Genomic DNA, 230686 nt, shown 5'->3' with positions numbered 1-230686 from the left:
ATGGTGATCACGCCCAGCGAGTTGTTGATGGGATAGATACGTGGCGTGGCCGGGCGCGCCAAGTCTAGCATGTGCTCGGTGGAGCGTGCGCGCACTACGCCGAATTCGGCCGTCACCGCGTCGTTGTCGGCAATTGAAGCCGTGTGCGACCGCGCTGCCGATGGCGCTGCTGCAGACTTTCATCATCATCACGACCGGCTTGCGGGCCTGGCGCGCGGCCTCGAGCGCCAGCAGACGGTCGCCGTCGCGGATGCCTTCGGAATACATCGTGATGACGTCAGTGTCCGCATCTTCCACAAGCGCGTGGACCAGTTCAGCCAGGCTGATGTCGCACTCATTCCCAGTCATCACACATAACGACACGCCGATTCCGAACTCGCGCGCCAACCCCAGGATGTGGCTTCCGTAAGCGCCCGACTGGCTCGCGATCCCGACGCGCCTCGCACGCGGAAAGCCCATTTTCACAACCGACATAAAACTACCGTAAAAGCCGATTCTTGGATTGAGCACACCAAGGGAGTTCGGTCCCAATATCCGGACGCCACTGGACCGTGCCGCATCCAGCATCTGCTGCTGCAGCGACGCGCCCTCTTCGCCCGTTTCGGCAAACCGGCCGAGAACACGATAGTTGCGGCCGTCCCCGAGCACCCAGGTCTGCCACCACTTGCGAAGCCTGCTTCGCGGCCACGGCGACGATAGCAATATCAGGCGTTTCAGCCAGAGCGGCTACGCTGGAATAGGCCGGCAGGCCCTGAATCTGCGGGCGGCTCAGGTTCACAGGCAGCAGCCGGCCTTGGTAGCACTGCGAGCCCATATAGGCGACCGGCCCGCCTCCGATGCGCAGCGCATCGTCGGAGGTACCGATGACGGCGACGGAGCGGGGATGAAGCAGTTGGCCGAGTGCGTGGTTGTTGGTCATTTCTGATGGCGTCGGAGCGTTATACTTGGCGCCTTGGATTTTGATTACTTTGGCAGAGCGATCGATTTCAAACCGACCTGTTGCTGAACCGTCCTGACCCGCAGCAAAATGGTTGCAGCCCTGAGCCATGCCTCCGTCAAATCGGGGGGCCAGCCCCGATAGACCTCGGCGACGCTGAGTTTAGCGATCACGTCCCCGGACCCGCCGGCAGGCGCAATCGAGTCCATCCATATCGAAGTGTCAAAACCCGTCAGAGAAGCGTCGATCGTCGCGCTCGGAGCATTCTGGACATCCGATGAAAGCGGAGGAGATTGGCTTCGCAGGCAGCACCCGCCGAGCCCTGAGCGAGGCACAGTTGATAACCTTGTAGGAGCTTCAAGATGGTTGTTGGAGAATTGCATATCTCCAAGATTAACTGGTACACGCCTCCTCAACGACAGCCTCGTGATGCTCGCAACCTAGTGAAGGCGGACTAAGGTCGCAGCCGACTACGACCCACCCGTCGCAATTGTCGCTACCGACGCCCGCCCTACCGCCTACCGCGCGGGCAGGAATGGGATGAGCGCGGCGTCCGAAAGGTATTGGTCGATTTGCGAGACGTGACCGCGGGTCAGACCCGCGACGTTCGAAACGCCCAGCACCCCGAGCGCACGGCGAAGGTCGGCGACGAGATCCTCAAGGAATGCGCCGACCACGTCCGCACCGCCGCAGGCGAGTGCGCAAACAACGGGGCTGCCGATCCCGACGGCCGCCGCCCCGAGACTGAGCGCGATAGCGATATCAGTCGCGCGGCGTACGCCACCGTCCAAGAGAACGGGGATCTTGCCGTCGACCGCATGGAGGACCTCCTCGAGAACCTCGATCGTTCCCGGAAGCCAATCGAGGTGTCGCCCTCCGTGGTTGGAGAGGATGATGCCGTCGACGCCGGTCTCGACGGCACGCCGCGCGTCCAGAGGCGACATGATGCCCTTCAACAGCAAAGGGACACGGACGATCGACTTGAGCCACTCGATGTTCTTCCAGCTTAGGGCCACCTCGTCATTCGAGTAAGACCCACGGTCACGCTGGCACACCTGCCATTCCGCAGTCCCATACCGCTCGAGATTGGCAAGCGCGTCCTCGACCGGCACGCGGTAGCCCGTCCGAGCGAGCCTCCGTCTCGCCACATCTCCCTCGTCCACTGACAGGACGATCGCGTTGTAACCGGCTTGCTGGCCTCTCTCGACGAGGTCAGCCAAGATCGCACGACTGGGCTGCCAAAAAATCTGCTGCCATCGCGCGGGCCCCGCCGCAGTCGCGACCTTTTCAAGAGTAACACTCGACATCCCGCTGAGAATAAATCCGACACCAGCCGCAGCTGCTCCCCGCGCTACGCCACTCTCGCTTTCAGGATGCACCATATTGATCCCACCCGTCGGGCAAGTGAAAATGGGAGCATCGAGCTTCGTGCCCAATATGTCGACGCTCGTGTCGACTTCCGTAACATCGGCAAGCACGCGGGAGAGCAGACGATAGCGACCGAATCCGGCACGGTTCGCGGCAAGGGTTCGCTCGTCGCCCGCCCCCCCGATTACGTGCGCGAATACACCCGGCGGAAGCACCTCCCGAGCGCGTTCGCGAAGATCGTCCGCGGTGTGCCCGCCCGAGATGTATGTCCAATCAGCTTTCACGTCGTCCACCTTGCGGCATCATTTTTGAGCCCTTCGCTTCCTGCTGAAGTTCGTGAGGCTTGGTACCTTCGAGCACTATATACGGTGCCAGCGCGGAAAGAACTCGTAAATCGGCTCAAGCTCGGTGAAAGCCTGCAAATACGAGGGCATCCTCTGCGGAATGCAACAGGAGCCCTAGGAGGCATGGCGGCCTGCATGCCCGACTTCGATGCGGCGGCAGCGAGGGGCCGGAACGCGATGACCATCATTTGCGCTACTCTTTTTGCTAGCAAAGCCAAGTGCGAGGAGAGAAACCGGTGAACTGGGCTTGCGCGCAAGCCATGGATAAACCGCACCATTCCATTCCGCATGAGCGCGTGATGGAAAGGATCACCGGATATGGCCCGCCGCGCAAGTTACGCCCGACTGCGCAGGGGCAGTGAAGCTGAGTCTGCTGGAATCGCATGCAGCTTAGTCGAGGCATGGCACAGCTCTACCGGCTATGCATCGGCGCTTTCTTGTTCCTATTCGGCGTAACGAGCTTCATGGCAGTCGACTGTGATCACGTCGTCGAGCAGAACCACGCGGAGCAGTTGTGCTCGCTAATCATCAACGAACTCCTCGGTAGCGGCCTTCGGTGATCAAACCGATATATTCGGCGCGTGCGTGTGCAGGACTGACAATGGCAATGGACTACTTTGCGAAAGTGGTCAGAGGCCATGATATCAGTCGGTTTCGCTCCCTGCCAGTCAGGAGCGCACAACACCGAGGCCATCTCGCAGCTTCCGAAAGAGCCGAGGCACCCACGCAACTAGCGCGTGATCTGTTCGGCCCTGCGTTCTATGCTGAGGCCCTGCATCCGGCTCGTCAGTTCGCGAATTTGCGTCTTGAACCGCTCCGTCTCCATCGCTTGCGGTGGAAGGCACCGCAGCCGCCGCCACGTTCGCACCGAACTTCCTCAAGAGGAACGCCACAGCCGGCCCCGCGCTCGCGCGAGCTGCGAGCGCGAACACGCCGGAAAACTCGAATCGCGCTTGTATATCGAGCACACTCACCCGAGCATCCGAGGCGCCAACGACCTGGCCCCGCACTTCAGCTTCAGCACTGAGCATTCCGGCGGCATCGCTCCCTTTGGCAACGATGGTCGCAGTGCGGTCGGCTCCGATCTCGATACTTGCAACACCGCTGAAGGTGACGGTGTAGTCGCCGGCGCTCGCGACGATCAAGGCGCTATAGCCGCCCTCCCCCAACGGGTCGCCCACCCGCACCCCGGGGATGCACTGGAGGACAGAAGGCAGATCGGATACGAAGCGCCATGTGTCGTCTGGAGATGCGGGCACATCAACCCGCCGGGCAGCCTTCACCGTTCCGACCTTTCGACCATCAGGTGATGTGGCGCATTCTGCAGCGTGGCCCAGATCTCACCGAGGGCTGTCGATTTTGCAAGAGCCGCGCCTGCTCCGAGGAACTCCTTCGAGCGCTCCACATCTTTCTCCTTTGGTTGCGCTTCGGGCGCTCACGTCATGATCATGGGGGCGACCTCAAATAGGTCGGTAAAGCCATAGTCTAAAACGGATCGAAGCAGAAAAGCCGCGCAAATCGCCTCACAGTTGCTAAATTCCTGCAAGGATTCTGATGTCGCTTTATCTGCTGTGCCCGCGCAACACTCTCAGCGGCTCAGGTCGCCGCCAACGTCCTACGAAGCATTTTCAAGCCTTCCGGCAGCAATTCGCGGTGCCGTCCAGCCTGCTTGTCGGCCGGCCTTACCTTCAATGAAACGAACGTCAAATCCTCACCAGAAACCACCTCTGGCAGCCCTCGCTCCAGCTCCGCGACGTCATCGAAGGTAAACGCGCGGGGGAAACCGGAACCACGGGCGATTGTCGCGAAGTCGATGCTGTCCGCCATGGGGAACGGTTGCTTGGCGGTGATTTCGTATTCGAAGTTTTGCAGCACGAAGTGGACGAGATTTCGGGGACGCACATCGGCCTCGGTCGCAAGACTACCAAGGTTCATGACCAACGAGCCGTCGCCGTCCAGAACCCACACTTTGCGATTCGGGTGCGCCATGGCGATGCCAAGACCCAGAGAGCACACTTTACTCATGCAACCAAGGCCCACGACGTCGAGGTCCTCCCGCTTGGAGACCAGCGGCCAGACGCGATCTGCAGTCTCATGGGTAATGACGATTTCGTCGGTACGACGGGAACCGAGACAACGCAGGCTTTGAAGATAATCCATCCGCGCTTGGCCATCGGCCCCAGGCCTTTCGTCTTCATCAACGGAGGGACCACCAACACCAGGCAGCAGCAGCGCAGTCGGACCCTGCCTCTGCTCCGCGAGCTCGATCGCACGCCCCACCGCGCCGACCTTCTTCGCGTCGTCGACGACCTCATAAGGAATATCAAATGCGCGAAGAACGGGCTCGGTGAAGCGCCCCCTTATATCCGGGCTACCGTGCCTCCAGCCTCGGTACCCGATCAGCGTCACCAGAGGAAGACCGAACTGGATGCCCAACCGCACAGAGTCGAGGGACTCGTGGAAGCCTGAGTTCTGCATCATGAGGACAGGCTTTTTGCCAGCCGTTAGCAGGCCCGCCGCGATCGGAACATTCTCGCCTTCCCGACATGTGTGCACGAGCTCGATCGAAGTTTTGCCCGACGCTACAAGCTCATGGAGGCGGACAGTCCAGTTGTCGGCCAGCGAGATCAGATGCGTGACGCCCGCCTGTTCCAGCGCCTCGACAAGCTGCGACGCTTTCGGCGCTTTGGGGGAATCATAGAATTCTTCCTTGACGTCTGTGTGCTTGCTGTCCAATTCGGTCTCCTCTCGTTATCGTGCTTCAGCTAACAGGAGCTCGTTTCGTGCTAAGCTTGGCGCGGCGGGGCGATCTCGAAAGTATACGGTGGACCGATGCGAAAAACCGTGCAAATCGAGCCGGTGTCGGTGAAACCCTGCAAATATGAGCGCGTTTCTACGAGTTTCGACCTACTGTACTTCGAGCCAAGGCGGTCGCTGCCGACAGCCATATGAACGCCGGCTGCGCCTTCAATATGGCCGTGACTAGATGATCACAATTGGTGCTTCACCACATCAGCGGCTAGCAAAGCGGAACTGGCTGCGGGAGCTGTACAGCCTATGCGACCTGCGCCGAGTTGTACGTGTTGCGCGGTTGACCAAACAGGCCAGCTGAATGGAGTGCAGCAAAAGGGCAGGTTCACGTCGTAGCCCAGCGTGCGTGATCCAGAACAACTGCCCTGCATTGCCGGGGCGCGCCTAGTCCAGACGGGCGGACATCGAGCGCGCGGTCAAGACAACGGCGGAAGAGCCGCTGATGCGACGTGAGGAACTGAATTGTAGTCAACAATGATCCATTATCGCAGCCGCAGTCAATGATCACCAGGTCACGACGGCCGCCCGGCGGTGAGCGGTTCGGGCGACCAATCGTCGGGTTACGCCGAACACCAATCTCATCGTTCAGATGGAAGATTCAGATCACGAATTCGCCTTGCGGTTCGTCGCGCCGCCGGCAAGCACGCGCTCGCGATTAGACTGCCGCACGATCTATCATTATGGCGCCAACTACTTTTGATGGTTCATGTTGGCGGCACTCCGTTAATTAAGTCCGCAAAATCAGCCACGGCCGATCAATCAAAATACACGAAGAGCCGGGTTTCGACACTTTCGCGGACATTTGCATGGGGGTAAGCTCGACGATTGTCGAATGCCGAGTGAGGCGACCTCAAACCGTAATGTGTCTCGGAGTCATAGGCTTTAAACAGAATAAGCTCGTCTGAAGTCATTTCCGGGAAGTAGTACCAACGTTGAGCGGGGCTGAAGTGCGCAACGTAGCCCTTAAAAGTACCACCGGGTTCGTTTCGGGTATTTGAAACGTATTCGATCATGGCAAGGTCGTTGCCGGAAGCCGTTGTAGCATCGCAAAAGGCCAAGGGAAAATCCTGTGGAGGTGGTGAGAGAGCACGCCACGTTTGAATCACCATCAGCCGAGAATACGGTCGAATAGGAATGCCCTGCACTTGGTTCTCAGCCGCGGCGGCCATAGGACCCGAGATAGGCGTCAGATCGACATGAGCCACTACCCCCGGCGCTCTTACTCCGCTGGTGGAGGCCCACCCCTCTTTGGGAATTGAGGTTCCAATTGAACGGCGAACATAGAGACCGTGCCGTCGTGGCAATACCCACGACGCATTGAAGTAACTCTTGATGAAAGGTACCAATTCTTCTAGATATTTTTCACGCATGATCTCTGGATCGCGCACGTCCGCACAGCAGGTTTGGTGTTGAATTAAGGTGAAGCCTTCCCTGTCCAGAGACAAGTCGCTCACGATGGGGCGAGCGTTGCGGATCGTCACCTCGTGGTTGACCATCGGAATGTCATGGCCAGGCACGGCTACCGCGGGAGCTTTTTCGTCAGGCACGCATCGAGCAAAGGCAATTTGGCCTTTTACGCATTCTAGCTGGTCACGGCTTGATAAACTCTGCGTCGCGGTCACCATGGCTGTTATCTCCCCCACAGTCAGGCAGCACGCACGAACCTAGCGTACAGTCGGCACGCAAAAACTGTGAATCGAGCCTGATGGCGCGGGAGTCCCGTGATTCTAGGGCCAGATGTGAAACTTTCCTGTGTAGCGATACCGATTCCTAAAAAGCCGTTCCAATGACGATGGAATGCTCAGCTCAAGTCCGACGGACCCGTAGCGAGTAGAACCATGCCATTTCGGAAATCCGCGCTATATTCCTCTGTGAGCCACCGTTTTGACGGTCTGGCTCGCGGACCAGAGGGGGAGCTCATCTGAGGACTGGCTGCTGACTAGCCTGCCCAAGGCGGTTCCGTTGAACCTACCATCGCAGTCAGAGGCGCTAGTAGGCACGTTCACGCTTGGAACGCGATGCCAAGCGTTTCTTTGTCGCGTCCACTTGCAGAATTTCGGCGGCCGCCGATCTCATATCGACGGATTCGGGCTCGGGGCTGGCACTAGATTTGCTGACGTCAACATTATCTAGGAAGCAGGACGATGACGATCAGCAAAGCGCCGCAAATTTTCCCGCGATCGGAGTACCTGCGGCGAATCGCCGCGGTGAAGGCGGAAATGGCCAAGCAAGGCGTCGATGCGCTCGTCGTGAACAACGTTCGCAACATCACCTATCTCACGGGCTATTTGGCCAAGTCGGCTTATGTTCCGCAAGGGCTTATCGTCTGCACCAACCGGGATGAGCCAATGTTCATCCTGCGCCACTGCGACTGGGCAGCGGGCCTCCACCAGGCGTGGATGACCCGCGAGAACATCACCTACTATCCCGAGAGTCTTATTGGCATCGATGGCAAGGACGGCTACGACGCAGTAATCGACTTCTTGATCGACCTTGGCCCAGCGGCCCGAAACGTGGGCCTCGAATTCAACGACCTGACCATCAGTCAAATCGAGAAGTTCAAGAAGCGCCTTTCCAAGTCGGATCTCGTTGACTGCGCCAAGCTTGTGCACTGGGTACGTGGAGTCAAGTCCGACCTTGAGATCGGGATCATGCGCGAAGCTGCTGCCATCGCAGACGCCGCCGTGTTGCGCGCAGCGGAAGTGATTCGCCCCGGGGTGCGCGAAGCTGACGTCGCTGCGGAAATCTACGGGACTATAGTCCGAGGCGTCAACGGTAAGCCGGCAACTGACATCGCCAGCGTATTCCTTTGCGCCTCGCCGCGCACGGGAACGTGCCACATCCGCTGGACCGAAGATCTGATCCAAAAAGACTCGCAGATCAACCTAGAGCTGGGCTGTGTCCGCCACGGATACGTTTCCGCGATCATGCGCACGTACATCGTTGGCACACCGTCGGATCGCTTACGCAAAATCCACGAGGCGGAAGTCGAGGGTATTGAAACCGCGCTCGCCAAGGTGCGGCCCGGCGCGACATGCCATGACGTTGCGAAGGCCTTCTACGACACGATCGAGAAGCATGGCATCAAGAAGGACACGCGTTGCGGCTACAGCATCGGCATCGAATGGTTGGAGCCGACGGCCAGCCTTCAGATCGGCGATATGACGGTGCTAAAACCCAACATGACCTTCCACTTGATGTTGGGTAACTGGCTCGACGAGGAGTTCGGCTATGTCATCAGCGAGACGTTCCGCGTGACTGAGTCCGGTCATGAGACGCTGACTAAGGCGCCCCGCAAGCTTTTCGAGATTCACTAATCTGTTGGGGATTTCAATGATCGGAATCAATTTCTGCTGGTCAAGCACGGCATTAGCCGCGATGGAGTTCGGCAACGAGCCGCTTCTTGCGCCCGGCTTGGATATCGCTTTCCTGATTGAACACTGCCTTCATTTCGACACTAACGCTTCGGAGGTTCAACAATGACATCGCCAGCCCCCCGTTCTCTGGGGGTTCTGAATCTGGAGCGGGGCTTGCCGCCCGGCTCGCCATCGCCAAAGCCCAGGTTCGGGGCTTTCCTCGAGTTTCCTCTGATCGCGGAGACAGTTGAGGGGGCGTGGGCGGACAGGGTTATCCGTGGCGACTCCGCGCTCGAGCCGGCCTACATCGCAGCCGCTCGCCGCTTGGTCGAGCGCGGCGCCGTTGCGATCACCGCGAACTGCGGCTTCGCTATCCGCCATCAGCAGGCCGTCGCCGCGTCGGTGAGAGTTCCGGTGGCGCTATCCAGCCTTCTTCTTCTTCCGGGGTTACTGCGCCAATTTCCGCAGTCTACAAAGATTGCTGTCGTGACAGCCGATTCCACCTCCCTGGAAAAAAGCTTGCTTCTGGTCGATGATCCGAGCGACCTAGCAAGAATCGTGATCGGCGGCATAGAAGGCGGGGAATTGTGGCGCAACGAGATGAAGCGTCCTCCGCCTTTCACTGAGGACGCGGCCATCGAGAGAGACGTGATTGACTGCGTTGCCCGAATGCGAAAGGAAGATCCTGAGATCGCAGCGTTCCTATTCGAGTGCTCGGCATTCCCGATGATTTCGGCCTCACTTCGTCGCAGCACAAAACTGCCTATTTACGACCTCGCAGATCTTTGCCGGATGACATACGCGTCAGTTGGCTGATCAAGCTTACCCGTGCGGTTAGTGTGTCACGGAAAACAAAGGCGTCGGGATTGTCGGGGATGTTCGTCTTCGTCAGCTCCTGCGGGACATGGCTGCACTGCATGTTAAAGCAATCCCATGTGGCTCGACGCTGCTTTGCTCGTTAAGTCTCGGATTCTTGAACAACCAGGGCGGTCAGTCGCCACGGCTGAATGGGGTGGTCTCAGCCGGATCACGGCAATCGCTCGACAAAACTCGAGTGGTTACGCCTCTTCGCGTCAGCGAGCAGGCGGCAACCGGCGTCGCTCGGACATCGCGCACCAACGGACGAAGCACGCAGTTCAGACGGTAGCTCCGAGGGTGAGCTGGCTCATGCGATATTCGCTCTTCTACTGCACAAAGAAGATGAGGTTATCAGAGTGCTCGTCCATCCAAGAGCGGCAAACTTGTCCGGCCATTGCCGATTTGGCTCAAGGCAAGGCATGCATAGAGCCGATATGATCGATCCGCATCAGCCAGGGCTGTCCGGCGTCGACGGCATCACCGGTCCGTTGCGCTTTGTCCCCTTCCGATACATCTGGTTAGCGAGCCTAGCGTCCAATCTCGGCCTCCTCATTCAGCTTGTTGGGGCAGCGTGGGCGATGACGGAGATGACTTCGTCAGCCGATAAGGTCGCGCTGGTCGTGACCGCATTGATGCTGCCCGTCATGCTGATCGCGATACCGGCCGGCGCCGTTGCCGACATGTACGACCGCAGAATTGTCGCGGTCATAGCACTCTCCATCGCGCTATCCGGCGCAACTACGCTGACGACGATCGATTGGTTGGGCCACAACACGCCGAATTTGTTGCTTGTGCTTTGCTTCGTAGTAGGCAGCGGCATGGCATTAATGGGTCCCGCGTGGCAATCCGCCGTTAGCGAGCAGGTGCCCCCGGAAGCGCTCCCTGCCGCAGTTGCGCTAAATGGAATCAGCTACAATATCGCCCGCAGCTTCGGACCTGCTGTTGGCGGTATTGTGGTTGCGACTGCAGGCACAGTAGCAGCCTTTGCGCTCAACGCGTTACTATTCGTGCCGCTAATGGCGGCGCTCCTCCTATGGAAGCGTCTGACCAAGCCGCCACGATTGCCGCGGGAACAGCTGAGCCGCGCCATTCTCTCGGGTTTGCGCTACATCAGTAATGCACCCTCGATCAGGATCGTAATTGCTCGCGCCATGGTAACCGGTCTAATCGGTTGCTCTATCTCGGCCCTCATGCCACTAGTCGCGCGAGATCTCTTGCACGGAGATGCACAGACCTATGGTGTCATGCTCGGTGCCTTTGGTCTCGGGGCCGTTGTTGGAGCGCTCAGTATCGGCAAGGTACGCAAGCGCATGAGTGGCGAAGCCGCGGTACGCTGCTGCACACTGTCGATGGGAGGCGCGATCGCGGCCGTGGCGCTGAGCCGTGTTCCGGTTCTGACCGCGACCGCTCTGCTGTTAGCGGGTGCGGTTTGGACAATGACAACTACCTTGTTCAACATCGGCGTTCAGCTCTCCGCGCCGCGCTGGGTGTCCGGCAGATCGCTTGCGGCCTATCAGGCTGCATTCTCTGGTGGCTTCGCCGTCGGTAGCTGGGGCTGGGGCCACCTCACCGATCTTGCCGGCGTCGAGGTTGCGCTGCTTTGCTCTGCCGCGCTGATGGCGATATCGCCGGTTATTGGGCTCTGGCTGCGCATGCCGGGGATCAATGTGCTCAGCCAGGAGGCAGAGGTGCGGGCCGATCCGGAGGTGCGGCTTCCGCTTACACATCGTAGTGGACCCCTTGTCGTGCAGATCGAATACCGCGTCGCAGCGGGGAATGCGCGCGCGTTTCGTGATCTGATGCGAGACATACAACTGTCTCGCCAGCGCAATGGGGCCTACGGCTGGTCAATCGCGCGCGATATCGCCGATCCCGAACTGTGGACCGAGCGCTATCACTGCCCGACGTGGCTCGATTATTTGCGCCAGCGCAATCGTTGGACAACGTCTGAGCGCGACTTGGACAAGCAAGCTGAGGCATTCCACATCGGTCCCGACCCTGTGCGCGTGCGCAGAATGCTCGAGCGTCCGTCCTGATCCGGCTATCGATGAAGGACGCGCCCGACGCTAAACGAATGTGTCGCTGCCGTTAGTGGCATCCACGGCCTACTGCTTGCCTGCAGGCTGGGACAGTGAGTACTTCCATCGCGCGGCTTTCAACTCACCACGTCGCGGTACCTTTCTTGGTGGTTGGCCTTGCGCATTGGCGGTTCAGGTTTCCAGACGGCCTTGCGGTAGCGTAGGATCCTTCGTCGCCGTAACCTGATATGGTGCAGCAGATCAAGCTCGGATAATCCGCCTTGAGGCGGTCGAGCGAAAAGCCGAGCTTGTCCATCGAGCCGGGTTTGAGATTTTGTAGCAGCACGTCAGCGCCCGCGATCAGCCGCTCCAGTTCGGCGCGGCCTTCCTTGGTGGCAAGGTCGACGACGGCCGAGTCCTTACCGCGGTTGAGCCAGACGAAATAGCTGCTCTGCCCCCTGGCGGCGGCGTCATAGCCGCGGGCGAAGTCGCCCTCGGGCCGTTCGACCTTGATGACATGGGCGCCAGCATTCGCGAGCCAACGGCCGGTTCGACGGCAATGACGGTGATCCCCTCAAGCGGCAGCATGGCAATGTCATCGTTGCGTCGGCCTCATGGTTCGAGACGCGTCGCAAAATGCGACGCTCCTCGCCATGAGGGTTTTAGACCTCAGCGCGTTGAAAGTCCCATCCTTGAGGAGCGTGCCCTTGCGCGCGTCTCGAAGGATGGCCGCGAGCAATATGACGCAGCAGCTCGTTCAGTAGGAACGCGGCATACCGATCACAGGCTCAGCGATGAAGGACAGAATGAGGTTGGTCGAGATCGGCGCCACTTGATAGAGTCTTGTTTCGCAGAACACGCGCTCGACATCATATTCCTCGGCAAAGCCGAAGCCACCATGGGTCTGTACGCAGGCGTTGGCGGCTTCCCACGAGGCATCCGCCGCCAGCATCTTGGCCATGTTGGCCTCCGCGCCACAGTCGAGGCCGGCTTCGTACTTTCGCGTCGCTTCCTTTCACCATCAGTTCCGCGGCACGCATCGCGGCATAGGCTTTCGCGATCGGAAACTGGATGCCTTACACGGCGCGATCCTTGACGTAGGTCGAGGCCTTCCCGATGAACCATTTGGCGTCGCCGACGCATTCGGATGCGATCAAAATGCGCTCGGTGTTCATGCCGGAGAGGATGTAGCGGAATCCCTTGCCTTCCTCGCCGATCAGGTTTTCCGCCGGCACCTTCATGTCAGTGAAGAGCACTTCCGTCGTAGAGTGATTCATCATGGCGCGGATCGGGAGATCTTCTGGCCATTGACCACATAGCTGTCATTGCCCTCGCGCCGGGCGAACGTTTTCAGGGACGACGTGTCGGACGGTTCCGTGACGCCAAAGGACTGCAAGCGCAACTCGCCAGTTACGACCTTCGGCAGCCACTTGGCTTTTCGTGCCTCGCTACCGGGCCGCATCACCGTGCCCATGGTGTACATCTAAGCATGGCAGGCGCCAGCGTTGTACCCATTCTTGTGAATCTCTTGCAGGATCGCAGTCGCGGCCGATAGCTTCAGGCCCGCCTCACCATATTCCTCCGGGGTCAGGACCGGAAGATAACCGGACTCGGTGAGGCATCGACGAAAGCCTTCGGATAGGCCATCTCGCGGTCGAGTTTGCGCCAGTATTCGCCCGAAATTTGCGCGCAGAGCTTGGTGATGGCGTCGCGAATGTCGGCACGTTCGTCCTGTTCGACGTGGGCGTTTTTCTTGCGTCATTTTGATCAATGGCGGGCTTACTATTGCGAAACGCCGTGAGCTACCGTGCTGAATTGCTATAGCCTTTGAAAGTAGTCGCCTGTTAAGAACCCGGATTGAGCTGAACTGGACAGTTGAGCGAGCGCCAGAGTGAGAGCAGCAACAGGCACAAAAGTTCTCTGAACCAGGCGAGGACGCTGCGGAAGTTATGGCCGACAGCTGAGAGGAGGACGTTGGCGGCGTCGCCGGCACGGCCTTTGAGATAGCACCGGCCGAGGTGCCCTTCGGCCTTCAGATGTCCGATGAAGGGCTCGATGGCGGAGCGGCGGCGCAGCTCGCGCTTGATGACGCCGAAGACGCCGCGCTTCTGGCCGGAGATGAAGACGCGGCGGGGATTTTGCGCGTCGTGGCCGCGATAACCCTTGTCGACATAAGCCCGCTCGATCGCACAGTCGGTGAGTGCCTCGGTGCGGTCAAGGACGTCCCGCAATGTGTGACCGTCGTAAGGGTTGTCGGGCAGCGACTGCCCGGCGGTTGTTGGTAACGATGGAGGCCTTCACTCCGGACTCATGAGGCGCGACGGCCTTGCCCTTGCCAATGCACTCGACCTCCGGGGCATGAAAGGAATACAGCTTCCAGCCGCGTTGTCGCTGCTGCCGCGAGCGGATCTGTGTCGCCCGGCCAAGCGGGAGGGCGAACGCCTCCTCCAGTGTCGCGTGGCCCTTGATCTTGCGGCGGACGTCACGAATGATCCGGCCCAACCGGCTGCGCAGGATGCGCAGCTGCCGCTGATGCCGGTTGAACTGTTTGGCATGAGCGTAACGGCCCGCCATCATCGCCGCGCTTTTTGGTCGGCCGTGAAAAATCTTCCAAGCCATTGAGCGGGAGTCGATTTTCCGGTTGAAATGGCGGTTGAGATTGCAAGCTTTTGCCGTTGAGATCTTGGAAGCTTGCAAATTCATTTTCAAGATTCCGTCGAATCGCGGGTCGTGATTCCTTCGGTGACGACACCCAAGGAACGACGGGACAGCGGACAGGCCGATCTTCTGCGCTCGCGGCTGGACGCGATCATCGACATGAGCCATGCGCTGGTGAAGCTTTCGCGGACGATCGACTGGTCGTTCCTGGAGCAGCAGTTCGGGGCGGTCTACGAGGACAAGCCCGGCCGGCCGCCGCTGCCGACGCGGCTGATGGCGGGTCTTGCGATCCTCAAGCACACCTACGACCTGTCCGATGAGGTGTTGTGCGAGCGCTGGGTGGAGAACCCCCTATTACCAGTTCTTCTGCTGCGAGGAGTTCTTCCAGCACCGTCTGGTGTTCGACCGCTCCTCGCTGACGCGCTGGCGCCAGCGCATGGGCGAGGAGAAGCTGCAAGCGTTGCTGCAGGAGAGTCTTTCGGTTGCCACCAAGACCAAGGCTCTTAAGCCAAGCGACCTCAACCGCGTCATCGTCGACACCACGGTGCAGTCCAAGAACGTGATGTTCCCCACTGATGCCAGGCTTCTCAACCGCGCCCGCGAGATCCTGGTCCGGCTCGCCAAGGGCGCCGGCATCAAGCTGCGTCAGTCCTATGGGCGGGTGGGCAATCAGCGCTACGCTCACGCCAAGCAGTTCAAGCGCGCCAACCGGGCTTTGAGGACGCTCCGAACCTATCTCGGCCGCGTCATCCGCGACATCGCCCACAAGCTCGTGGGCGGCGCCGACTTGCTCGATGAGATCGCGCTCGACCGCATGCTGGTGCTGGCGCGACGGGTGCTCGATCAGAAGCAGCACCAGCGTGGCCGCAAGATCTACTCGCTGCACGCACCGGAGGTGGAGTGCATCGGCAAGGGCAAGGCGCACCGGCCGTACGAGTTCGGCGTCAAGGTCTCCGTTGCCACGACGCTATCGCACGCCAAAGGCGGCCAGTTCGTCGCCCATGTGAAGTCGCTGCCCGGCAATCCCTATGACGGCCACACGCTCGAAACCGTGATCCCGGACATGGAGGCGCTGGTCGGCAATACCATCGAGCGCATGTTGCTCGACAAAGCCTACCGCGGTCACAATGCGCCAGCCGATTACAAGATCAGGGTGTTCATCTCGGGCCAGAAGCGGCGGGTGACGCCTGCAATCAAACGCGAGCTGCGCCGCCGCTCCGCCGTCGAGCCGGTCATCGGCCATCTCAAATCCGAGCGTCGCATGGGGCGCAACTATCTGTGGCATCGCCAGGGTGATGCCGCCAACGCTGTCCTCGCTGCCGTCGGCTACAACTTCCGTCGCCTGATCCGGTGGCTCAGCCGTTTGCTGTCCCAAATCCTCGCCCAGCTCACGGTCCGACTTCAGCTCGGCACAGGCTGAAATCAGCGTTCTTTACGGCCGACTTTTTGCCACGCCCAAGCGCAGTAGCTTGGGATCCTTGACGGATGACTAGGTCTGCCTCAGAGCAGCAGGCGTGGCGCGGGGTTCCAACGCGTACGAAGCGGCGCGCCAAAGCTCGGTATGAACTCGGGCTGTCACCGGCTCGTTCTTGTCTGCCTCTTCTTTGATTGACTGCCACTCCGGATCTTGGAGGATCTCTTTCCAGACGCGCTCTCTATCAGCCAAGCTGTCCCATTCTTGGATTTGGATGAGTTCGTCGGTAAACCCGCCGAATGTAGGTATCCACGTCCCAACCAGTTTGACGCCATGACGGGCTAACATCGGCAAGACACCGGTCTCGAAGCGTCGATGCTGCGTTTCGACGTTGCCAGGAGTTGCTGCATAGCGGCGATATTCGTACAGCTTGCCCTGCTTGATACGATATTCGTAACCTTGGTCATCCCCCGTTCGGTCTTTCCGCACTGCAGCGAGCACGCCGAGAGGCTCTGGCACATACGGCGCTGCGCGCCAGAGCTCGGTGTGAACTCTGCCGTGTATCACTCCGTATTTCTTATCAGTCTCTCTCCAGATTTCTTGCCACTCCGGGTCGTCGAGGTACGTTGACCAGATGCGATTCCTCTCATCCAAGCTATCCCATTCGCAAACGTAGATTAGCTCATCAGTGAACCCACCGAACGTTGGGATCCAGTATCCGACCAGCCTAACGCCGTGGCGGCCCCATAACCGCAAAATCGAGTCCTCATGGCGTTTGTGCATTGCTTCAAGCTTGCCAGGGGTCGCTTGGTAGTGACGAAATTCGTAGACCTTGCCCGCTGTGATACGATAGCGCTTGTCACTCACTCTTCGGTCTCCTTCTGTATTGTTTTTATGGCCGCTTATGCCCCAGGCACTCTTTCCGCTGAAGTCTTAAGCAGGGCATCTCAAGCAGTTTATAGGGTCTCGGTGCGAAAAACCCACGTAGATCGGTTCGTGATCGGTGAAACCCTGCAAAAACAAGGGCGGTTGATACGAACTCGGACCTTGCTTGGCTGGAGCCGCCAAGCCAGCAAAACGCCAGATGAATGTCGCTGCGGCCGGATTGCAGCGATGCGGTCGCGACTCGATCACTCTCAATCGAGTCGATGTAACTTCAACGGACTACGCCAAGCGAGGGCTAAGCAACTTCACGCTATTTGCAGCGTGCTCCAACTGGACCTGGCTACCGCAAGGATCGAGACATTCCAGTCGGAAGGCCGGTGACGCAAAGCATCTTGCACTTCTCAAACCATGCGCTGCCCCGACCGGCCTGCAGCGCAGAGCTTGCACGCCGAGCTCGCTAGGTCGCGAAATCGTTGCATATCTGTCCGTAGCGGGTGAAGATGTCGTGTTTTTGTAGCTCGTGATCTGTCGCCTTCGTTTCTGATTTGCAGGGGAGCCGGAAGGCGGGGACGGCTTTCCCTGATTGATCATGCCACGGCTGTTGTGGCGGTTTTAGCCCTGTGGGTGAGTTTCTTTGTTCGACTTGAAGCCCGTTTCTCCGTCCCGACCCGCGCTTTCTCGACGGCGGCGCGCGCAGGAGCGGTCAAGGACGCGCGCTTGCGCGCCCGCCAGGGCTTGTCCTTGACGGCTCCGAGCACGCCGCCAGGCTGGGGCGCGTCGGGGCTGATCTGCTGTCCGTTGGCGCTAAACATCGCCAACCGATGCGGTCCGAGGAACACGCTGACGGTGCCATCGGGATACTCATGGAGGCGCACCACAGCCTTGACGAAGTGAGGCCTGAGCCGGCTCTCCGGCAACTGCAGCCGCCGACCGTTCCATGCAACGGTATTGTCGTTGGCGACGGTTCGCTCCTCGATCACGCACAGCGCCTCGCGCCAGGCCTCATGCCGATCGGCCACGAATGCCGTGCCTTCCTGTTCGGGCTTGATCGCAAACGCGGCGTTGTGCCCGGGGATGTAATGCGCCTTCAGCCACGCGTTGGCAGCCTCAACCGTCGTGATCCCGGCAAGCCGCAGCTCCTTCGGCAGCCGATCCTGCAAGGTGCCGAACACCCGCTCGGAACGCCCGCGCGCCTGCGGCGAATAGGCTGCGATATGCTCGATCCCAAGATGCGACAAAGCCCGTCCCACCTGGGTTTGTTGCGTCTTCGAGACCTTCTCGCCAGCTTTTGGGGTCAGGAAATAATGGCTGCCGCGGTCGGTGTAGAGCGCGCAGAACAGGCCATGCTCGCCAATCACTTCGCGCAAGGCCTGGAAGGTCGAGGCCGTTCCTTCTTCCTCGACCAGCACCATCGAGTAGATCTCGCTGGTCGCATCGTCCATCGTGACGATCAGGTCCCTCGCGGGCAGGCCTTCGATCCAAACGTGGCGCGATCCGTCCTGGTGCAGCAGCATGCCCCGAAGCGGCCGCCGCGGCCGCTTCTTGCGGTGCGCCGAACGCTTCGGAGCCTTCCGCACCAGCCCCGCCGCGTGCAGCGCCAGCTTCGTCACCGTATAGCCCAGCACATAGTCGTGCCGCTTTTGCATCTGCTCGTGGAAGTGCTTCACCGTGAAGTCCGCGTACTTGTCCCGGTACAGCGCAAGCATCCGTTCCAGCTCCTCCTCCGGCGCCCGCCGTGGCGAACGACGCCCCAGCCGGCGGTCGACAAGCCCGTCGTCGCCCTCCGCCTCATAGCGCTCCGCCCAGCGTTGAAACGTCCGAACACTGATCCCAAGAACCTCCGATGCTGCCTCCTGCGTCAGTTCCTTCGCCTCCGTCCGATCCAGCAAATCTGAAAACCGCATCCGTCGTACACCCTCGTGAATGGATGCCGTGCCCATCGTGCCCCCCTTGTTCCGGAGCACCGAAAACACGACACTTCACGAGCTACAAACAGGCGACAGATCACGAGCTACTGACAGAAATCGTTGCATATCTTGCCGACATGCGAATTCTCGGCTATTCTCTTTAACGCGAGCGGTACCTCTTCGAACGAGTAGCGCTTGTCGATGACAGGCTTCAGACGAGCATTAGCTATCGCACGGGCCATCTGCTCGAATTCCGTCCGGCCCCCTACAGACATTCCGGTCAGGCGCGAGTTCTTGCCGAGAATCATTGCCGTGGATATCGCGATTTCTTGGGTGCAGCCACCGAGGACACCAATGAGAGCAATCTTGCCGCCATCTCCTGCTACCGTGAGCGACTGACTGATGGTCCCTGCCCCACCAACTTCAACGACCCCATCCACTCCGCGACGCTTCGTGAGGTCAAGGACCGCGTTGCCTCAATCTGGATTTTGTCTGTAGTTGATGACCTGGTCAGCACCCAACTTCTTGACCACATCGAGCTTCGAATCGCTACTTGACATCGCAATCACCTCAGCTCCCACCATCTTTGCGAACTGAAGCGCGAAGATCGACACCCCGCCCGTTCCGAGCACGAGAACCTTTTCACCTGCCTTTAGCGCCCCTCGACCATCAAGGCGCTCCAGTCGTGAGGGCGGCACAGGGCAGAGTTGCAGCTTCTATCCGTGAGAGGAAAGCCGGAACGTGGCTCACAGACTCTGCATCTGTGACGATGACATCGCGGAGAACTCCAGGGGCAGATGCCGAACCGCGGGCGCCCACACGAGCCGCGGCCAGCGGCGGTCCGTCGGAAAGAAGTTAGGGCAGACGCGACCACCCGACTTAACTCGGGTAACATCAGGCCCCACGGCCAGAACTTCACCGGCTCCATCCGAGAACGGGATTAGAGGCAGCTTTCCAGCCGGCCCTTGTTTTCGACGGCCGCCAGGTCACGAGAGTTCAGCGACGCTGCCCGCATCTTGAGGTAATTTGCCGAGGTCCCGCAGCCGGTGGGGCGGCCCGGTCGACCAGCCACCAGCCTCAAGTGATCGATTCCCCAAGCGTCCTGCACTTCCCAGACCCTTATGCGGCCTCCGTTTACCAAGAGTTACAACAACTACCACGCCCCATCCATGCTGGACGTCTTCGCGGCCAACATGGCAAATCAGATACAAACTGATTAGGGATTCCAAATCGATTCGACCGAACCATCCCGCTTTAGATCTTCGGCGTTATGTCGCGCTCGAACTTCTTCACCCAGCCGTTCAATTGTGTGGCCATGTAGCCGTAGTCCGGCAAGTAGGCGAAGTTGTCGAACTCTTGCTGCGTAAACTGGACGGGGGTGGCGTCCGGGCTCGGCTTCACTTTTTCGTTGGCCGGAACGGTGACGACGTCTCGGTGGAACAGTTCCGAATTCTCCTTACTCACCATAAAATTGGCGAACTCCATGGCTGCCTTCTTATTCTTCGAGTTCGCCATGACGACCCAGCCCTCGACATAAAGAAGCGCCTTCAGGGACGGGTCCGTCTTTGTCAGCGCGTTCATGGGAACTCTTTTGCCAAGGGCGGCGACGGCGCTGTTCGACATGTAGATGACGCTAGTTTCACCCGTCGTGATCGAGTTCGCGCCTTCGATACTTCCCCCATAGATGCGACCGATATTGCCGGCCTTGGCCAACTCCTCGATGAACTTCCAGCCTGGATCAAGATTGAATTCGTTTCCGCCGCGCGCCAGGGCGAGCATTACGAGGGGTGCACACGTGTAAGCTGTCGTAGCGGGCCAGCAGATCTGTCCTTTCAGTTTGGGATTGAGCAGATCCTCAATGGTCTTGATCTCAATGGGACAACGATCGGTCCGCACGGCGAAGCAACCTCCATCCACCGAACGGGGAATGCTCTTGATGTTGCCGTTGTCATCCCTAGTCAGGTATCGTTCGGGCACATCCGCCAAATTCGGCACGTCGACTAGGGTGACAGTTTCTGCCCATCCCTCCTTGACCATGGACTTAAAGACGAGAGTCCAATTGTCGACCAGGTCGTAGGGCGAGTTGGGCCATGTGGCCTTGATCTTGCCGAGGAGCGCCGCGCCTCCGGCACCGGACGGGTCCCAGGTGATGTCCGCCTTATCCCACTTCGCCGCCACCTTCTTCGAGGCGGGGATGTACAATGCCATTTCATGTACTGTAAGCATTTCCTTCGCGTCGGCTTTGGGCACCAAGGGCAACGATGTGGCGGCCACACCCAGCGCGGCTGCTCCCTGGAGGAATTCTCTGCGTTTGAGCTCCATACCCGTCTCCTCTCGTTTCCGGCGTTCACGCCTTTAGGCGCTCACATTTTGAAGTTCGTAGGGCAGCGGCTTTCTCGAGAAGCCCAGCAAACATAAAATATATGAATCGGTCGGCGCGCAAAGGCAGCATAAATCGCCCCGGTATCGGTGAATCCGTGCAAAGCTAGTGCGCTTCCTACTCATTTTGACCTACTCTGCGCGCGTCGGCCACGGCGGGTGGCGCCAATTCGATCAAGTTCAAAGCCGCGGGTACTTGATCGGTCCGGCGAAATTGATGGGGGCTGACAGATCGCTCAGGCGGGCTTTGTGGCGCAACCGCGCTCGGCATCGATATGGCGGGCGCCGCTCCGTGACAGAGGCCCGAGACATCCCCACGACGCTTGATGGCAACGGCGTAGTCGTAGTCCATGCGAGTCAGCATGAGCAGTATGAACGGTGCCCAAATGAAGCGCGAGATTTGATCGATACTTTGCGAGATCACCACGTTTGCAGCGCTGAAGCGGCTCACGTTTCGTTTTCGCTCGCCTTAACTCAGCAAAACACTCGAAACGTGTCATTGACGAATTGAAGTGTGCGCTGACCTCACAGGTATGGAGTGACGTCCTTCTCGAACCTCTTCACGATGGCGTCGAGTTACGTTCGCATGTAACCCTTGGCATCGCTGTTTTCCCCTCCGTTCTGATGGAAAAACTCAGAGTTTTCCTGGCTCGTAGCGAAGTTGATGAACTCGATTGCCGCCTTCTGGTGCTTCGAACCGGATAAGACCGTGTAGGCTTCAAAATAGAAGACCGTCCTCAAGCGAAGGATCAACTTTGGTGAGCGCCGCCGTAGGTATGCCACGCTTCGTGAGCGTTGCCCGCACGCTATTCGTACGAACTGTGACACTCGTCTCGCCGGTTGAGATCGGATTCATCTGATCGCTACCGCCGCTATACACGCGACCAATGTTCCTCGATTTCGCGAGCTCGCCCAGAACATTCCAGCCCGGCTCCGGATTACGGTCGTTCCCGTCGCGTGCCAAGCCGCCGGCAGGATCGGTGCTCCCGTAGAAAACGTAACGACGGGCCAAGCTATTTGCCCCTTCAGCTTGGGGCTAAGCAGATCCTCGATGCTCTTGATCTGCATCGGACAGCGGTCGCTCCATACATAAAGCAGATTCCATCGACTGAACGCGGAACGCATTTGACGTTGCCCTTTTCGTCCTTCATCAGGTACTTGTCGGGCACATCAACCAGATTTAGTGCATTTGCCGTCGTAATGTTTTCTAGCCAGCCCTCTCGGATCAAGCTCTGGATTCCAAGGTTAACGTTAAGCACGACGTCGTATGGAGGATTCGGTCACGTTGCCTTGATCTTGGCGAGGATGGCTGCTGCACCACCTAAGTGCAAAACCCATGTGATGTCGGCTGTGTCCCGCTTGGCGGCTATCTTTTTTGCGGGGTCGATGTACGGAAGGCCCCCACTCCACGACCGGAAGGCTGTCCTTCGCATAGGCTTTGTGCGTGGCGAGTACCAAGGGCTGCGGCGCCCTCGAGGAGTTGTCTTCGCTTCAGTTTCATGGTTCCCTCTTTCATGGTTCCCTCTAAAGATAGGCTAAGACACGCCTTTCGAGCACCTGGCAACTCTCGATACGTCGGAGCAAGCAATCCCGCACTACGTCCAGCGCACAGGCCCCCGAAGGCTTCACGATCTGATCATTCCAATCTGGTTCGCCTTCATGCGTGAGACAAAAAGTCAGAATCAGCGGGCTCTATTCGCTCGCCCACATCGATTTCACCACTTCCTCTCCGGAAACACGACCGGGGCCACCTGCTCCCTGAAGGTTTGAAGGAATTTTGCGAATTGGTCGTGGGGAATCCCATTGAGCTTATAGATAATAAACTCATTGAAGGGATAGACTTCTCGAACCTTCTTCAATCGAGCAGCAACCTTCGAAGGAGCATCGACCAGCATGCGGTTACGCATTCCATCCGGCCCTTGGGCTTTAGCTGAGTCCAAGACGTCGTATAGCTGCGGAAGCTTCTGCTTATCGAACAGGCTTCCCGACTTGTTGTATCGATAGAGGTAGGCTGGCTCCACGAAATCACGCCAGTCGTCCTTGTGGTTGTCGGATGCCCAGATCACCGACATGAGAAGCAGCTGGAAGTTGTCGGGGCTGCGGCCGTACTTCTGTAGCGCGGGCGAGACAATCTCTTTCCATCTGCGACCAAGATCGCTTTCTTGGTCCATGTGGCATGTCATGAACTGGCCGTCAGCCAGGCGCACGGCACGCTCCGTGGGCCGCGCGAGGTAACTACCCACAACTACCGGCACTGGTCGTTGCACAGGTGGAACGCTCAGCGGAAGTCCATCGGGAAGCGGCTCACCGGAGAAGCTGTGCCTAAGGAAGGTAAGCCCATCTTCCATCAGCTTTGAGCGATCCTTCAACGAGCGCTCGAATGCCTTAAACTCGGATTCATATTGCCCGAGTCCGACGCCCAAAGTCAGCCGGCCATTCGAGAGCGTGTCAACGACACATGCCTCCTCGACGACTCGTCTGAATTGCGTCAGCGGAAGCTGAATAATGCCAGTCCCCAAGCGGATGCGCTTCGTCTCCCGCGCCATCGCAGCGAGAACGGCGAGAGGAGCAGGGCAAAACCCGTCGTCGGATGCGTGGTTTTGGGCAACGAAGACCGTCTTGTAGCCAAGCTCCTCCGCGAACTTCGCCATCTTGACCTGCTCGTCATAATGTTGAGCAGTAGGAGCCCTGCCCCCGATGTCCCTCATGTCCGTCAGGTAACTAATCGCCACACTATCTCTCCCAGGTGAAAGCAATACCAAGATCTCAGCTGCGCTGCGATCGGAGATGTCACACAGAGAAAACGATAGAGCAGTGCGGTGACGAAAAGCAGCAATTGGGCACGGCAGGACAGCGGAAACCGGCGAAATGCGTCAACGACAAGCCGCGCTCTGCGCACTTCGCCGCTCCTTGCTCCTGCAATGGCGCAGTACGGGATCGCTCTCTTCGGATCAATCAACTGCGGGGAATTTCGCAAGCGCGGCATTCTGAATACCGGACCTCCGGGTTGAGAGGGTTCGGCGCACAAGGAAGCGGTTCAGCTCGCCGGCGGCGAGGTCGGCCGCATTGCGCCGCTGTGCAGCGTGAGCGCGGAGTTCAGAAGGACGAAAGGGCGAGATAGCGCTCCGCTATAACTTGATTGGAGGTATGTCGATCCAGCGTCGCTCCCGCCAACTTTGCAGCGCGCAATCGGCAAGTTGAACTCCCTTGGCGCCTTCGAGCAGCGTGTACTTGTAGGGGGCGTCCTCACAAACGTGACGGATGAACATCTCCCACTGCGCCTTGAACCCGTTTTCATAGACGACAATATCCGGTACGCTCTGCCAATCGGCATAATAATCGTGCATCCGCTTCTCATCTGGATTCCAAACCGGCCGCGGGGTTGCTTGCCGCGGCTGGATCATGCAGTCGGTGAGACCGGCAACTGCCGAGCCTAGGGTACCGTCGACCTGGAAGGTCATGAGGTCATCGCGATAGACCCGCGTCGCCCAGGACATGTTGATGTGGGCGATCACGCCCCCTTTCAAGGTGAAGGTCGCGTAAGCGGAATCGTCAGCCGTCGCCTTGTACTTCTTCCCCTGCTCGTCGTAGCGCTCAGGGATGTCGGTGTTCGCGATGCAGCTTACGCTCTCGACTTCGCTGAAGAAATTGTCGAGCACGTAGCGCCAGTGGCAGAACATGTCGAGGATGATACTGCCGCCATCTTCAGCGCGATAATTCCAGGACGGACGTTGCGCCTCGCGCCAGTCGTCGCCCTCAAATGCCCAATAACCGCACTCGCCGCGCACCGATAGCAGACGGCCAAAGAAACCAGAATCGCGCAGGAAGGCCAATTTCCTCAGGCCCGGCAAAAATAGCTGGTCCTGCACGGCGCCGTGCTTGACGCCTCTCGCATTTGCTAGCTTCACTAGGCGCAGTGCGTTCTCAAGTGTCGTCGCGATCGGCTTCTCGCAATAGACGTGCTTGCCGGCGTTGATTGCTCGCGTCAAAAAGCCTGGGCGCACCTCTGTCGTCGCGGCATCAAAGAACACGGAGTCGTCCTTGTCGGCGAGCGCCTTATCGAGATCGGTGGTCCAGCGGTCGATCCTGAATTGCTGCGCAAGCCGCTCTACCTTATCGGCATTGCGACCGACCAAAACCGGGTCCGGCATGACCCGCTGGCCGCTTCCGAGCTGGACGCCGCCCTGGTCGCGAATCGCTATGATCGAGCGGATCAGGTGCTGATTCCGTCCCACGCGGCCAGTCACGCCATTCATGATCAAGCCGAGACGTTGGGTGCTCATGTCACTTGCTCCGGACGGAGTTTACATAACGACGATGCGAACCAAGAGTTGAGGCGACCGGAATGCGGGCCACCTCAATGCCCGCTCGTCACATTGCCCCGGCACTCTCTGCCACGCGTTTCTCGCCACTGCAGCTCAACAGCTCTCAGGGCTCCTTCGCGGGACGACCAGATTCCTAGGCTCGACGCACACCAGCGGGTGCGGACCCGGGCCTCGGGCGCGTAGGTCGGGGTGCGCCACAGCTCGACGTGGACTCGCGCCGCCAGTGCTCCCTTCTTGTTCGTCTCTTCGCAGAGCGCCGGCCGCTCGGGGTCTTGGACGAACTGCTTCAAGACGCGCTCCCTCTCAGCGAGGCTATCCCATTCGCTGACGTAGATGAATTCGTTGTTGAACCCGCCGAAGGTCGGTGTCCAGCATCCTAATAACCACAAAATCGAGTCCTCGTGGCGTTTGTGCATCGCTTCAAGCTTGCCGAGGGTCGCATGGTAGTGACGATATTCGTACAGCTTTCGCTGTGATACGATGACGCTTGTCACTCACTTGGGTCTCCTTGCTGAGCACTTCTTTATGGGCTCATGCCAGTTCTTGAAAGCTGGCCGTCTCAATCAGTCTACAGCGGATCGATGCGAAAAATCCGCGCAGATCGGTTCGCGATCGGTGAAACCCTGTAAAAACAAGCCTGTTACTACGAATTTGGACATAGCTCTGAGCTGAGGCCTGCGGCGCTTGGATAGAGCTGCCGTTGCAGCGATGCGACTCGACCGCATCATTCATGTCGCTGCAGTTGAAATAGAAACCAAGCGCTGGGAGAGGGAGTCGGTGACGGACGTGTCGTCCGATGCAAATCAATCGCTTCCGGCTGTCGCCCCTGATTGGCGACAAGCTCACGCGTGAGGAACACTGCATAGCAGAAGCTACCGCTACGATCGAGGCATCGAAATCGTTCTACTCCACTTTGCCCACTGCCGAGCGGGGCAGGCAATTGTGATCGCGCAAAGCTTCGCTGGCGCGGGCGCTGCACCTCGCTCAGATCGTCGTCTCCGCGTATCGAGCCAGGATCGTTACCGGGGCTCGCAAGCTTGTCGAATAATTCGGCGGCGCTCGCCGCAGTGCAACAAAGCACCTTTTTGATCATAATGTCGTCCGCGGACGTCACTCGTCAGACAGGTTACCCAAACTCGAAACTGTTTTCGGATTGAGAGATTGAATCGCTAACTCCTACTGGTGCATATCGAAATTCCTGTTTTATTGCAGGGTTTCACCGATCCCAACCGCTTTATGCGGTCTTTTGCGCCAACCGATCCATATATTTTAGCTTTGCTGGGCTGCTCGAGAATGCCAGCTGCCCTATGAAGTTCAGAATGCGAGCCCTAAAGGCGTGAACGCCGGAAACGATAGGAGACGGGTATGGAGCTCAAACGCAGAGAATTCCTCCAGGGAGCAGCCGCGCTGGGTGTGGCCGCCACATCGTTGCCCTTGGCATCCGAGGCCCATGCGAAGGAACAGCTTACAGTGTATGAGTTTGCCTCACCGAACATCGACGGCTCGAAGCAGGTGGCGGCAAAGTGGGACAAGGCGGACATCAACTGGGACTTGTCGTCCGGCGGCGGAGCGGCCCTCCTCGGCAAGATCAAGGCTACATGGCCCAACACGCCCTACGACCTGGTCGACAACTGGTCACTGGTCGTTAAGTCGATGATCAAGGAGGGATGGGCGGAAACAATCACCATGGCCGACGTGCCGAACTTGGCGGATGTGCCGGAGCGATTCCTGACTAAGGATGACAACGGCAACATCAAGAGCATCCCGGTCTCCGTGGACGGAGGTTTCTTCGCTGTGCGGACCGATCGTTGTCCCATTGAGGTCAAGACCATTGAGGATCTGCTGAATCCCAAACTGACGGGGCAGATCTGCTGGCCCACTGCAACTGACTACGCATCTGCGCCCCTCGTGATGCTGGCGCTGGCACGCGGCGGGAACGAGTTCAATCTTGATCCAGGCTGGAAGTTCCTCGAGGAGCTGGCCAAGTCCGGCAATATCGGTCGTGTCTATCACGGATAGTCGAGGCTACGAACTCGCTCTCGACGGGCGAAACCAGCATCACCTATTGGTCGAACAGCAGCAATTTCAAGCTCGGCAAAAGAGTGCCCACGAAGGCGCTGACAAAGTTGGACCCATCACTGAAGGCGCTTCTTTATGTCGAAGGCTGGGTGGTCATGGCGAACTCGAGGAATAAGAAGGCCGCGATCGAGTATGCGAATTCTAGCGTGAGCAAGGCGAACTCGGAGCTGTACCACCAGTACGTCCGCAACGTTCCGGCCAACCAGAATGTGACGCCGAGCGCGGACGCCGCAGCCATCCAGTTCACATCACAAGAGTTCGACAAGTTCGCCTACTTGCCGGACTGGGGCTATATGTCCACCCAATTGGACAACTGGGTGAAGAAGTTCGAGCGAGACATCACGCCAAAAATTTAGAGTGGTATGATTTCGAGCTGGATCGACTCGGATTTACTAAATCAACCTGTTTCTGATCTGTCATGCTGGCTGAGACGGCCAGCACGAAAACTTGGCATCTTTCGCCAGCGTATCGTCCCGCTGATTGAGGGGGCAGCCAAGCGGTTCAGCCAGCCTGGCGGGTCAATGAGACTGGCCGCGTTGCTCCGCGCCCGGATGGGTGGTCAAGTGCCGAAAGCGATTTGAAGCGACGACTTCGCTTTGCGCTGGCTCGTTGCTGACCTTGCCGTAGCTATCGCTCGGTGTGGCAGTTCGTCAGTTCGTCCACGCGGAGACGGAACTCAAAGGCTTGCGCGCTGGAGAACGCGATTGAGCGGCAGCGAGCCCATGGACTAAATATCAAAACCGCGCGGCACTTGAGCTGCTGGTCTTCATCGACAAGATCAGGATCAGGACCGATATCCGTTGCGGGGATCGCCGCCGCGGGAGCCCACGAACGTTGCCACTGGCGCAGGAGGGGCATGACGCTCCCCACGCCCGGATTGATGCGCAATGTTTCGGCGAGGGAGCAATCGATGGCTAAAGCTGCCGGACTATTTCGAGAAAGTCCTCCTGTCGGAGCGTCAGCCCGACGCCATTATCGGGATGGACGATCTCGGTGGCCACAAAGGCAGGATTGTGCGTCCGTTGATATACTCTGCCGGCGCTAAGCTCTTCTGCCAAAATACTCCTAGTGTGCTGAATGCGAAGTTCGTGCGATTTCGCGGCAGCCACTTTCACGAACTTCGCATTCATAAAGCACACTAGAATCATAAGTTTGCTAGTGTCCTTATCGAATCCGAAGTTCGCTCCGAAGGTGCGGCAAATGATGCGAACTTCGGATTCGGGACACTAGACTCGAACCCGATCGAACATGTCTTCGCCAAGCTCAGATACCGCCCCACAAACCGCCTAGACGGTTGCGCCGCAATCGGCCAGTCCTTTTACGCACAAGGAATGTGCCAACGATTGCGTAGCAGGCTGTCAACACAACGTGTAGGCCGTCGCGCCTTAGGCAGGGCAGTCCTTGGGGGCCGCTTCTAGTCCTCGGGTGCGAGTACGAGGCAATCCTCGGGACGGATCTCCGCTCGGACGCTTTCGCCGTCGCGTGCGAAGCACTGGCCGTCGTTTTGTACGACGGCGTGAATTCTAGGGCCATCGGTCAAGCGGATCCAGTGGTGGATGGTCGAGCCAAGATATTCCGTCTTCTCGATCACGCCTCCTAGCGTGTTCACGGCAACCGCGGCGGTCTCGCTCTTCCTCCGCACGGCGATGCGCTCGGGCCGGATGCCGAGCTCCACGGGACCGCTGGGAATCTTGCCTGCGACTACGATGGAGAGTCCATCCTCGGTTACGAACCGGTCCCCCTCGAGCCGTCCCATAAACCAGTTTGACTGCCCGATGAAATCGGCAACGAATTTGTTGGCAGGCGCGCTGTAAATTTCCTCGGCCGATCCGCGCTGCATGATCCGGCCTTTACTCATGACGATGATGTGGTCGGCGAGGCTCATGGCCTCGGACTGGTCATGCGTCACGATAATGGTGGTGATGCCTGCTGAGGTAAGAATTTGCCTCAGCTCCACTCGCAGTGACTCTCGCAGCTTTGCGTCCAGGTTGGACAGCGGCTCGTCCAGAAGGAGGAGCGAAGGTCGAGTCACCAGCGCGCGCGCCAGCGCCACGCGTTGCTGCTGGCCACCGCTCAGCTGGTGTGGACTTCGTTTCTCGTAACCGGAAAGCTTTACGAGATCGAGGAAAGTGCGAATTTGCTCCGGGAACTTTGAGGCGGGGAAGCCGCGCTCGCGCAGACCAAACGCGATGTTTGCCTCGACACTCATGTGAGGGAAAAGCGCATAATCCTGAAAGACCAGTCCCACATTGCGCTCGTAGGGGCGCTTCTTGCTCACGCTCTCGCCGCGAATGCGGATGTCTCCTCCATCCGGTACTTCAAAGCCTGCGACAAGGCGCAGCGTCGTGGTCTTACCGCAACCGCTCGGCCCGAGAAGGGACACGATATGTCCCTCCTCGACGCGAAAGGAGACGTTGTCGACGGCCAACTCCTGGCCGTAGCGCTTCGAGACGGTGCTGAGCTCTAATACAGTCATGAGATCCTACTTATGATAAACGCCTTGCCCAATCACTTTGTCGAGGCCCACGATACTATCCAAGACCCAAATCAGCACGATGGTTAGAGCCATGAGGCAAACGGCCGTCGCGGCTATGCGCAGGTCGAATTCCGACATCATCATGTTCTTCATGGCCACCGGCAGCGTGTAGAAGTTCGGGCCCGTCAGGAATAGGGCGACCGAGACATCATCCATTGAGGAGGCGAAGGCGAAAACGGCGCCCGCCGCGATACCAGTCTTTGCCAAGGGTACCGTAACCTTCCAAAAGGCGCGCCGCTCCGTGGCGCCGAGCACTAAGGCGGCCTCCGTGAGCGATTTGCGAATTCCCACCAAGCTCGCGAGAGTCGTTCGGATCACATAGGGCACCGTGATGATCAGATGGCCACCGATGAGTGGGATCGGTCCACTGAACACGCCAATCGTGGAAAAGAACAGCAAAAGCGAAAAGCCGATGATGACGTGGGGAACGACGAGCGGCGACAGAAAGAACGCGGAGAGCAACTGCTTTCCGGGGAACTCATAACGGTCAAGCGTAAACGCCGCTGCGATGCCGACCAGGGTCGACAGCGTGGTCGAAGCCAGCGCGAGCATCAGGCTGACCTGCAGGCCCCTGAGGTAATACGCGTCGGAAAAGAAGCCCACATACCATTGCAGCGACAGGCCGGGTGGCGGAAACCGCCCGAGGAACTCCCGCGCATCGAAGGACATAACGGTAGCAATGAGCAGTGGCGTAACAAGGAACGCGATGGTGGCAACGGAGAGGCACAGCACCATGACACCAAAGACATTGTCGGCGGAGCGTTTCATCGGACGGCGCCCTCCCAGCGGTTGCTGGCCAGCAGGGAGACGGCGTAGATTGCCAGCAGGGAGATAGCCAGCATGACGACCGCGACCGCCGCTCCGCTGGGGAAATTGGCCAACTCGCTGAATCGATTGTAGATTAGGTTGGAGACGAAGATGATCTTGCCGCGTCCCAGGATCATCGGGACTATGAAGGCACTGACCGAACCCGTAAACGAGATCAGGAACGCGGAGAGAAGGCCTCGCGCGCTCAGCGGCAGGGTGACCGCCAAGTGGGACTTCCAGCGGGCCGCGCCGAGCGCCTGGGCCGCCTCAATGAGCCGCGGATTAACGTTCTGGATTGTGCCGATGAGCACGAGGGCGCACATAGGCACCGCGTAATGGAGCAGCCCGAGCACAATCAAGAACTCAATGTAGAAGCGGCTTCCGATCTGTTGGCCGAATAGCGGCGCGATATCACGCGCAAACCCCGTGGGCCCAAAGGATAACTCGATGGCGTACACACGCACCAGCACGCTCAAGAACATGAGCGTTATGAGGAAGCCGACGGTCATCCTTCGAAGCCAGTCCGAGCGCCGGCGTGCCACAAAATAAGCAATCGGGAACGCCAGGAACACCGCCAGAAAGGCCGCGACGAAGCCGATCCGGAACGTGTCCCAAAAATAGTACAAGTATGCCTCATGCAAGAGGTCCGTGTAGTTGGCCGTCGTAAGCGGCGCGTTCACGACAGCGCCAACACGGCCCGGGATGAACTCACGGAAACTATCCGCAAAGACTCGCAAGAGAGGATAGAGCAGCAACGTGCCGTACACCGCGACCACTAAGCCGATCACAAGCGCGGCTCCGCGCGTAAGCTTCATGCGTTTCCCCTTCATGCGCTCCCCCAAGAAAATGAGCACCAACACTGGCGTGGATTCCGACTGCGAAGCAAATATCGAGCCGCAGCTGCCGTTCGAGATTTCAAACAGCGTCAGCTACTGCTAGGCGGTCGCTCAACGATAGTACGCCCTAAGAGGTCGGCCCGAGCTGCGGGTACCAGGGACCGCTTACGTGCCTTGAATTGCGGAGCGAAGTCACACTAACGGCGCCCGCGGGCGGTGCGGAATCTGGACAAAATGCGGGCAGCGCACGGTATGTAGGTATCTGGCATCTCTTCCCTGCCGTCGTCTACTGGGGTCTTGTGTCGACCATTTTTCGAAAAAGAAAATAGCTCCCTGCATCGGTGATTTTCGGCAAAGGTAAGGCTGCAATCAAGTAAAAGCTGCGGAATCACCCACAGTACGTCGGATTTCTGCACTTTCGTCGCAGGAACATGTCACCGGCACTTCTGTGGCTTTGGCAGCGTTTCGGCGGAAACATGATTGCATTCGCCACATGCAAGGTTCGCCTTAAGTACCAGCAACAAGGGCAGAGAGTTGCCCGACCCATTTTGCGTCGGACGAATCATTCTTTTGTTGTTCAACCTGTCGTTAACGGCACAGCCGACCGCGATTGCCCTTCCGGACATCCGTCGCACATCCAAGACTTTGGTGTGCCGTTCCCGCTTGTTACTCAACGGGGCTTGTATGGCTAAAGAAGTGCCTCGAATTTCCAGAGACTTCCCGATCGCGAGTCCTTGATGCGGGCATCTACGCATGAAAGAGATTTTCGCTGCTGCCTCGGCCCGATACTGCCTCGGCCCGCTACGGACACTGCCTCGGCCCGATATTGCATGCGGCTAGGAGGGCATGCTAGTCTGCCTTCGCAGGGCTACCTCAGAGAGGCCGGCTTATTTCGAAGGCTGTCGCGGCTCCTCTCGGAGCGAGAAGAGAGCGAAGGGTCATGCGGCTGACGGCGTCAGGCCAATTAACAGGTCCTTCGAGTCAACCTGGGCACCGGGACCAACAAGCAACTCAGCGCCCCTTCCGTCGTGCAGCGCGGTTTCCATCTTCATCGCTCCGGGCGTAAGCAGTACATCTCCAGCCATGAGCTTCTGGTCGTTGACGACGCTGACGGTCGAGACAACAGAAGGTATCGGCGCGGCAATGTGGGCCTATTCCCGTTCTCCGTCTTCCGGCGGGCCCCTTGCTACTTGCGGTTGCAACTCGGTCAGGCACGGTGATGACGCGCGGCTGCCCGTTCAATTCGAAAAAAGAGTTCGACCTGCCCGTTATCGTGCGTCGTACGATCGCTGTCAGCTGCACGATCAGCGCCTTGCCACGCTCGATCTCCAACGACACCTCGTCACCGACCTTCATGCCATAGAAGAACACCGGCGTCGGCAGCACGGAACTGGCCCGTACTTGCGCTGGACGGCCACAAATTCCGTGAAGACTTTTGGGTACATCAAATACGCGGAGAACTCTGCCTCATCGAGTGCACGAACACAGGACTTTTCCCCCTCCTCGCGCCCCGCGTCGAGATTCGCATCAGGCAGGAGCGATCCCAGCCGAACCGTGATAGGCGCCTCGACATTCAGGACCTTTTTCTGCAGCGCTATCGGCCATCCTCCCGGCGGCTGGCCCAGATCGCTGCGCAACATTTCCACGACCGAACCGGGAAAGGCGATGTCACGATCTCGGGAGATGACATCTTCAGAGGTCAACCCGTGCGACACCATCTTCAATGCCATGTCGCCGACGACTTTGGACGATGGCGTCATCTTGACGATGTCGCCGAACAGGTCATTAGCCGCGCGGTAGGCTCCTGCAACGTCGTTCCAGCGTGTATCGAGCCCACGTTCACGGTGACTTCAGCGATCCAGGTCAACAGTCTGGTCGCGCGATCCTGGCGCGCCCGGAAATCGAACAGTGCGGGTGTCTCGTCGATGAACCGCGTCGTGTAGTCGTTCGCGCGGAAACGTGGATGGCTGACCACGTTGTGCAGAAACGCGAGGTTGGTCGTTACGCCGCGGATGCGATATTCGGTCAGCGCCCGCGCCATCCGGTCGATGACCTCTTCCGGTGTCGGTGCCCATGCGGTCACCTTTTCCAGCATCGGGTCGTAGAACCGTGTGACCACTGCGCCGGAATAGGCCGTGCCGCCGTCGATACGGATGCCGAATCTCATCGCGCTGCGATAAGCGGTTATCCGGCCTTAGTCGGGAATGAAGTTGTTCTCCGGATTTTCGGTGGTGATGCGGCACTGCATGACGTGACCCACAAGTGTATATCGGCTTGCAGGGGAATTCCAGTCTCGGCGAACTGACCTATGCGCCCATTGTCGGCGATCCTGATCTGCGCCTTGACGATATCGAGACCTGTCACGACTTCGGTGACAGTGTGCTCGACCTGGATGCGGGGATTGACCTCGATGAAATAGAATTGGCCTGTCTCGCCGTTGATTAGGAATTCGACCGTGCCGGCTCCCACGTACCCCGTGGCGTTACCGATCCTCAGCGCGGCAGCACAGAGTTCACCGCGTATCGCGGCATCGAGATACAGAGCCGGCGCCCGTTCGATGATCTTTTGGTGGCGTCGCTGGATCGAACAGTCGCGCTCGAACAGGTGCACCAGGTTGCCGTGTTTATCGCCAAGAATCTGGACCTCGACGTGCCGCGCCTGCCGCACCAGTTTTTCCAAATAGACTCCGTCTTTTCCAAAGGCTGCGCGCCTCGCGTTTTGCGCTCAGCACCGCATCAACCAGCAGATCCTCGCTTTCGATGGGTCGCATGCCGCGCCCCCCGCCGCCCCATGACGCCTTTATCATCATCGGAAAACCGATGGCATTTGCGGCGGAAAGAATACCGTAGGGATCATCCGGCAAGGGGGCACTTGCTGGCATGACGGGCGCGCCGCAGGAGATTGCGAGATTGCGCGCGGCGACCCTGTTGCCCAGCGTGCGCATGGTCTGCGGCGATGGACCAATAAAGACAATCTTCTCGCGCTGACAGGTCTCCGCGATTCGGAGCTCTCCGAGAGGAAGCCATACCCGGGATGAATGGCGTCGATGCCGTGTTCTTTCGCGCCCCTTAGGATCTCCTCGATCGAGAGATATGCTTTGATCGGTCCTTTGCCTTTTCCGATCCGGTACGCCTCATCGGCCTTGAATCTATGCAACGAAAGCTTGTCATGCTCCGCATGGACTGCGAATGGCTTTCCCAGTGCTGCCCCCGGATCCAACACGGCGAAGGCTTCAGCACGACCGTGATTTCGAGGCTGGTCACAGGGCTTCAGTACCCGCTGTCTACGCTTCACGAGTGACGTTGCCGTCACCCATGCAAGCCTCGCTTCCGGCTGGCGGGCTCCGCCTTTGCCGGGAGGGCGTCGAACCCTCTGGGTCACGTTGAAAGGTTTCAGATCACATTCTTCCTCCTTTCCAGGACTTGTCCTGACGCAAGCTGGTCACACAGCAGGCGCAAATTCTACGAGCTGCATGTTGCAGGAAAGTGGCAACGACGACGGTCGAGCGGATGGCAAAGCTCTGGCAGATCGAGAAGACCGTACGCGGTCAAAGCCCCGACACTCGCGTTGCCGCGCGCCAGCAAGCCTCCGCGGCGATCGTCGCAGATCTCTTCGACTCCTGGCAGCAGATCTTGCGGCGGATCTCCGGCAAATCAAAGCTGGCTGAGGCGGTCCGCTATGCGGTCTCGCGCCGTGCTATCTTCGAACGCTTCCTGACCGATGGTCGCATCGAGCTCGACTCCAACATCGTCGAACGCGCCATCCGGCCACAAACAATCACGAGAAAGAATAGCCTCTTCGCCGGCAGCGACAGCGGCGGACGAACCTGGGCAACCATCGCAACGCTGCTGCAGACGGCGAAAATGAACAACATCGATCCGTTCGCCTGGTTAGCTCTAACACTTCAGCGTATCGCCAACGGCTGGCCGAGCAGCGAAATCGACGCGCTTAGTGGAACCACGCCGCCTAACGGCCTTAGCTTGCCGCTTACCTGAAAGCAGTGCTTCACGCGTGTGAGCGCAGCCCAGTTCAGCGCAAAAAATCAATTGACCCGAAGGCCAGTCGCTCGATCCCAGGGATCGCCGCGATTTCAAACGCGTCCCTGAGTCCGCGAGCTGTCTCGATCAAAGCAACTATGGGTAAGCGCGGTCCCAAGTCAGCGATCAGTTTCAGCAAGCCGCTGCTCATTTCAACCTTTGGTAGGACGACTCCGCTTATGGGCAGCGAAGAGACAAGCGCCACGTCGTCGATATGCCACGTCGTGTCGATTTCGTTGATACGCACGAGCACAGGACGATCCGTAAAACCGAGATAAACAGATCGACGGGCTTCCCGTTTAGCCTCTGGCGCAACGGCATCTTCGAGATCTAGAATGACTGCGTCTGCTCCAGACGTAGCGGATTCTTGAACCGTTCAGGCTAGTTTGCCGGCACAAAAAGCGGCGCGATAAAGTCGATCCCGACATTGGCATCAATCTGTTTTTGCTCCCGCAGGACCCACCATGCTAGACGGAGCCGGAATTTTCGGCGCAATTCGTCTCAAGTGCCCCTCGGCTCCGCGATGTCTCTCGCTCAAAGCTTCAAAAAGACGATGGTCCAGACTCTGGCCACCTTTGGATCGCAACTGCAGATACGCTTCGTACACCCTTCTTTTGTCGATGTTGAACGGCTTGCTTGGCTGGTTCACCGCAATCCTCCTGTTGCCAGTTGCAACGTTGGCCAGCCCACTGATCCGATCCCTTCGCTCCAGCCCCATTACGAGCCTTCGTCACTTGTACGGGTCGGTGCACCCTAGGTGGTGTGGACTCTAAGGATTCCCTTTTAGGCGCAAATCAGATTCAAGGCTGCTTTTGGGGAGGCCGCCTTGGGTGTGATGGACCGCTTGGTATTGAGCGACGCGACATGGGAGCGGATGGCGCCGCTGATCATCGGCCGGCCTGACCAGAAGGGTTCGACCGGACGGGACAACCGGATGTTTGTGGAGGGCGTACTTTGGATCGTGCGCACTGGCTCTCCCTGGCGTGATCTTCCGGAGGTGTTTGGAGACTGGAACAGCGTGTTTCGGCGCTTCAGTCGATGGAGCATCAAGGGGGTCTGGTGGCGCATATTCGAAGCGATGTCCGGTGATCCGGACTTCGAGTATCTGATCGTCGACTCCACCATCGTCCGGGCGCACCAGCACGCCGCTGGGGCGAAAAAAGGGGGTCTGAAGATCAGGCGATCGGTCGCTCGCGCGGTGGCCTGAGCACAAGATACATATGGCCGTTCGCGGCCTGGGATGTCCCGTACGGTTCAAGCTCACCGCAGGTCAGAAGAGCGACGTACCGCAAGCCGCCGAATTGATCGAGGGATCACCTGCCCAGGTCGTCATGGCGGATACGGCTTATGACGCCGATCACTTGCGCCAGGCGATCGCTGCCAAAGGCGCGCTCGCCGTCATCCCCAACAACCCGTCACGTGCGCTCAAATATCCGCTGGACAAGCATCTCTATGCCCAGCGTCATCTCGTCGAATGCTGCTTCTCAAAACTCAAGCAGTTCCGCCGCGTCGCAACCCGCTTCGAAAAGACCGCCCGAAATTACCTGGCCGTCGTTACTCTCGCAGCCATCGTCTTATGGATGCGATAAATGTCCACACCACCTAGTGCTCCGCATCGGTACTCTTGCCTCGCCGTTTTCTCCGCTTGTGCTTTTCCCTTTGCATCGGAGCGACTGGTTCCTGCAGTTCGGCGATAACGCCTGTATCCGATTCACGCCCCCTCAACGCCGGTCGGCCCCCGCCCAATCATCAGGCTACCAGCGGACTGATCCCAGTTAGCACACGGACTGGAACTCGTTTGCAAGTCGCGGACGATACCCTCTCTAGGGATGGTCCTTATCCGCTGGAATGATGCGGAGATCGTTCGGATCGATAGTTACGCTAAGGACATCGCCGGGCTTCGGATGACGTCCAAATGGAAAACGCTCCTGCATCGTCAGCTGCTCTCCGTTGACGTCAAGCGCGATCCGGGTCGCTCCTCCATAATAGTGGGATTGAAGAACGCGGGCCTGGAGGGATGGGCCAGCCGCGCCATCGGTGGACAGCTTGATCTGCTCTGGCCGGATCACTGCGGTGCCAGGTCCGATTCTCCAATCGCCCACGAGACGGAGGCCGGACCTTGAGGTAAAAGCGCCATCAGTACCGACTGACCCTTTCAGCAGCGAACACCAGCCGATAAATTTCGCAACAAAGGGGGTCGACGGCTCCTCATAAATTTCGCCAGGCGTACCCACTTGCTCGACCTGACCAGCGTTCATGACGACAATTCGGTCTGACATTGTTAGCGCTTCTTCCTGATCATGCGTCACGAACAGGGTGGTGACGTTGACGCTGCGCACCACTTCTCGAAGCTCTTCGCGCATGCGCACCCGCAACTGCGCATCCAGATTTGAGAAAGGTTCATCGAGAAGGAGCACTGCGGGCCGCATCGCCAGCGCACGCGCGAGCGCAATGCGTTGTTGCTGTCCGCCAGAAAGCTGGCGCGGCAGTCGCTGGGCCAAGTGCGGCAACTCGACAAGCTTGAGCATCTCCTCGACGCGCATCTGGCGCTTGTCACGGGGCCACTTTAGGTTTTCCAGGCCAAATGCGATGTTTTCAGCGACGGTCATGTGCGGAAATAAAGCGCAGCTCTGGAACACCATTCCAGTATCCCGCCGATAAGGCGGCTGATGAGTCATGTCGATGTTATTGATGCTTATGGTGCCCGAGGTCGGCTCTACGAAGCCGGCGACCATGCGCAGGGTCGTTGTCTTGCCGCAGCCCGACGGACCAAGCAGGCAAACCAGTTCGCCACGGCGCGCACTCAGCGAAACGTTCGCAACCGCAACCGTCTCGTCGTAGCGCTTGGAAAGCGACCGCAACTCCACGACAAGATTAGTCTCTCGCACAAAGTTCTCCTGTCTTTCCGATAGAGCCAACATCGCTCTCCTCGCCTACGCTAATCTTTCCGTACCAATCAAGCGTTCGATCATTAGGATGACGACCAATGTCACCAGAATCATGAGACTCGATATGGCTGCAACAAGTGGGTCATAGCTGGTCGAAACATACGCAAACATCTGGACTGGCAAGGTCACGTTTCCGCCGTAGGTGAGAAACGCGGAAACCGTCACGTTTCCGAACGATGTCACAAAGGCGAAGATCGCAGCTGATAGCAAGCCAGGTAGGATGAGCGGCAAGGTGATACGCCGAATGACTTGCAAGGGCGTGGCACGGAGATTCATTGCCGCCTGTTCGAGCAGCCGGTCGTGTAGGCTGAGACTCGCGAGAATCGTACGCACGACGTACGGAATCGCAAGAACCAGATGGCCCAAAAGCAAGGGATAGATCGTCTGTGCAAGATTTAGCCGTGCGAAGAGCTGCAATAGTCCAATGCCGAGCACGACAGCCGGGACGATCAATGGCGAAAAGGCAAGGCCTTGCAGGAATGCTTTGCCCGGAAAAGAAAATCGATCAATCGCGAATGCCCCGGCAAAGCCAATCACCAGCGCGATAATCGCAACGAGCACGGCAATGTACGTGCTGGTCCAAAGCGCAGTCATGAATAATTCATTCTCCCATGCCTTTTGATACCAGCGTAGCGAAAATCCAGTGGGAGGAAATTTCATCGTGTCGTCGCTGGTGAACGATGCCACAACCACCAAAATCGCTGGTAGCGCTAGCATCGCATAGACTATAGGGCGAATGATCGCCCCGAAGACACCCATCGCATGATCAATGAGATCAGAACGCATGGCGTCGCTCCCTGACGATGAATCGTGACGCAACTACGGCATTGAGCGCGGCGGTGAAACCAAGCCCGCTCACGAAGAGAACGAATGCCATCGCTGCGCCGGACGGCCAGTTCAGTTCCGCCATGATGCGCTCATAGATGAGGCTTCCCAGCATGGCCACACGGCTCCCCCCGATAAGACGGGGCGTGACGAATGCTGAGATGGACAGGACGAAGACGAGGTTAAAGCCAACGAGAATGCCAGGAACTGCGAGAGGAATAATAACCTTTCGGAAAGTAGCAAATCGATTGGCGCGCAGATTGGCGGCCGCCTGTTCGAGTACTGGATCGATTTGCGCGACGACACTCATGACAGACAAGATCATGAATGGAAGAAACTGCTGCACTAGGACCAGCAGGACCGCAGGCCGAGCAAACAGGAGGCGTTTTGGCGAAGAGAAAATGCCGAGAGTTACGAACAGCGAATTGACGACTCCGTTACGGCCAAGAATGATCAACCAGCCGAATACAACAACCACAAGGCTGAGCGTTAGCGGCATGATTACTACAATCGTTCGCCACCGCCGCGCTAGAGGCGGGAGACGAGCGAGCGAATATCCGGTAGGGAAGCCGATGACCAAACAGATCAGGCTGACGATAAGTCCATCGACGAACGTCTCCAATAGCACTGACGAGTAATACGAATCTGAAAAGAAACGGACATATTGCTCCAGGCTGAAACCGCTGCCCTCGAGAAGATGGCTCCCGGGCAGGAAGCTCGACCGCAGCAATTCCAGCACCGGCACCACCAGAAAGCCGGTGAGTAACAAGACTATTGGGGCGAGCAAAAGTGCCAAGCTTATGATACGGCGATTGACGAGAGGTTCCCTCACGATTGACCTTTCGGGGTTTGGTCGACCTATCAGGTAATCAGGCACGTGCGCTCAAACCGCATAGAGCAGCGCCCCACCTAGGTTCGAATTATTTTATTGACCTGCTCAATCCACGCACTGCGGTTCGCCATCAGCGCTTGCCAGTCAACTTTCTTTTTCAGAGCGTCTCGCTCCGGTGAGTTGAACAAGAGGTCGTTGCGAAGTTCTTCTGGCAAGTTGACGTCTGTTGTTACGCCGATTCGAAGCGCCTGAGGTACACCGAGCATGCCTTGATCAGAAAGCAACTGCTCAGCGTAAGCGTGCGCGGCTTCCGGATACTTCATACCTTTGACGATGTTGATATAGCTGGTGAGCGAGTAAATGCCTTTTGATGGCACAACGGTCACGATGGGAACGTTTTTTGTGCGCAGTTCGTGAGCGCGGCTGTCCCAGAAAATGCCTGCATAGACCTCACCGTTTTGGAACAGCTGCATCTCCGCGACAGTCGTCTCCGGCAGCGCGACGATATTCGGCTTGGCTGCGGCCAGAATCTTGAACGCCGGTTCCATGTTGGAGATCGAGCCACCATTTTCTTCGGCGATGCCGAGAAGATATAGGCTGCTGGTGCTCTGGGCGGGAGCCGGAATGACTGCTCGATCCGCCAGATCGGCCCGGGCGATGTCCGAATAGGAGGTAAGCGGCTGCTTGATGTATTTTGAATTGTACACCGGGACGACCGACGCGACGCTGAATGGCACACCGAAATCGCCGAATTCGCGGGCCCCGGGAAGGATCCGTTTAATGTTGGGAACGTCTGATACCTTGATCTCTTCGATCACGCCGGCCTTAAGGAGCTCAACCATGTAGGGACTGTCGGCCATGAAGATGTCGTAGGGAGGATTGTCCCTGTTCGCGATCAATTTGACGAGGTCCCCTGATCCAGTGCCGACGATGAATTGGATCTTTAGCCCGTACTTTTCCTCGAGCGGCGCAGCCACGCTCTTTCTAAGGGCTTCGTCATAGGTGCCGCCGTATCCGTTCATGCGTAGCGTAATCCCGGCAAATTTCTTCGACTGAGCGTGAACGTGTGGCGTGGCGAGAGAGCCGGCCGCAGCCGCTGTCGCAAACTTTAGGAATGTTCGCCTTTTCATTTTCCGATCTCCTCTCTTCTATTTGCCGACGTGAAGATCGCGGCTAAGTTGCTACTCATTTGCCACAGGTCCTGCGGCAACCTGAAGAACGATCCCAGATCAACGGCGGTCGGTCGAGCAGATCTGCTCGTTGAACGAGAATGGGCGATCGGCGTGAGCAAGCGTCATGCGCTGCTAGCGGTTCAATCGGCTTCGAAGGCCCCGCGACCGCCATTTCGCTAGCTCACTCAAGATGCGTTCCGCCCGTGTTGCCCTCTCGATCGGCCTTACGCTCACGTCTGCAGCTGAAGTTAGAGGTCTACCGCAAGTTTCCAACACAGTGCACAGCTCCGGTGCTGGTAGAAGGTACTGCGGCGATGGGCAGTCCAAGAACCAGAGGTCTCCCTAAGCTGCGAAGCTGGCGAACAGATAGCGTGGTATTGCCGCGAACCGTGCGGACCTCGTCGCGACGGAGGTCGGCCACAAGCGGCTGACCGCGGTGGCGCGTGCCAGTACGGTACAAAATATGATCTCTCCCGCTTTCGCTTTCGCTTTTATTCGTGTCTCCTAGTTACCCGGAACGATCTAACCCGAACCAATCCTACCCGTCCCCAAGTCTGGATTCAGCTAATACCTAGCTTCTCGCAACAGAAACTATGCGCTTAGACAGTAGAAAGTGAAGAAATTCATATCTACCGTAGCCGAGGACGAGTAAGGGACAAGAGGCGATTTCTTGAATGTATGCCGATGCACACCCTGGGGAGGTATCTGGTTAGCCCGTACTGCGAGCGAGCCAAAGATGTCGTCCGTTGTGGTGAACTCGCAGGGAGATGTACGTCCGTGGGATCACCGATCTTGATCCCAAAATGATGGGACCGGGAAAGGCCTTCGAACGTATAGAAACTCGACAGGTCAGGCGACTGACCCTAGCGGGATGGAAACGCCTCGAACACGCACCTACCTGCGTTCATCGTCAAATCTCGCTAATTGAAGAGATCCTGCTCGACTGGCCGGACGTAGTCTCGACAGGTCGCTGCCTTGGCACGATACCATTGCAATCCTCGAACTATAACAGCTGGTGTCCCAGCGTTCTTGGCCACCAACAGACCAGACGCGGCAGCTAGCTCATCTGCCAAGGCTTGCTCAGAAACATTGAGGCGCTGACCGTAAGCATCCGTCTTCCCTATCCAGCTGATGATGGGCGGCACTTCGGAGGTGCCTAGAGCGACATTGACCAAGGCTTTGCGCCACGGCCGCCCGAATGTATCGGTTACGATCACTCCGGGCTTTTGCCCAGTGCAATTGAGAATACTTTCGGCGATCCGCGACGCACTCGCGTCTGGATCGACAGGCAAAAGCAAGAGTTGCCCCTCCATCGAGCCGAGATTCGACTCGTCAATCCCTGCGTTGGCAGCAACCCAGCCGCACTTATGACGCGCGATGATGATCCCTTCGGGCGTCGCATCAGAAACTCGGAGAATAGCCGAACTCTCCTCGAGGATTGCCTGTACCTTTCGGGCATCCTTGCCACACCGCCTGGCGATATCCAGAGCCTCCGCAGAGGGCACGATTTCCGACAGCACTCGGAACCGTCCCTCGCTCTTCGAGACGATCTTCTGTGCGACGAGGATGATGTCCGAATCCCGTAATTCTTCGCCTGCGATCCGTGCCGCCTGCGCCAAGATCGCGCCGACATCATCGCCGGGACGTATCTCGGGAATACCCGGAATCGCGAAAAGCTCGACTCGCATAATCAGCCGGCGTCCTTCAGGAAGAAAAGTTCTCGGCTCAGGACCAGGCAGTCACCCGCCGTATCGATATCGTGCCCGAGGAAGGGCCACTGCCTCGTTATCGAGCTCACGCCCGCGGCTGAAGCCGCGTCAGCGTGGCGTTTGGCCGAATCGGGGCCGTAGCAAAACTCGATTCCGTTAACTCGGCGAAGGTTGATCAGCAGCGCGTTGGTACCGCCATCGTGAGCGCGTGCAATAGCCACGTCATGTTTCCGCCCTTCCTCCAGCAGTTCGTCCATCTCTGACCGCAGCCATATTGGGATGTCTGCCGGGACAACCAAGAGCCGATCACCCCCCCGCGTCTTCGCCCACATGAATGCGGTCTGGGCAGCTCGATTCAAGCCACGAGTCTCATTTTCCATCAAGGTCACAGCGCTAGACGCAGTCGATTCATTGGCGATACGCGGTGACGGTGTGACCACAAGACGCTCGAAAGCAGGGAACTGCGTGGCGAAGAAGGTCTGCGCCCTGCGGAAGAGCGCTAACGCCATCTGTTCGCGCTGACCGGCCGTCAGCGCGCCGGCGAGCCGGGTCTTTGACTCTGCCGGATCCTTCATCGGCATAGCAACCACGGTCTTCATCTTGCGACTCCAGCAGTGCTACGCTTGTTCGCAAGTTCAATGAGACGCCGCGCAAGTTCCTGGGCGCGGGGGGCATCCAGAATCAATGTGGGCATCGCCGCGACCTGCAACGCACACCATTTCGAAACGTCGACCATATCCCGCGAGTCGCTCTCGTCAATGATAAAGACATTCGCGAAGTCCGCGTAGGCCGCAGCGATGTCAGAGTTCGACGAGCCGATTCTGAGATCGCTCATTAACTGCACAAGGGGCCCCTTGATTGCGTGCCCCCCAATAAGCGGCGAGACTGCCGCCTTCAATCCAGGCGCCTGTTGCAATGCTTCTCGCATGCCACGCACTTCCAGCATGGGAAGGATCGAAAGGTAAGGATTCGATGGCGCCAGCACGACGAGATCAGCCGCACAGAGTGCTGCGCGTACGCTATCCGTGATCTGGCCCTGGCGCGCCGAATCCAAGTGTAACTTCTTGACCGTGGGACCTGCACGGTCACGTACGAACCATTCCTGAAACCGCAGCACCCCAGTCGCAGTCTCCACCGCGGTCGGACACTCATCGTCCGACACAGGCAACACGGCACAGTGGACGCCGAAGCGACGACTGACTTCTTCGGTGACTGTGGTGAGCGATGCACCCTGTGCCAGCCGAAAAGTGCGGTAGATATGTAACCCGAGGTCCGCATCGCCAAGCTTCATCCAAGCGCCTGGGGAATCCAGCTTGCGAAGAACTTCCAGCGCACGCGTGGCATCGTCTGCGACGCCCCAACTTTGCTTACTATCCACAACCCCGGAAAGCGTATAGAGGACCGTGTCGAGATCCGGGCAGACATACAGGCCGTGGAACCGATCGTCGTCACCGACATTCACGATGATGCTGAGATCGCCGGGTGGCAAAATGCCGGCAAAACCGAGCGCCATACGCGCGCCTCCCACACCTCCTGCCAGGACTGCCACTTTCATTTTTTGCGTCTCAATCAGCAGCCATGTACCTGTGGCCAAGGAACTTAATTGGATCATGTGGCCGAGGCTTGAGCGGGCCGATGTCCACTGGATCGTGATTCGCGAACTCCTCCAGCGTGTCGTAGAGCGTGCTCCTGCGTACGGGCATGCGGCCGGCATGGCGGATCAACTTGACCATCTCGGCAGGAGTCAGTTCCTCGCCAAAGTCGGCTCCGGCCGATCGTGATATGGATTCGTCCATCAGCGTCCCACCGAGGTCGTTGACACCGGCGTGCAGCATCTCAGCTGCCATCTGTGCACCGAGCTTCACCCATGAAACCTGGATGTTGTCGATCCAACCCGCGAGCATCAGCCTCGCAACCGCGTGCATCTTCACGCTTTCTTCCTGGGTGGCACCTGGGCGCACACCAGGTATGGCGCGGTCTACGTACAGGGGTGACTCGGCATACACGAAACTGAGAGGCACGAATTCAGTAAAGCCACCGGTCTCCTTCTGGATCGAGCGGATCAAATCAATGTGCGCAGCCCAGTGGGAGGGGCCATCGATGTGTCCGAACATGATTGTCGACGTGCTGCGAAGCCCGACGGAGTGCGCCGCTCGGATCGTCTCGACCCACGCCTCCGTCGTCAGCTTGTTTCGGGTCAACTTACGACGCACGTCGATATCCAGGATCTCAGCAGCCGTCCCCGGCATTGAGCCAAGTCCCACTTGTTTGAGTTCCAATAGGAAGTCCTTGGTTGACATCTTCCGCTTGTGCGCCCCGAACCAGATCTCGAAAGGTGAAAAGGCATGCACGTGCATGCGCGGCACCTGACGCTTCACTGCGATCAAGAGATCGCGGTAGTACGTGGGCGGCAGATCAGGATGCAGACCGCCCTGCATGCAAACCTCTGTTGCGCCACGATCCCATGCGATCTGCGCGCGGTGCGCCACCTGCTCCATGCTGTACCAGACCGCGTCCGGATCATCCTTGCGCCTGGCGAAGCCGCAGAAGCGGCAGCCCATGTAGCACACGTTCGTGAAGTTGATGTTCCGGACGATGACAAAGCTCGCCCTGTCCCCGACCCGCCGCTCGCGGACAATGTCCGCCGCCCGCACGATCGCCGGAAGATCTGAAGACGCCGCGCGGAAGAGGGTCTCCCCCTCTTCGCGCGCAAGCTCGCGACCAGAGAGTGCACGCTCTAGAATGTGCCGAATTTCCCTGCTACTCTGCGCAAGTAGGGCCTCTGCAGAGCTAGCCTGAAGCGTCGAAGGTCTGAATGGCTGGGCGCTGAGCATGCAAACTCCTCTAGCTTGCCTCGGCGTGGACTTGGTTTGCCGCGTAGCCATCTTCACGCGCAAGGCGACGAAGTGCATCGCGAGGGACTGGACGAAGATAGCGCTCGGCCTGTCCGAGATAGAGCGGATATGTCGTCAACCGTTCCACAAGGCTCAAGCCCTTCTGCTTGGTGCGCGACCCAATTTCCTTGACTGCGGGCCAGGCACATTCCGGATTGATGTGATCCGCGGTTAGCGGAGAAATGCCACCCCAGTCATTGATGCCGGCATCCAGGTAACCCTCGAACGCTTCGTTAAGATTTGGTGGCGCCTGCAGGGAAATTTCGGCCGGGAGCATGAGTCTGGCAATTGCCAGAGTCCGAAGCATGTCGGTCATATCCGGCTCGCGATGATGTGCCATCGCAGTGCCGGGCTTCGCCCGGAAATTCTGCACGATCACCTCCTGGATGTGCCCATACCGCTCATGAACGTCCGCGATGCTCTGAAGGCTGTGAATTCGCTCTTCCCAGGTCTCGCCAATGCCAATCAGGATTCCTGTCGTTATCGGCAGCGACACCTCACCGGCAGCATTGAGGGTGCGAAGGCGCTGCAAAGGCGCCTTGTCGGGGCAGGCGTAATGCGGCATCCCCTTTTCCATGAGCCGGCGGCTCACGCTCTCAAGCATCAGGCCGGCGCTGCCGCTCACCTCCTTCACGCGCTCGAGTTCCTCCCGGCGCATGGTTCCGGCGTTGACATGCGGAACGAGTGATGTTTTCGAGATTACCAGTTCGCACATCGCGAGGACGTAGTCGAGCGTGGTTCGATAGCCTAAGCGGGCGAGCAACTCACGTGCCTCCGCATATCGAAGCTCGGGCTTTTCTCCGAGCGAGAAAAGAGCCTCCTTGCATCCGAGCTCCTCCCCGCGAGACGCAATTCGAAGCACGTCTTCTGGGTCCAAATATCCCGCGCCAGGTTCACCGGGTTGCTTGACGAATGTGCAGTATCCGCAATTGTCGCGACACAGGTTCGTCAACGGAATGAAGACCTTCCGTGAATACGTGACAATCGAACCCCAGACCGTTTCCCGCTTGGCCCTCGCCTGCGCGAACAGCCGCTCTAGTGTAGCCTCCTCAACGGTCCGAAGGTCCAGGAAGGCCAAGGCGCTCACTTCAGGGTTCCTTCGGCGATAAAGGCCTGTAAATCACGTCCATGCCTGCGGGACGATGTGTCTGCGGTGGAGCGTTTCATATTCGAGCCCTTCTCCGTGCGGATCATGCGCCGCGACGGTCAGGCGGCCAGATCCGGATGCCCGCGTGGCTGAAGGGCACTTTTTTGCTCATGTTCAGGAGGATCAGAAGCGGTGTGATCGCTTCGATACAGCGTGCGTTTAACGCAGGGCCACAGTTGTACGATACGACGCCGAGCCGTTTGATCAGGTCGACGACCGTGTCCGTCGCCTCGACGTCGTCTCCGCACGTGAGAACGTCGCAATTGATGTTCTGTTCAAGCGCGTTGAGGGTACGGGCGGAAACGTTGTGCAAGGCTCCCACTACCTTGACTCCACTTCCCAGTAATACTTGCGCAGCCTCGGTTGCGGAGCCTTCCTTCGGCATTGCGACGGCCCGGGGATTTCCGGCTGCGAGCGGGACAACCAGATCAACGAGCACCTTACCGACGAGGCGAAGCTTGATGGCGTCAAGCGTTGCATCGTGACCAGAGTAGGGCACCGCGAGCAGCACGAAACGCTCTGCAGCATCCACCGCGCTCAGATTGTCGCAGCCTCGGATTGGGGCGGCAGACCGTCCCTTGAGCTTTCTGTTCAGTTCTTCGGCGATCGCTGCCGCGCGATCTCCCTCGCGTGAGCCGAGCGCTACACTCACGCCTGCAATGGCGAAGCGAAGTGCGAGCCCTTGGCCTTGAGGTCCGGTTCCGCCGAGGATGGCGATGGTCGTATCGAAGTTCATGTGGGACCTAGACACCTCGCTATTGGGCATTTTCGGGATCCTTCGACGCGACTCATGGGTCATCCTACGATGCTAAGCGCTTGCGTAGCGTCACTTCTCTATTTCCGCACCGCTATCGACCCAATCCTTGAAACCGCCGGCGTTATAGACCTGGTCGTAACCCATGTCCTTGAGCAGCTTGCCGGCGAGCGCGGCGCGGCCGCCGGACCCACAATAGAGGATGATGTTCTTGTCTCGGGTAAAATTCTTGTCGTGCATGGACGACTCCGGATCAGCATAAAATTCCAGCGCGCCTCGCGAGATATGCACGGCACCGTTTACTTTGCCGCTTTTCGCAACCTCCGTCCCGTCGCGAACATCGACCACAAGCGCACTGCCCTTGGCCACCATCTCCTGCGCCTTCTGCGCAGTAATCTTCTCCACTACTGCATTGGCTGCGTCCAACATCTGCTTAAGGCTCTGGGCCATCGAGTAACTCCGGTTCTGGATGCTAAGGTATACCGCTCGCCTTGGGGCATTGCGCGGGGCGGCAGCCGCGCTTAAGACAGAGCTCGCTGGAAGAGCGCTGGATCTACGATGCCATTCAAGACTCCGAAGTGGTAAGAAAACTAGTGCGGATCATTGCGCAAGCGACGCGAAACGCGTCATCGCGACATTTCCTCCGACCTGAGCTCAGTTTGAGAGGAGGAGCGGATCTTGGTTGCGCATCGAACCTCCCCGCGATTGGCAACGCTCTTTCCACGCCGGCAATACCTAGCCAACTTCAGAGCCGAGAACTGTCTCGACGAGGTTCACCCAATAGCCGATTCCATAAGGCAGGGCCTCGTCATTGAAATCATAAGCCGGGTGGTGCACGCCCGCGGTCGGCCCATTGCCGATGAAGATGAACGCGCCAGGACGCGCCTCAAGCATGTAGGCAAAATCCTCAGCACCCATCCTCACCTTAAGCTTGTCATCCACGGATGCTGGCCCCACGAGCTTGCGCGCCGCCTTGATCGCCAGATCGGTTTCGTCTGCATGATTAACAGTGACGGGCACGTACCGTTGGTAGTCGAATTCGATTTCGGCTCCATAAGCCCCGGCAATACCTTGTGCGGTTGCCAGCATCTGTCGTTCGGCGAAGTCGCGAAGCGCGGGCACCAAAGTCCTCACGGTGCCGCCCATGTCAACGCGACCAGGGATGATGTTATTGGCCTGTGCCGCCTTGAGCTTGGTTACGGAGATTACGAGCGACTCAACCGGGTTTGTTTGGCGCGAGACCAAGGTTTGCAGTCCGATGATGATTTGCGCCGCAATGACGACCGGATCGATAGTCTCGTGTGGCTTGGCCGCATGCCCGCCCTTTCCCTTCACGACAATCTCGAAGTCATCCTGCGCAGCCATGATCGAGTCATGGCAGATGCCGAATTTGCCCACATCCATGCCCGGCGCGTTGTGCATCCCAAAAACCCGCGAGATACCGAAACGCTCCATGATTCCGGCTTCAATCATCTTTTGACCGCCTAAGCGGTCACCGCACCCATCCTCCTCTGCAGGCTGAAATATCAAAGCCACCGTACCTTTGAACTTGCGCGTACTCGCAAGGTATTTGGCGGCGCCCAGCAACATGGCCATATGACCATCATGTCCGCACGCGTGCATCTTGCCCGGATTCTTCGACGACCAGGGCTTGTTCGAGGCTTCCAATATCGGCAGAGCGTCCATGTCCGCCCTCAAACCGATCGTGGGCCCCTCTCCGCCCTCACCCTGAATCAACGCAACGATACCGGTTTCGGCTATCCCGGTTTCGATGTGATTGATACCAAACGATGCCAACCTATCAGCCACGAATCCAGCCGTGGTTTGCAACCGGTAGTCGAGCTCCGGATTTTGGTGGAGGTAGCGACGCCATTCGGTCGCCTCGCCCTGCAGATCCCGAAAGGTTTCAACGTTGCGCATATGTCCAGATCCCGGTCCAAGAACTATGCTCGATAGAGCGTGTGCGGCGTGCGGCTTAGCACCTCCGCGCCGCGCTCGGTCACCAGGACCTGCTCGCTGGTCCCAATGAGGTAGCCACTTTCCCCACATAGAATCATCGGCATATGTAAGGTCATGCCCGGCTCAAGGACGTCCGGAGCGCCCGGCTCTAGGCTCAAGTTACCACGCTCCGTCCAGTTAATTCCGGTTAGGTAACCAACTCGGTGGTTGAGGGCCCGCGGGCGCGCAGATCGCTCGACGATCTTGCGACCCGCAGAATCCACCTCACAGGCAGTCGCCCCCGGCTTGATCGCCGCAATCACTGCTTCGAGAGCCTCGACTGACAAGCTATGCAAAGCTTCAGTCTCAGGATGCTTACCAATAACGGCGCTCCGGACCAGTCCCGCGGTGTACCCGTGCTTTAAGCCACCCAGCTCCATGAAGGCGGGCTCATTCTTCCCGATCGGGTGCCCCATCGGGCTACCGTGCGACAGCTTGGTCCGCTCACCGAACAACAGAGTAGTGGACTGGGTCCGGATGGCGCCGCCAGCTTTGTCGACTTCCCGATCGATGATCGCGGCAACTTCGGCCTCGGTGACACCTTCTCGCAACGATTTCTGAAATGCGCGCACGGCGACGTCGGTGAAGGTCATCGCCTCACGCATGGCGTCGAGCTCAAGCTCGCTTTTCACGGCTGCCACTGAGGGAACCAGCCCAGTCGCATCGACGATCGTCATGTCGGGAAGTTGCGCCTGAAGCGCATTTACATCGGCAGGCGCGAGGTTCCAACAGCCGAGCTCGAAGCCTACGCGGCGACCCTGAAGGCCAAAGCCCCGAAGGACATCGGCGCATACCTTGGCAAACTCATATTGCTCCGTATAATGAACGATCTCGGTGACGCAGGTGTTTGGGCGAACAGCCCCCAACTCGTACTGTCGAACTACAAAAGTCGGGGGCCGCCCCGGCATGAAGATCAACGGAAACGGCGCAAAATAGGCACCACGCCCGTTGTATCCGCTGAGATATTGGAGGTGGCCGTGGGCAGTGACCAAGAGCCCGTCGAGCTTGGCGCGCTCCATCGCCGCAAGCACTTTCTGTTGCCTGCGCTCGTACTCCGATCTCGGGAATGAGATACCGGTTAGTGGAATATCCGAGAATGTCTTGAGCATGTATCAGCTCCCTTAAGCAAACACTTTTAAAGGTTACTTGCGCTGGTATCGTGCGTTTTGTCTGCGAACAGCACAGGATTACGGCTTCAGATCACATTCAAAGCCGTAAAACATCAAATCTCAAGGCAATTCCGGATGTGCTTGCCTGGTTCGGGCTTGCCAATCCGACCGAATAGCAAGGCTTGGTGACGCCGAAAGCCTGGCTGTTTCCGGCAAGAAAGGCTATGACCGGATCTGGGTGGCGCTGGCGATATCTTCCGCATGCTGTTGTCTTGATGCACGCGTCCTGCAACCTTGGACGAGAGGCCGAGCACGTGCAGGAATTGTATGGTTGCGACGGGCCTGGAAGACCCAGCTAACGGAGACAAGGGCCAGCATCAAGTACACTTCTCGTGCGTGAGCACGTGCTGTGCCGATAGCTCAATACTTGAGAATAGCGCCTGCCTGATCGCGGTGCAGCGGTGAGCGAGATCGGCACCGATCGACGTTCAATTGTTTGGAGTCGCGTCCGATCTCAAAGCAGGAAGGGGCCGCGATCATTGCCGCGTCAAATCGTCGTCAGGTTGATGCTCGTCTCGGCACCCTCGAGGAAGATCTATTGGTTTCTAGCATTTGGCCAAACGAAATAAGCACGCTAACCCCCCACCTTCGGCACGAAATCGTTCTGAATGGCGCTCACTTGTGATGACGCGCGCACGCCTGCCTGACGGCGATGTGATAGCTTTGAGTGTCTCTGTCATGCAGATGTCCCTTTGACGTTCTGAAGGGAGCGTTGGGAGCGTCGGTATGCAAGAATGGAGAGCAGCCTGTTCTGCTCATTTCCTACGATGGAGATGCCCTCATCGACCCCCATCCCAGGTCGTGCAAGCATCATGTCAGCCTGGGTCGCGAGTGCAATGTTGACGGCAGCCCTCGCCGACAAGTCTGTTTCGGTGCAGCTACCACCAACGTATGCTCCGACCCGATTTTCCTTGCAAACCAACACCGCCTTGGCAGAGTCGGCAATCGAACCAACGTCAGGCATTTTGATTTGAACAAGATGAGCCGCTTTTGCTTCCGCGAAGCGCCGGATGTCGTCAAGCGTATTGCATTGCTCGTCCACCACAATCCGAGCTCCTGTGCCGCGCTTGTCGAGAATTGCAACGATCTTTGCGTACTCCTCGAGCTGGGTGTCAGTTGATCCAAAGTCAGCCGGGCATTCAATGTGAAGCCGGTAGCCGGGGATGTCATCTGCAACCATCGCGATATAGTCGGCAATCCTTTGCGCGCTCATCCCGATTTCGAGGCCGATCCAACCATAAAGGTCGAAATGAAGAACGGGATGATAGCCCGGCTCTCCGATTTCCGTTATCCGTTTGGCGACCCACCTGACGAATTCGCGGAACGTGACGCCCGAAGCGCCGAACTTTTCGCGCGAGTTGATCAATCCATGTGGAAGCACGTCGACAGACTTGAGGATCATCTTGTCTACGTTGAGTTCTCGCGAATCCCCGCTTTGCGCGTAGATCGGAACTCGCCTCTCGGGAACGGGTAAAGAAAATTCCGAGCATATCACCTCGGCCAGTGTCGTGCGGGCAAGATGCGCCGCGGCGCGAAGCAAAGCTTGGCTCACGCCATATTCGATTGCGAGAGGTAGCCGCTTGTCGACATGGTGTGCGAGAATACGTTCAGAAACAGCTCGAAAATTAGACACGTCGGCACCGATAAGCCGCGGCACCACTACCGATTTGGTAATTTCCTGGATTCTGTCGATCTGAAAAACTGGATCACGCCCCCCTGCGCCAGAATATTGCACGTTCATCATGTCGCCCCACACGATCGCATCGTCCGACAAGACGAGGCCGATGCTGAGCGAGTGCGAGGGCATGCGGATAGTAGTGAAGCCAGGAGTCAAAGGCGTCCCTAGATAGCGAAACCCGTCCTGAGTAACACCGGCCCGTATTGCAGCTTGATCATCGTAGAAGAAGCTCCCCGTGCCGGGAGCCAGAATAACGTCTTTTATCGTAGGCGAGGTTGTCATTGCGCACTCAACATGTCGGCTGCATTTGATCTCGAACGGCCCGGCGTTGCCGCAGCTCAACGCAATCCTGTACCCATTCGATCATCCGCAGGGTTTGAGACTTGTCGTTCACTCGTCGACTAGTACATGCATCTCTGCGAGCCATATTTCGCGCTGAGAAACGGTTTAATACTGATGCGTACCCGAGCCGGCGGCGGCTTTCATGAGGGAGCTGCTTGGGTAGGCGATCCGCGCCGGGATGATAGCCCTCAACCGACGTCTACAGCCTTGATGCTGTTGACGAGCTTTAGACTCTGGAACGCCCTCACCCCTTCTACACCGCCCTCGTAACCATACCCGCTCTGCTTAATTCCGGCATTTGGTGCATCGGCAGAGACGCCCTTAAGATGGTTGATGCTCACAGCACCCGCCGAAAGGCTGCGTATCATCCGCTTCTGAATGTCGGTAGACTCAGTGAAGAAATAGGACGCAAGGCCATATTCGGTCGCGTTCGCTTTCTCAATCGCCTCTTCGATCGTACTGAAGGAGGCTACTGTAAGAATTGGACCGAATGGCTCTTCGCGAAGCACGTGAGATTCAGGGTGGACGTTACTAAGGATTGTAGGCGCCCAATAAAATCCCGGTCGATCAACTCGTTTGCCGCCAGTTTCGACCCGAGCTCCACGATCGACAGCATCCTTCGTCAGGCGTTCCATGGCGTCGACGCGTCTTGCATTCGCCATTGGCCCCATGTCCGTCTCCGGATCGTCGGGGGCACCGACTCTGATTTTTTCTGTCGCTCGAACAAGCCGCTCCAGAAAGTCCTTGTAAATCGATCTCGCGACTAGAATGCGGCTGGGTGCGTTGCAGCTTTGACCTGCACACTCAAACTTGTATTCGGATATTGCGGGAACGGTCTTCGAGAGGTCCGCGTCTTCAAAGACGACAACGGGGGAGTGGCCACCGAGTTCTAGAACGCATCGCTGCAGATTGCTCGCGGCAATCTTCGCAAGTTGTTTGCCAACCGGCGTAGAGCCTGTAAAGGACACAGCTCGGACAACAGGCGAACCAAGCAGATGTTCCGAGATCATTGGCGGATCTCCGAAGACCAGACTGACAACGCCCGGCGGAATACCCGCTTCTTGCAAGGCTTGCACCATATAGACCCCGGCGCTTGGCGTTTCCTCTGCTGCCTTCAGGATCACCGCACAGCCGGCTGTGACACACGCGCCAAGTTTTCGCGCGTTGAGGACGGCCGGATAGTTCCACGGTGTGAATGCAGCCACGACGCCAATCGCTTCGGGTACGATCACCCTGTTTTCATCTATTGAAAAGGGAGCCGACAACTTCGTTGCCTGAGCACCATTCCACTCGAGCATTTCAAGCGCGCGCGCACACTCGCCCCTCGCCTCGGCCAAGGTCTTGCCTTGTTCCCTAGAAAGCGCCGCCGCTGCAACGTCAATTTTTTCCTTCAACATCCGGGCGGCGCGAACGAGAACCGTGCCCCGCTCGGCGGCTGGTGTATTAGACCATTGCAGCAGAGCAGCCTGCGCAGACGACAAACAATCATTGAGATCTGACGCGGAGGCGACGGCCACACGCCCAAATTCCTGCCCGGTCGCCGGATTGACAAGAGGCAGATCGGTACCGTTTCCGCCCGAGCGCCACGTTCCGTTGATAAAGAGTTTGTAGTTAGTGTCAGACATACGTGGATCGTCGCTCCGCCATTCGAAGTCTTGTGCCGTTTAGCCCATTCCAGGCCCAGGCTATGTTTGGGCAGGAACAAGTGGATTATCCCACTCTTGGCTCGGGCATTGACCGGCCGCATTGCCATGACGAGACAACGACTATAGACGCCCGAAGGAAAGGATATTGCTCGCCCAACGCTCTTTCAGCGATCGAGCCGCAGCGGCCATCATTCTTCAGATTTTTTCGCCACCGCTCACGAGTTCGTCCATTACAGACCGGACGGCACTTTCGGCGATTGAAACGATTTCATCGATTTCGGACTTGGTGGTCACGAGCGGCGGAGCGAAGCCGAGAATGTCACCATGCGGCAGGGGGCGCGCTATCAGGCCTCGATCCCGAGCAGCCATCGAAATACGAGCACCAACCTTAAGGGATGGATCGAATCGCCTCTTGCTGTCGCGGTCGGCCACGAACTCGATTGCTCCCATCAGGCCAACTCCGCGGACTTCACCCACGATCGGCAACTGCGCGAATTTCTCCTTGAGTTGCGCTTGGAAGTGGGCACCGACTTCGCGGGCGTTGGCAGGAAGGTTCTCCCGTTCCACGATATCGAGAACGGCGTTTGCCGTAGCGGCCCCAATCGGATGCCCCGAATAGGTGTAGCCGTGTGAAAAAGCGCCAACCTTGTCAGCACCATCTTCCAGGGCTTGGTATACCTTCTGCCCAACGATCGCAGCGGAAAGCGGGAAGTAACCTGAAGTCAGCCCCTTAGCGATCGTGATCAGGTCAGGTTCAATTCCGTAGTGCTGCGAACCGAACATCGAGCCAGTGCGGCCGAAACCGGTGATGACTTCGTCGGCAATTAGCAGAACGTCGTGCTTCTTGAGTACAGCCTGGATCGCCGTCCAGTAGCCCTCCGGAGGCGGAGTGATACCGCCTGTGCCAAGCACCGGCTCAGCGATGAAGGCGCCCACGGTGTCCGAACCGAGGCGCTCGATGAGTAGGTCAAGCTCAACGGCGCGCCGCGCGGAGAATTCGCACTCGGTTTCGTCAGGAATGGCACCCCAGTAGTGATGCGGAACGCCGGTGCGTACGATTTGTGGCAGCGGGAGATCCATGTGGTCGTGGTAAAAGCTCATACCGGTCATCGAACCGGAAAGGACGCTGCAGCCGTGATATCCACGCTCGCGCGCGATAATCTTTTTCTTCTTCGGTTTCCCTCGGAGATTGTTGTAGTACCATACCAGCTTTGCCTGCGTCTCATTGGCATCGGAACCCGACATGCCGTAGAAGACCTTGCTCATCTTTCCTGGCGCCATCTTGACGAGACGGTCTGAGAGAATCGCGAGCTCGTCGGTCGTGTGCGCTGCGTAGCAGTGATAGTACGCCAGACGATAGGCCTGCCGCGAGATCGCCTCGGCAACTTCCGTTCGACCATAACCAACATTGACGCAGTACATGCCGGCAAAGCCATCGATCAGCCGGTTGCCGCTAGCATCCTGGATACGGATGCCCTTGCCTGTATCAACGATGACCGGCCCTCCAAGCTTGCCGGTCGCAAAGTCCTTGAGCTGCGTGAAGGGATGCAGAACGCTATTTCTGTCTTTTTTGCCAATTTCCTTGATATCAATGGCCATTTTTCACCACTCTTTTCCAAGCTGCACGGTTTGCACAGCACTCCTGTTTGCGCTCGAGATCCTCAACTAGGCTACACTTCGACTTCTCGCGGACAACGTCCGCCGCCTCCATCCACTCAGAGGGACAAGGACGAACAGCTCTGGCCGCATGCAGGCCGCATTCAAGCAGGCTGGCGCGTTGCACGGACCGATCGGGATGTGAAGCATAGAGATTGACGGCTCAATCGCCCCAACGATTGAAGACCGCGAGAGCGTCGTTCCCACGCCCAAAAGGAAGCTTCCCGAGCACATCTGCAGTGGCGCGGCCAAGCGCGACGGCGCCGCGAAATTCGCTGCACGCAGGCTTGCTCCTTGCCACGAGGAGGAAAACGACTGACTAACGTTTTGAAAGACCATGCTAGTCCGGCGATTAGTTGAAATGCCTATGCATTCAGGATACTGATGTGGCACACTTTATTTGCGTCGTATCTCCTGTCGTTTGTAGGATTTTCCTGCATTGCTCAGGCATTTGGCGCTGCGATTCAACTGGAGGCTGGAGCTGACTATGCAGTATGATCGGATAGATGCCCGCATCCTTGAGATTGTCCAAAAAAACAATCGTCTAACGTCGGAGGTAATCGGCGAAATGGCGGGGCTGTCGGCCACCGCATGCCAACGTCGGCTGAAGCGGCTCCGATCGGAAGGAATCATCGAGGCTGACGTTTCGATCGTTTCTCCAAGAGCGGTCGGCAGACCTCTTCAGATGCTCGTGCTAGTCAGTCTGGAACGGGAGCGCACAGACATAATCGATCGATTCAAAAAAGCCATTAAATCGTCAAGTGAAGTTGTAAATGGATTCTATGTCACTGGCGACGCTGACTTTGTCCTATACGTCACTGCACGGACCATGGACGATTATGAGCAGTTCACGCGTCGCTTCTTCTATGAGAATCCAAATATCAAGGGTTTCAAAACGATGGTTATAGTCGACCGCGTGAAAGTGGGCTTTGCAGTTCCAATTGAGTCTTCCGAGAATTGAGAAGGCTCGCGTTGTACGTCCCAGGCTCAGGGAACGTTTCGCGCTTTTTCATCGAGCGCTCCCGTGAAACGCGAGCAAACCGGACGATCACCCGCCGGTCCGGGCAAGCAATCAGAGAGCTGTGTAGACGAATGGGCCCGAGACAGTGAGGGGCTCCCCTGTTCATTCGCTAGCCCACACAGCGGCAGCTGTAGGAGGTCGATTTGTAAACGCCAAGCTGAAGCCGTTCGGGCCCTGAAGTGCCAAGCATGAGAAACGATCTGAGAGATGGTGCCAGCCCAGCGCGATAGTCTGGGGCCACGCGTGCGGATCAACTTTATTCATGTTTGGAGATGAAGAAGCGCGGCAATGGTGGCTCGGGTCCGACCGCCACATATCGGCGAGGAGCGCATTTCTCCTCGAAATTATTTGCAGTCTTATTGCCCGCTGGACGATGTTGGAGTCGATCTCGAATTCGGTCATCGATCATGAACCGCTTGAGGGCCATGTGCCTCCATGTGGCACAGAATGGCCACTCTGTCATGCGAACGGATTTAATGTTCGCGTTCTATGTGGACCGAGTGAACCGGAGCATGAGCGTGACTGACGCCGAGGTGGTGCAGCCGGTGATGCAAACGATGATGAGCAAGCTCCATGGCAGCCCTTAAGCGTGCATGCCGGGCTTCGCCCGATCGCGGAGCCAGCGTATCCAAATAGGCGATCGTCCCTTCGATCTGCGCAAGAACTGCCACGGCGTCTGAGGTCGCGAAGATCGGGCTGTCTCCAACCTCGACAATGACGGCGCTGGTATGCGCGGATATATCGTCATCACGGCCGGCGACACTGCCGCGAACGCGGACCGCCAGCCAGCAAGATTCCGTGATCCATAACGAGCTGTGACCCTGGCACGACAAGCTCTCGTAACGCGTTTCCACGGCGACCACGCCGTTACGAATGATCTCCACGCGCTTCGTCGGCACACTGACTGATTCAATGCGCCAATTGACAGTAATAGTGGCGCCGCCGGGAGGAAGCTTGATCTTGCTTCCGGGGCGCTGCCCTTCGACGGCCATGCTGACGAGGGGTCCGACAGTAATGAACGTGTCGCCGGTCCGTACGGAATCCATCCAGTTCCGATAGGTGAACTCGCGTGCTCCCAACTGCGCATAAGTTCGAACACCCCCTAGCAGCATGGCGGCGCTCATCTTGTCGGAACCTGCGACGAGCGGCAAGTGATAGCCGATATTGAGGTACCGGTACCAATCTGCAAGACCGAATGCACTAATCTGAGCCTCTCTCGGATTTAAGGTTGACATCTCGATCGCGTCGACCACTCCAAGAACGATATCCGCCGCACGCTCGGCCTGGGGGTTCGGCGCGTGCGGCAACACGACGAGCCCACCTTGCTGGCGGCAACGCTCCGCCCATTCGGCCATCGTGGTTTCCAGAGCGTCGCCGATCGCCGCTTCGTCGGGTCCGCCGGTACATAGCGGATGGATGATCTTGCCCTCATACCCAAGAAGTGAGATGTGTCCGAGCACCTGCATCCGGTTCTCGGTCCCGACTCGAACTAAGAACTCGCCGTCGCCGCCGAAATCCTTCGCCCCCAGCGTTGTCCTTCCGTCGAAGTCGCCAATGTTGCTGAACATTTCGCCCCATTGGGACGCGAGCAAATTGACAACGTTCACCCCTTCCGCCCGCCCCTCGAGAAGAGCCGTTTGCGGGCTTAGGAAATGGACGTGCGTGTCGGAACTCACCCAGCCTTGCTCACGGCCAGCGCAGCACTTTTTCCAGCTCGAAATTGAGGGTTTCGGTGTGAGCGTCGATGTCAACGATGCGTCGCATCGGGCGCATCTCAAAGCCTCGAGTTATTTCAACGAAGACGGGGCCGAACGGAAGATCGACGATGCAATCTCCATCCACATAAGCATAATGATTGAGGCCGTTGGCAAGTTCGGCAGAATAATCCTCGAACCAGCCGGTATTGACCTTTCGATGATGTCCCTTCGGTGGAAGGTATTCGCCGTGCGAACCATGAATATGCAAGCGCGCGGCAACGAGTCGGTCCGTGCCTTTCTCGACGATCCGAAACTTCACGGGCCGCGTGGCCGGCTCGATGGCTATGGCTTCCAGCGCAGATGCGGCGGGCACGCGAGCGGATTCCAATGAACGAAGCTCCCACATGAGCAGGCTACGGTCTTGGGACCGAAGGTAAAGTCGTGCGTCGGGATGAGCGGAATATTCAACTATGACCTCGGTATCGGACGGCACCGGCTGGGCATCATGTAAGTCGCTTAGCCAATCGGACCGAGAATATTCGAGCACGGCCCGAGCGGAAATAACGGTTCCGAGATCGATACCAATCTGATCGCCGCGGTCATCAGTATCAAGCTCTCCCAAGGCATTGAGATCAACGCCGGACGGCAGGCGCATTCTCAGCTTGCGGCGGCCTTGAAGGCGCAAGGGATGCTCGGCGAGGTTGGTCGTGCTTACCGCATAGATCAGTGAAATCTCGTTTTCCGCGCGCAGCAGCAGGTCCGTGATCACCTTATGTGGACACGGATTTGGCAGCGCGTAAAGCCAAAGGTTCTCGCCTTCAGTACCGCTGATGCGCCCCGAAAGGGTGCGCATCTCCGCGTAACCGAAGCTTAAGCTTGGCGCGCGCTCGAGTGCAAGGTCTTCGCCATGGGTCGCATAGACGCTCGGGCCCCGTGCCGGTACAGCTCCGAACGGAAGAGCGCCCCAGGAAATATGCCTTTGTTGAATGGCGAACCGCCGTAGTACCGGCACATCGCTCTCGCTGCCATCGGCATATCGGAGCGCGTAAGTGGACACCAGATCGCCAAGTTCAGTGCTTTCACTGGGAAGAGAGCTGTGACGTATAGGCCCGATCCGCCCGAAGCCATGGGGCGTGGTCGGTGAACGGTCGGAAGCTGCCTGAACAAATAGCACATAGGTGGCCGGCGCCGGTGGCAGCTCAATAATGATCGGATTGTCTTGAGGGCGCAAAACTAGAAGGTCAGGGCCAGTGTCGTTGCCGAGAAGAAATGGTATGCCGCGAAACGTCTGGAGTCCTTTCAGGTTTGTGCTCCAATCGTTGCCGCCCCGCTTTTGACCAAACTCCGCGTCGATCTCCCGGCGTCTCGCATTGTAATAGCGTTTTAGGTCCACGGGAGCAAAATGCGGCGAAGGAGGTGTCTTCATGTCAACGCAAATTCCTCGTTAAAATCATGGCCTCAAACTTCCGAACGATGAATAAACAAAGAATTCGTGATAAACGCCTTTGGACAAGTGACGACTCGACGACGCGTACGGAGACACGACGACGATCCGCAGCCATCGTGAACGTACAGGAGGAGATTGAATAGTCGTCCTCCGGCGATCAGCCGACCTCGTACAAAAACCAGGGATGGTCACCCGTCGGCAGGATGCAGCGGGGCAATGGGACCCGCGGCGATGCTCCGAGCCTCCAAGATCGAGAAAAGGCTTCCCCATCCATGCCAGACTCCTTCCCAGCATGCTGAATCAAAAACAAGCTGATCTTGAATCGATTCGATCCAGCTCATGCCACTTTAGATCTTAGGGGTGATGTCTCGCTCGAACTTCCTCACCCAGGCGTCCAATTGCGTTGACATATGGCCATAGTCCGGCAAATAGGCGAAGGTGTTGAACTCTTGGTGCGTGAACTGGATGGGAGCAGTGTTCGCTTTCGGCTTCACCCTCTCGTTGGCCGGAATGGCGACGACGTCTTGGTAGAGCAGCTCGGAGTTTTCCTTGCTCACCGTGAAATTGGCGAACTCCATGGCAGCCTGCTTCTTCTTCGAGTTCGCCATGATCACCCAGCCCTCGGTATAAAGAATCGCCTTTAGCGACGGATCCGACTTTGTAAGCGCCCTCATGGGCACGTTTTTGGTGACCGCGGAGGCGTTCATGCTGTTCGACCAATAGATGATGCTAGTCTCACCTGTCGTGATCGAGTTCACGCCCTCGATACCCCCCCCATAGATGCGACCGATATTGCCAGACTTGGCCAAATCCTCGAGAAACTTCCAGCCCGGATCGAGATTAAACTCGCTCCCGCCGCGCGCTAGCGCGAGCATCACAAGGGGCGCACACGTGTAGGAAGTCGCGGCGGGCCAGCAGATCTGCCCCTTCAGTTTCGGATTCATCAAATCCTCGATAGTCCTGATCTCAATAGGACAACGATCGGTGCGCACGGCGAAGAACGCCCCGTCCATCGAGCGCGGGATGCTCTTGATGTTGCCGTTATCATCCTTGGTCAGGAATCGTTCCGGCACGTCCGCCAAATTCGGCACATCGGCCAAGGTAATTGTTTCCGCCCATCCCTCCTTGATCATAGACTTAAAGACCAACGTCCAGTTGTCGACCAGATCATAGGGCGAGTTGGGCCAGGTGGCCTTGATCTTGCCAAGGAGGGCCGCGCCTCCCGCGCCGGACGGCTCCCAGGTGATGTCCGCCTTATCCCACTTTGCCGCTATCTTCTTCGCCGCTGGCATGTACAATGCAAATTCATACGCCGTGAGCTGCTCCTTCGCGTGAGCCTTAGGCACCAAGGGCAACGACGTGGCAGCGACACCCAGCGCGGCCGCTCCTTGAAGGAATCCTCTGCGTCTGAACTCCATAGTTGCCTCCTCTCGTTTCGGCACTTACGCCTTCAGGCGTTCGCATCCTTCTGAAGTTCGTAGGGCGCGCAGCTTCTCAAGCAGCCTAGCAAGGTCAAAACGTACAGGTAACTCGACGCTCAAAAACCGCATAAACGGCCTTTTAATCAGTGAAACACTGCAAAAATTGGATGTTTTCTATCCATCGCAACCTGCTGTGCGTCGAGTTGGCTAAGGTGGTGCGCCGACGCGATCGAGATTATGTCGGCTGTATCCACGGCAGCTTCGCACTGTTCATCACAAAGCGCTCGCAATCGATGTGGCGGCGCCGCGTGCTGGTTGTTAGAGTGCCGATCACCATTCCATCCAGCTTGTGGTCCCGGCTGGTGAACCAATAGACCGACATGTTACCGCGCGATGAACAGCCTGGCACTGAAATGAGCGACGGCAACGCGGTGCGCCTGATGCGGCACCGATGCGACCGAGCTGCGCTGCTGAAGCACGAGATGCCAAGCACGCGCATGACAACCTCGGGCAAGGCATCCTGCTGGCACCACCCACAATAGCGCGGCAATTGAAGTTCCGTAGCCGCAGGTAGCATCATGGCGTCCGTGCGATGGCTCATGTATCCCTCCACGGGGCCAATGCTTGACAACCGCTTGGAGCCTGTCCGGTAGTCGGCGCGCTTGAGCTTGGCGGTCATCCTGGCGATCAGTGACCCATCTCTTGAAGTCTTTGTCGCGGTGACGGACGTGGTGCCGTGCTTCTGTGGCATGTAGCCCTTGATGCGCCACCGCTTAATCGTGCGAAGATTGCGAGCGGAATAGTAGTCGGAGTCGGGCAGCACTTTGGTCCCAGATTGGCGCTGATCCGTCGAACGATGGCGCAGTCCTGATCGCTGGAGGAACTAATCAGCGTCTAAGCCACGATGATCTGATGGGCGGCCGCTGCCTGGGCATTGTAGCCCTGGATGTGAACGTCCGTGGCTTCAGGATGCAATTCTCCGGGTCGGTGAAAATTGCGTCGCACCTTGCGTCCGATGCCGATCTAGATCTCCTCAAAGACAAGCGCCTGCTTGGCGATTCCAACGTCGTCGCACGCACCGTTCTAATTTGATGACGCGCCGGCTCCGAAATGAAATGATCGCGCGCGGCGTTCTGAGCATTGGTCCGCGCAGGTCCGGCTTGATCGCGCGCCGTTTCCGATGGAGTAGGCCTGATCGTTGGCCATTTCCCTGGCTGGCAACAGCTTCGAGAATTGGACGGCGACGCGGAGCGTCGGCACCGCCATTACGGCGCTTGCATCCCTCTCGGGTCGGAGGAGGCGCCCATATAGGGTCGCTTACCTGGTTAAAAAACCAGAACACCAACAGGTCTCCTGGAGACACACATGAATCTTCCGTACGTGCCGCCAGCAAACACCTTGGTACGATGGGTGAATGAGTAACGCCTTCGTCCCCATAATGGGGGCTCGACCTTGCCCTATCTTCGGCCGACCTGTTCACCATCGGGGTGGCCCCATTGATTACAGCCTGATACTTCTCCTCAGACCCTTTGGATTCAGAATCACTCCTGACACCCTGCCCTCCGGGGCACTCTGAGCAAATGGCTTCAGGTCCGTCTTGGCTGTGTCCGGCTTTCTACCTTCGTGCCCGTTTAGACTTCTCCATACCTTCTTGCTCTCCTGGCCAGCGAGGAATTACGCCCGCCTTCGGATACAGCGCCCCTCATTCGAGCACCGAGGGGCCTTCAATCACCATGACTCAAGCGCTGCCCAGCACACACTACAAACCGTTCTGCCCCAGTGTCCCGCATCTGGGCAACGGTGGCCTCGGTCGGCTATCCGTCCGCGATCAGCCTGGCCGGGGCTGGCGCCTGCATGACACCATCCTCGCAAGCAGGCAGGCGTATTTGGGACGCCGGATCACGACGATGCGGAACTGCGCAGGGACCGGGTCTAGCCGTTCGCTCCTATCCGCCGATCCGAGGCAACTCGTCCGGGCAGCAGGGGCGGGTCTCGTCCTCGATGTCGACGATGCCGGTCTTAATCTTCTCGAAGAGGAAGGCCTGCTGTTCATCGTCATCATTCGTAGCGCCAAGCTTTTCCGATCGCCGGCCGAACCGGTGCGGTCGAAGGAATTTAGGATCTGCGTCAGCCGCTCGATGCGCGCATCGGCGTCGGCGTTGCGGGCCCTGATATCGGCGACGCAGTGCGTTTACCCAACAATCTCCGGCGGCCTGACCGCCACGGTCCGGACCCGCTTCCAATCCATCCCATCCACCAGTGCCATCAACTGCGCAGGATTCATCTGCACCCGCTTCGCCTTCTCAAGACGCTTTAGATATCGGCTTCGAGCTCGAGATCCTGGCCAACTAAATCTTCAGCGAGGTCAAGAAGGCCGAACGGGACTTTGCCGACGAAACCACCCTGCCAACGCTCGCTCCGGGCTCCGGATCGACCAAGACGGCCTACTTATGGGCCTATGCCCGGGATGACCGAACCTTTGGCCGCAACGGTCCGCCGATGGTGGCTTATCGCTTCGAAGACAGCCGCGCCGGCGAATGCGCGGTCCGCCATCTCAATGGTTATCGCGGTATCCTGCAGGTGGATGGCTATGGCGCCTATAAATAAGCCGGCGCGATCCGATCGCGGCAATGATGGCGTCGCCTTGGCTGGCTGCCGAGTAGGCGGGGATGTTGCCATCCCCGCACCGGGTCACCGGAGGCGGTCGCCCGCCCCCGGTTCCCACAGAACGTGGCGTGCGGATTTCCCGCACCGACGCTCTTCGACAGTTGGTTCACAGCACTGCAAGCGCTTGCAGCTCCCGATAAGGGAGGCGCAGCTTAGGCTTCAGCAACGGTGTCCGTTCTTTGATTTGGTTGAAGGCGTCCCAAGTGAGGCGTCGGCCTGCCCAGCTGCGGCTGCGCAGCATTCCGCGCCAGTAACGCTCCACGGCCCGATAGACTTTTACGAGGCTCCGGAGATTTCCGGCGACGCCGTAATAGCCATAGTGGCCGCGCAGGACGAGGTTGATTTCATCGGCCTGGTCACTGATTTGTAATGCCGTATTTGCCGCATCAGCTCCTGCAGAGACATAAGGCTGCGCTTTAGCCGAGATTTCTCGGTGCGCATCCCAACCTTGAAGTTGCCTTTTTGGTTTCGCGTGCAATAGAGCGTCAGCCCCAGAAAGTAGATTGTTTCCGGGCGGTTTCTGCCGCGTTTGCCCGCATGTCTTTGCGCGAACCGACCAAATTCGACCAACTTGGTCTTGGTCGGCTCTAGAGTGAGGCCGAACTTCCCCAACCGAAGACGCAAGGCCTCCTGTACGCGGGTGGCGTCCGATCGATATTGGAAGCAGATCACAAAGTCGTCGATATAGCGCACCAGTCGGGCTTCGCCCCGCAACCGACCCTTCACCACGCGTTCGAACCAGAGGTCGAGAACGTAATGAAGGTAGAGGTTGCTCAAAAGCACACTGATCGATCCGCCTTGTGGCGTTCCTTGTTCGCTCGGGTGCACCGCTCCGTCTTCCAGGATGCCCGCTTTCAACCAGCGCCGGATCAAGCTGATCAGGCGCGGATCACCGACTCGATGTTCGACAAACCGGAGGACCCGATCATGATCGAGACTCCCGAAGAAGTTCTTCAAATCCGCCTCCAACACCCAGCTGATCATGCCGCCGGCGATCACCTCATTGAGGGTCGCCAAGGCATGATGGGCGCTGAGCTTCGGCCTGCCGCCGAACGAGCAGGGTAAGAAGTCCTGCTCGTAAATAGCGGCCAGCACCTCAGCCGTGCTGCGCTGGAGCGCCCGGTCGGCGACAGTTGGAACCCCGAGGGGACGCTTCTCCGTCTTACCGGGCTTGGGGATATAGACCCGCCGAATGTTCGGCGCCCGATATCCCTGGCGATGGATGGATTGGAGCATTGGCCCTATCCAGTCCTCGAAGCTCTCCTTCGCCGCCTCCACCGTCTGTCCGTCCACCCCGGCGGCGGAGCGCTTCGGAATCTGTAATAGATTCTTTTGCACTCGGTCGCGCGTGATGTGATGGGCCAACGAGGTGAAGCGAAGATTTGTCTCGCGCCGAGCTTTCACTGCTATTTGTTCAAGTTTCGTTTCCATGGTCAGCTGATCTTCTCTTTGCATAGAAGGCCGTAACTCCCGTTGAATGGAGCCCATGTCGCCCAAGAACAATTCAACTACCGCTGACCGCTTCCCCATGTGGCCGGCTCTCCCGTCCTCGGAGTACTATCGGTCAGTCTGACTTCCACCCGGTCGTCAGACCCTTCTCACCTCAGCGGCTTGGCAGGTCTTACAAGCTTGCGCTTGAACCGGATGGATCTCCCTTGTTCACGCTGCTTCCTTTGATTGCATGCTGGCGGTACGAACCCCGGGAGCACCTCTGACCGCTCGCGTTGTCGCGGCCTGCGGTTCCGCCTTCCCCTTTGAGAGACAGGGTCGGCTACTCCGATCACGTTCGATTTCGGGGCTATTTTCCCGTTCACTTCATTCCGGCCTACAACCTCCCTGTCTACGCTTCGCAACGGCCGTTACCGGACGCCACGCAAGACTCGGTTCGCGGCTGCTCGCTAGGCTTTGCCGCGGCCGTCATCTCAGACGGCAGACTTCAACGCGCTTGCAAGGCGCAACCCTCACAGACCCGGACGAGCGGATTACCCGCATCCGGTTCTTCACGCGTAAGCTTCGCCACGGGACGGCATATTGGTGGACGATCTTGGCTGTCGGCAGCGGGTGTCGCGCGAGCATGGCCCGGAAGCGCGACCACGGCAGATTGCTGTGGCGGCCACGCCGTGCAGTCTGGATGAAAGTGCTTCTCCAAATCCGGCTCCAGATATCCTTTGACGACCGCCTGAGCAACGCGATCCGACACCGTAGGAATTCCTAGCGGCCTCTTCCCGCCGTCGCGCTTGTCGATCTGCACACGCTTGACCGGCGGTGGAAAGTAGCTGCCCGAAGACATTCGATTCCAGAGCTTGTACAGATTGCTCTGCAAGTCTGCCTCGAACACCTCGATCGACTGCTCGTCCTCACCGGCTGCGCCCCGATTTGCTTTAACCCGTTTGTACGCCTCCCAAACCCAGCGCTTGGGGATGTCATACGGCTTTGCTTGACCCAAAAGAGTCCTCCCGTTTCCGGTTGTTCTTCCAATCAAGCGGGACAGTGCCGTGCCTTCGCTCCGCCACCATTACAGTGCCTTCGTCACTACTACACACGGCTCCGTCCCTGCATCGCGCATTGGTACTCAGACTCTTGTGGGGCTTCCACTTGAACCATTCCCTTGGCATCGCGATACAGGTTCCCACGTTCCGCACAGAAGCCTGAACCGAGGTCACGCCACCTCGCCTGCCGGACGCCGCCTGAGCCGTAAACAGGTATCGCTCAGACTGATCCCAAGATAACGACTACCCCTTGGTTTTGACGTCTTCCCTACGCTTTCGACAGTTCATCGGTGGTTCGCTTGCGCTCGTCTCCTCGATCCTTACCTGACAGAGTCTCGCTCTGCCTTTTCCGGTCTCGCTCACCACCTCGACCATTGGGCCGAAGCAGCAGCCGGTGGTTTGAACCCTGATCCTGCAACCCGAGTTCGAGGGGCCAACCCCCATCTTCTGTGCAGCAAGGCTGCTCAAAGGTGCTCTACATCACACCTCCTTCGCGCCGTCGTGGCGCACCGTCATCAGCGTATCGGACCAGTTGGCATCGCCCCTTGAGCCGCGGTCGCGCCACCTGCTCGAACCATTCATCCAGCACATAATGCAGGTAGATGTTTGCAAGCAGCGGCGAGATCACGCCGCCTTGGGGTGTTCCACCAGTCGTGCGGCGCAGGACGCCCTTTTCGAGCATCCCCGCCTTCAGCCATTTATCAATCATCCTCCGGACGATGCCGTCCGCGACTCGCTGATCGAGGAATCGGCGCAGGTGCGTGTGGTCGATGGTGTCGAAGGAAGCGGCCACAGACTACCCATCACCATGATATTCCGGCTTCGGTAACGATCACGCGCAAGCGTCACGCTTTCGAAGGTCGGACGCTGGCCGTCATCAGTACCATCAGGCGACGCGGCATCCGCTATCTCCTCACAGTCCTGCCGGATGGCAGTCGGTCGTTGATTCCGGCGAGCTGGACCGATTGGCAGGTAGAGCCGCTTGGAGGCATGCCGCCAATCGATGCCGATGACGCTGTCCACGATCTCGGCAGGCTCGGTGATTTGCTCCACTTGCGCAAGCTGGTCGACGCTCTTTGCATCCGGGGCGCCGAGTCGGCGCCGTGCAAGGAGAGCCGTCATGCAATTGAACCTGGACGTTTTCGATCAGCCCGATGTTCCACCAAGCGCGCCAGTCGCGTGGGAGCAAATCGACGAAGCCGCCCGCATCGCGGCAATCGAGATTCTGGCGCGCCTCATCTCACGCCTGCTTCAGAACGGCCCGGCGACGGAGGCAAGCGATGAATGAGCGCGTCAAGATTACGCCAAGTCATCTCTCTCGACAGGCCGTCGTCTATCTGCGCCAATCCAGCGCCGCACAGGTCGAGCACAACCGCGAATCGACGGAGCGACAAATATGCGCTTGTCTGCAAAGCGCGCGAGCTCGGCTGGCCCGATGACCGCATCATCGTTATCGACGAGGATCTTGGCCTCTCCGGTTCGGGCGCGGTGGCGCGTTCGGGCTTTGCCCGCCTCACCGCCGAAGTGGCGCTCGCGCGCGTCGGTCTGGTGCTCGGTCTCGAAGTCTCGCGGCTCGCGCGCAATAACGCCGAATGGTACCGCCTGATTGATCTGGCCGGATTTACCGACACGCTGATCGGCGATGCCGACGGCATCTATCATCCGGCGCTCTTCAACGATCGCTTCTTGCTCGGGCTCAAAGGCACGATGAGCGAAGCCGAACTGCACGTGCTGCGGGCTCGCCTCAACGGTGGAATCCGCAACAAGGCGGCGCGCGGCGAACTACGCCGCGGTCTGCCGGTCGGCTTCGTCTGGGGCGAGGCTGATGGCGAGGTCCGCTTCCATCCCGATGAGTTGTCGTTACCGCCATTCGCCATGTTTTTGCGCGCTATGCCGAGATGGGATCGGCGCGTCGCGTTTGGCTCTGGTTTCGGTCCGAGGGGCTTACGTTCCCGCTGCAGCTGCACGCCCGTGCCGACATCCGCTGGGGCGAGGCCAGTTACACCGCCATCCACCAGGTCTTGACCAATCCCGTCTATGCCGGCGCCTATGTCTATGGCAAAACGCGCCAAGAGACGATTCTCGATGGCACTGGCGCGCGCAAGCAGCGGATTCGATCCTTGCCGCGTTCCCAATGGCAGGTCTTCATCCCCGAGCATCATCCAGGCTTCATCGATTGGCAGACCTATGAAGCAAATCAGCAACGTCTCGCCGAGAATACGCGACCTCAGCCGCACAAGGGCGGCGGCGCCGTGAGGGAGGGCGGCGCTCTCCTGCAGGGTCTTGCCAGTTGCGGCCATTGCGGCCGCCGCCTGCATACCCACTATCGCGGACGCAATGCTTCGCCAGGCTATCACTGTGCTGGCAAAGTGCTGGTCGAGAACCGAGGCGTCTATTGCCTCAATATCGGTGGCGTTCAGATCGATCACGCCATCACCCAGGCGTTCATCGCCGCCTTAGAACCCGCAAAGCTGACCGCGACACTCACCGCCGCGGAACGGCTTGAAGCGGATCGCGAGGCGGCGCTCAAACAATGGCGACTTGCCGTTGAACGCGCCAGCTACGAAGCCCAACGCGCAGAACGCCGTTATCGCGCCGTCGATCCCGACAACCGTCTCGTCGCGCGCGGTCTCGAGCGAGAGTGGGAAGCATGCCTGAAGGCGCTGGAGGCCGCCAAGGCCGATCTTGCGCGTCGTGAGGCCGCTCGCCCCCATATGATCAGCCAACAGGAGCGTGACCGCCTGCTCGCGCTCGGACCTGATCTCGTCTCCGTCTGGAACGCAAGCACGACGACGCCGCGCGACCGGAAGGAGTTGCTGCGCACGCTCCTCGACGAGGTCGTCATCAAAGTCGATCGCGATGCCTTTGCCGCCCATTTGACGCTGCGCTGGAAGGGCGGCGCGCTGACCGAGATCGATCTCGCCCTGCCCCGATCGCAGCCAGCGACGATCCGCACCGACGAGGATACAGTTGCGCTCCTGCGACCACTGGCAGTGCATTATCCCGATGCCGTGATCGCCGGCATCCTCAACCGGCAGGGCCGCACAACGGCCTACGGCCACCGCTTCGACCGCAACCGCGTCGGTAATTTACGCCGGCACTGGAAGATCCCGAGCTTCCAAGAAAAACCGCGAGCCGACGGCGATCTTCTGACCATCAAGCAAGCCGCCAACGCGCTTGGTGTCGCTCCCTCGACGATCCATCGTTTACTCAACGACGGTATCATCGCCGGCGAGCAGCTCACGCCCGGTGCTCCCTGGCGCATTCGTCTGACCGATGAACTCAAGGCCCGCTTCAACAGCGAAACGTCCGACGACTTTCTGCCGATGCGCGAGGCTATGCGGGCGCTCGGGGTCTCGCGCCAAACCGTCTTGCAGCGAGTCAAGCGCGGCGAACTCGAAGCCGTGCACGTTGTGCGCGGGAAGCAAAAAGGACTCCGCATCAAGGTCTTAGCCCCGCAATCCAGCCTTCTTGACCAAACCGCATGAACCAGGGGGTATTATGAAGCCACATCCAAGTATTTCGAGATATCGACGTTCACCACCCAACGCAGCCCTTGCTCCATGAACCCATTGCGCAGAGCGTACAGAGCATCATGGGCCGATCGTCCCGGTCGGAAGCCATACGAGCAGGACAGGAAGTCCGTCTCGTAGATCGGCTCCAGCAGCAGGAGAATCGCCCGCTGCGCCACTTTGTCTTCCAGCGTTGGAATGCCTAGTGGCCGTTGCGTGCCGTCCGCCTTCGGGATGTAGTGCCGACGCACCGGCGCCGCGATGTATCGACCGGATTTGATGCGCGCCAGAAGATCATCAAGATTGCTCTCCAGCTTCGCCTCATAATCCGTCGCCATCACGCCGTCGATGCCGGGCGCGCCATCCTTGCGCGTCCGGCGATAGGCCTCGAGCATCCATTCACGGTCGATCAGGTGATGCAGCGAGGTCAATACCCGCTTAGGATTTTTCCTCGCCAGATCGGCTATCCATTGTCGTTTCGTGGACAGGTTCGTGGGACTCAGCGTTCCCTCCCGTGTTTCTCGTCAATGGGTCTTAACGCCTGGCAGCTCCCTTCCCTCCAGTGGGTCCCGGTGAGCCCAGTTCCCCGCCTTCCTCGGTACTACGAAGCCGCTACAACTTCCCGCCGCGCGCGTCCGTCGGCTTATGTCTTCACCTCGGGATTCCACATGCCTTGGAGGTTCGTGTTCGCGTGCGCGCTCTCGATGCTCGCCAAGTCGGTCATCAGGCCTGGAGCGTTGTTGTGGCCGGTGCTCCGTGCCGGCTTTCCATGTGGGCACAAACGGGACCTCTCAGGTTTCCTGGTGTCCCATCCCGTACCTTTGCCCTGCTCAGAGACCCCGGCCGAACCGGTCAGCCTGGCCATAGCGCGGCTTTCCCAGTGCTGCCCCCGGATCCAACACGGCGAAGGCTTCAGCACGACCGTGATTTCGAGGCTGGTCACAGGGCTTCAGTACCCGCTGTCTACGCTTCACGAGTGACGTTGCCGTCACCCATGCAAGCCTCGCTTCCGGCTGGCGGGCTCCGCCTTTGCCGGGAGGGCGTCGAACCCTCTGGGTCACGTTGAAAGGTTTCAGATCACATTCTTCCTCCTTTCCAGGACTTGTCCTGACGCAAGCTGGTCACACAGCAGGCGCAAATTCTACGAGCTGCATGTTGCAGGAAGTTCGAAAGTGGCAACGACGACGGTCGAGCGGATGGCAAAGCTCTGGCAGATCGAGAAGACCGTGCGCGGTCAAAGCCCCGACACTCGCGTTGCCGCGCGCCAGCAAGCCTCCGCGGCGATCGTCGCAGATCTCTTCGACTCCTGGCAGCAGATCTTGCGGCGGATCTCCGGCAAATCAAAGCTGGCTGAGGCGGTCCGCTATGCGGTCTCGCGCCGTGCTATCTTCGAACGCTTCCTGACCGATGGTCGCATCACCGCAAGGCTCGAATGCATCAATATTCCGCATGTCGTGTACGTTTGGGGTTTCCGTCCAGTCTTCGAGAGTTGCTTTTTTGGGAATGCGCTTAATCATCCCGACCAGATCCGGGCGCTCCCTTTGATAGGTGAATTCGGTCGTATCTTGCAGGATAAGAACAGGGCCTTTCGCAGCCGCGATACGTTCCCGCGTCGATTTAAAATGACCAGATAGGATGTCGGCCTCGCTTACTCGTTCATTGGAGAAGAAACGATAGGCCGCCTTGGTATTCGCCCAGTCTTGGCAAACCATTGGAATGCTCTGTCCGATGTCTCCACCAATCTGCTTCAGCAGCATGCGAAATCTCTCGCCAAGTCGAGTGTCCTGGAATTCGCACAGCGCAGCTTCAAAACCAGGCCACCGCGTCAGACGCCAACGGATGCGCCTTCTCATCCCGGGCGCGTGAAGTCAGCCCCATAGAGCACCTCTTCTCGAATCAGGTGCCCATCAAAGAATCACAAGTGATTCCGGCGACCCAAGTTTTCGGTTGGGCCAGGCCTCAAAAAATGTGGGTAATCGTAAGCTTCGTCGTATGCGTACTTTGAAGTACCAACAGTATACGGTGAAACGGACTTGGGCTTAGGGCTCCGAGTTCAGCAGCAACGCCAGCGATCGTCCCCCGACGCCGTGAACGCGACCAGCTTTAAGCTTGGTCGCGCTCTGACCCTCAGGTTACTCCCGCGGGACTAGCAACTTGCTTCCGATTCGATGAAGGTAGCGCTTACCACCGCGGCGCTGAAGCGACCATCTGGCGCTCTATCCAAGTCTATAAATGGTCCAATCGTGATCGAAAACAGAATAGCCACATGGACGCATCCAGTTAAGTTTCTTGGTGGGACACACCTGGATCTAGAGAGCAGCTTTTGCCAGAGTGTCACCAGTTGCGCTGAGCGTGGAGCAGTATCGAGAGGCTGTTTTGGTTTTTCAGCTCATACGTAGCACCCGGCTTTGCAATGCTGGACTGCTGCGGTAGCGTCACGATGCTCCCACTCGCATACTTCTGATCGAGCATCGTGTAGTTGAGATCGACCAAGAAGGCGAGGCCTTTGACTGGGGTCCATGAGGTGTATGTACCGACACTCGCATAGTTGAAGTCGGGGTTACAGCCAGCAAACCCACTCGACAAGGCTAGTCCCGTGACCACCGCATTGCAGACGTACGTCTTGGCGATGCTATTATAGCGCACGGCGCCCAACGCGCCGTAGATGGCGGTTGCCCAATAGGGATCCCAGTTGTGGGTGTAGGCGCCGTTAAAGCCGAAGGTGGTGGTCAACTCCTGGCCAGAGGCAGTCACGAACACGGAGTCAGAAACCCCAGCAAGTCCGACGCTCTGGTAAGGACCCGTTAAACTCGTACCTCCATACATCGCGAAGGTACTCGAAATATAACTATGGAAGTTATAGCGGCTGGCACCTTTCGTATACACCCCCTGGATGTTCACGGTGTCCCCCGGACCAGTCGGGAGACTTTTAACCGACAATGCGAGCTGGCCAGCCCAGCCCCACTTATCGTCGGGATGACCGGTGAGCTCAGTTGCGCCATAATAGGCCGCATGGTTATCGTGCGCGGCAACTGACGCTTGGAATAGGCCCCAAAGCTGATCCACCCGAAGCATGGCGACGAGGTCTGGAGCGCGCGTTCCACCGATGTCATTGGCACCGTAAGTACCAGTCGCGAGACCTGCGGGTGTCGCAGCGCTCACGTTCCAGATGTTCGTTGTGTAGTTGATCACTTGATCCTGAGCCGAAAAGGAGGCCGTGATGCCTCGGCCGAAATCGGCGGTGTAGGTGAACTGGTTCACGCGCTCCCAGCCTCCGCTGCCTACGATATCGTACCAGTTGCCCGGATAATCGGACCAGGGCGAGTTGAACTGCGACTGCCCTTTACCAATTGTGAAACCAGCGAACTGGACGAAGGCATCGTAGACGGCGATCGTACCGCCAGCGATACCGCCGGGATTGGCGTTGTTCGGTGCCGAAACGCCGCCGAGCGACTGGTAAACGGTCGATCCGTTTCCTTGCGCAGTGTAGCCCCCCGTAGTCCATCTCATAGCGGCTCCGAAATAGGTGCGCACTACGCCATATTCTGTTGCGGTGCGCGTATCGATGTCTAGACGCTCCTGAGCTCGAGCCGCATAGAAGTTACTGAGTCGGTTTTGTGCGCCCCCCAAACCACTGTCCGCAGGAGCCCCGATGACGTTCGTGCGCAAGCCGGTCCAGACCCGCAGATAGCCACCAAGCTTGACGCAGGTATCAGTGCCCGGGATGTAGTAGAATCCGGCGCCGTAGAGTGAACAGATCTTCACGTACTCGATAGGCTTCGCCTTCAACGGAAGATCGGCCGCCTGCGCTCCCGCACTCGCAAACATTGCTGCAGAGCCGATCAACACCCTCTTCGTAATTTTCATGGATGTCCCCCTTTGAGCGGATACTCTCGTCCGCTCAACGGAAATTAAGGATCTCTAAAGCCGATATTCCCCCAACGCGAACCTGTCATTGCAGAAATTCTGCTCAAAATTTGAGAATTCGAAGATTCTCGACCGCTACAAGCGCTCGCCAGAGGCAGCTTCGATCCCGCCCACATAATTCATCGTCACCGAATTGGCTTTTTATGAAGTTGATCTTCAGTATCGATCTCGCGCGCCGAAACCGCGCGTATGCGTCACACAGAAGAATCACCGGTCTTCCGGCCACTTCGATTGGACGGCCAGAGGCAGGCTGTGATCGATGTTGTTGGCGCCCAGCAGCGGCGCCCACGCGGGCAGCCTGAACCGTGGGTCGATGTTGTCGTCGGGGGGACTCCCCACCATTTAACAAGCGGATTTTTGGGCAGCCAGCGACGGGTCGAAGGTGGTACCGGTTTTCAGCATGGCGCAAGCGACGTTGAGAAGGCGGTCGGCAACCGATCGGAGAGCCCGACCGTGGCTGTGACCTCGGCTTCGGAGTGCGGCGTATTTCGAGCGGCTTCTAGGGTCGTGCTGGATGGCGACGCGCGCCCAAAATGGTACATGGCGTGGCGAGCCGGTCATGACAGGCCTGTCTTCTGACCACAAGGCAGGTCTTGCCCAACCGTTTGGTGACCGGCGCGACTCCTGTCAAACTGCGCAAGGCGACGTAGTCACGTCGCTGTAGGGCATCGAAGGCTTCTGCGAGCAGCGTGGCGAGGACGATCCTTCCCACTCCCGGCAAGGATGCGAGGATCTCCACGTCATGCTGCTTCCTCTGCCCCGGCTCGGCCTCGTCGGTCGGGATGAGATGGGCGGTCAGCGTGTCGGGCTGATGATGCGCTTGCCTGAGCTGCCGGTTCACCAAGCGGACACGCGCGATAAGCGTAGCGAAGTGGGCACTGGAGGCCTCGGTCGCACCGGCGGTCACCTTAACGGGCGGCTTACGCAGGATATCGAGCACATGGACGGCGTCGAAACGGCGGATATGATGACGCTTGAGCAACCTGGCGATCGTCGTCTCACGGATCCGTACGGCTTTGGCCGGCGTGGGCACGGTCTCCCAGAGATCGAGCAGCCACTCTGCTCCGAGGTCGTTTTCGAGCTCAAGCATTGCGGGGAAGTAGCGCCAAAGCTACTCGCGCAAGCGGTTCGTCAACCGGTTGCGTTCTGCGCCGAGGTCCTCCGCGATGCGCGACCACTCGCGCAATTCGATGACGACGGGGTCAGCGGCTGCGAGCAACCGGAAGCAACGCCGATCGGTGCGCAAGGCCGAGGCCATCACTTCGGCATTGCGGCTACGTCCTTGGCACCGGCCAAGGTAAAGCGGTCGCGGAAGCGATCCATCTGTTTCGGATTGATGGCGTGCACCTTGAACCCGCGTTCGATCAGCGTTTCGACCACGGGGCCATGTGGTACCTCGATTGCGACCTGGATTTGAGGCCCCTCGACCGCGCCGCTTGTCGCCATCAGCCAGTCCGCCATCTCAGCGAGTCCCTCGCCGCCGTGCCTGAAGACCCTTTCGCTGATTTTTCGGCCATCACCGTCCGTGAGGAACACATGATGGCTCTCCGAGGCCCAGTCGACGCCGGCATACCAATGTTTCTGATCCGTCATACCCTCTCCTTGTCGCAGCAAGCGAGCCACCGCGACCTTTGCCGATCCCTGTACTGGCGCTCGGAGAAAACAGCACTGGCCCGGCGCGAACTCCCCACGGGGCATCGATCACGGCCAATCCGACGGGGCACGCATCCCCCAGGTGGTCGGGCCACAGGGGGCGATTGGTCGCTCCCGACGAATCGGCTCGGTTCCGGAAGGCTACGCCAATTCGGGCCGTCGCCCCCGGGTCACGCTACGTTCCGCTACGCTTCACTTCGCGCGACCCGCGGCGTCCATCCCAGAGAAGCGCGCGCTGATCAGAGCCTTATCAGCCGCTTGAAAATCGCGTCTGCACCTGCGGGGGTCTTCAGGCTTCTCTGCAAGCAGTAATCCAGTAGCTCAGGTGTAATCGTCGCGTCGGTCGTCATGTGAGTCTTCTCAGCAAAACTCATAGAAACCTACTTACAGATTCTTTCTGAGACCACCTCGCCAACGCTGTACCCTCGGGTGCTCCCCTCATTGGCGCTAACTTACCAGATTGGGTTTTGATAGGCCCGTTTTCTCGGCGGCTCACGAAGATGACGTTGGATGGCATGCGCGGCGGCGTGCAATATCTGCACGTCGGGTTTGGGAACAACCGCGTCGACGAGCACCTCAACGATCATGCGCAGCAGGCGCCAAACGCCGTTTTTTACGCGGCCTCCCGGCGGGGAGAGTCACCGAGATGCTCGGCAATGAGCGGCTCGGTCAACAGGCCCAGCAAGAGATGGCAGAAGATGTACGCCTTCGCGCTCCTGGCATCGTCGCCCGGCGGTCCCGCCAGACCGATGCCGCTCTTGAGATGCTTGAAGGCAATCTCGATGCGCCATCGCAATCGATAGAGGGCACCGATCGCCGAGAGCGGATATTCATCGGGATCGAGCGAGGTGACGATAAGGACCCATTCGGCCGCAACCAAGGTCTCGGGCATCAGGTTACGACCCTTGTCGCGCGCGGCGCTTGAGCTTCTCAATCGAGAGGTCGCGCGCCTGCTTGGGCTTGCGGATCGCCACAAGACGCAATGCGATGGGCTGCGCGGCGGCGATCAGGGTGAGACGCGCTCTCATCCTGATTGTCGCGCTATAATGGGCCCTTTGGCCGAACTTTCGATCCAGATCGGCTGATCAATCAGTCCCTTGCCGCGCGTCTTCTTGAGAAGCGCGATGAGATCGAGCCGGTTTCCTCTGCTGTCAAGCCAGCGCGCGTTATGCCAGCCGGCACGCACGATGATGTCGGCACCACCGCCGAGCAGCTTCGCGATGCGATCGGGCTGCAGATAAGCGCGATCGCAAACACAGATTTCGTCCACGACGGCAGCGGCGCGATCGATATCCTCGGCCTCGCTCTCGTCCGTCAGATCGAAGGCAGTGAAGCGCTCGCTCGCCACGTCGAACACCGAATGGACCCGCCACTGGCCACTGGATGCGCGAGCCTCCCGTCCCGCCTTCGCCACCGACGTGGCATCGACGAGGCGCACCGGCGGCCCTTGGCGGCTGCCACGCCTACCTCGCGCGAGGGCGCCTCAATCAATCGGCCGACCAGCCGTTCGAGCCAGCCCGCCGAATGACGTAGCCGCTTGAGAAGTGCGACGAGCCCGCTCGCTTCCGCCCAGGCGGCCGTCAACGTAGCCCACGGGTGCCCCAACAATAGGCCAGGACCAGCCGTAACTGATCCACCGCACACTTGATCTTGCGCGCTCTTGCGAACGCGCCGAACTCCCGCACCTCCTTCTCGAGCAGTTCAGCGCCGCCAAGCCGATCGACGGTGCGCAACCATTCGGCGTTCGAAAGTGCTTCGCGTGTCATCCCATTCTGGAATCACAATCAATCCTCCAGCGCAACACTATAAGTTAGCGCCAATGGGTGCTTCTCTGCAGCACAGCCGCCAAGCAGTCGTTGCGCTTCTGCTTGAGCTTAGGCATGGTGTGGTTCTCGCCTCGCGAGGCTAACTGCTAAGTAGGTTCGTCTAGGGGAACCATCGGTGAGCTCGAGCACCTCGTTGAGCTTCAGCCGGCGCGCCGACAGCCGTCGATACGTCAGCCGCGTGTTGGCCAGCATCTCGTACACGCACTCGACCGAACCAGGCAACAGACCGTACAGCCGCTCGTCCACTTCGTTGGAGACGAGCCGTGCCGCTCGAGCGCATCCTGTACCGCGGCCACGCTGCAGTTCAACCGCTCACGACTGAGTCTCAGAGTGATCTTTTCGGCATGGGCTCCGACCTCTCAGGCATGAACTTTGAGCGCGAGCTTCTTCCGTACCTCGTCTGGGCTCATCACCCGCACCTCGATTCGCTCGAGAATTTCTACCGCCCTCTGCACGAGCTCAGAGTTAGTTGCCAGCCGCCCACGCGACAGGTACAGGTTGTCCTCTAGCCCTACCCGCACGTTTGCACCGACTAACGGTGCCAAGGCCGCATACGGAAGCTGCATTCGTCCAATCGAGAAAGTCGAGTAGACGGCGCACGGCGGAAGGCGGTGCACCAGCGCCATAAGCGTAGTTGGGTCGCCGGGAGCGCCATACGGAATTCCCATGCACAACTGTATCAACGGCGGATCGTCAATCAGTCCCTCTTTGATCAAATCGTGCGCCATCACCAGATCACCGGTATCAAACACCTCGAGCTCGGCGCGCACCCCAAGCTTTTGAAGGCGCGCAGCCATCGCGCGCACCGTCGCGGGGGTATTGACCACGATCAACTCGTCGCCGCTGCCGTAGTTCAGCGTCCCACAATCCAATGTGCAGATCTCAGGACGCAGCTCTTCAACATGAATCAGCCGCTCATGCGCGCCCGCCATGTCCGTCCCCGGCGCTGGCGGCAGCGGAAATTCCGCCCCACCCAGCACGAGGGCGCACCCCATTCCCGCAGTCAGGTTGATTACCGGATTCACATCTGACGTTCTAATGCGTTGCACCACTTCCCGGTATAGCGCCGGATCCCGCGAACCTCGCCCGGTCTCGGGATCACGCACATGGATGTGCAGCACCGCAGCCCCCGTTCGCGCCGCCTCGATCCCCGAGTCAGCGATCTGCTCCGGGGTTACCGGTACATTCGTATAATTCGGCCTTCCCCCGCCTCCTGTGAGCGCACAGGTGATAAATACCTCGGAGATCATCCCTACTTCTCCTTTCGTTGAAAACTTGACCTGTCCCAAGCCGAACCAGAGCGGCAATAGGTTTATCGCCTGATGTGCACCGCTTTTCGATTTCCGAGCATCAGCGCATTGATCGGCATCAATCAGGGAGACCTCACCGAGCCTCCTGACGATAGAGACGCGGCGAACTTCGGCGCAGACAGCAAAATCCCAGCAATGGGCGTGCCACTCGCCGAATGCCGTGTGCGGCTTGCCTCAAGAGACATGTAGCTCGCAGCCTCCTCGGAACGCCGCTGCAGGTTGTCGGTGTTCCGAGGTTGCTGTAGTCAACCGAGCAGGCGGGCATGACAGATGGACACCTCTTGTGGTATCGGTCGCCCCCATGTCGAGCTTCAACACTATCTAGTGATGGATGATACGCAGATAGACAGAGTGAATCTCTGGCATGATTTTCTGGGCGATCGCGCGGTGATGACGGGCTCCACCTGCCGTAGCGACGCTAGCTTTTTTGAAGCGTGCGCGCCATCGCGCCCAAGAGGCGGGAATTGCCAGAGAAGCACAGTTCAAGGCTTTTCGGTCTGCAGCCTCACCATACCCGCAGATTCAAGCTCTGGACTAATCCGTCTTTGTCGCGAATCTGCGTGATGTGGTCGGCTTTATTCCGATCCGACTGACAAGGCCAAGGTACTTGCGTCGATGAGAAGGAGCCCGCCGATCCATGCTTCAGAAACTCGCGCGACTTTGTCAGCGACTTTCGGCATGATCACTAAGGCGCGCTTCAGACGCGCCGCCCCCGGAGGCCAGTTTTATCATTCCGGCCGTCTTACGATGATTAACCTAACCCGAATTTGAACTATCCGCATACTCTCGATGATCAGCTCAGGCTTAGCGTCGCGGCTTCGGTTTCGTCGCGGCGATCTTTGCTAGAGAGATGGCTCGCGGATTGTCGCCGAATGTAGCGCACGCAAACACTTTGGCGTGTTCCAGACATCGGGTACGTTTGGTTTCTGACGCAGCACCCGCTCCGACCACGAGATAATTTCGAGTTCCCGCAAGCATGCCGGCGAGCGGCCCAGCGCATTTCACCCGACTCTTGGTAGCCGACCTCGTCCTGATGCGCGGATGCATTGTCGCAAGTCGTTCGGTACTGATCCGGTTGTGCAATGGCGATCAGCTAATTTGCCCGGGCATCCGTATTGGACGAGCGCCATTACTTGATCTCAGGCGGTGCGATGTGCGGCTGCAGTTCAGCGATCGTGTATCCTCTGTCCGGCGGACAAATCCCTCGATCAGTCCGGCGGCTTGCGGTGCATCGCCCTTCTGGCTTGCGGTGAGCGCCAACCTCACAAGACATCCCAAGCCACGAACGGCAATATGTATATTCGTGCCCTGGGCGCCGCGCGAGCGGCCAAGCCCCTGATCTTCGGGCCCCTTTTCGCTCCGACGGCGTGGTGAGGCGCCTGGACTTTGAGAATCGACGACCAGATGTTTGAGATCTGGATCATCGGACATCGCCTCGAAGATCTGCCATCAAACACCCTTGGTGATCCATGGCTGATGCGCCGGAGCACGTTGTCCCACTCCCTAAGCGGCAGATCACACCAGGGAGAGCGCCGTACGCACGATGCGAGGCAGACCTTCAACGAACATCCGGTTATCTCACCCCATCGAGCTGCCCCTCTGGCCAGGCAGAGACGATCAGCGGCGCCACGTCGTTCAGAAAGCCAATCGATCCATGTTAACAAGCCCGCCTCCCTGAAAAGCATTGAACCTGATTTGCCCCTAAAGATTCTTAGAGTTCACACCGCCCAGTCGCTGGCGCAAATCCTGCATCGCTACGGGTGAGAGCGACAGAATGAGAGGCGCGTTCGGACGTCAATCTTTCAAGCGACGGCGGTCGGCCAAGGCGGCCAGCGCACCAAACGGAAGTGGAAAGCCGGTTGCCGACCAAGACCGATCAACAAGGAGTTTCAAGGATTGCGCGTCAGTGCGCAAAAGGGAGTTTGCGTGGCACTCCTAGACGTTCAATGAGGATCGCTTGTTCGCCATTTCGGAGTACGATTCGACGTTTCGATTCCATCGATTGCTGGTGTTTAGACATGGAGGCACACTATGCGTATCTGCGGCATCAAATTGACCCATGACGGAGCCGTCGCTCTTGTCGAGGACCGACGGCTTATCTTTAGTGTCGAACAAGAAAAGCGGAGCAACAATTCACGGTATCAAGTCATCGAAAATCTCGACGCAGTTGTCCTCGCTCTAGCGGAGCACAATATGGCTCCGCGGGATGTTGATGAGTTCGTTATCGACGGCTGGGCAGGGGACGTAGAGTCGCGCTTCGAGGTCCTCAGTGGACCATCGCCCATCACTCTCAGAGGAGGGCCTTATCTCGAGCGGCATGCCGAGGGTCTGCTCAATTCGCACGACGGATTTGGCCTTATGCTCGACGGCGACGACTTTCCTTATCGAAGTTATCCGCACGTAACAGGCCATGTGGCCTCAGCATACTGTACGAGTCCCTTCGCCCAGGCCGGACAACCCGCGTGCTGCTTAGTATGGGACGGCGGCATGTTTCCACGTCTCTACTATGTAGAACCCCGAGGCGCCCGGTTCATGGAGTGCCTGTTCCCGATGAATGGGCACGCTTATGTTGTAGCTGGTCACCATTTCGGGCCGTATAAGAGAGCGAACTACACTGGCTGGGGGGACCGGGGTATCGCCGGCAAGGTGATGGCTTTCATCGCGCTAGGGTCTGTTGATGAAAATATTGTGGCGGTATTTCGGGAACTTTACGAAAAGCGCTTTGCGGCCGACTCGAAGCTCGCCCGTCATTATCGAGGGGACATTAACAGCGCTGAGGCGTCGCTTGCAGCTCTGCATGGCTTTTTCAATGCCAGCACGCCGCGGCTGGAAGGCACGCCACCCGAAGATGTGCTTGCATCGTTTCATTGTTTCCTTGAGGATCTAATCCTGCGCGAAATAGCGATTGCTTTGCAGCGGCATCCAGGTCTTCCGGGATCGAGAAATTTGTGTATAGGCGGCGGCTGCGGTCTCAACATCAAATGGAACAGTGCACTACGGGCGACCGGCCTATTCGATGCTGTTTGGGTGCCTCCCTTTCCGAATGATAGCGGCTCGGCGATTGGTGCTGCTTGCTCCGCAATGGCGGAGCAGAAAGGCTTCGTGCCGTTGGAATGGTCGGTCTACAGCGGCCCAGCTCTGCAAGATAGCGAAATGCCACCCGAATGGGAGGCCACGCGGTGCAGCATAGGTGAAGTTGCTAGCATCCTAGCTAGCAACAAACCAGTGGTTTTTCTTACCGGCCGCGCCGAGCTTGGGCCCCGGGCTTTGGGTGGCAGAAGCATTCTCGCGGCCGCGACTTCGCCGGTAATGAAGGATCACCTTAATGACATCAAACTTCGCGAATACTTTCGGCCAGTGGCGCCGATCTGTCTGGAGGATCGCGCCCCGGAAATTTTTAGGCCTGGCACGCCAGACCCGTATATGCTTTTCGATCACCAGACGCGAGCGAAATGGCGAGACAAAATACCGGCCGTTGTACATCTCGATGGATCTGCGCGGTTGCAGACCGTTCCTCGAACCTCTCACCACAAAGTCGCCGCGCTTCTCGTGGAATATGAAAAGCTCACTGGCATTCCGCTGCTTTGTAATACGAGCGCGAACCTTCCCGGACGTGGTTTTTTTCCGGATGCCGCAACGGCCTGCCAGTGGGGACGCGTTGAAAACATATGGTGCGAAGGCCTGCTCTGGAAACAAACTCTCGCAAGCTAGCGATCCTCCGCCCAACGGCTTCGTTAGGCTAGTACCGTGACACAGTGATTTTGACTGGTTGCACGCTGGTCACAATAGCTCGGCAACTGGCGCGGATCAACGAGGAGCTCGATGCTGCGAGCGGCCCTCGGTTGCCTTCTGATGAAGCCTTCGCGTTCGAGCGTCAGCACCATCTGGTGAACGGAGGGCGGGCTGACGCGAAAATATTGCTGCATGTCGGCTTCGGCCGGTGGCCGGCGATGCAGGCGCGTGTAGAGGTGGATAAACGCCAGATACTACCCCTGCTTGGGCGTGAAGGTTTTTGCAGCAAGACTCACACCGGCCGTCCGATTCAGCTGTTCGTCCATGCCTCAGACGAGGAGGCAGGGATGAATGTACGCTATCGGGTCGAACTGAGCCAAACCGAGCGGACCGAACTCACAGCGCTTTTGAGTGGCGGTAAGCACGCCGCGCGCAAGCTCAAGCGAGCACAGGTTTTGCTGGCAGCCGATGCGGGCGCCAGCGACGACGCAATTGCCACCAGTGTCGGTGTCAGCGGCTCGACAATCTATCGGACCAAGCGCCGCTTCGTGCTCGGCAACCTGGAGGCAGCGCTCAGCGAGGAACCGCGCCCCGGAGCGGACCGCAAGCTCTCGGGCAAGGAGGAGGCGCTGTTGGTTGCAACGGCCTGCTCAAACCCGCCAGTAGGCCGTGCGCGCTGGACCCTGGAGCGCTTGGCGGGCGAATTGGTCAGGCTTACCGAGCACGATACCATCTCTCGGGAGACCGTGCGCCGGCGCCTGGCCGAAAACGAGCTCAAGCCCTGGCGCAAGGACATGTGGTGCATTCCGCAGGTCGATGGCGAGTTCGTCGCCCGCATGGAGGATGTGCTCGACCTTTATGCCGAAAAATCCGATCCGAAGCCCCGGTCGTCTGCTTTGACGAAAGCCCGACCCAACTCATGGGCGAAGTAAGCCGGCCGATCCCGGCCAAAGTGGGCCAGCTCGAGCGCTACGATTGCGATTACAAGCGCAATGGCACCGTCAATCTGTTCATCTTCTTCGACGCGCACCGGTCCTGGCGCACGGTCAAAGTCACCGACAGCCGCGGCGCCGTCGACTTCGCCGCCTGCATGCGCGAACTCACCGATGTTTACTTCCCAAAGGCAGAGCGCATCCGCGTCGTGTTGGACAATCTGTCCACCCACTCCGCCGGCGCGCTTTATCAAGCCTTCCCGCCGGCCAAAGCGCGTCGCATTCTGCGCCGGCTCAAGTTCCACTGCGTCCCCAAGCATGCCAGCTGGCTAAACATAGTCGAGATCGAGATCGGCGTGCTGCGCAGCCAATGCTTGGATCGGCGGATTGAATCCAAACAACGCCTCGTATCCGAGGTCGCGGCCTGGGAGCGACAACGCAATACCTCCCGCGCCCGCATCAAATGGATGTTCGCAACCGCGCAAGCCCGAACCAAAATAGGTCGGCTTGCCTTTCGCAGATGGCGCCAACATGCCCTCCGCCAAAGAAGCATAATCACCGTGCAGCGATACTAGCAGCTTTCGGCATGTCAGGACGAGAGATGAGATATGACATGTCTGAATTAACGAAGTCTTCGCCAAGCAGAATGACGTTGCTGCCGGCAATGAAACTGCAAAACTCTGGAGGCTTTCGACCCAAAATCTTGCAATCTCAAAACGTCTTCTACAAAAACTCGAAACTCTCTTAGGGTCTGACGGCTCCTTCACGGGCGACAGCCGAACTTGCCGCCGTATAACCCCTGCCACTACTGCCTATACTTGCCTGCGTGTATCGATTAAGCGGTCGGTTCAGACCAAGGTTCTCTCGTAGGGTTTGCCCGGAATACCCGGACCTGAACTTCCCTCGTCGGCGCAATTGGGGAATGACGAGTTCAATGAAATCCTTGAATCCGGCGGGGCTCGCAGGGATTACGTTAAATCCATCAGCCGCACGTCGGTCAAACATATCCACCATAACGTCGGCAATTTCATCTGGCGTTCCAACAACCATGAGTTGACTCTTTGCGTCGGATATGCGCCGGATCAATTGCCTCCAAGTGAGTTTCTGGCGCACGGCTAAGTCAAGCAGCAACTTCTGAGTGCTTTGAATGAAGTTCGTCTGCGGTAACGACTCGGGGACCAATGAGTCAAGATTCATTGAACGTAGATCGGTGACAAACCCCAGCAAGCGACTCGCCACTCCTATTTGGACGTCGATGTGCGTATACGTTTGCAGTCTTTGCAGCGTCTCAGAAGCTTCTCGCTTCGTCCTCCCAACAATCGGAACGATGCCCGGCATGACTAGCACCTGGTCGTCAGCGCGCCCAAGTTCGCGCGCTTTCTGTTTGAGTGTTGAGTAGTATCGTTTGCCATGCTCTAAGTAAGGCGCGGACGCGAAGGCGACCTCGGCAAATTCTGCCGCGAAGTCTATTCCGGCATCGGACGCACCGGCCTGAACCAACACGGGATGGCCTTGAGGCGGCCGTGCGATATTGAGTGGACCTCTGACTGAGAAATGGCTCCCTCGGTGCTCGAGCAAATGCAGCTTCGTAGTGTCCGCGAAGACCCCACTTTGCTTGTCGCGAACGAAGGCGTCGTCTTCCCACGAGTCCCAAAGCCCCTTAACAACTTCTACGAATTCTCTTGCACGAGCATAGCGCCCGTCGTGGTCGGGAAGCTCGCGATCCCCGAAATTGGGTGCTTCGAACTTACCTCCCGATGTAACAATGTTCCACGCCGCACGTCCCCGCGACAGGTGATCAAGTGAGGCGAACATGCGTGCTAGGTGATAAGGCTGATGGTACGTCGTCGTCGCTGTCGCGACAAGGCCAATGTTTTGTGTTCTCGATGAAAGCGCCGACAACAGCGTGATTGGCTCCAAGAGATCTTTTCGGCTTCCACGGGCCATGTGTCCGCGATCTCGATCTAACACGCTTGGGCTGTCGGCCACAAATACGAAGTGAAAAGCCGCGTCTTCGGCAATTGCTCCGAGATGGGTATAATGGTCGATATCAACACCACCATTCGCTGGTACGCTCGGATCGCGCCACGCACCTTCGTGAGATTCCGCCTGAACGAGGAAAAGTCCGAGCTTCATTTGGTTATCGATTCGCATGCTGCATCTCCATTTGAACTAACTTTCCTCACGCAGCGGTCAGTTAGCGGGCCATGTCCAATGATACAAGAAACATATCCGTCTCAACACCCGTGTTTCGTAGTAACCAAAGATGCGAACGGAGGTCCATATGCCTTTCATCATTCGCCTCCACGTAGACCGAGAACTGCCAACGTTAGCCCGACTTGCGCGCGCAAGAACTCTGCGACAAGCGAGCGCATTGATCGAGGCCATGAGTCTGTGGCTGAGATTTCATGCCGAACTCCTCACAAGTCACGTTTGGCCGACCGGACGGCTCGTCACCCTGAACGTGACATGCTTCGGTAACTGGATCAATTGCTAGGCTTGGTAGTTGATCGAGGTGTAAATTGCTGCATCCGCTAAAGGGATGATGCTGCATGAAACGATGCGATCATTCTTGATACCTGTGAAGTTGGGAGACATACCCACTCGCCTCGACAAAGCACGTGACTTGGCTCTTTAGCGTCATCCGATTTGAAATTCGTTCTGGCGAAGATTTCGAGGCAGGCGCAATTGCTTGTCGGAAGAATAAGACACCATCCGATCGCCTGAACAGATCATTCGGGATCATGCGGGAGCAGAAAGCCGCAAACACGATACGCGGCTTTGGCCTGACGGTTACCAGAACCAGATTGCCTCGCGGGTTGTATCGAACAGCCGCATCTTATCGTCGCAGCCGCGCTTTGATGGGTATGTAGCAGTTGCTCGCGGGTTTTCGAGAATCAGCCTCCAAGAGGCGGCTACACCACAATGAGCTCGCAATCGTGCTCGCGAACAACCTTTCCCGCATCGCCTCGGCAGTGCTAGCCAAAGAACGCCTTCGAGCTGACGAGGATCGGCGGTGCAACGTCCGATTCGCCTGATCCTCGAGCCGTGCTCGGCGCTATCAAGCCGCAGCCTAGCGACACCCAGCCAGCCGCGTGATCTCGACGGGAACGAGAGCAGGCACGGTATCTCCGCCCACTCGCCCCTCGCGCGCTTGTCGACGCCAGGTGAACAGCAGGCTATGAGCCACCCCGTGCCGGCTTGCCACCCCCGCAGACCGTCTCGCCGGGCTGCAAGGTCTCTTCGACAAGCGAACCTTCTCGTCGTAACGCCATCGCCGCCGACGCTCGGCGCCCAACACATTGACCTGCATTCCCAACGTGACCTTAAAGCTAGACTAATGGGATGGTCCAGCCGTGATCCCGCCCCGCCAGCCAAAAACAAGGAGCCACACCATGTCTGCTGCAAACACTGCGATCGCCGTGATTGGTATCGATATCGGCAAAACTCGTACCGCGTCGTGGCCACGACGCGCGTGGCGCCATCGTGCTGCGGCCAAAGTGGTCGCGTTACCAAGTGGAAGCTCGACTCGCCAATATGTCGCGTTGCCTCATCGGCATGGAGGCCTGCGTCGGTGCACTGTAGCGCGTCGATCTGGATGGGAAGGCGCGGCAATCTGGATGGCGAGTCAGTGTCGCGGCGGAGTGATGATTGCCGCGCAGATTGTCGCGCGCAAGAGTTTTGTTGAGCTCTGATTGTCGCGGAGCGTCAATCAGCGACAGTTTTGGGTGTCGCGTGCGAGGGCGGGCGTCCCGGACCGCGTTTTCGTTCGAGCGCGGTGCGCCTGCGATAGCTCTCGACGTTCATCTCAACGATGGTGGCGTGGTGAACGAGACGATCGATGGCGGCGAGCGTCATGGCGGGGTCCGGGAAGACCTTGTTCCATTCGCCGAAGGGCTGATTGGCGGTGATCAGCATCGAGCGGCGCTCGTAGCGTGCGCTGATGAGTTCGAACAGCACGCTGGTCTCGGCCTGGTCCTTGGTGACGTAGGCAAGATCATCGAGGATCAGGAGATCGAAGCGATCAAGGCGGCTGACGGCCGCCTCGAGGTTGAGCTCACGCCGCGCCACCTGAAGCTTCTGGACGAGATCGGTGGTGCGGGTGAAGAGGACACGCCATCCGTTCTCGATGAGGGCCAGGCCGATAGCTGCCGCCAAGTGGCTCTTGCCGCCGCCGGGCGGCCCGAACAGGAGCAAATTAGCGCCCTTGCCCAGCCAGCTGTCACCGGCGGCGAGCGCCATCACCTGCGCCTTCGAGATCATCGGCACGGCCTCGAAGTCGAAGCTGTCGAAGGTCTTCCCGGCTGGCAGCCGCGCCTCGACGAGATGGCGCTCGGTGCGCCGGCGACCGCGTTCGGCGATCTCGTGCTCGGCAACGGTGGCGAGGAAGCGGGCCGCCGGCCAACCTTCCTTGTCGGATTGCTCGGCAAATTGCGCCCACAGCACCTTGATGGCTGGCAGCCGGAGCTCGTTGAGCAACAGATTGAGGCGCGCGGTATCAACGGTGTTGGCCACGCTCATGCGTCACCTCCGATCTCGGCGGTACCGATGAGGCATTCGTAGGTGGCAAGCGGCGCGAGCTGCACCACGACGTTCGGCAGGTGGGCGGGGTCGGGAGCGAAGTGAGCGCGCAGCCGGTTGAGTTCGGGCAGTCGGCCGGCGTCAAGATCGGCCGTGAGCTGATCGGCGAGTTCGGCCTCGCAGCCGCGCTCATGAGCGAGCGCGAGAAGATCGACCATGATCCGGCAGGCCTTCTTGTCCGGCCAGCGCTCGCGCAATCGGTCGAAGGTTCTCCGATAGCCCTCGCGCGGGAACAGCCTGTCTCGATAAACCAGATTGAGAAGCGCCATTGGCTTGCGCCGCAGGGAATGGATCACGTGCCGATAATCGACGACCTGATCGTACTTGCCATTGGGATGCGGTCGCCCGCGCGGCAAGGTCAGGAGGTGCGTGCCACCGACGAACACGTCGAGGTGATCGTCATAGAGCCGCGCCCGCAGCCGGTGACCGATCAGGCGCGATGGCACCGTGTAGAACACCTTGCGTAGGGTGAAGCCGCCCGATGACGTCACGCGGACGATCACCTCTTCGTAGTCCGAGGTCCGGCGATCGGGCAGCTCCTGCAACACCACGCGCTCGCTATCGATTCGCTTGGCGTTGCGGGCGTTGCGGCGGCTGACGATCTCGTCGATGAAGCCGCGATAGGTAGCAAGATCGTCGAAGTCGACAGTTCCGCGCAGCAGCAAGGCGTCCGCGATTGCTCGCTTGAGATGACCGTGGGGCCCTTCGATCGAGCCATTCTCGTGGGCGACGCCTCGATTGTTGCGGGAGGGACGCATGCCGTAGTGGGCACAAAGGGCCTCGTATCGCTGCGTCAGATCGTCCCGTGCATCGCGATCGAGATTGCAGAATGCGGCCGACAGGCTGTCGGTCCGATGCTCCCGCGGCGCCCCACCGAGCGACCAGAGAGCGTTCTGCAGGCCTTCGGCCAGGGCAACGAAGCTCTCGCCGCCAAGCACGACGTGGGCGTGCTCGAACCCGCAATAGGCCAAACGGAAGTGATACAGACGATGATCCAGCGGCGTGTCCGCGATCGTAACACCCAACTCGCCCATGTCGGTGAAGTCGGAGAGGCCGAGCTGGCCGGGCTCGTGGGTTTGGCGGAAGATCACCTCCTGCTCCTCGCCGTGGATCGCCCGCCAGGCACGGATACGACGTTCCAGGGTACGACGGATACCGGTGCCGAGATCAGGATGACGTCGGAGCATCTCCTCGAAGACCGCCACCGGGCGTAAGCCAGGTGCCGCCTTCAGGATCGGGACGATCTCGGTATCGAACACGTCGCTCAGCGGGTCGGGTCGTCGCCGGCCGCGGGGAGCCTTCTTTTGCGATGGAAGTCGGGGATCTCTCTCGATCCGATAGGCGGTCGACGCACTGAATGACGCCTTGGCCGCCGCCACTGGCGGGCTATCGGTCTGACGGTACTTCATGTAGAGCCTCATTTGGTGATCTGTGATGTGTCGGCCGGGCAAGCGAGTGATTCCTCTTGGCGGAAGAACCACTTGCATAACCTGCCGGCCGCGATCACCAGTCGGCGCGGTCCCTCGCGGATCGCGCCGACGCCGGGCTCGTAACTCCGGTCGGGCTACGCCCTCCCTACGTCACGAGCCCGGCGAAACTCTCTCACCTTGATTGACGCGCTCTTCCATCCTGATCGCCGCGCGACAGTGCACATCACCTGAGCCTCAGACTCGCATCGCTTGGTCACGATGCCAGACTGATGCCGGCCAAATACGTACGCCGCCCCTACAAGGGACAGAAGAACGACTTCAATAATGCCAAGGCGATTGCCGAGGCCATGCAGCGCCCGACGATGACGTTCGTCGCGACGAAGACCGCCGAGCAGCTCGATCTGCAGGCATTGCATCGGGTGCGCGAGCGCCTGGTGTCGCAACCCACCGGGATCATCAACCAGACTCGCGCCTTCATGTTGGAGCGCGGGATCGCCATGCGACAGGGCATCGGCTTCCTACGCACAGAACTACCCACCATTCTTGCGACGCGCGCCGATGCCCCGTCACCACGCATGTTGCGTATCATCGAGGAGTTGGCAGTCGATTGGCGCCGGTTGGATCAGCGCATCAATGGCCTATCCGAAGAGATCGAAGCCGTTGCCCGTCAGGATCAGGCCTGTTCGCGCATGATGACGGTGCCTGGCATCGGGCCGATTATTTCGAGCGCCATGGTGGCCGCGATCGGCACTGGAGACATATTCTCCAAAGGTCGCGACTTTGGCGCTTGGCTTGGAGTGGTGCCCAAACAGATTTCGACGGGAGACCGGACGATCCTTGGCAAAGTCTCGAGGCGTGGCAATCGCTACCTGCGCGTTCTATTCGTGCAGGCGGCATGGGTCGCGCTGGTCAGGATAAAGAGCCGAGAACGTTACGGGTTTACGTCCTGGATCGAAGCCGCCAGGAAGCGGCTACACCACAATGTGCTCGCTATCGCGCTCGCCAACAAACTTGCCCGCATCGCCTGGGCTGTGCTGGCTAAAGGACGCGCCTTCGAGATGACCAGGATCGGCGATGCAGACGCCCGACCCGCCTGACGGTCGCGCCGTGCTCGGCGCTGTCAAGGCGCGGCCTGGCGACGTCCAGTCAGCCGTAAGCCAAGACCCACGGCCGGCCTTGACCGCCCCCGCGCGGGACGCGATCGACGTTCTGCGGGCCGGGACGAAGGAACGGCCCCGTGGTCCGAACAAAGGAACCACGCAATATCAGGAGCAAGCGATGACATGGCCGCATCAACAGTCTCCAGCCGAGGTCTGCGAGAAGACAAGACAAAATGGAGGATCGGTCTTCCGAGCGTGTGCGGATACTGGTGACCTTAATGGCCCCTTCGAGGCCTGTAGACTAATCAGAACGCACGCGCGCTGATATCCATGATGGCCCGGACCACAAATGCTCCGATCGGAGGCCGGATACATTGATGCAAGACCGCCACTGCCAATTCGACGAATCTTCTCGCAACGCACGGCCGGACCATACATAAGGTCAAATCCTCTCGCCGCCTCGCAAACTACACAAGGCGGCCTTCGCCGGAGAGATACGCCGAAGGGGGACCACGGATACCTGCTGCATGTGGTCCACCGCCATAGCCGTCCGCCGGCTGATCCGCTCGGATTTATCGGCATTGCTGATTGGTTTGGCGTTGCAATCAGCGATACGCCAGCATCATCTGCAACCCGGCACTCCGCCGGGTGGTTACCCTGCAGCCAGATCGGCGGCCTGCGACTGCACAAGCCTGGCTTGCCGCTCATCCCACGATCTCGATCGTCGCCCGTGATCGTGGCGGCGGATATGGCGAAGCGGCAGCAAAGGCCTTGTGCACGCGCCACAAGCGGCGGCTTGATGGAACCTGAACTGCGACTGCATTTGCCCGCCTTGTAGGCCCTGCTAACTAGGAGAGTGGATCGCTCAACCAATTGCTCAATAAGACCCTTTCCTCGATCTGAGACGACGCCCACGCCAAGATCGCAGCTTGGGTTGATTTGCGCCGGCCTCACTCGTCTCTGAATATCTGATCTGCATAACCTTGGCCTATGCCGCTCACCTCAAAAGGACAAACGGCCGCGCTCCCACGGATCGTCCGCTGCTCCACAAGCGCCACCTTGGCATCCGCCCTGAAACTCCAACCGCGGCTAGACAAGAGTTCAGTGGAAGGTCACGACCCCGAAGCATGCAATCTCAAAGCCCTGCGTCGTTAAGCGCCGCTTCACTACCGACCACTTGCAGCTGCCTTCGTGAATTGATTGATTGGCCGCTTGAGACCGAGGTTCTCCCTTAATGTTTGTCCGGAGTATCCGGACCTGAATTTGCCTCGTCGTCGCAATTCGGGAAGCACGAGCTCAATAAAGTTCTTCAGTTCACCGGGACAGCTCGGCGGCAATAAGTTGAATCCGTCAGCCGCATGTTGATCAAACATATCCACCATGACATCAGCAATTTCGTCCGGTGTACCAACAACCATGAGGTGACCGCGAGTATCGGACACCAAGCGGATCAGTTGTCTCCAAGTGAATTTCTGCCGTGCAGCCAAGTTGAGCAGGACTTTTTGACGACTCTGCATGAAGTTAGTCTGCGGTAAGCTCTCGGGCACCAACGAATCGAGATCCATCAAACGCAAGTCCGTGACAAACCCAAGCGCAAGATCGGCTAATCCAATTTGCACGTCGACGTGCGTATACGACTGTAGTCTTTGAAGCTTCTCCGCCGCTTCTTCCTTCGTCCTCCCAACGATCGGGTTAATGCCGGGCATGACGAGCACCTGATCGTTCTCACGCCCAAGCGCGCGAGCTTTTTCTTTGAGGGCTGCGTAGTGTTTTTTGCCGTCCTCTAAATAAGGTGCGGCGGTAAACACGACCTCGCCGACTTCTGCACCGAACTGTACTCCCGCTTCGGATGCACCCGCCTGGACCAGCACCGGATATCCTTGAGGAGGCCTTGCGATGTTCAGAGGGCCTCTGACGGAGAAGTAGTCTCCCCGGTGATCAAGCAGATGCAGCTTTGTGGTGTCCACGAAAACACCACTTTGCTTGTCGCGAATGAAAGCGTCGTCTTCCCACGAGTCCCAAAGCCCCCTCACGACTTTGACAAATTCTCTCGCTCGAGCATACCGCACGTCATAATTTGGCAGTCCCGCGTCGCCAAAGTTTGGGGCATCGAATTTGGAGCCCGAGGTGACAATGTTCCAAGCCGCACGCCCTCGCGACAGGTGGTCCAGCGAGGCGAACATGCGTGCAATGTGATATGGCTGGTTGTAAGTGGTCGTCGCTGTCCCGACCAGGCCTATGTCTTTTGTTCTCGCCGAAAGCGCGGACAATAGCGTGATCGGTTCGAATGTATCGTTTCGGCTCACCCTAGCTATGTGTGCGTGATCTCGTTCTAATACGCCAGGGGCATCGGCGAGAAATACGAAGTGAAATGCCGCACTTTCCGCAAGTGCCGTGAGATGGGCATAATGGTCAATATCAACTCCGCCATTCGCCGGCACGCTCGGATCGCGCCACGCACCTTCGTGATGTCCCGCAGGACGGAGGAACAGTCCGAGCTTCATTTCATCACTGCGTCGCATGCGACACCTCCTTTTGAATTGGCTGCGTACCGCGAACCACCTCATCAGCGTAACGGCTATTCGGTCACATTAGACTTGCCGGTCCTCCCAAACGCATAGCTGAGCTGCGCACTATGAGCAGCGGCTGCTAGCAGCCAGGAAGCAATGTCAGACAATACCACGGAGCCATCGACCTCCGAGGGGCCCTTGAAAACGACCATCTGTGCCTTTTTGAGTTCGCCGCGTACGGCGCGGGTATCCAAGAGAGCTCACAATTGAACGGCGTGATGTCAGAAGCCTCCAAGGCCGATGCGCTCGATGGCCGAGTCAGAGCGTTCATCAAACGGCTTCAAGAGAAGGCATAGATTTCGGTCGGCGGCGTTAATACATGCGATCTCTGCACGCGAGGAGTCAGCGCGCCGATCAACAAACACGTATCTAGGTTGATGTTGCATGCCGAACTCGTTGTAACACCACGTCTGATGACGTCTGACCGGACTGAAGCTGGTGACCGGGTTGACGCCGGTCGACCAGTTAGATGACATGCTCTGACATCTCGATCAATTCCCATAGTTGATAGTTGACCGGTGGAGATTGTGTGGCGATAGGCTTATTCATGCGCACGCCCTGGCCTTGCTTATCGGTAAGTTGGAGACGGCCACCCACAGAGGCGGACGTATCCTGTAATCATCCAAACTTTATCCTAGCAGGCCGTTGAAGAACTCAGCCGCGTTCGCAAACGAAGGCTGAATCGTCGCCATTGTGGATGTAGAAGTGGCCAACGAGCCTGCCCGCAGTGCCGATCATGGCCCATCCGCGACCACAGGACGGATCATTCTCGTCGTGCCCCTCCCATGAGAACTCGGCGCAGGCCGATCCGTCGCGGGTGCCGTAGCGAGCATCCAGGAAGCCCTTGAGAGCCCCAAACGCTATTTCGCCATCGGACTTGCCACGGAAGGTGAGATGCGCCTCTCCGACAAGATCGAGGAAGTCGCTGTCCCAGTTGTCCATTTCGACGATGCGCCAGCGGCCGGCAAAGGCCGTGGCAAAGCCGGGCACCTTGGCCATCAACCGGTCTCCGCGATCAGCTTGGGCAGCCGCACCAGATTGTAGGCGGCCGCAGCGAAGGTAAAGGCCCATCCGACCCGATCACGGCCACGGAATCTGGTCTTCTCTTGCCCGGCGACCGTCTTGATCCAGCCGAATGCCTCCTCAATCCGCTTGCGGATGCGCTGGCTGACAGCATAACCGCCGTGCCGGGTCGTACGCCCGTCGATCGCAGAGCTACGGCCGCCGGTGTTCTGCGCAACATGCGGCGTCACGTTCATCGAGCGCAGCTCGTTGACGAAGTCTTCTGCATCGTAGGCTTTGTCGGCACCAAGCGTGATCGCTGTCGGTCGATCGGCACGAGGCTCGATCATGTGCAGCGCGGCCACCCGTTCGGCATGCCCACCGGCCTGCGTCAGGCAGGCGTCGACCAGCAAGCCGTGGCGGTTCTCCATCAGCCCGTGCCCGATGAAGCACAGCTTCGTCTCCTTGCCTTTCCCCTTGCGGTAGAGCCTGGCCTCCGGATCGGTGGTCGAAGCATGGGTGTCGTTGGAGCGCTTCTGGCCATGGAAGTTCGCTTCAGCATTGCGCCCGCCGCCTTGGGCCGGCGGCTCGCCGGAGCTATCCTTCGGTTTGACGCTCTTCATCGAGGCCCAGGCCTCGATCAGCGTGCCGTCGACCGAGAAGTGATCGCTCGACAGAAGCTTCTTCACCCTGGGCTGCGCCAGCACCGCCGCCAGGAACTTCGCCGCGATGTCGCCTTCCAGCAGCCGGTCGCGGTTCTTCGAGAATACCGAATGGTCCCAGGCTGCATCGTCGACTCCGATTCCGACGAACCAGCGGAACAGCAAATCATATTCCAACCGCTCCATCAGAAGTCGCTCCGAGCGGATCGAATAAAACGCCTGCAACAGCATCGCCCGCAGCAGCTTCTCCGGCGGGATCGACGGCCGTCCAATCGGCGAATAAAGGGCGGCGAACTCGTGCTCCAGCGCCGCCAGCGCCTCGTTCACGATCGTCCGGATCCCTCGCAGCGGATGATCACGCCGCACCCTTGCTTCCAGGTCGACGTAGCTGAACAGCTCGCCCGTTCGATTGTCGCCGCCGCGCACGCACCATCTCCGAATCTCGTCGGAGCCAATGAATCATGATCCTCGGTCGGCGGCGACCGCCTTTTTTCAACAGCCTGCTAGGGGTGGATTCTCATCGAAGTGCACCACTCAAGTAAAGGGCTCAGCGGCAGTCTTGAAGTCAAGGCACCTCCGCTCAGTGTTGTTTGAATGGCGACGAGTGGACAAAACCGAGTGACTGAGAGCATGGTAAGATCGGTCGTTCGCGAGATGAGACGGCGCATTCTCGATACCGCCCTTCTGCCAGCTACTTGGCGATCGTAGAAGAAGGTCTCGATCGAGAGGCTGTGCAGCGCCAGGTGACGGAAACACTTGGTGCCATTGTCGCGGTGACGGTCTCACGCAGGTTCTGCGACAGGAACGAAAACAACGCAATCAGAACCGCCTGAACATATTTAGAGAAGATCATCAGGTCGGGCTTCCCAATGTCGGGGGAAGCTACGATCGCATCCTCGACCGGCCGCTTAGCCAGGAGAGACCGGTCTTCGGACCGCCCGAGCAACCCTCTGACGCGCAGTGTAGGGCGTACCATCGCGTCACCGGCAGAGGCAGACATACGACCTTACACCTGATCCGCGTTTGCGGTCCGATCGCGTCGCTCGCACGCATGCACAAGTGACTATTCACGGAGTGGAGCAACACTACGCAGTAAGATCACGACGTAGAGTTTCGAGCATCCAGTGCGCAGGTGAATTCAATCGATTCTGACGACGATCTTCCCTAGCGCTTTTCGGCCGACCAGTCTGGCGATTGCATTGCCGGCATCCGCCAAGGAAAAGTGCGCCGATATACAAGGCCGCAGCTTGCCACTTTGGTACCAATCGAGCAACTCAGCTGCGCTACGACGAAGATGATCGGCGCTACGGTCAAGCCACGGCCCCCAGAACACGCCGACAATCTGGCAAGATTTCAGCAAGGGAAGATTGAGCGGAATCTGTGGGACGCCTGCGGCAAATCCGACAACGAGGAAGCGACCGTCCCAGGCCATGGCGCGCAAGGCAGCCTCCGAATAGTCGCCGCCCACTACATCACATACAACGTGAGCACCATCGGGGCCGCACGCCTCTTTAAGAAGTCGCGTCACCTCTCTGCGTGAAGACGAGTCTAACAGGGCAGCAGGATATATCACGGAGCAGTCTGCCCCGTGTTCTCGGACAAGTTTCGCTTTGTCATTTGTAGAAACTGCGGCGACAACGCGAGCGCCCATAGCTTTTCCAATTTCGACTGCAGCAAGCCCGACGCCACCAGCTGCTCCAAGAACGAGGAGGGTCTCACCGTTTCTCAAAGCCCCCCTCTCCTTCAATGCGTAATACGAGGTACCGTAGGTGAGAATGAACGCGGACGCCTCTTCATATGGCATTCTGTCCGGTATCGCCACGCAACGGGTCGCGTCTATGGCAATCTTCTGCGCCATTGATCCCCATCTGGAAAATCCCATGACCCGATCGCCAAGTTGAAATGAGCCTACCCCCGTGCCGATGGCTTCGACCACACCAGAAAACTCGGCGCCCGGCGAGAATGGCCGTTTGGGCTTGAACTGATACTTGTCCTCTATGATCAGCGTGTCCGGAAAATTTACCCCGCTTGCCTTTATCCGAACAACAATCTGACCGGCGGCAGCGGTGGGATCCTCGACCTCTTCTATCACTAGCGTGTCGGGACCCCCGCTAGATCTGCTCACAACTGCCTTCATGCGTACTCCGTGGGAGACATTGAACTCGAACAAGAATGTATCGTCGGTCAAGCCATTATGCGCTCCCTTCGATATTTTGGGGCGCTCAACGATTCGCTACTGCTCCAGCAATAGCCTGGGTGCATCTAGTTGTTGAACCGCTCCGGTCATGCCGACGACAACGATGAGTTTAACGTCAGCTTGACTAGATCGTTTCGATCAACAAGGCTCCTCAACTCCTCTCCCGTTAGCCAAATAAGCCAATCGTCGTCCACAATACCCTCTTCTATCAGCCGTAGTATTGATCCACCCGGCTCATAGTGTGCATATCCGTATAGGCTGCCCTTCTCCAATCGTCGGCGCGATACAAGCGCACACAAAAAATCAGGCATCCACATCGCAAAGGAAACGCCGCGTGCTATTCCTGCCATAATCTTAGAGACGCCCTTTCCTCTAAAGTCTTTGCGGATCCAACGATCTCCATGATAGGCGACTTTGCCGGTCATAATCTTCGCGCTTGGTGCGGTGCAAGTACATCGGTCCTGAGGACGTGAATATAACGTCGGATCAGCGTAAAACGCCTTCAGCGACTCAAGATGTTCTGCGAAATTGCCGTATGAAAGATCGTACAGTCGAGCAGCCTCTAAGAGAGCGACCTGATTATTCGGGTCGACGCCCATCATCCAATATCCTTCACCCAATTTGATCGGGGAACGATCGGGCCGGAAAATCGGATATGTCGCCGTCTTTGTTGGAGTGGCTCCTGTAATCGAGACATACTCGTGAAAGTCGAATCCTATCGAAATCTTTATATTTTTTTGGAGGGCAGCAGCGTCGTATTCTTGAAGAAAGCGTGATACGAGCAACGGATTAACTATGCCTGTCATTGTTGCACCGTCTATCGAGATGAATTGCGTCGTGATCGCGGCACCGAAGCGAGCTAATGACGATGGTACAACAGTAAGAAGCGGTCGGCACCCACCTACTTTGGTAAGTTATGACGGTTGACCATTTGATGTAATATCGGTGTCGGCAGCGGCATCGATGGAGCCGCGCAGCTTACGAATGATCATCTCGCCGATCGGTCTACGGAGCTGGTGCCAGCTATCGAGCTCACGCCCTATCCGCGCCGCGCAAGCTGGAGTTCTCGACTCGAACAACGGCGTCGCCGGACGAGCCAGAAGCTTTAGTGGCTACATCGATCCGCCACATCGCGTATATCTTAGTCACATCAAGCATTGAATGAGTTCCCGGCTGCCCCGCCTCACGCCTAGTCTTTGCCTGCTACCATCCGCAACGTTCGAAGTAGCTCTACATGCCAAAAAATGCAAAGGCAGCCAATCGCTTCTTCAAAACAGTCCGCTTCGGACTCTCAAGCACCGCTGGGTTGACGATGCTCTAAAACGGCTTCGCACTCAGAGAAGTATGCGATCAAATCCACGCATGGTCGGACTCGTCCTCGCCGAGACCAAACGGTAGATTCACACACGAAGTGCAACACTTGGGCAAAGGCCTCCGCCGGAGTTTGGAAGTTAAGCACTTGCGCGGCGTGTTGTTATAAGCGGCGACGAACTGGCAGAACCGGGGCGATCGGAAGGATTGCAAGATCGGTCTTGCGAGATGAAGCGGCGCATGCGGAACATGACATTGAGTGGCAGGTTGTCGAGCGTGAGAAGGGCCACGCCATCGTCCTGCACGCGACAGCGCAACGGCTCGTCGATGTCTCAGCCGTATCGCCCGTGACATGGAGCACCTCGCCCGTGATGAAGCCCGCGCGCTCTGAGGCCAGAAGGGCGACGGCGATGTCGCGGGACTTACCCACGCGCTTGAGAGACTGCGCTGCGACAGCGCGTTCCTTGATGCTTCGTAGGTCGCCAGCGACTGCACCATCTCGGTTTCCATGAATCCCGGCGCCACGCAGTTCACGGTGACGGCATAGCGCGTCCCTCCTCGATTGCCAACGGCCGATCAGGCCGGGCTTGGTAGCGGAATATCGACCTGCGTGGCGTAACCGAAGTGGGCGCGCGAGCTGATGTTGATGACCCGGCCCCAGCCTGTTCGATGAGCTTCGGCATCACGGCCTTGGCGGTCGGGAAGGTGCCCTTGAGCATAACTTCCATCACCAGGGTCCGGTCCTCCTGCTCATCTTCACGAGGTATTTGTCACGCACGTGACCAGGACGTGGATGCCGCCGAAATGCACCACCGTTTCATCGATTAGACGCTGTACCTTCAACGTTTTAGTGATGTCGGCGATAACGCAATGCGGGCCTCCAAAACCTCGGCACGAGCCGGGCTTGCCCGACTCTGGCTCGGCCCAAGCCAAATGCAAAGGCATGGAGGGACGAGCAGGGCGTGACCAAAAGAGTTTTCGTGTTCTCACAAGATCAGATGCATGCCGGCATCGATGCGCACGCATTCACCGGTCATGTTGCTCGATTCCGGACCGGCGAGGAAGCAGACGAGCCGCGCTACGTCCTCGGCAGTTGAAACAACCTTCAGCGGCACGCGCGCCGCTACGGCATCGCGAACCTGCCGGGCACCGGCCTCGCCGCGGATCTTGGTGAACCAAGGCGTATCGATATAGTCGGGACAAACCGTGTTAAGGCGAATGTGAGGGGCTAGCGCGCGCGCCAGCGGCAGCGTCATAGCATTCAGCGCGCCCTTGCTAGCCGTGTACGCGATCGATGAGCTGGCACTGCTGATAGCCGCAACTGAGGAGACGTTCACCACCGCGGCCGGCCGGCCCCTCACTCTTGCTCCGGCCTCGAGCAGCGAGCGCGCGGCACGGATCATCTGATACGGCCCGATGGTATTGATAGCATAGATGCGCTCGAAATCCTCCGCCGAGAGCCCGTCAAGATCGTAATGCGACACATGCTTTGTTGTGCCGGCGTTGTTGACGAGCGCATCGAGCCGTCCCCAAGGCGCGGCGGCCTCGACGATCTTCCTGCAATCCTCATCGCGTGAGACGTCAGCTTGCACTACCACGACTTCAGTAGCACCCGCCATACGGCAGGCTTCGGCAGTGGCCTCGGCTTCTTTTTGGCTCTTAGAATAGTTGACCACGATGCGCGCTCCGCTTTTGGCCCAGACGCCCGCAATCGCCGCTCCAAGGCCTGAGGCCGAACCTGTCACGACCGCGCACAATCCATACTCCAACATCATTCCCTCTTCTTGAGCATTCAAGTCGCATGTTAGGTTTAGTACGCTCTATCGCGCGCAGAATGCGCACAAACTCGCAAGACTCCGTCGGGTGGATTAGATACAGATGCGCTGGACGCGTTAACATGGCGCATCATCTGCTCGTCCATGGCCGCAGGCCACTCGTCACTTGCTCGCGTGAACACCTGGAAGAACTGAAGACACTTGTTGCCGAGCCCGGCGACCTGCGCAAATACATGAAAGTCGGCGCACAGCTTCCCAAAATGGGGAACGGTACGCCTCGACCTGTGGAAACCGTTGAACCTTGAGCGGCACTCGCCGTCGACGCCGAGGCAGTGGCGCAGTGTGTCGCCCGCGACGTCGCAGAGCGGCCGCTGCGGCTCTCGGTGAGCCGAAAGTTGTATTGATCCAGTCAGACGAAATCTGTCGCGTTGGCATCCGCAAAGGGTCGGGGCCATTGCGGAGTTACAGAACCCGATCGCGCAGCCGACGCGCGAGCGTCTCGCCGGCCCCGTAGCTCTGGTGTACTGCCCTTGCAGCCCAGCCGCCACAAAGTCCTTACGCTTCTGCTCGAACTTAGGGACGGTGTGGTTGTTGGCCCGCGCGTCTGGCTGTTCGGTACCCAGGAAGCCATCGGTGAGCTCGGCCACGTCGATGAGCCTCAGCGGGAGCGCCGTCAACTGCCGGCACGTCCGCCGCTCGTTGGCCAATATCCTGTGCACGCGGTCTACCGCCCTAGGCGACGGACCGTACAACCGCGCTTTTGCCCGTTGGAGACGAACTGTGTCGCTTGAGAGCCTCCTTTGGCCGCTACGCTCCAGCCCAACCGTTCGCGACCTGGTCTCGGAGAACTGTGGTCTCTTAGACATAGGCTCCGACCTCTAGGGCATGAACTTTGAGCGCGAGCTCTCCTGCACCTCATCGGGCTCACCGCGCGAGAGAGACGAAGCCGATAATGGTCGGCGGAAAATTGATTGCGTAGGGGAACGGGCCCACCACCATGCCGCGCCACTCCGCTCAACCCCTTCATTCATGGATTATCGCTTGCGCTGCTTGCGTGAACCGATTATGTGGCCGCTTGAGGCCAAGGTTCTCCCTTAACGTTTCTCCGGAGTATCCAAATCTAAACTTGCCTCGTCGGCGCAATTCGGGAACGACGAGATCAACAAAATCCTTAAGTCCGCCGGGAAGGATTGCCGGCAGCACGTTGAATCCGTCAGCCGCACGTTGATCAAACATGTCCAGCATGGCGTCGGCAACTTCGTCCGGCGTGCCCACAATCATGAGCTGATTTCTGCTATCCGACACGATCCCGATCAATTGTCTCCAGGTGAGTTTCTGGCGTACGGCGACGTCGAGGAGCTGTTTCTGATAACTCTGGATGAAATTCGTTGGCGGTAACGCTTCGGGGACCAATGAGTCGAGATCCACTGAACGCAACTCCGTGACGAACCCCAGCGAACGATCAGCCATTCCGATTTGTACATCCGTATGCATGTACGATCGCAGCCGTTGAAACTTCTCAGAGGCTTCTTGCTTGGACCTTGCAACGATCGGGATAATGCCTGGCATGACAAGCACCTGATCATCCTCCCGCCCAAGTGCGCGCGCCTTTCCTTTTAGAGTTGCGTAGAATCGTTTTCCGTCCTCTAAAGAATGAGAGGCGGTGAAAACGACCTCGCCGACTTCGGCGGCGAGCCCCATTCCGGCATTGGATGCACCAGCCTGAACCAACACAGGATACCCTTGAGGCGGCCTTGCGATGTTTAATGGACCTCTGACTGAGAAGTAAACCCCTCGGTGCTCAAGCAAATGCAGCTTTGTAGTGTCCGCGAAAATACCACTTTGCTTGTCCCGAATGAAGGCGTCGTCTTCCCACGAGTCCCAAAGACCCTTAACAACTTCTACAAACTCTCTCGCTCGAGCATAGCGCGTGTCGTGATCTGGCAGCTCCTTCTCGCCAAAATTGGGGGCTTCGAAGGCAGATGCCGAGGTGACAATATTCCAGGCCGCACGCCCCCGCGATAGGTGGTCAAGTGAGGCGAGCATGCGTGCAAGATGATAAGGCTGGTGATACGTCGTTGTTGCTGTCCCGATAAGGCCGATATCTTGCGTTCTCGATGAAAGCGCCGATAGCAGCGTGATTGGCTCGAACGAATCGTTTCGACTTACTCGAGCCATATGTGCACGATCTCGCTCCAGTATGCTTGCGCTGTCGGCGAGAAATACGAAATGGAATGCCGCAGCTTCGGCAAGCGTCGCCAGATGAGCATAATGGTCAATATCGACACCGCCATTCGCCGGCACGCTCGGATCGCGCCAAGCAGCTTCGTGAAATCCCGCCTGAGAGAGAAACAGTCCGAGCTTTAGCTCATCGTTTCGACGCATGCCATACCTCTCGTCAAGTGACAATCTGCTGATGCCACCCTTCCCTAAAAATGTGATCTGGCGTTCTTGAGACTCTGTGAACGGTCGCCAGAGGTAGCGGGTGCCCCTCCCATCTCCCCTTTCGAGTGGTCGCTAGGTCTACTAAGAGCTCTCTGTTGGAGCAGCCTGATCTCCGCAGTCATCGCTTCAGGCGCATCGATTCGCTCCGCTGGAGAGAACAATTGCGCTGATGCACGCGCCCAATTTATCGCAGCTCACGCTCGACCGCTCGCACATGTGTCTCTTTGCCATGCGTCTGTAGTTAACATCAATCACCAACGTTGGTAGTTGATTGCCGCGCAAGTTGTTGTGGGTCGCGAATGGAGAACGATCTCGCGAGTCGCCGTGAATGCCTCTTGCCTTGCCATGACTTGTGTTGACGAGACGCTCTTGCTCCCACTCATCGTTGCACGCTTAGGCCGTAGTCTCATCCTCAGCGATGAGCTTCACCACGTCGAACCCGATCCTCAATCCTGTTTTCAATGCGGCGTGTTCTGGAAATACCTTGTACGTCGTCACCAACGAACTTGGCTTTTAGGACGATAAGGATTTCGAAACTGGTGGGGCGCTATGATGCGCAGTGTCCGACGCGCGCCAACATGGTCTGATGGCCGGAGCTTCCAACCATCGCAGATATCAGGAAATACTGCTAGACCATGTCATTGGCGCGCTTGGCGAACGCGAGCCGGAGAACTCGAGAGCCGCCATCCAGTCGGGCTTGCTCTCGCCATGCAACCCCGACCAGGGACTCTATCTCTTGAATGCGCCGTATCAACGATGTCGAGCACACCGAGGTGCGAGCGATGAACGCAAGATCGGTTATCGCCATCGCGATTTACCCAACCGGCCAGCACCATAGGCAACGTGAGCTTCGCAGCTTCGCTCGACGCAAAGTGAAATCCAGGCGTCCGTCGCGGCAGTTCGTTGCGCTGGAAACACTGCATTCGACGAGGCGGACACGATATACCTTGACGTTAGGGGAAAGGATCGCCTGCCTCGATCAGAACTCGCAAGGGATCGCAGGCACGAACTCACGCGCAACTTTGACTAGCCGGACGTCTGAGACGCGAAGCGCGCAATTGGCTTCGACGTGCAGTCGAGCAAAGGCGCCTCGGTTGCTCGCTCGCTGATGCGATTAACTCCGCGGTACCGGGTCGGCTTCCGGCGACACATCGGACGTCTTTGCACGTGTGCAGCGCAGCGACTACGTGGCAGGTAGCAGGCACACTGAAACGGTTGAATGCCGGCATCGCCGTGGATGCAGGCGCGAACCGCCCCCACGTAATCCATCCTGTGCCTTTTGAGGCAGTCGACTTTGCCCGCGACGCATGCTTTAACTGAGACGCGATTGTCTAGTATGCCATCACTGCAACTTCTAGAGCATGGGACGTTGGATAACACTCCCGTTCAAGACTCATGGATATCGCGAGAGCTTGATTTGAAACGACTCTTTCCAAGCACGAGCGTGTCGCGAACCCGACTGCATGTAATATGACAGTCGCATCGGACACGCTTGATATGATCTCGCACCGATTGCCTAGATCTGGACTTCAAGAGCCTGTCCATTCGAACTGAAGGGCACTCCGATGTTGCCCGCCAGCGGCTCGTGGAGCTCAGTCTCGCAGGCTAAGAAAGTCGAGAGGCAACTTAAAGGCCGGAGCAAGGTCGCCGCCGCGCGCCCGCATGACGTCTCGCTAAATGGTCAGGTAGTTGCATGCTGAAATGAATCTGCTCCGAGTTGACAAACACCGACAGCCTCGAAGACAGGAGGTGTCAGATGGAAAGACCTCAAGGCCAGTCGTTTACGGAGGACTAATGACCAGCAAGCGGTCGATCGTCGGGCCCTTGATCCGGATCTGCTGCAGCTTGGCCTGCGCTATTTCGTGCTCCGTGGTGAGTGTAACAGCGAGGGCGGGCGAGTCTAGCACGACACCCGCGGTGTTATGGCGGAACAAAGCTCAGGGCCGCGGGTCGAGCCTTGGTCGCATCGAACGGTTGATGCGTCGTCACAACATGCGGGCCATCATCGCGCGGCCACGCCTGGTGCGAACCACCGACAGCTGCCAACGACCTGCCAATCGTCCCAAATCAGCTCGACGCAACCTCATCGCCGCTGCTCTGAACCAGATCTGGCTTGCCGACACACTACATCGAAACCGATCAGGGTTGGCTCTATCTGGCCGGCATTATGGGTATGTACAGCCACAGGATTGTCGGCTGGCCGATGGCGGATCATTTGCGCGCTGAGCTGCCCTTGGCGGCCTTCCGGATGGCGGCTTGAGGAAGAACACCTTTCGCCGCTTCCCGACGCCATCTGCCAAGGTCAACGGTTTCAAGATCGCCGTGACGCGGTTGGCGGCAGGGATTGCGGCGCGCCTACGAACTCTGCGAGCTGGGCCACGTCATCGCATCTGGTCTACACTTCGCTGTACAAGCGTGCATGGCCATGGCGCAACAGCGCCGCGGCTCAACGAGATGGGGGAACGTCGCAGGTGCCGCATCTTCCTTGCATTAAAGTCTGACGCGAGCGCTGACGAGCAGCAGTCCCACCGCAATTTCGCCACGGCGGCGCGCGAGGCGCGGCACTACGTTTTGACGGGGCCCACCGCGTCCCCTTGTTCAATGCGGTGACACCATAGTTTGCACGTCGGCAAGTGTAGCTCAGCCCAGCAGACCGGCCATCAGGATGACGATTGCAGGGTCTCGCGCAGGCGTTTGCGTGGTCTGCGTGCCGAGCGGCCGATCATAATGCACTAGCAGCTCCCGAGCGACCTGCTCCCCGTCATGCGCAGTCACTGGACGGTCGAGAACCCCCTCCATTGGGTGCTCGACGTGCAGTTGCCCGAGAACGGCAACCGCACGAGCAACGACAATGCTTCCGAAGTGCTCACCATTCTCCGCCGACTGGCCCTCAACATCGTGAGAGCCAACCATTCGCCTTGTTGATTTTTTTCTCCTCAAACGGCGCGCGGACGCCCCTTCAATTCGCAAATGAAATTGCAAGCTTCCAGGGGCCCTCAATATCCGATGTAATCTTACTCAGCTCGATCTGTTGAAAACCTTACGCTCAATAGCTGGAAGGCTTCATCACGGACGACTAAGTCCGCAGCACAGCAGCGAGTCTGGCGTGGGGCTCAGGCGTGTACGGCGCGGCGCGCCAGAGCTCGGTGTGGACCCCGGCCGTCAGCGCTCCGTTCTTGTCCGTCTCTTTCAAGATTGCCTGCCATTCCGGGTCTTCGAGGAACCGCTTCCAGACGCGCTCCCTCTCAGCCAAGCTGTCCCATTCGTTAATGTAGATGAGCTCGTTGTTGAACCCACCGAACGTAGGTATCCAGAATCCGACCAGCTTGATGCCGTGGTGGGCCCATATTGGCAAGGCATTGGTCTCGAAGCGCTGGTGCATTGCTTCGAGGTTTCCCGGGGTCGCCTCGTAGCGGCGATATTCGTAGTGCTTCGGCTGTTCGAGACGACATTTGGAAAGCTTGTCACTTGCCCGCTCCTCGTGCCGCACAGCGGCAAGCGTAGAGTGGGGCTCCGGCGTGTACGGCGCGGCGCGCCAGAGCTCGGTATAGACTCTGGCATGGACCGCTCCATTCTTGTCAGTCTCCTTCCAGATTCCCCGCCACTCCGGGTCTTGGAGGTACTGCTTCCAGACGCACTCCCTCTCAATCAGACTGTCCCATTCGCAAATGAAAACGAGCTCGTTATCGAACGCGCCGAACGTAGGCATCCAGAACCCGACCAGCTTGACACCGTGGCGGCGGAATGCTGGCAATATAGCAGTCACGTGTCGTTGGTGCATTACTTCGAGGTTCCCCGGCGTCGCCTCGTAGCGACGATATTCATAGAGCTTCCCCGCTTTGAGACGATATTCGTACCTCTTGTCACTCATTCTTTGGTCTCCTTCGAATTATTCATTTTCCGCTCGCTTCGTTATGGCGTTCATGCCTCCGGTGCTTGCTTCCTGCTGGAGTGCGTGAGGTGGGTTACTCGAGCAGATATCGTGGGTCCTTTCCGGTACGAACACTTCCGCCGAGAACCCGTCGAGATCGCGATGCGTCACAGGTTATGTTATGCCGACATTGTTGACGAGGGCGTCGAGCCCTCCCAAGGTGCGGCAGCCGCAGACGTCCTCCTGTAATCGTCATCGCGCAAAACGTCGCCCGGCACTACCACGATCTCGGCAGCGGCGCCTTGCGACAGGCTTCGGCCGTTGTCTCGGCTTGCTTGCGGTTCTTAGAATAGTTGACCGCGACGCGCGTCCAGCCTTAGGCCCAGAAGCCGGTCGTCGGCCAGATGCCGGAGCCGTCACGGTCGCGCACGATCCATCCTTCGAGATCATTTCCACTTCTCGAACATTCAAGCGGCGTGTTGCGGGCCCGCATGCCATACCGCTCGGCAGAATGCGCGAACTCTCCAAAACTCCATTGCAAGAATTGGACATAGGCCGGATGCCGGCGTTGAAATCGCGATCATCTGCTCGCTCGTGGCCGCTCGCCCCTCGTCACCCACTGGCATGAGCAGGCACCAGAGGACCATTGCGAATACTGTAGTCGCCGGTTGAATCAGTGTGCAACGTGGAGGCGCTTGGCGTGTTCTATCTCCGCTTGCAGAAACGACGGCGGAAGCCCGCGAGGAGCAGATCTGGGTCCCATATCGTAGTTCAACGTCCCGCAATCCAATGTACAGATCTCAAGACGCAGGTCTTCAATATGGACCAGCCGCTCAAGCGCGCTCGCCTTTTCTGTCCCCGGTGCTGGCGGCAGCGGACACCCCACCCCACCCAGCACGAGGGAGCATCCCATTCCCACAGTCAGGTTGATTACCATCTTCGCATCCGACGTCCCAATGCGCTGCCTCCGTCGGCGCGCCGCAGGCTAGGTCCCAGCAACGGGCGTGCCACTCGCGTAATTCCGTGTGCGGCTTTCCTCACCAGAAAACGGTAGGCGTAGCAGGAGGCTGCTCTCGGAATGACTTTGCGGATTGTGCGAGTTCCGCCATCGCTGTAGTCAACCGAACAGGGCGGGCACGACAAGTTGGAGAGCTCACGTTTGCCAAGCCTACCAATCACCGATTCGACTTTAGCGCCTAGACAATCGACGCAATCATCTTGGGTCCGGACCACGACCGGACCGGGATCATCTTGGGTCCGGACCACGACCGGACCGGGCCATAATGCCGTCAGCTTCGATCTCTATGAGAGCGCAATCTGCCTTTGCGCTCAGAGCTAGAAGAGGGCGTCCACCATGGCAGCCACCACCGCGGCACAAACTGTACATCTGCTGTTTTCGGAACGACTGTCCGCCGCCTTTCAAAACTAACGTCGCAAGTCAAACAACTGCTGCAGCAGCAATCCATGCCTTCGCGCTACGGACAAACCGGGCAGCCGCTCGCTACGATCTCCGCACAATCCGCGCCTTGTCCTCGTCGCACCACTTCCGCCCACGGCCGCCTCCGTTGACGACCTCAAGCACCGGCTCCGCGATACGAATATGCCTTCTGTCCTAAGCTTGTCGCAGACTTGCAGATCGCCTCGTCATCCGGTCGGTGGCAGCTGAACAGCGCTTCTGGCATGGCATAGGCCGTGGACTTCAGGTATATTTAGGGACTGGTGGGGCCGCCGTAGTCGGTTACCCAAACCACGACCTTGGCGCGGGCGTCATCCAGATCGAAGAAGGGTCTTGTTCAAAATTCACTGCGCATCCACTCTCGCCGATGTTCTGCGTCGGTTTTCCAATACGATAAAGTGCAATCGATGACGGTGTCCTTGCTCCAGGCGAGCACGGCGTTGCCGGTAAACTCGGTTCCGCGGTCGGACAAGCGTGCCGCGTCGCTTGACGATTGCCACCAATTTGCGGGCCACGCGGTACCACGCGATCGATGTATGCGGAGAGATGCCCAAACAGTCCTTGGTGACTAGTCGGCGAGTCGAGAATACGGAAGCGTCTGTTCCAAAGCTTGCGGACCGCCCTTCATCGCGAGCCGCCTTCGCTGGTCGGTTAATAGAGCATTTCGAACAAATATTCTTGCGCATACAGCAAGCGCGACGCGAGCGGTGGATCTTGACCGGGTGCTCATCGAGCAGCGGCCGCTCATTTCCTTGCGGCCAATTCCGACGGACATCCTAGGTTCCGAGACCGTATGACGTATGACATCGGGAAGCACATCGAACGTCCAAGCATGGACCGGCGCGACGCGGCATAGCGACTTCACTCGCCAGCCGGCGCTGGTCTGGCCGACCCCGCGCAGCTCGCAAAGATGCAGATTGCGCCACGCATCACGATGGCAACGCTCTACTTAGCGCCAAAGCGGTGTCGCTATTCAGCCTCAGGTCCACCAGAGAACAAGATCCGGCCGGGCAAATCCGAAGAAGCTGTTCAGCAAAAGGCGACGCTTTCCGCTGCCCGATTGTCCGGTGACCCCGTGAATGAAGCCGCCGTCGATCAAAGCAATATCGCCGGCCTTAAGCTGGAAGTCGTGACAAGGAACGGCCTCAAGATAGCCCGTCGAATAGGGATACCCCGTTGTCTCCACACCTTGAGATTTTCGGTCAATGACCGTCGGCTTATGGCTCCAGATCCGCAGATTGCCACCTTCCTCGGGCATGCTAGGATAAAAGTTGAGCGCTACAACGGTGTTGTTCGCCACCGCAGTAAGCTCGTAATCGTTCCCGGCACATAACACTTGAGCAACATCGTCGTGAGGCTCTAAGGCGTACATACCTGTACCAGACCAACAGAGAGCACGACAAATATTAGCGTGACCGTGCGCTGAACGGGCCAGCCGCAATTCAATGCCGTGATCGTGCAGTTCACGCTTCAACGCGTCGAATAATCCACGGACCGGATCAACCAAGTTGCCAAAGAGGAGGTCGATGAATGGTCGCGCGTTTTCTGCCTCTGCGAAATAGGTGGCTGCATTTTTCCTGTAGTGAGACGCGCCGATGTATTGTCCGCTAACGCCATCTTTGCGCTCCTTGAGACCAGGATTGCGTGTAAAGTTCGTCGAGATCTCCTCGGCTACTTCGATACTGAAACCTTGCTTGATGTGCAGACCAGTGACCTCACCTTGCAGGACTAAGATGATCTCTCCAGTGCTGATCGTTCCGGTTCGTTCTCTGATCACAACCGGCGAGATGGCGGGCGCTTTAGATAGTTGGGCAGTCACCATTGGCTTGCTCCTGTAGTGCGTTATTGAGGATGGCGATGGCACGATCCAGTTCATCATTAGTGATTGTTATCGGCGGGAGGATTTTGATTACGTCGCGATTTGGCCCTGAAGACTCGATCAATAAGCCGTTTTCGAACGCGAACTCGTGCACACGGCCGACCATGTCCTGTGAACGACACTTGAGGCCTGCCATCAGGCCACGGCCGCGCTTTTGTTCGACGCATTTAGGAAAGTTCGCAACGAGGTGATCAAGGTGTTCTTGCAGTTTGACCGCTGTTCGCGCGACGCCGGCAGTAAACTGCCTGTCTGACCACATTTTGCACATGGCCCCTGCGGTCACGAAGGCAAGATTGTTGCCTCTGAAGGTACCGCTATGCTCTCCAGGATTCCATATGTCCATGTCGGGGCGGATCAGAACAATGGACAACGGATTACCGGAACCGCTTAGGGATTTCGATAGGCACACGATGTCGGGTTCGATCTTCGCGAACTCGAACGAAAAGAAATCGCCCGTTCGCCCCGCACCTGCCTGAATGTCGTCGACGATCAAAACAACGTCGTGCTTACGGCAAATGTGCTGAATCTCTGTGAGCCAAGCCGCGGATGCTGTGTTCATGCCGCCTTCTGCCTGGATAGTCTCCAGAATAATTGCGGCGGGCTTTTCTATGCCGCTCCCTCGGTCACCCAATACGTAGTCGATATAGCTTGCGGAATCGAAGGCCCGGTCCGGATAGCCGTCGTAGGGGACACGGATCACATCGTGACGAGCGACGCCGCCTAGATCCCTGGTCGACGCCGAACCCGATACTGCCAGGGAGCCAAGCGACATCCCGTGGAACGCGTTTGTGTGAAGGCCATGACGCTCGAGCGGCTAGTATATTTCCGCGCCAACGCCAGCGCGGCTTCGTTAGCGCTTGTCCCCGTCGGCCCAGGAAACTGAATCTTGTAAGAAAGGCCCCTCGGTTTCAGGATCGAATCGACAAACACTTCAATGAATTCACGCTTTGACGCTGTATGCATATCGAGCGACAAAAGAATGTTCCCGCCGGCGAGATATTGAATTGCTGGTGCGATAATATTCGGATTGTTGTGCCCGTAGTTTAGTGCTCCGGATCCCACAAGGAAATCAATATAAGTCTTACCGGCCTCGTCCTGGATTGTCGCGCCAAGGGCTTTTGTAAAGACTGTTGGAAATGACCGCCCATAGCGGCGAACGTTCGACTCATGTGTCTCGAAAACGTCGGTATTCATTTTAGGAGTCCATCTGCGTGGAGGCATCGCCTTCAATGGCATATTGATTGAGCGGACTTGATTGATGATAGATGTCATTCACCTCGACGACGGACAAGGGTCACCATGTCTCCTTCCAGACGGCTCAATCAGTCGGCCGCCTTTTTTAAGAGCTGTTTCGCATCGACTTTAGGTCGTGGCTAAGAATTGCGAGGATCGATGTTAGAAATCGGCGCACCGACACGAGTGGGTCGCTGGTATCTAAAGAAATCGCTCCGAACAAACGTGAGGCCGGACCGATAGTTGATTCTGGTGCTTCGAGAGACTGCGAAATGCGTGGTGCGGTAATCGCGCCAACCATGGTTGTCTCCTTCGCAAGTGGGTGGTTCATCGACTCAGCATGCCAGCAATACCAAGCCTGGACATGCTCGCCTTTCGGCGATACTTCGCGTTGACGTTTTACTTACCTGAGAAAGACGAATAGCGAAGCTACCAAGATTAGTCGTCCTCCTTGGCCGTCTATCTCCGCCTAAACTGTGCAGGAATCAGAGCGCGGGAAGAGCAGAGTAGTCTTTTATTGCGACCGCCAACCAACTGATAGAACGCCCGTCTCAGGGTAAGCCCAGTCTCACGCCACGGCTTTGAGGGCATGAGTGCGGTAGGCCCAGGGCAATAAATGGTCGATTTCGCGTCTTGGATCCCCGTTGACGATCCTTGTCGGGACTTCGGTCAGATAGGCGAGCGGATCGACGTCGTTGGGCTTGCAAGTCACGATCAGGGATCGCGGCGACAGCCCATGTTCGGCACCGCCGTCGAATCCGGCAAACAGCGCTGTTCTTGCGACTGTGCTTAACACCACGGATTGATCGTTTGACAACATTCGAGCTTGAGTACGCATCCGACGGGCGCCGTCTTGCGTGACGCGAGGTAATTCGCGAAGCGTGTAGCCTTAAGTCTAGCTTTAAGGTCATCAGGCGATGCGGGTCGAGGTTTTGGGCGGGCTGGAGCGGCGGCGGCGCTGGTCGCAGGACGACAAGGCACGGATTGTCGAGGAGACGTTGGTGCCGGGCGCGAAGGTGACTGAGGTTGCGCGCCGCAACGGAGTCGCGGCCAGCCTGGTGTTTACCTGGCGTCGACAAGCACGGACATCAGAGCAGGTCGTACCATCTTTTGCGCCGGTGCAGATCGTCGCGACGGAGGTGGAGGAAAGTCCGAAGCTTTTGCCTGCGGGTGACGGTCGGGTGCGCTCCGTGGCAGCCGCGCGTACTGGATTGATCGAGATCGATCTTGGCAACCGGCCACGCATCCGGGTGGACGCGCACGTCGACCCGGAGGCGCTGGCGCGGGTCCTCGAGGTGCTTGAGCGCCGATGATCGCCATACCGGGCAATGTGCGGGTTTGGCTCGCGACCGGTCATACCGATATGCGCCGAGGCTTCCCGAGCCTTGCGCGTCTGGTTCAGGGGGGTTTGAAGCGGGACCCTCACGCTGGCGATCTCTACGTTTTTAGGGGCCGCCGCGGCGACCTGATCAAGATCATTTGGCATGATGGCCAGGGCGCATGTCTGTTCACGAAGCGGTTTGAGCGCGGGCGCTTTTTGTGGCCATCGCTGGCGGACGGCGTTGTGACGATCAGCGTTGCGCAACTATCCTATCTCCTGTCCGGAATTGACTGGCGGATGCCGCAGGCAACCTGGCGTCCACAGGCTTCCGGTTAAGCTGTGGCTCTTTGACTCACGGCAGGAATCCAGCGGGATTTTTTGCGGCGAATATGGTTGATTCGTCCTCGTGACGACGCCTTCCGATCCGCTTCCCGCCGACCTTGCGGCTGCGCATGCGATGATCATTGCGCAGCGCGAACAGCTGACACTGGCGAAGAGCGAAGTGACGGTCGGCCGGCTGGAAATCGAACGGCTGAAGCTGATGCTGGCCAAGGCACGGCGCGAGCAGTTTGGGCAATCCTCCGAGCGCGGCAAGCTGCTGGTTGAACAGCTCGAGCTTGCCATCGAGGATCTTGAAGAGACCCAGGCCGAACAGGAAACCAAGGCCGAGATCGCCGCGCCGGAAGCCGCCAAACAGAAGCGTGCGCAATATCCACGGCCGCCGCGACGCCCCCTACCAGATAACCTGCCGGTCGAGCGCGCCGTCGAACCCACGCCTTGCGCATGTGGCAAGTGCGGCAGCGAGCGGCTGCACAAGCTCGGCGAGGTGGTCTCGAAGACCCTGGAATGCGAGCCGCGGCGCTGGAAGATTATCGAGCATGTCCGCGAGAAGTTCTCCTGCCGGGATTGCGAGGCGATCACCGAGGCGCCGGCGCCCTCCCATCCGATCCCGCGAGGCTTTGCCGGGCCGAACCTGCTGGCGATGGTGCTGGTCAACAAGTTCCTGCTGCACCAGCCATTGAACCGGCAGAGCAAGACCTATGCCCGCGAGGGGGTCGCGATCGACGTCTCGACCTTGGCGGATCGGATTGGCGCCTGCGTGGTGGAGCTCGATCCCATTATTGAGGCGATCCGGATCCACGTCATGAGCGCGGAACGCATCCACGCCGACGATACGACGGTGCCGGTGCTGGCCAAGCTTAAGACGGTGACCGGCCGGATCTGGACCTATGTTCGCGATGACCGGCCGTTTGGCGGCACGGATCCGCCGGCGGCCCTGTTCTACTACTCACGCAACCGGGCTGGAGAACATCCGCAAAGCCATCTTGCCGGCTATGTGGGCCTCATGCAGGCAGATGCCTTTGATGGATATAACCTGCTCTACAAGGCCCAAAGGAAGCCGGCTCCGATCCTGGAAGCGGCGTGTTGGAGCGCCACGGCCGCAGAAAGTTCTTCGACCTGGCGAAATCTGGAGAGGCGCCGATTGCCAGCGAGGCGGTGCGGCGCATCGATATCCTGTTCGAGATCGAGCGCACCATCAACGCCAAAACGCCGGAGCAGCGGCTTGCGGCACGTCGTGATCAGTCAAGGCCGATCGTCGCCGATCTCGAAATCTGGATGCGCCAGCAGCGAACCTTGCTCTCATCAGGCAACGATACTGCGAAGGCGATCAACTACCTGCTCAACCGCTGGGCGGCGTTCACCCGCTTCCTGGACGATGGCCGCATCTGCCTCTCGAACAACGCTGCCGAACGAGCGTTACGCGGTGTGGCTTTCGGAAGACGAAATTGGACCTTCGCCGGTTCAGATGCTGGCGGCAATCTGCCGCCGCTGTCTATACCCTGATCGAAACCTGCAAGATGAGCGACGTTGATCCGCAAGCCTGGCTCGCTGACGTGTTGGCCAGGCTTCCAGATCACCCCGTCAACAGAGTCGCCGACCTGCTCCCGTGGAATTGGAAGGCGACCCAACAGTCCAAAGCGGCTGCTGCCTGAACGCCGCGGCAGACCGGCGTGACTGCCCGGGGTGCTGGCCGGATGCGTACGAGCTTGATGAGGCCGTCATCGATGAAGCGTTAAGCCTTGCTAGCGCGAGAGGATGCACCGAATTGCCTCGGCGTAATTTGATCCTCTGGCTGATGAGAGCCAGCTTGGCGCCGCAGCCGTACTTCGATGGCATCGGGCAGTGATCTGCGCTTCTGGTGCCGTACGAGGCGACGCACCGGAATAAACAGCAGATCGTCACCCATAGGCGCCGACAATCGGCGCGCTTTCCGGCGCCAGGTGAACACTTGTCGTGGGCTCCGTGCCGCCGGGCAATCTTCTAAACGACCGCGCCCGGGACCCGTCTCCTCGACGGTCCGGCGTTGTCGTCCTTGGAACACCAACGACGGCGCCCCGTCTCCGTGATCACTTTCAGCCGGCGCGCCGGTCACGTCAGAGTTAAAGTGTATGGTCAAGCATAGATCCAGGCCAATCCCTTCAAAGAGATTGTGGAAACTCGCATATCCCATGTGCCGCGAGAAGGCGGGAACGGAACGATGCTCTGATGTCCGCTGTCAAAACGCGGAGCATCGTCCGATCGTCAATCGGCTGTTCATAGAGATGATTGTGCGTAGGGTGGAGGCAGCGCCGAAGAACGTTTGTGATCAAGCTCCGATGCTGACCGGCATTCCCTCCGCCGTGGTTCCGCCTCCCCCATGCATGATGATAAGAAGGGTACGTGATTGAGCCGTCCTCCACTTGCCGGCGAGCCCCCCCCCCGTGAATCCGACCAGTTCACGGCCGATTGACAGTGCAGACCACCCTCATTCGTTTGCCGCACGAGCCCGCTTTCGAGTAGGCGGCCAAGCGGCTCTGCGCCTACTCACACTGCTGGCGATGCCTGATCAGCTGGTATAGCTTTGTCTTGCCTATCTTGGGCGGATGTCGATATGTCCAGGCACTCTCGACCAATACGTGGCGGACGCGGCCGTTGCCGCCCTTGGTGATGCGCCGTACCTGACGGGCTCGCCCCTCGGTCGCTAGCTTGGCACACCAGGCCGAGGACGCCGTCAAACCGATTGGCAATCCGCCCGATAGCGTGGCGCATGTTGGTGGTGGAAGCATCGACCTCACGAAGAACCGAACCTCTCCCCGGCATCCATCCGCAATCGCGACGGCATTTCTCAGCTTGGTCACATCGCTTCCGACAAATGCTTCCCTATAATCTCCCACGGCTCGTCCTCCTGTGATGAGGATCGGCTCAGCACGCCCGAGCAACCCTCGGACGAGCAGTGTAGGCAAGCTAACTCACCAGAAGAGGCGGACATACGGTCCCGTCACGCGAGATTGGCCAGAAAGCTACCGGTCTTGGACTATCCCAAGGCGCTTGAGGCGTATGATCTGCCGCCGCTCTACCAAGCGTGGCGGCAGCACCTCACCCCAGAGACCTCATCAGTTGTTGCGAGTCAAGATATAGTAACCTTGCTCGTTGAAAGGAACGGATGTTGATGAGCTGGGTCGCTCACCCGAAATCGATTGAATGAACTGCAAGATGCACAGCAAGCCGAACTGCGGCGATCCGGACTTCCGCAGTAGCGCCCGGAGTACGTCGCCTTATAGCTACCGCGATGAACTACTAGGAATCGAACAACACGCTGATTTCGAGTTCGCTAAATCGTTGAACCTCATCCCCTTTGAGATCAGTTTGATGAGACCGTCATTGTTGCTGAAAGTTCGCCTTCGGGAAGCATCGCTGTGCCTATGATGCCGTCCCTCACCAAGTGCGCGATCTCAATGTCAGAGAGGCCGAGAAGTCCCGATAGGATCTCTCTGTTGTGTTGTCCCAGCGTCGGCGCTGCTGCGCGGATTGGATAGGGCTCCGAACCTTCGCGAATCGGCAATGAGAGCTGCGGATGCGAGCCTATGAATGCGCGCTCGACTTCCTGCAGAAACGCGCACGACCGGAGATGCCGATCCTTGAGCAGGTCAACTGGGAGGCGGGCGACGCCGGCGGCCACTCCCGCGGCTTGTAACTCAGACATGGCCTGATCCGCGTCCCGAGTGAGCGTCCATGCTTGGATGCCTCTCTCTAGGACATCTTCGATGTCACGGCGGGCTTCCTCCGATTTGAGCGACTGATCTGCGGCCCAGTCTGGCCGGCCAATGACCAGGGCAAGCCTCCGCCACATGTCTTCATTTGTCGCGGCGACCATGATCCAATTGTCTTCACCCGCACATCGGAAGCAGCCATGCGGCACGAACTGCGGGTGTCGATTGCCATACCTTCTTGGCGGCGTACCGTCCATCGAATGAACGGTGATCCACGGCGCCGCAAACGGCATCATGCATTCGACCTGGGCGAGGTCTATGAATTGTCCCTGTCCGGTGTTGCGGGCGTGAATCAGGGCGACCAGAACTGCAGCGCAGCCGTTTAACCCACCGACGGCATCGCCAAACGCTATGTGGCTCATCACAGGCTGGCTGTCGGCATTTCCGATCACGCTTGGCAACCCCGAGCCCTGCTCAAGAGTCGAGCCGTAGGCCCGGCAATCACGATTGGCGCTTTTTGCGCCAAAGGCTGACATCGACATCATGACGAGCCGCGGGTTGAGCGTCTTGAGCACGTCGTAGCCAAGCCCGAACTTCGGAAGCACATCGACCGAATAATTGTCGACGACAATATCAGCTCCCGCCAAAAGCCGCTTGGCGAGAGCCAGGCCCCGCGGCCGCCTGAGGTCGAGTGTGATACCACGCTTGTTGCGGTTCATGAAGCAGAAGCGTACGGTCTTTTCGTACATCTGCGCATCGATATAGGCGGGCCGTCGGTCAACACCGCGCCACCAATCCGGATACTGGATAGCCTCGATCTTGATGACGTCCGCTCCGAGATCAGCCAGTGTGCGCGTACACAGTGGACCTGCCCAGCCCATTGAGAAGTCGATGACGCGAATTCCCTGTAATGGCTGCCGGGTGACGTCAATGCGGCTATCTGACGCCGATGCAATGCCCAGATTTCTTCGCGCATTCTTGACACTCTGGCGCTCGCCCAGGGCCGGAACCTTTCCTCCCCGACGCGGCGGCGTCAATGTCAACCGCTGCACCGAGCCGACCGTCAGGCCCTCCTCTTCGCCCAGAAGAACAGGCACGATCGCGCCACGCACTTTCTTCTCCGTATCTTGGAGCAGATCGGATATCTCGGGCACAGGCACGATCGGAATCCTTCGTTTTCGCCCCTCTGCGAACCACTCCTGTGCGGTCCGCGCTTTCAATCTCGGCATAAATACTCGTTCGATCTGTTCCAGGTGTTTCAGACGATCTTCGCCGATGATCCAAGTCGACTCATCACGCAACTCGGATAGCCCTAGCATGTCACAGAATGCCCGCCATTGTGCCGGCGTTGCCACCGTGATGCCCAGCCAACCCTTTCTAGTTTCGTAAATGCCAACCGGAGCGCCTGGCCAAAACCGGTTAATTCCAATGCGGCGCATCACGTCGCCGCACGCAAACGCCTCCGACATCAGATACTCACTGAGAGCGAGGCTCGATTCGAAAATGCTTAGCGACCACGACCGCCCTCCCCTGCTCAGCGTTTGCGCAACCACCGACGAGGCCGCGGCAATAAAGCCCCACAGGCCTGCGAGGATCCCCGTTTGGAAATCCGGTGCGTGCATCGGCGGGCCCTCTGCCGGTCCAACCAAACTGATAAGGCCGGCGAGCGCACGAATGGTTGAATCGGTTGCGGCCAATCCTGCATAGGGCCCCTTGCGACCGAACCAGCTCCCTTGGAGGCAAATCAACCCGGGACAGAGCTGGCGGACTGCGGTCAAATCAATGAACGGGCAATCCGCGGCATCGACGTCGCGACCATCGATCAGAATGTCGCAATCCTCGATTAATGCTGTCAGTCGTGCGCTCGCCTGTGGTGCGGTGGGATCGATGACGATGCTTGATTTGTTGAAGTTCAGGAAGGCGAACCAAGCGCTCCTCCCGCTGGGTGTTAATGGCAGGCTCCGTCGAAGTGGATCCCCTAGTGGCGACTCGATCTTCCGAACGTCGGCACCGAAATCGGCAAATAGCCTCGCACAGTAGCTGGTCGCCGCCGAGCTACCGATTTCGACCACCCGCAGATGCGACAACACTCCCATCGATGGCTCCATTGTGATCATTCGAAACATGACCTATCTCACGATGCGAGACAGCGGGCGCCCTGTTTCTTTGCAATTGGTTCGAGCTAGCTCGGGCACCCGAACTGAACGCAGAGCTCCCTTTATCTCACGTCGCCTCTCGAAATCGATAACCTTATGGACCCGAACACGGTCCTGCCGTCGGCAATAGCCCTTCAAGTTTATTGTAACGTTCCAGCTTCTCGCCTCCAAATTAGTGGTCGGCGATGCCGCGACAGAAGTTGGCATGAAAGCCGGAAGCGTGAGACGTGGAACGAGTTGCCCACGTTTTCATTGCTGCATTTGTTTTATCCTGACGAGCTGCGTCATGGCCCGTACAGCATAATCTGTACGGCACGATACTAGTTGACGGCACACCATTAGCAACGGTCGAGGCACTACCTACTCTGGTGAGGAATAGTTGTTTGATTGCTGAGGAACGGCTGTTGGGTGTTATTGGCATTCAACTGCGGAGAGTTTTTCGGTGATGCCCGAACATTCGGTTTTCTCGAGTGATGCGACCGGCCCGGTCAGTGATGAGGCCGCGTCGTCTTAAGAGTATGAGCATGGAGGACCTGCCGCTCACGATCGAAACGGTCAAGAACCTCCTGTACGATTGCCACGCCGGCGCCACCAACTTTGCGCAGGCCCAGAAGATCGAAGCGATCCTTCCCTCACTGTGTTCGTCCGAGTGACGTATCAGCCGGCCAGTTACACCGGCGTCGTGTTCAGCCTGATTTCGATGCAGAAACCTGTGCTCGGGCCGGCGCGCTCGAGTGGCCGTGCGCTTGGGCATCGATAACGTTCAGTATGATTTGATCAACGTCAACCTCCTCCGGCCGATCGCTGCCAATCACGTGCCTTTTGATTTCAAAAACCGAGTTCGATGAGGCCCATCGGTCGGGCGGCTACTTCGATCTGACCATACACCCAAGGGATCGGTCGCCCATCGTGCATCCGAGGTTCCGCGAATTAATTGCCTGTATCAGAAAGCACGGCAATACCGAGGTCGCGCGAAGCCGTGATGTGGCGACTGCCTGCCTTGAGGCTGCGAACACACTGAGGAATGGATCGACTATGCGCCCTTTCTACGACAGAGCGAGAACATGACTATTTCGTCGCGGTCCGCCCCGCGATGGTCTCGCCGTCGTAAGCAGTGACCCAGCTCGCGCTCTACCTTCAACACTCTAGATATCCATATTGGCTCTTTCGCCCACGTCTTCTCTTTGCGAAAACCGTTTCAGTGCCTAAATGTCAGCTGCGCGAAGCAAGGCTGATCAGCTTCGGCGGCCTCCCCTCGCCAAGCTTCCGCTCAAGGCTACACGTAAAGACTGCCAAGAAGAAGCTGACTATCAGGAAGATCGTTGCCGATCATTGTCATCGGTTCCAGATGTGAAAGTACATGCCTGCCTCCAGACAGCCTCGAGTCTCATTGCTGAGGAGATACCGACGCAACCGCGCTATGGATGCGCTACCTGTCCACACGATTTAGCCCTATTTGATTTGGTAGCTGCCGAAGCGAAGTAGCTAGTGGTTTAGTTCGTTTGGACTGGGCGCCGACCGAGCTGCCGCAAGATTTGTGTCGAACCTTCAGTTCGGCCCGACGTTGTCAAGCATCACATTGAGCGGGCACAACTGGGCGGTCGGCCAAATGTCTTTGACACACTCGACTGGAACATGAAATGCAACAGCAGATCGCTCCGACGGATGATGGTTGCCTCAGTGGACAGTCTCGGAACACCGCCCAAGCGGCCTGCGAGAGCAGTCCATATTTCGATGCAGCCCAGATGGCTGGTCTCATGGCCGTACATGGACATTCCACGACCGGACATATCATTGCTTGGGGCAACGATTCACTTGACAACCGTCCTCAGGTAATTGATTTCGCGCGACGCTCGTACCTTGGCCTCGACAATCATCCGGTGGTCGTCGCCGGGGCGATCGAGGCGATCGAGGTGCATCGGTCATTACATCTGTCCTGCGCCCAGACGCGGCTGAATTTCGATCTTCTGAAGGAACTTGAAGAAACCCTCTCGGACATTTTCTGCGCGCGCGTCCTCGCTTTTTCCAGCGGCATGCTCGCCAATCTGAGCGCGATGCCCGTTCTTGCTTCGGGTCAGTTGACGGGCGGCAGGAAGCCGGTCGTCGTGTTCGATCAGTCTGCACACATCTCGCTCGCTTATCACAAGCCGGTGGTGGCTGATGAAGCGCTAGTGGAAACGATCGTGCACAACGACGTCGACGCTCTCGAGCGCTTATGCCGAGAACATCCGGTGGTCGCCTATGTATGCGATGGTGTTTACTTTATGGGAGGCTATTCTCCGATCAAGGAACTGCGTCAGCTCCAGGAACGTTACGGGCTCTTTCTCTATATCGACGATGCTCACGGCATATCGATCCTTGGACGCCAAGGCGAAGGATTCGCTCGCTCTCAGTTTCCGCAGGTGCTCGGTGACCGAACGATCATAGCAGCCTCGCTCGCGAAGGGGTTCGGCGCGTCGGGCGGAGTGTTAATGCTCGGAGCTGCAGATCACGAGACCCTGTTCCGACGATGCTCCATTCCGTATGCGTTTTCGGCGGCACCAAATCTGGCGGCGGTTGGCGCGGCGCTTGGGTCGTGCAAAATTCACCTTTCGGCTGAACTCGGCCAGCGGCAGCGGCGATTGGCACGACGCATCCACCTCTTTGACCGTCGTGTCGCAACCGCCGAGCACGGCAGTTCACTTCCGATCAGAACGATCATCATCGGATCGGAGGCCAAGGCGATTGCAATCGCAAGAGGGCTTCTCGATTGCGGCTTCTACACCCTGGTGACGTTCTTCCCAATGGTCGAGCAAGGAATGGCGGGAATTCGGGTGTACATTACGGCGGAGCACGAGGTGGGCGACATAGAGCGGCTGTGCGACAGCATCTTGCAAAATGTAGTCGAAACAACGGGAAAGCCGTACCCTCTGAGGTGACGTGCCGATTCAGCGGACGAATTTATAGAGCTGCCCGTAGACCAAGTAGCGCATCGACGTTATGGCAAGCGGCGCTACCAACTTTGCGCAGGCCCGAAGATCGAGCGTTCTTTCCCCCACGGTTGTTCGTCCAAGCTATAGATCAGCCGGCTAGTTGCACTAGGCCGTGTTCAGCAGGACGATAGACTATTCCGCGACGCCTACTGCAGGAACAACAAAGACCAAGAGAACGTCGAAACTTAACGATCAGCAGCCCGCAACTGGAGACCAGACTTGCCAAATATCCCATGGCCGAACGGCGCCAAGATTGCCGTCAATCTCACTTTCGATTTCGATGCAGAAACCTTGTGGCTAGGGCGCGACCCGACCAATGTGGATCGTCCCGGCACGCTCTCGCAGGGCACCTACGGCGCGAAGATAGGCGTACCTAAGATCCTCGAACTGCTTACCGACGAAGGGTTGCCGGCTACGTTTTTCGTGCCCGGCTGGGTCGTCGACAACAGAACCCATGTCGTCGAGAAGATCGTAAAAGCCAATCATGAACTCGGCCACCACGGTTATCTACACAAATCGATTGATCCGAACAATCCGGAGATGGAACTTGAGGAGCTTGAAAAGGGCATCGAATCCATCAAGCGTGTCATCGGTGTTGCTCCCGTAGGCTACCGCGCTCCATCAGGAGAAACGAGTGCGAATCTGATCCGCCTTCTGACCGAACGAGGGTTTATCTACGACAGCACCATGCTGGACGACATCGAACCGTACCGCCACGTCCTGGAGGACGGTAGCCCCGGCCTCGTTGAGTTGCCGTGGCACTGGAGCATGGATGACGCTCAGTATCTTTTGACCAGCATCAAGTTCCACCGGCAGATGGCTACCAATGATCACGTGCTGTCGATTTGGAAGGCGGAGTTCGAAGAAGCCTATCTATCGGGCGGCTACTTCGATCTCATTATGCACCCCCAAGTTACCGGCCGCCCGTCCCGCATCCGCATGTTGCGCGAATTCATCGCTTATATCAGAAAGCACGACAATGTCTGGTTCGCACGAAGCCGTGATGTGGCGACTGCCTGGCTGAAGGTTGCGAACACTCCGAGCGATGGATCGATCGTCTCGCCCTTTCTGCGACAGAGCGAGAACGGGACCATTTCGCCGCGGTAAGCCCCGGGAATCGACAAGCCCAAGATGATACGCGATACTGACGACGATGGCCGGAAGGTGGTCGGTGTCAGGATCTCCATCGTCCGAAAGGCGCGAAGCGGCGGAAAGGCGCGGGCAAGGCCGAAAGCCGCGAGTGTCCCAACGATGGTCGACAGGATGGCAACCGTGAAGCCCCAGAATGCGCCAGCAGCCGAATGCCAGCGAAACTTTTTCGACGTCTCAGAATTCGGACCAATGTCTGGGCCGCGGCTTGTCAGCCGAGAACCTCTTCGTGTCGTAAACCATGTTCAAGGAATAGATGTAACTGCCGAAACCGAACGACTGTTTACCGAAACCTGCGATTCCGGTAACTCCCGCTGCCAGTGGATCGAGTAGTCAATCTTCTCGACTTGGTCGTTCTCAGCAAGAAGAAGCGCGTTAGCTTGGCTTAAGAGTACTGTGTCGACGGTAACGCTGTTCGTTTTCACCATGAGCCCGACTTGCGCCGCTCTGATGTCCTGGAAGACAGGAGGCACCTTTATCCCAGTCTCGGCGAAAGGCTTCACAAAACCGTTCAGAACGGCCTCGCCGAGGTTGCCGGCGCTCATATTCAGCCTTAACTCACCGGATGATTTGCACCAACGCGCGGCTAGCAGTGGAAGACAGGGCACTGGCTGCGATCAGCGGATGACGTCGCCCTCATGAAATACCTCCGGTTCACCGAATGGCTCACGCTCCCTCCTCAGTTTTTGATTTCGGTCCAAAGAAACCCTTTGTCCCTTGGGTAAATGCCACTTGGCCTTTAGGTCGATTTTCCCCGATTTCCGGCTCATTGTAAGCAAGATTATGCGCATGCTTGACGCGACGCGGGCTGTCGACACCGCAAGCACGGTGCTGCCTACCAAAAAGGTCGATACACGGGTCTTTGCAATTGATGGCAGATGGAAGCATTCGGATTGGGCGCAGAGTCGCCTCGATCCAACGCCGTGCCTCAACGCGATTCGAGGCATCATCAATCTCGAGCACAGAGGCTAGCGAAACCACCGTACCCTCGGTAGAGCTCTGTACCTCTTCCTGTAATACTCTTCGCGCATCGATGATCGACGCCACCGGCTCGCCGGCGGTGATGATGCGGTGCTGGTAATCGACGACACCGCGGTGCCGAAGAAGGGAAACACTCGGTCGGCGTCGCTACGCCTAGGCTCCTGGAAAAACGGCAAATTGCCAAACATTGGTATCGCTGACGTTTGTGGACGGTGAAGTGCTGGTGATGATCGCATTGCGTCTCTTCCTATCCGAGAGCTGGACGAGTGACGCCGCACGATTGAAGCACGTCGGCGTACCGGTCCGGACCAAGGGCCGATTGTAAGGCCGCTTTGCCGCGGTTCGGGCGCGGATCTCCGATGGGCCTCCCCAGCGGATCAAGGATGAGGATCAGCAGCATCTTCCCGGCGAGGGGGCTTGACCTGTCGGCGAGTACAGGGCCTCGGGGGAAAAGGGCGAATTCGTCGTCTCGGCAACGCGCAGCTTCCGATGAGGCCTCGCCCCCTAATACGTTACACGGCATCCCGCATTGTCCCCCGGGTCTATGCTTGCGCGGAATAGGTTGCACCTTTCTGAGACGACGAGCCGATCGTGAGCCATTTCACAGCGCTCCGTCCGGGCGCTCAAGATCATCGAGAAGATCGGCAATGCCAACGCCAGCAGCGTGCGCTCGCGCTCGTCGGCCGTCCGCCCTAGGCTCACCAACCTGCCAGCCGCGACAGATCTGCGCACATTAGCCGCGACCATCAAGGCCTGATGGATCTGCGAGCAGGCACATCAGCAGCTGAAAGAGGAACTCAGGCTTGACCACTTGAGGGGCGATCCTCGCAAGGTCTTCATCGTCACACGCTGATGACACCGATCGCCTACGCTTTCTTGCAACAGCGTCGCCTTGCAAAGAGATTGAATCAACGAACCTCAGCCTCAGCCACTCTTGCCGGCGGACGGCTACACTATCGTCAATCGCATACTTCGGCCGGCATCTCAGCGATGCTCACGGCAGAAGACGAACCCGTGAAAAGTCGCAACAAATAAAACTGCAAAAATAGTGTTAGGCCCGGCAGCCTCTCAGCACGAATGCGCCTGGAAGGCTGGGTGTCGGCGAGCTTTTCAGCCGCTCCCGGCTTTTGCAGGTTAGACAGAGCACTGCTCTTGCCGGTTCTGGGCCGACGCATCCTTGTCGCCCCAAGTTATTCATAATTCCTGAACTGGGCATCCCTCCAGTTCAGGGCTTCCTTGACGCCTTTTTCCTGGCGAACCCGCTCGAATTCTCTGTATTCCGGGGGATCGATCGCTTGGACCAGCGCACAGGCCTCGATCCCGTAGGTCGTCGCCGGGCGGAAACCCATAACCTCGTATGTATGATTTATCGCCCTTTTGTTCCACTGCAGGCACGCCGTGGCGACTAGCGACATGCGTTTGGCTACCTTCATTGTCTCGGCTTGAAGTTGGTCCTTCGGAAACACCCGATTCACGAGCCCCATCTCCTTCGCCTCCTCGGCTCCGATCGTGTCGCCGGTATAGATTAGTTCGCGGCAGCGCGCGCCGATAATCCAGGGCATGACGAGCGTTGTCACTCCGCCCGAGAATTTGCTCTGGACCACACCGAACTTGGAATCCTCAGAGCAGTACCGGACATCGCACATTTGGGCGAACTCGAGCGCTGCGGCGAGACAATAGCCTTCGATCTGCGCGATGACGGGCTTGGAGCAGGCCCAGACCGTATAGGCGAAGTCGAAATGATCGGCTATCCGGTTGCGCCAATCCACGATCGACTGTTGGGGGATATCAGCGGCTCCAAGGTCATACCCGGTGGAGAATGCCTTTCCGCCAGCACCAGTTACGATGATGACTCGGATATCCTCGTCGTCACCCGCCTTGGCGATAGCGATCCTGAACTCCTTTTTCATTATCGAGCTGATCGCGTTGTAGCGGCCGGGATTGTTGAAGGTGATCGTCGCGACCCGTTCGTCGGTCTCGTATTTCAGGAACTGAAAGTCCATGATGGCTGTCTCCATTGCGTCATTGACGCTCAAACGTCTAATTGATCGTCACGACCGACTCCAGGAGCACGTCCGCGCCGACCGGCAGCGCACGAGCACAATCAAGGAACTGATCTCGATCGCGGCGAAGATCTCTTGCATCCTTCTCTGACAATCTGACTGGGCCGAGATGAAGGGCGGCAGGGGCCTCAACGTCGAAAGGCCCTTTTCGCGCAGGCCCCGCAGCAGCCTCATCGCCGCGTTATCGCCCGGCATCCCGCCTGCGCTTACGACGACGAAGCTCCCGAAATCGGACTTATTCTGAATGCCGAGCACCAGCTCGACTCTCGATCCAACGATCGACTGCCCGACGATGCAGGGTCGCGGGTGGCTGCCAGTATGATGCGACCTCGCGTCTTGCAGCAAGCCGCATGCCTCACCGACGGAGTTAGGATCCTCAATGCCTAGGCGCATGAGCCCGACCTCCCTCTTGTGCGGCAGGTTCGGCGAAATCCCTTTCAGGACCATGGGACAATTCAAGGACGGCCTCGTCTCAATGCGTTCTTAAGCACTGTCGCGAGGTGGCAGATGACCATCCGTCGCGGCGGATCTCGTGGAACGCTGTGCAGGCGATCCCCTCGCGATCGGAGCACTTGGCGGCTAGCAATGCTTGTTGCTGTTCGGTCCCGACGTGCACCTTTTCGATTCTCTCTGTAGCCAAATCTCCGAAATTCGCGCTCATCTTTTGCAACTCGAGTTCGCGTTTGGATCGTACAAGGCGAATCCAGAGCCTTCCATCAGTTCTGGCGAGATCCTCGTGTCTCTTGTTACAGCCGAACATCCGTTCGATTGCGGCCTGGTCGGGATTCGATCGGCGAGGCTGTCACATATTTGAATCCGGCGCAGTCGCCTGCCTCGACCATGAACCGTAGGCCGCTCGTCGGGTGCCGAAGAAACCGCGCGGTCCACCTTCATGGCGCTGTCAGTCAGCTTAGTCATCGTCCACCCTCACTAGTCGAGACGAGTAGAGCAAGTCCTATGCCGGCCAGCAGCGATCGAAAACCGCCGCGATTTTTGCATGTAACGTCCGTTTTATTTGCGACGCTTGTCGGATTCCGGACACGAGCATCGGCGACACCGGAACAATCGGGCCGATCGCGGAGCCACGAAATGCTTCGCATGTGTGCGCCGAACGACATTCGACCGACGCGCAATCAAATGGTGAACAACAGACATATCCGAACGGCATGGAGAGATGGCCATCAACGACAGCAACGGGGCTTATGATGCGCCGATCGCGCGAGGCGCCTCATGACGTCCAGAGTACTTCTTAGACAATCTCTGGATTAAGGTGAAAGTGATCTCGTCGAAGAGTATGATTTTTGACTGCACGATCAAGCGCGCGCAACTGCTACGCGTTGCTTCTGTCGCCTGACAATTGCGCTGGTCATCCTTTCCGCTTGTCGCCCAAGCCAACTCTCTCCAGGATCGCGCTGGCGCGACGTTCGGCTTCGGTGACGCGGACCGCGGCGGGCCGGGAAAGCGCGAGCGTTACGATTACGAGTACCGCCGCAACGGCACCGTCAATCTCTTCGTCGCCTTCGATCCGCATCGGGCCTGGCGCAAGGTCAAAGTCACCGAACGGCGCACCGGCGTGGATTATGCTCACTGCATGCGCGAACTCGTCGATGTCCATTACCCCAAGGCCGCCTGCATCCGTGTCGTGCAAGACAATCTGTCGATCCATACCCCCAGCGCCCTCTACCAGGCCTTTGCCCCCGCCGAGGCGCGCCGCATCCTGCGCCGCCTCGAGTTCCACTACACCCCGAGACACGCCAGTTGGCTCAATATGGTCGAGATCGAGATCGGCGTGCTCCAAGGGCAGTGTCTCAGCCGCCGGATCGACGATCCAAAACGCCTTAGAAGCGAGATCGCAGGCAGCGAAACAAAACTCGCGCCCGTATCAACTGGATGTTCATAACCGACAGGGGCGCCTATCCAGGCATACCCAAAGAGTCAAAATCACTGTGACGAGCTACTAGGACAGTATAGCGACGTTCGCGCGCATTCTGCAAAGGAGAACTCAAACGCCTCATCAGATCACGCCTTGTACGAGATGAGAAGCTCATCTTGATGGGAACCACCGGATTCAGACAATAGGACAATGCGGGTCGATGAAGCTTTCAAAGCTTTTCGAACGGCTTGGCCGGTTAGTCGGATGGCGGCTGGAGGTCTGCACGCGGCGCGAAAGACGTCCTTCACGAGACCTGGCACCGATCATTTTCAGGACATGAATTGGCCGACGACCTAGCGCCTGCTCGACCAGATCAAAAGTGTCATGAGCACGCGAACTTGATGAGCCGCCAGCCTTGAACAGTGCAAACTGCGAGACGCGCAGCGAGATTGGCTTCTCGGAATTCCGCGCTATCAAGCAACAGTGTAGCATGGACGCGTCGGAATCGACGCCGATCTTGGTCGTCTCGCGATCGAAACGGCCTTGACTTGTCGGTGATCAGGCGGATCACCCAGAATAGAACGCACTTGCCGTGCCGAGTGCCAGGAAATGAAAACATGTCGGTCGGGTCATAGAATCTCCAGCCAACATCGTCGTCGCCTCGGGCGACGCCCCGCACATCAACACTGCCAACGCAATCCGGACGTGGCTGCACGGAACTGCTCAGTCGGCTGCAATGTCCGGTTCTGCCGGGAGGTGGCTCGCCCTATACTGCGCGTCCGAGGGTGCTCGGGCGATCCGAGCCGATCCTCATCAGAGGAGGACCGAGCCGTTGCGGATTATAGGAAAGCATTAATCGACGTCGCGAAGCTGAGAAACGCGATCGCGATTGCGGAAACACGTCGGGAAGGAGAGGTCCGCTTCTTCGGTGAAATCGACGCATCGGCGACCAGCATGCGCCGGGTCATTGAACGGATCGCCAGCTGACGCACCAATCCCCCGAGGTCCGAGCTACATATCCGGACCTGCCCGATCTTGCCCGTGTCCTTTGCCAGAATCTCTTGAAGCATGTGGAAACCCTGTCGGAGCAGATGGCAGAGCTGGAGAAGGGACTAGGGGTGCGCGCGCCAGACAGGACGAGGTCGCGTGTCGCTAAATAACCATTCCGGGGATCGGGGCAATCTGTGCTACAGCGATAGAGGCCTTGGCGCCCTCGGCGGGGACCTTTTCCAAGGAGCGTGATTTTACGGCCTGGATTGGTCTCACGCCCAAACAGATTCCTTCGGAAGCAAGGACAGGCTGGGCAAAATCTCCAGGATGGGCCAGCGAGATCTCCGACGCCTCCTTGTTCTTGGTGCGACCGCCGTCGTGCGATGGGCAAGACGATATCGATCGGCAGCCGAATCCTGACTGGCGAGGATCTCTCGAAGAAGCCTCCAAAGCTGATTGCGGTCGCTCTAGCGGACAAATTGGCGCGTATCGCTTGAGCCTTTGGTGGTCGGCGGTGCGTTTACGAAGCTCCTGCGTCTCGCACTGCGCAACGCGAGGACAGAAGCCGAGAGACGCCGGCGATGTGGTAAGGTGTAACGGAGGATTATGGACAATCGGCCAGGATTCTGGATTGAAAGAATCGACAGGTCGACGAGTGCCAGCGAGCACGCCTAGCCGAATTGGATCCAATCCACGCATTCCATAAGGGCCGGCGACGTGTCGAAGTCGCATCACGAGGCCGGACACACGTCAGCATCCGACAACATGCCTGTTCCGAAGTTGAATATTTCTCGCATTTACTGGCGCATCCACACACGCGCGTGCCATACAAATGACCTCGAACAACCCGCTTTTCTGCAGCTTGGTGCCAGGCGCGGCTTGATCGTTCAGGCGGAAAACCGGGCAAAGCAAACAGCACCACGTTTAGGTGCGGCATCGGCGCATTTGTCGCATCGTGGCTGGGGGAAATGCAAATGCTGGCCGCCGCCAAAACGCCACCCTCGCCAGTCCCGCAGAGGGTCGGCCCGAGGGTCGAAAGGCCGCAGGAGCGCCTTGCGCCGACTACCACCGAGCTCGGCCGCAATCCGATAGGGCACTGAAAATAGTCGTCAAGCAGGTGGCCAATCTGATCTTGGCCTCCGAGAGAATGCAGGGTCGCGTTTGTTGCCGGCAGCCAGGTTGATGCTGATGCTCTGGTGCGCATCTTATCCGAGACGCCGGATTGTTGGCGTGCTCCGCGCTGGGCTCGCCACGAGCGCCCCCTCGAATTTGCCCACTCCGCTCGAGTATCATGGACCGTGCTGGTAGATCTGTCGTCGCCATCCGTATCTCCCCGCCGTCGTCGCATGGAATTGAAGCGGGGCGTTATGGGCGGGAACATCCGAACGAGTGAGCGCGCGGGCTGAGGCAACGTGATGGGATGCGCAGACTACAACGCGACTGAACCTCTTCCAGGATATCGTACCGGCAGGACAGAGCAAAAACCGAGCGCGCAAGCTCGCCGAAACGTCCTAAAGGGTGTTCGTTCTATGGTCCGCAGGACGGCCATGAGCAGACACGGTATTTTTGCCGCATCTATTTTGGCTCAGAGCCTGTCCGGAGAGGTTCAGCCTAGCACCGTCTGCCCATTCTTGGCGACGGTAACTTGGCGCTCTCGAACATGACCTTCGAACGAAATCGAACGGCCGTCCTTCCAGAGATTGACGGTGATGATCTCACCCGGGAAGACCGGGCCCGAAAAGCGGACGCGATGACGATGGAAGGCAGAGGGATCGTAGTCGGCGTAGGTTTGCAACACCGCCCTGCAGGTTAGTCCATAGGTGCACATACCATGGAGAATGGGCTTGGGAAAACTAGCCCGACGCGCGAATTCCGGATCGCTGTGCAAGGGATTGCGATCACCCGATAGACGATAGATCAGCGCTTGATCGGGTCGAATCGGAATATCGATTGATCTGTCAGGTGCTCGGCGGGGTACTTGGTGCGGCTCGGGCATTCCCTCCGAAGGTCCGCCGAAGCCGCCGTCGCCCCTCGCAAAGGTTGAAGAAAGGATAGTGACGATCTTATCACCATCGTCATGCTTGACGACGATTTCGTTCTGAATAATCGCCCCCTTCTCCCTGCCTTTGTCATACACGCCGCGTACACGTGCATCCGCCGTAACGCTGGCCGCGACAGGAATCGCCTTGTGAAATTTGATGTCGCGCTCGCCATCAACGACCATGACGCGATTTAGGTCGATGACTCCAGGTCTCGCCCCCCAGACGCAGACCGAAGCAAAGGTTGGAACCACCTTCAGCGCCTTCGGTATTGAAAATGCCTCATTGACAAAATGCAGCTCCTTTTCGTTCAACGGATCGGAGCCCATGCCGATGCCGAGCGCATAGAGCATTACGTCGCGATCACTCCACGAATAGGGAACGGCTTCGGTCTTGAGATTGAGTACCGCGGGATAGTCGATTGGCACCGGCCACCTTCCCTTGTTCTATTGCCACGTTTAACGTCAAGCTGGCGCAATAAGCGTGCGGATGTCCACCTCTGATCAGTTCGACCGCAACTTTGAGTCTCCGTAAAACGCCGCAATAAACGCCGCAATTTGCTGGCAAGTTGTTGCGCTCCTTGCTTTTGACAAACGGAATGTGGTGGTTCCTCATGGCTCTTGTCCGTTTCGCGAATGGATACTGTTCTTGCAGACGGAACGCATCGATCAGTTGCGTGTCGAAATGTATGCCGGCACCTCATTCGCTTTTGCTAGCTCTAAATAGCAATAGCCGTGCCAACGCGGTGCAATGCATTAAGCTTCTGACCACACTAAGAAGTTTTCACAGACCGCACCGCGACCGCTTTTTCAAACCCGACGGCCATCGTACCGTTGTCAGAAACGCAACAAGTAACGCCGCTTCTGCGACAGGCAGTCCTGGCGATTGTCGCCGCAGGCCGTCGGAAAGAACGTAACCCTCCGTTGAGGCTTACGATTACGCACATTTTTTGAGGCCTGGCCCAACCGAAAACTTGAGTCGCCGGAATCACTTGTGATTCTTTGATGGGCACCTGATTCGAGAAGAGGTGCTCTATGGGGCTGACTTCACGCGCCCGCGATGAGAAGGCGCATCCGTTGGCGTCTGACGCGGTGACCTGCTTTGACCGTGATGCTGCGCTGTGCGAATTCCAGAACACTCGACTTGGCGAGAGACTTCGCATGCTGCTGAAGCAGATTGGCGGAGACATCGGACAGAGCATTCCAATGGTTTGCCAAGACTGGGCGAATACTAAGGCGGCCTATCGTTTCTTCTCCAATGAACGAGTAAGCGAGGCCGACATCCTATCTGGTCATTTTAAATCGACGCGGGAAGTATCGCGGCTGCGAAAGGCCCTGTTCTTGTCCTGCAAGATACGGCCGAATTCACCTATCAAAGGGAGCGCCCGGATCTGGTCGGGATGATTAAGCGCATCCCCAAAAGCAACTCTCGAAGACTGGACGTAAACCCCAAACGTACACGACATGCGGAATATTGATGCATTCGAGCCTTGCGGTGACCCTCGAGGGGCTTCCACTGGGGCTCAGCGCCGTGAAGTTCGTCGGCCGTAAAGAACGCTGATTTCAGCCTGTGCCGAGCTGAAGTCGGACCGTGAGCTGGGCGAGGATTTGGGACAGCAAACGGCTGAGCCACCGGATCAGGCGACGGAAGTTGTAGCCGACGGCAGCGAGGACAGCGTTGGCGGCATCACCCTGGCGATGCCACAGATAGTTGCGCCCCATGCGACGCTCGGATTTGAGATGGCCGATGACCGGCTCGACGGCGGAGCGGCGGCGCAGCTCGCGTTTGATTGCAGGCGTCACCCGCCGCTTCTGGCCCGAGATGAACACCCTGATCTTGTAATCGGCTGGCGCATTGTGACCGCGGTAGGCTTTGTCGAGCAACATGCGCTCGATGGTATTGCCGACCAGCGCCTCCATGTCCGGGATCACGGTTTCGAGCGTGTGGCCGTCATAGGGATTGCCGGGCAGCGACTTCACATGGGCGACGAACTGGCCGCCTTTGGCGTGCGATAGCGTCGTGGCAACGGAGACCTTGACGCCGAACTCGTACGGCCGGTGCGCCTTGCCCTTGCCGATGCACTCCACCTCCGGTGCGTGCAGCGAGTAGATCTTGCGGCCACGCTGGTGCTGCTTCTGATCGAGCACCCGTCGCGCCAGCACCAGCATGCGGTCGAGCGCGATCTCATCGAGCAAGTCGGCGCCGCCCACGAGCTTGTGGGCGATGTCGCGGATGACGCGGCCGAGATAGGTTCGGAGCGTCCTCAAAGCCCGGTTGGCGCGCTTGAACTGCTTGGCGTGAGCGTAGCGCTGATTGCCCACCCGCCCATAGGACTGACGCAGCTTGATGCCGGCGCCCTTGGCGAGCCGGACCAGGATCTCGCGGGCGCGGTTGAGAAGCCTGGCATCAGTGGGGAACATCACGTTCTTGGACTGCACCGTGGTGTCGACGATGACGCGGTTGAGGTCGCTTGGCTTAAGAGCCTTGGTCTTGGTGGCAACCGAAAGACTCTCCTGCAGCAACGCTTGCAGCTTCTCCTCGCCCATGCGCTGGCGCCAGCGCGTCAGCGAGGAGCGGTCGAACACCAGACGGTGCTGGAAGAACTCCTCGCAGCAGAAGAACTGGTAATAGGGGGTTCTCCACCCAGCGCTCGCACAACACCTCATCGGACAGGTCGTAGGTGTGCTTGAGGATCGCAAGACCCGCCATCAGCCGCGTCGGCAGCGGCGGCCGGCCGGGCTTGTCCTCGTAGACCGCCCCGAACTGCTGCTCCAGGAACGACCAGTCGATCGTCCGCGAAAGCTTCACCAGCGCATGGCTCATGTCGATGATCGCGTCCAGCCGCGAGCGCAGAAGATCGGCCTGTCCGCTGTCCCGTCGTTCCTTGGGTGTCGTCACCGAAGGAATCACGACCCGCGATTCGACGGAATCTTGAAAATGAATTTGCAAGCTTCCAAGATCTCAACGGCAAAAGCTTGCAATCTCAACCGCCATTTCAACCGGAAAATCGACTCCCGCTCAATGGCTTGGAAGATTTTCACGGCCGACAAGTTCTGGACCAGAAAGAAATTCAGAGGGGCCGCTGCGCTCAGGCGCGAGTTCAACCTGACACGGATCCCCATTGAAACCAAGGAGAGCATTCGGTGGCTGGAGAACCTCAAGCAATCCACGGAGCTTTTCGAGAAGCCATCGCAGTGCATCCATATCGGTGATCGTGAGGCCGATATTTATGAATTGTTTTGCGCCGCCCAAGAGGTTGGAACGCATTTCTTAGTAAGGACCTGTGTCAATCGCCTGGCAGGCGATGGCGATCATACCGTTGCAACGATAATGGACGAGGTCGTAGTCAAAGGTCTCCCCGGATCAAAGTCCAGGATAGCAAGGGCAATCCAGACCAGGCTGTTCTTGAAATCAGGTATCGTAAAATCCGTATTCTGCTACCGATAGGCAAGCAGTCGCGGTATCCAGCTTTGACTTTGAGAGTGGTCCACGCCGATGAAAGAGGAGCGCCAAAGAACAGAAAGAAGATCGAATGGAAACTCCTGACCGATCTTCCGGTGCAATCGCGCGGGGTGTCCGTAGCGGGTGCAGATGTCGTGTTTTTGTAGCTCGTGATCTGTCGCCTTCGTTGTTGATTATCGGCGTGGCCGGAAGGCGCGGACGGCTCGGCCGATTTGGTCATGCCAGGGATATGGTTGGTGGGGACTTTGTCAGTTTCTTTGTTCGACTTGAAGCCCGTTTCTCCGTCCCGACCCGCGCTTTCTCGACGGCGGCGCGCGCAGGAGCGGTCAAGGACGCGCGCTTGCGCGCCCGCCAGGGCTTGTCCTTGACGGCTCCGAGCACGCCGCCAGGCTGAAGCGCGTCGGGGCTGATCTGCTGTCCGTTGGCGCTAAACATCGCCAATCGATGCGGTCCAAGGAACACGCTGACGGTGCCATCGGGATACTCATGGAGGCGCACCACAGCCTTGACGAAGTGAGGCCTGAGCCGGCTCTGCGGCAGCTGCAGCCGCCGACCGTTCCATGCAACGGTATTGTCGTTGGCGACGGTTCGCTCCTCGATCACGCACAGCGCCTCGCGCCAGGCCTCATGCCGGTCGGCCACGAATGCCGTGCCTTCCTGTTCGGGCTTGATCGCAAACGCGGCGTTGTGCCCGGGGATGTAATGCGCCTTCAGCCACGCGTTGGCAGCCTCAACCGTCGTGATCCCGGCAAGCCGCAGCTCCTTCGGCAGCCGATCCTGCAAGGTGCCGAACACCCGCTCGGAACGCCCGCGCGCCTGCGGCGAATAGGCTGCGATATGCTCGATCCCAAGATGCGACAAAGCCCGTCCCACCTGGGTTTGTTGCGTCTTCGAGACCTTCTCGCCAGCTTTTGGGGTCAGGAAATAATGGCTGCCGCGGTCGGTGTAGAGCGCGCAGAACAGGCCATGCTCGCCAATCACTTCGCGCAAGGCCTGGAAGGTCGAGGCCGTTCCTTCTTCCTCGACCAGCACCATCGAGTAGATCTCGCTGGTCGCATCGTCCATCGTGACGATCAGGTCCCTCGCGGGCAGGCCTTCGATCCAAACGTGGCGCGATCCGTCCTGGTGCAGCAGCATGCCCCGAAGCGGCCGCCGCGGCCGCTTCTTGCGGTGCGCCGAACGCTTCGGTGCCTTCCGCACCAGCCCCGCCGCGTGCAGCGCCAGCTTCGTCACCGTATAGCCCAGCACATAGTCGTGCCGCTTTTGCATCTGCTCGTGGAAGTGCTTCACCGTGAAGTCCGCGTACTTGTCCCGGTACAGCGCAAGCATCCGTTCCAGCTCCGCGCCCGCCGTGGCGAACGACGCCCCAGCCGGCGGTCTCGACAAGCCCGTCGTCGCCCTCCGCCTCATAGCGCTCCGCCCAGCGTTGAAACGTCCGAACACTGATCCCAAGAACCTCCGAAGCTGCCTCCTGCGTCAGTTCCTTCGCCTCCGTCCGATCCAGCAAATCTGAAAACCGCATCCGTCGTACACCCTCGTGAATGGATGCCGTGCCCATCGCGCCCCCTTGTTCCGGAGCACCGAAAACACGACACTTCACGAGCTACAAACAGGCGACAGATCACGAGCTACTGACAGGTGCAATCGCGCGGGGATGCGATCGAGAAACTCGAATGGTATTCTCTGCGATGGAAGATCGAGGTCTTCCACAAGATACTCAAATCCGGCTGTAGGGCAGAGGACTCGCAACTGCGGACTGCTCAGCGATTGACGAATCTGATCTCGGTATTCTGAATTGTGAGCTGGCGCATTTTTTGGATGACGATGCTTAATCGTTCAGCGCCAAATGCCTCAGCGGAATTTTTGCTGACCAAAGCTGAAATCCAATTGCTTGATCGGCTCGTCAAAGACAAGAATCCAGTCAGCACACAACGAAAGACATTGTCGTACTATCTCACCAAGATCGCCAGGCTTAGCGGCGATCTCGCCAGCGCCAACGATCCGCCACCAGGGAATCTGATCATGTGGCGCGGATTGTCGCGATTCATCGATATCGCAACGGGAGCGAAACTCTGACCCTCAAAAATGTGGGTTATCGTAAGCTTCGTCGTATGCGTACGAAAGAACTCTGCTTACCACATGCTCGAGCCGAGGAATTCTCGACTGAGGGTTCGAATTCGCTTGAGCGCGACCGGCGCGGTGCTTTAGACGAGGGCGACGCGCGTAAGTCAGCGAGAAGGTAATCCAAATTACCATGCGCACCAAAACTGGATCCCGCGCCCGGCGACGCTATCAATTGGCCGGAACTTTCTTCGAACTGGCGAACCCAGCGTGAGGTGGCAGGTCCGCAGGCCCGCGTGACGGATTGCCGAGCGTGGCCGCGAACGCGCAAGACCGTATGTCCGCCTAAGCCGATGAAGTGGCTCGCCCTACACTGCGCATCCGAGGGGTGCTCGGTTGGACCGAGCCGATCCACAGCACACGAAGGCGAGCTGTACGAGTTCGTCTCGGCCTGGTCTTCGAAACCGCTCGTGCGGACGCTTCAAGCATTGCGAGGTATCGATCTGATCGTGGCGGTACATTCGCGACCGACGCGATGTGAGCCACTTGTGGGTTATCTCAGCCTAGTGCCGAGCGACTGATCGATCGGAGAGTCGTCAGGCGTGGTGGCATCACCAATGCCGGCGGCCTATGCCATGGTAGACTAGATCAGTAGGCCACCATCATGCCACCTCTGGCCGTCTGCCGCTTTGATCCGTTGATATGCGCAGTGAGACGACCAGCGTTACCAAGGGCTACGTCGTCGCCAATGAGGTGACTCAATGTGTTATCTTGATCACCGAAATATTTAACGGCGTAATATTCAGTTGCCCAACTGTCCCAGATTGCAACGTCTCCCGACTTCCAGCTCCAGCGCACAGTATTTTGTGGCGCGGTAAGGTAGGATTGAAGTAGGGTGAATAGCCTCTCGCTGGTACGCTTCTGCAGGCCGACGAAATATTGTACGAAATGTCCGAGCACGAGCATCCGTTCGCGAGTCTCGGGATGAGTACAGACGACCGGATGCGCGGCTTCATGGATTGTTCCAGTGAAAACATCGTCTAGATGCAGCCGGTCCGCCTCTGCGGCACCCCCGCTCACGGTGCAATCATGGTCACTGTAGCGCACGGCCCAGAGGTCGTCGGCGAGCATCCGTAGCGGCTCCGGAAGATCAAGGTATGCGGCCGCAGCACTCGACCAAACAATGTCGCCACCAACGACGTTGGGCAGGACTGGAATATTTGAGCATGCCTCACCGACGCTGACATCCATGTGCATTTGGTCGGCAGAACGGCTGCTGCCGACCGACGCCATTGCCAACCATGCCGCCCCGATGCCACGGACTGTCGAACGCGGTATGAGCGAACCAAGTCGAACGGCAAAACGCTGCCGCTCGGCATCATCAAGGTGCGCCTGATCACGGAAGAAGATGACCTTTTGCGCGAGGAGCAGTCGAGCAATGGCCTGGACAGCTTCGTCTGACAACTCATCGGAGAGCCTGATGTTCTTGATCTCGCTACCTAGTCGGGTTCCATGCTTGACGACGTCCGCTCGCGGAATGATGTCGACAATGGTCGTATTGCTCATGATCATGACCTCACTATCGTGGCGCTAAACAAACTCTATGACCCATGGTCGGCAGAACCGACGACGGAACCGCAACCGACTTACTTTGGTTACCGGCGCGGCCCTTACTCGGCCGCGATGTCTTCCGGCAGAAAAGACGGGCAAACGCCAAGTCATTGGCGACCATCGCGTGGTGGCGATCAGAACCTGCTCGGAAGTCGGCACACATGGACATCATTATCGGAATGGACCTGCAGCAGGACGCCTCATTCCGGCATCGCAAATCTTACGTGCATTCGATGTCCCGTCCATGAAACGAAACCAGTCTTCGCTTCGCCCAAGCGCTATGTTCGCTTCGTCAGCAAGCCTGCCCCTGAAATTTTTTTGAAGTAACTGTCTGGCCAACGGCTCTACTGTAATAAGCACAATCAAAGCCACAAGCGGACAAAGTGGATTAGCGCGCGAGCTTGACTCGTCAGAGCATCTCAATTCAACGCCTCTTGCGCGCTCGACTTTAGATTGTATTATTTCCGAATCCGAACCAACGCGCAAGTAACAAGTTCTTGTTCAGAATATTCATTATAATGTGTTCTTTGTTCATCCCGGCGTCATGCATGAACCATCTATCCGAGGGATCATGGAGCAATGAAATGATGCGACATCCCGGGCCTCGTCGTGCTTCAGGGACCTCAGAGCGATTCGACGTTGTCGTCCGTAGTTGCGCCCTAGAGCACGCTGTTTTTATACGGAAACATAGCCTGAGTTTTTGAGATAGTTGGCGCACTCTTGTGCAGAAAAGAGGTCGAGGAGTTCGCCGACCTTGCGCCAGGTTGCCTCGACATCGCGCGGTTCTGCGGCTCGCATCAGATGTTTGAGCTTGGCGAAGACCTGTTCGATCGGATTGAGATCGGGACTGTAGGGCGGCAGGAAGAGCAGGTGCGCTCCGGTGGCGCGGATCGCATTGCGAGCGGACTTGCCCTTGTGACTGCCAAGATTGTCGAGGATGACGACCTCGCCTTTTGCCAGAGTTGGGGCCAACACCTTCTCGACATAGAGGGTGAAGAGTTCGCCATTGATGGGGCCGTCGATGACCCAAGGTGCGCTGATCTGGTCGTGCCGCAGCGCTGCGATGAAAGTCATGGTCTTCCAGTGACCGAAAGGCGCGGATGCTTGGAGCCGCTGTCCACTCGTGACCCAACCGCGCAGTGGCGCCATATTGGTCTTGATCCAGGTCTCGTCGATAAGATCAGGCGTGAAGCGTCAATCTTGCCTTGATGGGCCTTCCAGCGTGTCCGCTTACGGGCGATGTCGGGGCGATCTTGTTCGACTGGCAGGATCGTTTTTTTTTGAAGCTCAGCCCTTCGGCATGCACAAACGTCCACACCGCCCGCACATCGGTCTTGATCCCGCGCGCCGCCAGTTCCTGTGTCAGCTTCCGCAAAGTGAATGGTCCCGAGAGAACGCGCTTACGCAGCCAATCAGCATTGGCACCGGACAGAACCGGCTTCTTGTGACCGCCGATCTTGCCGGGCGAAACGCCCCCAGTCTTCCGTCTCAGATTCTTCCACTTCGTTACACAGGACGGGCTGATCTGAAGCGCCTCTGCAATCGAACGAACTGTCTCTCCTGCATCAGCTCGCGCAAAGAAGATGATTGAAGCAACGACGGATCCGCTCGACGCTATGCTGGCGCGCTTGCAGCTCTCAGGCATCCGCGATCAGCTCGACAACCTGCTCGACGAGGCGGCGCGCGCGAACCTGTCGGCGCGTGAGACGCTGATCCTGCTGTGCGAGCGCGAGATCGCACGCAAGGACCATCGGCGCATCGAGATGGCGCTGAAGCTCGCACACTTCCCGGCCGTGAAGGAGCTTGCTGGCTTCGATTTCGAGGCGCAGCCGTCAATCGATCCAAAGCAGATCCGGGACCTTGCCGCGTCACGCTGGATCGCCAATGGCGAAAATGTGCTGCTGCTCGGCCCGCCGGGCGTCGGCAAGACGCACTTGTCGATCGCGCTGGGACGAGAGGCAATCCTGGCTGGGTACACGGTGCAGTTCACCACGGCAACGACGCTGGTCGCAGGCCTTGCCAAGGCGCACGGCGAGCGACGCCTGGACGAGAAACTGCTCGCCCTGTCGAAGCCAAAGCTGCTGATCGTCGACGAGCTCGGCTACTTGCCGCTTGAACCTGACGCGGCGCATCTGTTCTTCCAGCTGGTCAGTCGCCGCTACGAAACCGGCGCCATGCTAATCACGTCGAACCGCAGCGTTGCCGAATGGGGCACAGTGTTCGCCGATCCCGTGGTCGCCACCGCGATCCTCGACCGGCTCCTGCACCACCGCCACGTGCTGACGATCCGCGGCGACAGCTACCGGCTCCGCGCCAAGCGCAAGAGCGGCCTCATCAAGCCGCCGAGCGCCGGTGACGGCCCTCCGGTCGGCTCCGCCTCCCTTCGGCCCGTCACCGGCGGAAACAACCTTCAACCGAGATCATAATCCCGATGGTGGGGCAGTTCTTCAGACGCAAAGGGGCAGTTCCGGATGGCGTTTGACACCTCGCGGAGTGGGCGCTGCTGGCCACAATCGATCCGATCCGACGTTGGTGCCTCTCAGGGCGGGGGATGGTAACCGGTAGAAAGTCGATATTGTTTGTGCCCTATTGACTAACGGTTTGCCGCTGGGAGGAAGTCCCACGTGCTGACGCGGGCGGACACGGCGATGCCATTTTTGAACATCCTGCCCAACAACATGGACCTGTCCCGCCGGCCAACGACATGGCGTCGGCGGCACTGGTGGCGCATCATCCGGCTTACCGATTATACGGCCCCGCTCATGGAGCAAGACCATCAGCAAACAACTGGCTATGATGACGGTTGGGGGCGTGTTGACCGAATACGCTTAGACTGGAGTTCAACCGCAGACCTTCCAGAATTCAAGGCGAATGAGCGCTCTGCAATCGCAGTACGTCGCAGATCACCGATCTACGGCGGGCGTCCGAACCTACACCTCTCGATCGCCTGTCAGCCAGCCCCTTGGCGATTTCCCGAGCAGAACTTCGGCCAGCTCTCGCAGCGATTGAGTTTGAAAGTCTAGCGACGGTCCTCCAGCTTGCTCTTGATGTGCGAGGCTGATGTCTGTTCGCCTAGCCGTTTCCTGTACAGATTGAGCTGCAAAACTCGGCTGGTTCGGCTGCGGGCCTCCGATTTGAGTTATGGCTGTCCTTCAGTTCTGGTGATATCGACGCTTTTGCCTGCTGTTTATCGGGTTCAAGTGGCCACCGCGAGCGTCGGCGGGGCACGGTGGAGAAGCTTGGCGAGCCGCCTGAGGTTCTGCGCGGTTGCTGTCAGCAGCACTTCGTCCCTAACTCCATATAGGCCTCGCAGCCGAATCCGGTCGAGCTTGAGAATGCGTTTCATATGGGCAAACCGCATCTCGACCTTTTTGCGCTCGCGGCGCGACTGCTGGAATGCTTCCGTGCTGGCTAATGCACGGACGCCGTCCCGTACGTCTTCATTGAGATCGCGGGTGATTTGCGCGCAACCGCCGTGGTGCACTTTGGCTTCAATGAACAGCGCGAGCAGTCGCCTTTGCTGGCTCTGTAGTAGACGATGTGGCCTTGATCGATATTGCCTGTTCTGGTCAGCTGCGCGCCACCCGGGCAAACGTAGATATTGCGTTCCCGGTCGAAGGCGAAGTCGGTTCGGCTAAAGGTGCCATCGGGACGGGCTGATTTGTCCCACACCGGAATGTGCGGCGTGATGTTACGATCCACCAGCCATTTGAGCAGCCTGACTGCGCCGTAAGCCGTGTCACCTGCGCGCCTTTGGGGCCGCAGATCGAAGCGACGCTCAACGCGGTCTACCATAGTCTGGGTAACAGCTATCTCCACCGCGCGGTTCGCGCGCGCACCTACCGCATCAAGGATAATCCCCGCCTTGTTGTCGATCAGATAGTTCGCGTCATAAGCAAAGAACGGGTCGATGCCGGGCCTGGTCACCCATGTTGCTTGCGGATCGGTAAGCGAGACTTCCTTGGGAGGCTTGCGTGGACGGCCGCCCTCACCTGAACCGCCGCCGTAGTCCCCACCGTTCTCATCGTCACTCGCGCCATCAAGCGCAGCGATGTACTCGCGAACCGCATGGGAGGCCTCTTCCGCCTTAGGCCATGTGGTCGGCTGGTCGCCGGGCAGCCGCTTCATCTTGTCCACATCCGCCTTAATCAGGCTCGCATCGATCGAGAACGTTTCACCTCCGACGACCCCTGCCGAAATGCACTTTGCGACCACTCTCTCAATTACCCGTCGCAAGGCATCGCTCTCACGGAAGCGTTCGCGCCGAGCCCGACAGAACACAGAATGATCAGGTATATTGTCTTCGATCCCGAGTTTGCAGAACCACCTGTAGGCTAGGTTGACCTGGACTTCAGCGCAGAGCCGTCGCTCTGAACGGAGCGCAAATACGTAACCGACGATCAGCATCCGGATCATCAGCACCGGATCAATCGAAGGTCGGCCAGTGTGCGAGTAAAACGGCGCAAGCTCGTTATAGACCCAACTCAGATCAAGCAAGCCGTCGATTTGCCGTACCAGGTGATCCGGCGGCACGACCTTGTCGAGGTCAAAGGAGTAAAAGAACTGGCCCTGACCGCTCTCCTGCCGCCCCAACATCCGCCGCTCCCGCAAATGCCGCCTCAACTTGACGGAATCACGGTTCGTGAGTCGCCTCAATGGGGGAGTTTTGCAACACAATCTGTACAGTAAGCGGACACGCGTTGGCGACTTAGAACGCGGCGAGTTTCTGTCCGGGGTATCGTCTCTCAAGGCAACGAGAACGACGAAGTATTGAGCCAATCGGCACCTTATCGGATACGCAAATCCCGCGAAGGGGCTCGATGCGCCGCTGGATTGTTGGAGTTTTCGCGCAACTCGGCCCCAACTGGCTGGGTTGCGGCTGCAGAATTGCTCACAAGCGTGATCGCGGGGAATATCCGAAAGTTTGAGGCCGCCGATTGCAGGCTATGCCGTAGTGTTGGTGAGCTAACGGTGCTATCCGACGGGTAGAAACATTTAGGAAAGCCAAACAAGCAGCAAGGAGAGGTGACGTTGACGGGCTCAAGACGAAGCACTCCTTCGTAGAATCCAATCAGGCAGCACCGGTGACACATGCGTCTCATACGGAGGATAGCGTATCGCGCCAATTGGCACACGCCACTTTAAGCTGCATCCGCACCACCCGCTCGAACCATTCATCCAGCATATGGCAGGTAGATTTCGCGAGCAGTGGCGAGATCACACCGCCTTGGGGCGCTCCATTCGTGAGTGGTGTAGGATGCCTTTTCGAGCGACCCGATGAAGCCACGGAAAGCGGTCCTGGACTGACAGCCATCAGGCCTGATCGATACTGTTAACCTCGAGCCGCCCAATCGTGATCTCGCCTGGTCCCCACCTCGAATGGAGGCCGAGATATTCACTGCTGTCGTCGGGTTCCTTTCCAATTCTCGACATCTGCATCGGTCACCCTGTATTTCGGTTTTTGGCTACGGTGTGGCGAGTGCACGTCGAATCGTGCACGGCCGATTCGTACGTAACGCACAATGGTCGCAGGGTACTATCATTCTCTGCTCGTCGAATCCGACGAGCAGCCACATCTCACGGTGAGGGCGCGCTCTGAACTAGAGCGCGTTCGGAACTAGAGCGCGTTCGGAACTAGAGAGATCACGGCCGGAGAAGATCATTATTAACCGACCTACAGCGTGCAGTTCCAGCCGGACACAATACATACCTAATAAGGTCACGCGCTGCTCCGCAACTTCATGCAATTCACAAAAGCAGGATCGAAGACCTGGCGCATGCCTGTGGTCCACCTTACGAGCCGATGATAGTTTTTGGTCGATGAAAGGTACGGAGCGAACCACTCGCTGGTTGAGAGGGCTATGGCGAAAGTCCGGACGGCAAAGAAGTTCCATCTAAGCTCGCGATCTCAAAAATGATCAAGGACGCGTTGCCAGACAGATCTACGAGCATGCCGTCTTCCAGTTTTGGCCGCATTCGACGGACAAGCTTCTTATCTGCAGACCTCCAAGCTACCATGGCCTCGCTAATCGAACGGCAACTCCGCAGCTCGAGAGCCCAACCCGCGCATGAGCCAGATCAACAATTTAATTGCCGCGCGTAGGCCGCAACGTTGGCAAGCACCGATCGGAAGGGATGCTGCGCGTTCGCCACGGACGTATACCATCATTCAGACCTTCGTCGATCAGCTCACCGAATGCACAGACTGCCACGCTACTCGACAGTGCATGGCGTATATAACTGCGGCGTTGAACTTGTCGTGTTTTGCATATCTTGCGCTACCCCAAAGGCCGGTTAATTCCCCGACGTTAATTTCGACGTATCCATCCTCCTGGACAGCTCGCTATTTGCTGCGCAAGTACGAAACCATCGATCCCGTTGTACGTCGGGCGATCCGCCAAACGGAACCCTTTCGATGGGGACTTGGATACGAACCGCGAGATCAGTCGGACTCCGAGCGTGAGCTATTCGAAGAGGCTGCCGGATTTGGCATTCGTTGCGGACTCACGTTTCCAATCCACGATCACCGGGGCGCGATCGCGGCGCTGAGTTTCGCGACCGACGACCGTCGGACCAATTTTGAGCGCTCGATAGTCGAGCAGGCCCAGAATCTGCGACTAATCGCGATGTTTTTCCACGCCCACGCAAGGCGCCTTTCGACCGCGGATCGCGTCGTCGGCGGGGTTGCGTTATCTCCTCGCGAGTTCCAATGTCTCGAATGGTCATCTCGCGGCAAATCTGCTGGGGAGATCGGGATCATTGTCGGAATATCTCGGCGGACAGCGGCCTTTCACCTGGATAACGTCCGAGCGAAGCTCGGCGTTCGCTCTCTTCGGCAAGCCGTCGCGCTTTTTGCCGAGGCCAACTCTCGAAGATAGGCCCACCTCTCGCAATAAGCACCTGTGCGACTGTACAGGGTGCGGCTGCCTTGGCTTCCTGCTTGATTTGCCAAATCAAAGCGGGGAAGTAGGAATGATCCAGCTCATTACGCCACAGTACTACAGTGAGTTTATCAACGACCTTGCTGAGATGCACCGGCTACGTTATCGCGTTTTCAAACTGCGTCTGAATTGGAATGTCGCGGTCAGCGGCGAGATGGAGATCGACGAATATGACGTCCTTAGGCCAGTTCATCTGCTGTATCGCGCAACGGATGGGAGGATTCAGGGTTGTGTCCGCCTTCTGCCGTCGACTGGACCAACTATGCTCAGAGAGATTTTTCCAGTTCTTCTTGACGGACAACGTGCACCACGAAGCTCTCAGGTGTGGGAAAGCAGCCGCTTCGCTCTCGACCTTCCTCCTGATACACCGAAAGTGAGCGGTGGACTTGCTGCCGCTACGTACAAGCTCTTTGCAGGCATGATCGAATTTGGTCTCTCCACTGGACTGACGGACATCGTCACCGTCACTGATGCTCGCATGGACCGTATTCTGCGGCGTGCAGGATGGCCCCTTCGCTCGATTGGAATGCCGCGAACGCTCGGGAATACGACCGCATTAGCCGGCTATCTAGAGATTTCTACTGACGCTTTGGAGCGCATCCGTAAGGCCGGGCGCATCTCAGGTCCGGTGCTTTGGGCCCCCGTCGTCCTTGCTGCCGCTTAGCCCTTGAGAAGCAGGTACAAGTCTCTATTCGCTACATTGGGGTGGCAGCCCGCTCGCCTAAGCCTTAAAATGCACAATTTCCGTCGACGGCGGCCGTCACTCCAAGCCGCCAAAGCTCTCGAATTGAAACACCTGAGATCGGCCGTTGCCGCGGCCGATTGCGGCAGTTTCCGTCAAGCTGCGGAGTTGCTGAGCTCGCAACAATCGAGCCTCAGCCGAAGAATTAGCGAAATTGAACACCACTTAGGCATTGCTATTTTTGAGCGCTATAGTGGAGGTGTGCGTCCGACGCGCGCTGGCCGCAGTATTCTTCGGCTGGCAAGGTCGATTGTGGAAGAATTCGACGCACTTATCGCAACCGCGCACTCAGTTCAGAGTAGCGAAAGTGGCCGTCTGAGTGTTGGCTTCTGCACCTCCCTTTCGGCAGGCAATCTCCAAAGCTCGCTGCTCGAATTTAAGCAGCACTATCCCCAAATCGAGCTAGCGACAATCGAACGATCACGAACACGTCTGGCGGCCGCACTTCGCAACGGCGTGATCGACATGCTGATTGTACCAGGGCGCCCGCCATTGTTGGACGCCAAAGCCCTGCCGCTGTGGAGCGAGCGCGTCCTGGTTGCCTTACCTCAAGACCATGCTCTCAGTTCGCGTGAGACTGTCAATTGGATTGACCTGCGCGAGCAGACAGTTTTGTTGAGCCATTACGATCCCGGAAAAGAGTTTGAAGATCTCCTGATTTCTAAGCTTGTCTCGCCTGAGGATCGTCCCAAAATTGAACGCCACGATGTCAGCCGCGGCATCATCAAGAGTCTGATCGGCATGCGTGCCGGCATAAGCCTCGTGCTCGAATCTGACATGGGGGCTAATTTCGCGGGCTTGACCTACCGAGAGCTGCGCGATGGCACCGGCCCCAGCCGGTTCGGCTTCTCAGTTTATTGGCGAGGCGAAAATGAAAACCCGGCGTTGGCCGTCTTCCTGCAGCTAGTCGCTGAGCGCTACCCCTCACCTCCGCTCGGATGTTGACGCGCCCGTCGAGCCCTCAGAAAAACGCCTGCCCGCAGCGGTGGAGCGCATCGCAACATCGGTGCAAATCAGTTGGGCTAATCCTGCCTGTAGCCGACAACATGAATCCGGCGCCGGCATCGCTCGTCGACGTGGCTCTGCGGTCAACCCAAGCTTTGAGATCTCGGAGCGAATAGACGACGCGTTCACCCAGCTTGCGATAGGTCAGGCCCGAGGCGCGTGCGTCGCGCTTGACTGTGTGCTCGACAGGCCGAGAAGGCGCGCAGCTTCATGCGTGCGTAGGGATCGCAGTGGCAAGCTAGCGTTCGGACCGATGTGTTCGGGTCTGTGCCATCGTTCGGAGCGCGGCCGAGCGCGGGCTGCGTCGGCGGTCACGACGGCGAGGTAGTCGCGCTTAGGGCGTGCCGAACATTCAAGGATGTCTTTTTCGGCACCCCTAATTTAATGCTTGCGAGATGGCGGACGAAGCAGTGCGCGATAGCCGCCGCGCACAAGAGCACGCCCAGCCTTCACCAAGCGGATTGTTCGGGCACGAACGTCGTGGGTCTTCCAGCCACGCTCAGGGATGCGCTTTCCGCCAAACAACACTTCCGCGATAATGCGATATGATGCACCATCCGTGTACCCATCCAACGCTCGCAGCGCCAACGCCAGTCTTTCCCGCTGCTGCGCCGACAGCCTATGGTACGGAGGTCCCACCGGGCGACCATTAATGGCGCGCCAGAGCCGATGTGAGGCATAACCGCGAACTTCGTAGTCCGCATCGTACGGCAGTTCGGCGGAATAGAAAGCCCCGACCTGCGGCGCCTGTTTCAGCCAAAGGTGATGTTGCACTCCCTGAATGTGCAATACGGCATGCCAACCATCCGAAGCCCGTTCGAGACTGCCAGAGGCAAGGTCAGCGAGCAGTAGCGGCGCGCCAACGACCTGCGAGGCAGGCGCGCTACGCACTATTGGGACGACGCTCGGCAAAGCCTCGGGCGCCCAGAAGATGGTTTGCTCGAAGAAGGACCGCTGGGGGTCATGCGCGAAAGCAGACTCCCCATCTCCTTCGGAATTCGGCGTTCACGCTCCCGCTCTGCTCGCGAACCTCCCGATAAGCAATTCGGTAGTTGGGACTTCGCCTGAGCGATTCCCAAGCAAAATTTGCCCTATCCCCTGCTTCCATCGCGCGCTGATATGGCTCCGTTGAGCGCCAGTCGAGCTCCGACATGCAACTGATCCCCAATTAAATTGTGAGGCAATGTCTATAAAGCCAGCGGTTGCGAGGCAAGTCGCTAATGTCGCATCGCATGATGCGTGGGAACGATCACTCTGGATAGAGAATAAACCTATTCTCGATCTCGGATCTCAGATGACAAAGGTTTGCTATTTGGAGGGTCCGCCGCGCAGCAAATGGCGGTAACCATGGTCTGCCATCCAATTTGCTCGCACCAGATGAGTATCGAATGCATTGCGGGCGCGCGCCGGTTCATGATCAGGATCGATACGCAACACGATGCGAGCTACTTCTTTCCAGTCTGCCCCCTCAGCCGCGGCATCAAGGAGGCGCCAGTAGGTCGCTAGATGTTGCTCATCGTAACTCGTAAGCACGGGATCATTCGGAGCCGAATCGGCGACGTCAGGATTAGCGATGGGCGGCTTCGGCATGGTTCCTACCATAACTTTGTTGCTCAACGTTCTCAATTTCTGCAAGCATGGCCCTGCCAGCGCTGTAATGCTGCAAGTCTAGCATAAGAATCGCAGAATGACCTTATCACCGGCGTGCGCCTCGAAAGACCGTCCTTACATCCCAACTCGTCGTCGGCTTTGGCATTACATACTATAGGAGATAAACCTCCTAGTATGTAAAGACGCAACTTGCGCAGATGGACATGCGCAAGTTGGTAGGCCGGAATTTCTCGAAGCTGAGGAAGCAGAAGGGCTTCACTCAGGAGAAATTCGCCGATGCCTCTGGCTTTACTCAGCAGTATATCAGCGGCCTAGAGAATGGCCGGCGCAATCCGACCGTGGTGACGTTGTTCGAGCTCGCAAGCGCGTTAGGCGTCAGCCACGTCGCCCTCGTCCTGCCTGATGAAGAATTTTCCAGACGCCCCAGAGCCCCGAAGTCGAATTCATAGACCCGCATCAGATTTGGCTTCCGGTTCGGTGCCGTACCTGCGATCGAGGTGAGCCCTGGAGTAGATCAGGTGGACTTGACCGGGGATGCCGAAGTACGTCTGTGAGATCAGGAAACCTTTACTCGCGGATGGCCTTGAGTTAGCCGAGACCGGTTCTCGCTACGGCCATCTCAAAGGCGACAAGCAACCAGCGTCGTGCAGACGCCGGTCGGCTGGCGAACGTAGCTGCGAGGGTCACCTGCTGGCAGACGTGGTGCGGCATCGCCGTCATGATCTGCCCAGACTCGATCAAGAGCGTGGGCACGTGTTGAATTTGCCAACGACGAAATGGATGCTGGGTTGGGCCAGCGAATTCGCGCCATGTCAGGTGGAAAGGCGAGCAGCTGATGGTGGTGCCGATTCCGACGATCTCGCCCGGGTATTCCGATTTGATCTCGCCCAGGATTCCGAGATGATCTCGCCCACCGTTACCGATTTGATCTCGCCCCGGGGCGGGAGGCGTTCTGGCTGTCTAGTTTCTGGCATCGGCGAAGCCGCGGGGTCAATCTTGAATCGCGGCATGAAGGGCCGATTTTCTGCTCCTGTTCGTGCTGTGGGCATGTGGGCAACGCCCTTCGCGTTGTCTAAGCGTGGCGGCATGTCCACAGCGCCACTTGCTCAGGCCTTTCGGCTGGGTTTCGGGTTCGCCGCATGCATGCTCTCGCCATTCAGACCGACCTAGTGGGCGTTATGGACCAGGCGGTCGAGGACGGCGTCGGCTAGGTGGGGTCGCCGATCAGCGTGCCATTGGTCGACGGGAGCTGGCTGGTGACGATGGTAGAGCGGCGGCCGCAGCGATCCTCGAGGATCTTCAGGAGGTCGTGGCGACCTCCTGCGTCGAGCGGCTCAAGGCCCCAGTTCGTCGAGGATGAGGAGATCGACACGGCCTAGCGCACGCAGCAGACAGGGATGGCGGCCGTCGCCGCGCGCCAAAGCGAGATCGATGAACAGCCGCGGGACGCGCTGATAAAGGATGGAGCGATTGTCGCGGCGGGGCTTGTTGCCGAGCGCCGAGACGAGCCAGCTTTTGCCGAGGCCGGGGAGCAGGCAAGTGCCTAGCTTCTAAGCGGTCGGCCTTTACAACAATGCGTGCGAAGCATGGAGAGCAGTCGAAAACGGCGAACTGCAACTAGGCCCGGCGTCATCTCAGCTTGTTGGCATACTGACCACGAGCCGCCCACCCTGGCAAAAAAGCCTCCGGATTCATTGAACTGGTACACTAAGGCACCGGTGCTCTCAAAGCTCGGCAATCCTGCGAAGCCCACCCTAGTCTAGCCGAATCGGCCAATGGCTAGCGACAGACTTTGCGCGTGCGAGGCCTTTTCATATGGCACCGAGTTCGCTCGCGCTCACGGTCGGAGTCAATGCGTGAGAGGATCGGCCATACGGCCATACTGGCAGTCGGTTACTTGAACGGCGGCAACGACGACAACGTTTCCCACACGACAACGGTCAGCAGGATGAGACCGCATGCGAGCCACCACCGAGGCTCGATATGAACCTGACGGATGGAATCGCCTCCCCCTACAGCAGAAAGCATCGAACTCTGCTGCAGGGCAGACGTCTGCCACTGCAGGCAAATCTAGCCGTGCTGATAGCCAACGAATACGCGCGCCGGCTAAATCCGGCAAAGTTCGTCAGCGCATGCCGTGATGATCATCGGGACCAGCAAGGACAGGATTGTCGCAAGTCTCCGATTAATCCGCGCATGAAGCAAATGCGGACAGAGATGAGGCATAAGCGCTTGAGATTAGCTTGTAACAACAGCAGGTTTTTTGCTCGAGAGATTCGCGCTGGTCGATCTGCAAAACCCCACGCATCTTGCGGATCAGCCCTTGTTGTTCGAATCGAATTAGCGTCTCCGTAACCCCCGCCCGGCGCAATCCCAAGACGGAAGAAAGATAGTCGTGAGTAACTGGCAGCACGCAAGCGTCAACAGCGTCACTCGCTAGACAGAGCCAGCTCGCAAGCCGCTGCTCGCGATTGTGCCGAACTCCACACAGGCCTGTTTGGACGCACTGAAAGGTCAGCGCCTGAAGGTACTCAAAGAGACGCTCTCGGATGTCCGGCCTCTCCTTCATCAGCCGGCGCAAATTCTCAACCCGAATCCCGTACGCGTTTCCAGGAAAGAGCACCACAGATTGATGGGGCGAAATATGTCCACCCCACAAGAACGAAGTGCCGACGGCACCCCGATATCCTATGACCGCCGTTTCAAGCATGCTTCCCGCCGCGACGACCCTTAACGAGACGAGACCCGATTCCATGAAATAGACGTGTTCGACCGGTCTTCTCGGCTCCTGCAGAACCATACGTTCTTTCAGGACGATCGGCTCAAGGCTCCCCCCTATTGCGGCAAGATCCTCCACAGAAAGTCTCGCCAGAATCGCATTTTTGACCGAAGCCTGCTTCCTGGAACTTACCGCTAGAGGTCCGTGAAGGATCGGCTGCGTGGCGGGCCCCCGCTCGAGAGCTCTATCTCCAGAACAGTCACGCAGTTGAAGGACGGTGGTCACGTGATCGGTCACTGTCCCTCTCCTAGCATGCGGCTTCGATACCGCCCGCTCGCTGACACGAAAATTGGACACGGCTTTTAGCACCCGCCCTCATTCAAATTGATGCAATAAGCGCCGTGCCAACGCTTAAATTTTGCGCCAAGGGCCCACTCTGCAACGGATTTCAACCATCCAGTCAATCGGTATAGCGCGACAATCTGGGTGGGAAGCGCGCGACAATCAGGATGGCGAGTCGGTGTCGCGGCGAGGTGATGATTGCCGCGATGATTGTCGCGCGCAAGAGTTTTGTTGGCTGTGATTGTCGCGGAGCGTCAATCAGCGAGAGTTTTTGGTGTCGCGTGCGAGGCCGGCCGTCCTGGCCCACGCTTTCGTTCGAGCGCGGTGCGCCTGCGATAGCTCTCGACGTTCATCTCGACGATGGTAGCGTGGTGAACGAGGCGATCGATGGCGGCGAGGGTCATAGCGGGGTCCGGGAAGACCCTGTTCCATTCGCCAAAGGGCTGATTGGCGGTGATCAGCATCGAGCGCCGTTCGTAGCGAGCGCTGATGAGCTCGAACAGCACGCTGGTCTCGGCCTGATCCTTGGTGACGTAGGCGAGGTCATCGAGGATCAGCAGATCGAAGCGATCGAGGCGGTTGATGGCGGCCTCGAGGTTGAGCTCGCGCCGCGCCACCTGGAGCTTCTGGACGAGATCGGTGGTGCGGGTGAAGAGGACGCGCCATCCGTTCTCGATCAGGGCCAGGCCGAGGGCTGCCGCCAAGTGGCTCTTGCCGCCGCCGGGCGGGCCGAACAGGAGCAGATTGGCGCCCTTGCCCAACCAGCCATCGCCGGCGGCGAGCGCGGTCACCTGCGCCTTGGAGATCATCGGCACGGCCTCGAAGTCGAAGTTGTCGAAGGTCTTTCCGGCGGGCAGCCGCGCCTCGACGAGATGGCGCTCGATGCGACGGCGGCCGCGTTCGGCGATCTCGTGCTCGGCGATGACGGCGAGGAAGCGGGCCGCCGGCCAACCTTCCTTGTCGGACTGCTCGGCAAATTGCGGCCACAGCACCTTGATGGCGGGCAGCCGCAGCTCGTTGAGCAACAGATTGAGGCGCGCGGTGTCGACGGTGCTGGCCGTGTTCATGCGGCGTCTCCGATCTGGCTGGCGCCGATGAGGCACTCATAGCTGGCGAGCGGGGCAAGCTGCACCATGACCTGCGGCATGCAGGCAGGATCGGGCGCGAAGTGGGCGCGCAGCCGTCCGAGGTCGGGCAGTTGGCCGGCGTCCAGGTCGGCGGCGAGCTGACCGGCGAGTTCGGCCTCGCAGCCGCGCTCGTGCGCCAGCGCCAGCAGATCGACCATGAGCCGGCAGGCTTTCCTGTCCGGCAGCCGTTCGCGCAAGCGATCGAAGGTTCGGCGATAGGCATCGCGCGGGAACAGCCGATCACGGTAGACGAGATTGAGCAGCGCCATTGGCTTGCGCCGCAAGGAATGGATGACGTGCCGATAATCGACGACCTGGTCGTGCTTGCGGTTGGGATGCGGCCGCCCACGCGGCAGGGTGACGAGATGGGTGCCGCCGACAAACACGTCGAGACGATCGTCGTAAAGGCGCACCCGCAGCTGGTGGCCGATCAGGCGTGACGGCACGGTGTAGAACACCTTGCGCAAGGTGAAGCCGCCGCTTGACGTCACCCGGACAATCACCTCCTCGTAGTCCGAGGTGCGGCGATCTGGCAACGCCTGCAGGGTGGCGCGCTCGTGGTCGATCCGCTTGGCGTTGCGGGCATTGCGGCGGCTGACGATCTCGTCGATGAAGCCGCGGTAGGCGGCGAGATCATCGAAGTCGGCGGTGCCGCGCAACAGCAGCGCATCGGCGATCGTCCGCTTGAGATGGCCATGCGAGCTCTCGATCGCCCCGTTCTCGTGGGCGATGCCGCGATTGTTGCGGGAAGGCCGCATGCCGTAATGGGCGCAGAGGTCCTCGTAGCGCCGGGTCAGATCGTCCCTCGCATTGCGGTCGAGATTGCAGAAGGCGGCCGACAGACTGTCGGTCCGATGCTCCCGCGGCGCGCCGCCGAGCGACCACAGGGCATTCTGCAGCCCTTCGGCCAAGGCGACGAAGCTCTCGCCACCGAGCACGACATGGGCGTGCTCAAACCCGCAATAGGCCAACCGGAAGTGATAGAGGCGATGATCGAGCGGCACGCCCGCGATGGTGACCCCGAGCTCGCCCATAACGGTGAAGTCGGACAGGCCGACCTGGCCCACTTCGTGGGTCTGACGGAAGATGACCTCCTGCTCCTCGCCGTGGATTGCCCGCCAGGCGTGGATCCGGCGCTCCAGCGTGCGGCGGATTCCAGCCCCAAGCTCGGGGTGGCGGCGTAACATCTCCTCGAAGATCGCGACAGCCCGCACGCCGGGGGCCGCCTTCAACATCGGCACGACCTCGGTCTCAAACACACTGGCCAACGGATCCGGTCGGCGCCGGCCGCGGGCTCCCTTCTTCTGCGATGGGAGCCTTCGATCCTTCTCGAAGCGATACGCGGTCGAGGTACTGAACGACGCCTTGGCGGCGGCCACTGGCGGGGTATCGGTCTGACGGTACTTCATGTAGAGCCTCATCTGGTGATCGGTAATGTGTCGGCCTGGCAAGCGAGTGATTCCTCTTGGCGGAAGAACCACTTGCATAACCAGCCGGCCGCGATCACCAGTCGGCGCGGTCCCCTGTGGATCGCGCCGACGCCGGGCTCGTAACTCCGGTCGGGCTACGCCCTCCCTGCGTCACGAGCCCGGCGAAGCTCTCTCATCCTGATTGACGCTCCACTGTCACCTTGATTGCCGCGCGGCACAATCGGCCTAAAAGCAGGCAGAACGGCAAATCGAAGCTGATCTGCACCGCCTTTCCGGCGTTGAGTTCCGTTTAGCCGTCTCTACGTTAGCCGGCCAGAATGAGCGATGGTGCAGCCATTGAATAACGGCCGATGAAACCGGCAAAGTCGGCCTGGCTCCGCTCGTCGTCCTGCCAATTTGGCTGTGCGACCCCGCGGCCGGGTGTGGGAAGACGAACATATATGCAAATGGCGGATACTTCTGCTGCGGAGATGCGTCGCCTTCCCTGCGAAATCGGCAGTCATACGCACTTGGATAACGACCTAGTCAGCCTTGTTCTTGAAAGCCCCAAGCAAAGGCTGGCATGAGGCTTTTTCGTTCCCCGCGGTGGGAGGCGTTCTTGCGATCAGACGCGGGCCAGTTGTCGATGCGACGCAAGTAAGTAAAGCTCTGGACTTGAGAGTTTCTCACCAGCATACGGCGAAATGCGCAACGCACGTCGCTACCGCAAATGTGGATAAGGCCCCTGGCGGGCATGCCAGGGGCTCCTTGCAGGCGAAACTTTGAATCTATGAAGCCGTGTGCTCTTCGTTTGTTCGCAGATACTCAGAAGTTACGTTGAACGAGGAGCTGGAACGCCAGGCTGCTTTGATCCTTCAGCTGATAAGCAGCAGCCGGCTTTCCGATAGCCGATTGCTGCGGCAGCACCACAGTGCTTCCGCTCGCGTATTTTTGGTCAAGCCTGCTGTAATCGAGTTCGGCCATAAAAGTTAGATTCTTGACCGGGGTCCACGAGGTTTTCGTACCGACAACCGCATAGTTAAAGTCGGGGTTACAGCCGGCAATCCCGCTCGAAAGTGCGAGGGCCCCGACGAATGCCCGCAGATATAGCTCTTGGCCGTACTGTTATAGCGAACGGCGCCAAATCCACCGAAGATACTACTTGCCCAGCGAGAATCCCAGTTGTGGTTATAGGCACCATTGAAGCCGAAGGTCGTAGTCAGCTGCTGGCCAGCGCCTGCAACGAACACTGAATCCGAAAGACCAGCAAGTCCGACGCTCTGGTACGCACCCGCCAAGCTCGTGCCTCCGTACCTTGCGTAAGTGGCTGGTAGATAGTCATTGAAGGTGTAACGGCTTGCACCATTCGCATACACGCCCGACAGGTTAATCGAGTCACCGGGACCGGTAGGGATGTTCTTGATCGAAAGGCAAAGTTGACCAGCCCAGCCCCACTTGTCGTCCGGATGGCCTGTGAACTCAGTCGCACCATAGTAAGCGGCGTGGTTATCATGCGCAGCCAGCGACGCTTGAAAGAGGCCCCAAGCCTGGTCGATGCGAAGCATGGCGATGAAGTCTGGAGCTGCTGTACCAGCGATGTCATTGCCACCATACGCGCCAGTCGCCAGACCTGCAGGCGTCGCTGCGCTCACGTTCCAGATGTTTGATGTATCATGTTGGACTTGATCCTGGGCCGAGAAGGAGGCTGTGATGCCTGGACCGAAGTCAGCGGTGTACGTGAACTGGTTTACCGGATCCCAAGCGCTGCTGCCCGGTAGTTCAACGAAGTTCCCGGGATACTCGCCCCAGGGCAGCGAGAACTGCGATTGTGCCTTGCCAAATGTGAAGCCAGCAAACTGGATGAAAGCGTACATGAACTGCAATGTACCGCCAGCGACAGCGCCTCCTGGAGCGCCCAGGTAAATGGTCGAGCCGTCTCCTGCTCCGCTGTAGCTCCCCGAAGTCCAGGTGAACCAAGCTTCTGCGTAGGTCCCACCAAGCCGTAGTCGGTTGCCGTGCGCGTATCAACGCTCAGAGCCTGACGAGCACGCCACGTGTAGGCATTGCTGAACCGGTTTGTTGCACCACCCACGCCAAAGTCCGGGTTGAGGCTCATACTGTTACTATTCACTTGCAGCAAAGCACGAGTGTAACCGCCCAGCTTGAGACAAGTGTCAGTTCCCGGAACGTAATAAAATCCCGCTCCGTAAAGCGCGCAGGTCTTCACGTACTCTACAGCCTTCGCCTTGACCGGAAGATCGGCGGCGTGAGCTCCGGCTAGCCCTTCCGCACTCGATTACCGCGAGCCTTGATGGCTCGTTCCGAAAATCCGGCACTCTCCAGCACTCCAAGCGATCTGATTCGAAGTCACCGCAACGCTGCCCGGAGTGCTTCGATGTCTGCGCTCCTGCCGGAGTGGCAGTTCGCGAATTAATCCATCGACGCGACATCATCAGGCCCAACCTTTTCGCCTTTGCGGCACCTCCGGCCCTTCCGCGCCATCTTATTCATCCAGAATAGTCTACCCTAGCTCACGCCGGTGGCCTTCTCGATGCCCCACGTTGCTTGCGGTAGGCTTGGTCAGTCGCGGATGCCACTGCGCTCCAACTTCGCGAGACCCGCTGGCCAGTCCCTGAAGTGAATCCGTTACGGCGATCCTTGTCATCTCTCGCGCCTAGCCGTTCCGGCTTCCAGATGTCGCGTCAATGCTCCCAGCTCCGCGTGATCTTGGTATCGGATCTGGATCGGCGTGCTTAATCCTGCTTGGTTGAGCTATTGCGTTCGCTGGCACCGCTGTTTTCGGTTGAATACCGACGATGACGTTGCTGAAGCCACATCGACGGAGCGCTGGTCAAAGCGTTCTGTCCGACTTGCCGAAGGACTTCAGCGGATGTCTCGCCTTGAGTGGCGGCTTCTAGAATTTTGGAAGCGACATGCGTTCGGGTGCCGGTCTCGTGAGGGGGCAACTCCTTGCAAACCTCATCTAGAACGCGACGGAGACGAGCAGTCGTTTCGGAGTCGAGCATAGAAGGTCTCCTCCAATGAAGCGGCGCAATGACTACACTGCGAACGCGAGTTTCACGACATAAATATCATCACTGGCCGGCGTTACGGGCGTCGAATTGGCTTTCTGACCTGCTTTACTTACGGTTGCGCGATCATACAATAAACGGCGCCAGGTGTCATCAATCTGGTAGTCTTTGGCGAGATTGCCGATACATTCGGACAAATCGTTCGACCGTGCGATTGGTTTTCTCGGCGCCAAGCGGGACCTCGCGACTGAAGAAATGCGCTCAGATATCCGCTTGCGGCCCCTCTTCAATGATCGGCGAGTTGTTCGACGTCGGGAGCCCGACGTAGGTCCGTCGATCACGCAGATGGCCCGCGTGCGATCTGGTTCACAGACCGAGTAGATGTCTGCGCAATCAGCACGCCCAGCTCGCGCTCGGGAGCACCTGTCGAGTTATCATCACCAAAGGACATCGGACCGGCGCCATCACCCGGATCCGCGTAATGAAGTCCAGCAACTCCCACCCCAGGCGCAAAATCACATGTTCGCAGCACGGGGCGAGTGTACGTTGACGGTATCCCTCCCAAAGATCGGCTCGGTCGACACTCTGATGGCGAGCGCTCAGCTTCGAGGTGCTAACAGCTCCGTCACAGCGTCTTCAGATACTCAAGAAGGGCCCGTCGTTCGGCATCAGTCAATTCTGGACCGATGACCCCCGGCGGCAGCTTCGTTATGTCGGTTTCTTTGCCCTCGAACGAATGCCCGCGATTGCTGTTGCCAAGCAGCGATACGTTGAAGTCGGTCAGGCCGGCGGCGCAAGCGTCGTTCGCTCGCAGTTTCGTAACAAGTCCGACGTTGACTGGATCGAACGTCCGGCTGCCAACGCAGAAAGAACTCGGCCGCCGGCCCTGCGGCAATAACATGTCTTTCAGCGTCGGCACGGACCCGTTGTGCAGATACGGAGCTGTTGCCCAGACACCATCCAACGGGCGCGCCCGGTACTGAGGTTCAAGAGCGAGGACATCTTCGTCCTTGCCGCTACGGCTCGCCCGCGCTCCAACATAGACTCGCGGGTTCTGACAGTTTTTTCTCGGCCCCCACATCTGCTGCTTGGCTTGTTCGGAGGAATCGTTCGCAATGTTCCATTGATCAATCGTCTTGCCCACCACGTCCATCAGCGCAAGCACGAACAAGGGATTGGCAGCTCGATCGGCTGGAAGGCCGCAGCCCCAGGCTCTGTTCAGATCCTCGATCGGATTGAGACCGACCGAGCCGGGTAAGTGAACGCGCCGCGTCGTCAGCACGTTGGATTGTTGACGATCAGTGCCGATCACGTTCACCGGTAGCTGAACCACATTGAAATAATGGCGTCCGCCGATCTCCACCCAATTCTTCTCGCCCTTGGCCGATCGATCCGGGTTCTCCGGCTTCCAGAATGACTCTTCCGGCCACTTGGCGTCAAACGCGGGGTCATTGACCGGTCCTCGGTGGCATTCAAAGCAGTGCGAGCGATAAAGATCGCGACCTTTCTCAACGAGTTTTTCGTCTATGGCCCAGGCCGGGTCGCCTTGAAACCTGTCCTGCGCGTCCTTCCAACGGGGCGCCACAAGCCCGCTGAATTTCCTGCCGCTTGCCTCCGTCGACGAAAAGGGATCGGTACCGCGCAAAAGCTCCTCGAAACGTGCAATGTCCGATAGATGGATGGATGATTTGAAAAGCGGCCGTCCGGTCGCCGGCGCCTTCATGTTGATTTTCGCACTGACGCCGAGCGCCTCGCCGGAATTGCGAACAAGCTCGTTGAGAACAGAGGCGTCATACTGCGCCCAAAGGAAGTACGGCGTGTCCCAGATTGGCGGAAAACTCACAGGCGCGTCATTGCGCGCGAAGTTGCCCTTCAGAAGCGGATCTGGGAGCTCTCCGGTCACAGGGTCCAGAAAGTTGGTATAGAAGACCTGGTTGCCAATCCGGTTCAAGGCATCAAGCCGACCGAATCCCTCGTCGAGATTCGTCACGCCCTGCCCCGACAGAAGATTGTCGCTTGCGATCTTCTGCTTCTCGATCTTTCGAAGTGCGAGCTCCAGATCACGTCGAAGCTTCTTGCGGTCGATGCTTCGACCTTCAATGCTTTCCAGCCGGTCGGCGAAACGTTCGAAACGCCATGGCAATTTTAGCGTATAGCCCATCGACAGCCCAATGACTCGTTCAACCTCACCGAGATTGACCATTGCCGGCCCACCATCGTAGCGGATGCTAACATTCTTGTACTCGAGATGACCGGTATGACAGGCGGCGCAGGTTAGTCCGATCTGATCTTCGTAGAATGCTCCCGTCGTCGGATCGATGCCTCCCTTCAGGATTGCGAAGCCTACCGGCAAGCCATTTGGATTGTCTGGCGTACTTGGTGTCCAAGTGGAGCTCACGTCTTTCGACGCATCCTCGTGGTAGCCGTATGCAGGTGCGTTAGCGGCAAAGTCCTTCGAGCTCGGACTTGGAATGAAACCGAGGCGTCTCAGATACTCATCGTCCGTCAAGCTCGTGTAATGAGTGGACAACTCAGGACGTTCGAGAGCCAGGAACCATCGATAGGGGACAGGAATGGTCGCCGTGCCTTGAGACGTGTGGTGGAACCAGTAACGCTGCCGCGCACTCCAGTTCTGTGGCAGCCAGTATGCGCCATCGAGCTTCGATGGCGCCGGCAGCGTCGCCGGCAGCAGTTGGGCAACCAGATTTGCGCCATTCTTGATCTTGAGCGCCGTATCGCGAAGCTTCTGCGGCGCGAAATACGCCGTGATGCCTACTGACGCCGCCGCGACAAACACAATTACGAACACGATTGCAAACAAGAGACCCACGATATGAGGCCACCGCCTTAAGCGGCCACCTACCCAAGAGCTGAACGAACGTGCCCCCATAGCAACCCTCCTCGATCTCAAATGGCGTCCTCTGCTGCGCGATCGCGCTGGCCGACGATGGCCCGTACTACTTGTTCAGCAATTGGCTATTGATGAAGCTCACCACGTCAGCGGTCTCGGCTGCCGCGCGTCGCGTGATGGTCGCGGCCGCTGGGCCACCATGCAGGAATGAGGGGAACCAACCAAAATTGCGAACATTCCAGTCTTCTTTCGGTAGAACGGCTCGGTTCACGCCAGGCACCGTGAAGCCTTGCACTTTCCTTTTGAGTGGCTGCGCCGTTTCGGTGTGACAGCTCACGCAGTCCGTATTGAAGAAATGGCTCTTCTTCGGATCCGCAATGACATTGACGATCTCGAGAACGCGGCTATTGGGGACGTTGGCATCGATGAAATCGGCTGTTGAAACGCCCTTACGATCCGCGGACGGCAGAGGAGGATTCTGCAGCGCAGCGTGGCGACAAGTCACTGGATTTTCATTATTCGTGACAGGCCGCGGGACGACGTGCGTCTCGCCGACAATGCTGAACATCTGTGCGGCATGGGCACCATCGAGCGTCGGGCCAGGCACCGGTATTAGGCCGGCCTTGGGGACCCTCAGCATCGAGACGAACACCCAGGGTTCGGGCGGTGAAATCCCCATCACAGCCATGGTATTGAGACGCTGCGGCGAGAGATGCTTTTCCAAGAAAGCTTTGACTGCATCACGAAATGGCTTTGCGGAGGCACCGAGCAGTCCCGGGTGCACATTCATGTCGCCGGCAGTCGAGACCTTGGCATTGCCGAATTTTCCCGCGGCGAGTTGATCACGCATAGACGCAACGTCCCGCACGATCGCCTTGAAGGCTTCGTCATCAGGTTTGAAGCGCGGGAACGGCGCGCAACCATCAAGAGGTGGATCGGATACCAAGTTGAAACTGAAGATAAGGTGACCGGCAGTGTCATGGACCTTGAACCCTTGGGGTCCATTGGTCACCGGCTGAATGATCAGGCGGATTTGCGGCTGGCGGCCAAACTGGGCGATGACATCAGCAGATAATCCCGGTGCTCCCGGGTCGATCCGGATGCCTGCAACGAACCAGGCATCGATCTTCTTCACGGCGTCAGGCAGCTGAATGCGGCGCGCGCCCGAGTCCGGCACGCCTTCGCGTTCTGGATGTTCGGCGTTAGCGATGAAGCGTGCGAAATCCTCGTCGGACAACAGCCGCTGCGGAGCTCCAGTGGGACCGGCGAGATCGGACACCGCAATCAGCCCAGCGAGGTCTGCTGGTGTCTTGGGTGGAGGAAACAGGATAGACACGTCGTTGGCCGAAAGCGGCTTTAATGGCGTCTGGGCAATGGCCGTTCCTGTTCCGAAAGCAACGGCGAATATCAGCCCCGCTGCGGACAGTTTTGTAAACAGCCGATCAAGCTTCGACCGGCGCATTTTACTGTTTGCCATCGTCGGCAATTCCCATGTCAGATTGGAGAAACGAAAACCTATGTAGAAAAGCCGCCTTCAGCCACATCATCTCCGCACGCGGCGTGCCGCCTAGGTGGATCGGGGTGTTCACTCGCTGCCGTAGAGTTTGCTCTGCAATGCTTTGAGTTGCGTCGGATGTAACGCCTCTTCAATGCAGCCGAGAAACATCTGGCTTCTTGCATTGACACGCTCTCTTGCGGCCGGGCCGTGCTCCATGTCCGTTTGCAACGCGCGCACGGCGATCCAGTCCATCGAACGATCCTTAAGAAGCTCGAGCAGCGTTCGGTTCTGATAGGGATGAAGCCGAAAGTGAGCGAAAGCCACCTTGGCTGAAATCTTCGCGTCACGCAGGGCGTCGGGAAGTGCCAGAAGATCAAGTCCCGCCAGCTCTTCGATCTGTTGCATTTGATTTTGCGCTTCCTGATATTGCTCGCGCCCGACCAGTTGATACATTCCTCGTGGACGAAACAGCCAACCGTCATCCGTTCCGACCTTGTTTCCGAATGGGTTGCCCTCATAACCAAGAACGAAGTTGGCCAAATCCTTGGGATGATTAAGCAATGCGTCCATGCCGACGGACGCTTTGTTCGCGGCCGCGAGGTCCGCGTTGTTCTTGACTATTCGCTTCTGCCATTTGGCCGGCAGCTGCGAGACCGCGCTATAAGAGAAGTCTTCGCTGCTGCGGGTAAAATCGGCGCTGTCGTAGGAGATTGCGCCCAGGATATAGGCCAAGATCCGCGGATCGGTCTCCTCGATACGGTCCCATTCCTCGAGCAAGGCTTTGACTTGCTCGGCCTGGAAATAAGCCATATAGCTCTTTCGATATGGCGGCACAGGTGCAGGAGGCGGCGAATGGTCCTCGATCGACTGCGCCAGCTGTTGCTCGTACGTAGCGACTTTATCCTGGTATTTCTGATAGCCACGCTCCTGCAACCACTTCGTCTCATAACAGGCAAGTAGCGGCTGCGGCCTGATCTTTGGAGCGGGCCTGTATTCCCTGCTCAATTCATCGGCGTAAGCAGCCTGGGCAAGCTTGGCATCCCTCAGCGTTTCAAAGGCGGACGCCACAGATCCGTTCAAGAGATGGAACAACTTTACTTGCAGGCAATCAGCATTGCTCTGCTTGTTGCGGGATTGATCGAAATCGTCCTTCGGCACACAATCCCAGAAGCGGCCACTGCTCAGCGAGATGATATCTTCGGTTCTCTGAGATAGCGTCCAGCCAAGCGGCAGGTTGTAAAACCTGCCTGTTATGTCGATCCGTCCGAACGTTGGAAAGCGCTGCACGCTGGAAGTGAGGTCGTTCTCCGGGCGACGATCGATATTGGTCGCATGATTGAGCGCGACATAGGTTCGAGAGCTTCGCGTGCTCAAGAGCGCCCGCACCGGCTCCATGAGCTCACCGAACATGAAGGAGCCGTGGTCTCCGAATTGACCGCTCACCAGCGACAGCAGATAGATCCTAAACTTCGGCGCATCGGACGTGCCCCTGATACTGTTGAGCCGCTCAATCAGATCGAGCGCCGTCTCTATTCCGGAATTCTCGACATATCCGCCGTCCACCAGGCGCGCCTGCGAATTGGCGGTCATGCAATCATTCTTCAAAGAGACCGTCGCGGCCGGCGTCACCCACGGAAACCGCGCGCTCGTAAAGGCCGCAGCGCTAAGCGGAATTCGCAACGAGTGGCTTTTGACGGTTTGATCGGCTCCGCTGCCTGTGCGATCAACGCTCGAGAGAATACAAAGGTCCTTGTCTTTCGCGTGTAGCGGGTCGATATCGAAGGGCGAGATAACAACGCGTTTGCCGCTCCCGGCATCTGTCGTGTTCAACAACAGCGCCGGCATATTGTTGGAAGCTGTCCAATGTGACTGAAAGTCGGCTTTTAGCAGATTGGATTGATCACCGGCGCCCTTCTGGGCCTTGAGCATTCTGTCTGCAGCATTCTCCAGCGTGTATTCCAGAAAACGCGCGCGATCGAAACTGGGAATAGCGACTGGAGAAAACAGCTGGGTGAAATCGGTAAACAGAAAGCCGGCGACCAAGGGCGAAAGAAAATCCGTCTCCAAGACGCTTGCAACGCGCTGTTCGACCGGCCCAGAGGCATCGATATCCTCGGCCCGGCCGACGCCGGCCAGGAAGTCCGCGATCTTCGGGCATGTCTTTGCGTCGGGAGCGATCGTATCAAGTGGCGCATTGTCGGTATGAAGCGCAGCCGCGAAAACTGCCGAACCGACGCTCCCCCCGGAAACCCCGCTTATCGCAAACAGATGCTGCCGAAATGCCGGACAGAGATCCTGCATCCTGGCCAAAAAGCGCGCCGCATTGTTAGCTGCGTAGATACCGCCGCCCTGGGCGGCCACAATGAATACGGGATATTCTCCGAGCCTCTTGGCCTCGGCAACACGCGGTTTTTGCAGAAGCCACTCACGAAATGCTTCAACTGCAGCAAAGCGCTTTTCTTCCGGTTGGGTAGTTGATTCCTTCGAGGCGCGCAGGCCGTGACCATCGCCTCCGAGCAAGGAGGCAACCAGGAATAAACCTCCAAACACAACTGGTATGAATGGGAAACTGAACCTGATCGTCAGCAGCGCAAAGTGAGTGGTGAGAGCGACCACGCACATCGTAAAGAGCGCGATCACGCCGAACGATCCGACGAATTGCGCAAGCCGGTCCGGGAGCACAACGAACCCGGTCGTCAACAGGGCGATGACGACGATCGTGAGCGCGAGAAATCTGTATCGTGTGAAATAAGCAATGTTCGCCCGACTCGCGAGCGCAGTCGAACGACCTTTCGATCCCAACCGCCAAGCAAAGACGACAAACGAGGCGAGCAGGATCAACATCGCGAACGCGAGGATAACAAGCATGTTCCGCTCGAAGGCGAGCGCCTGGTCCTGAATGCGGAAGATGCTTCCGACTTCCTCGACCTCGACCTTTTCAGCCGGCCGTGAGGCGAGTTGACCTGCCATCGCGGCGGCTATCGGCAGCGCTCCGAGCACAACGGGAGCAGCTTTTATATAGAAGGCTAGGCGACCCGTGGCCGGGGGGATGTGAGGCAGGGTTGCCGCGGTAAGCTGAAAAGCGGCTGCCCAAATCGTTAGCGCAATCACCCCAAGGGCGACAAATTCCTTGAGCGTAATCAACCCGATGTCGTCAGCTGCTATCCGGTAGAGCTCCTGAATCTGATCTGGCAGGTACAGCAAAATTGAAATGACCACCGAGAGAACGGCAATCCACCGGAGGTTGCGCAACAATGTAAACAGCTGCTCGCGCACAGTCATCGCGTCAATTTCCTACTGTCTATCGGAGATCGTCCTGAGCGAGTGAAGTAGCCCAGGATTTTACGAACTCGCTCGTCGAAGGCATTGCGCCGCAGATTGCGAGAGGCTTGCCGTCAAGCCGACGAGCAACACCTATCGAGCACCGCGCTAGAAATTGAGAACTTAACCTACAGTAGTGGCGCGATTTATCGAATATTCTGTTGAACGGTCAAGAGATTTTCGTTGCAGACAGCCAAGAACACGACATCGATGTTTCCCGCTTCAATCTGTCGACTCGGCGCATTTTTTCTTCGCTCGTTCGCGCAGAACGCAAAAATCCACACCATCGACCACTCCCCCTCCAAGTTGTTGTCGACCGACATTGGTGCGTTATTGATCAGACGAGACGCATATGAGTGCGTCGCGCAGCCTCTGGCCATAAGATGTCTTCCTCGAACGCTCATGGCGATTGACGATTCGCTCGAGATCAGCAGCTTCTTGAATCTGTCCTTCGAGGTGCGATAAGTGAAACCCGTCGCGCGGCGCGCCGGCCGGACGTGCTCAATCGCGATCCGAGCGTCAATGACGGGGAACGGGTAGCGGCGGGACCATGCACTGGTCTCGATCGATCAGTTCCCGATACTTGCGATTTGTGTCGGTTGCATGAATGCATATGAGTGAGGACCTGGCGCTGGTCGCGATCACCTCGCTCTTGATAAAAAAGTAACCTGACCTCTGCGCTCACGCGCGCTTGACCATTGCTCCGAAGAAGGTGCGGACTCCGCAATGCGACGCGCTCACCGGCAGTATCATTCGAAGTCAGAAAAGCAGCCAGATATCGGACGCGGAAGTCCTGTCATCCACCTGCGTGGGGTGTCGCTTCGCTCCAAAGAGCAAGGCTAGCTAGCTGTCTCGTCCAGCGTTGCGGAGCAATCAGTCATGCTGACCTCTTTTTCCCCAATTCCGGAGCTCTGAAACAGCTATGCGCTGAAACCGAATGGTTCATCGGCGGCAAGCAAGACCGGAGCCTCAGCTACATGAACGGCGAGGCTCTTTGCAGCGCAATGCGCAGGCTCTTGACGATCCCACGCACTTAAACATGACGACCGCGCACCGGGCTTGGCACTTTCGCCGGCCCAATCGATGGCTTGCAGCGGCATCCGCGATCGCCACGCCGACGGCACCGTCCCTCTAATTTGGCTATAATGACAGCATTTCCGGCGACGCAATTTGCGCCGGCACCCCTCTCGACGTACAGAACACAAGTCTCGACGTACACAACACAAGGTGCGAGCCGCGAGCGAGGAAAGTGCTGTCGATGATCGTGAGCTCGCGAGCCTTGTACCTGTCGCCAACTGCTCATGGACGAAGTCGATCGCAGTTCGACCGTATGGCCGGCCTTCGATCATCGGGCAGCTTGGCCCTGAACCGACGCTTCGGAGTCTTGTTCTGAAATCGCTGGCCCGATTCACGGTAGACGCACCGTCAATTTGCGGTCGAGGGTTGGCCAAAGCTACCGACGATTTGGCCAATGCAGCCGACGGCGCTAATTATCGCACCGATTCTGATGAGGCTCTTGCGGCTCCGCAACGAAACCTGCCGAGCATTGATCTGTTCGATCAACTTTCCGATTTGCCCTCCGTCAAAGTGCAGACCGCTCTCGTCGTCCACGACCATAGAATCGGCCGCGCTCTTCTCAGCGACGACTTGGAGGTTATCGAGAATATCGGAATTGAGCGTCCGATAGACTTCAATCGCCAGGATCGCGAACCCGACGAATTCAATGGTTACACCGATCGCGGAAATCCAATTCCACATTTTCATTATATCTTCTTTGGTCCAACCCAAGAGCTCGAAAAGTATTGCATCGATCAGCTCGCATCTCGTTGGCACCCTTGCGCTTGAATTCTGGCGCGCGACGCATCAACTCGCTTGCCAACTGAGTCATCTCATACCTGCCCCTTACTTCCGCGCCCCGGGGCGCTGAACAGCTACCTTGGCGCCATGGGCGGATCGACCTGAAAAGGTATCATGCGCGTACTGGGGCAGCCTCATTGGTATCCATTTGAACAGCCCTGCCTTAGTCGCGCGGAGAGTCTCACGTCAGCTACTCCATCGAACCCATACTTCGCTAACTCAATGAACTCGTCCTTCTTGGGCTAAAGCCTTGACGAAATCCTCCTTGTGCTCGGCACAATCAGATGCATGCACGATGCGAGATCGTCGCAGCTGCGGATCACTGCTCAAAATTTCCACGAGCGCTCGCTCCTCCGCGGGTTCTTTTATCTAACTCCCGGGATAGCAACAGCCGTGGCGATGAATCACGCAGTTAATAGTCGCCGTCAGCACACTGCGCCGCTACCGAAATACCAAGTTCGATTTCCACTCGTCTGTCCACAAGGCATTCACGTCCTTGTCGAAAGCTGAATGGATGAACGTGACGATATCCTTATAGCGTCGGCTGGTATGTGAGACATGGCCCTTATTCGAAAAGACATATGTATGCGCCGCGACCGCTGAGAGGAAGCGGTTCAAGTCGGCGCGCGGAGTGGAGTGTTCTTTTGGAAACCACAGATGGTGTGGCCATTTCAGATATCCTGCAGACAGCGATCCCGGCGGCAGGGAGAGAAGCATTGTCCTCATAGTACTTGCGCTTATGTCGTCGGTCAAAAGCCAACTGGTCCCCCTATTGACGAGTTTGACCACGATCCCAGCATCGTTCGGCTCCTTGCTGTCCGACACATGATGCAGGGTGATTGTCGTATCGTTGCCGGGATAAAGCGTGAAGGTCTCAACTCCATCTCTTTCGACTACATTCTCTAGATTAATCCAAGGCGTTACGCCGTCGCGAACGAAGTGGCCGATTGAATCTGTCGATTTGTCGTTGTATCCCGCGCTCTTCAAGCGTTTTTGTAGATTGGCAATAACCCCATCGTCTGCCAAGTCTTGCATGGATTTGCCGACGATAATCTCATCAATGCGGAACCCAGCATCAATGAGAGCGTCAAGCCCACCGATATGGTCCTGATGCGAATGGGTGATGATCAATTTAATCTGCGGCTTCTCATTCCTGTAGTTCCGAACGAGAAACTTCCTCAATTGCTGGACGATGTCGCGGCTTCGTCCGGTATCGACTATGACGATGGATCCATCCTCCAGCTTAATCACGCCTGCATCACCATTTCCGTCCAGCTCGAGTATCGAGACGTCCGTGGAGCGCTCCCCTGCCCCCGCTCGCTGCACGATCTCAACATCGGGCTTTTTGCCAGGCTTCCCTGTCGGCATTCGGACAGAACTTGCAGCGAGCCGCAATCTCGCGTTAACGAGATTTTGAGCCTCGGCGCCGGCCGCGCTGAGCAACTCATCCAAAGCGCCATCACTTCCGTCTGTGATGAATACGGCCGGACCGAAGCTTGACACGAAGCGTCCTCCGAATTCCTCTCGCGGTATCTTCTTTGTATTTAGCTTTCCATGATCATCGAACCACTGGAAACAAATATGCGTATCGTTGCTCGACACCTTCACCTTGCGCGATTTACCAAATTCGTCAGCGTAGAGATGCAGTTGACGAGCCAAAGCCTGCAGCGGAGCAATCGATAAGGCTGCAGCTTGTTCGTTACGAACGAATAGCCTGCCGCCCAAAAGGCCTGCGGCTACATCCTCCCGATCCAATTCAGCCGCGCATTGCAAGTCCTGCAGAAGATCGTATTCAACCTGGCCGCTTGCCACATCAAGCGGATTAAATCGCTGGTAAGCTGCGATCCGAAGCGCCTTTGCGAAAGACTGACCGCCCTGGGTCCGGGTGGCGTAAAACGACCGCAAAATGCTCGGCCCCGAGGCAAGACCGACCTCGCTCTCAGCAGAAATTATTCGAGAAGGTTGAAGCGCCCGAGCGCGATCCAGAGCCATCAGTCTGTTGACGTTTGCAAGCATCGAAAGAGTTTCGGGCTGATCGATGTCATCCGGCAAAGCGATTTCCGTGCCGATATCAGACAACACTCGCGAAAGCTGCTCTCCCTCGGAAGCTGGAACATTGCCGCCCTTTGCAAACGTTATCCAGTCGCCACGATCGCGCGCCTTCAACGCGCGGCCTCTGGGCGCAAAATCCGCTGCCATCAGGCGGTCAACTGCGGCCCGAACTACAAGCAAATTCACTTTGGCGCCCGCCACGTCTGCACCGGACGATTGGCTTCCGAAGAAGCGCCACTCCAGCCCCTGCCTCACGTTCTCAATTCTATCGAGAGTCTCGTATGGATCTGGTGCCGATGCAACGATCGCCCTCATTACATCAAAGGCGCTGGAGACCCTCAGAACTCCCTCATTGCCCCTCCACTCCTGTGAGGCCTTGGCAACATCGTTGGCGTCGGTCCCTGCAATCGCCAAGCCCTGGACGTGGACCGCGTAGTCGTAGCGACCATCAAGCGGGGTGATCGCAATTCTAATTGGAGATCCCTCTTTGCCCTCATCGTCTTGCCCCGAGACAAAGACCCAGGGCGTTGGTCCTGAAATGGCGTCGGCAAATGGCTTCTCTGCGACAAGCCGGCCCTTTTCGTACCGCTGAATTCGGACGTCACCACTGAACGCTGTAATCGGGTGACCACTGTTCGGTGCCGATCGCCCCTTGTCGATGCAATAGGCGGGCATGCTGAAGGTGGAACGTCCGTCGGTATTGGCCGTGCGGTTCAGCCCCAGGTGCCCCGACGGGAGGTCCCCGCCTCCGCCACCCCCAATCCAGTAGCTGCCGACCGGCAACCTCATTCGTTGCGGCAGGTCGTTGGCGGATGCTGACGTGGCTAAGATCGGCGACGCTACAAGGATGGACAGAAATACCGCAAGTGACCCGAAACGGGCCGTGATCCGACCGAACATATGGATTTCCTGAAATCGAGATAAAATGACAAATGGCTTAGAGTTTATGCTAGGTTGTGAGGCACGCAATAACTACTCTTGAAATGAATGCAATTGAGGGTACGCAGTTGCCCTCATCCGATACTGGATTGCCATGGCCCGCGGCTGTCTAACCAGTCAGTGTGGCAGCGGCACTCTCCCCTGTTCTTCTCTACAACGCGACAGCCGACCAAGGCTTCTGAACGCCCCAATTTAGAACGAGCCGGCCGGGTTAAGCCGAAGTGCAGCTTGACCATCTCATCATGTCGCTGAGGGAATGCGTGCTCTCTAATCCTGACAAACGACATAGCCGTGCGCATTCATTTCCGTGCAAGCCGAGAAAAACGACATCAGAAGCCAGTAGAGCTGAACGAAATATGGGTCCGCCGCGTGACCTGCCTTAACGCGCGCAAGAGCGGCTTCGACCGCACCTCGGCTGAGCGATGAGGTCACGATAAAGACCCGGCGGATTGCATCGGGAGCGGTTCGCGCACGTGCAAACTCCGTGGCGAGCTGACCTACGCTTCCGCGGAGGGTCCGCGGGATCTTGGTCGTTGCCCCGCCGTTGCTATAATTCTTTTCCCACCGGCGGATTTTTGCTCCCATCGCATCTGCCGGCAGGCTCATGCGCTGCAAATTCTTGATAGCTTGGCTGACCGAAATATGAAACGGACCGGCGCCCAGCGAAGGCGGCCCGTGCTTAGCATGATAAAAGGTGATGCGAGGTGGACTGCTCGAATTATTCAGCCCGATGAAGTCCGCCCATTCGTCGCCCAAATCGTCGCATACAAGAACTTCGTCTCCATCAGCGACACTTTTTTCGATAACTCCGAACGTTGAATCGGAATCAAACGTCGCATGTGCAGCCGTAAACTTTCCCTTCTCGTCGACAACGCCGCCGAGGAGGGTGTTCGCGCGCAAGTAACGTAGCAAAGCCACGCCACCGTCGCCGAACCCCTCATCCCTGAACAGAGTGCCGTCTATATACGCCAGCGAGGGCGAGTCGAACAATACGATGAAATAATCCTCCCGTTCAATGTAACGTCGAAGCGAGATTCGATCTGGATCTTCGCCCAGCGGACGATCCGAATCTTCAATCTCAACATCGGCGCCAAGAGGAAGGCGTAGGTCGCGCAGCGCAATCCGACTCTGATTGATCGCTATGGCACCGACCTTGCTGCTGGTAGCGCTATCGACCAGATCCAGCAGCTTACCTTGGCCGTCGACCTTTAGCACGCAGTCCAACTCCGATAACACCTGGTCGATTTCCGACTTTGAGAGAACGACATAGTTCTCGTTGCTCTTACGCACCAACCTAATATCACGTCGCTCGTGGACGGCGCCTGTCAGGCTAGCTAGGTCAACCGCAAACGCAGTCGGACTGACGCTTCCTTGGATGCTCGACAAGTCAATCGCACGGGCGAATGTACCGATGAATCTGGCTGGGGCTCCCTGAGCGTCGACCAGCTGATCAATTACGGAGGTCGCATAATCGATTAAGTCCTGGTGGCCGACACGATCGGATCGTTGACCAATCCGGCCCGTGCGAGGGGTTGTCGAATAGTGGCCGGCGTTCGATCGGACTGTGTAACCTTGTGGCACGTAACGGCTCGCCCCGGCCGGTCCCACGACGTTACTTAGATCGCTAGCCTCAAATGTCTTGGTTCGCATCACGTCTTTTGAGATCGACATGTTGCGGAGCCGGATCTTTTCGAACACGGCGTCATTACGCGCGACGGCGATGTCGACCCGCTCGGACGGCACCCGCGCGAAGTATCGCGTTGAGAATTCGGCTGGGAGATCAAGCTTTGACTTGAATATGGCGACGTGGCCTCGGTGCTCGACCAGCAGGAGGAACCCACAAATCCGCTCCCGAATGCCGGCCTCCTCGGACATGAACGCCGATGGGCGTTCGTAAAAAAAGGAAATCGCTGACCAATAGGTCGCCCCCGCCAAAATGCGGCGATGGTGGAAAACATTCTGGGAGGCGGATGGCTGCCCCGCGCGAATCCGCCGGAAAAGATCATCAACCGCGGCGTTGCTCAGCGCTCGCTTCAGACTGTGAAAATTGGCTGTCTTTGCCACGCGAAGTGCATTGATCATCTAATCCCCAGAACTATCAAATGAATTTTCTCAGTCTACTTAGCGCGGCAGATCACACGCATATCCAGCCCGGCGGGCAACACGAAGGGCCTCGAACATTTCGTTCGATCCTGATGGCAATGCTTGCCTTGATATCGCTCGCTTCAAACCGCAGCCGTGCCGACGCAAGGAGCCCAAGGCGCGGAAGGCGGTATCTGCGATGAGAACCTCGAGAAGCGGCCGGCCAATCTGGCCAAAGGCGAGCTTCGTCTCGAATAAGACAGAGCCAAACAAGCGACGTCCTAAAAGGTCCCGCTCTACCGTTCTTCCCGGAATTGTCTTCAGCGCGAACCGCTCACTTCCTCGCATTCGCCAAGCTCTACGATCCACGAAGACAATCGTCTTCCTCTGCGCAATTTGACGCACATGCCTTGAAACGCAAACGCACGCTGAGCTGCTAAGGCACTGACGCCCCCGTGAGCCTGCCGATGCGCTCTGTTCAGCCAGTCCAGTCGATTACCACAAACCCGGCCCCCCTCCACGCTTTGCAGGTCCTACCGAAAGTAGCCGAAGGCGGACGCAGCTTATCTGCATTTTTTCACACGTATTGATTGGAATCCTCGAGCAGCTCATGCAATACTATCGTTGTGGTTGAATCTTACGCAGCGACGCTGCATAAGCGGTTTCATACGCCGACATAATTGATCGAGTCATATTTCAACAGCGCCGGGGCCACGGATATTTTGGCCGCGCTTGAGCCTTTGCGTCACACGTTTTCAGTGAACCATTCAGATGTCACGTCCATTCCTCAGTCTTTCTGGCTTGTTCAGTCAATCACTCCCCGTGCAAGGCTCCCCACGGCTTAGATCTGCTGAACGAGATCAAACCAGCGGTTGGACGTGACCGCTCGATTTGCGATTTGACCTTGTGAGAACGCCAGCAGCTGGGACCTCAAATGGAAGAAGAACTTATTGATCCGCATAAGCAATCTATAGCCATCGAAGATGGGGTCGCCCTGTCGCTTTCAGGCGGCGGATATCGTGCCATGGTCTTCCATGTTGGAGCCCTTTATCGGCTCAACGAGATCGGCCTGTTGGGAAAGTTGAAGAGGATATCTAGTGTCTCGGGCGGGTCCATCACTGCAGGTGTGCTGGGCCTGCTCTGGGAGGAACTTCAGTTTAGCAACGGAAAAACAGCAAAGTTCGGTCTGCTCGTTGACCGAATTCGCGCAATGGCAGACACCACAGTCGACGCCGGCGCTGTCATCGGTGGGATTTTCTCTTCACTTTCGATCAGCGAAAAGGTCGCCCAGTCGTATGACGACGTACTATTCAAGGGTGCAAGGCTAAGGGACCTTCCCGATGATTCGCAAAACAAGGCTCCCCGCTTTGTGATCAATGCGACCAACGTCCAAAGCTCGGCACTCTGGCGCTTTTCAAGGCCGTACATGGGCGATTATCTCGTCGGCCTGGTCAAGGATCCAGACGTATCGCTTTGCACTGCGGTTGCAGCATCATCCGCCTTTCCGCCCATCCTCTCCCCCATGGTCCTGCCTATCGGCCAAAAGGTAGAAGCGCCGCCCGGTGGTCAGCTCAACCGTCCTCCGTTCACGACGCAGGCCGTACTCAGCGATGGCGGGGTCTATGACAATCTCGGCTTGGAAACGACCAAACGCTTCAAGACGCTGCTGGTGAGTGATGCCGGCCAAAAGATTGCGCCCGAAGAGGATCCGCATCACGATTGGGTACGCCACTCCATGCGTATCCTCGACACGATCGATAACCAGGTCCGCAGTCTTCGCAAGCGATACCTGATCGACGCTTACAAGCGCGGTGACCACACCGGCGCGTTCTGGGGAATTCGCACCTCATTTTCAGATTACCATCTCGCGACCGACCCACTGAAATGTACGACCAGAAAGCCCGCTTCTTTGGCTGCAGTCGCCACCCGTTTGGAACGGTTGCCCCTGAAACTTCAAAATCAGCTAATGAATTGGGGCTACGCGATCTGCGACGCCGCACTGCGCAAGCATATCGCTCCCGGATTGCAGACAACACTTGACATAAAGATTGCTGATCCCACGGGCTTTCCGTTTCCCGACGAATACTGAGGAGCAAGCGAAATAGCGGCAACGCGCACCCAGCGCAATGCCGCTCTTGGTCTCGCGCATTGTGAGGCGACATGATGAGGCGTCCAACTATCGTTTGCGAGGAAGTTCGCGATCAGGGCGACAATGGGAACCAATCGCAGGTTTCGGCACCTCCTGACATCTATACGTCATCGGAGATACCGACACCGAGCGAACGCCCGCTAAGCGTTTACGCATTTGATCCCAGCGCAGGTCGCCTTGTTGGAAACTACATGACTGCATCAGTACGTTATGAAGCGGTTCAACCAGGTCCCATCGGCGAACGATTTGCCGTGATTGACTACGACGGAGCGAACAAGACATTTTATCAACCCGTAGACCTAAACGATCCGAGACTCTTGATCCGCGGGGGTCTGTCGCCATGCGAGTCGGACCCTCGCTTTCACCAGCAGATGGTTTATGCTGTGGCGAGCGAAACACTGCAGCGGTTCGAGTTCGCGCTGGGACGTCGTATCCATTGGCGCGGCTTCAAACGCTCGGCTGATGCCGCTCCAGTTCCCCATGGCGCGTCTCGTTGCCTCAATCTGTTTCCTCACGCCATGTGCCAGGCGAATGCGTTTTATAGTCCCGAAGCGCACGGAATCCTGTTCGGGTATTTCAGAGCCAGTCGTACCAATCCGGGAAGCAATCTGCCGGGTCAGACCGTCTTCACTTGCTTATCACACGACATTATCGCTCACGAGACGACGCATGCGATCGTCGACGGTATAAGAAGTTTCTTTACCGAGCCCACCAACATCGACGTTCCGGCATTTCACGAGGCGTTTGCGGACCTTGCCGCTTTGTTCTCGCATTTCTCACACAAGGAGTTCCTGCTTGACACCTTGGAAAAAACCGGCGGCCGATTGTTCGACTCGCACCTCAAACCAGAGCTGGCAATTTCGGCCGGATCGACTGGAGCGGACATTCAGGCGCAGATTGGAAAAGCCAATCCCCTCGTCGCCCTCGCGACCCAGTTTGGAGAGGCAGTCGGTTTGCGCGGCGCGCTCCGCAGCGCGCTCGGCACACCGCCCAATTCAAACGACATTAACGTCAAGACGGAACCTCACGATCGCGGGGCGATCCTGGTCGCTGCGGTGTTCGATGCGTACTTCACCATCTATATCCGCAGAACAGCGGATCTGTTTCGGATTCATCGCGCTGGTGGCGGCAATCTCGACCATGACGATCTGCCCGCGCCGCTCGCCGAACGCCTGGCAGCGGAAGCAAGTCATACGGCAGAGCAGTTTTTCGTCATTTGTGCACGAGCGCTTGACTACTGCCCGCCGGTCGACATCACCTTTGGAGATTTTTTGCGCGCCGTCCTGACTGCGGACCTCGATCTGCATCCAAACGATCCGGACGGTGTTCGCGACGCGCTGATGCAGGCATTCCGCCTGCGCGGAATCATTGCAGACGGAGCGGCTTCATTCTCTGAAGAATCCCTGTTCTGGCCGAAAGTCCGGCGAGATGCGCTCCCGACCGTCGACGGACTTCAATTCGGCGATCCGAACGGATTGACCAAGTCCGAGAAGGACAATAACGGGGACGTTCTGCGCGCCTATGCGCAGAAGTACGGTGACCTGCTCGGGTTTGATAAGAATCTCGGCAAAATCCAGGCACTTTCGTTTCATCCCATGTTTCACATGGGCGAAGACGGTCGGCTGTTTGTGGATATGGTGGCTGAATTGGTCCAAACCGCGCGAACGCCGTTCGGTGATGCTGGCTCAGGTACTTTTCCAATGCGGAACGGCGTGACGCTGCTGATCTCTCAGGACCCGCCGCAAGCGGACAAGAGGCCGCCGCCGAGAATACGGTTTGTGATTGCAAAGCTTCACAGCGCTGAGCGCGAGGATCGCGTGCGGACATACTATGCCTCGAGCGGCCGCGCGATCAGCCTCAAGATTGAAAGTGGCGAGGTCGGCGAAGCAGGAGACGACGCACGCTTCCAGCTTGATTTCGGCTTACTGCACGCCGGAGCTTAATCATGGCACCCAAGAAAACATCCGCCCCCAAAGTTCGGAACAAGACGGCAAAGGCACCTGCCAGGAAGGGCGGCAAGGCCGCGAAGATGCCTCCGCGCGGGAAGGACACGAGCTCGCCTTCGACCGATCCTTCTTCAAACGAGAGCGCCCGAGGGCTACGGGTACGAATGTTTCGCGTTGGTTTTGGCGATTTCTTTCTCTTGACTGTGCCGGTGGCCGGCGGGGCGAGCGAGCATGTTCTGATAGACTGCGGCGTTCACGCGCAGGACCTCGGGAGCATCCGGGATGCGGTGCAGCAGATGGCTAACGATTGTGGCTCCAAGCTCGCGCTCGTCATCATGACGCATCGACATGCCGACCACATATCGGGCTTTGCGACCTGCAGCGACATTTTTAGCGGCTTCACGGTCGAGCGTGTTTGGATGCCTTGGTTCGAGGATCCAAAGAACGACACCGCGATGGCTTTTCAGGCGAGCCTCACTTCGATCGCGGATAATCTTTCGGCGAGATTCGCCGCGCGAGGCGGCAGCGATTCGTCAATGCTCAAGGATATGGTCGACAATATCACCGGAGGGATGGCAGCCGCCGGCGGCGGGTCAAAAAATCAAAAGGCCTTGGACGTCCTTCACAGGGGCTTCAAGAACGAGGCGGACCATGATTACTACAAGGCCGGCGACCAGCCTATCTTGCCCAAGAGTCTCACTGATGCCGGTCTATCCGCCCAGATCCTCGGTCCGCCGATTGATCCCAAGCTCATCTCGCAAATGACCAAGGTGAATCAGCAGTATTTGTCTGACGAGATCGAGACAGATGACGAAGTGGTGCGACCGTTTCCCAAGGCATTTTGCACCGACAAGAACGGCTATCCCAGTGACGCTTTCAGGATTTATGACGATCAAACGATAATCCGCTTGATCGATGCCGCGCAGCCCGACGTCTTAGCGGCTCGCGCCAAGTCCGCGGATAATACCTTGAATAACCAAAGCCTCGTTGTCTTGTTCAGCTTTCGAGGAAGGCATTTGCTGTTTGCCGGTGACGCCCAATGGGGCAACTGGGAAAACTTTCTGTACGGCGGGGCATATGGAACCCCGGGCCATACCGAGCTGACCAAAAACGCCAAGTCGATCCTGGGGAAGATCGACTTCTACAAAGTAGGTCATCATGGCAGTGCAAATGCGACGCCCAAGGATGCAGTGGCAGCTATGAGGCTCGGCTGCGTTGGGATGTGCTCTACGCAGATCCACGCATATAACCAGGTTCCTCGAGGGCCCTTGCTGGACGCTCTGCGCGGGCGAATGGAAGGTCAACTGGCAAGGAGCGATCAAGTAGCGACGCAAAAGACCAAGGCTGAGAAGACGGCTGGCGAGCTCCCGGATCAGTTCAAAATCCCGGCCACGGGCGAATTATTTATTGATTACGAGTTCAACTAGCGAGCCGACATCCCCCATGAGACTGAACCACTTTTTCCTGCCTGAATGTGCTTTTAAGGTTCCCGGCAGAGTCTACGCACGACTGATCGAATGGAATCGATCAGAGTATGCGCTGTTTGATGCAGTCGACGCCGACTGGTTCGACGGTGAGAACGCCTCATCTCTGGGACCTCTGACCAGTGGCCGTTGGCTTTCGCTCTCAATGGGGGCCCCGGTTTACGCGATCGAGATCAACTCACGGCTCGGCGAAGATCTCGCGGCCCTGGAATGGCTCGACTTTTGGTTGGGCAGGCTTCCGAAATGGTTAGAGCTTCAAATATTTGAAAGACGAACATGGCCCGGCTAATCTATAGGGAAACATAAACGAACCAGCCCCGCGTGTGCGCTTCTCTCAAGCCGGTATCACACCGCACAATCGCGCTCGCTCCCGGCAATCGTAACGGCACGCCGATCTTTGGCAACGTCCAAACCTACGGAAACCTCGTTATAATCTTCCACGGTTCGTTCTCCTGGCGTGAGAATAGGCTCCTTAAGCAATCCTCGTTTCAATACCGCCCAGTGTAGAGCGAACCACCTCACCGCCGACATCCAGAAAGGACATACGGTCCTACAGACCGATTCGCAGAACGATGGTCATCAACTGCTGTGCCGGTATCATGACACGGCAGCCCCAGTCGTCCCGGATAGTGGCGAAATGTTCGTCGTCTGTTCATTGCAAGTGATACTCAACTCACAGGAGTTCGACGGACCAAGTTTGCCAAATAGTTGGGTTCTTCTTAGTATTAGTTTTTCGGTTTGGCGATCTGCTTTATGGATACTTCTGTCGCGTCAGGGATGACGCTTGCCGAGCGCTTGGCGGCCTTAACCCGGCGGGGTCTCGATCTTTCAGCGGTTTTTACAACTGTCACAACGCACGCCGCGGTAGACGGTACAAAAGCCGTTGCCCATTGCCATCATGTCGCGCTCGACGGCAGCTCCTTGCCTCGCCTCTCTGACTTCACGGATGAAGTGGCGAACTGGCTGCTCGATTACGTCACGCCCCGTCGGTTGCTGATGGCTGCAAGCTCATCAACAGATCTGGAAGCCCGTTTGAAAAATGAAAGGCTGCGGCGCCGTGCGATCGACACCTTCAAAAAGCACGGGATGTCCGGCGAGCAGGGAGAGATGCTGCTGTTTGTTCTCGCCGAGAGCTTTTTGAAATTGCCGCAGTTGCTTTGCAAAATGGACCTCAAGACCGATGGCGAGATGCATTTCCACGGGTTGGACGGTGTGCATTGCGGGCCAGGAGATGGACCCGAGGAGCTCGCCATTTATTGGTGCGAATCGAAGGTCCATAAAGATCTCGATGGAGCGTTATCGGAGGCCTTCGACGGCCTAAAGCCTTTTCTCCTTGGGCCGGGAACAGGTGGGTCGGACAAAAGACGTGAACTCGCACTTCTCGACCATTACATGGATCTCGCCGACGCCGAATTGCAGAAGCAAATTCTGGACTCGATCAATCCACACTCGGTCGCTTTTAACAAGGTTTCGTGGCGGGGACTCTGTCTCGTGGGATTCGATTACGATTACCCACAAAAGCCTAATCAGATCAAACAGGCCGAATTCACGGCCAAAGTGAAGGCGGCATTCCCCGATTGGTGCAAAATGGCCAAATCGCGCGCGGTAAACCGCGGGATCGAAAGTTTCGAGATCCACATTTTCTATGTGCCGTTCGGATTTTGTGACGACTTTCGTAACGCAATGAAAACGTCGTTGGGGTTGACGCCGTGACGGTACAAGCGCTTGCCGAATTGATATGGAATGACGGTGGTCTGCAGGCAGCCGTCAGAGAGATAACGTTGAGCGCTGTGGCTGGGGATTTTCCAGCCCTTGCGGAGCAGCCTTCCACCGCCAAGCGCGACTGGTTTCATCTCGTTCGATGCGCGAATATTTTTCTCAACAGCGATTCAGAGCTGTATCACGACGCTGGGTTGCGCATACTTCACTCGTGCCTTTCATCTGGCAACGAACAAAATGAGCGGGCTTTCGCGGCCGCAGTTCTCGCGAAGGCTTCAAACAATCCAACCGTTCAAGTCGCCATCAAGCGCAACTTGTTGCCAGCCGACGTCCTGGAACGTCTCCCGTCGAGCCTGTCTTTCGATATCGCATCCCACCAGATCGCCTCGACCGTCAATATAGGCTCGCCCAGGGAATTTATTGGCAACGATTTTCAGCAGGCGCTGTGGAGAGCACTACAGACGCACGACTGGGTAAGTGCGTCAGCTCCCACTTCTGCCGGCAAGTCCTACGTGCTGGAAAAAAGTGGATCGAAAATGTCGTTCTGACGAGAACGGGATCAACTACATTCTTTCTGGTTCCGACGCGTGCCTTGATATCGCAGGTCGAAAGCGACCTTCGGAACCTTGTGGGCCAAAAGCATGATATCAATATCACGTCGCTTCCGCTTTCCTTCAACAACGCAAAACCGCACAACATCTACATTTACACGCAGGAACGTTTCCATCTGTACATGCTGCGTCGCGCTTCTCGCAAGCCGGCCGATTTAATCGTGATCGATGAGGCGCAGCAGATCGGGGCAAATCAACGCGGGGTGCTCTTGCAGCAAGTTCTTGAGCTCGCACAAAGCGAATTTCCAAGCTCGAAATTCTTATTTGCAAGCCCTTCGACGGACAATCCGCAAAGTTTGTTGCAATTTGCTCCTGAAGGCAAACGCGTAACCGCGGTCACCGGCACCAAACCGACGGTGAACCAGAATTTGATTTGGGTGGAGCAGATAAGGGGAACACCTAAGGTTTGGAACTTAAGCCTGCTTGCTGACCAAGAGCCGGCAAAGATAGGCCAGCTAACGCTATCCGACCGACCTTCTGCGACCCAGAAACTGCCCTTCATTGCGTATGAATTGGGGAGGTCCGGCGGCAATGTGATTTATGTCAATCGGGCGGCCGACGCCGAGACCGTTGCGGAGATCCTTTGCCAGTTCATCAAGCATGAAATACCGGATCCAGAGCTGTCAGCGCTGAGCGAGCTCTGCGAAAAGGCGGTGCATCCAAAATTCAAACTTCGCCGGTTTGTCAGAAAGGGCGTCGCTTTTCACTACGGCAACATTCCTCAACTGATCAGAACTGAAGTAGAGCGGCTCTTCTCAGCGGGTAAAATCAACTTCCTCGTTTGCACGTCCACACTGATCGAGGGCGTCAATCTGTCCTGCCGCAGCGTATTCATGAGAAATCCAAAGCGGGGCCAGAAGGAGCTCATGAAACCAGAGGACTTCTGGAATCTGGCTGGTCGCGCTGGCCGCTGGGGTAAAGAGTTTCAGGGGAACATTTTCTGTATCGATCCCTTGCATGAAGCGGAATGGTTCGATGGAAGCGCGCCACGATCCAAGCGTAAGCAGACGATACGGATCGCTACACAGCGTCTGGCTTCCGAATTTTCAGAGTTCATACAGTATGCGCGATCCCGTACGGGAGCGACAAAAAACCGCTTCTACGAATACCTTCTGTCCTATCTCATCTTCCGCCGTATCGCTTATGGTTCAATCATCGGCTCGCCAAGCATAGACGCTTTGACGGAACACGAGATCTCTACCTTGTCGACGGCCGTGGACGAACTTCTGGCGAACCTCGAAGTGTCGGCACAGATCGTTCTGCGAAATCCAGGCATCAATCCGTGGGGCATGAATGATTTGCAAAGACATTTTCTGGCGAAGCCGGATATTGAATTGGAAGGCCTGCTCCCGATCGATCCCCTGAGCGAGGCCACTATTCAAGATGAGAAAGGGGATAGCCGGGAAGATGCAATAAACAACTTCATTGAGATTTTTTCGCGCCTCACGGATCATTTGGGAGCGGGCCTAGGAAGCGGGAGTTCCGCTTATGGCAATGCTCGTCTCGTCATCGAGTGGATGCGGGGCTTGCCTCTCAGCCGTATTATCGACAATCAAATTCGCTATTGGTCGAGGAAGCGGCCTTCCAAATCCGAAACTTCCGTCATTAGGGAAACGATGGAGAGAGTGGAACGGATCGCCCGCTTCGAGACGCCAAAATATCTTCATGCATATCTCGATATCTTGCGAACGGTGCTGATTGCCCGCGGTAGGGAAGAAATTCTGCCTCCGACGGAAGACTTTTGGCTGTATCTGGAGTTTGGCGTGTCGAAGCGGACTCAGCTTTCGCTGATGGCGCTCGGCCTTTCGAGATCGAGCGTGACGTCTCTTTCGAATTTCATAGTCGAGGATAACTTCTCCGAGGCTCAGTGCCTCAATTGGTTATTGACGAATGATTGGCGGGAGTTTGGTCTTGCCAGACTGGTCGAACTGGAGATCGAAGCAGCCATTAAACGACACAATGTCGGGTCGACCTCATAGACGAGGTGTTGGTTGCGAATCGTGATCTGAGCCACTTGGCGGGATGAGTGATCGCGGATTTTTTCTTCAGCTACTGTAATTTTGCCATAGGTGCGCTCCTCCAATAGAGAATCAAGTCAGCTAGAAGCCAGCGCAACAAAAACGGCGCGTCTGAAATCACATGTCATGGCGTTGTCGTTGGCGGCTCCGACAAACCGCAACGGCGTTTGGCCTATCGCATCCGTTCACTGTGCTGCGATATTTGGTCGGCATCGGAGCATCAGCGACATCGAGTACGCTGCGAGGAAGAGTTGATTGCAGGACCGAACGACCAATATCTGCCCGGAATAAAATGACAGGATCGCTTCGCTAATGCCACCGATTAACGGCTTGCCAAGCTGGGCCTTTAGCCGGCGAATATTTCCGGGCCGTGAGTTCGCTCGGTTTGAGAGCTTGAGGCGGCTCCCGCAGTCCGGTCACGCGCGCCATTCAAGCGTTGCGGACTTCGGGTGGCACCTCATTAACACTGACCTCGTGACAGTTGCCGTAGGTGCAGTCTGATCGAAGGGAGCATTCCAGCCATGACCCATCAGCTTGCTTGAGCCATTTGAGCGGCGGCTTATTACAACGCGCAACTCGGTCAGCCAGAGCATTCATTGCTGGATCATCCGAATCCGACAGAGTCTCGGAGGTGACTTCCGCGCTTATTTTTCTTGCTTTCTTGACAGCGCGCTTTTTTGCTTTCTTGGTCATTATAATCCTCCGATCAAAGATCTACGTGTAGAGATTCTATTGCCCCAGGGCGCTTTTGAAGCCGGTCGTAATGCCGCTGGTTAACTGCGACGCAATATGCGTACTTTCGCCGATTGGGATTAGGAAGTTTCCGTTCTGCGTCTTATCCAGGGGCGCGAAGGTCACCACGAGGTCATGCTTGCGATTGCGCAAAGCCGATAATAGGTTTCCGCTTTGATTGAAACTCGCTCTCACGAGCTTCCATGCAGGAGTAATGCTTCCGCTAGTATCGATTTCGAACGTTACTTGATGGGAAAGCACATTTTGCTTACCGACACTCGTGATTTGCCCTGTGGCGACCCCATTGACCATCGCGTCGAGCCATTCTGCCAATTTCAGGTCGCTCTGAATTAGTAATGAGTCAGTTGGCGCGGTGGTGTCGCGCTCACATCTTCCGTTTGGCCCCAGATAGAGCTCGCTCACCTTGTAATAGAAGTTCACTTTATCCACACGAGTGGCATCTGCTGACCCATTGAATGTGCCGCTCAAACTGAAGATCGACGAAGGTGGCGACGGAGGGAACCAAATAGCCGTCGGGTTAGCCGTCGACTTCTCTTCAAGCTGAATAGTGAGTGCAACCTGAGCGCCCCACTTGCGCAAGAAAAGAGCATCAGGCGATCCGGCTCTTGCGTTGAGAACCCTGGTGACTGCATCCTCAAGTTCGCAATGAACGCTCCGAACGATTGCCTGCACCAAAGCATTATTGGAGGCGTATGACCCACCGTTGGGAAAATCGCGGATCTCTGGGACGTGCAACCCGCATCCGGCAAGCACACAACCAGAAAAAAGTGCGATCAAATTGACTGCCGGCCTCAACATGCCAAATCCCCAGGCTTAAAATTTATAGTGGCAGGTTTCTGAGGGGCCGAGGGCCACTGCGATCAACCTCACCGTAAATTGGTTGTTATCGAATGCCTTTCGACCTAAGCGCGCAACTAGCAAAAATTGCGTCGTGGGATTTTATGAACCGACTGCTGCACTTCCAGCACAGCATTGCACGTTTCGGACAAAGCGGCCCGTTGAAATAATCGGCGCGGTTCGCATCGGTCTCGCAATCCAGTGACGGGCGCCACGCGCCCTGGCGCCAGAAACCGCATCATGGATGCTGCTGCAGTCATTTTCTCGCGGCGCTGCCGGCGCATTGTAACCAATCCTGTTGTCGTACTTTCCCGGCGATGAATCAGTCGGGGTCATTTCGACCGGTGTCATTCGAGCGGTACCGGGCGCCGGAGACGGGCTCCTACCGTGCTCGCAAACTGTTCGGCCCTTGAGCGGCAGCATCGGAGCCGAGCCAACCGCGACCACATCGGTCCGCGCGTGAATTCGGCCAAATTCGCGTCTGAGGACCACTCCAATAGCGGAGGACCGCAAAGGCGAGCGCTACTACGATGAGGATTCGGCGTGCTCGAGGCGGTAGCTGCTCCTGAGCTGCCCATGCGCGCGGAACCGCTCTGGCTCATGCGCCGTCGCCCTTCGCTGACCGGAGACCCCGTCCAAAGGCGAATTCGGTGCACACCAAGCCGATCCAGAAGCTCGCGGAGCTGCCGGGCGACCTCAGCGCATCCGATGGTCAATCGCCCTCTCCACGCTCGGACGTTCGCGGCGCTGGAACTCACAGAGTCGAGCTTCGTGTAGGGAGAAGCTGATGCGCGTAACGATGTCGTCGCAGTCGCGCGCGTTTCGCTGAGAGGTGATTGAAGACTCCACGACTCTACTGGAACTACTCGCCTTCCGGGAGTCATCGCCATCGAGAAGCGTCAGAGCTGTCTGAGCGCCTGCTTCATCGTAAGGAGCTTTGCGACTGTCTACATCTAAGTTTCTGCCGTTCACGGCAAGCAGGTTCGCTATGGATCCGAGTACGTCGACGATCCTGGCAGCAATGGTGGCTTGCTTCAGATAGACCAATTTGCCAACTAGAAAGGCTACCGCGGATGGGCCCGCACCCGAACGAGCAGACCTGGATCCAGTTGTTCGTAGTTGATTTCGCCTTCGAGCTGCTCGGTCAGCAGAAGCACGATTCGAGAGCCCAGGCCGCCCGAGTGCGCTCCCTCTCGGAGGCCGACGCCATTGTCGGAGGTCGACAACTCGATGCCGTCCCCTTTAGATAACGAGACTACGATATGGCCCGGACTGTCGGCGGGAAAGGCGTACTTCAGTGAGTTCGTGACGAGCTCGTTCGTAATCATGCCTATCGCGAGCGCGTGATTGTTCGGCAGGTCGATATCGTCGCAGACCACCTGGAAGGCGACCGGCCCGGACGGAGCCAAGGAATGGAAGACCTTTTCGACAACGTCATTCAAGAAATAGCGCATATTCACCGAGCGCGAGTCCTCCTTGAGCAAGAGATGATCGTACACCTCGGCCATCACCTGCACTCTGCGCGCTGTTGCCTCTAGCGCAGCCGCGACCTCCGGCCCGCCGTGCCTTGCCTCAAGCCGGATCATGCCGCCGAGAATAGCAAGATTGTTTTTCGTCCGGTGCGCCATCTCCTGCAGCAGCACAGTCTCGTCTTGTCCGCCAGCATGACCCGCCGGAGTTCGGCTCGCTGGAATTCTGCAATGGTGGCTGTCCCGGCGGCCGTGATAACAAAGAGCGCATTCGGCGCAAGGAAATCAATGCCGAGGTGGCCTGCGTAGGTGACGTAGGCGCCCACCGCGATCGCGATGATCGCCGCGAATATTCCGGACCCGCGATCGAAAATCAGGCCCGACAGAAACACGCCGGGGAGTAGCAAGAAGTATCCTGGCGCCCCGGTCTCCATCTGAAGCGCGATCTGCAGTACCGCGCACATCACCATAATGCACGCTGAGATACAGTACCGAACCAGGCTCGGAAGCCGGTGCTCCAGAACTAGCGGGTAGAGCCTATTCATGGGATCCAAGCCGCGCGATTGAAGTTCAGTTGGTCATGTAATTTGCCCACCCGTCTCGTAACATGGCAAGGGCGATCGCAGCCGCACCCATGCTAGGACTTCGTCCTACCAGTTTGTAGCCCAACAGCGCGCAGGAGCATGCTCGATTACGGATCCGGAGCCTGGTCCCGTATGGCTTAGTAAGCTCCTCCGCATCACCCGGCGCTCTGTTCGGGACGGGCGGCGCCTTTCGCAAATCCCAGTCCCCAGGCAGCCCGCCTGGATTCGATGGCGTCAACTCGCCGCCCCATTTTGCCCGCCGGAAATCGTCAGGTCGGGCGGTCGACCGAGTTCGCCGCCGTCAACGTCAGAACCGCGCACCCAGCAGGAGGCAAGCCCCTGTTCCGCGGCTCCATCCTTGCGGCGCTGACCCGGTTGGATGCCCAGACGGCCGGTGTGGCTTCTTGTAAAGGCTGGCGAAATTAATGATGACTCTCTGAAGCGAGAAGTCATCAGAATTGATGGGCCATCGGAATTTATATTTCCATAATATGCTGCGGCCTTTAGTCGTTCGCGGATGGGCAATCGTGCTGCTGGCACGCTGTATTCAAGCTCGAAGACGTGCTTTCTTGACGGTTGATTGGCGCAGTCGCTTCGACGGCTTCATTCGAGAGGCACGGAAAGCGCCGGCAACTTCCTGCCGAGCTCGCAAGCTCTTGGTCCATTGAGCGGTAGGATCGGAGTTGAGGCAGCCACCGCGAGCTCGGTCCGGCTGATGAATTCGCTCAGATTGGCATTTGAGGACCACTCCAAATAACCAACGAGTGCAAAGACAAGCGCGACGACAATGAGAATGCCGAGCATCGACGCTGTAGCTGTTCCCGACCAGCTTTCGTTCCTGACTAATGACATCATGGTCTCCAAGACCGAAGCTGCTACGCCCGCCTAAGTCATCTCGCGATCATCACGTGTGAACGGCCTCACATCTCACGCGCACTTGATGACGAGACAAGTCATAGACCAAGGCTCGCGGGAGCGAAGGGCGAGGCTCTTCGGACCTGCTGCCGCTCTGGATTGAGGATCGCAGCGACAATCTTCGGCTAGCTGATCGGGCAACTCTTCCGGGCCGATCCGGTCAGCACCGGACCAGTTCTGCCGGCCTACAGGACACAGCGACGCCGACCGGAAGCATGGGCGGCTAGACCGGCGAGAGGTGATCAATTTCACGAGGCGTTTGCATGCCCCTCTGCAGGGATCCCACGAACGCGCTATCGAATATGACTCGGCCAGTGGCACGGGCCGTGCACTTCCAGTGTCCCGGTTCAGGAATAAAGCGCGGAGCGTGTTTTCCTGACACGAGTATCGTCTTTCCCTGGGACACTGGCGCGAATTGCACGTAGCAGGCCAATGAAGGAGGAACTATTGAACCACGAATTACCTCCGCAACAGTCCAGGTTCCTCGTTCGAATGGGGACCTCCGGCTGGATGGTTTACGATCGAGAGCGCAAGGGGCCGGCGCTTTTAAGGGACCACAGCTTGGCCGAAAAGCTGTCCAAGGAAAGGGCAGAACAAATAAGGCGGGCACTGGCGGATGGTACAATTAAGTGTCGATGATCCCTCGAGGCAAGCCTTCAATCCAGCGAAATGAAAGTCTAAGTCTACCCTGCGTTCAGCTCCGCTCTGGAGTTTCGGCTCGCAGAATATCCTTCACCGCCACGACCGCCGCGACACTGGTCGGAAGCGACGGTTGGCATCAGGCCGATCGAATACACATCCTGGCGGTTGGCCCGCTTCTCGTTGGGCAGGCCGAGAACCGCCCTCATGTGCTGCACGAAGAGCTCGATCGCCTGGTTGGTTCAGGTGATTCTGCCGCGGATTTGGCAATGGCCGGCCGGAGCTCAAATGAATTCGTCTGGAGGCCTGCGAGCGGCAGAGCGGCCACCGCGTTAGATGGCGGCTGCTTGCCGCACCCCATTCGCCAGCGATTATAGTGGAAGGCCGGCCTTTCGTAGCCCGTCAACCAGGTGCTCCAAGTCTTCGGCGCGTTTGAGAATGGACACTTGCTTCTGGGTGCCGCCAATACTGTATCTTGGATTCAGGCGCAGAACCTCGCTTGCCTCTGCACGAGCATCTTCCATTCGTCCCAGCTGAGCGTAGGTCGCGGCCAAGAATGCGTGGCCATACTGGTGATTGGGCGCTCGTCCAACCGCTTCAGCCAACCAATGCTGGGCATCATTGTACTCTTTGAGGTGGTAGTGAGCTACGCCAGCCATCAACGGCGCAAAATGCGGATGGAATGGATCAAGGCGCATTTGCAACTTGGCGATGGCAATAGCTCTGGCCGGGTCCCCCACCGAGTAGAATATTTGCGCAAGGCGGTAGTCCGCGAAGTTGGGGTTTAGCGCAAGCGCTCTTTCGGCGGCGGCGGTTGCTGCATCAAAGTCACGCCTGCGGATGATGTTATAGCCCAACTCGGCGTAGGCTTCGGGCAGACCCGGATTGTGCGCAATTGCCGTGCGGGCCAAGTTGATGGCCAGGTCGAGGATAGTGGGGCTCAAATACTCATCGTTCAAGGGATTGAGCCAAGCCACCCTGTGAGTGCTGGCCAGCATTGCATAGCAACGTGCATAGTTCGGATCGAGGGCCAGCGAATCGGCAAGATGCCCTCGCGTGCGCAACAGTTCTGCCATTTGCCAGGAGGATTGGAAGGATATCCAAGCCGCAGCCGCGCGCATGTAGTGATCGTAGGCCTGCCAAGTCGCGGGCGGCTTGAGCAAGGTACGTTCGGCTTCCGCCATGTTCACATGGGCGACCAGAATTGCGGCGATCGTCCGCGCGACGTCGTCCTGGATCGTAAATACATCCTGTAACTTTTGATCATACCGCTCGGCCCAGCGATGGACGCCACTTGCAGCATCAATCAATTGCGCCGTGATCCGAACCCGGTCATTGCCCCGACGAACGCTGCCCTCAAGAACGTAGCGCACGCCGAGTTCTTGACCCACCTGACGTAAATCAACCGCTTTGCCCTTGTATCGAAAACTCGAATTGCGGGCGATCACGAACAAGTCGGAGAAGCGAGACAACTCGGTAATAATGTCTTCAGAGATTCCATCCGCGAAGTATTCCTGATCCGGGTCGCGACTCATGTTCTCAAAAGCCAGGACAGCGACGGAGGGCTTCTCGGGAAGTGTAAGAGGCGGTCGCGGCGGAGCGTTGCCGAACGACACGCGATAGACCCGCACCGGCCGGGCAATGTTCTTCAGTTGATGCTCGCCACGATCCTCGAATTCGACGTCAAGCTTATCTTGCGTATCCTCTCGTACGCGTTTCGACACGCAGATGCCGCCAGGCTCGCAAAGCGCCTCGAGCCGAGCCGCGACATTTACCCCATCCCCGAAGATGTCGCCCTCATCTATCATGATGTCGCCGGCATTGATGCCGATGCGGAACTCGATTCTTTGCTCCATGCGCACATCGGTGTTTCGGGTGATCATGCCACGCTGTATCGCGATGGCGCATCGCATCGCGCTAACCACGCTCGCGAACTCCACCAAGATTCCATCGCCGGCGCTTCTGATGAGGCGGCCGCTGTGCTTTTCAATCTCGGGATAGAGGAGCGCGGATAGATGCTCGTTCAGCCGGGCGTGCGTGCCCTCCTCGTCAGCACCCATTAGGCGGCTGTAGCCAGCCACATCGGCTACGAAAATAGCACTCAGTCGCCGTTCCACACGGTCTGCGGCCATAAAAGCTCGCCCTGCTCGGATCTGACCGGTCTTTAATTAGGAGTCTATTGTCGGAAGCAGGAGGTGTCTATCGGGCTCCGAACATTGCTGTCCGTCAGGCGTTACCAGACCGCGCGAGATCTGCAATATCCCACGTATAGATTTGCCTGCTTTGATGCCACGCCCGTGAGATTCGCAGGTGCGATGGGCACGTCCGAAATGCGGGCCAATAATCGCAAGATTTACATGATTGCAGGTTTGCGGCTTCGACCTCCTGTTGCGGCCCCGGCGTCCTTGGGGCTGGTTTAGCTTGCGATTGTTGCTTCCCTCTTCTCGGGTTTCCACAATAGTTTCCCACGCGCAGCGGAATTGAGGACTGTGGGACCGGCACCTTTGCGCCGCCGTCAATATCAGCGGATGAGGTCGCCTGATGTTCCGAGACTTTCTGCCAGCTGGCGAGAGGCGCGCAAACGGCAAAACGTCGGATCCGAACTTGTATGCTCTCGATGCTGAGGCACGAACGATCCATGAGAGACATGCTCGCCGCTCGCCAATGCATAAAGCTGCTGCCAATTCACCTTGACGCCGCTGCCCCAAAGGGTCGCCATGGCGTCACTAGGGCTTAATGGCCTCGAATGAGTTGTGTTTCGCGTGCACTCCTCAGACGCTCCGCCATGTTTTCCGTATATGGAAAGCCAAAGTTTGGGCGCTGCCCGACGCCCCGATCACGGAGCCCTGCATGAATGAAGCAAGCAGACCACTGCAGTCTTGTCGGGCGCTGATGGCCCCGGGCATTAACGGCGCTTTGATCCTTTCTGGACGGTCTTGAGCGCTTGGTTGACACCCTTTAGCGATTCACTGACACCCTCCAGCTGCGCTTGCAGAGCATCTCTGCGCTTCTGCAAGTCCTTTAAGAGTGCTTTCTTCTGCGCCGCGGTCAATTTCTCGAAGTCAATGAGATCCACTGCAAATCTACACATCGCCGCCTCCAAGTGGCAGAAACTAGATTTGACAATCCCTTGTCCGATACACGGCTGAATTGTCGACAATTTCTAGTGGATAATCAAGCTGGATGATACTCGGATCGGACGAATTTTGGGTGGCCTTGCGCCTGGTAGGGCATCGGCACAAAGCGTTGCACTTTTCTTTCACCGGCTCGGTGCGACTGATCTGATCGTTTCAAGGATCAATCAATCGGCCAAGCTGCTTGTTGGGGCGCGCGGCCGCATTGGCCAAAATTGTGATGTAATCGGCAATCCAGTTCTGAATGGTGTTTGGCGCGAACAAGTCTTCTTTGCGTCCGCATATGCCGCTCATTCCCAGCGGCGTTTCCTTGATGGTCATCGACAGCCAAGCGCGGTCGATCGGCATGGCTGAGCGTTCTTCCTGATAGCCGAATGGCAGAACCGTCAGATCGGGCGCCTGGAGCGCTCGGCGGAACGCGACCTGGAGAACGAAATAGACCTGAACGAGTGATGCTGGGCACAAGCCGGTTGCTTCCGCTAATCGGCCGGCAATGATATCGAACGGAAGTTCTTGTCTGGCATGAGCGTCCAAGACGGCCTTGCGCACCCGATCAAGGGCTTCAATAAAGGTTAGATCGGCATCAAGTTGGGTGCGGATGATCGCTGTATTCGCGAATGGACCGATCAGGCGTTCTGTCCTGAGTTGAGAGCGATTGGCCATCAAGGTCGCAACGCAAATGTCGTTCCGTTCGCTCCGGAGCAACAGCAGGGTCTTGAAGCCGGCAAGCAAACTCATGAACAGAGTTACGCCCCGATCACGGCTCATGGCGTTCAGCTGCGTCAGCAGATTGTTCGAAATTTGAAATGGTTCTTGGAGAACGCGCGAGCTCAATTCTCCTGCTACGCTGCCTTTCGGAGTCACAAAGGGAGGTGAGGCCTTGTCGAGGTGCCGCGTCCAGTAAGCCAGCTGCCTGTTTGCTTCCTCGGTGCTGGACCACAAACGCTGCCAGCGAACGAAGTCTGAAAATTGACACGATGGCTCGGGCAGCTGCGCCTTTGCGCCGGCAATGGAGCTGGCATAGATCTTCAAAAGCTCTTCCATGAAGATTGCCATCGACCAGCCATCAATGATGATGTCGTGCATGACCAGAAGTAAAACGTGGTCGCAGGCGTCGAGCCGAAAGACATAGGCCCGGAATAATGGCGCATCGTTCAGGTCGATCGGTTCCAACGAGCGCTGCTCAGCTTCCAACTTCACCCTTGCCAGCACAAGTTTCTTGGCCTGTGCGTCTGCGGTCTGCGCCAAGTCTGCATAATCCTTTACGACGAGGATCGATCCGACATCGACCTCTGGCGCCACGTGAGCGAGAGGAACCTCACTTTGCCAGATAAACGCCGTGCGCAGCATGTCGTGCCGGTGCACGAGCTCACCAAGGCTCCGCTCAAGCGCAGGAATGCTGAGTTGGCCCTGCAATCGATAAGCGAACGGCAGGTTGAACTGCGGTAATCCGGGCAGTTTTCGCTCGATGCGCAGCATACGCTCCTGGACGATGGACACCGGCTGCGGGCCATCTGCATCAGCGCGTGTGATTTCCGTAAGCGGATCCTGCCTGCGCGCTAACGGGCCGGCGCCATCTTTTGATGATGCGATACGAAGCGCAAGAGCCGCAACGGTAGGCGAACTGAAGATATCCTCGATGGACAAAGTGATGCCGAAGTGCTCTTCCACACGCAAAATCATCTGCGTCATGGCAAGTGAATCCACCCCGAGCGCGAAGACATCCTGGTCAGCGCTGATCCGATCGATGCCGAGGATGTCCTTCCAAAAGCCGGCCAGTTGACGCTCCAATTCCGAGCGGGGGGCAACCGCCTCGCCGCCCTCCTGCAACAAGCAGGTCTTTGAAAAGTGGGCCGCAAGTTCATTGCGCTTGATCTTCCCGCCGGCGCCTTTCGGGATCTGTGGCACAATCAGGATGAGGCCCGGGACCTTGAAGGCGGCAAGGTGCGATCGGGCAAAATCCCGCAGACTGTGCGGGCTCACATTTGCGTCCTGGCGCAGCACGATAGCGGCGGCGACGTCCGCGCCTAGTCGCTCATGGGGAACAGCGAAAACAGCGGCTTCGATCACATCCGGGTGGCTCAGCAAGGCGCCCTCTACCTCGGCAGGGGCAACCTTCTGGCCGCCCTTATGGATGATCTCCTTGATGCGACCGACGATGAACAGATACCGATCGGCGTCGAGGTATCCGAGGTCGCCGGTCCGGAACCAGCTGCCCTGAAAGGCGGACGCGGTAGCGGCGGCATCATTGTCGTATCCTCTCGTTATGGTGGGGCCTCGCAGCGCGATCTCGCCACGTTTGCCGAACGGCAAGCGGCGACCTGCACTGTCCAGTATCGCGATCTCGGGGCCGGCTGGCCGGCCGACTGAACCGCGCTTGCGCCGCTGCAAGGGATTTGCGGCGATTTGGGTGGCGGCTTCCGTCATGCCATAGGTGTCGATAACGGGAACACCAAACAACCCTTCCAGTCGCTCGAGCACCTCCGACGACAAAGAGGTCGAAGCCGAACGAACGAGCCGCAAGGAGGATCGCAGTGCACCCTGCTTGTGACAATCCGCGGCCTCCAATATAGCGCGATGGATGGCCGGTACCGCCGTGTACCAGGTCGGTTGAAACTCCGTCAGCCAGCCGAAGAACGCTCTTGCATCGAAGCCAGCAGGACAGACTGCACTGGAGCCCGCTGCAAGCGCGGCCAGAAGTCCCGAGATCAAGCCATGCCCATGAAAGAGGGGCAGCACGCTCAGCAAGCGGTCACGAGCCTCAAGCTCCAGGGCGGCGCCAACATTGCCGGCCGACTGGCAGACGCTCGCATGGGTCAGAGGAACCGTTTTAGGCCGCGACGTACTGCCGGAAGTCATCAGGATGAATGCGTCGTCAGCGCCGGACGCAAACTCATCGTCAGGCAGCCCTTGCGGCGCCCGATCGGCAACACTGAATGCGCCGGCCGCCTCGTTGGGCCGCATCGACACATCAATCACGGGCAGGCCCCGGATGCGGGCGGCGCGTCGGCAGGCCGAATTCAAGTCAGCGTGCGTCATGAGTGCCGCCGGGTGCAATTCGTCGAAATACCGCTGGTATTCATCACAGGTGAAGCCGGGATTGAGAGGTACGCAAACTGCGCCAGCTGCGACCGTGATCGCCGCTACTGCAGCCTCTGGTCCGTCCGCCAAAACCACCGCGACCCTGTCAGTTCGGCGCACGCCGACGTTTCGCAAGCCGAAAACCACGGCCATTGCCTGCGTCCACAGCGCGCCATACGTCATCGGGAGGCGTTCCGGCGCTAGAATGGCGTGGCGCTCCGCCGCATTTTGCGCATGGTCGGCCAGGAGATCTCGAATGCAGGGAAAGACGCGTCTGCCGGCGCTCCTGCGTGCGGTACTGTTCCGCAATTCCTTGATGATGTTCGACAACGCCGGCCTCCCCTGGTCCATGTCGCTCCGTGTGCCGCCCTATTGAAGTCATTTCCAGCGCGCCGGCCCCATCGAAAGAAGGGAATAAGTGGTGGCGTCGTCGGCGCTCCGCGGGGAGGCACTCGACGGGGAGCCGCTCGGCTGCGCTAGAGGCAAGTTGCCCGACAGGCAGCATCTTACAAAGCACAACCACTATAGCAGTATGCTGGGCAGCCGTCCGGCTGGGCCACGGCAGTTCCGGCGTTCGCCACCAGCCAGGCCAAGGCGAAAGCTGGAATCAAATAGACAGAACAGCTCCGCCGCGGCGCAGCACCTTTAGTTGATCAACCGCCGCTATGCTAATCACGCCGAACCGAGCGTTACCGAATGGAGCACGGTGTTCGCCGATCCGGTGGTCGCCACCTGCGATCTTCGACCGGCTCTTGCACCAAAGTCACGTGCTGACTATCCGCGGCGACAGCTAGCGGCTCCGAGCCGAGCGAAACAGCTGCCTCATCAGCCGCCGGTCGCTGACGGCCCTTCGGCGGCTCGCCTCCGACCTTCCCGTCGGCCGCCGACGAAGTTTCAAGCGACATCATGAACCGCGGGTGGGGATAGTTCGTGAGGCAAAGAGGCCAGTTCCGGACCGCGTTTGACAGTGGCCTTGATGAAGGCCAGATCTACTCGCAGCGGCGCCTCGTCGGTATCGTTGATGTCTTTGATGTCAAGTTCCCGGAGCTAAAGCTCCGTACGGCGCGCTTGCCGCGGCCACCCGTCGAGCGGCGGTTCGCCATGAGTCGAATGACCGCTAGTGTCCTGAACCAGAAGTTCGCAACATCGGGGCTTGTTTTGCCGGGGCATTGTAACGGCAGAAGCGCTCGATGGAAGCAAGGATATCATCGGCGGATTTGGTCCATCGGAACGGTTTTGGATCGGCGTTGTGTCGTTCGATGAACGAGGCGATGTCCGCCCTGAGGGCGGCTACGCTGCGATAGACGCCGCGCCTGATCTTCTTATCGGTGAGGAGCGCGAAGAAGCGCTCGACTTGGTTGAGCCATGACGAACTGGTCGGGGTCAGGTGCACGTGCCAACGCGGCCTTTTGGCGAGCCATCTCCGGATCATTGGGGTCTTGTGCGTGACGTAATTGTCCATGACGAGATGGACGTCGAGTTCGCGCGGTACGGCAGCCTCGATCTCGTCAAGGAACTTGCGGAACTCGGCGGTGCGGTGGCGCCCGTAGCATTTGCCGATGACCCGTCCCGTCGCAATATCGAGGGCGGCGAACAACGATGTGGTGCCATGCCTTTTGTAGTCATGGCTCCTTCGGGCCGCCTGGCCGGGACGCATCGGCAGCAACGGCTGGCTGCGGTCCAGCGCCTGGATTTGGGACTTCTCATCCACACACAGAACGATGGCGTGCTCGGGTGGTGAGACGTAGAGGCCCACGACATCGCGCACTTTGGCCACGAAGTTCGGATCGGTCGAGAGCTTGAACGTCTCCATCCGGTGCGGCTGGAGCCCGAAGGCCCGCCAGATGCGTTGGACCGTCGATACCGATAGGCCGCTGGTCTTGGCCATGTCGCGGGAGCTCCAATGAGTGGCGTTCTCAGGGCAACTCTCCAACGTCCTCACGATCACGGCTTCGATGCGGGCATCGTCAATCGTGCGCGGCGCGCCGGAACGCGGCTCGTCGTGCAGCCCGGCCACACGCTGTGCCATAAAGCGCCGCCGCCACTTGCCTACGGTCTGCCGGTCCAGCCCGAGCTTGACCGCCACTTCCGTGTTCTGACCACCTTCCGCACAGGTCAGCACGATCCGGGCTCTCAGAGCCAGCGCCTGAGCCGTCTTCCGCCGCATCGTCAGCGACGTCAGTTCAGCCCGCTCATCATCACTCAATATCAGGGGGGCAAGTTGCTGGACCGCCATTGGAGACTCCGCCGCTGTTTGCCTCCATCCTTGGCACAGCGACGCGAATCTACTGCGAATCTATGATTGCGAACTTGTGACTCGGGACACTAGATGTGCGCTTGCGGCGCCGGACCGGACGAAGGCTCGAGAACATCACCTCGTTCAAAGATGAATTTTGAGAATGAATATCGGGCCTGTGCCGTAGCCGTGGCCCGGGGCCGCGGTCGGCTCAACACGGTTGCGAATGTCAGATCGCGAGCGCAGCATCGCTATGCGGCGCTGCTGGGTCCAGGACATCCGCCAGACCGCCATGGAGGCTCTGCAGTCGTGTCCTCAAGTCAGGCAGTTTTGATGCTTCGAATGTGCCAGCGGCCGGAAGGTTGCGAGCCCCTCTGAAACGCGGACAATTCACCGACAAGCGGTGAACTGTCCACGTAGTTCAAGCAGACGCGCCCTAGCTCACCGACTTTGCTCAGCTATCGCCCAACAGTTTCACACTTGCCGCCGCGTAAGCCTAACGAACCCTCCTTCCGCCAACTCGGCATTGTAGAGCTTGCCATTGAGAGAAATGGTTGTCGGGTGGTTTGGGCTAGGCATGAGTCCTTCGTCGCGCAGCTTTTCAATTAAGGCCAATGGGGCCCATTGCTCCGGGACAACAGCACCATGGTCCCGAGCCTCAATGAAGAACGCTCCGAAATCTGGCGCTCCCGCTCGGCCGGCTCCAAGCACTTGGGCCTCCGGCGGGTTGTGAATGAGGCGAACATGGCCAGACGGGTCCAAGGCAGCTGTGTACCGGTGTCCCCGAATATCGTAGGTCATGGTCGGCTGGTCTGCATCCGGAACAAGACCCAAATGGCTCAATCGATCAGCCATTCGCTCTGGCATAGGTCGTGCTTCGGTGCGGTGCCGGAATTCCCGCGGAGCAGCGTGCGAGACATCATAGACCGTCTCCTCTGGGGCTGCAGACGATGATGAGCCGGCTTCGCTGAAGAATTGCCTGAGCATATCCTGATCCGCTTCATTCAATTCCTCGAGGTCTGAGGACCCATGCGCTCCGGCACCGTTGATCGGATTCATATCCATATAGTCCTCCTCCTATGAGAATATAGGCTGCATCCGCCAGTTTATTCGCTCGGTTCATAACCAGTCCGTTCACTGACAGCATTGTGATCGAGAGATCGCGTTCGCATGGTCGCAACCTTTGCTTTCGAGAAGCTGACCGTCTTCGGGAAATCACAGCAGATGCGCCCGCTTTCTCCACTCTGAAGCCCGGCAGTCTGCGACTTGACGATCTATCTAGCTTTCCCAGAACATCTGCGCAGCTACATCTTCCCAAAAGGCGGCCGCGGACATTTGCCCTTGCAATCTTGATCCGCCGACGTACAGCGCTTCAGTCCAATGCCCGCTAGAATGCACAACGAGGATCACCGTTACGAAGCCGAATACGACCTGAAACGATGCCGTTGCCAGGGCAGCAACTACGAACCGGTGTGACTACCGAGGAAGGCCAACCTCAACAAGCTCAAGTTGCTGGGTTTGCGAAGAATGCAATGATCTCGGCTTGCCGCTACTCTCGACGATTATGCAGAGGCAACCGGACCTTCTCATGCCTGCTGGGGCCAAGCCTCAGCAGCCTGCGAGAAGGCGCCTTACACGATGCGCCCTGTGTGTCATGACTTGAAATCATCCCGCCAGAAGGATGCTTTGAACGCAGCTTGCAGCGTATCCGCCGCCAGAGGCGCGATCCAGGGCAGCCGCCCTAACCACCGCACCCGTCCAATCTCGCAAATGGCTCTCACCGCATCCGAATTCTTTTCGCCAACGAAAGCGATTCCAAGGATGTCGATCTGGCGTCTGCGGAGCGCTTCTATAGAGAGCAGCGAACAATTAATTGTGCCCAAAGTTGTGCTAGTGCACAGTACTACAGGAAGCCGCCATCTCTCCAAAAGATCAATGTAAAGCAAACCGCAATTGAGCGGCTCCATTAGTCCTCCGGTCCCCTCGATCACAAGGGGCTGTCCTTCAGTGTCCGGCAGCTCCAGCGATTCCGCTTTGACGTAGACCTCGTCAACTTCCGCGGAACAGTGCGGCCAAGCGGCCGTCTCCAGTCGGTACGCCTCAGGCACGATGCGATCTGGCGAAAGACTTGCAAACCGAGCGACACGCTGTGTGTCCGTTTCTCCTTCGAGGCCGGCTTGAATCGGCTTCCAAAACTTCGCGCCCAGAAGATTGACAAGCCCTGCGCAGAACACCGTCTTTCCAACGCCGACCCCTGTACCCGCGACCACTATCCGCTGCCGGCTCGCCGAGCTTGACCTCTTGTCCGACGTCGTACGCACCTCATTCTCCATTTGCAGCGACCTCACAAAGAGGACGCCGGTCGACAGGACCGCCTACTCTTCGTAAGACGTTGAACGCATGGTGCCCTCGCTCCCGGTTAGAGCAAAGGCTGCTCAGCGATCCTGCTGCGTGCATCGCTCCCTCGAGGCTAACGGCAGCACGTAAGATACCCGTCGCGATAGGTGTCCGCTGCACCCGCTCTGAATGGATTCTGGATACCGACTGTTACCTTGAACCATAGACGGCTGTGACGCGCGCCATTGCGTCCTCCCAGAGTTGCGTTTGATGCCTTGTGGCAGGTTAAGATTGTTATCGGCGCGCAAATACTGTCCAGATCGGACGGAGGCATTCACGTGCCGTAGAATGTATCCCAATAGACGCAGAACGGTACGATTCGAGCGAAGCTGTACGATTGATGACTGACTTCACGTGGTGTGGTCGATCGAATGAGCGGATTCGTTCCGGCCAGGAAACAGCGATCGAGCCATATTAGCTGCCGCGAGGGTGATTTTTGCGTTTTCGACGTTGCGCGAGCTTCCGCCGAAGCGCGAGCAGGCTCGGCCGATGTCGTATAAGCGATCTGGATGATCCCTGCCAAACAAGACGTCGACGCCTCGCTGGCGGCTTCGTATGCTCCGGTGGCCTCTTTCTGAACGGCACCGGTCCCCGGCAATGTTCGATATTTGAGGGCCAGTAGCGCCTTTACAAGCGCTTAGAGCGCCCGACGATCTCGCCTCACCTACATAAGCCATATCCAGAGCATTTGGCACGGCAATTGTCAGATCCCGCTGACATATATCAGGAAGGTCTGCTGCGTAGTCGCGGCATCGTACAGCGTCAAAGACCGCTCCGGCTGTCGATGCGTTCGGCATTGCCTTGAGCTAGATCCCGATATAACAAGTGGTCAAGTTGCGGCGTCGCGTTTACGGCCATCATGATCCGTCACATCGTCTTCTTCACAGCCAAGGAAAAGGCCGATATCGACCAAGTCGTCGAAGGTCTATCGGTTCTCACCTCAATCCCATATGCACGCCGGCTCGAGATTGCCCGCAACCGCAAGAGCGACCAGCTCGGCAATGATATTGATGTCGTCGTGTATGGTGAATTCGACAGCGAGACGGATCTCGCTGCGTACAAGACGCACGATTTGTATCGAGAAGCGATCCGATGCGTACGCCCGCTCCGGGAGTTGCGCTTTGCTGCTGACTATGAGCTGTCGAAAGACGTGCATTTCGCTGGAACGGCAGGGCTAACGCAAGTCGCTCGGCGTAGTGGACCGGCCCGCCGTGAATAGCTTGATGATCAGCCGCATGTCTCGTACGTGCGGCACGGAAATAACTCTCCTTCGGAGCGCATCATGCAGCGCAGGCCTCGCAACCTGCCGGTTGTCGTAGCAGATAGCCATGCACGTCCGCGAGTTGCAGTGGATTGAGCCCGTCAAGGCGCTGCGATGTCTTGCGCAGCGGCCCCAGCTTACCTTTCTCGACAGCGCCGCAAGGCACGAACTGCTTGGCCAATACTCATATCTGGCCTGCGAGCCGTTCAGCACCTACTTAGTCGCGGATGGACAGGCAAGTTGGAACGGAGAGACAATTATAGGGGATCCATGGGAGGTTCTCCGCGACCTTCTTGCCAGATACAAAGAAGCGTATCGCCCCGATCTCCCCCCATTTCAGGGCGGCGCAGCCGGCTTCCTTGCCTACGATCTAAATCGAACACTGGAGCGGCTGCCGGCACCGTCAGTTGCGGGTCTGCGGTTGCCGCAATCAATATTGCACTTTTACGACGTGGTGGTCAGCTTCGATCACCGGGACCAGAGGTGCTGGATCGTCTCGACCGGCTGGCCGGAGCAGGACCCCACTCGACGAGCCGAGCACGCGCGTCGTCGCGCCGACGAGTTTGCGGCACTGCTTGCCAGGCCAAAGCCGCCGCGGATCATAATACCCAGCACCGCAGGGCGATGGCAGTCGAATTTTAGCCGTGAAGACTTCATAGCGGCCGTTCAGCGCGTCGTCGATTTGATCCTGGCCGGAGATATATTCCAGGCAAACATCGCGCAACGCTTCAGTGCCAAAGTGTCGCCCTTATTCGATCCGCTCACCTTTTATTGCCAGCTTCGGTCTTTGAACCCGGCCCCGTTTGCAGCTCTCCTGCACTATGATACGCTGACGATCGCGTCGAGCTCTCCTGAGCGATTTCTGAGACTTGACGGACGGCAGGTCGAAACACGACCGATCAAAGGCACAATCGCGCGCTCCGCTGATTCCGAGGAAGATCTGCACCGTGCCGAGCTCCTTCTCGCGTCCGAGAAGGATCGCGCCGAGAACATTATGATCGTCGACCTGCTGCGCAACGATCTCTCACGCGTTTGCACAGACGATTCGGTCGAGGTTTCAGCACTGTGCAACCTCGAAACCTATGCCTCAGTGCACCATCTTGTATCGGCGGTCAGAGGCGCGCTTGCTGCAGACCAAGACGCTGTCAGTCTACTTCGCGCCTGCTTTCCCGGCGGCTCCGTCACTGGCGCTCCAAAGGTGCGAGCAATGGAGATCATTGCGGACATCGAGAAAGTGGCGCGAGAGGTGTATTGCGGGGCGATCGGCTTCATCGGATTCAATGGACACATGGACACGAACATTGCGATCCGCACCGTGGTGATCGAGGGTAACCTAGCTGTGTTTCATGCAGGCGGCGGAATAACGGCGATGTCGAATCCGGAAGCCGAATATGAGGAGACCCTTGCCAAGGCACAACGACTGTTCGAGGCCTTTGATGCCGATCCATATGGTGCATTTTGATCATCATCATCGACAATTACGATTCCTTCGTGTTCAACATTGGCCGCTATTTCCGCAAGCTTGGTGCACAGACGCAAGTCATCCGAAGTGATGCGATCAGCGTCACTGAACTCGCTGCGCTCCAGCCGAGCGCAATCGTCATATCTCCCGGTCCCTGCACTCCCATGGAGGCCGGTATATCCACCGCGGTTGTCCGCGCACTTTCGGATCGTGTCCCAATTCTTGGCATCTGTCTCGGCCACCAGTGCATTGGGAGCGTTTTCGGGGGACGCGTCGTACGTGCACATCGTCCCATGCACGGCCAAGCCTCACCCATAACGCACGGCGGTGATGGGTTGTTCAAGGAACTCCCGTCTCCACTTCGTGTTGGACGGTACCATTCTCTAGCGGTCGAACTCGATCTATCAGAGGCACCGGATCTCATGGTGACAGCCCGCTCAGATGAAGGTGAGATTATGGCTTTGTCACATCGGCATCACCCAACCTATGGCGTGCAATTCCACCCGGAGTCAGTACTTACTCAACAGGGGCACCTGTTGCTTATGAATTTCTTGCAGTTGGCGGCCAATTTCGAAACGTGAAAACGGAGACTTCGTCGAATGGCGAGCTGCGGTCCTCGTGAAGACGCTCCCCAGACGTTGACAAGATGTAACGAGAATGCGGATACAGCTCAGCTCGTACGATACGTACACAATTTTCTCTTTTGGTGCCGCCTCAATTGAATTACTTGGAGCCGCGCCGGCTCTTCGCAGCACCTTCATTCGGTAAGTCGGAATCATCTTCTGGCTTCTTGGCGAAAACATTTATTCGAGATCCGTCAAGAGATTGGCGTGCCTAGGCGGTACTGTCGGTACCGCTGCCCTAGCGGGCGTTTCCTCCCTTGACTTGGCCGCCGGTCCTGTGGGATCGGCGGTTCTCTTCGCTATCCGATCTACGCTGTCATGATGAGGAATCATAGATCAATCTGCAGCTCGACGACGGCCGCGCTAGAGGGGCAAATGTCAGCGGGGTTGAAAAGTATTTAGCAACGACGAACTCGTTGCCAAAGTTGAGGGCATCATCGCCCGCCATCGCCAGTGTTCCCGTCGAACACCGATGGGGTTCGCCAATCCAGAAAGTTTGAGGAGACGGGATCGTTCGCCTCTGCTTCGGCGAGCGCTTACCACCAAATCGAGAGCAGCGTGCGACGCCTGGCCGATGCGAATTGATATTAAGGCCAGCCTACGCCTCGCCGCATGCCTCTGGCGGTCGGCCATGGCAAGGAGGGAGCGACACCAAAAGCTTCTGGAAGTTAAGCCTATTTTACGGGGCTTCTCAAAGCCACGAACCTCGATCAAAATATGTCCATTCGACATGTTCAGAGCGCGCCCAAGAGGTTTGCTCTACGAGCAATGGCGCTTGCAATGACGCACGTAAGACGATGCCTCGCCACGACGCGGCGGTGAGCAGCCGCGCTAACTCAGATGTGCTGGATACGATAGCTGAAAACGCCACTCGCAGTACCGCGGCGCTTGAACGAATAGAGCATCAAATAGCAACTGGGTTACACGACGGCGGAAGACCAAACGTCCGCATCTTGTCGACGCGGACGCCACCAAAAGAGTAATGCGGCTCGAAAGAGGCTGCGGCTTGATACCAACAGCCAAACGCTGTAGGTGCGGGCACCTAGCGGCCTGCCGCGATTGCCCACGGCGAAAGGACGACCTCGCGTTCTTGCTGCGTTAACGCGGCTGAAGTCAGGCGAGACCATCGAACATTCGACGAAGAACCATTTCGAAGGCCATCACCGATATCGGTTTGCCTACAGACTGACCCGGAAATACAAGATCGCCGTTAACGAACCCAAGGCGCGCCTTTCGTATGCTCCGATTTGATTGCTGCTGGAAAGCCGCTGTTCTACGACCCGGCGCGATCACGCGGCGGGAAGGGAGCGAACCCCCACCACCAGAAGGTGGGTGAGCGGTTGGCGGAATGGGTCAGGACGCTCCCAGTCGATCACAACGTTTGGCCCAACCATGGCTAGCGCCACCGCTGGAAGTCGCAGTCGCGCGACGTCGGCATGCATGCGCAGCTGGCTGATTTCATTCAAGGCCATGGCGGCGGATCAGTTTCGGAAAAATATGGCTCGAAATGGCCGAAGACTTTGAAAAAAAACGATCGAAATGATCCCGAGATATCGACTTCCAACGAAAAGCTAAGTTCCCCGTACGATCAAACAGCTACCTCTTCTCTGGCTTTTGGATGAGATACCCCGCAGCATTCAGACTGGCCTGAATAGTCGCACGCGTTTCCGCACGCCAGCGGCAATTATGGGTTCGAATTCGGGTAGACGCTCGCCGCCCTTGACCCAGAAGTAGTCGACATCGGCCCGAGCCATAATCTCGGTGATGTCGTCCGAGTTTGAGCCGGTCCCCGACAAATCTTCTGGATCAGCGGGCGTGTTATCTCTCTTCAAGACACCCCTTGATCAGCACTTGTCGGTAAAGCGTGACAAACTGACTGGCGAGCCCGTGCTTGATGCGCGGGGACTTTGCACCACGAACGATCGCGAGTACCAGAGAAGGCTCTGAGCGTCACCTTGAAACTCTCGACCAATTCGCCGAGCGTATCCTCCATACGGCCCATAATCCGCGCCGTCAGTGGCGTAAAGCAGTTGATTGCGGAAATCAGCTCGATCTTAATAAAGTCCTTCAACGTGCAACCGCGTAGCTTGTTAACTTCCGCGTCAAACTCGCTCATCATCCCCGCGACGATGACATCGTTTTCGTCATCGGCATCGCGAGTTGCGGCTACATCAAACGGATCATGCCGTATCAGCTCAGTGCCGTCGGCTTTCAATGGTGGGCGTGTGTGTGTGTGTGGTTGTCCAGGATCGCGCCGATCTCCACGCGCGCGAACGCGCCTTCGATATCGCCAGGCAGGATCCGGCGTCTCGCCGCTGACGGCGGTCGTCGGTCGCGATGAAGACCGACGTCGCGGCGAGGCGGATATCCGGGAGGCTCGGACGGAGGCGCTGCGGCACCGAAGCACCACCCGATGCCCTCTCCGGAGCGATCGCAGGGCCCTGAATAAAAAGCTCGGCAAGGGGCGCGCGATGACCAACAACCTCATCACAGAGTCTGCAGAAGTCTGCACCAAGGTCGACTCCCTGTCGCAAAAGGCCGACCGGCAGCTCCGCGAAAGTCGGAACGAACACATGTGGGCAGCGGAGGTGCCGACCGGCACGTTCCCCGCCATCGACCAGACCGTAAACGGCGGCTTGCCACCGGCAGCTGCGCAAACTAAAGTCCGGCTGCGCGGACCGCTCATCCGCGAAGTAGATTTCCAACCCGCCTTATCCGATCGTACCAATGGGCATCTTCGCAAAAGTCTTCTGACTCAGATGACGAAGGGCGACAGACGATCTTCTTGTTGGAAAGTTTGTCCGCCGCCTTGTCGCAATTCTTCTTGTAGAAAACGCAAGCCAAATTTGGAAAGATCTCCAAGGACTCGCCCAACTTCTTGCCTGGCTCCCGGTTCAACGTTGCGTATTTCAGCCCGACGTAACTGTAGTCGAACCTATCGTGATAAGCGTCAGCAAAATCTCTAAAGCAGTTCACTAGCCGATGGCCTTCCATATCGCCCTGAAGAACCATCGCCGATCCCACTTCAATCAGATTGAGAAGGCCGATGAGGCTGGCGTACAGATCCGGTTTCGGATCCTTCGGAGCCGGTATTACTTTATCGATGTTGACAACAAGCGCGGTGATCGTGGTTTCATCAACGCCGCCGCTGGGGCCTGACGAATTAAGCTTTGCGAGCGTCAAGCCGGACGGCAGGCGAGACGCCGAGTTCGGCTCCTTTAACTCCCGAACAATCGATTGATAGCCTACGTAATTTGGATCAAACAATTTTGCACACCAAGTGATCGAGGCGTCGGCGCGCTTTGCATCCTCTTGAGAATACCATGCGCTTGTATTGAAAAATAACGCAACGATGGCCAGCAGGGTCGACAACGAAGAAAGCCAAAGAGCCCGACGAGACAGCGATTTGCCGCCCGCCATCTGTATCGCTTCAATACCATCATGAATGTCCGCGAGATGCTTCGCGAGGACTGCTCGCTTTGCTACATCCGCCTCGTTCGGGATCTGCTCCGTCAAATCGAATTGCGTTTGAACAAGTACGAGTTTTGCTCTGAGCAATCCATTCCTGCGAGCTCGAAACCTCTGAAACGGCATGATCGTAAACCTTTTGAAGAAACTGATAAAACGACGCACGCAAGACATAGCCATTAATCAAGAGCAATATGCGACGCCATCGGATCAATCTTAAATTGTTGATGTTGATGGCGACCCCAAGTATTAGCGCTGGTAACGCCAGCAGCGGCACGGCGACGAGCTTCCAACGAGTCGCGTCGACCTAGTCCACAGCGTTACACCGAGCGGCTACGACGATGCTGGCCGTCGCAAGCAATTGAAAGTCGAAAAAGCTCTCGATCGAGATAACCAACCAACAGCTTCCGGGTGGGCAATCACTAGCACGGCGTGCACTTTTTCAAACGCGTTTGGTAGCAATTTACTCCAAAACTCTTCTTCATGCGCCGACACATCGACTACAACGTCACGAACGGATCTCGCCTGCAAAAACGTAGAAATCTCCGAAACTCGTACACACCCACGCTTAAAAGCGGTACCGGATATGCAGTGTACTTCATCTTGCCAGTGCCAAGCTAAAATGGCGCGAGACTCTGGCGCCATCTGAAGTTCATCAGCGACAACTTCCGGGTAAACTCTGTCCTCTTTATCCTCTTTGACCAGGATCGATCTATTCGTGAGTTGCGATCGGCTTTGCTGGAGCCATCGCGCAAAGTCAACCGGGAGCGTGACGATATTTTTGAACGACGGATCGTTCGGATCAATACCATGTTCCTTTAGTTTACTTCGAAACCAGGGTGAAACTACGAAAACATTCTGCCGTTCGAGCACGTAGCTGACAGCGCCGGCGATATCGGCTAGAGAGTATGGTTTTCCAAGAGCGATTACCGGAATGGCACTCTCGGGCACAAAAGTAACGCGGACCCCGGGTGTGTTCGCCCGAGACAAATGAACTACGAACGGGCACGGCAACGTTACGCCGCCCAAGAAATCCGCAAAAATATGATTCGATTCCGTGTAGCTCTTGAACTCGGATTCGAATTCAAAAGCGGGAAGATCTTCTTCGGACACCGACACCCATGTAGGTCGGGTATGTGCTGTGACGTCAGTCGTGGGGCCGGCAAACAATCGATCAATGGCGTCGCTAAGTGGACCAAGTCGAGCCGCAGAAACCTGTCGCAAAATTTCGCAAAACTCGGCCGATGGCAACATCACCAATACCTCCAGCTAAAAGTCAGGACTTTCGCCAATCTTGTCATAAACCACGACGTCGTTAGAGTCCTTCCGATACTCGAATGCGATCCACCACCTTCCCCTGCCCTCGCTCGGGCAACGCAAACTCATCCTGATCGTACCGAGCGCTATTTCTAAGACGGCGCCACTCTCAGCAAGCGGTTTCTCCCCGGAATAATTGAAGACAGCACAACGAACCGCAAATGATTGGCCTATAGCAACGATTTCAGGGCCGCTGCCGTCCCTGCAATCCTGGTAGAGAGTTGCCCAAGGCGGCGAGGCAAGTGTGCCGGAATTCTCGTAGCTGATCTTGGTCACCTCGCCATTCTCGCGAGTCAACCAAACGTGCAGATCGAGATCGTGCGGCTGCGTGCTCCAGCGCAGGATAATTCTGCCCCAGGTTGAAGGAGTGGGTTCGACGCTGTCAACCCGCCGCGACAGCGCTTCGGTTCGATCCATTAATGCGTTGGCCATGACGTCGTTAGGATGCGCAGCGTCCGCTGCCGAAACTCGGCACTCGGAATTTCCTAGCAACGAACGAACAATTTCGTGGAGAGATTGTAGGGAAGCGCCACTAGAAGGATTTAAGTCACCAAGAATTTCCGTTCGGTCCGTTAGGTTTGGACTCAGCCGCTCGCGAATAGAAGCACTGGCTGGGCCGTGGTTCACCAAGATGACTTTTGCACGTGGGCGACCTCGAGTGTAATCTTCCAGGGCGGCAGCAAAATTAGCGGAGCTGGCCTTCAGGTACTGTTTGCACTCGACTACCAGCACTGAACTTTCGGGATAAGTGATCGGTGCCTTTTGAATGGAGTAGTCTGGCTGGATGGCGCGTGTGCGGCCCTTGCCTTTTGGATTTTCTAGAGGGGAACGTAGCTCCGCCCAAACATAGAGAAGATCCCCGTCAGCCCGTCTCGCCGTTGCCAAGTGGGTGCCGCTGAAGGAATAGCGTATCCAACCATCTATCGCATGTATCTCTACATGGGGCCCCAGTGATTGGACTACTCGGCTGCCGACCCAGGCCGAGTACAATTCGGAGCGTCGTTTCCAGGCTGGCAAGGACAGCAATTCTTCCAGTACGGCGACGCGGTCCACGATGGGTCTCTTTATCTTTGGCACGGTTTCAAAGACCGATTTGACCGACCGAACGAACTCCTCCCGTCCTACGGGATCGCTTGTTGCGTTGCATATGCCGCGAAGTATCCGTGCCGACCACGCGTTGGAATCCAACAGCTTTAGGAGCCAACGATCAAATCCGGCAGATCCAATCGATCCTGTAGGCGTCCATTTGAAAGCGCTAAGCGCGCTCCTTAGATCACCGACATCCCGGCTGGCATGTACTATTTGGGACCAAAGGCTCCAAAGAAGACGCAATGTGTGCCCCGATTGACCACTCCCCAGCATGGGTTGGTCGGGCAACGCCGCCGGCCAGCGTCCTTCAGTATACTCCTCCAGCCACCTTTCGACAGTTTCGGTCAGCGGCTTAGGATCGAGCTTTGGCGGCGGTAGAGCGTCCGCGATGCCGCGCAAGAAGTCGTGATTCCAAGCCGGGACTCCTTCGACTTCCTGCCGTTTACCTTCTTCCCAGCGCCATTCCCATTCTCGAAATTGATCGATGCTGAACTTGAGATCCCGGACTTTGCTGCCGAAGTTAAATGCAACACTCAGTCCTCCGCTCGATGAGTAGGAGGCATTGGCCTGCTCGAAGAAGGCCAGCAAGTCGCTTAGCATGTCAGTAAAAGTCGCCGTCGCCGAAAAGAACGCGTCGATGAAATCTTCGGCTGTTATGTTTTGATGCTCGAGTTGCGGGCCAATATCCAGGGTGGGGTCCAGCTTAAGGCGGCTCGCTAACGCGGCCACGACCGCGCCGTCGTAATGCTCAACTTCAAGGCCTCCAATACGTACAAACTCGTTCCAACACTGCCGAGCCGATCGCGCGACCAACTTCGACTGCTTCTGAGCTTGGCGAGCCAAAGAAATGTTCCCCCAGCGAAAAACACCATATTAGCACAACTGCGGCGAGTGAGACAAACTCCTTTCCATTTGGTGTCGGATCTTCCGGCTATGCTGTCCGGCGGCAACCTGTCCTAACGGCTCACTAGGCGCTGTCGCCACACATTTCCAAAACCCACCTACATAAGCTTCGTCATCGGATGCTGTTCGGCGGCGACCTTGCGAGCGACATGAGTTCTCTGGCCGGCTCCAAACTGTTCTGAGCTACGACGATCCATCGATTTGGAGGTTTTTAATCGCATCTCCCAGCATCACATCAGCTTGCCGCGAAAATGCTGGAGTGTTCTGGAGATCAAGCCGTTTCTTTGGCCGCTTTCACCCACATCAGCATGGTGCGGTGGTTCATGGAATGGCCTCCCTGCTGGTCCGGGAAAATGAAGTCCGCCGAGGGGGCCGACAGGCAAGGGCCATCCGTAGTGCTGCTTTGGCGTAGGGTGCCAAGATCACGGGCCGTGTCGCCAACCAAGGCTGTTTTTTTAGAAGAGCTTCATTCGACTTGAGGTCTTGCAGCGCTAGCAGCGATACGAAGGCCTGCAGTCGCACCAATTGTAAGTTGGTGCCCAGCCAGAGTGCGGCCGCGATGCGGACCGAAGCGCTCTCACGCAAACCGGGTAACATTGGTGCGCTCGCCTTCTCGCGGACCGGTCATTCAGCGACGACCTTGATCCGAAGGTTCAATCGGGTACCCGCAGATCTGTCCACATTGTCAGTATCGATCACATTCGCGACGCCGCAAAACGACAGCCGCGCCACGCTACGCACTGCGGTACGGCTGAGGGACGCGCCCGACGACTCGGCGCGTCCAAGTTCGCGTCCGTGAATATGGTGTGACCCGACGACGTCACGAACCTCAAAAGGCAGGCGGCTTAGCGTCCTCCATTCCAACTGCATATTGCTGGCAGGCCGCATGCACCTTCCTGGCGAGCGCATTGTCGCCGCTCCAAAGCCGATGATATGCGCGCAGACACGCAGCATGCGGAATGCTCGCATGGAGCAGACTCTTTTCAATCTGACGACTTGATGGGGCGTCAGCGTCTGCGGCAGCAATCGACTTCAAGGCATTTCCCATGAGCGAGATCATTCGCGCCCGCTCCCTGTGCAGTTGCAAACGATCGTTGAGCTGGAAGAAATCGATGATGACTTCGCCGCGCAATCGGTTGTGGCCGGCGGCCGCGGCAGGCACTGCAGTTGTTGCGATGAAGGTCACCAGTGTTTCAGGATCGTCATCCTGGCTGCCCAATGGATAACATAGGTAGGGCAACTCCCGCTTCAACTTGGCGGCGGTAGTCCGCGCCTTGATGCGCTTGCCGGCGATCGGGAAGTAATTCGCCTTGAGCGGCGAATTGCAAACCTTGCAGGACGCCGCATAGTTCAACAAATCATAGGCGAGCCAATAGTAGCCCGACCGAGACTCGGCCCCCATCGGGATGCTGTACTGCCTATTCCAGCCTTTCGGTGGCCATGATTTCACTGAAGACTTTGGCCGAAAGTGCTCGATGTCAAACTCAATCCGGCCGTACTCAAGGCCCTCCAATTGGCGTTCACAGAAGACGCATTTTCTGTGCTGCAGCTCAATGAAGACGGGTTTCACCGCACTCCAGATCGACGATTGGTCGTCGAACTTCTTAGCCTTCAGCAATTTCTTGGTACGGGTCGCGGCATTCTTCCGCCAATTTGGATCGACTACGTCGACCGCGGCATTCAGGGCAACAATCTGGATATCATATGCAATCACTTTATACCCACCCAAGACAGCAAACAGCATTCCAGGAGCAAAGCGTGAGGTTATCTCTTCGGTTTTTTGGTCTTTCCTGACTTTTTGGCTTTGGCGCTTTTAACCTTGGCCTTCTTGGCTTTGGCTTTCCCGATCCCTGACGTCTTCTTGGTGGCCTTCTTCGCCTTGGGGGCTGGAAGCTTGCCAGCTCGCTTGCGAGACGATCCTGCGGCGGCGTCGGATCCAGCCGTATTCCTGCTGAGCGCCTCCACAGCCGGCACGACTTCTTCAACACCGTGCAGGGGAGCCGAAATCTGCTCCAGGAAGGCAAGAGCCGCGGTACTATCGCCGTCGGCGGCTCGGGCAAACAATGTCTTGCCCTTGGAATCCAGCGCCGGTGGAAGCGTGGACGTCAGGCCGAAATAGGAAGACAGAAGCAATTGGTCGGCACCGCGTCCATGAACGTTTTCGCCGATTTGCTTGACCGTAGCCCAGCCTTCACCATCTACATCGGTAACGAAGATATTCTCCTTTCGCAGCGTGTTCGCCACAAGTGGACTATGCGACGTCATGATGAATTGAAGACGCGGAAAGGCCGCGGACAACATCGACACGATGGACCGCTGCCAGGCGGGATGCAGATGCAGATCGATTTCGTCGATCAGCACGATGCCCGGAATCGCCTCGATCGAGAGATGCGGCGGCGCGACGTCGCAAAGATGGCCGATCAGGTCGCCGACCCAACCGAGGAACGCCTTGTAGCCGTCGGAAAGCGCGGCGAATGGCGTAACCCGACCTTCAAATTCGAAAAGAAATTGATCCTCGTTCGAATCGTAACGGCCCTTAAATTTCAACTGCGGCGGCAGCACCCTGGCAAGCTTTGTGATGGCCTCCCGGCGCCGCGCAGCATCGAGCTTGGCAAACCATACTCCAATCGGTCGGAGTGGAACGATGTCTTCGAACAAGCCCGCGACGCGCTCGTAACGAAGTCCCCTCTGCTTGCGTGCACTGCTTTGACTGTAATCTCCGGCTTCAACTCGCCGGGTCGCGCCATACCCGACTACAAAGAATGCGTGCGAGTAATCATCGTAAATCAGCTGCTCCATCGGCGAGCTTGGAGTTCGCTCCAGATGCAACCGGTCCAGGCTTCCGCGATCGCGTCGATCGATGCGCGCCAGCAGTTCTATTTCCGGAGTCTTTCGGCGGTCGATCAAGTCAAATGGATCGAGCTGACAAACCAGTTTCAGCAACGAGTCCTTAGCATCCGGACGTTGGACAAGCCGGTAAGGCACGAATCCGGACTCCAGCAGCGTCGGTGCCAGCGCCGCAATTGCCACGGCGCGAAGGACCGACGACTTCCCACCGCCGTTGTCGCCCACAATCAGGTTTACGTTCGGCATTTCGAGCGGCGGAGTCGGCCGCGGATTCTGCTTACGGCCGGGATACTGAAGATCCAGGACGGCCTTGCCGAAACACTTGAAATTGTAGATGGAAAGTTTCTTGGCGTACAATGCTGACTCGCTGGGATGGGCAGGCCGCTATGCTAGCATGGTGCGAAAACGCTATTCGAGTCGTAGTCGCGGTGGTGGATAGAATATATCGGTGGTCCAAAGAATTTCCACGGCAAAGGGTTGGTCCTGGGAGATTTGCGCCTCGCTGAGAAGCCTCAGACGTCTAAAGCAGTGCAACTTCCTCGCCGAGGCCCGACCACCACTTTATCGGAATGCCTCGGCCCGAGCGCGCTGGCCGTGGTTCGTCCACATCCTTTCGCCTCTTGGAAGTGGCACCGGCGCATCGCGGCATGCCGGAGCGCTAACGAATGCCGCGTGTCAGCCAAATGACCGACCGCCAGCATCCTATCACAGCAACTGCTGTTTCATAAATAGCGACTTCTCAATGCCTTAATCCCGCAATCGTCGCCCGGCGTCCCCAACGCGCTGCGAGCGGAGTACAGCAAGCATCCGGATCGACGCTTTTTACCGACCAAGGCTGCATTCGAAACCAGAGGCTTCGCGGCCAACCTCCCCAAGGCGGCGGAGCTATTCGTGGCATGGACGAAAAAGCGAGCGTGGACGCCTATCGTGGCACTTAACGACTTGCGGTGCCGCCACCCATCAATGCTGTCCGATGCACCGACTCCGGCGGACAGCTTCATATCCTATCGAGCCGGGTTGCTATCTGCACCCGCCGGCTATGCCGACGAATCCTCTCGTACCATCGTGTCTCCGACGCCTATGCGGGGCTCACTCCCAGGATTGATCGCACTTAGCTCTGCCGAAATGCCGAACCGGCACAAGCTGCGTAAATAAAAACTACAACTGTTGCGATAATACTACAGACTTTCGTTTTGCCGGCTGCCTTAAATCTATGATTGCAAGCTGGAAGCATCATTGATCAAAAAATTCATTATCTGGCAGGAGGCTGCCATGAGCCAGATCCGTCGCGTACTCAGCACCGTCGTTGTTTCCGCCAGTCTAGGCGGCTGCGCCATTCACCCGCTGCCGGAACAGGTCACCGGCGTCGACACGCCCCATATCGTGCGACAGATCCGGTGCGAGACGCGCGAGGCGGTCAAATCGACATTGATGGATTTCCTGGCCTTCATTGGGAGCGGCTTGTTCGCAAGACTCCCTGAAGGGGTTCGCGACCCAGTCGCCGACCGTCTGGTAGCGCTCTACGAGCAACAGCCGGAATTGATGGATGGGTTCAACTCCAGCCTGTTCCCGGGGCCCAAATATGTGCATGAGCGTGAGGCCATCGACCTCCTTCTGAAAGCGGGCGTCGCCTACACGTTCGACTTCAACATTTACGAGGACAACAATATCGGCGCTACCGTGAACCTGCTGCGTGATATAAACCCGAACTTTACGGCTGGCATCACTGGCAGCGCCAACCGCAGGCGATCGAACGAGCGCACATTCACGGTGACCGACACCTTCGGCTATCTTCTCGCCAATCTGAACGCGGCGGCGCCGCGCGGCATCCGCTACTGCGACGGGCAGATCATCGGACCGAACTACATCTATCCCGCTACAGGCCGTGTCGGCGTGGACCGCACCGTCAAGGATTTCAGCAGGCTGCTGCTGTTCGGAAACCTAGCCGGCAAGGACGGCAAAGCCGGCGCGGCACCGACCATGACCGATGACTTGATCTTCACGACGACGGTCACCCTGCAGGGCACCCCGAAGGTCGTCTTCGCGCCGGTCGGCACGCTCTTGCGCGTCGCCAACGCCTCGCTCGATCTCAACGTGGGGCGCAGCGACAAGCATCAGGTCACGATTGGCCTTGCCGTGGACGTGGCCGGCGTCGACTCGCTGCGCGGCTTCCTGTTCGCGGCAGGCCGTGGAAGCGCCGGCGGCACCGTGATCGCCAACCAGCGTGCCGTGGGGCGACAGCGAACCGGCTTCCTGTACGCCGGGCAACGCGTGACGGGTGGCGGCACCCCGTCCGAGGTTCTTGCCGTCATCGCGATCGATCAGCAGAAGAGCAAGGAGTTCAGGCTGCAGGTCCAGCCCTAAAAAAGAGAAATCCCATGGCCCCCAAAACACCTCGGCGCGTTGCCGCTTCCAAACGCAAGAAATCGCCGGCTCGCAAAGGCAGACAATCGTCGGAGACCAAGCGGGCGAACGGCGCGACCGTCCGGTCCGCATCCGGTGTCCCTCGCAAGACGGTATCGGTGGAGGACTTCGTGCGATGTATCAGAACCCTCCACGATCTGGGTCTCGTACGGCCATTCGTGCGATCCGCAGAAAGAGCTAAGTTGACCTTGACGATGGACACCGCCGCGTTGGAACGGGTCAAGAAATCCGTGAACAAGCTGCGCAAACCCGAACCCCTCTCGAGACGTATCCCCTCACCGGCCTCGATCACGCCGGCGACAAGGGGCGCCAAGCCGCGCCGCGGTCGTGATCCGTGGGACTTCGGGGGAAACACCGGGCCCGGCGGGTTGGGAGGTGTCAGGCCGCTCCCAGGTCATGATCCGTGGGACTTCTAACGTTCAGGGCGCCTGGCTCGCGATGTGCCTGTTGAGCTCCGGCGAGCAGCCGTCCACCGAACCGGACCGACCGCGCTCCCGGATGCCCCTTTGACGTCGTCTACGGCCATGTGCGCGCCAAGACCGCCTCCCAGGGGAAGCCTTGAAATTGATTTGCTCAAAAAAGGGAGTTCTTAGAGAACGTACCGCCTAGTCTAGGGGACATGTGAAAGGGTGACCTCAACCGAATTGGCTCTCCTAGGTTGACAACTCGTGGCAGTTAGAGTTTCGCAACCAGGTCAGCAAACTTCTTGCTGACCAGCCTAAAGCCCTCTTCTGTCGGATGCAGCTCGTTTCCCCAATCCTTCTTGTAGGTCCCGTCGTGCCTAAGTGTGTGGCGAAGGTTCAGATAGTGGACATGTTCAAAGCCAGGAGTAGCACTTACGTCCTTCAACATCGCGTTGAACTGATCGATGAGCTTGACGACCACGGCGGAGTTCTTGCTGAAGTCAACGTGGCCCTTTTTCCGAAACCCGGGCTCCAGCCAAGGGCCGGGCAGCAGCCAGAATCCACCCAGATAGCCTCGGCCGTCGGGAAGCGCGTAGTCGTAGCCATGAGTCACGATGGGAATCGGCCGGCCGACATAGCTCTGCGCGATCCTGGTCAGAGCGCTGATAATCCGTGCATAGGCCGTTCGCAGGCGTACATCGATCAACCCGCGAACAATGTCGTCATTAACGGCCGGAAGGGACGATGCCTCGTGATTCAGCAGGATCGCGAATTCGTCTCCGGCAATGTCATTGCCGCCGCCGGACAGCAGAATCGCCCGCGGGACCTTGTTTGCGCGCAACAACTTCTCCAGCCGGCGCGCAAACTCCTCGAACTGGCCGCCCGAGTGCGCCATGTCTTCGACGGTATCGCCCTTGTGAGCAACGGATTCCACATCGTAAAGATAGTCGTCCTCGAGCATCTGCAGGACGTCGTAAAAGGGATAGTCAAACCAGGAATCGCCTTCGGCGACCAGCACGCCCGCGCTCGCCGGAGTTCCGAGCAAGGCTCGCGTCCGGGAGGGAATCTGTGGCCGGGCAGGCGCTCGCTGCGGTTTGGGCGCGCGCGCCATCCGTCTGACTGCCGTTGCCCGCTTGCGAGTCTGTTCGGTTCGGAACGCGATGACATCATCCGCCATCTCCTTTCCGCTCTTTATTGCGGCGCTTACGCCGGCAGGAACGCGCGCTGACTGTTTTCGCCCGCGTGTCTTCTTCGCCATCACTTATCTCCCTTCATGGAAAGACATTGAGCAGTGCGTCGAGCGCGTCGAGCTTCGCGCCGAGACCCTTCAGTTTTCTCCGGCAATCCGCGTCGAACCGCTGCCGCGAGGCGATTTGTTCGAATTTGCGCTGGCGGTTGAAGAACAGCGGGCAGTCTTCGCTTCCCCCCTCGTGGCTTTCCAGATTGCCGTAAAATCCGGCGAGGCTCGCAACCATCCCGTTGGCTATGGCACGATCGGTTTCACGTCCTTCTGGCGCGAGCTGGTTGAAGCCGGCCACTGACCGGATCAGGATCGGCGCGTCACCTTTGCCCGGCCACCAACCGTAGATATTCCTCCAACGTTCACTCCGCATCCAATGACGCGTGATACAGGCGAGGACGTCGACCTCCAGCTCGACCGGCATCCCACGCAATCGATTTGCAAGGCGTTCCGCCGATAGAAACATCTTCTTGCCTTCTTGCGCGACGGGTACGGCAAGATCCTCGCCGTGCTGAACCGGGAGGGGCTCCTTCTTGGAGATGCCGTCGAGGGTCTCGCTCGCTGCTTCTTCCTGCAAATCCCAGACACCGAGCGGAACCGACAGCCGGACGAGCTCGAAGCCAAATTCCTTCTGGGCAGCATTCATCTGCGCGAGCGTGCGATCCAATGCCGGAAAAACATTATCCATGTCCCATACGGCGACGCGGGCGCTGTGTGCAGCGGTCGCGCGCCGTGCGTCGGGCCGCACGCGGGTTTCTGGCACGAAGCTACGCTTTGCAGGCGGCCTGCACAGCACCAAACCCGAATCTCGCGCGTAGACCACGGGAACGGCCCAGTCGATCGGTTCGCCGTGCAATGAATAGTTGACCGCGATGCGCGCTTCACGCGCAGACTCGCCGAGAGACTTGCCCTGTGCGAGCGACCAATAGAAGTGCTGAGCAAACGAGGTGGCGGACGAGTCCAGGACGCTGTACTGGTTTGCGACCACTGCCGGCAGCCCGCGCGCGACTAGCGACTGCGCGACACCCTTGTTGAACTCGGCGCGCCCCGCAGCGCCGGTTTCGCAGGCGTTGAGAAAGACTAGGCTAAGGTTTCGGCTGCAGAAAATCTCGCGCACCGAGCGTTCGCCGAGGCTGTGTTCCTGTCCCTGCTCGTTCACGAAGACGAGACGGCCCTCGCGACGGTCCTCATCGTACATCCCGTGACCGATGAAATGGACGATGTCAAATTCACCGTTCGCGAGATAGCCGTGCAGTTTTGTGGGCGTTGCCCGCGCCAGCGGCGTAACAGTCACGAGCCCGGCCGCGATGAGTGGTTCGAAGCCGCCCCGGATCACCGCCTCTTCCTGCGCGATGGACAAACACTCGTATCCGACGGGCTGAGCCGACACGACCAGGATTCGCAGCGGTCCGGAAGCAGGGTTGATCTGGTCGGCGGGAATGCTCGTCAGGACATTGCGCGTGAAGCGCATTTCTTCGGTCGCAAGGAAGCATTTCCGCCCCGGGTCGTAGGCGAACTCCCAGGGCTTCTCGGCGATCCAGGGAATCATGGAGGTGAAGATGAAATCGAGTTTGCGGCCCTGCCGCGTGCGCGCTTCGTCGTACAGGCGGCGGACGTCACCCTGAAACAGCGTATCGAACAGCTGTGTGCCGAAGGCAATCATGTCGTCGTCCCCGGGAAGCGAGCCTTCTTCCCGGTTGGTGTATTTCTTGATGCGCTCGTGTGTGCCGATGATCTTCCCGAACTGGGTCTTCTCGCCGCCCTCGCCGGCGCGCAGCCGCATCACCGATGTGACGCGGGCGCCGCCATAGCTCGCGAGCACCTGGGCGAATTCCGGTGTCTCACCCCTGCGTGGCGCATCATGGTTCGGCCGAAACTCGTCCATGACCACGAGTTCGAATACGTTCTGCAGACAGCTGTGCGGTGCGGCGGACGGGGCTCCGGTTCCAGGCCCCGGCGGTGCTGTGGCGTCGGGCTGCTCCCGGGCCCCTGACTCCGCCGATTCCGGCGGTGGCTGCGAGATGCTCTCGAAGTCGAATGGCGGCGGTGTGGCGGTCCTGCTCTTCTTCGGGTAGAGCGACGCCGCGAAAGCATGGTCTCTCGGATTGATGTCCTTGCCGCCCTTGATGGGCTTGCCGTTCTTCATGATGGCGGCGGGCAACTGATAGCACATGATCGAGATCGGATCGGCTTCCTTGGTGCCCATGATCGATTTTTTCGCCAGCGGTGTCAGAACCTGCTGTTCCACTTCTTCGGGAGTCCATCCCTGGTCCTCGTCGAAGAAACTGATAGCCTTGCCGCGATCGATGAGCTTGACGATGTCGCTGCGCATGTGCTCGTGGTCGAAGCCCAGCGTATGCCCGGCCTCATGGCGAACGACGCGCCTGAATTCGGCTTCCGACGTTCGCATCGTAAAGCCTTCGAGGTTCATGGTCGGCTTATCCTTGTCGATTTCCAGGATCTCGGTGCCGACGTACGACCAGTAGCCTGCCTGGTCCTCGGGAGAGTCGAGCCTCGCAATGCGGACCTGCCCGACGCCGGAGGTCTCGGCAAACTTCACGTTAGCTTTCTCTCCCCAGGCGTTCATGTGCAGCAGAATGCGCTTTCGCAAGTCATTCTTCGGACTGTCCATGAAAGAGACGCTCAATTGCACTCCTTCGGCGGGCCACTTGCGCCCGATCACCACGGCGATGCGCCGCGGGCCACCTCGACGCCCGACAGGCGTGCGTTCTATCGTGTGCCGCTCGGTCTCGTTGGCTGGATTGATTGTCAGCGCCTTCCGCTCCGCGTTCGCGAGCATGTCGAGCTGAAGACTCTTCGGTCGGCAGATGATGACTGACATCGGACCCCTGGCTCTCAGCGGTTGTTTCCAACAACGAAATCACGCAGGCGTTTGCCGCGCGCGAATAGCAAGACTCTTTGCTCTCTGGCACCTGCCGCCCCTATGGCGAAATTGCAGCGTGCTCGGCTCTGTAAGTAGCGCTATCTGCTAGATTGCGATATCTCCGCGTACCACGCGCTCAATGGACAGACTATTTAAAGCTCCCAAAAACCCAACCGCAAGTGTATAGACTTCAAATGCCGACGTTAGGTTGAATGTCTGAAATCGGATTGTCAACTAGTGTCCCGAATCCGAAGTTCGCATCATTTGCCGCACCTTCGGAGCGAACTTCGGATTCGATAAGGACACTAGCAAACTTCTGATGCTTTATGAATGCGAAGTTCGTGAAAGTGGCTGCCGCGCGAAATCACACGAACTTCGCATTCAGCACACTAGACGATCAACGGGCGCTGGACTGCTGTACTTAGAGCTAAGTTTAGGGCTGTCAGATCTTGGCAATTCTCTCAGCGCAGCTCCTATTTCGACAGCCAAGCGCCGAGTGCGATAGCGACCGCCGCCGCCAGACCGGAAGAGTACCGACGTCAGATCGAGGCCGAGCGCGGTATCGACGGCGAACAGGCTATCTGCTCGGCTCGAATGACGACATTGCCATGAGGTGGTTGGCATACGTCCGCACGGCTTCGCGATGACTTGGTTGTCGCAGCATCAGTTGCCGGATTTTCCGTGCTCATCGATCGTCCCTTTGCCGGCGTCCTGGTTCCTGCAAAGCACTATCGGCGCGAGCCGAGGGTCCAAGCCGTGATGAACGAGGTCAATCGACGGCTCTACATGGATGAAGCGACCGGCGAGCGACTGCCGAGCTTTGGCGCAATTAGGCAGGCCATTTCGGAGATGTTGGCGGCGGTGGGTCGCTACACCCAATGAATGAAGCGGTGAGCGCTTGCAAATGCACCGCCCCAGCAACCCGAAGGGCGTTGTGACAACGCTTTTTCGCGTCGGAGAAATATCCGAGAAGGACTGCGCGAAAAGCTCAAGCGAATCGTTAGCGCTCCCCAAGTGAATCGAACCTTGGATCAGACCTGAGTGCGCGCAAAGTTTGAGCGGAGGAACAGAAATGAACTCGGCGCAGCTTGAGTTCTGGTAGCCACCCCAATCGCAGATCGGTTTTGGCCTAAAGGATTCGGAACCGGCGGGCCTTCCGAGGCGTGCCCAAGGGGCCAAGGATTCGAAGACCGAAAAGTAAAGCAAGGATTCGGCTGGGTGACGGACGCAAGCGCGATGTATGCTGGGTACTCCACAAGGGTGCTACACAAGGTTTCACCCAAGCCTGCGAACATAGCCTCGTTTTGCCGGGGTTTCCCGAGCTCTTCGGACGCGTGGCGGAGAGGGAGGGACTCCGGTCCCCATCGGTCTGAATGCGCAAAAATCGCTGAAAAACAAGGATCCCCGAAAAGGCCGGTCTCGGTTTATGATCACTGCTGTGTACCACCCGGCGGTCCGATTCGACCGTGAATCTCGGGCGATCTCGGGGCGGTTCGAGGTTCGCGGAATCCTTCGAAACGCGCCTGTCGCGGTGGCCAGCCACGTAGGCTCATCGTCGCCCTCGGCTCAGCCGGGGTGTCCAGGCGGAATCGCGGAAGTGCGCCCTGACGACGGCGATCAGCGCTGTTTTGCAACGGTCCTTGTCCGAAACGTCGAGAGAAGCTCGTGAGCGTCGCTGAGTTGTCCCGCGTCGTAGAGCGCCAATGCGCCAACGGACAGCCTCTGAGCAATGTCCATCATGCCGCCTACGACGCCAATCTGATCGGCATTGACGCCGGCGGCGTGGTCCACGTTTCGAAGAGACTGCTGGACGGATGTGTAGGCCCCCGACGTAGGCAAGGCCGCCACCGCGATGGACGGCATCCAGATCATACTGCCCAGGCTCCGCGAAGACCGGCCCGATCGCGATTGGCTTGCGATGCGCTCGACAAGTTTGTAGCGGCAGACTAGCTCTTTCCGATGCGGTCCGAAGCCGCAGTTGCGGGACCGCTATGTCTGCGTCGAGATCATGGGCGGCCTGTCGAATACAACGGCAAACTTTGGCGCGGCCAATTCCGATCTTCCGGTGGATCCGCTGATGCGCGCCTCACTCCTGGGATCGGGGGGCCGGTTCGACGTCGAGCCTGAGTGTCTCGGCGACCGCGATTGCGGTGTCGAGCGCGGGGACCGACATGGCCGGGCCGACCGTCCCGCGGACCAGAGCTGATGCCCCGCCCTTTCGCCATTTTGGGCGCTTCTCCATTAGGCGACGACGATCGGGATCAGCGAGTCCTCGCGATTGACAGAACGGTCCCGGACCTGCGCGGGTCTTCCGAACAATCCGCGTACCATTGCATCATCGGGACGCGTTCTTCCCAATATCAGCGCCATTCTAAGCACCGCGAACCTCATCTTCCCCTTGGTGCGCTTGCTGGCGCTCGATAGCGTTGCTATCCCAACGGTGCGGCTGCCCATCCTGAGCGACGGCTTTCGTTCAGCAGCATCGACGCCGTCGACCGGAAGCCATGCGCGGTCACTTGCGCTTTCGTGTAGGTGCGGCCGTGCTTGGGCAGAGGGCGCACACCTGTTGGTGGTGGACCCGCAGCTCCTCAACCGCCATCGGCCGGGCGCGGACGAGATCTCGCATCGCTTCGTGGCTTTCATCGGGAGACACACCGCCGTTAACTTGCCGGCGCGCAGCAGCCGGGCGAGAAACAGCGTCCGCGGCGGTTTGTCTTCACGCGATCGCCCGGCTTCCTCGGGATCAGCGATGGCGCAACCACGGTGCATTCATGGCCGAGCGACCGGATCAGGCGATAAAGGCCATAGCCAGTCGGACCGGCCGCTTAACAGCAGGCGCACCACCAAACCGGCTGGCGATCCGTTCAACGACCCAGCGCATGCCGGTTGCCCACGCGTCGACCTCGCCGAAGAACGAACCTCTCCTTCTCGCCTGCCTCCGCGTTCGCGATGGCGTTTTTCAGCTTCCCGACGTCGTTCCGACAAATGCTTCCCTATCATCTGCCACGGCTCGTCCTCCTGTGATGAGGATCGGCTCGGTACGTCCCAGTAACACTCGGACGCGCAGTGTAGGGCGAGCCACCTCACCGGAAGAGGCGGGCATACGGCCTTATGACGCATCAGGCGGTTGCGCTCGACGTCGTGAGCGTCCGAAACGGACGCTCTCCACGAGATCGACCGATACATGCGCGGCAAGCCGCGCTCCCAATGGCTATCGGTTCAAGGGAAGCCACCTAATCGCAACGAACGAACAAGATCTGCGCTCTGCCCCCCCCAAAGTCGACCTCGTGGCTAGGGAAGCGGTGACTCTGGTCAAGTCGCCATTCCTCTATTGGAACGCCAGGACCTTGCAGCTGTTTTGTCTGGAAACAGGGTCGGAACCGCGGACGTGGCAGACGAACTCGAATATTCGGCGCACCGATTAGTGGTCATCGAACAGCCTGGCGGCGGTTTCCTGGTCGAGATCACGCCTCTCGGGGGCGGCCAAACCGTTAGGACGATGACCTATCAGAGCACGCTGGAAGCGATTTCCGCAGCGAAGAGGTGCGTCGACAAACATCCTGAACACAGGCGATAGAGCCCGCTCTGCGGCACACGACCGCCGTTTTGGACCGGTAATCGCACTTGCCGATGCGGCGGCGCTGGCGCGCCCTACCCAAAATGCAAGGGGCCGAAACCGGATGATGAACTAACGGCGCGTCCCCGGCGGCGCATCCGTAAACCACGGGCTGAGGCCTTAACGTTAAGCAGAGCCGCGAGGACCGCGTCGACGTGGCATCGTGTAGTGTCAGAGATATTCGTTTTCAATTCGTCAAAGCCATTTTCAAAAGTTCAGTGATTTGAATCAATGATCGTGGAATTCGGTATCGTGAGCACGATCATGGGATTTGTGCTCGCCCTGTACGCAAGTCAGCATCGCTCGATCGTCTTGGAGACGTGCGCGGGCGCGTTGCTGATTGCCGGCCTTACTTGCGTTGGCGCGGGCCTCCCGCGTGTCTAACCCCATTGTTGCACTCGCCCCGGAGTTGCGGTTGAATACCTATTCCCATCCATATGCGATGGCAAACAACCTGCCGAATTCATTTATCTATTTTTAAAGGAGATTATGATGCTTCGATATCTCGCTTTGATTTTTTTCGCCCTTACCTGCGCAGCCAATGCTCAAACCAACCGCACCGAGTTAAAGCGTGCCGATTTGACCGGCACAAATATGGAGATTGTAGTCAGCGTCGTCGACGTACAGCCTGGAAACAATCTCATTCGCCACACGCACCATGGCGAGGAAGCCGTTTATGTTCTGGAGGGTGCAACGTTGGCACTACCTGATGGAAAAGAGGTGCCATTTCCTACGGGAGCAGCGACGATCAACATTCGCGACGTTCCCCACGGTGGATTCAAGCTCGCCGGCGACAAGACCCTGAAGATGTTGACGGTGCATATCGTCGATAAGGGCAAACCCATGATGGAGCCCGTGAAATAGACGCACCGAAAGAAAGAGACGGCCCCAGCGAGGCACATGCTGGAGCCAGTATGTAGCTGGGCGTCGCAGTGCCGGTAGCGGTGCGGCACCGCGAACAGGGCGACCAATGCGAGTGCTTGCGCTTCGTTCCTAAAAGAAACGCCCAGCGCCCGGGAGACGCTTAGGCCGACATTCCAAGTGGATCGTCCAAGTGCTTTCGGCAGGGGCAGCACTTGTACCTCCCGGTAACCGGAATGCGCGTCGGCCGTTCCTGTCCAAAAAGAAAGGGGCCCCAGCGACGGACAGAGCTGCGCGCCTTGTTTATTTGCAAACTTCCACGTTAGACGTAATGCCGGTATTCCCGGTTCGGACCGCCTCAAGGCGACAGCCCGGTTTGACCGGCCTACATCCTCCAGATGATGAGCATATCATTTGCCCGGTCGCCTGACTTTCTTTCGGCTTCGCCTTTGCGGTCTGGGCACAGGCGCTTCCGGCCAACGTCGTTGATAAGAAGAATTCAACCAATCCGGCAGCCAATACAGATCGGATAATAACTCTCCTGAATTCTTCCGGGCTCAAAATTCCAATCGATCGGGAATGCCCGCGAAGGTTCCACCGTACATGCGCGGTTCCATGCGGCAGCAAGGATTGCCGGCCCCGCAATCACACAGACGAGTTCCCCCCTATCGCCGGCTGCTTTGGCACCCTGCGGGCTGGGGCAGGCTCGACGACTGGCGCCGCAACCAAGCCCATCTGCCGGGCCGGGCCGAGGCCATCCGCCGGCCGGTCGAGATCGGGCTGAAGGCGAAGGTGTAGTCCCACTTGCGGCCGCGCCCCCGTTGAGATTGTATCTGACCCGCAAAACAACCAGATTCGCCGTCCAATTTCCTGGAACCAGACCACAATATTTTCGTTGACATGGCCAATAGTAAATCTGCTATAAAGTCGTCTGAGCGCAAGGAGGATGTGCCTCTCGAGTTCGTCGGCTCATCGCTTGAGGATCTTTCCGCTTTTCCCCTTCCGTGCAAGAAGGAGATCGGTTTTGCGCTCCGTGCCGCCCAGAAGGGCGGAAAAGGAGAGAATGTAAAGCCGCTGAAAGGTTTTGGCGGAGCTAGCGTCCTTCAAATCAAGTCTAGTTTTGACGGAGATACGTTCCGGGCTGTCTACACGGTTCAGCTGAAAGGCGCCATATACGTACTCCACGCCTTTCAGAAGAAATCCACTAAAGGGAAAACGACATCCCAGAACGACAAGGACTTGATACGCACCCGGTTGAACGCGGCAATTGAGTTACACGCGGAGAAGGAAAATGAGCAAAGCAAGAAGCACAAAAGGCGGCGGTAATGTTTTCGCCGATATTGGCGTGCCGGATGCAGAGATGCATCTTGCTAAGGCCGACCTTGTCCTCGGCATCGCCGCGATCATTCGATCAAAAGGGCTCACACAATCACAAGCCGCGAAGACGATCGGGATTGCGCAGCCCGACGTCTCTCGACTTATGCGTGGGAACTTCGACGGCTTCTCCTATGAGCGTCTATTTAATCTACTCAACGCGCTGGGAGAGAACGTGCGTATCGTGGTTTCAGACGCCAAGCCTAAGACCAAGGCAAAACTTGAATTCGAATTTTCGTAACGTACAAAAAGCGGCCGCCATCGAGCGGCGCTTAGCATCATCGCGCCCTCCGTTACGCCCTCTCGAGCACGCGGAAGGACTCGGCGGCGCCACCATCCAGCCGGGCCGGCCGGTCGGTTTCCAACCAGCTCACCGGTCTGCCCATCGTCCTCAGCGCCTTGAAGGCAGCGCGGAGCACTGGATCGCCGAAGAGCGAAGAAGCCGGCTTTGTATTAGATTGCTTGGGCCATGCTCACTCCTTGGCTTGGGCTAGAGCCGAGCGGGTGTTCCAGCACTTGCTCGGCTTGTCTCTTTGTGACGTGCCATCAAGAATAAATGACAGAAATCGAGGCGGGGGCGCCTTCCCGTACAAAACGAGCCCGTTACCGCGAATGATTCATATGCCCCGCGAGATGTTGATGATTGGCGGCGCCATCAGGGGGATCTGCCTGGCCGACCTGAGGCTATCCGCCGACTGGTCGAGATCGGGCTTGCGGTGAAGACCAAATAACTTCTTGAACTCGCCCGCAGGTTGCTGAAGACTGTCGCTCTTTGAGCAAAGTTGTTTTTAGGGCGATCAATATGAAAAAGTTCTTGGTTCTTGCTGCGGCGCTGTCCGTGGCGTTGGTAGCCTCATCGCCATGTTTAGCGAGAGCCGGCGGCGGCGGTCATTCTTATGGTGGTGGCGCAAGATCCGCCGCAACGTTTCGTGCCACTCCTGTCATGCGCTCCGCACCTGGCTATCGGGCGCCGCCGGCGGCTCGGCTTTATGTACCCAGGCAGGCAGCAATACGCTCACCCGAGATACGTCCCGGCGATCTACACTAGGTCGACAGTGCATCACCTAATCTCCGTGTCACGCAACCCAACCTACGCCAATCCGGTGCGTCGAGCTCCCGAACGGTTCGTAAGATTTCACGGTCGCATGATCGGAGTCCCGCCCCTGGCTGGACTAACGGCCCCTGCGATCGTGGACCTGCCCGATCTCGGCGAGGTGATTGTCCCGCTCGATATGTATACTACAGTGTACCCGCTCCTAATTTCGGATGATGAGAGCGACCGCGAGCGCGCTATCACGCAACTCAGAGAGCGCGCTAAGCGCGACCCGGCCAGTCTCGTCCAACGCTCAGCGGCAGTCTCCATACCCCCAATGAATGACCCCTGCCCAAATTGCCAAGACGACAAGGTTGAGGTTCTTCATACCTGCCGACCGATCGGCGACTGCGACATGTCCGAAAGGTTGGTAAATAGCTCCAAGAATCCGACCTACCTCGTCCCCGAGCGTCGCTCAGATCGACGCGGATTGATCTTCTGAAATCTAAAGTACCCTAGACACACTCGTTTCATTTGGACCACCACCATATACGTCGCAGTGAATGGCTTTGGCGCTTACATCGCATATGATTGGGCGCCAAGGGTTAGTTGTGCTGGCGAGCATGCATCGTGACAATGCGATTTACGTATTGGAAGCGATTGGAAGCCGCCTCTCGCTCATCTGAAAAGCAATCCTCGAGGCGTCTCTTCAAAAGACGCGCTTCTTTCATTCGGTGGGTTGGAAGGAAAAGGTGAAAGCTATGGTGATGTAAATTCTGCGGCGTCCTGCCTCCAGGACCGTGTCGTAATCCCAGAAGGCCTAGCGGGCAATGGACTTTTTCACGCGTCGGCAAGCCGATCATTGCGCTGGCTCCGGAGACGCGGTTGGCTGCACATCGCATTTCGCGATGGACAAAATGAATTTTGATCAGCGCTTTTGAGGGAGGAAATAATGCTTCGATCCTTCGTCTTGATTTTCTTCGTTTTTACCTGCGCCGCGGACGCCCAGACAAACCGCACCAAGCAAGTTTTATCTCCTCGACCAGCGGCTCGGAGAAACGGCCGAGCGCCTGCGGACAGAAGCTCGTGGCATCACACCAGGTGTGGAGCGCGACAATCTTATTCGCCCAGCGCGACAGGCTGAAACTGCAGCACACATAAACGAAAGGCTGACTTCGCCCGGCCTAAAGCCCCTACCTGTCGGCACGTCGCGACTAAGTGGTGCCGATGATGGATACCGGCAGAGACGGCTGACGCCATGTAGGATTCCTCAACCAACGACCCCCGGCGCCGGAGGTTCATGGCACCGAGGGCAGCTACTCCCGGCGGGCTTGGGGGCTCGAGACCGGGAGCTTTGAATCGATACCCGCTGCTCCATTTCGTTCCAAGCGTATACTGTCTGCCAAGGCTGAATCTTTTCTTGCAACGACCAGACGGATCAATATCCGGAATCTTGTTAGTACGCTCTCGGCTGGAAGGTCGCGCCTGTAGGAGCTTCAAACGGGCGGCGTTGCTTTTGTCTTCGACCGCCTCCGTTTGTCGCCCGTTCAGTTGGAATAAATCTCCGATCCGACGTTCGAGATACCGTTCGAGACGAAAGGTCCGTGGCGCAACGGCTGGCTCCCCCTCGTTTTCGTGCCATCCGCCCGGAACGGCCCATCGCGAAGACGCGCGTGGCGGGCCGGTTCTTGTAAGGGAGTGCCAGCTAGCGGCATCTTGAACAGCGCCTCACCGTGAAGTTCAACATCTTCGCCTAGCGTGGCCGACCGGGACGAAACTCAGCGCCCCGGAGGCGCGTTCAGCGCGCTGTGACCCGCTGCTTTTAATTCATCTATTGAGACTCGCCCGTTAGCCGCGGCTTCGAGGATCTTGGAAGCAACATGCGTCCTGGCGCCGATTTCAAAGACGGAAATATTCTCGCAAACTTCCTCTAGCACTGCCCTTAGCAGCGCGGTCGTTTCGGCGTCGAACATGCGTTTCCCTCCAATTGGAGATTGATGCTGAACGCCGCCGAGCGGAGTATATTCGCTCGGCGGCACCCGCCACGCATTCCAGTCTGGATCCTGAAATTCCAGCTCGGCGAGATTGGCACTTTTCCGCCAAGGCTTTGTGACACGCGCGTGATCCGGGCTCTCCAGTCAATCCTCAACATCGGCAATTCGCCTGAGAATGATCACGATGGTGATGACCAAACCAAATATGCCAGCAACAATCCTGGCCAGACCTGAACCGAACGCGCCGCCAACATCCCGGTCGAACAGCGCGAACACGGCGGCTTCAACCGCTAAACCGATCCCCAATGGAAGAGCAACGACGATCGCAAGGGATTTGAGAGGTCTGGTCGCCAGTCTAAGGACCATCCTTGCGCTTCCAAGGCCGTTTTCAATGCCCATAAAAAAGCTACGCCGTCGGGCTCGAAATATGGTGTCCCGGCGGCGCCCCGTCACTGGGCCCCTGAAATCCCCCAGCGCGTTACGATCTAGCAGTCATCGCGCCCTGCATTTGTGAAATGGTTCACAAATCGCGCCCCGTAAAACCACGGGGCGCTGCCACAGAAATCTGCCTCACCGACATCGAATTGGCGGGGTTTGCTCTGCTGGGCGACTTGGCAACGCCAATGAGTATTGCGGCCACTGAATGAGCAAAAGAAATGCTAAAAACAGAGCGCGAGCTGGCAATCAGTCCGGTCCAGCGCTTTTGCATCAAGGCAAACTGAAATTGTCGAATTCGCCAGCCGCCGAATGGCAAAGGTCGGCCAGTTGACGAGCATTATTCCAGCTCGCCGAAAATCCGCACATATCTGCCAAATTTGCCGGCTGCCACGGGCATCGCAGTTTTTAAGACGGTCGGACCACCTCCTAAGCTTGCTGGCATCAGGGGCGGGCTACTGTTGCGGCGCGCGTGGTGCGCCATCTGATGCTCCCTGGGGCCAGCAAGGGCATATGCAAAAGGAGAGCGCCCCACCCTTTCGGATGGGGCGCTACGGCGGCCGGACTTGGGGTCAAGGCCAGGCTGGGCCGCCGAATCAGTTCGGCTATCATAGCGTAGCCAGGGGCGGCTGCGAGATGCTGCTTTGATGCTGATGAGCGACGCTGAATAAGATTTTCGCGACGGACGACACCGGTCCGGGGCGCCATAGCCCATCCAAGCGCATCGGCGCGATCAAAAACTCCATCATGGGCTGCCCCATCCGGGCCCATGATAATTCGTCCTCCAAGAAGTTCGAGGACTCATTGCTGACGATGTCCGTCAGCAGGAAGAACGGGACAATTGCGGCATACTGGCCAACCATTTTCGTCGCGGCGTCCCAGAACCATGTGGGGTTCAACCAAGCGTCATTTGTTCCGGTTCAACGAGCAGCTGTTGGCTGTTGCCAAGCACAGAGATCGCGTCGGTGGCGCCGAGTAGAACACTTGGCCGGTTGGCCGACCGTGAAGCACGCAAGTTGCTCGCGGATCAGGCGTTCTCAGCAGCGTCCACGGCGGCCATTGAACACATCGATCTGCCTCAATTAATCTGCCGGCGGCAAGGGCAAGAGGACAGGCTTTTACGGGCCACGACAACTCGGCGATGGTATTATGTTCGGACGGTCCGTCGCAGAATGATCCTTGTAAGCTTCATTCTGGTGACGCAAGAGGCTGATACCAATACCCTCCCATGGGCCCCAGTTCGACAAGGCCTACTCCTTCCCACCGCCGGCTTAAATGCGACTTCGCACGTACCATCTATCAATTTAGAAAAAGCCATGCGCTTGAACGATTGGTAACAGCTCGTGATAGTTGTGAATGATGTGGTCCGGCTTCGCTGCTCGCAAGCGCGCTTCGGAAACAAATCCGCCGGTGATGGATATGCTTATCAGTCCGAGGCTTCGCGCAATGTTGGTTTCCACTGGCATATCCCCGATGATGAAAGTTGACTCAGGCTTTAGATCATTCTCCTCCATGTACCGCCGAAGCCGCTCCCCTTTGCTCATCGTTTTATACTGGGTGAGACGGCTTTCAAAAGCCAGGACGTCATTGAAGTAGCGATCGATTCCGAGCCTTCGCAATTGAGCAACAAGGGGCGCGACTATATGGTTGCTCACGATGATGGACGAAGCCGCTTCTTGGCGCGCCAATTCCAGCATTGTGCGCGCACCTACGCGTAACCCTGCTTTGTCGGCTAGCGGCTCGTAGGTGTCATGGAAGATTGCGCCGCCATCGCGATCTACGGCTGCGACTTCCGCTTCTGACATCCCGACATTTCGGAAAAGAATGGATAGTGGAACATCGCAGTGATCCCGAAAGGTGTCCAGATCGATCGTCGGGCGTCCGAAGCGCTCCAAGATAGTGTTGGTCGTTTGCAGTAGCACCTGGGCATCGTCAAGCAACGTGCCATTCCAATCAAAAACGAGAGCTGGCTTCATGATTCGGGCCTCAGGCAGCGCTATAGTGGTCGGCCATAAGATTATGCAGGTCTCTGTTTGCGCGCCTTTGCCCCGCAGGAGTTGGCATTTCGAATGTAAAGGGCGACAAATCCATTCCCTCGCTCTCCCGCGGCAGCAACGATGTGAGACGCGGGAAGGGCAAGTAGGTCACAGTTGCCGCGTTGATCGAGACCGCGATTCTTGCTTCGATGGTTTTGAGGACGTGCGGCTCGATATCTTTAAATAGTAGACTTTGCTTCCGCTGTTGAGCGGACAGCCTCTTCCATGTCCGCCAGAAGGCCAGTTCATCGATGGTCTCAATATTCACGCCGTAGTAATTCGGAGCCACGATAGGCGGTGAGCCGATTGCCCAATGGACAGCTTCGACGCCCGCAGCAAGAAGTATATTCGTTACAGTCCGACTGGTGTCGCCACGAATGAGGGCCTCATCGGCAATGAGTATGGTGCGTTTTTCGACGTCAGCCGAAGCCAGACGGTATTTGTGAGCGATACGACGCTTGCGCTCACTACTTGGGCCGATCAGAGTTCGCTCAGTGATTTGAGTCTCGATGACTTCACGCCGTTCGGCGCTAATCCCACGTGCTACGAGAGATGCGAATAAGCCGTCAGCGTAGGGCCCTCCAGTATCAGGCATGGACGAGATGATGATTGGAGCGGCGCCCGGCTCTGCGGGAAGCTGACGCGCAACAAGGTCCCCCAGCGAGACGCCAATGCTGTAACGAGTTTCGAGGTGAGATCGCCCCTGGATCGACGTATCCGGACTTCCGAGGTAAAGCGCTTCGTAGGCGCAAAGCTTGGCGGCGCGTCGAGAATCGCCGACAGAACGATCTAGGCATTCTCCGTTTTTTCCGTTCACATATTTAATGTAGCCCGGCACGATTTGGTCAGACTTGCCCTGAAGTCCGGCAAAGGCGCAATTTTCCGACGCAAAGAGCAAGCACCCATCGTCCGTCTGCATGAACTCCAAAGGACGCAGACCATACCTATTGCGGAACGCAACCAGATTTCCTTCGGCGTCCAGCAAAAGCGCACTAATAGCACCATCAATGCGCTCATCAATCTCACGAAACACGTTCTCATAGTTGACGCGCAGGCCTTGGCGCCAATAATCCCTTTCACAAATGTGTTCAACTAGCTTGAGCAAGAGTTCGGCGTCCGTCCGATCCTCGAAGGTGTGACCTTGGGCAATCACTTCTGCTCTAATCTCTCGAGCATTTACTAACGCTCCGTCCAACGAAATTGTCAGTTGGCGGGAAGTGGTCCTGCGATAGGAAGTGGGTTGATCGTCACTCTCACCCTGTGTGCAAACACGATCGCGAACATGAGCGATTGCAACATGGGGAATGAACTCCACATCCTGCTCGTCCTTGTCGATTGCACGCAGTTCGTGTGATGGCCGAGACGCGGTTTTATATCGAACGCCTTTGTTGTGCATGAAGGCGGCGATGCCGACGCCTGCCTGTCCACGAAGCGAGAGCTTCGGAAGCATGTGCTTGAGCCGATCATAAACCGTCTGATGGGAGCTGCTCCAAGGCAAGAGAAAAGCGGCAGCGATACCTGACATGCTGGCAACCTTCATGTAGCGCCCGTGTCCCGAGCCCGTCACAAGGCGGATGCACTCCGCCGATCACCTGCTCTTACGCAAGCTTCGTACCATCGCCCAGCGCTCGGCAATTTGACCCGCCGATCAAACCCGCACGTATCGAGATTTGCGCTCCCGCATCCCCTGTGTGCCGGACAAATGAGCTGGCGTTTTCGCGACAATCCGTCTGAA

General features: G+C 58.0%; 155 protein-coding genes and 37 pseudogenes (2 of these 192 only partly in view). 64 read left to right on the top strand and 128 right to left on the bottom strand.

Translation table 11 applies throughout. The features are described from left to right. The 6 genes and pseudogenes from ACVMB1_RS01480 to ACVMB1_RS01455 form a co-directional block, all read right to left on the bottom strand. On the bottom strand, nt 1-648 hold the 5' portion of the coding sequence (locus ACVMB1_RS01480) for a hypothetical protein (protein WP_456848131.1). Its footprint begins 39 nt before the window's first position; only the first 648 of its 687 coding nucleotides appear in the window; it begins with the start codon at nt 646-648; its stop codon lies beyond the left edge, outside the window. A gap of 43 nt (nt 649-691) precedes the next feature. Next, a pseudogene (locus ACVMB1_RS01475) lies at nt 692-919 on the bottom strand (CoA-binding protein); the annotation flags it as partial. A gap of 536 nt (nt 920-1455) precedes the next feature. Beyond that, entirely contained in the window at nt 1456-2598 is a 1143-nt protein-coding gene (locus ACVMB1_RS01470) for an alpha-hydroxy acid oxidase (protein WP_456848129.1), read from the bottom strand. Nucleotides 2599-3317: 719 nt separating this feature from the next. Next, a complete protein-coding gene (locus ACVMB1_RS01465; RefSeq protein ID WP_456849858.1) occupies nt 3318-3908 on the bottom strand; it encodes a CoxG family protein in 591 nt (196 codons plus the stop codon). A 337-nt stretch (nt 3909-4245) separates the two neighbouring features. Further along, entirely contained in the window at nt 4246-5385 is a 1140-nt protein-coding gene (locus ACVMB1_RS01460; RefSeq protein ID WP_456848127.1) for a thiamine pyrophosphate-dependent enzyme, read from the bottom strand. A gap of 830 nt (nt 5386-6215) precedes the next feature. Next, nucleotides 6216-7085 carry a CmcJ/NvfI family oxidoreductase gene (locus ACVMB1_RS01455; RefSeq protein ID WP_456848125.1) on the bottom strand — a complete coding sequence of 290 codons (870 nt, stop codon included), beginning with the start codon at nt 7083-7085 and terminating at the stop codon, nt 6216-6218. Nucleotides 7086-7604: 519 nt separating this feature from the next. On the opposite strand from ACVMB1_RS01455, the gene ACVMB1_RS01450 reads away from it, so the two are divergent. The 4 genes and pseudogenes from ACVMB1_RS01450 to ACVMB1_RS01435 all read left to right on the top strand — a co-directional run. Further along, the gene (locus ACVMB1_RS01450; RefSeq protein ID WP_456848123.1) at nt 7605-8777 is read left to right on the top strand and encodes a M24 family metallopeptidase; all 1173 of its coding nucleotides are present in this window, start codon (nt 7605-7607) and stop codon (nt 8775-8777) included. 16 nt (nt 8778-8793) lie between these two features. Next, the gene (locus tag ACVMB1_RS01445; RefSeq protein WP_456848121.1) at nt 8794-8943 is read left to right on the top strand and encodes a hypothetical protein; all 150 of its coding nucleotides are present in this window, start codon (nt 8794-8796) and stop codon (nt 8941-8943) included. Next, nucleotides 8940-9632: a hypothetical protein gene (locus ACVMB1_RS01440; RefSeq protein ID WP_456848119.1), complete on the top strand. Its 693-nt coding sequence runs from the start codon at nt 8940-8942 to the stop codon at nt 9630-9632. Before ACVMB1_RS01445 ends, ACVMB1_RS01440 begins: the two co-directional genes overlap by 4 nt. A 476-nt stretch (nt 9633-10108) precedes the next feature. Continuing rightward, nucleotides 10109-11704: pseudogene (locus ACVMB1_RS01435) on the top strand (MFS transporter); the annotation flags it as partial. Nucleotides 11705-11909: 205 nt separating this feature from the next. Here ACVMB1_RS01435 and ACVMB1_RS01430 read toward each other — a convergent pair. The 3 pseudogenes from ACVMB1_RS01430 to ACVMB1_RS01420 form a co-directional block, all read right to left on the bottom strand. Continuing rightward, nucleotides 11910-12280 (bottom strand): annotated as a pseudogene (locus tag ACVMB1_RS01430) (CoA transferase); the annotation flags it as partial. 169 nt (nt 12281-12449) lie between these two features. Next, nucleotides 12450-13408, bottom strand: a pseudogene (locus ACVMB1_RS01425) (acyl-CoA dehydrogenase family protein). Between the two features lie 128 nt (nt 13409-13536). Then, a pseudogene (locus ACVMB1_RS01420) lies at nt 13537-14281 on the bottom strand (IS5/IS1182 family transposase); the annotation flags it as partial. 153 nt (nt 14282-14434) lie between these two features. Here ACVMB1_RS01420 and ACVMB1_RS01415 point away from each other — a divergent pair. Then, a pseudogene (locus ACVMB1_RS01415) lies at nt 14435-15770 on the top strand (IS5 family transposase). A gap of 69 nt (nt 15771-15839) precedes the next feature. On the opposite strand, the gene ACVMB1_RS01410 reads toward ACVMB1_RS01415, so the two are convergent. The 8 genes and pseudogenes from ACVMB1_RS01410 to ACVMB1_RS01375 all read right to left on the bottom strand — a co-directional run bounded on the left by ACVMB1_RS01410 (nt 15840) and on the right by ACVMB1_RS01375 (nt 25754). Continuing rightward, on the bottom strand, nt 15840-16631 hold the full coding sequence (locus ACVMB1_RS01410) for an NIPSNAP family protein (RefSeq protein WP_456848117.1): 792 nt from the start codon (nt 16629-16631) through the stop codon (nt 15840-15842). 605 nt (nt 16632-17236) lie between these two features. Then, nucleotides 17237-18553 (bottom strand): ISNCY family transposase, encoded by a 1317-nt coding sequence (locus tag ACVMB1_RS01405; protein WP_456848115.1) that lies wholly within the window; start codon nt 18551-18553, stop codon nt 17237-17239. 107 nt (nt 18554-18660) lie between these two features. Then, nucleotides 18661-19116, bottom strand: a pseudogene (locus ACVMB1_RS01400) (zinc-binding dehydrogenase). Between the two features lie 186 nt (nt 19117-19302). Then, a complete protein-coding gene (locus ACVMB1_RS01395) occupies nt 19303-19497 on the bottom strand; it encodes a hypothetical protein (RefSeq protein ID WP_456849856.1) in 195 nt (64 codons plus the stop codon). Nucleotides 19498-19810: 313 nt separating this feature from the next. Beyond that, the gene (locus ACVMB1_RS01390; RefSeq protein WP_456848113.1) at nt 19811-20878 is read right to left on the bottom strand and encodes an ABC transporter substrate-binding protein; all 1068 of its coding nucleotides are present in this window, start codon (nt 20876-20878) and stop codon (nt 19811-19813) included. A gap of 1772 nt (nt 20879-22650) precedes the next feature. Continuing rightward, entirely contained in the window at nt 22651-23667 is a 1017-nt protein-coding gene (locus ACVMB1_RS01385) for an LLM class flavin-dependent oxidoreductase (RefSeq protein WP_456848111.1), read from the bottom strand. A 396-nt stretch (nt 23668-24063) separates the two neighbouring features. After that, a complete protein-coding gene (locus ACVMB1_RS01380; RefSeq protein ID WP_456848109.1) occupies nt 24064-25218 on the bottom strand; it encodes a Gfo/Idh/MocA family protein in 1155 nt (384 codons plus the stop codon). A 74-nt stretch (nt 25219-25292) separates the two neighbouring features. Next, nucleotides 25293-25754, bottom strand: a complete 462-nt coding sequence (locus ACVMB1_RS01375; RefSeq protein WP_456848107.1) for an NIPSNAP family protein — start codon at nt 25752-25754, stop codon at nt 25293-25295. An 871-nt stretch (nt 25755-26625) separates the two neighbouring features. On the opposite strand from ACVMB1_RS01375, the gene ACVMB1_RS01370 reads away from it, so the two are divergent. Continuing rightward, the gene (locus tag ACVMB1_RS01370; RefSeq protein WP_456848105.1) at nt 26626-27279 is read left to right on the top strand and encodes an extracellular solute-binding protein; all 654 of its coding nucleotides are present in this window, start codon (nt 26626-26628) and stop codon (nt 27277-27279) included. A gap of 107 nt (nt 27280-27386) precedes the next feature. Further along, nucleotides 27387-27695 carry a hypothetical protein gene (locus ACVMB1_RS01365; protein WP_456848103.1) on the top strand — a complete coding sequence of 103 codons (309 nt, stop codon included), beginning with the start codon at nt 27387-27389 and terminating at the stop codon, nt 27693-27695. 1058 nt (nt 27696-28753) lie between these two features. Here ACVMB1_RS01365 and ACVMB1_RS01360 read toward each other — a convergent pair. The 5 genes and pseudogenes from ACVMB1_RS01360 to ACVMB1_RS01340 form a co-directional block, all read right to left on the bottom strand. Then, a complete protein-coding gene (locus tag ACVMB1_RS01360; protein WP_456848101.1) occupies nt 28754-29815 on the bottom strand; it encodes an ABC transporter ATP-binding protein in 1062 nt (353 codons plus the stop codon). A 6-nt stretch (nt 29816-29821) separates the two neighbouring features. Continuing rightward, a complete protein-coding gene (locus ACVMB1_RS01355) occupies nt 29822-30643 on the bottom strand; it encodes an ABC transporter permease (RefSeq protein WP_456848099.1) in 822 nt (273 codons plus the stop codon). Beyond that, a complete protein-coding gene (locus ACVMB1_RS01350) occupies nt 30640-31497 on the bottom strand; it encodes an ABC transporter permease (RefSeq protein WP_456848097.1) in 858 nt (285 codons plus the stop codon). Before ACVMB1_RS01350 ends, ACVMB1_RS01355 begins: the two co-directional genes overlap by 4 nt. Before the next feature lie 1373 nt (nt 31498-32870). Then, a pseudogene (locus ACVMB1_RS01345) lies at nt 32871-33302 on the bottom strand (pyruvate carboxylase); the annotation flags it as partial. Between the two features lie 53 nt (nt 33303-33355). Beyond that, nucleotides 33356-34740 (bottom strand): annotated as a pseudogene (locus ACVMB1_RS01340) (ATP-binding protein); the annotation flags it as partial. 216 nt (nt 34741-34956) lie between these two features. Here ACVMB1_RS01340 and ACVMB1_RS01335 point away from each other — a divergent pair. After that, nucleotides 34957-35513, top strand: a pseudogene (locus tag ACVMB1_RS01335) (IS66 family transposase); the annotation flags it as partial. 34 nt (nt 35514-35547) lie between these two features. On the opposite strand, the gene ACVMB1_RS01330 reads toward ACVMB1_RS01335, so the two are convergent. After that, nucleotides 35548-35892 carry an aldolase/citrate lyase family protein gene (locus tag ACVMB1_RS01330; RefSeq protein WP_456849854.1) on the bottom strand — a complete coding sequence of 115 codons (345 nt, stop codon included), beginning with the start codon at nt 35890-35892 and terminating at the stop codon, nt 35548-35550. Nucleotides 35893-36381: 489 nt separating this feature from the next. On the opposite strand from ACVMB1_RS01330, the pseudogene ACVMB1_RS01325 reads away from it, so the two are divergent. Beyond that, nucleotides 36382-37144, top strand: a pseudogene (locus ACVMB1_RS01325) (IS5 family transposase). Nucleotides 37145-37378: 234 nt separating this feature from the next. On the opposite strand, the gene ACVMB1_RS01320 reads toward ACVMB1_RS01325, so the two are convergent. The 16 genes from ACVMB1_RS01320 to ACVMB1_RS01245 all read right to left on the bottom strand — a co-directional run bounded on the left by ACVMB1_RS01320 (nt 37379) and on the right by ACVMB1_RS01245 (nt 56268). Next, the gene (locus tag ACVMB1_RS01320; protein ID WP_456848095.1) at nt 37379-38476 is read right to left on the bottom strand and encodes an ABC transporter ATP-binding protein; all 1098 of its coding nucleotides are present in this window, start codon (nt 38474-38476) and stop codon (nt 37379-37381) included. A 12-nt stretch (nt 38477-38488) separates the two neighbouring features. Beyond that, nucleotides 38489-39289: an ABC transporter permease gene (locus tag ACVMB1_RS01315; protein WP_456848093.1), complete on the bottom strand. Its 801-nt coding sequence runs from the start codon at nt 39287-39289 to the stop codon at nt 38489-38491. Then, nucleotides 39279-40205 carry an ABC transporter permease gene (locus ACVMB1_RS01310; RefSeq protein WP_456848091.1) on the bottom strand — a complete coding sequence of 309 codons (927 nt, stop codon included), beginning with the start codon at nt 40203-40205 and terminating at the stop codon, nt 39279-39281. The genes ACVMB1_RS01315 and ACVMB1_RS01310 overlap by 11 nt, the downstream gene beginning before the upstream one ends. A gap of 32 nt (nt 40206-40237) precedes the next feature. Beyond that, entirely contained in the window at nt 40238-41290 is a 1053-nt protein-coding gene (locus ACVMB1_RS01305; protein ID WP_456848089.1) for an extracellular solute-binding protein, read from the bottom strand. 962 nt (nt 41291-42252) lie between these two features. Beyond that, the gene (gene cofE / locus ACVMB1_RS01300; protein WP_456848087.1) at nt 42253-43020 is read right to left on the bottom strand and encodes a coenzyme F420-0:L-glutamate ligase; all 768 of its coding nucleotides are present in this window, start codon (nt 43018-43020) and stop codon (nt 42253-42255) included. Nucleotides 43021-43022: 2 nt separating this feature from the next. Further along, entirely contained in the window at nt 43023-43640 is a 618-nt protein-coding gene (cofC, locus tag ACVMB1_RS01295) for a 2-phospho-L-lactate guanylyltransferase (protein ID WP_456848085.1), read from the bottom strand. Then, nucleotides 43637-44596 carry a 2-phospho-L-lactate transferase gene (cofD, locus tag ACVMB1_RS01290; RefSeq protein WP_456848083.1) on the bottom strand — a complete coding sequence of 320 codons (960 nt, stop codon included), beginning with the start codon at nt 44594-44596 and terminating at the stop codon, nt 43637-43639. The genes cofC and cofD overlap by 4 nt, the downstream gene beginning before the upstream one ends. A gap of 10 nt (nt 44597-44606) precedes the next feature. Beyond that, the gene (gene cofH, locus ACVMB1_RS01285) at nt 44607-45875 is read right to left on the bottom strand and encodes a 5-amino-6-(D-ribitylamino)uracil--L-tyrosine 4-hydroxyphenyl transferase CofH (RefSeq protein WP_456848081.1); all 1269 of its coding nucleotides are present in this window, start codon (nt 45873-45875) and stop codon (nt 44607-44609) included. Nucleotides 45876-45885: 10 nt separating this feature from the next. Then, nucleotides 45886-47022, bottom strand: coding sequence for a 7,8-didemethyl-8-hydroxy-5-deazariboflavin synthase CofG (gene cofG / locus ACVMB1_RS01280; protein ID WP_456848079.1), 1137 nt, complete (start codon nt 47020-47022; stop codon nt 45886-45888). A 103-nt stretch (nt 47023-47125) separates the two neighbouring features. Continuing rightward, a complete protein-coding gene (gene npdG, locus ACVMB1_RS01275) occupies nt 47126-47818 on the bottom strand; it encodes an NADPH-dependent F420 reductase (protein ID WP_456848077.1) in 693 nt (230 codons plus the stop codon). 90 nt (nt 47819-47908) lie between these two features. Continuing rightward, a complete protein-coding gene (locus tag ACVMB1_RS01270) occupies nt 47909-48286 on the bottom strand; it encodes a rhodanese-like domain-containing protein (protein ID WP_456848075.1) in 378 nt (125 codons plus the stop codon). A 285-nt stretch (nt 48287-48571) separates the two neighbouring features. Continuing rightward, on the bottom strand, nt 48572-49756 hold the full coding sequence (locus ACVMB1_RS01265; RefSeq protein ID WP_456848073.1) for a M20 aminoacylase family protein: 1185 nt from the start codon (nt 49754-49756) through the stop codon (nt 48572-48574). 23 nt (nt 49757-49779) lie between these two features. Then, nucleotides 49780-50943, bottom strand: a complete 1164-nt coding sequence (locus ACVMB1_RS01260; protein WP_456848071.1) for a M24 family metallopeptidase — start codon at nt 50941-50943, stop codon at nt 49780-49782. Between the two features lie 736 nt (nt 50944-51679). After that, on the bottom strand, nt 51680-52963 hold the full coding sequence (locus tag ACVMB1_RS01255; RefSeq protein ID WP_456848069.1) for a methylaspartate ammonia-lyase: 1284 nt from the start codon (nt 52961-52963) through the stop codon (nt 51680-51682). A gap of 248 nt (nt 52964-53211) precedes the next feature. After that, on the bottom strand, nt 53212-54648 hold the full coding sequence (locus tag ACVMB1_RS01250) for an NAD-dependent succinate-semialdehyde dehydrogenase (protein WP_456848067.1): 1437 nt from the start codon (nt 54646-54648) through the stop codon (nt 53212-53214). Between the two features lie 216 nt (nt 54649-54864). Then, entirely contained in the window at nt 54865-56268 is a 1404-nt protein-coding gene (locus ACVMB1_RS01245) for an aminotransferase (protein ID WP_456848065.1), read from the bottom strand. Nucleotides 56269-56812: 544 nt separating this feature from the next. Here ACVMB1_RS01245 and ACVMB1_RS01240 point away from each other — a divergent pair. Continuing rightward, nucleotides 56813-57286: an Lrp/AsnC family transcriptional regulator gene (locus ACVMB1_RS01240; protein ID WP_456848063.1), complete on the top strand. Its 474-nt coding sequence runs from the start codon at nt 56813-56815 to the stop codon at nt 57284-57286. 533 nt (nt 57287-57819) lie between these two features. Here ACVMB1_RS01240 and ACVMB1_RS01235 read toward each other — a convergent pair. The 4 genes from ACVMB1_RS01235 to ACVMB1_RS01220 form a co-directional block, all read right to left on the bottom strand. Continuing rightward, nucleotides 57820-59022: a CehA/McbA family metallohydrolase gene (locus ACVMB1_RS01235; protein ID WP_456848061.1), complete on the bottom strand. Its 1203-nt coding sequence runs from the start codon at nt 59020-59022 to the stop codon at nt 57820-57822. 10 nt (nt 59023-59032) lie between these two features. Then, nucleotides 59033-60469 (bottom strand): hypothetical protein, encoded by a 1437-nt coding sequence (locus ACVMB1_RS01230; protein ID WP_456848059.1) that lies wholly within the window; start codon nt 60467-60469, stop codon nt 59033-59035. Nucleotides 60470-60837: 368 nt separating this feature from the next. Then, nucleotides 60838-61908 (bottom strand): ABC transporter substrate-binding protein, encoded by a 1071-nt coding sequence (locus tag ACVMB1_RS01225; protein WP_456848057.1) that lies wholly within the window; start codon nt 61906-61908, stop codon nt 60838-60840. 238 nt (nt 61909-62146) lie between these two features. Then, nucleotides 62147-62734, bottom strand: coding sequence for a hypothetical protein (locus ACVMB1_RS01220; RefSeq protein ID WP_456848055.1), 588 nt, complete (start codon nt 62732-62734; stop codon nt 62147-62149). An 89-nt stretch (nt 62735-62823) separates the two neighbouring features. Between ACVMB1_RS01220 and ACVMB1_RS01215 the strand changes: the two genes are divergently transcribed. Then, nucleotides 62824-63003 carry a hypothetical protein gene (locus ACVMB1_RS01215; RefSeq protein WP_456848053.1) on the top strand — a complete coding sequence of 60 codons (180 nt, stop codon included), beginning with the start codon at nt 62824-62826 and terminating at the stop codon, nt 63001-63003. Between the two features lie 725 nt (nt 63004-63728). Here the strand turns inward: ACVMB1_RS01215 and ACVMB1_RS01210 are convergent. Continuing rightward, nucleotides 63729-63923: pseudogene (locus ACVMB1_RS01210) on the bottom strand (IS66 family transposase zinc-finger binding domain-containing protein); the annotation flags it as partial. A 307-nt stretch (nt 63924-64230) separates the two neighbouring features. On the opposite strand from ACVMB1_RS01210, the pseudogene ACVMB1_RS01205 reads away from it, so the two are divergent. Then, a pseudogene (locus ACVMB1_RS01205) lies at nt 64231-64567 on the top strand (IS66 family transposase); the annotation flags it as partial. 287 nt (nt 64568-64854) lie between these two features. Here ACVMB1_RS01205 and ACVMB1_RS01200 read toward each other — a convergent pair. The 3 genes and pseudogenes from ACVMB1_RS01200 to ACVMB1_RS01190 form a co-directional block, all read right to left on the bottom strand. After that, entirely contained in the window at nt 64855-66009 is a 1155-nt protein-coding gene (locus ACVMB1_RS01200) for a reverse transcriptase domain-containing protein (RefSeq protein WP_456848051.1), read from the bottom strand. 652 nt (nt 66010-66661) lie between these two features. Then, nucleotides 66662-67024 (bottom strand): annotated as a pseudogene (locus ACVMB1_RS01195) (group II intron reverse transcriptase/maturase); the annotation flags it as partial. A 518-nt stretch (nt 67025-67542) separates the two neighbouring features. Then, entirely contained in the window at nt 67543-67860 is a 318-nt protein-coding gene (locus tag ACVMB1_RS01190) for a reverse transcriptase domain-containing protein (protein ID WP_456848049.1), read from the bottom strand. A gap of 327 nt (nt 67861-68187) precedes the next feature. Here ACVMB1_RS01190 and ACVMB1_RS01185 point away from each other — a divergent pair, with 327 nt between their 5' ends. From ACVMB1_RS01185 to ACVMB1_RS01170, 4 genes and pseudogenes are all read left to right on the top strand, one after another. Beyond that, entirely contained in the window at nt 68188-68355 is a 168-nt protein-coding gene (locus ACVMB1_RS01185; protein WP_229177792.1) for a hypothetical protein, read from the top strand. Then, nucleotides 68352-69092 carry a recombinase family protein gene (locus ACVMB1_RS01180; RefSeq protein WP_456848047.1) on the top strand — a complete coding sequence of 247 codons (741 nt, stop codon included), beginning with the start codon at nt 68352-68354 and terminating at the stop codon, nt 69090-69092. The genes ACVMB1_RS01185 and ACVMB1_RS01180 overlap by 4 nt, the downstream gene beginning before the upstream one ends. Beyond that, nucleotides 68993-69496: pseudogene (locus tag ACVMB1_RS01175) on the top strand (recombinase family protein); the annotation flags it as partial. The gene ACVMB1_RS01180 and the pseudogene ACVMB1_RS01175, both read left to right, overlap by 100 nt. A gap of 285 nt (nt 69497-69781) precedes the next feature. After that, a complete protein-coding gene (locus ACVMB1_RS01170) occupies nt 69782-70555 on the top strand; it encodes a helix-turn-helix domain-containing protein (protein WP_456849852.1) in 774 nt (257 codons plus the stop codon). A gap of 11 nt (nt 70556-70566) precedes the next feature. Here ACVMB1_RS01170 and ACVMB1_RS01165 read toward each other — a convergent pair whose 3' ends face one another. After that, a complete protein-coding gene (locus ACVMB1_RS01165) occupies nt 70567-71010 on the bottom strand; it encodes a reverse transcriptase domain-containing protein (protein WP_456848045.1) in 444 nt (147 codons plus the stop codon). 687 nt (nt 71011-71697) lie between these two features. On the opposite strand from ACVMB1_RS01165, the pseudogene ACVMB1_RS01160 reads away from it, so the two are divergent. Next, nucleotides 71698-71997 (top strand): annotated as a pseudogene (locus ACVMB1_RS01160) (IS66 family transposase); the annotation flags it as partial. Here the strand turns inward: ACVMB1_RS01160 and ACVMB1_RS01155 are convergent. The 11 genes and pseudogenes from ACVMB1_RS01155 to ACVMB1_RS01105 form a co-directional block, all read right to left on the bottom strand. Further along, nucleotides 71920-72432: an IS4/Tn5 family transposase DNA-binding protein gene (locus tag ACVMB1_RS01155; protein WP_456848043.1), complete on the bottom strand. Its 513-nt coding sequence runs from the start codon at nt 72430-72432 to the stop codon at nt 71920-71922. The pseudogene ACVMB1_RS01160 and the gene ACVMB1_RS01155 overlap by 78 nt on opposite strands. A gap of 481 nt (nt 72433-72913) precedes the next feature. Then, nucleotides 72914-74446, bottom strand: coding sequence for a porin (locus tag ACVMB1_RS01150; RefSeq protein ID WP_456848041.1), 1533 nt, complete (start codon nt 74444-74446; stop codon nt 72914-72916). A 559-nt stretch (nt 74447-75005) separates the two neighbouring features. Continuing rightward, nucleotides 75006-75596 carry a transposase gene (locus tag ACVMB1_RS01145; protein WP_456848039.1) on the bottom strand — a complete coding sequence of 197 codons (591 nt, stop codon included), beginning with the start codon at nt 75594-75596 and terminating at the stop codon, nt 75006-75008. A 21-nt stretch (nt 75597-75617) separates the two neighbouring features. Beyond that, nucleotides 75618-75764 carry a hypothetical protein gene (locus ACVMB1_RS01140; RefSeq protein ID WP_456848037.1) on the bottom strand — a complete coding sequence of 49 codons (147 nt, stop codon included), beginning with the start codon at nt 75762-75764 and terminating at the stop codon, nt 75618-75620. Beyond that, on the bottom strand, nt 75764-76099 hold the full coding sequence (locus ACVMB1_RS01135) for an IS110 family transposase (protein ID WP_456848035.1): 336 nt from the start codon (nt 76097-76099) through the stop codon (nt 75764-75766). Before ACVMB1_RS01135 ends, ACVMB1_RS01140 begins: the two co-directional genes overlap by 1 nt. Before the next feature lie 673 nt (nt 76100-76772). After that, the gene (locus ACVMB1_RS01130) at nt 76773-77051 is read right to left on the bottom strand and encodes a transposase (protein ID WP_456848033.1); all 279 of its coding nucleotides are present in this window, start codon (nt 77049-77051) and stop codon (nt 76773-76775) included. A gap of 4 nt (nt 77052-77055) precedes the next feature. Beyond that, nucleotides 77056-77187, bottom strand: coding sequence for a hypothetical protein (locus ACVMB1_RS01125; protein WP_456848031.1), 132 nt, complete (start codon nt 77185-77187; stop codon nt 77056-77058). Next, nucleotides 77184-77597 (bottom strand): transposase, encoded by a 414-nt coding sequence (locus ACVMB1_RS01120; RefSeq protein ID WP_456848029.1) that lies wholly within the window; start codon nt 77595-77597, stop codon nt 77184-77186. Before ACVMB1_RS01120 ends, ACVMB1_RS01125 begins: the two co-directional genes overlap by 4 nt. A 142-nt stretch (nt 77598-77739) precedes the next feature. Continuing rightward, nucleotides 77740-77925 (bottom strand): hypothetical protein, encoded by a 186-nt coding sequence (locus ACVMB1_RS01115; RefSeq protein ID WP_456848027.1) that lies wholly within the window; start codon nt 77923-77925, stop codon nt 77740-77742. Nucleotides 77926-78344: 419 nt separating this feature from the next. Further along, nucleotides 78345-79235, bottom strand: coding sequence for a 3-keto-5-aminohexanoate cleavage protein (locus ACVMB1_RS01110; RefSeq protein WP_456848025.1), 891 nt, complete (start codon nt 79233-79235; stop codon nt 78345-78347). 1260 nt (nt 79236-80495) lie between these two features. After that, a pseudogene (locus ACVMB1_RS01105) lies at nt 80496-80873 on the bottom strand (IS5/IS1182 family transposase); the annotation flags it as partial. 453 nt (nt 80874-81326) lie between these two features. Here ACVMB1_RS01105 and nodU point away from each other — a divergent pair. Further along, the gene (nodU, locus tag ACVMB1_RS01100) at nt 81327-83006 is read left to right on the top strand and encodes a nodulation protein NodU (protein WP_456848023.1); all 1680 of its coding nucleotides are present in this window, start codon (nt 81327-81329) and stop codon (nt 83004-83006) included. A 23-nt stretch (nt 83007-83029) separates the two neighbouring features. Here the strand turns inward: nodU and ACVMB1_RS01095 are convergent, their stop codons facing one another. Next, nucleotides 83030-83221: a hypothetical protein gene (locus ACVMB1_RS01095; protein ID WP_456848021.1), complete on the bottom strand. Its 192-nt coding sequence runs from the start codon at nt 83219-83221 to the stop codon at nt 83030-83032. 153 nt (nt 83222-83374) lie between these two features. Here ACVMB1_RS01095 and ACVMB1_RS01090 point away from each other — a divergent pair. Then, nucleotides 83375-84534 (top strand): IS630 family transposase gene (locus ACVMB1_RS01090; RefSeq protein WP_456849850.1). Its coding sequence is split into 2 segments (ribosomal slippage): nt 83375-83906 and nt 83906-84534, totalling 1161 coding nucleotides; the frame shifts between segments, so codons are not numbered across the junction. A 169-nt stretch (nt 84535-84703) separates the two neighbouring features. On the opposite strand, the gene ACVMB1_RS01085 is transcribed toward ACVMB1_RS01090, so the two are convergent. Next, a complete protein-coding gene (locus ACVMB1_RS01085; protein ID WP_456848019.1) occupies nt 84704-86113 on the bottom strand; it encodes an LLM class flavin-dependent oxidoreductase in 1410 nt (469 codons plus the stop codon). Between the two features lie 919 nt (nt 86114-87032). Then, entirely contained in the window at nt 87033-87272 is a 240-nt protein-coding gene (locus ACVMB1_RS01080) for a transposase (protein ID WP_456848017.1), read from the bottom strand. 82 nt (nt 87273-87354) lie between these two features. Here ACVMB1_RS01080 and ACVMB1_RS01075 point away from each other — a divergent pair. After that, a pseudogene (locus tag ACVMB1_RS01075) lies at nt 87355-87538 on the top strand (IS110 family transposase); the annotation flags it as partial. A gap of 129 nt (nt 87539-87667) precedes the next feature. On the opposite strand, the gene istB (ACVMB1_RS01070) reads toward ACVMB1_RS01075, so the two are convergent. Then, a complete protein-coding gene (istB, locus tag ACVMB1_RS01070; protein WP_225649550.1) occupies nt 87668-88480 on the bottom strand; it encodes an IS21-like element helper ATPase IstB in 813 nt (270 codons plus the stop codon). Next, complete coding sequence (istA, locus tag ACVMB1_RS01065; protein ID WP_456794397.1) at nt 88477-89991, bottom strand: IS21 family transposase; 1515 nt, start codon at nt 89989-89991, stop codon at nt 88477-88479. Before istA (ACVMB1_RS01065) ends, istB (ACVMB1_RS01070) begins: the two co-directional genes overlap by 4 nt. A 197-nt stretch (nt 89992-90188) precedes the next feature. Between istA (ACVMB1_RS01065) and ACVMB1_RS01060 the strand changes: the two are divergent. Beyond that, a pseudogene (locus tag ACVMB1_RS01060) lies at nt 90189-91067 on the top strand (IS110 family RNA-guided transposase); the annotation flags it as partial. Between the two features lie 1169 nt (nt 91068-92236). Here the strand turns inward: ACVMB1_RS01060 and ACVMB1_RS01055 are convergent. The 6 genes from ACVMB1_RS01055 to ACVMB1_RS01030 all read right to left on the bottom strand — a co-directional run bounded on the left by ACVMB1_RS01055 (nt 92237) and on the right by ACVMB1_RS01030 (nt 100584). Next, nucleotides 92237-93592 (bottom strand): LLM class flavin-dependent oxidoreductase, encoded by a 1356-nt coding sequence (locus tag ACVMB1_RS01055; protein ID WP_456848015.1) that lies wholly within the window; start codon nt 93590-93592, stop codon nt 92237-92239. 702 nt (nt 93593-94294) lie between these two features. Further along, nucleotides 94295-94639, bottom strand: coding sequence for a hypothetical protein (locus ACVMB1_RS01050; protein ID WP_141343480.1), 345 nt, complete (start codon nt 94637-94639; stop codon nt 94295-94297). Beyond that, nucleotides 94639-95730 (bottom strand): IS5 family transposase, encoded by a 1092-nt coding sequence (locus ACVMB1_RS01045; RefSeq protein WP_069276043.1) that lies wholly within the window; start codon nt 95728-95730, stop codon nt 94639-94641. Before ACVMB1_RS01045 ends, ACVMB1_RS01050 begins: the two co-directional genes overlap by 1 nt. Nucleotides 95731-96442: 712 nt before the next feature. Next, a complete protein-coding gene (locus tag ACVMB1_RS01040; protein WP_456848013.1) occupies nt 96443-97492 on the bottom strand; it encodes an NADPH:quinone oxidoreductase family protein in 1050 nt (349 codons plus the stop codon). Nucleotides 97493-97587: 95 nt separating this feature from the next. Next, nucleotides 97588-98307, bottom strand: a complete 720-nt coding sequence (locus tag ACVMB1_RS01035) for a hypothetical protein (protein WP_456848011.1) — start codon at nt 98305-98307, stop codon at nt 97588-97590. Between the two features lie 1491 nt (nt 98308-99798). Next, the gene (locus ACVMB1_RS01030; protein ID WP_456849848.1) at nt 99799-100584 is read right to left on the bottom strand and encodes an SDR family NAD(P)-dependent oxidoreductase; all 786 of its coding nucleotides are present in this window, start codon (nt 100582-100584) and stop codon (nt 99799-99801) included. A 125-nt stretch (nt 100585-100709) separates the two neighbouring features. On the opposite strand from ACVMB1_RS01030, the gene ACVMB1_RS01025 reads away from it, so the two are divergent. Then, nucleotides 100710-100892, top strand: a complete 183-nt coding sequence (locus ACVMB1_RS01025) for a hypothetical protein (RefSeq protein ID WP_456848009.1) — start codon at nt 100710-100712, stop codon at nt 100890-100892. A 718-nt stretch (nt 100893-101610) separates the two neighbouring features. Here the strand turns inward: ACVMB1_RS01025 and ACVMB1_RS01020 are convergent. Beyond that, a complete protein-coding gene (locus tag ACVMB1_RS01020; protein WP_456848007.1) occupies nt 101611-102972 on the bottom strand; it encodes an LLM class flavin-dependent oxidoreductase in 1362 nt (453 codons plus the stop codon). Between the two features lie 2173 nt (nt 102973-105145). Here ACVMB1_RS01020 and ACVMB1_RS01015 point away from each other — a divergent pair. Beyond that, nucleotides 105146-105292 carry a hypothetical protein gene (locus tag ACVMB1_RS01015; RefSeq protein WP_456848005.1) on the top strand — a complete coding sequence of 49 codons (147 nt, stop codon included), beginning with the start codon at nt 105146-105148 and terminating at the stop codon, nt 105290-105292. An 816-nt stretch (nt 105293-106108) separates the two neighbouring features. Here ACVMB1_RS01015 and ACVMB1_RS01010 read toward each other — a convergent pair. From ACVMB1_RS01010 to ACVMB1_RS00990, 5 genes and pseudogenes are all read right to left on the bottom strand, one after another. After that, complete coding sequence (locus tag ACVMB1_RS01010) at nt 106109-106903, bottom strand: NIPSNAP family protein (protein ID WP_456848003.1); 795 nt, start codon at nt 106901-106903, stop codon at nt 106109-106111. 673 nt (nt 106904-107576) lie between these two features. After that, entirely contained in the window at nt 107577-107861 is a 285-nt protein-coding gene (locus tag ACVMB1_RS01005; protein WP_456849846.1) for a hypothetical protein, read from the bottom strand. A 1477-nt stretch (nt 107862-109338) separates the two neighbouring features. Further along, entirely contained in the window at nt 109339-110181 is an 843-nt protein-coding gene (locus tag ACVMB1_RS01000; protein ID WP_456848001.1) for a 2OG-Fe(II)-dependent halogenase WelO5 family protein, read from the bottom strand. Continuing rightward, a pseudogene (ectB, locus tag ACVMB1_RS00995) lies at nt 110159-111432 on the bottom strand (diaminobutyrate--2-oxoglutarate transaminase). The gene ACVMB1_RS01000 and the pseudogene ectB overlap by 23 nt, the downstream one beginning before the upstream one ends. Nucleotides 111433-112039: 607 nt before the next feature. Then, nucleotides 112040-112295, bottom strand: a pseudogene (locus ACVMB1_RS00990) (transposase domain-containing protein); the annotation flags it as partial. A gap of 93 nt (nt 112296-112388) precedes the next feature. Here ACVMB1_RS00990 and tnpA point away from each other — a divergent pair. The 3 genes and pseudogenes from tnpA (at nt 112389) to tnpC (ending at nt 114786) form a co-directional block, all read left to right on the top strand. Next, complete coding sequence (tnpA, locus tag ACVMB1_RS00985) at nt 112389-112784, top strand: IS66-like element accessory protein TnpA (RefSeq protein WP_456847999.1); 396 nt, start codon at nt 112389-112391, stop codon at nt 112782-112784. Further along, a complete protein-coding gene (gene tnpB / locus ACVMB1_RS00980; RefSeq protein WP_456847998.1) occupies nt 112781-113128 on the top strand; it encodes an IS66 family insertion sequence element accessory protein TnpB in 348 nt (115 codons plus the stop codon). The genes tnpA and tnpB overlap by 4 nt, the downstream gene beginning before the upstream one ends. Before the next feature lie 121 nt (nt 113129-113249). Next, nucleotides 113250-114786 (top strand): annotated as a pseudogene (gene tnpC / locus ACVMB1_RS00975) (IS66 family transposase). A 770-nt stretch (nt 114787-115556) separates the two neighbouring features. Here tnpC and ACVMB1_RS00970 read toward each other — a convergent pair. Together ACVMB1_RS00970 and ACVMB1_RS00965 are read right to left on the bottom strand one after the other, a co-directional pair. After that, nucleotides 115557-115791, bottom strand: a pseudogene (locus ACVMB1_RS00970) (IS110 family transposase); the annotation flags it as partial. Between the two features lie 683 nt (nt 115792-116474). Beyond that, on the bottom strand, nt 116475-118949 hold the full coding sequence (locus tag ACVMB1_RS00965; protein WP_456847996.1) for a CaiB/BaiF CoA transferase family protein: 2475 nt from the start codon (nt 118947-118949) through the stop codon (nt 116475-116477). Between the two features lie 554 nt (nt 118950-119503). Between ACVMB1_RS00965 and ACVMB1_RS00960 the strand changes: the two genes are divergently transcribed. From ACVMB1_RS00960 to ACVMB1_RS00950, 3 genes are all read left to right on the top strand, one after another. Further along, nucleotides 119504-119632 carry a hypothetical protein gene (locus tag ACVMB1_RS00960; protein ID WP_456847994.1) on the top strand — a complete coding sequence of 43 codons (129 nt, stop codon included), beginning with the start codon at nt 119504-119506 and terminating at the stop codon, nt 119630-119632. 987 nt (nt 119633-120619) lie between these two features. Next, nucleotides 120620-121897 carry an aminotransferase class I/II-fold pyridoxal phosphate-dependent enzyme gene (locus tag ACVMB1_RS00955; protein ID WP_456847992.1) on the top strand — a complete coding sequence of 426 codons (1278 nt, stop codon included), beginning with the start codon at nt 120620-120622 and terminating at the stop codon, nt 121895-121897. A gap of 273 nt (nt 121898-122170) precedes the next feature. Next, on the top strand, nt 122171-123058 hold the full coding sequence (locus tag ACVMB1_RS00950; RefSeq protein WP_456847990.1) for a polysaccharide deacetylase family protein: 888 nt from the start codon (nt 122171-122173) through the stop codon (nt 123056-123058). Between the two features lie 287 nt (nt 123059-123345). On the opposite strand, the gene ACVMB1_RS00945 is transcribed toward ACVMB1_RS00950, so the two are convergent. Continuing rightward, the gene (locus ACVMB1_RS00945) at nt 123346-123645 is read right to left on the bottom strand and encodes a hypothetical protein (protein WP_456847987.1); all 300 of its coding nucleotides are present in this window, start codon (nt 123643-123645) and stop codon (nt 123346-123348) included. 502 nt (nt 123646-124147) lie between these two features. Between ACVMB1_RS00945 and ACVMB1_RS00940 the strand changes: the two are divergent. Together ACVMB1_RS00940 and ACVMB1_RS00935 are read left to right on the top strand one after the other, a co-directional pair. Continuing rightward, nucleotides 124148-124499 (top strand): annotated as a pseudogene (locus ACVMB1_RS00940) (transposase); the annotation flags it as partial. 279 nt (nt 124500-124778) lie between these two features. After that, nucleotides 124779-125116 (top strand): annotated as a pseudogene (locus tag ACVMB1_RS00935) (IS701 family transposase); the annotation flags it as partial. A 155-nt stretch (nt 125117-125271) separates the two neighbouring features. Here the strand turns inward: ACVMB1_RS00935 and ACVMB1_RS00930 are convergent. Further along, nucleotides 125272-126084, bottom strand: a complete 813-nt coding sequence (locus ACVMB1_RS00930; protein ID WP_456847985.1) for an enoyl-CoA hydratase/isomerase family protein — start codon at nt 126082-126084, stop codon at nt 125272-125274. On the opposite strand from ACVMB1_RS00930, the gene ACVMB1_RS00925 reads away from it, so the two are divergent. Next, the gene (locus ACVMB1_RS00925; protein WP_456849953.1) at nt 126083-126235 is read left to right on the top strand and encodes a hypothetical protein; all 153 of its coding nucleotides are present in this window, start codon (nt 126083-126085) and stop codon (nt 126233-126235) included. The genes ACVMB1_RS00930 and ACVMB1_RS00925 overlap by 2 nt on opposite strands. Nucleotides 126236-126348: 113 nt before the next feature. On the opposite strand, the pseudogene ACVMB1_RS00920 reads toward ACVMB1_RS00925, so the two are convergent. Continuing rightward, nucleotides 126349-126603 (bottom strand): annotated as a pseudogene (locus tag ACVMB1_RS00920) (acetate--CoA ligase family protein); the annotation flags it as partial. A 994-nt stretch (nt 126604-127597) separates the two neighbouring features. Between ACVMB1_RS00920 and ACVMB1_RS00915 the strand changes: the two are divergent. Next, nucleotides 127598-128094, top strand: a pseudogene (locus ACVMB1_RS00915) (IS630 family transposase); the annotation flags it as partial. A gap of 762 nt (nt 128095-128856) precedes the next feature. Here the strand turns inward: ACVMB1_RS00915 and ACVMB1_RS00910 are convergent. Further along, a complete protein-coding gene (locus ACVMB1_RS00910) occupies nt 128857-129087 on the bottom strand; it encodes a hypothetical protein (RefSeq protein WP_456847983.1) in 231 nt (76 codons plus the stop codon). 86 nt (nt 129088-129173) lie between these two features. Between ACVMB1_RS00910 and ACVMB1_RS00905 the strand changes: the two are divergent. Continuing rightward, nucleotides 129174-129427: pseudogene (locus ACVMB1_RS00905) on the top strand (transposase). A gap of 1186 nt (nt 129428-130613) precedes the next feature. Here ACVMB1_RS00905 and ACVMB1_RS00900 read toward each other — a convergent pair. Continuing rightward, on the bottom strand, nt 130614-131474 hold the full coding sequence (locus tag ACVMB1_RS00900) for a MaoC/PaaZ C-terminal domain-containing protein (protein WP_456847981.1): 861 nt from the start codon (nt 131472-131474) through the stop codon (nt 130614-130616). A gap of 606 nt (nt 131475-132080) precedes the next feature. Between ACVMB1_RS00900 and ACVMB1_RS00895 the strand changes: the two genes are divergently transcribed. After that, entirely contained in the window at nt 132081-132449 is a 369-nt protein-coding gene (locus tag ACVMB1_RS00895; protein WP_456847979.1) for an IS4/Tn5 family transposase DNA-binding protein, read from the top strand. A 159-nt stretch (nt 132450-132608) separates the two neighbouring features. Here the strand turns inward: ACVMB1_RS00895 and ACVMB1_RS00890 are convergent. Further along, nucleotides 132609-133944 (bottom strand): annotated as a pseudogene (locus ACVMB1_RS00890) (IS5 family transposase). A 39-nt stretch (nt 133945-133983) separates the two neighbouring features. Between ACVMB1_RS00890 and ACVMB1_RS00885 the strand changes: the two are divergent. Next, the gene (locus ACVMB1_RS00885; RefSeq protein WP_456847977.1) at nt 133984-134493 is read left to right on the top strand and encodes a hypothetical protein; all 510 of its coding nucleotides are present in this window, start codon (nt 133984-133986) and stop codon (nt 134491-134493) included. A 231-nt stretch (nt 134494-134724) separates the two neighbouring features. Here ACVMB1_RS00885 and ACVMB1_RS00880 read toward each other — a convergent pair whose 3' ends face one another. Together ACVMB1_RS00880 and ACVMB1_RS00875 are read right to left on the bottom strand one after the other, a co-directional pair. Continuing rightward, nucleotides 134725-135837 (bottom strand): ISNCY family transposase, encoded by a 1113-nt coding sequence (locus ACVMB1_RS00880; protein WP_456847975.1) that lies wholly within the window; start codon nt 135835-135837, stop codon nt 134725-134727. Nucleotides 135838-135901: 64 nt separating this feature from the next. After that, nucleotides 135902-136030, bottom strand: a pseudogene (locus tag ACVMB1_RS00875) (helix-turn-helix domain-containing protein); the annotation flags it as partial. Between the two features lie 116 nt (nt 136031-136146). Between ACVMB1_RS00875 and ACVMB1_RS00870 the strand changes: the two are divergent. Both ACVMB1_RS00870 and ACVMB1_RS00865 read left to right on the top strand, forming a co-directional pair. Further along, a complete protein-coding gene (locus ACVMB1_RS00870; protein WP_456847973.1) occupies nt 136147-136302 on the top strand; it encodes a transposase in 156 nt (51 codons plus the stop codon). 24 nt (nt 136303-136326) lie between these two features. Then, nucleotides 136327-136584, top strand: a complete 258-nt coding sequence (locus ACVMB1_RS00865) for a hypothetical protein (protein ID WP_456847971.1) — start codon at nt 136327-136329, stop codon at nt 136582-136584. A 633-nt stretch (nt 136585-137217) separates the two neighbouring features. Here the strand turns inward: ACVMB1_RS00865 and ACVMB1_RS00860 are convergent. Further along, nucleotides 137218-138135 (bottom strand): TauD/TfdA dioxygenase family protein, encoded by a 918-nt coding sequence (locus ACVMB1_RS00860; RefSeq protein WP_456847969.1) that lies wholly within the window; start codon nt 138133-138135, stop codon nt 137218-137220. A 720-nt stretch (nt 138136-138855) separates the two neighbouring features. Next, nucleotides 138856-139825, bottom strand: a pseudogene (locus ACVMB1_RS00855) (IS630 family transposase). Here ACVMB1_RS00855 and istB (ACVMB1_RS00850) point away from each other — a divergent pair. Together istB (ACVMB1_RS00850) and ACVMB1_RS00845 are read left to right on the top strand one after the other, a co-directional pair. Continuing rightward, nucleotides 139764-140606: an IS21-like element helper ATPase IstB gene (gene istB / locus ACVMB1_RS00850; protein ID WP_456847967.1), complete on the top strand. Its 843-nt coding sequence runs from the start codon at nt 139764-139766 to the stop codon at nt 140604-140606. The pseudogene ACVMB1_RS00855 and the gene istB (ACVMB1_RS00850) overlap by 62 nt on opposite strands. 198 nt (nt 140607-140804) lie before the next feature. Then, nucleotides 140805-141203 (top strand): hypothetical protein, encoded by a 399-nt coding sequence (locus tag ACVMB1_RS00845; RefSeq protein WP_456847965.1) that lies wholly within the window; start codon nt 140805-140807, stop codon nt 141201-141203. 173 nt (nt 141204-141376) lie between these two features. On the opposite strand, the pseudogene ACVMB1_RS00840 reads toward ACVMB1_RS00845, so the two are convergent. Further along, a pseudogene (locus ACVMB1_RS00840) lies at nt 141377-142776 on the bottom strand (IS1182 family transposase). Nucleotides 142777-144248: 1472 nt separating this feature from the next. On the opposite strand from ACVMB1_RS00840, the gene ACVMB1_RS00835 reads away from it, so the two are divergent. The 3 genes from ACVMB1_RS00835 (at nt 144249) to ACVMB1_RS00825 (ending at nt 146808) form a co-directional block, all read left to right on the top strand. After that, nucleotides 144249-145058, top strand: coding sequence for a helix-turn-helix transcriptional regulator (locus ACVMB1_RS00835; protein ID WP_456847963.1), 810 nt, complete (start codon nt 144249-144251; stop codon nt 145056-145058). Between the two features lie 94 nt (nt 145059-145152). Continuing rightward, the gene (locus tag ACVMB1_RS00830) at nt 145153-145785 is read left to right on the top strand and encodes an acyl-homoserine-lactone synthase (protein WP_456847961.1); all 633 of its coding nucleotides are present in this window, start codon (nt 145153-145155) and stop codon (nt 145783-145785) included. A gap of 69 nt (nt 145786-145854) precedes the next feature. Continuing rightward, a complete protein-coding gene (locus ACVMB1_RS00825; protein WP_456847959.1) occupies nt 145855-146808 on the top strand; it encodes a LysR substrate-binding domain-containing protein in 954 nt (317 codons plus the stop codon). A gap of 441 nt (nt 146809-147249) precedes the next feature. Here the strand turns inward: ACVMB1_RS00825 and ACVMB1_RS00820 are convergent, their stop codons facing one another. The 3 genes from ACVMB1_RS00820 to ACVMB1_RS00810 form a co-directional block, all read right to left on the bottom strand. Continuing rightward, entirely contained in the window at nt 147250-147642 is a 393-nt protein-coding gene (locus ACVMB1_RS00820; RefSeq protein WP_456849844.1) for a DUF2285 domain-containing protein, read from the bottom strand. A 187-nt stretch (nt 147643-147829) separates the two neighbouring features. Beyond that, nucleotides 147830-147976 carry a transcriptional regulator domain-containing protein gene (locus ACVMB1_RS00815; RefSeq protein ID WP_456849842.1) on the bottom strand — a complete coding sequence of 49 codons (147 nt, stop codon included), beginning with the start codon at nt 147974-147976 and terminating at the stop codon, nt 147830-147832. Between the two features lie 200 nt (nt 147977-148176). Further along, the gene (locus ACVMB1_RS00810) at nt 148177-148458 is read right to left on the bottom strand and encodes a DNA -binding domain-containing protein (RefSeq protein WP_456849840.1); all 282 of its coding nucleotides are present in this window, start codon (nt 148456-148458) and stop codon (nt 148177-148179) included. Between the two features lie 218 nt (nt 148459-148676). Here ACVMB1_RS00810 and ACVMB1_RS00805 point away from each other — a divergent pair, with 218 nt between their 5' ends. After that, nucleotides 148677-148928 carry a helix-turn-helix domain-containing protein gene (locus ACVMB1_RS00805; protein WP_456847957.1) on the top strand — a complete coding sequence of 84 codons (252 nt, stop codon included), beginning with the start codon at nt 148677-148679 and terminating at the stop codon, nt 148926-148928. A gap of 85 nt (nt 148929-149013) precedes the next feature. Then, complete coding sequence (locus tag ACVMB1_RS00800) at nt 149014-149649, top strand: hypothetical protein (RefSeq protein WP_456847955.1); 636 nt, start codon at nt 149014-149016, stop codon at nt 149647-149649. Here the strand turns inward: ACVMB1_RS00800 and ACVMB1_RS00795 are convergent. The 9 genes and pseudogenes from ACVMB1_RS00795 to ACVMB1_RS00755 form a co-directional block, all read right to left on the bottom strand. Beyond that, nucleotides 149646-150005 (bottom strand): annotated as a pseudogene (locus tag ACVMB1_RS00795) (ATP-binding protein); the annotation flags it as partial. The gene ACVMB1_RS00800 and the pseudogene ACVMB1_RS00795 sit on opposite strands and share 4 nt — an antisense overlap. A 659-nt stretch (nt 150006-150664) precedes the next feature. Next, the gene (locus ACVMB1_RS00790) at nt 150665-151495 is read right to left on the bottom strand and encodes a Crp/Fnr family transcriptional regulator (RefSeq protein ID WP_456847953.1); all 831 of its coding nucleotides are present in this window, start codon (nt 151493-151495) and stop codon (nt 150665-150667) included. Between the two features lie 299 nt (nt 151496-151794). After that, nucleotides 151795-152607, bottom strand: a complete 813-nt coding sequence (istB, locus tag ACVMB1_RS00785) for an IS21-like element helper ATPase IstB (RefSeq protein WP_456847951.1) — start codon at nt 152605-152607, stop codon at nt 151795-151797. Next, nucleotides 152604-154118 (bottom strand): IS21 family transposase, encoded by a 1515-nt coding sequence (istA, locus tag ACVMB1_RS00780; protein ID WP_456847949.1) that lies wholly within the window; start codon nt 154116-154118, stop codon nt 152604-152606. The genes istB (ACVMB1_RS00785) and istA (ACVMB1_RS00780) overlap by 4 nt, the downstream gene beginning before the upstream one ends. A gap of 783 nt (nt 154119-154901) precedes the next feature. Further along, nucleotides 154902-156357: pseudogene (locus ACVMB1_RS00775) on the bottom strand (porin); the annotation flags it as partial. 1376 nt (nt 156358-157733) lie between these two features. Beyond that, nucleotides 157734-159749, bottom strand: coding sequence for a di-heme-cytochrome C peroxidase (locus ACVMB1_RS00770; protein WP_456849838.1), 2016 nt, complete (start codon nt 159747-159749; stop codon nt 157734-157736). A 316-nt stretch (nt 159750-160065) separates the two neighbouring features. Then, nucleotides 160066-161436: a hypothetical protein gene (locus ACVMB1_RS00765; RefSeq protein ID WP_456847947.1), complete on the bottom strand. Its 1371-nt coding sequence runs from the start codon at nt 161434-161436 to the stop codon at nt 160066-160068. Between the two features lie 108 nt (nt 161437-161544). Further along, nucleotides 161545-164739 carry a hypothetical protein gene (locus ACVMB1_RS00760; protein ID WP_456847945.1) on the bottom strand — a complete coding sequence of 1065 codons (3195 nt, stop codon included), beginning with the start codon at nt 164737-164739 and terminating at the stop codon, nt 161545-161547. A 1293-nt stretch (nt 164740-166032) separates the two neighbouring features. Then, a pseudogene (locus tag ACVMB1_RS00755) lies at nt 166033-166203 on the bottom strand (IS3 family transposase); the annotation flags it as partial. An 18-nt stretch (nt 166204-166221) separates the two neighbouring features. Between ACVMB1_RS00755 and ACVMB1_RS00750 the strand changes: the two are divergent. After that, complete coding sequence (locus ACVMB1_RS00750; protein ID WP_456849951.1) at nt 166222-166623, top strand: hypothetical protein; 402 nt, start codon at nt 166222-166224, stop codon at nt 166621-166623. A 453-nt stretch (nt 166624-167076) separates the two neighbouring features. Here ACVMB1_RS00750 and ACVMB1_RS00745 read toward each other — a convergent pair whose 3' ends face one another. Further along, nucleotides 167077-169587 (bottom strand): MBL fold metallo-hydrolase, encoded by a 2511-nt coding sequence (locus ACVMB1_RS00745; protein ID WP_456847943.1) that lies wholly within the window; start codon nt 169585-169587, stop codon nt 167077-167079. 306 nt (nt 169588-169893) lie between these two features. Then, nucleotides 169894-171708 carry a hypothetical protein gene (locus ACVMB1_RS00740; RefSeq protein ID WP_456847941.1) on the bottom strand — a complete coding sequence of 605 codons (1815 nt, stop codon included), beginning with the start codon at nt 171706-171708 and terminating at the stop codon, nt 169894-169896. Between the two features lie 934 nt (nt 171709-172642). On the opposite strand from ACVMB1_RS00740, the gene ACVMB1_RS00735 reads away from it, so the two are divergent. The 7 genes from ACVMB1_RS00735 (at nt 172643) to ACVMB1_RS00705 (ending at nt 181596) form a co-directional block, all read left to right on the top strand. Next, nucleotides 172643-173797: a patatin-like phospholipase family protein gene (locus tag ACVMB1_RS00735; RefSeq protein WP_456847939.1), complete on the top strand. Its 1155-nt coding sequence runs from the start codon at nt 172643-172645 to the stop codon at nt 173795-173797. A 251-nt stretch (nt 173798-174048) separates the two neighbouring features. Continuing rightward, nucleotides 174049-175800, top strand: a complete 1752-nt coding sequence (locus tag ACVMB1_RS00730) for a peptidase M4 (protein WP_456847937.1) — start codon at nt 174049-174051, stop codon at nt 175798-175800. A gap of 2 nt (nt 175801-175802) precedes the next feature. Next, nucleotides 175803-177230 carry an MBL fold metallo-hydrolase gene (locus tag ACVMB1_RS00725; protein WP_456847935.1) on the top strand — a complete coding sequence of 476 codons (1428 nt, stop codon included), beginning with the start codon at nt 175803-175805 and terminating at the stop codon, nt 177228-177230. 16 nt (nt 177231-177246) lie between these two features. Then, nucleotides 177247-177576, top strand: a complete 330-nt coding sequence (locus ACVMB1_RS00720) for a hypothetical protein (protein ID WP_456847933.1) — start codon at nt 177247-177249, stop codon at nt 177574-177576. A gap of 464 nt (nt 177577-178040) precedes the next feature. After that, nucleotides 178041-179000 carry a HamA C-terminal domain-containing protein gene (locus tag ACVMB1_RS00715; protein ID WP_316397788.1) on the top strand — a complete coding sequence of 320 codons (960 nt, stop codon included), beginning with the start codon at nt 178041-178043 and terminating at the stop codon, nt 178998-179000. Further along, nucleotides 178997-179554, top strand: coding sequence for a hypothetical protein (locus tag ACVMB1_RS00710; protein WP_456847931.1), 558 nt, complete (start codon nt 178997-178999; stop codon nt 179552-179554). Before ACVMB1_RS00715 ends, ACVMB1_RS00710 begins: the two co-directional genes overlap by 4 nt. Beyond that, nucleotides 179452-181596 carry a DEAD/DEAH box helicase gene (locus ACVMB1_RS00705; protein ID WP_456847929.1) on the top strand — a complete coding sequence of 715 codons (2145 nt, stop codon included), beginning with the start codon at nt 179452-179454 and terminating at the stop codon, nt 181594-181596. The genes ACVMB1_RS00710 and ACVMB1_RS00705 overlap by 103 nt, the downstream gene beginning before the upstream one ends. Nucleotides 181597-182064: 468 nt before the next feature. Here ACVMB1_RS00705 and ACVMB1_RS00700 read toward each other — a convergent pair whose 3' ends face one another. The 10 genes from ACVMB1_RS00700 to ACVMB1_RS00655 all read right to left on the bottom strand — a co-directional run bounded on the left by ACVMB1_RS00700 (nt 182065) and on the right by ACVMB1_RS00655 (nt 197616). Further along, nucleotides 182065-182328, bottom strand: a complete 264-nt coding sequence (locus ACVMB1_RS00700; protein WP_316397786.1) for a hypothetical protein — start codon at nt 182326-182328, stop codon at nt 182065-182067. 36 nt (nt 182329-182364) lie between these two features. Continuing rightward, nucleotides 182365-183186 (bottom strand): hypothetical protein, encoded by an 822-nt coding sequence (locus tag ACVMB1_RS00695; protein ID WP_456847926.1) that lies wholly within the window; start codon nt 183184-183186, stop codon nt 182365-182367. A gap of 1103 nt (nt 183187-184289) precedes the next feature. After that, a complete protein-coding gene (locus ACVMB1_RS00690; RefSeq protein ID WP_456847925.1) occupies nt 184290-184868 on the bottom strand; it encodes a sensor histidine kinase in 579 nt (192 codons plus the stop codon). Next, nucleotides 184808-185158, bottom strand: a complete 351-nt coding sequence (locus tag ACVMB1_RS00685) for a hypothetical protein (RefSeq protein WP_456847922.1) — start codon at nt 185156-185158, stop codon at nt 184808-184810. The genes ACVMB1_RS00690 and ACVMB1_RS00685 overlap by 61 nt, the downstream gene beginning before the upstream one ends. Before the next feature lie 723 nt (nt 185159-185881). Beyond that, on the bottom strand, nt 185882-186130 hold the full coding sequence (locus ACVMB1_RS00680; protein ID WP_456847920.1) for a hypothetical protein: 249 nt from the start codon (nt 186128-186130) through the stop codon (nt 185882-185884). A gap of 1073 nt (nt 186131-187203) precedes the next feature. Further along, the gene (locus ACVMB1_RS00675; protein ID WP_456847918.1) at nt 187204-188964 is read right to left on the bottom strand and encodes an adenylate/guanylate cyclase domain-containing protein; all 1761 of its coding nucleotides are present in this window, start codon (nt 188962-188964) and stop codon (nt 187204-187206) included. A gap of 1158 nt (nt 188965-190122) precedes the next feature. Further along, a complete protein-coding gene (locus ACVMB1_RS00670; protein ID WP_456847916.1) occupies nt 190123-193377 on the bottom strand; it encodes an AMP-binding protein in 3255 nt (1084 codons plus the stop codon). A gap of 787 nt (nt 193378-194164) precedes the next feature. After that, nucleotides 194165-195283 carry an IS630 family transposase gene (locus ACVMB1_RS00665; protein ID WP_141343495.1) on the bottom strand — a complete coding sequence of 373 codons (1119 nt, stop codon included), beginning with the start codon at nt 195281-195283 and terminating at the stop codon, nt 194165-194167. A 474-nt stretch (nt 195284-195757) separates the two neighbouring features. Further along, nucleotides 195758-196348, bottom strand: a complete 591-nt coding sequence (locus ACVMB1_RS00660; RefSeq protein WP_456847914.1) for a hypothetical protein — start codon at nt 196346-196348, stop codon at nt 195758-195760. Nucleotides 196349-196935: 587 nt separating this feature from the next. Continuing rightward, nucleotides 196936-197616 carry a dethiobiotin synthase gene (locus tag ACVMB1_RS00655; RefSeq protein ID WP_456835715.1) on the bottom strand — a complete coding sequence of 227 codons (681 nt, stop codon included), beginning with the start codon at nt 197614-197616 and terminating at the stop codon, nt 196936-196938. Nucleotides 197617-198539: 923 nt separating this feature from the next. Here ACVMB1_RS00655 and ACVMB1_RS00650 point away from each other — a divergent pair. The 3 genes from ACVMB1_RS00650 to ACVMB1_RS00640 all read left to right on the top strand — a co-directional run bounded on the left by ACVMB1_RS00650 (nt 198540) and on the right by ACVMB1_RS00640 (nt 200984). Continuing rightward, nucleotides 198540-198899, top strand: a complete 360-nt coding sequence (locus ACVMB1_RS00650; protein ID WP_456835716.1) for a Dabb family protein — start codon at nt 198540-198542, stop codon at nt 198897-198899. A 109-nt stretch (nt 198900-199008) separates the two neighbouring features. After that, nucleotides 199009-200403 carry an aminodeoxychorismate synthase component I gene (gene pabB / locus ACVMB1_RS00645; protein WP_456847912.1) on the top strand — a complete coding sequence of 465 codons (1395 nt, stop codon included), beginning with the start codon at nt 199009-199011 and terminating at the stop codon, nt 200401-200403. Next, nucleotides 200400-200984 carry an anthranilate synthase component II gene (locus tag ACVMB1_RS00640; RefSeq protein WP_456847910.1) on the top strand — a complete coding sequence of 195 codons (585 nt, stop codon included), beginning with the start codon at nt 200400-200402 and terminating at the stop codon, nt 200982-200984. Before pabB ends, ACVMB1_RS00640 begins: the two co-directional genes overlap by 4 nt. Before the next feature lie 1870 nt (nt 200985-202854). Here the strand turns inward: ACVMB1_RS00640 and ACVMB1_RS00635 are convergent. The 6 genes from ACVMB1_RS00635 to ACVMB1_RS00610 form a co-directional block, all read right to left on the bottom strand. After that, nucleotides 202855-203241 carry a hypothetical protein gene (locus ACVMB1_RS00635; RefSeq protein WP_456847908.1) on the bottom strand — a complete coding sequence of 129 codons (387 nt, stop codon included), beginning with the start codon at nt 203239-203241 and terminating at the stop codon, nt 202855-202857. Between the two features lie 467 nt (nt 203242-203708). After that, on the bottom strand, nt 203709-204542 hold the full coding sequence (locus tag ACVMB1_RS00630) for a hypothetical protein (protein WP_456847906.1): 834 nt from the start codon (nt 204540-204542) through the stop codon (nt 203709-203711). 285 nt (nt 204543-204827) lie between these two features. Further along, entirely contained in the window at nt 204828-205748 is a 921-nt protein-coding gene (locus ACVMB1_RS00625) for a hypothetical protein (protein WP_456847904.1), read from the bottom strand. 15 nt (nt 205749-205763) lie between these two features. Continuing rightward, nucleotides 205764-207743: a hypothetical protein gene (locus ACVMB1_RS00620; protein ID WP_456847902.1), complete on the bottom strand. Its 1980-nt coding sequence runs from the start codon at nt 207741-207743 to the stop codon at nt 205764-205766. 889 nt (nt 207744-208632) lie between these two features. After that, nucleotides 208633-209547, bottom strand: a complete 915-nt coding sequence (locus ACVMB1_RS00615) for a hypothetical protein (RefSeq protein ID WP_456847900.1) — start codon at nt 209545-209547, stop codon at nt 208633-208635. A 20-nt stretch (nt 209548-209567) separates the two neighbouring features. Further along, nucleotides 209568-211007, bottom strand: coding sequence for an AAA family ATPase (locus tag ACVMB1_RS00610; protein WP_456847898.1), 1440 nt, complete (start codon nt 211005-211007; stop codon nt 209568-209570). An 879-nt stretch (nt 211008-211886) separates the two neighbouring features. Here ACVMB1_RS00610 and ACVMB1_RS00605 point away from each other — a divergent pair. Then, on the top strand, nt 211887-213014 hold the full coding sequence (locus tag ACVMB1_RS00605; protein ID WP_456847896.1) for a hypothetical protein: 1128 nt from the start codon (nt 211887-211889) through the stop codon (nt 213012-213014). 735 nt (nt 213015-213749) lie between these two features. Here the strand turns inward: ACVMB1_RS00605 and ACVMB1_RS00600 are convergent. Together ACVMB1_RS00600 and ACVMB1_RS00595 are read right to left on the bottom strand one after the other, a co-directional pair. Beyond that, the gene (locus ACVMB1_RS00600; RefSeq protein WP_456847894.1) at nt 213750-214736 is read right to left on the bottom strand and encodes a GDSL-type esterase/lipase family protein; all 987 of its coding nucleotides are present in this window, start codon (nt 214734-214736) and stop codon (nt 213750-213752) included. Nucleotides 214737-214749: 13 nt separating this feature from the next. After that, nucleotides 214750-217560 (bottom strand): CHAT domain-containing protein, encoded by a 2811-nt coding sequence (locus tag ACVMB1_RS00595; protein ID WP_456847892.1) that lies wholly within the window; start codon nt 217558-217560, stop codon nt 214750-214752. Between the two features lie 681 nt (nt 217561-218241). Here ACVMB1_RS00595 and ACVMB1_RS00590 point away from each other — a divergent pair. Next, nucleotides 218242-218484 (top strand): annotated as a pseudogene (locus ACVMB1_RS00590) (N-formylglutamate amidohydrolase); the annotation flags it as partial. A 735-nt stretch (nt 218485-219219) separates the two neighbouring features. On the opposite strand, the gene ACVMB1_RS00585 reads toward ACVMB1_RS00590, so the two are convergent. Then, entirely contained in the window at nt 219220-219474 is a 255-nt protein-coding gene (locus tag ACVMB1_RS00585; protein WP_456847890.1) for a hypothetical protein, read from the bottom strand. A gap of 106 nt (nt 219475-219580) precedes the next feature. Here ACVMB1_RS00585 and ACVMB1_RS00580 point away from each other — a divergent pair, with 106 nt between their 5' ends. Continuing rightward, a complete protein-coding gene (locus tag ACVMB1_RS00580) occupies nt 219581-219808 on the top strand; it encodes a hypothetical protein (protein ID WP_456847888.1) in 228 nt (75 codons plus the stop codon). A 354-nt stretch (nt 219809-220162) separates the two neighbouring features. On the opposite strand, the pseudogene ACVMB1_RS00575 reads toward ACVMB1_RS00580, so the two are convergent. Beyond that, nucleotides 220163-220609 (bottom strand): annotated as a pseudogene (locus ACVMB1_RS00575) (IS110 family transposase); the annotation flags it as partial. A 1101-nt stretch (nt 220610-221710) separates the two neighbouring features. Here ACVMB1_RS00575 and ACVMB1_RS00570 point away from each other — a divergent pair. From ACVMB1_RS00570 to ACVMB1_RS00555, 4 genes are all read left to right on the top strand, one after another. Beyond that, complete coding sequence (locus ACVMB1_RS00570) at nt 221711-222082, top strand: cupin domain-containing protein (RefSeq protein WP_456847886.1); 372 nt, start codon at nt 221711-221713, stop codon at nt 222080-222082. A gap of 600 nt (nt 222083-222682) precedes the next feature. Continuing rightward, on the top strand, nt 222683-222877 hold the full coding sequence (locus tag ACVMB1_RS00565) for a hypothetical protein (RefSeq protein ID WP_456847884.1): 195 nt from the start codon (nt 222683-222685) through the stop codon (nt 222875-222877). Nucleotides 222878-222979: 102 nt separating this feature from the next. Beyond that, nucleotides 222980-223405, top strand: a complete 426-nt coding sequence (locus ACVMB1_RS00560; RefSeq protein ID WP_456847882.1) for a type II toxin-antitoxin system RelE/ParE family toxin — start codon at nt 222980-222982, stop codon at nt 223403-223405. Then, nucleotides 223371-223694, top strand: a complete 324-nt coding sequence (locus ACVMB1_RS00555; protein WP_057019376.1) for a helix-turn-helix domain-containing protein — start codon at nt 223371-223373, stop codon at nt 223692-223694. The genes ACVMB1_RS00560 and ACVMB1_RS00555 overlap by 35 nt, the downstream gene beginning before the upstream one ends. Nucleotides 223695-226264: 2570 nt before the next feature. Here the strand turns inward: ACVMB1_RS00555 and ACVMB1_RS00550 are convergent. The 5 genes from ACVMB1_RS00550 to ACVMB1_RS00530 form a co-directional block, all read right to left on the bottom strand. After that, the gene (locus ACVMB1_RS00550) at nt 226265-226459 is read right to left on the bottom strand and encodes a hypothetical protein (protein WP_057019378.1); all 195 of its coding nucleotides are present in this window, start codon (nt 226457-226459) and stop codon (nt 226265-226267) included. A gap of 165 nt (nt 226460-226624) precedes the next feature. After that, entirely contained in the window at nt 226625-226846 is a 222-nt protein-coding gene (locus ACVMB1_RS00545; protein ID WP_199805325.1) for a hypothetical protein, read from the bottom strand. A 677-nt stretch (nt 226847-227523) separates the two neighbouring features. Then, complete coding sequence (locus tag ACVMB1_RS00540; RefSeq protein ID WP_156436447.1) at nt 227524-227814, bottom strand: hypothetical protein; 291 nt, start codon at nt 227812-227814, stop codon at nt 227524-227526. 405 nt (nt 227815-228219) lie between these two features. After that, entirely contained in the window at nt 228220-228891 is a 672-nt protein-coding gene (locus tag ACVMB1_RS00535) for an HAD family hydrolase (RefSeq protein WP_456847879.1), read from the bottom strand. A gap of 10 nt (nt 228892-228901) precedes the next feature. Next, a complete protein-coding gene (locus tag ACVMB1_RS00530) occupies nt 228902-230491 on the bottom strand; it encodes a hypothetical protein (RefSeq protein WP_456847877.1) in 1590 nt (529 codons plus the stop codon). A gap of 162 nt (nt 230492-230653) precedes the next feature. On the opposite strand from ACVMB1_RS00530, the gene ACVMB1_RS00525 reads away from it, so the two are divergent. After that, nucleotides 230654-230686, top strand: partial view of a GSU2403 family nucleotidyltransferase fold protein gene (locus tag ACVMB1_RS00525; protein WP_456847875.1) — the beginning only. Its footprint extends 306 nt past the window's final position; the window shows 33 of its 339 coding nt (coding positions 1-33); it begins with the start codon at nt 230654-230656; the stop codon falls past the right edge of the window.

It is taken from the genome of Bradyrhizobium sp. USDA 4504 (assembly GCF_054063995.1).
Note: the sequence above shows the minus strand (reverse complement) of the source record. Positions and strands in the feature narration are given on the sequence as shown.

Bases quoted from the DNA above. Each gene is read 5' to 3' on its own strand.
- ACVMB1_RS01130 (WP_456848033.1), bottom strand. From the start codon at position 77,051: ATGCCCGAGACCTTGGTTGCGGCCGAATGGGTCCTTATCGTCACCTCG.
- ACVMB1_RS01080 (WP_456848017.1), bottom strand. From the start codon at position 87,272: ATGCAGGTCAATGTGTTGGGCGCCGAGCGTCGGCGGCGATGGCGTTAC.
- tnpA (WP_456847999.1), top strand. From the start codon at position 112,389: ATGCGGGTCGAGGTTTTGGGCGGGCTGGAGCGGCGGCGGCGCTGGTCG.
- ACVMB1_RS01020 (WP_456848007.1), bottom strand. From the start codon at position 102,972: ATGCGTCGAAACGATGAGCTAAAGCTCGGACTGTTTCTCTCTCAGGCG.
- ACVMB1_RS01355 (WP_456848099.1), bottom strand. From the start codon at position 30,643: ATGAAACGCTCCGCCGACAATGTCTTTGGTGTCATGGTGCTGTGCCTC.
- ACVMB1_RS01170 (WP_456849852.1), top strand. From the start codon at position 69,782: ATGATCAGCCAACAGGAGCGTGACCGCCTGCTCGCGCTCGGACCTGAT.
- ACVMB1_RS01225 (WP_456848057.1), bottom strand. From the start codon at position 61,908: ATGGAGTTCAGACGCAGAGGATTCCTTCAAGGAGCGGCCGCGCTGGGT.
- ACVMB1_RS00695 (WP_456847926.1), bottom strand. From the start codon at position 183,186: ATGTTGAGGCCGGCAGTCAATTTGATCGCACTTTTTTCTGGTTGTGTG.
- ACVMB1_RS00555 (WP_057019376.1), top strand. From the start codon at position 223,371: ATGAGCAAAGCAAGAAGCACAAAAGGCGGCGGTAATGTTTTCGCCGAT.
- ACVMB1_RS01180 (WP_456848047.1), top strand. From the start codon at position 68,352: ATGAGCGCGTCAAGATTACGCCAAGTCATCTCTCTCGACAGGCCGTCG.
- ACVMB1_RS00830 (WP_456847961.1), top strand. From the start codon at position 145,153: ATGATCCAGCTCATTACGCCACAGTACTACAGTGAGTTTATCAACGAC.
- ACVMB1_RS01215 (WP_456848053.1), top strand. From the start codon at position 62,824: ATGGGCGGCCGCTGCCTGGGCATTGTAGCCCTGGATGTGAACGTCCGT.
- ACVMB1_RS01000 (WP_456848001.1), bottom strand. From the start codon at position 110,181: ATGGTGACTGCCCAACTATCTAAAGCGCCCGCCATCTCGCCGGTTGTG.
- ACVMB1_RS00615 (WP_456847900.1), bottom strand. From the start codon at position 209,547: ATGCTGTTTGCTGTCTTGGGTGGGTATAAAGTGATTGCATATGATATC.
- ACVMB1_RS00805 (WP_456847957.1), top strand. From the start codon at position 148,677: ATGGACATGCGCAAGTTGGTAGGCCGGAATTTCTCGAAGCTGAGGAAG.
- ACVMB1_RS00910 (WP_456847983.1), bottom strand. From the start codon at position 129,087: ATGCTTCAAGAGATTCTGGCAAAGGACACGGGCAAGATCGGGCAGGTC.
- ACVMB1_RS00720 (WP_456847933.1), top strand. From the start codon at position 177,247: ATGAGACTGAACCACTTTTTCCTGCCTGAATGTGCTTTTAAGGTTCCC.
- ACVMB1_RS00550 (WP_057019378.1), bottom strand. From the start codon at position 226,459: ATGTTCGACGCCGAAACGACCGCGCTGCTAAGGGCAGTGCTAGAGGAA.
- tnpB (WP_456847998.1), top strand. From the start codon at position 112,781: ATGATCGCCATACCGGGCAATGTGCGGGTTTGGCTCGCGACCGGTCAT.
- ACVMB1_RS00835 (WP_456847963.1), top strand. From the start codon at position 144,249: ATGAGCCAGATCAACAATTTAATTGCCGCGCGTAGGCCGCAACGTTGG.
- ACVMB1_RS00955 (WP_456847992.1), top strand. From the start codon at position 120,620: ATGCAACAGCAGATCGCTCCGACGGATGATGGTTGCCTCAGTGGACAG.
- ACVMB1_RS01245 (WP_456848065.1), bottom strand. From the start codon at position 56,268: ATGGCCATTGATATCAAGGAAATTGGCAAAAAAGACAGAAATAGCGTT.
- nodU (WP_456848023.1), top strand. From the start codon at position 81,327: ATGCGTATCTGCGGCATCAAATTGACCCATGACGGAGCCGTCGCTCTT.
- ACVMB1_RS00735 (WP_456847939.1), top strand. From the start codon at position 172,643: ATGGAAGAAGAACTTATTGATCCGCATAAGCAATCTATAGCCATCGAA.
- ACVMB1_RS01125 (WP_456848031.1), bottom strand. From the start codon at position 77,187: ATGAGAGCGCGTCTCACCCTGATCGCCGCCGCGCAGCCCATCGCATTG.
- ACVMB1_RS01135 (WP_456848035.1), bottom strand. From the start codon at position 76,099: ATGACGGATCAGAAACATTGGTATGCCGGCGTCGACTGGGCCTCGGAG.
- ACVMB1_RS01305 (WP_456848089.1), bottom strand. From the start codon at position 41,290: ATGAAAAGGCGAACATTCCTAAAGTTTGCGACAGCGGCTGCGGCCGGC.
- ACVMB1_RS01320 (WP_456848095.1), bottom strand. From the start codon at position 38,476: ATGTTGGCTCTATCGGAAAGACAGGAGAACTTTGTGCGAGAGACTAAT.
- ACVMB1_RS01250 (WP_456848067.1), bottom strand. From the start codon at position 54,648: ATGTCTGACACTAACTACAAACTCTTTATCAACGGAACGTGGCGCTCG.
- ACVMB1_RS01240 (WP_456848063.1), top strand. From the start codon at position 56,813: ATGCAGTATGATCGGATAGATGCCCGCATCCTTGAGATTGTCCAAAAA.
- ACVMB1_RS01255 (WP_456848069.1), bottom strand. From the start codon at position 52,963: ATGACAACCTCGCCTACGATAAAAGACGTTATTCTGGCTCCCGGCACG.
- ACVMB1_RS01265 (WP_456848073.1), bottom strand. From the start codon at position 49,756: ATGCGCAACGTTGAAACCTTTCGGGATCTGCAGGGCGAGGCGACCGAA.
- ACVMB1_RS00885 (WP_456847977.1), top strand. From the start codon at position 133,984: ATGAATTTGCAAGCTTCCAAGATCTCAACGGCAAAAGCTTGCAATCTC.
- ACVMB1_RS01095 (WP_456848021.1), bottom strand. From the start codon at position 83,221: ATGCAGCAATATTTTCGCGTCAGCCCGCCCTCCGTTCACCAGATGGTG.
- ACVMB1_RS01200 (WP_456848051.1), bottom strand. From the start codon at position 66,009: ATGGAAACGAAACTTGAACAAATAGCAGTGAAAGCTCGGCGCGAGACA.
- ACVMB1_RS01270 (WP_456848075.1), bottom strand. From the start codon at position 48,286: ATGGCCCAGAGCCTTAAGCAGATGTTGGACGCAGCCAATGCAGTAGTG.
- pabB (WP_456847912.1), top strand. From the start codon at position 199,009: ATGCACGTCCGCGAGTTGCAGTGGATTGAGCCCGTCAAGGCGCTGCGA.
- ACVMB1_RS00700 (WP_316397786.1), bottom strand. From the start codon at position 182,328: ATGACCAAGAAAGCAAAAAAGCGCGCTGTCAAGAAAGCAAGAAAAATA.
- ACVMB1_RS01230 (WP_456848059.1), bottom strand. From the start codon at position 60,469: ATGAAGACACCTCCTTCGCCGCATTTTGCTCCCGTGGACCTAAAACGC.
- ACVMB1_RS00965 (WP_456847996.1), bottom strand. From the start codon at position 118,949: ATGTTTCGAATGATCACAATGGAGCCATCGATGGGAGTGTTGTCGCAT.
- ACVMB1_RS01035 (WP_456848011.1), bottom strand. From the start codon at position 98,307: ATGACAGGCATAGTTAATCCGTTGCTCGTATCACGCTTTCTTCAAGAA.
- ACVMB1_RS01390 (WP_456848113.1), bottom strand. From the start codon at position 20,878: ATGGAGCTCAAACGCAGAGAATTCCTCCAGGGAGCAGCCGCGCTGGGT.
- ACVMB1_RS01360 (WP_456848101.1), bottom strand. From the start codon at position 29,815: ATGACTGTATTAGAGCTCAGCACCGTCTCGAAGCGCTACGGCCAGGAG.
- ACVMB1_RS01110 (WP_456848025.1), bottom strand. From the start codon at position 79,235: ATGATCTCCGAGGTATTTATCACCTGTGCGCTCACAGGAGGCGGGGGA.
- ACVMB1_RS01010 (WP_456848003.1), bottom strand. From the start codon at position 106,903: ATGAGTGACAAGAGGTACGAATATCGTCTCAAAGCGGGGAAGCTCTAT.
- ACVMB1_RS00675 (WP_456847918.1), bottom strand. From the start codon at position 188,964: ATGGCCGCAGACCGTGTGGAACGGCGACTGAGTGCTATTTTCGTAGCC.
- ACVMB1_RS00815 (WP_456849842.1), bottom strand. From the start codon at position 147,976: ATGGAAGCAGGGGATAGGGCAAATTTTGCTTGGGAATCGCTCAGGCGA.
- ACVMB1_RS00535 (WP_456847879.1), bottom strand. From the start codon at position 228,891: ATGAAGCCAGCTCTCGTTTTTGATTGGAATGGCACGTTGCTTGACGAT.
- ACVMB1_RS00665 (WP_141343495.1), bottom strand. From the start codon at position 195,283: ATGGCGGTCCAGCAACTTGCCCCCCTGATATTGAGTGATGATGAGCGG.
- ACVMB1_RS00825 (WP_456847959.1), top strand. From the start codon at position 145,855: ATGCACAATTTCCGTCGACGGCGGCCGTCACTCCAAGCCGCCAAAGCT.
- ACVMB1_RS01150 (WP_456848041.1), bottom strand. From the start codon at position 74,446: ATGAAAATTACGAAGAGGGTGTTGATCGGCTCTGCAGCAATGTTTGCG.
- ACVMB1_RS01185 (WP_229177792.1), top strand. From the start codon at position 68,188: ATGCAATTGAACCTGGACGTTTTCGATCAGCCCGATGTTCCACCAAGC.
- ACVMB1_RS00545 (WP_199805325.1), bottom strand. From the start codon at position 226,846: ATGGTCCTTAGACTGGCGACCAGACCTCTCAAATCCCTTGCGATCGTC.
- ACVMB1_RS00685 (WP_456847922.1), bottom strand. From the start codon at position 185,158: ATGTGCGCGGTACTGCAGATCGCGCTTCAGATGGAGACCGGGGCGCCA.
- ACVMB1_RS00740 (WP_456847941.1), bottom strand. From the start codon at position 171,708: ATGATCAATGCACTTCGCGTGGCAAAGACAGCCAATTTTCACAGTCTG.
- ACVMB1_RS00600 (WP_456847894.1), bottom strand. From the start codon at position 214,736: ATGGCGAAGAAGACACGCGGGCGAAAACAGTCAGCGCGCGTTCCTGCC.
- ACVMB1_RS01025 (WP_456848009.1), top strand. From the start codon at position 100,710: ATGGCGCATCATCTGCTCGTCCATGGCCGCAGGCCACTCGTCACTTGC.
- ACVMB1_RS00560 (WP_456847882.1), top strand. From the start codon at position 222,980: ATGGCCAATAGTAAATCTGCTATAAAGTCGTCTGAGCGCAAGGAGGAT.
- ACVMB1_RS00930 (WP_456847985.1), bottom strand. From the start codon at position 126,084: ATGGACTTTCAGTTCCTGAAATACGAGACCGACGAACGGGTCGCGACG.
- ACVMB1_RS01350 (WP_456848097.1), bottom strand. From the start codon at position 31,497: ATGAAGCTTACGCGCGGAGCCGCGCTTGTGATCGGCTTAGTGGTCGCG.
- ACVMB1_RS00730 (WP_456847937.1), top strand. From the start codon at position 174,049: ATGACTGCATCAGTACGTTATGAAGCGGTTCAACCAGGTCCCATCGGC.
- ACVMB1_RS00585 (WP_456847890.1), bottom strand. From the start codon at position 219,474: ATGATCTGGATGCCGTCCATCGCGGTGGCGGCCTTGCCTACGTCGGGG.
- ACVMB1_RS01155 (WP_456848043.1), bottom strand. From the start codon at position 72,432: ATGAGAAGGCGCATCCGTTGGCGTCTGACGCGGTGGCCTGGTTTTGAA.
- ACVMB1_RS00565 (WP_456847884.1), top strand. From the start codon at position 222,683: ATGCGCGGTTCCATGCGGCAGCAAGGATTGCCGGCCCCGCAATCACAC.
- ACVMB1_RS00800 (WP_456847955.1), top strand. From the start codon at position 149,014: ATGCCGAAGTACGTCTGTGAGATCAGGAAACCTTTACTCGCGGATGGC.
- ACVMB1_RS01085 (WP_456848019.1), bottom strand. From the start codon at position 86,113: ATGCGAATCGATAACCAAATGAAGCTCGGACTTTTCCTCGTTCAGGCG.
- ACVMB1_RS01315 (WP_456848093.1), bottom strand. From the start codon at position 39,289: ATGCGTTCTGATCTCATTGATCATGCGATGGGTGTCTTCGGGGCGATC.
- ACVMB1_RS00765 (WP_456847947.1), bottom strand. From the start codon at position 161,436: ATGGCAAACAGTAAAATGCGCCGGTCGAAGCTTGATCGGCTGTTTACA.
- ACVMB1_RS01145 (WP_456848039.1), bottom strand. From the start codon at position 75,596: ATGCTTGAGCTCGAAAACGACCTCGGAGCAGAGTGGCTGCTCGATCTC.
- ACVMB1_RS01440 (WP_456848119.1), top strand. From the start codon at position 8,940: ATGACATCGCCAGCCCCCCGTTCTCTGGGGGTTCTGAATCTGGAGCGG.
- istB (WP_225649550.1), bottom strand. From the start codon at position 88,480: ATGAGCGTGGCCAACACCGTTGATACCGCGCGCCTCAATCTGTTGCTC.
- cofH (WP_456848081.1), bottom strand. From the start codon at position 45,875: ATGCTCAGCGCCCAGCCATTCAGACCTTCGACGCTTCAGGCTAGCTCT.
- cofD (WP_456848083.1), bottom strand. From the start codon at position 44,596: ATGAAAGTGGCAGTCCTGGCAGGAGGTGTGGGAGGCGCGCGTATGGCG.
- ACVMB1_RS00745 (WP_456847943.1), bottom strand. From the start codon at position 169,587: ATGTTCGGTCGGATCACGGCCCGTTTCGGGTCACTTGCGGTATTTCTG.
- ACVMB1_RS00860 (WP_456847969.1), bottom strand. From the start codon at position 138,135: ATGAGCAATACGACCATTGTCGACATCATTCCGCGAGCGGACGTCGTC.
- ACVMB1_RS00655 (WP_456835715.1), bottom strand. From the start codon at position 197,616: ATGGAGAATGAGGTGCGTACGACGTCGGACAAGAGGTCAAGCTCGGCG.
- ACVMB1_RS00625 (WP_456847904.1), bottom strand. From the start codon at position 205,748: ATGTTGCCATCGGCCGAGTTTTGCGAAATTTTGCGACAGGTTTCTGCG.
- ACVMB1_RS00760 (WP_456847945.1), bottom strand. From the start codon at position 164,739: ATGACTGTGCGCGAGCAGCTGTTTACATTGTTGCGCAACCTCCGGTGG.
- ACVMB1_RS01455 (WP_456848125.1), bottom strand. From the start codon at position 7,085: ATGGTGACCGCGACGCAGAGTTTATCAAGCCGTGACCAGCTAGAATGC.
- istB (WP_456847967.1), top strand. From the start codon at position 139,764: ATGATTGAAGCAACGACGGATCCGCTCGACGCTATGCTGGCGCGCTTG.
- ACVMB1_RS01140 (WP_456848037.1), bottom strand. From the start codon at position 75,764: ATGGCCTCGGCCTTGCGCACCGATCGGCGTTGCTTCCGGTTGCTCGCA.
- npdG (WP_456848077.1), bottom strand. From the start codon at position 47,818: ATGAACTTCGATACGACCATCGCCATCCTCGGCGGAACCGGACCTCAA.
- ACVMB1_RS00945 (WP_456847987.1), bottom strand. From the start codon at position 123,645: ATGAGCGCCGGCAACCTCGGCGAGGCCGTTCTGAACGGTTTTGTGAAG.
- ACVMB1_RS00880 (WP_456847975.1), bottom strand. From the start codon at position 135,837: ATGCTTGCGCTGTACCGGGACAAGTACGCGGACTTCACGGTGAAGCAC.
- ACVMB1_RS01450 (WP_456848123.1), top strand. From the start codon at position 7,605: ATGACGATCAGCAAAGCGCCGCAAATTTTCCCGCGATCGGAGTACCTG.
- ACVMB1_RS01260 (WP_456848071.1), bottom strand. From the start codon at position 50,943: ATGCTCAAGACATTCTCGGATATTCCACTAACCGGTATCTCATTCCCG.
- ACVMB1_RS00680 (WP_456847920.1), bottom strand. From the start codon at position 186,130: ATGTCATTAGTCAGGAACGAAAGCTGGTCGGGAACAGCTACAGCGTCG.
- ACVMB1_RS00530 (WP_456847877.1), bottom strand. From the start codon at position 230,491: ATGAAGGTTGCCAGCATGTCAGGTATCGCTGCCGCTTTTCTCTTGCCT.
- ACVMB1_RS01445 (WP_456848121.1), top strand. From the start codon at position 8,794: ATGATCGGAATCAATTTCTGCTGGTCAAGCACGGCATTAGCCGCGATG.
- ACVMB1_RS00895 (WP_456847979.1), top strand. From the start codon at position 132,081: ATGGGGCTGACTTCACGCGCCCGCGATGAGAAGGCGCATCCGTTGGCG.
- ACVMB1_RS00595 (WP_456847892.1), bottom strand. From the start codon at position 217,560: ATGTCAGTCATCATCTGCCGACCGAAGAGTCTTCAGCTCGACATGCTC.
- istB (WP_456847951.1), bottom strand. From the start codon at position 152,607: ATGAACACGGCCAGCACCGTCGACACCGCGCGCCTCAATCTGTTGCTC.
- ACVMB1_RS01370 (WP_456848105.1), top strand. From the start codon at position 26,626: ATGGAGCTCAAACGCAGAGAATTCCTCCAGGGAGCAGCCGCGCTGGGT.
- ACVMB1_RS01115 (WP_456848027.1), bottom strand. From the start codon at position 77,925: ATGACACGCGAAGCACTTTCGAACGCCGAATGGTTGCGCACCGTCGAT.
- ACVMB1_RS00960 (WP_456847994.1), top strand. From the start codon at position 119,504: ATGGAGGACCTGCCGCTCACGATCGAAACGGTCAAGAACCTCCTGTAC.
- ACVMB1_RS00715 (WP_316397788.1), top strand. From the start codon at position 178,041: ATGGATACTTCTGTCGCGTCAGGGATGACGCTTGCCGAGCGCTTGGCG.
- cofC (WP_456848085.1), bottom strand. From the start codon at position 43,640: ATGAAGACCGTGGTTGCTATGCCGATGAAGGATCCGGCAGAGTCAAAG.
- ACVMB1_RS01050 (WP_141343480.1), bottom strand. From the start codon at position 94,639: ATGGCCAAGGTGCCCGGCTTTGCCACGGCCTTTGCCGGCCGCTGGCGC.
- ACVMB1_RS01380 (WP_456848109.1), bottom strand. From the start codon at position 25,218: ATGAGCACCCAACGTCTCGGCTTGATCATGAATGGCGTGACTGGCCGC.
- ACVMB1_RS00925 (WP_456849953.1), top strand. From the start codon at position 126,083: ATGATGGCTGTCTCCATTGCGTCATTGACGCTCAAACGTCTAATTGAT.
- ACVMB1_RS01030 (WP_456849848.1), bottom strand. From the start codon at position 100,584: ATGTTGGAGTATGGATTGTGCGCGGTCGTGACAGGTTCGGCCTCAGGC.
- ACVMB1_RS01405 (WP_456848115.1), bottom strand. From the start codon at position 18,553: ATGCGGTTTTCAGATTTGCTGGATCGGACGGAGGCGAAGGAACTGACG.
- ACVMB1_RS00810 (WP_456849840.1), bottom strand. From the start codon at position 148,458: ATGCCGAAGCCGCCCATCGCTAATCCTGACGTCGCCGATTCGGCTCCG.
- ACVMB1_RS01055 (WP_456848015.1), bottom strand. From the start codon at position 93,592: ATGCGACGCAGTGATGAAATGAAGCTCGGACTGTTCCTCCGTCCTGCG.
- ACVMB1_RS00660 (WP_456847914.1), bottom strand. From the start codon at position 196,348: ATGGATATGAATCCGATCAACGGTGCCGGAGCGCATGGGTCCTCAGAC.
- ACVMB1_RS00725 (WP_456847935.1), top strand. From the start codon at position 175,803: ATGGCACCCAAGAAAACATCCGCCCCCAAAGTTCGGAACAAGACGGCA.
- ACVMB1_RS00865 (WP_456847971.1), top strand. From the start codon at position 136,327: ATGACGATGCTTAATCGTTCAGCGCCAAATGCCTCAGCGGAATTTTTG.
- ACVMB1_RS00570 (WP_456847886.1), top strand. From the start codon at position 221,711: ATGCTTCGATATCTCGCTTTGATTTTTTTCGCCCTTACCTGCGCAGCC.
- cofE (WP_456848087.1), bottom strand. From the start codon at position 43,020: ATGCGAGTCGAGCTTTTCGCGATTCCGGGTATTCCCGAGATACGTCCC.
- ACVMB1_RS00650 (WP_456835716.1), top strand. From the start codon at position 198,540: ATGATCCGTCACATCGTCTTCTTCACAGCCAAGGAAAAGGCCGATATC.